Genomic DNA, 230686 nt, shown 5'->3' on the forward strand with positions numbered 1-230686 from the left:
CTTCCTTTCCTTTAATCCTTTTTTCATCATATGTTCTACCGAATCGAATAGAACATAGAACGTTTGGGTAGAAAAATATGTTCATCCCCATATTCGACAAATCTATCGGGAATACCTTTTCCTACCATTGAGAAATATTTTACCATGTTTGGTGGATAATTTCCTAATTATTTCGTCATGGTAGTTTATACCTATTTAAGGAGCTGCTAGTGTAAAAAAGTGGTGAATTCGATGAAAGGTTATGGCGTTTTTCGTGGGAAATATACGTCCATGTAGGCACTTAATGTCACAAAAGATAGCGTGATGTTTATATAAAAGGGGGACTATTGTGCTGAATTCCGAATTTTCCATACAGATATTGGTAGGGAAAGTCAAATAGCAAATTTAAAGAATAATTGAATATTTGTGAGTATTTCCAGTTATATTTAAAGAATCCACATAATAAATATAATTAAACCTTTTATATATCAATTTAAACAAGTAAATCATAGAATAGGAAATTTGAGTAGATTGATGTATTCACCTATCATTTAATTGTGTGAACGTTTTCTGGTACATTTGTTCCTTGATGAAAAGAGGGGGAATTAAAGGCATTGAAACTTTTTAGATTTATTGACAAGTTAATTATGAGATTAGAGGAATTTATTTTGAGTTTCTCTGTTATTGTCATTTCGGTCGTGATTATCGCGAACATCATAGCGAGAGAAATTTTTAATTCAAGTTTTTTCTATTGGAATTTAGAGGTTAGTAAGTTTGCTATTGTAATCGCCACATTTATGGGGATCGGTTACGCGGCTAGAAAAGGGCGACATATTAGTATGTCAGCATTCTATGATTTTGCTCCGTTTAAGGGTAGAAAGGTTCTATCCATACTCATTCATGGAATAACTGCAATACTCCTACTAGGACTAGCATATCTTTCTTTTGAATATGTTCAGTCAGAATATGAAAAAGGCACCGTTACCCCTGCCTTACAAATACCGCAATATCTAATGGTCATGTTTATCCCACTTGGATTTTTATTAGGAGGAATTCAGTTCCTTCGTAATATGTGGATCAATATCAGAGTGAAAGACAAAGTTTATCTTGGCATTGATGCAGAAGATTACAATGACAAAGATAAAACGGAAATTGATATTGAAGAGCACATCGGTGTTTAACGAAATTAAATAAAGAAAGGAATCTATTATGGTATTCACATTATTAGCCATTATGGTTGTTTTGCTATTGCTGAACTTCCCTATGATGATTCCGTTACTTGTGGCGCCATTAGTTGTAGCATTTATCTTTTTCCCAAATCTACGACCAGAGTTATTAATGGACCAATTGCTAACAGGTATTGAGTCCCCTGTCCTTTTAGCTGTCCCACTATTTATCTTTGCGGCAGATATTATGACTTCAGGGAAAACTTCCAATAAACTGTTAGATTTTATCGGATCATTTGTAGGGCATATACGAGGTGGATATGCTGTAACAACATCTGCAGCATGTACGTTATTCGGTGCAATATCTGGTTCTACGCAAGCAACGGTTGTTGCAATTGGAAGACCAATGCGTGAACGCCTGTTAAAAGTAGGGTATTCAGATCCTGCTGCACTCGCGCTAATTATTAACGCCAGTGATGTTGCGTTATTAATTCCGCCAAGCATTGGTATGATCATTTATGCTCTTGCTGCGGGAAGTGTTTCTGTTGGTGATTTATTTATTGCTGGTATTATACCGGGTATTATAGTGTTTTTAAGCTTTGCAATCTACAGTTATTTCTATGCGAAGATAAAAAAGATACCTTTAGCAGATAAAGTACCATGGAAGGATAGATTAGTATTTTTAAGGAAGGCAATCTTACCTCTAGGCTTCCCTATCATTATTGTTGGAGGAATTTACGCAGGTATTTTTACACCAACTGAAGCAGCAGCGATATCGGTACTTTATGCATTTCTCTTAGAAGTAGTAATCTATCGTTCGATTCACATTAAAGAGATGCCTAAAATTGCTTTATCTACAGGTCTTGTTACATCAGCTGTATTTATTTTAGTTGCTGGTGGGCAAGTGTTTACATGGGTTCTTGGATATGCAAGAATTCCGCAACAAATAACGGAAGCAGTTTTAGGTACAGATCCAAGCGCATTATATGTACTAGTTATGGTTAGTATTTTCTTCTTTATTGGATGTATGTTTGTGGATCCGATTGTTGTCATTCTAGTATTGACACCAATTTTTGTGCCGGCAGCGGAGGCAGCGGGTGTTGATTTAATCCATTTAGGTGTAATCATAACATTCCAGGCTGCATTAGGCTCGGCAACGCCACCATTTGGGGTGGACATCTTTACAGCCAGTGCGGTGTTTAATAAATCGTATTTGGATGTTATTCGGGGTACACCGCCGTTCATTATTATGTTAGTACTAATTGGCATTTTGTTAGTTGTGTTCCCGCAGTTATCCTTAATGCTTTTACCAGGATAAGTAGATTCCTACAAATGACTTGTAGGAATCCTTATATAAAATTCAAACAATACTTAGGGGGTTTTATTATCTTTAACAAGAAGCATATTCTTGGGTTGGTAATGTTGTTAACGTTAGGTTTATTTTTAGCAGCATGTGCAGGAGATGAGGAAGCAGGCTCCGATTCTGGAGATTCTGATAATGGATTTGAACAAGCAACATGGCGCTTTATTACAGAAGAAGTTAAAGGACAAGTACAATATGTGTACGCAGAGGAATTTGCAAAGCGTATTAGTGAAAAAACAGATGGGAAAATAACCGTTGAGCCATATGAGTATGGTGGCTTAGGTAGTGAAACAGACCAGGTTTCAGCGCTTCAAGATGGAGCTGTTGAGATGGCGATTATGTCTCCAGGATTTACTGGTAACATGGTAATGGAAGGGCAAATCTTTGCATTGCATTTCCTATTCCCGGAAAGCGTGGAAAAAACACAAGAAATTTTAAATACAAGTGAAGCATTAAATGTTGATTTAGTAGAGAAGTATGAAGAACATGGTATTACACCTCTTGCATTTTGGACTGAGGGTGCGACAGCGTGGTCAAGTAACGATGGACTTCGAGAACCAGCAGACTTTGAAGGCTTTAACATGCGTATTCAAGAGTCACCTCTAATGCAAGAATCCTACAAAGCGTACGGAGCTAGTCCGCAAGCATTGAGCTGGAGTGAACTATATACTGCACTTGACCGTGGTACGGTGGATGGGCAAGAAAACCCTGTATTCTTTATTTATGATGCAGCCTTCCACGAAGTACAGGATACAGTAACGCTTTCAAATCATAACAACTATGTAGCAATGACTACCGTTAATACAGATTGGTATAATTCACAGCCAGAAAATGTGCAAACGTTAATTAGTGAAACAGTAGATGAAATGCAAGATTGGATTTATGAAGAACAAGACCGTCAGAATTCAGAGTACTTAGAGAAAATGAGAAATGACAGTGAAAATCCAACAGAAATCATCGAACTTACAGAGGAGCAACGTGAAGCATTTAAAGAGCTTGCACTTCCAATACGAGATTACTATAGAGAAAATATCTCTACAGTAGATGGTGCCATTTTAGATAAGCTTGAAGAAGAAATTGCAGCTGCAACAGAATAATACTACGTTAAAAAGAGCCCGGGCTAAGAATTTGGGCTCTTTTCTATATGTAAAGATTTTCGATAATCCAGTAGTGTTAAAACAAATACGACTAAAAATAGGGTACTAGACAATTTAAACAATGTTGCTGTTTCTGTGTATTTATAAATAAAACTCAACACAATAGCGCTTAATCCAATCCCTAAGTCAATTGATGAATAAAACATGCCATTCGCAATTCCACTTCGCTCCACAGTTGTTTTCGATACGACCCAGGCTTGAAACGCTGGCATCATCGACCCGTAGCCTAATCCAAATACCCCTCCAGAAATTGCAATCATGACATTAGATTCAGCATAAACAAGCATCCACATTCCCAAAAATGCAAGTAACGAGCAGGTTAAAATTAGCGGCCAAGGTCCTTTTTGATCAAACCATTTCCCTGTCAATGGGCGTATTATCGTAGCCATTAACGCATTAAACAAGTAAAAGAGAAAAATCCCCTCTAATGCACGCTCTTCAGCAAAAATGACTATGAATGTCACAATTGATCCATAAGCAAACGTATTACAGAAGGTGACGATAATTGGAAATCTACAATTCTTATCATATAAGGAATTAAGGAAAGAGAATGTAGGTTTTTCCTGTTGCATTTCTTCTACACTTTTCGGCGTTGAAAAGGTGGTGACAGAAAACAGTAACACGGCAATAATTCCTAAAAACACGGATACCGTTATCATAGTTTGAAAGGAGTAGGTTTGAAAGAGAAAAATTCCTAAACTTGGTGCCACAACCATGCCGATCGTCATGGCCAAGCCGAAATAACCCATTCCTTCCCCAATACGATTTCTTGGAACAAGATCTACTGCTGCAGTCCCATTAACGGTTGTCGACCAACCCCATGCCAGACCATGAATAAATCGCATAAGAAGAAATAAAACAATTACTTGAGACAATGGATATAAAATAGTTATGGCTAATAAAAGAACCGAACCAGTAACAACGAGTCCCTTCCGCTTTTTAACCTCTAACAAGTGTCCTAAATAAGGTCGACTTAAAATTGCCCCAATCGAGAAAAGTGCAGTCACCAAACCGATTTGCGTTTCCGTTCCGCCTAAATCCTTCATGTATGGCGGTAAAGTTGGGATTAACATTTGAAAGCTCATAAACGTAAACAGGTTTCCTACTATTAAAAGTATAAATGGTAAAGTCCATAATTTTTCATTCTGTTCCATTGCATCCGTCCTTTGCAAATTACGTGATAGCATTATAAACTTTCTTAAAAACATATGACATTGACTAGTAGCATTATCCATTCTACAATAAATGTTGTAAAATTCAAACTATTATAAGTGGGAATGAACGTACGACACAGATACCCGATGAAGTGGAATGTACGTTTTAGGGGAATCATTTACATATATTCGGAAACTTCAAGGGCTAGGGAAGCAAAGGGAATTATTTGCAGCGATTGGGAAAGCCAGAAGAGCCTTTGAAAACGAACCAGTTTAAAATAGAAAGAATGGGGGGAGAAAACTTGGAGCCTATCTTGAGAGAAATACCAACAATGCTAACAACAGAGCGATTAATGCTACGAGCCCCTATGCAAAAACGAATCGATAGGCATTCACCCATTTTGGGTATTCTGCATACGTTGTGATGTAGGTACATTAAAAATGAGGTGATCATTTGGCTCCGAAAATACTAAATTATTATGCTGGTGGAAATACAGCACGTGGTTTTCATGACTTATTTTCATCTACATTGGAACGATTAGATCGTATTTTTATTTTAAAGGGTGGACCTGGAACGGGAAAGTCTACACTTATGAAGAAAATAGGAGAAAAATGGGGCGAAAAGTATGACATCGAATACATTCATTGTTCAGCAGATTATGGCTCTATTGATGGGGTTATTATTCCTTCCTTGAGTGTAGGTGTGGTGGATGGTACAGCTCCCCATGTAATTGAGCCAAAGTATCCTGGTATTGTAGAAGAGTATGTGAATCTTGGGGAATCCTGGGATTCCGAAAAATTACAAGATCATAAAGGGGAAGTGGTCCGACTAAAAGCGGCAATTAAAGACTGCTATGATGAAGCGTATAAGCTTTTTAAGGAAGCTTTATACATTCATGATGAGTGGGAGAACATTTACATTAGTAACTTAAATACGACAAAAGCAAATAAACTAACAAGTAATTTAATCCAGGATTTCTTTGGCCATTTATCCTTAAATAAGAAGGCAAGTGTAACCCACCGCTTTTTAGGTGCGGCAACACCAGATGGTGCTAAGGACTTTATCCCAAATCTAACAGAAGATATAGCGAAACGTTATTTTATAAAAGGGAGACCAGGTACTGGAAAATCAACGATGCTTAAGAAAATGGCAAAGGCTGCGGAGGAAAAGGGGATTGATGTGGAACAATATCATTGTGGTTTTGATCCAAATAGCTTAGATATGCTAATCTTCCGCGAATTGAGTCTTGCCATTTTTGATAGTACAGCACCTCATGAGCATTTCCCATCGCGTGCTGGAGACGAAGTAATTGATATGTATGAGGAAATCGTTGAACCAGGAACAGACGAAAAGTATGCAGATGAAATTGAACAATTTCAAACCGCTTACTCTGAAAAAATGAAGGAAGCAATTAGCAAGCTTAAAAAGAGTCATTCATTAAGAATGGAATTAGAGTCCCATTACATCGACGCAGTAGACTTTACCAAAGTTGAACAAAAACAAGCAGAAATAGAAGAAGAAATCGCAAGACTTGAGCGCTAGATTGGTGCCTGTCACTCCCCGAATTTTGTCAAAATTCGTCGAGTGACAGGCACAAAAAAAGGGTGATGGATATGCAAATAATAAAAATGAAACGTATTTATGAAGATGCAGAACCCTCTGATGGAAAAAGGATTTTAGTTGACCGGCTATGGCCACGGGGGATTTCAAAGGAGCGAGCCAATTTAGATCTCTGGCTAAAGGACATTGCACCAAGCTCAGAACTTCGAAAGTCCTTTCAGCATAAGCCGGAAAAATTTAAAATGTTTAAGGAAGCGTATCGAAAAGAACTTAGGGAGCATCCAGAGAAAATTGCTGCAGTTGAGGAGTTGCTTCTTTTCCTAAAGCATGAGAACATAACTTTGTTATATGGTGCAAAGGATGAAATACATAACCATGCAGTCGTCTTAAAACATTATTTGACTAAAGATTGTTAAGGAGTGAAGAAAATGGCATTACATACATTTCGTTTAAAAGCAGACTGGCCAGGAGGTCGAAACAATGTCGGCTACATTGATGCTGGCCAACTAAAAACGAAAATATCCATTCCAAAAGAAATGGATGGACCAGGTGTAGGCACGAATCCAGATGAAATGTTGCTTGGAGCAGCGGCAACCTGTTATGTGATCACGCTAGCGGCAATGATTGAACGAGCAAATTTACCACTTCAGCAAATGGACCATGAGTCAGAGGGTCTAGTAGATGTTACAAATGGTGTATTTACATATAAAAAAATCATTCATAAACCTAGATTAAGCTTGAAGCCTGGTGCCACACAGGCCCAATTAGATACATTAAAACAACTTACAGAAAAAGCAGAAACAAGCTGTATGATATCTAGAGCCATACAGGGAAATGTCGAGTTAGAGCTGCAAGCGAAGGTTTATATAGGGGAATAACGCTTTGAGATTTACTTCAAAATGGGGTAAATCTCTTTTTTATGAGAAGTTTTGTGTAAAGTTGAAAAATAACATATTGTCATCTCTATAATCCTTATTATGCATTTTTAATTCAAAAGCTTGACGTCCATCATCAACCCTAGTATAGTATTAATCCGTAGTAAACGAATCGGAATTATAAAATATAAATTTAATAGTTTACGAGCGAACAACAGGGAGGGAACTTATCATGTCAACAATGACCTATGTAATGTTAAATATAGCTATCATTGCTATTATTGTTGGTTTATTAATTTATATGCAGAAAAAACACGTTTCATTTAGTAAACGCGTTTTTACTGGTTTGGTTTTAGGGATTGCTTTAGGAGGCTTTTTACAATTTGCCTATGGCTCCGGTTCAGAAGTAGTGACCCAAACTTCTGAATGGTACAACATTTTAGGGCGTGGATATGTACGTCTATTGATGATGATTGTTATACCTTTAGTTATGGTATCGATCATTAAAGCAATTATTAATATGGAAAGATCCGCTGACCTTGGTAAGATGTCTGTATGGATCATTGGATTCTTACTAGGTACTGCAATGATTGCTGCATTAGTTGGTATTGGCTCTGCATTATTATTTGATTTGAATGCGGAAGATATTGAAGTAGGTCAAGCTGAAGAAGAACGTGGATTATACATGGAGGAAAGACTATCTAGCATTGAAGATATGTCTACGCCTCAAAAAATCTTAGAATTCATTCCGTCTAATCCATTTGAAGATATGACTGGAGCTCGTGCTACATCTACGATTGCGGTCGTTATTTTCTCGGCATTCGTTGGGGTTGCTGTTCTTGGGGTTAGAAGAAAAAATCCTGAGCAAGCCGAAGTTTTCACGAAAGGTATTAATGCCATTTACACAATTGTTATGCGAATTGTAACATTAGTTCTTCGCCTAACGCCATTTGGGATTTTAGGGTTAATGGCAAATACGGTTGCACAAACGGATGTTGCGGGTATTTTAGAGCTTGGTAAGTTTGTGCTTGCATCTTATGTTGCGTTAATCGCAATGTTTATCATTCATCTAATTCTTGTAGCAATTTTTGGTTTAAATCCATTTATTTATTTGAAAAAGGTATTGCCAGTAATCGGATTTGCCTTCACTTCTCGTTCAAGTGCAGGTACCATTCCATTGAATGTTCAAGTGCAGAAGAATAATTTAGGGGTACATGAAGGGGTAGCGAATATGTCTGCATCCTTTGGGGCGACGATTGGGCAAAATGGATGTGCTGCGATTTATCCAGCAATGCTAGCAGTAATGATTGCGCCATCTCAAGGGATCAATCCGTTAGACCCTGGATTTATTATTACATTAATTGCCATAATTGTAATTAGCTCATTTGGTGTTGCTGGTGTTGGTGGTGGAGCAACATTTGCTGCCTTACTCGTATTATCAGCAATGAACTTACCAGTAGCCCTTGCAGGTTTACTTATTACGGTAGAACCACTAATTGATATGGGGCGTACTGCATTAAACGTAAACGATTCAATGGTGTCTGGAACGTTATCTTCAAGAGTACTGAAGAAGTTAAACTTAAAGAAATACAACGATAAGTCAGCTACAGAAGTAGATTTATCCGAATCCTTATAAAGAATGATAAGAAATACGCCTAGAGAATGATTTCCTAGTCGTATTTCTTTTTTATACTTAAAGTGTAATATTTTGGTTTCTATCTCTTTTTGTGGAATAATGGAGTGGAATATTAGAAAATGGGGGGAAATTGAAATGAAACCGAGTGCAGAATTGTTGAGAAGCTATGCGAGGCTAGCTATTCAAACAGGTGTTAATCTCCAAAAAGGTCAATCCTTAATCATCAACTCACCTATTGAGGGTGCTGAATTTGTTCACTATTTAGTAGAAGAAGCCTATCTTGCTGGTGGTGAAAATATTCAGGTTGAGTGGGGCGACGAAATTGTTGCTAGACTTCGTTATGAAAAAGAACCAATGCACGTATTGGAAAGCTTCCCTGATTGGCGAGTTCAAAAGATGAACGAACATGTAGAAAATGGTGGGGCAGTATTATCTGTCTATGCCCAAAATCCTGAATTGCTAAAAGGAATCGATCCGAAGCGTCCTGCTGCAGCAAGTAAAGCAGCTGGTGAGGCTCTAGAAAAATATCGTTCCTATATGATGAACGACCGGGTGCAATGGTCCATCGTATCGATCCCTACAGAAGGATGGGTGAAGAAGGTATTCCCTGATTTGGACGTAGAAGCTGGTGTAGCGAAACTTTGGGATGAAATTTTTAAAATTGTCCGTGTAGACGGTGGAGACCCAATTGCAGCTTGGAAGGAACATAATGAAACATTACGAAAAGCACGGGAAGTATTAAATAAAAAGCAATATCAAAAGTTAGTATATAAAGCACCAGGTACAGATTTAGAAATTGAACTAATTGAAAATCATATTTGGCATGGAGGTTCTGCGGTAGCGGAAACGGGTGCGGAATTCAACCCAAATATTCCAACCGAAGAAGTGTTTACAATGCCATATCGAGATGGTGTAAATGGAACGGTTCGAAGCACGAAGCCATTGAACTATCACGGAAATCTAATTCATAACTTTAGCTTAACCTTTAAAGATGGTAAGGTTGTTGATTTTGAAGCGGAAGAAGGATATGAAACGTTAGAGCAGCTCTTAAATACAGATGAAGGCTCTCGTTTCTTAGGTGAGGTTGCCCTTGTGCCTCATACTTCACCGGTATCGCAATCGAATGTTATTTTTTATAATACGCTATTTGATGAAAATGCATCCTGTCACCTGGCATTAGGAGAAGCGTATCCAACGAATGTGGAAGGCGGCTCTAAAATGTCTAAGGACGAATTAAAAGCAGCGGGTGTGAACACAAGTATTAATCACGAAGACTTTATGATTGGATCAGCAGAGTTAGATATCGATGGTGTGACGAAGGATGGTAAAGTAGAGCCGATTTTCCGTAAAGGGAATTGGGCCATTGACTTAGGATAAACAAAAAAGCTGCCGGAGGGCAGCTTTTTTTACGTATGCTAGCAGTAATTCGATTGCGGAGTTTCGGTTTTTGTTGGGTTGTTCATCATAATCATTCAAAACCTGGCTTTTATTCTACATAATCAAGACTTAATCCTACAAAATCGTACAAGAAATCGGCAAAATTAGGAGTTTATTCCTAAAATAATACGTGGGCGATGAGCACGATAATAGGTAAAGCAATTATTGTACGCAAAAGGAAAATGAAGAACAATTGCCGGATGTTTACGGCGATTTTTGAGCCAAGTAGTAAGCCGCCAACTTCAGACATGTAAATGAGCTGGGTAACCGATAAACAAGCAATAATAAACCTTGTCATGTCACTTGCAACCGATTCAATTAAAATAGCAGGTAAAAACATATCTGCGAAGCCAATTAAAATGGTCTCCGATGCAGCGGTCGCTTCTGGAATGTTTAACAACTCTAATAAAGGGATAAATGGTACACCTAACCAACTGAAAAATGGCGTGTATTCCGCAATGACTAATGCAACAGTACCGATTGCCATTACAATGGGCGCCACTCCAAGCCACATGTCCAGCACGTTTTGGACACCATCTCGTAAAAATAGATGAAATCCACCACTTTTAGAAGCTCGCTCCACCGCTTTTTTATAGCCGAACGTTAAAGAAGACTGGCCTTTTGGAATGTCCTCTTCCATATGATTGTTTTCATTTTCCACATAATACGTATCAGCAATTTTCGATAAAGGTGGTATTCTCGGCATAATAAAAGCTAATATAATTCCTGTTAGCAAAACAGTTAAATAAAACGGGATAAACATCGTTTCTAAATGAACTTCACTAATAACTACGAGTGAAAAGGTAATGGAAACGACTGAAAAGGTTGTTCCGATTACAGCAGCCTCACGCTTCGTATAAAATCCTTGCTCATACTGTTTGCTTGTAAGTAAAACGCCGATTGTTCCGTCACCTAACCAGGAAGCAACATTGTCTACTGAAGAACGCCCAGGTAACGTAAAGAGAGGACGCATAATTTTATTTAAAAGAATTCCAAAAAGCTCTAATAACCCAAAATCTAACAGTAAGGATAAAAGCAAACCTGCAAATAAAAAGACAGCAAATAGGACATGTAGCAAATCTCCTAACAGTAATCCTCCTGTGGCCTCTGAATAAACGGCCTCAGGACCTATTTGAAAATACGTGCAAATTGCAAATATGGCACCAAGAAGTCGGATTATTGTCCACATCCAGGTAATGTTAAACAAACGATTTAGGAATGGGTGCTTCTTAGGATACTCCTCGTTTGCTAGTAGCTTTATAATTACTGTCATGATACCAGTAAATGTAATGATAATGGTCATAATGAGGGTGAGGTAATCACTTAAGGTATCTTGTAACCATCCAGATAATATTGCAACTGGAATGGTAACCTCACCATTGTATGGAATAGGGAGCATAAAGAACCCAATTCCTAATAAGGAAGGTATCCAAAATTTTAGATGATCCTTAGCTGTAAATGTCATTTGAACTATTCCTTTCTTCCATACCTAATGTTAGGGTAAACAAATTTTTCATAATGTACTCATTGGGAATATTTATAAGTATGAGTGCATATTTATAAAACTCTCAAGTGATTATTAAAACATAAAAAAAGAGGATATGTAAGATACATACCCTCTTTTAGAAAATTTAATTTATTTATTCTTACCTTTTCCGTTGTTTTCTTTGAGAATCACTTCGTACTCAAATTCAACAGAATCTAAGATATCCTGTGGAGCAGCATAATACGTATGCATATAGTTGTTTCCGTTCTTGAACAACTGGCGAAGCTGTAGGGCATCTTGTTCTGTAACATTAAATGGATCTACGTGTATCACTTTGTATTTTCCATTCTTTTCGTTAATAAATGTTACACCATACTCAACATACTCTTTTAATACTTCTCCAATTGATTGCAATCCGTCTAGACTAGAGCCATCATAGAGAACATCGCCATTAATTGCAATGTTATCGACAAACCATCCGGAATTGTTTGAAGCCCAATCTGTTAAGTAGCGGAAGGAAACGAGTACTTCTTGACCAGCGTATTGGCTTAAGTCAAAAGTTTCTGTTTGCCATCCATCATATGTGCCTGTGAATCCTGGGACATTTTCTTTGATTTTTGGATAGCCTTGTTCTACTACATCGGAACGTGTATTTTCATTTTCAAGTGATGTCCAAGTTTCTCCACCATCTGTAGATACTTGTACCATACCGAAATCCCACTGTTCTTCGATATCAACATAGTTATCGAATGTTAATGTAGCCTCTGATAAGTTCGTTAAGTCAGCCTCAAAAATCATTGTGTTATCTGCTTCGTCACCTTGGTTGCCCCAGTATACCTGGTTGTCAGAGCCTAATGGGTCGGCTACTGTTTGCCACTTTGTACCGAAGAAATCAACACCATCAAATTTAATTGTATCGATTTTGCCATCGAATTCGAGCTTCTTAAAGTCGCCACCCCAAGCAGGGACACCTTCTTTTTCGTATACTTTTGCTTCTTCAAATTTAACCGTTTCCCCACGTGGTGTGCCGTCCTCGTTTAAAATGTCATTGCGGAGGTCGATATTTTCAAATCCGTAAATTCCACCTTTTCTACCTGATTTATCATCAATCAGCAGAGCTGTGGAAAACTGTTTATAAACATCTTGGAAATCCATGTTGATTCCATTGTTTTCGAGAGCTTCATTGACACTATCAATACTATTAGTAGGGTTTAAAGCAATTTCTCGAATGAATTCTTGACCGAATTGTTCATAATTGTAAAGCATGAACAGCTGAACCAATGCATAATCTGCAATGGTTTCTGGGCCAGTTTCAGCGCTATAGTGCTCATCCCAGGCAGTTAATGAATTTTCAGGGTGATCTAATAAAAACTTGATGGAACCAGTGTCTAGACCATATCCACCTAAGAACTCAGAGAAGGTAGACATCCCTTCATTTACCCAAGTGGTTTCATCGCTATCATTGTCATCATGAATTAAGTGTTGTAATTCATGGATAGTAGTACCATAAAACGTATTTTCTAAACGCTCTTCCCAATTGTTTGTATCAATTGTAATAATGTTACGATCCATATACATTTCTAATGTAGACCAGTAAAATCCAGCTACAAAGAATGGGTATGTAGGGTCTTGATAGTTTTCATCTTGAATATTATCAACAAGCATTACAATTTTGTCGCCATCGCCTTCGTAGTAATCATCTGGTAATCCAACTAGTCCAGGTACTACTGCATTACTACCATCATGGCTATCTGGCATTCCGAAAAATTCTGTATCTGTTGGATAAATGTTTTCATCAAATTCCTTAGCTAGCTTATCTACTTGTTCCTGAGTAACCACATGTGCCTCACGTGGGTCACCTTCAGGGAAGGATAGGTCGTCCGCTACCCAGATTTCTACATGCTCACCCACACTACGAAGTGTAAACTCTTTAAATGCTAGGTTACGATCTAAGAAAAGCTTTGTTCCGCCATCATAAGTGAAATGGCCATCTGAACTATCTGCTTCAGCACCTTCTGCCTCGTTGAAGTTAATTTCATCTGCCTGCTCCTTAATCTTCTCTAGAGCTGCCTTCTGAAATTCTTCATCTTCAGCAAGCTTATTCAAATAGCCGTCAATATCCACTCGATCCGTATACTGCTTCGTATCAAAGTCTGCCCACTTTGATACCTCTGGTGAACTGACAGCTGCTGTTGCAGGCGTAACTAATCCAACAGTTAGCGCCCCAATGGATAATAAAGAGAAAAGTTTCTTTTTCATCCGTTAACCTCCCTATAATATTTTAAATTAAAACTATTACTCTACTATGATTTCATATTTTTCGGAATATTCGAATAGGTAAATGCATTTATCTTTTCGACTGCTCTCTCGCACAAAATAGGTATATAGTCCTGTTTCACTTACATTTTTTCATGCTTTCTTACTAGCTTCGATATAAAATGTATAGTCCTATTCAAATAGATTACAGTTTATTCCAAAATATTCTAAAAATTATATCAACAAATGACAGAATTACGTGTATAATGTAAATGGATTGGTATTTTTGTAAGGGGGAAAAGCATGAATACCATTTATACGTATGAAGCTCTTATTGAGGAATTCGAGTGCAAGCTGAAACGAAAGCTAAATAAGAGCGAAATGAATTTCCTAAACTGGTTATCAGACCAGTACCTTGAAGGAAATCAGTGGAAAAGAACGGGCAAATTCTAGCACACTGATTTTATAAGGTAGCCACCTTGTTTATAAGGTGGTTTTTTTGTGTTTTACAAACGATGAAATTAGGACTTGAAGCAGGTTTTGTAAAGAGGTGATAAGTCTAGTTCTGGCGCCCTTTATTTTACCTGTACAAGGTCTTCCTATGCATAGTTATCCTTTATTTTCACAAGATAAGAGGAGATTAAGAAGAGAAAGGATATGAGCTATGGATTGGCTGGCAGTTGTACCATTTGCGGTTGTGATCCTTATGGCTGTGTGGACGAAGGAAGTGATACCTAGCCTATTTTTAGGTGTGATTGCAGCGGGTTTTCTTTCAGAGCTACATTGGCTAGATGGATTAACAGCTACTTTGCGATACATCATCGAAGGATTAACAGATCCAAATAACTTAAAAATCATTATCTTTTTATATTTATTTTCAGCACTTGTATCCCTTATCAAGATGGCTGGGGGTATTAAAGGCTTTGTTCGTGTCGCATCCTCAAAAGTAAAAACGAAAAAAAGTGCAATTTTCCTTACTTGGATATCGGCAGTTGGTACTTTTGCAGCACCAAGCTTTCGGATTGTAACCATTGCTCCTGTCATGAAGGCGTTACGTAAAAAGGTGAGTATGACGAAGGAGGAGCTTGGATTTATTATTGAAACGACTGCTTCTCCTCTTATTGTCCTTATTCCAATTGCTACAGCCTTTGTTGGGTATATGACTTCTGTCATTGAGCTGTCTATCCATCAGGCAAATATCGAAGGAGATGCGTACAGTCTTTATATTCGTAGTATACCTTTTAATTTTTTCGCCTTTGCTATGCTTGCAACTGGCATTTACTTTGCCTTTTTTCATAACGCGAAAAAACCTCCAAGGGTGACCGATGAAGCGGAAAAGGATGAAGAGTGGGTGGATTGTCATCCAGTAGTAGCGAAAGACCTGCCAGAGCGTCCTATTTTTCTGATTTTGCCATTGATTAGTATTATTTTCTTTACCTTTTTCTTTATGTATGTGCTTGGACTCGGTAGTGGTACAAGGGGATTGGAGATTTTTTTAGAGGCAAATGTCTTGGATGCGATGGTATTTGGTTTATTAATCACAATGGTGTGGTTAGTTTTAGTGCTACTTCGAGAATTTAAGCTTAAAACCATGATGACCTTTTTAGTTGATGGTGGGAACGAAATGATGGGGGTAATTGTTTTATTAACGTTAGTTTGGGCTTTAAGTAAAGGTTCCGAGGCAATGCATTTTGCGGATATCATTTCTTCCTCCTTATCGTGGATCCCTCCATCCTTAGTTGCGGGGCTCGTGTTTTTGGTTGGATGTGCTTTATCGTATTTTATCGGATCCTCTTGGGGTACGTGGGGGATATTAATGCCAGTGGGTGTTTCGATTGCACAAGTATCTGGTGTGGATTTGGCGTTTGTAATTGGTGCGGTGTTTGCAAGTGGTACCTTTGGGGCATTTGCTTCCCCGTTAAGCGATGATACGAATACAACAGCAGGTATTTTAGACCTCAATCCAATGCAATATGCAAAGTTTAAACTGAAACCATCTATCATAGCAGCCGCAATAGCAGGTGTTTTGTTTTTCGCTTTGCCATTATTTATTTGGTAAAGGTATGCCAGTGGGAATATACCCCACTGGCTTTTTATGTAATTTTTTAACCAAATGCAGAATATAGTAAAGATATAAAACTATGAAAAATACAATAAAACTATTTACAAAATCGTAAAACATTGTATAATAATAAAACATATTGTATTTTTATGCATAACAAGGGGGACATAATAAATGAAAAAACGACTTATTTTACTTTTCGCAATTGCGATGACGGCATTAGTAGCTTGTGGTAGTGATGATGCATCAGGAGATGGTGATAGTGATGCGAAAGAACTAAAGGTTGTAACAGATGCAGCATTTGCTCCTTTTGAATATTTAGAGGGGGAAGAGGTTGTTGGATTTGATGCAGATTTAGGTAAAGCAGTATTAGAGGAAGCTGGATATACCATGAACTTTGAGCATGTTGGCTGGGAAAACATGCTATTACAAACCGAGCAGGGAGAAGCTGACTTAGCAATCGCTGGCATTTCCATTACGGATGATCGTAAAAAAACATACGATTTTTCCAATCCGTATTTTGTATCGACACAAATGATTTTAGTACCAGAAGACTCTGAGGTTACGAGTGTTGAAGATTTGAAGGATAAGACGGTAGGGGTACAAATCTCGACAACAGGAGACAATGAAGCATCTCGTATTTTTGGAGAAAATTCAAGCCAAATCAAAAAATATGAACAAGTACCTTTAGCAATTATGGCGATGCAATCTGGTGATGTGGATGCGGTCATTGTAGATAATGTTGTGGCACAGGAATATATGAAGACGAATCCGGATGCTGGAGTAAAGGGTGTGTACGATGAGGATTCCTTTGAAGTCGAATATTATGGCTTTATGTTCCCTAAAGACAGCAAGCTTGCAGGCGAATTAAACGAGGCTTTGCAAGAAGTAATGGACAATGGGACGTATTCCGAAATTTATAAGGAATGGTTTGGTCAAGAGCCAGATTTAGCTCAATTACAATAAAGAGTAGAAAAAAGTGAAAAGGAACACCTGCAAGTTCTTTCGTTGGGAGGATTCAAAATGGATTTTAGTATCATCGTAGAATATTTACCTTTCTTTTTAAAAGGAACAATGGTAACCCTAGGGATATCGTTTATGGGAATTCTCATTGGAGTACTTGTAGGTCTTTTTATCGCTTTGGGCAAAATGTCACCAAGCAGGATTGTCCGATTACCATTTACGATTTATATAAACATTATTAGGGGAACCCCAACATTGGTTCAGATTTTTCTCATTCATTTTGCTGTACTGCCTGCTATATATGAGGATCGTACTGCAATTCTTTCCGCTATTGTGACACTAAGTATTAATTCATCCGCATATGTTGCGGAAATCTTTCGGGCAGGTATTGAATCCATTCATAATGGACAAATGGAGGCTGCTCGCTCGTTAGGAATGACAAAGGTACAAGCGATGCGCTTCATTATTATCCCTCAGGCAACGAGAAGGGTAATTCCGCCACTTGGTAATGAGTTTATTACGTTAATTAAAGAATCTTCCTTAGCGGCAATGATTGCTGCAGAAGAACTCTTTTACTGGGGAAAAGCAGCTGTTGGGAAATACTACGCTGTATGGGAGCCGTATTTAACGGTAGCATTAATCTATCTTGTTATTGTTCTGGGTATGACGTACCTTCTCCAAATAGTAGAGAAGAAATGGGTCAATGTTTAAAAGGGTGGCTGGCTATCAATATAGCTAGCCCTTTTTTATGGGAAAAAGAGGGTCGTTACAATTTAATAGATTAGAATGGGGCACAAATTAATGATATACTAATCATTGAATTTGTATGAAAGGGGCTCTCCTATATGCCTGTCTCTGATCAAAAGGTTTTAATGAAGATGATGAAGGAGCTACAGCAAGCGATTGAAAATGTCCATGATGCCGGTAAAATGAAGGGGCATGTTCACTCTGTTCGCATGTTAGCTGATTTACTAATAGATGAGGAATCAACAACGGATGAGTCCGTCGTATTAACAACATTGAAGCAAAGTCCGGCAGTGGAAAATCCATCTACATACAAAAGGGAAGAACAACAAAAAGGTGCGATAGACCATGAAGGGGCAAATGGTTCCTCTATATTTGACTTCTAAACAATAAATAAAGGGAGAGGGGTATAATGAAATTTTTTTTACTAGCAGCAATTGTAAATGGTTTTCTCTCTGTTGCTTTAGGCGCTTTTGGAGCCCATGGACTAGAAGGTAGATTAACAGAAAAAATGTTGAATACATGGGAAAAAGCGGTTACGTACCAAATGTTTCATACCGTCGCATTACTTGCTACAAGCTTTATTGCGATGAAAGCAAATGTATCTCTAAATGGAGCGGGATGGTTTTTCTTAATTGGTATCGTGTTATTCTCTGGAAGTTTATATATGTATTCCACTACAGGAATCAAGCTGTTTGCAATGATCACACCTCTTGGTGGAGTCGCGTTTCTAATTGGCTGGATTCTTTTAGGTGTTGCAGTACTAAAAAACGTTTAAAAGTATAAAAAAGTAGCTAGAAAAAATACGAGAATGGCCCTTAGTATTTCGATTACGAAAGCATTGCGATTATGTCGATAGTAATATGCAAGGCCTGCACAAACAAAGCTTGCGGTTAATGCATAAAAAGCGAATAGAATTAAAAATGTATACTGATCCAACCATATGGCTAGTATGCCAATAATAGCGCTAGCACCCATTAATTTATAATGTAAATCGAATAACTTGTTGGATTGGTACAATGGGCTCATCCACCTTTCCTATAAAAAATAAATAATGCTTTAAAAAGGAGTATCCTAAAGGTACAAAGGATACTCCTTTTCTTGTTAAAGGCTTTACCTTTTTCTTATGCAAATGGATATTCGTAATTTAATTCTTCGTCAAACGTAATGTAGTCCAGGTAAACCATAAGTAGTAAATACCTTCTACCAGTTTGTGGGTCGCTTAATACAATATGATCTCTTCCTGCTGCTTCAACAATTCCTTTAAATACTTTTGCGTTCCACTCGCTATTATTTTCGAAGGTCATGTAAACAGTAGCCATTTTGCCTCTGTTTAAACGTAGAATATTTTCAATATACGATTCTTCTTGGAATGGTTGGCCCCCTACTTGCCCAGGGAATCCACCGCCACTAGGTACTTGTGGTGGCATCATTCCACCTTGAGTTGGCATCATTCCCATACCAGGCATTTGCCCCCCTTGCATTGGCATCATTCCCATACCAGGCATCTGTCCCCCTTGCATTGGCATACCTGCACCACCTGGGGCAAAACCACCTTGAGGAAAGCCACCTTGAGGCCCACCAGGAAAGCCTGTTTGTTGCCCTTGTTGTAGGGGTGCTGCTGGATAATCAAAGTATGGATTTTCTCCCGTATCAAACGACGGAACTCCATAAGAACCTAAATTTTTCTCGTTTTTACTCATGAATGACATTCTCCTTTCTATTAATAAACATTTGGACACTCAGATTGTGTTGGAGCATAAAAACAATGAGATTTAAACCTACCCGTATTCCATTGCCCAAACCATTGAGCCGGGCAGCTTCCCTGTGGCATAAAAAACCATAGAGAGTTCGTTGCAGGATGCTCTCTTCGACCATTTAATACTTTAAGTGCCAAATCTAGATCCTTCGAACGTGCTCTTTGATAGAAATAGCCTTTCTGTGTAGCTTCAAATCCACCTGGTGATTGAAAAACCATATCTCGAACGGTGCGTAAAGATTTAAAATCTAGGCAGTCAGACAGAACACGGTTAACACCTGTGTTCCCTACCATTAACATACCTAATTGTCCGTCTCCCTCAGCCTCTGCTCGCATTAATCGTGCTAACAGCTTCTGATCCTGAGCCGTAAATGGAATGACAGCCAAACAAAATCACCTCACTTTATGACACTACACAGCAGTCTATGTTTTTCGTTGGGTGATTGTTCCATTTTTTTGATAATTAATCTCTGTAAAATGTATATGTATGGAATGCTCAAATATGAGGATTAAAAGCTTATGAAATGTTGATATTATTGGGGCGGGCATGGTTCGATTTTAGAGGAGCAGGTGCGTGATTACTATATAAGTTGAGTGTTTCGGGCGACGTGATGCTAGTATGGAATTATTTAGCTACAATGATGGGCTTGTAATACTGAAGCTTACCTTTTTAGGTTTAGCCGGGCCGAAATTCAGAGGGGAAAACCGGAAATAATTTTAAATATTCGCCATTCAAAGGGAAATATTCTTAAGAATCGTAATGTTACGCGTCTGTTTGAACGATTTACTCTTCTAAATCGTATATACGCGTCTAAATTGGCTTTTTATTCTTTAATCAGTGGAAATACGCGCCGTGTTCTACAATTTACTCGCCAAGTGCAACAATTTCGCCAAGTGCGCCAATTTCGCGAAGTGCACCTATCCCGCCAAGTGCGCCAGTTTCGAGAAGTGCACCGATCCCGCCAAGCGCACTAATCTCACCAAAAGAAAATCCAAACCTGTACACACTCCTTTCAAGAAGAATGCGGTAAACAGATTTGGATTTAGAGACCAAATATTATAATTTTAGTATTTCAGGTACTTGCTCCATCGTTACACGTTGACCTACATAGAAGGAACCGAACTCAGCGAAGCGTGCACTTACTTCATCAAAACGCATTTCGTATACGAGCTTTTTAAATTGTAATACGTCATGTGCGTAAAGTGTCACACCCCATTCCCAATCGTCAAAACCTATGGAACCAGTAATGATCTGACGGACCTTACCAGCATATTTACGACCAGTCATGCCGTGCTCCATCATTAATTTACCACGTTCCTCTTTCGAAGCGCTGTACCAGTTATCTTGTCCTTCACGACGCTTGTCCATAGGATAGAAGCACACATGCTCCCACTTAGGTAAAACAGGCTTTAAGCGAGCTTGAAGTTCTGGATCTGTTTCTGGGTCTTTTCCTTTTGCAAGGTAATTTGAGAGCTCCACAACAGATACATAGGAATATGTAGGTACTAAAAACTCAGCGAATGTTGACTTATTAAATTCTGTTTCAACTCTATTTAATTCTTCCATCGTAGGGCGTAAGTGGATAAATAAGAAATCTGCCTTTTGACCAACAATGGAGTAAACACCAAAGCTACCCTCGCGGCCCTTTTCGATTTGTTCCCAGTTTGTATATAAATTCTGCAACTCTTGTAATGCTGTTTGACGTTGGTCCTCTGATGCTGCCTTCCAGGATGTCCAGTCAATACTTCTAAAATCATGAAGACAATACCAACCATCTAAAGTTTCTACTGCCTCAGCCATCTATATCGCTCCTTTATATCGTGCTATTATTTTATGCAATTAAACTATATCATAAGTAAAGTCCATTTTTAAAAGAGAAGAATGACAATTTTGTTGCGATTTTGCAGTTTGGATGGTTCTATGGTTAGCTTATCCCATAACGGGCATATTAAAAAGTAAATTGGCACGAATCTGTAAGAACAAATAGCTTTTAACTATTACAGATTTCATATAATATATATAACAGATAAGCAATAGGAGGAATGTTTAAATGAGTGACTTGTTTTCGACCTTAAAAGAAAAATTACATAATGAACATAAAAGAATTGTATTCCCTGAGGCGATGGATGAAAGAATCCTAAAAGCTGCTGGAAGACTAGCAAAAGAAAGTCAAGTAAAACCTGTACTAATTGGTAATGAGGAAAAAATAAAACAGAAAGCTACAGCTGTGGAAACAACGATCATAGGCTGCGACATTATCGACCCAGACAACTATGAAAAGTTTGAAGAAATGGTAAATCGCTTTGTAGAGAGAAGAAAAGGGAAGGCAACTAAAGAAGATGCTGAAAAGCTTTTAAAGGATGAGAACTACTTCGGGACGATGCTTGTCTATATGAATGAAGCAGATGGACTAGTAAGTGGTGCAGCTCATTCAACAGCGGATACGGTACGACCAGCATTACAAATTATTAAAACAAAAGAAGGCATTAAGAAAACATCGGGTGTCTTTATAATGGTACGTGAGGATGAAAAATACGTATTTGCCGATTGCGCAATAAATATTGCCCCAACGAGTGAGGATTTAGCAGAAATTGCAGTGGAAAGTGCCGAAACAGCTCATTTATTTGGAATTGAACCGCGGGTAGCGATGCTAAGCTTTTCGACAAAAGGTTCAGCAAAGTCCCCAGAAACGGAAAAGGTAGAAAAGGCAATTGCGCTTGCAAAAGAAAAGAATGGTGCATTAGTAATTGATGGGGAGTTTCAGTTTGATGCAGCGTTTGTACCGTCTGTAGCACAAAAGAAAGCTCCGGATTCACCTATTCAAGGGGATGCGAACATATTTATTTTTCCGAGCCTAGAAGCAGGCAATATTGGCTATAAAATTGCACAACGATTAGGAAACTTTGAAGCAGTTGGTCCCATCTTGCAAGGGTTAAATAGACCAGTGAATGACCTATCTAGAGGTTGTAATGAAGAGGATGTATATAAGCTAGCATTAATTACTGCAGCACAGTCGTTATAATAAGAATGGGCTTTCTTTTTTTAAAAGAAGCCCATTTATTTTATTCGGATCTTTTTTCAATCGTTGCAAAAGCCTTCTCATTACGATCCACCATTTGGTTTAATCGTTTTTCATACCATTCAATTTCTTGATCGTGTAAGGCTTCGTAGGATACTTGCCTTGAAAATTCCGTTAATCTTTGAATGATATCCTTACAAACCTCTTCCACAGTAATCGGGCGATCAAATAGTTCTTGTAACGATGCCATTGTATTTGGTTGAATGGTTGGGTAATCGAAGGAATGACTTTCTCCTTGTAACGCGATGTCGTAAAATGTGCGTACGAGTGCTGCCCTTTCCGCACCACTTCCAGTTACGCAAATATAAATTTGCACAGCCGTCCCATTTTTCACTCTTCGCTGGGAGATGCCTGCAAATTTTCTGCCGCCAATGCTTAAATCATAATCTCCTGGACAATAAGAGCCTACAACTTCAAATGCTTCAATCGATTTACCTTCCTTTTCGAAAAGCGCTTGAATGAAGGAGACCATTGCCTCGTAGCCGGCGTGTATGCTTAATTTTTTGGCTTCTGGGAACACGAAGGATAGATTTAACACGCCTTCATCTAATACAACAGCAAGTCCACCAGAATTACGGACTACAACTTGAAATCCTTCCTTTTCTAAATAGGACACCCCATCATGTAAATAGGGAAGACGGCTATCTGGAATGCCTAAGACAATTGTTTTATCATGGACCCATAGTCTAGCGGTCTGAGGAGAGTATTGCTCACTTACAGATAAACAGAGAGCATCATCTGTTGCGAAGGATTTCATCGCGGACAAGTGAGTCTCTTTCGATTGGTCGATAATACGTATATGTTCAACATGTAATAAGGCATGTGGATTTGTCATGATATGCTCCTTCATTTTGAAAATAGTTCGGTATTAGTATATCAAATTATATGGTGGGTTATGGGGGTGGAATGTTTGGGAGGGCATTCTATGTCTGGATGTGGGGATGTCTTGGGTGGTGGAGTAAAATCCTGGGGATGAGGATTTCGGGGGGGGGGAGGGTAAGTATCCGTTAATAGAGCGTGATAATTCAACAAAATATGAAGGGAATTCGACAATAAGGCGTGAGGATTCAACAAAATATGCATGGAATTCAACAATAAATGAGTTAAATTCCACGATGGAGCGTAATAATTCCACAATAAAACATATTAATTCTCCAACTAAGCACAAAAATCCCTCATTAAACAACTCTAATCCGGGACTTTTGCCTCATTTTAAAAATATTCGTACTTTTCTTCTGTGGTAAAATACGGCAATAGCTTGCTTTCAAAAATGGTTAGGGGAGTTTTTGAAAAAATCAAGGTGTTATTTTTAAAAATTATTATATATAATAGATAAACAATGGATGAATTTGTTCTTTATTGTTGAAAATTGTAACAATAAAGTGGACGTGTATTTTGAAATGGAAAGGTCGTACAAAAATGGCTTATCGCAACGAACAGTTAAGTGAAGAGAAAGTATTTAAAGATCCAGTTCACCGTTATGTTCATGTGCGTGATCGAGTGATTTGGGATTTAATAGGGACACCTGAGTTTCAACGGTTAAGGCGAATCAAACAACTTGGTACGTCTTTTTTTACGTTTCATGGAGCGGAGCATAGCCGTTTTAATCATTCACTAGGTGTTTATGAGATTGTGAGAAGAATTATCGATAACTTTAGAGGGAATAAGGATTGGAACGATGAAGAGAGGTTGCTTTGCTTAGCGGCAGGCCTCCTACACGATTTAGGTCACGGGCCATTTTCCCATTCCTTTGAAAAAGTGTTTGACTTGGACCACGAAGACTACACACAAGCTATTATTTTAGGGGATACATCTATTAATAAAATATTGGAAAAGGTAGAGCCGGGCTTTTCGCAAAAAGTAGCGGATGTGATTGCGAAGACGTATCCGAACAAACTAGTAGTTAGTTTAATTTCGAGCCAAATTGATGCCGATCGTATGGATTATTTGCAGCGAGATGCGTATTATACGGGCGTTAGCTATGGGCATTTCGATATGGAGCGCTTGCTTCGAGTTATGCGTCCAATGGATGAGCAGGTCGTCGTTAAGGCGAGTGGGATGCATGCTGTAGAGGATTATATTATGAGTCGTTACCAAATGTACTGGCAAGTGTATTTTCATCCGGTAACGAGAAGCTCAGAGGTCATTTTAACCAAAATACTACATCGAGCAAGACATCTATACAAAAGCAATTATGCATTCCATCTAGAACCAATACATTTCAAGTCTTTCTTTGATGATAATCCGAGCTTAGAAGACTACTTAAAGCTGGACGAGTCTGTCGTAAACTACTATTTCCAAATATGGAAGGACGAGAAGGATCCCGTTTTAAGTGATTTATGCAATCGTTTTGTGAATCGTCACTTGTTTAAATATATTGAATTCAACCCAAATCAACAGATTGGTGAGTACATGGAGCTGCACAGTCTGTTTGTAAAAGCGGGTATAGATCCAGATTACTATTTAGAAGTCGATTCATCTTCTGATCTACCTTATGACTTTTATCGTCCGGGAGAAGAAGAGGAACGACTGCCGATATACTTGCAAATGAAAAATGGGGATCTAAAGGAGCTCTCCCGTCAATCTGAAATTGTAGAGGCTATTTCAGGTAAGAAGCGGACAGATCATAAGCTTTATTATCCTTCTGATTTTATTGAAGCTTTAGACGATACAGATCCTACGAAAAAACGTATTTTAGAAATTTTGAGAGGTTAGGAGTTGAGCACTTTTGTTAAAGGAACATGCAAAATTAATAACGTTTTTTTCCCAATGTGAACAAATTATTGGGAGAAAAAGATTACAAAAGATGATCTATATTTTGAAAAAGTGTAACATCCCATTTAACGAGCGATACCAATTTCATTTTTATGGTCCTTATTCAGAAGAACTAACACTTCAGGTTGAAGAACTCGTTAATCTTGGATTTTTGAATGAGGAAAAAGAGAAAAAAAGCAGCTATTATCAATACCTTTATTCCCTAACAGAGGAAGGAGAAAAGTTCCTTCAGCATTTTGATATGGACATGCCTAATTTGAGTAAACATATTGAAAAAATGAATGGCGTAAGCTCTCGATTCCTAGAGTTAGTATCTACGATGATGTATTTTGACCACCTACCTAAGGAAGAGGTAGAGGAAAAAGTATTAATCGTAAAAAAGAAGCAAAACTATACAGAGGATGAGCTGGTAGAGGCTTGGGAATTTATTCGTGAAATGAAGCATTTGCACTAATACTTTTTAAATATACTACATCGGCAATCAGTTGAAACAGATTGTCGATTTTATTTTTGTTAAAAATTATTCCAATATTGCGATAAATCTGGTATGTTATCAATACCAAGAAATGGATTTTTGTGACTTTAACATGAGGCCAAAGAGCTATTGTTAAGATAGGAGTACCTATATGAAAATAGTTAAACTAATGTTTTATTATTTACTTGGAGTACTTGGAATTTTAGGTGTTAGTATAGCACCACAAGTATTTGCGACAACTGGAATTTTTGATGTCGTGAGCTATGGGAAGGCGTTCGGTCAATTTGTTGTGGAATTTTTTAGTCCAGATGCTTGGGTGTATGTCTACGGTAATCCACCACACGAATTTCCGATAATCGATGTGGTCTGGGATCCGTTTGTCTATTCCATGCAGATTTTACTAAGTGCATTAATCGTTGGGTTTTTACTTGCCTTTCTATTTGCGTTTCTTGCCAACTTTTTGCCAAAGGTTATGTTCAATCAAGTGAAACGGCTGGTAAACATATTAGAGTCTATTCCTGATTTATTTATTGCTATGTCACTGCAGCTCCTTACATTAGCGATTTTTGATGCAACCGGAATTATAATCTTCCATGTTGCCACCTATGATGAAAAAGCTTATCTAGCTCCAATCATAACCTTAGCTATTCTACCAATGGTATCGTTATTCAAAATTTTACTCCTCATGATTGAGGAAGAGCTACTAAAAGATTATGTAGTGTTGGCCAAAAGTAAAGGGATGAAGAAATTTTATATTTTGTCCCGTCACGTTTTGAAGAATATCCTACCGAATACGTTCTATCATTCTAAAGTAATTGTTTGGGGTGCATTGTCTAGTCAGTTTGTTATTGAGCGTGTATTTAATGTCCGGGGATTATCAGATATATTAATTGGGGATTTTAGGCCAATTACTATTGCGGTAGCACTTATCCTTGTCTTCACACCTTTCTTTTTGTTTTACCAGTTTGTTGATTTCATGATTAAAGAAGATCGAATGATTAGCCAGCCGCTCCTATTTAAAGGCAAAAGAGATAGATGGTTTACTGGTCTAAAGATACGACCACGCTTCAAGAAAATGAGCCTGCCAACTATAAATAAACCTCATCCTTTGCGGGCCCTCCTTAGTGGGATTAAGGGATTTGTCGTACATATGAAAAATTGGAAGTTTGCTGTAGGTTTCTTATTCTTTATTGTGGTTATTTCGTATAGTAGTTTCTATTCTATGTTAACCAATAATCATATCGATCAAGTGCGACTCCATTATGCGGAGGATGGGATAACATTACTCAGTACCCCAGCCCATCCACCTGGTGAGCCGTTTTTACTAGGATCTGATCAATTGGGTTTTAGTTTGTGGGATCAAATTGTAGTAGGTGCAAAATTCACACTTATTTTTGCTATCATCATAGCACTTCTAAGAGTAGTCATAGGCTTTGTGTTTGGAATTGTTTATGCATATTATTGTAAGCCAAGATTCCAAAAGGGTTTGGAAAAAGTAATCGATTCGATTCACTTTCTTCCGTTGAGTGTCATCGCTTATTTATTGTTAACACCGATTGTAATGCCAACAGCAATGGGGTTTACCTACACGTTTAATGAACGGATATTACTAGAGATAATCATTCTCACATTTCTTGTTGTGCCACTAACATCTATTTTGATTGGAAAGGAAATAAAACAGGTGATGCAACAGGAGTTTATTGCTAGTGCTCATATTTTAGGTGGAAGCAAGCTTCATATTTTACGAAAGCATATCTTTCCTCATATTGGCCCAAGGTTAACCATTTTCTTTGGGCAGCAGTTCATTCAAGTACTGTTAATTTTCATTCATTTAGGTGTGTTTGACTTCTTTTTTGGTGGAACCTTTATTAAGCCTGGTGATCCACCAAGATCGATTACACACGAATGGTCTGGTTTGATTGGAAATACTAAAAATGAATTGAGAGGAGATTTTTGGATTGTTCTTTGGGTGTTATTGGCATTTATGATCTCCATCTTTGCAATGCAGTTGATCATTCAAGGAGTAAAAGAAGTGCAGCAAGAAAAAGTTGGGGTGCTTTACAATAAGAGAAGGTTGCGTCGTAATAAGAACGACGAATGGAAACAGGAGGAAAGCGTTACAAGAGAGCAAGTTACATTTACGAGGGTCTACACAGATCGGGAAACCTTTGAGGAAAAACTCTAGATAAAATCGGAACAAGGAGGTGGACTCTATGAAACTAGTAAACGTAATATTCTTTTATTTGCTGGGTGTTTTGGGGATCTTAAGCATTAGTATCGCACCACAAGCATTTGCAACGAATGGAATATTTGACGTCCTCAGTTATTTCAAAGCTTTAGGTGCATTTATTATAGAATTTTTTAACCCGAATGCATGGGTCTATATCCATGGGAATCCACCGAAGGAGTTCCCTTTGTTAGATGTTGTTTGGGAGCCGTTTGTCTATTCGATGCAAATTTTATTAAGTGCTTTATTGCTAGGATTTGCACTTGCTTTTGTTTTTGCTTTTTTATCAAGCTTTTTGCCGAAGTTTCTTTTCCGTTTCGTGAAGCGGATTTTGAATATATTAGAGTCGATTCCGGACTTATTTATCGCCATGCTACTGCAGTTGTTAACGCTATACATTTTGGAAACAACAGGTGTGAAATTATTTAATGTCGCGACATATTCCGATGAAAAAGCCTATTTAGGGCCGATTTTGACTCTATCTATATTGCCGATGGTTTCGCTGTTTAAGATATTACTATTAATGATAGAGGAAGAGTTTTTAAAGGATTATGTTGTGCTAGCGAAAAGCAAAGGGATAAAAAAGTTTCGTATTCTTTGGCGTCACATCATAAAAAATATTACACCAAATACTTTTTATCACTCCAAGGTTATTTTATGGGGTGCGCTCTCGAGTCAGTTTATTATAGAGAGAGTATTTAATGTGCGTGGTTTAGCCGATTTGATTATTAGTGATTTTCGTCCAATGACCATTGCAATCTCGCTGCTTTTTATTTTCACACCATTTTTCATCTTTTACCAGGTTGTTGATTGGTTCCTAAAAGAGGACATAACAGTTAGTAAGCCTATAACAAATAAGGTGAAAAGACAAAGTACCATACCATTAAGGATGCGAATAAAAAATAGGCTTAAAGATTTAACATTACCTAGAATTCGCCTTTGGAATCCTTTTCGTTCTATCTATAGAGGATGTGAAATCTTTTTCGAGCATATGAAAAATTGGAAGTTTGCGCTAGGATTTTTGTTCTTTGTTGTATTTATTGCATATAGTCTATTTTATTCTATTTCAACAGACGAGCGTATTGACCAAGTATTGCTTCATTATGGCGATGATGGTACTACATTGCTCAGTGCACCACCTCACCCACCAGGAGATCCGTTTCTACTTGGGTCAGACCGACTAGGATTTAGTATGTGGGATCAGATTGTAGTTGGAGCAAAATACACACTGGTATTTGCTTTAGTTATTGCGTTATTAAGAATTTTTGTTGGGTTTCTATTCGGGACTTTTTATGCGTTTTACTTAAAACCAGCTTCTCAAAAGTGGCTAGAAAAGTTCGTGGATTCCATTCACTTTTTACCATTAAGTGTTATTGCGTATTTGTTACTTGTGCCAATTTTGACACCTTCAATGGAGGGTTTCTCCTATAGTTTAACGGAAAGGATAGGCTTGGAGATTCTTATTTTAACTTTTGTAGTAGTTCCATTAACGTCCATACTTATTGGAAATGAAATGAAACAGACTTTAAATCAAGAGTTTATTGCGGGTGCTAGAATCTTAGGTGGAAGTAAGTTTCATATATTAAAAAAGCACGTTCTACCGCATATTGGGGCAAGATTAACTATTTTATTAGGTCAACAATTTATTCAGGTACTCCTTATTTTTATCCATTTAGGTGTATTTCAGTTATTCTTTGGCGGAACTTTTCTTGGCTTTGATCCTTTTCAGCCAGATCCTCCCCGTTCTATTTCCTATGAATGGTCTGGAATAATTGGGAATGCGAAAAATGATTTGCGTGGACACTATTGGATTGTTCTGTGGGTATTACTGGCATTTGTTTTTGCAATATTTGCCATGCAGTTAATCATTCAAGGGGTTAAAGAGATACAGCAAGAAAAGGTCGGGGTATTATATAAAACGAAAAGAATGCGGAAAAACAAAAAGGCTAGGAATGAGCAAAATGTAACCATGAAGCCAAGTAAATCAGATTTTGTGAGAGTGTATTCCAATGAAACAAACCGAAGCTTGGATAGATAACCATTAGAAGGATGGACTGAGGCTAAGTGTTCGAAATATGGAAGAGGGATTCTAGATAAATAAGAATCCCTCTATTATTACCCCTCATCACTCAATCGTTTACCACCAACAGCGTAATGATTCTTCGGCATTTCCTCAATAAACACAACAACCTTTTCGCGAGTTGCACCAGTAGTTTCGACAACAGCATCGGTTACTTTTTCGACTAAATTTTTCTTTTGTTCCTCGTTGCGACCTTCTAGCATTTTAACCGTAACGTATGGCATGTGGATAACCTCCTCGTTTGTTTTTAGCATATGTAACATATAGTATTAATATGGGTGAATTGGACAACAATGTCAATTAGGCAATTCGTGCAAAATGCAAGGCTTTGATGGTTTGTGATAAAATAGGTAGCAACTTACAATTGTTTGCTAGAAGGAGGGTATCTCATGAGTGGGGAAGAACAAAAAAAGACAAAGCAATTTACGATAATGAAAGACGATCCGATTGATGGCCATCCTGGTTATAGTGGCGGTGGATCATTCAGTTTAGAAAATATGTCACCAGTAATCGTGGATCCAAATGAAGAAACTGCCTTTGTAGATATGGGGGCAATGCATGCACGTAGTAAAGTGGAAAAGCGAATAAAATTTATTACCGATCGTAGCGTTGTAGAAGAAAATGGCCTGCACTATTGGATTGCATGGGTAACCGTCGAGCGTAATGAAAATGGACCGTTTTATCATGGGGTAACTGCGAGTGAAATTATTGTGGATCGCTCCATTAAGCGGGGGTATAAAATTCTTGCGGAGCATGTGAATCATATGGACAAATCGTTAAAAGGTAGAGTTGTTGTGGAGCATATGGATAACAAGTCCAAGAAAATACTTGGTGAATTTTTACGAGATTATAAACCGGAAATTTGGGAAAATACAAGAGATGAGTTGAAGGAAGCTTTTGAGCTATAATCTTGTCGTTATTGAAGTGGAATGGGATAAGTAGTATTTTTGCTTATTTATATAAAAGTTTTAAATTTTGAATTAATTGTGAACATTTTATGTACACCTTGTGCTTTATGACTTTACTTTGTAAAATAAGATGACATGGGTAACATGTGTTTACTAGGACAGAAAAAGAGGTTGCTGTTATTTGGTGCTTAAACACCATTTACGGCAACCTCTTTTTCCTTATTGTGAAATAGCGATTTCGACAAATTTCGGGGGGTGACAGGCACCTAAAAACCCCACCCCATTCGACAAATTTCGGGAAGTGACAGGCACCTAAAACACAGGTGCCCTAAAAAATCCAATCCCATACTGAGCTTCCGTCTTTTTCGCGTTCTTCTGGTTTTTCGCTTGGTACGTGTAGGGTGCAATAGGTGGTTGGTTCTGTTCCCTTAATGAAATACGTTAGTCTTCGGTCCGGGCAGCCGATATCGGCAATATCACCGGTGTGAGGGTCCATATAGACTGCTGTCACTCCTTTTGGCTTATGGAATTTTACAGCAGGTAAATCCTCATGCACCCCTTCCATATAGTGAGCCCAAATATCTCTTGCATAACGATGCTCTTTAACGGCTGTCATTTTTTTGTTTTGATCATAGCCTGTCCAAACAGCTGTTACGACTTGCGGACTGAATCCGATCATCCAGCTGTCCGTGTTCGTGGAGCCGGTTTTCCCAGCGTAGGTCCTTGTTAGCATATGATTGATAGATGCACCCGTTACGGTGCTGTAATCATTTAAAGATTCATCAAACATACCTGTCATTAAATGCGTTAGGACAAAAGATAGGTTTTCATCTAATCGTTGCTCTAGCTTTTGTTTTTTTCTTTCGTACAAGATAGTACCGTTCGAATCGGTAATTTTCGTCACGGTATGTGGTCGTACCTCTTTTCCGTTATTCGCGAGTACTGCATAGCCTTTTGTCATTTCCAAAACGGAAACAGACGCTGTTCCTAATGCTAAAGATGGAACTTCAGGTAAATAGCTCGATATTCCGAATTGCTTAGCCGTATCGACTAATACTTCTGGAGTAACAAAAAGGTTCGTCTTCACTGCATAAATATTGTCTGATAGAGCTAAAGCCTGTGCGAGTGTGATCGAATCATATGCATAATACCCATTATAATTAGACGGGGCATACACCTTCCCGCCATCTATTTCAAATTGTGTTGGACTGCTTTCTAAAGGAGTTGCTGGTGAGTATCCTTTTTCTAAAGCTGCATAATAGAGAAATGGTTTAAAGGTTGACCCTGCCATTCTTTTCGCCTGAGTTGCTCGGTTAAATGGGCTTTCTGTATAATCTCGTCCACCAATTAGAGCTTGTATTCCTCCTGTTTTGGGATCTAAACTAATGGCAGCAGCTTGTATGGACGACTCCTCTTCAATAGTGTCTTCTGTTACCTCCTCAAGCTCCATTTGCATGTCTTGCTTTAAGGTTGTATAAATTTTGTACCCGCCTGTTTCAATTTCGTCACGGCTTTTACCTAACAGCTTTTCTGCCTCCTGCAATACAACATCTTGGAAATAAGGGGCAATTTGGTTTCCTACTCTTTCTTCTTCCTGTGCAATGACGAGCTCCGATTGTAAGGCGTTATGGAAATCCTTTTCCGATATAATTCCTTCGTTCTTCATGACGTGCAGTATAAGCTCTTGTCGTGCTTTCGCATGCTCTGGATGATTAATAGGAGAATAATAGGTTGGTCCTTTTGGGATACCCGTTAGTAATGCAGCCTCCGCTAACGTTAACTCATTAGCATGTTTATTAAAATAGTACCGACTAGCAGCTTCAATACCATAGTTTCCATGACCGAAATAAATCGTATTTAAGTACCCTTCCAAAATGTCATTTTTGTCATAAAACATTTCCAAACGTAAGGCGTAAAGGGCTTCATTGATTTTTCGTTTCCACGTTTTTTCATGGGATAAGTAAAGGTTCCTCGCATATTGCTGTGTAATCGTGCTTGCTCCTTCTGCCTTCTTCATAGCAAGCACATTTTTGCTTGCTGCCGCTACTATTCTGGGAATATCAAATCCAAAATGATTGTAAAAGGATTGATCTTCTGTTGCTAGGAACGCTTTTTTTACATGTGGGGAGATTTCGTCTAATCGAACCCAATAACGGTTTTGGCTACCGTGTTTTACCCCAATGACTTTTTCATCTTCTGAAAAAAGAACGGTATTTTGATCACTTGTTAATGGTGGGGGACCTTGTAAATAAACATAAAAGAGTACACTTATGGCTAATATAAGAAAAGTGCAAAAGGAAATAACCAAACTATATACAATATGTTTTTTCTTTATTTTTGCAAAGAATGAGAAACACTCAACGCTTGACATGCAACATCACCTTTCATGGAGTTCAACAAAAGAAGTCGAATCAATGTTAACAGTATGGAAATCGTCCGGTTGTTTTAAACCTTTTCACATTCAAAATGTAGAATTTTTGTAGAAACAAAAAAATACTTAACTTTTATGTCATAATTCTCTATAATTTGTATGTTTGATAGAAAATTGTTCATTTCATGGTTAAAAATACCAAAGGATAAATGCCTGAGGATTATGGATATAGAAAGGATGATCATTGTGGGTGGATTATGGTTTACAGAAAAGCAAACAGAGAACTTTGGAATCACAGCGAAAATCAAGCAAACATTACACACAGAGCAAACAGAGTTTCAAAAATTAGATATGTATGAAACAGAAGAATGGGGTAATATGCTTGTACTAGATGGAATGGTGATGACCACGATTAAAGATGAATTTGTATATCATGAAATGGTAGCCCATGTACCGTTATTTACCCATCCGAATCCGAAGCAGGTGCTTGTTGTTGGAGGAGGAGATGGCGGTGTTATTCGTGAAGTATTGAAGCATCCTTCCGTGGAAAAGGCAACATTAGTTGAAATCGATGGCAAGGTAATCGAGTATTCGAAAAAATATATACCAGAAATAGCTGGAGCGTTAGATGATGCCCGTGTGGAAGTGAAAGTCGATGATGGATTTATGCACATTGCGCAAAGTGAGCAGGCGTATGATGTGATCATGGTAGATTCCACCGAACCAGTTGGACCGGCAGTGAACTTGTTTTCAAAGGGATTTTATGCGGGAATCTCCAAAGCATTAAAGCCGGATGGCATTTTCATCGCCCAAACCGATAATCCATGGTTCAAGGCAGATTTAATCAAGCAAGTGTACGCAGATGTAAAAGAAATTTTTCCAATTACGAGGCTTTATACAGCGAATATACCTACGTATCCGAGTGGATTATGGACGTTTACGTTAGGCAGTAAAATTTACGATCCACTACAAGTAAAAGAAGAACGATTCCATGAAATAGATACGAAATATTATACAAAAGAGCTACATCAGGCTGCTTTTGTTTTACCGAAGTTTGTAAAGGATTTAACAGAGTAGAGGTGGGAAAACATGCGTTTTGACGAAGGATATTCAGGAAAAGTATTTATTATGAGTCGTCCTACCTTTGAGGATGCAGACGTTATTTTATATGGTATGCCAATGGATTGGACGGTTAGCTTCCGTCCAGGTTCTCGGTTTGGCCCGAACCGAATTCGGGAAGCTTCTTTAGGACTAGAAGAATATAGTCCGTATATGGATAAGCATTTAGAAGAAGTGAACTATTTTGATGCCGGGGATATTCCCCTTCCATTTGGTAACCCTCAACGTAGCTTAGATATGATTCAAGATTACGTAAAGAAAATTTTAGACCTAGGTAAGTTTCCTCTAGGAATGGGCGGGGAACACCTCGTTACAGTTCCGATTATAAAGGCTGTTTACGAGAAGTACCCAAATATGGCACTTATTCATATTGATGCACATGCAGACTTACGAGAGGAATATGAAGGGGAGGAGCTGTCCCATTCTACTCCAGTTCGAAAAGCATGTGATTTAATTGGTCCGAATAATGTATATTCCTTTGGGATTCGGTCTGGAATGCGCGAGGAGTTTCAATTTGCTAAAGAATCTGGTATGCATATGAGCAAATTTGAAGTCGCAGAGCCGTTAAAGGAAGTTTTACCTACGTTAGCAGGTCGTCCAGTGTATGTTACGATTGATATTGACGTGTTAGACCCAGCGTATGCTCCTGGTACAGGTACAGCGGAGGCAGGGGGAATCTCGTCTAAGGAATTACTCCAAGCGATTCAATATATTGCTCAGTCGGATGTAACTGTCATTGGTGCTGATTTAGTAGAGGTGGCACCAGTTTATGACCCAACTGAGAAAACGCCGATTGCAGCAAGTAAATTTATTCGGGAAATGCTATTAGGGTGGGTCAAATAGGTATAGCATGAATAAATTTCGTGCAGGAATAGTATGAATACGTTTAAAAATTGTATAATAATGAATAAAATCCAGCAGTGAACATGTTTACTGCTGGAATTTTCACTTTATTAAAGGATCGGAGAGAAAAATCTTGGCTACAAAACCGACTAATGTTAAAGTAACATTAAAAACAATTATCTCAGACCCAGAGGAACGGGAGCAAATCGATGTTGTAGCAAATGGGAAATTTTATAGTAATGAAGATACATATGTTTTACTTTTTAACGAAACAGTAGAAGATGGAAATAGTGTTCGGAATATGGTGACCATTGGGAGCGAGAAAGTAGCGATTAAACGTAGTGGTCATGTGAAAATGAATCAAATTTTCAAGAAAGACCAGATTACCGAAAGTACCTATTACCACCCATTCGGTACGATGCGGATGGAAACGAACACACAAGAAATTGCATTTGAAGAAGTGGAAGGTAAAACAAAGGGAAAACTAACGATAACCTATATGTTGCGGTTAAATGAGCAAGATCCGACGAAGCATGATTTGGTGCTCACGTATGAAAGGAAGGGAAATTCGTGAATATAGTTGAAGTCACAGAACAAAAGTTAAAGGCAGAGATTGTTCAAGCGGTTGTAAAGGCGAATTTGGCAGCGGAGGAAGACATACCTGAAGTCGTGTTAGAGGTGCCAAAGGATAAGGCGCACGGGGATTATGCAACGAACATGGCGATGCAATTAGCTCGAATCGCGAAAAAAGCGCCTCGCCAAATTGCGGAAGAGCTTATCCAGCAATTTGACCAAACGAAAGCATCGATTAAGAAAATAGATATTGCTGGACCGGGCTTTATCAACTTTTATTTAGATTCCTCTTATTTAACAGATTTGATTCCGACGATTTTACAGGAGCAAGAGGAGTATGGAAAGTCCAATGCTGGGAATGGGGAGAAGGTTCAAATCGAATTTGTATCGGCCAATCCGACCGGAACCCTTCATTTAGGCCATGCGCGTGGTGCGGTATTTGGTGACTCCTTAGCAAATATTATGGAAAAAGCAGGCTATGAGGTCGAGCGAGAATATTATATCAATGATGCAGGAAATCAAATGAACAACCTAGCAAAATCCGTAGAAGCTCGCTATCTCCAAGCATTAGGTGAGGATGCAGAGATGCCAGAGGATGGCTACCAAGGGAAAGATATTGTGGCACTTGGTGAAAAAATGGCTGCGGAATATAAAGACAAATGGGCGAATGCATCTGATGAAGATCGGGTTGCTTTTTGTAGACAGTACGGCTTAGACTTTCTGTTGGATCGTATTAAGAAGGATTTGGAAACGTACCGAGTATCCTTTGATAACTGGTTCTCGGAAACATCTCTTTATACAGATGGGAAAGTAGAAGAAGCTGTTCAAGCATTAAAGGAAAAAGGCTTCTTATATGAAAAAGACGGTGCTCTTTGGTTCCGTACTACCGATTTTAAAGATGATAAGGACCGGGTATTAGTGAAGCAAGATGGGTCCTATACGTACTTGACTCCAGACATTGCCTATCATAAGACGAAGTTTGATCGAGGATTTAATACGTTAATTAACGTGTGGGGCGCTGATCACCACGGGTATATTCCACGTATGAAGGCTGCAATGGAGGCGCTTGGCTTTGATCCGAAGCAGCTAGAAGTGTCGATTATTCAAATGGTAAACCTCATTCAAAATGGGGAAATTGTTAAAATGAGCAAGCGTACTGGTAAAGCAGTAACGATGATTGAGTTAATGGAGGAAGTTGGCCTAGATGCGGTTCGCTATTTCTTCATTATGCGTTCAAACGATTCCCACTTAGACTTTGATATGGATTTGGCAACATCCCAGTCGAATGAAAATCCAGTGTATTATGTGCAATATGCCCATGCTCGTATTTGTAGCATGCTGCGTCAAGCAGCGGAAAAAGGCTTGAAGCCAGAAGCAAAAGTTGACTTAACGCAAATTCAATCTGAAAAAGAAGTTGATTTGCTGAAGAAATTAGGTGAATTCCCGAGTGCAGTAGGGGAAGCGGCGGTGAAACGTACGCCACACCGTGTCACGCAATTTGTTTTTGAATTAGCATCTGCGTTACACAGCTTTTACAATGCAGAAAAGGTGCTAGACTTTAACGAAATGGAACGGACAAAAGCACGTTTAGCACTTATTGAAGCAGTTCGGATTACGATTGCGAATGCATTGAGATTAATAGGGGTTCATGCTCCGGAAAAAATGTAATAGTAAAAAAACCTCCCGTAAATGGGGAGGTTTTTTTGGTGGATTCGGCATGTTGACGTGAGTATTCGGTAAGATATGGGTGGAATTCATTAGGTTGGTGTGAGAAATCGACAAGATGTGGGTGGAATTCGGCAAGATGCAGAGCGAAATCGACAAGATATGGGTGGAATTCATTAGGTTGGTGTGAGAAATCGACAAGATGAGTGCGTAATTCAACAAGATGTTGGGAGAAATCGACAAGATGAGTGCGTAATTCAATAAGATGTGAGCGAAAACGGCAAGATAAGCGCGTAATTCAATAAGGTGCAGAGCGAAAACGGCAAGATGAGCGTGAAATTCAATAAGATGCTCAGAGAAATCAGCAAGATGAGCTCGTAATTCAGCAAGATACTGAGCGAAATCAACAAGATGAGCGTAGAATTCCACAAGATGCTGAGTGAAATCAACAAGATGAGCGTAGAATTCTACCTTTATTCCATAAAACACCTATAGAAACGGTCGTAATACACGTGCGATTCCCATTTTCATTTTTGTCCACCAGTTTAATTGGTTATACCATTGTTCATTTACATCAATACTCTCTTGGAAATCTTTTAAATAAGCAGTGCGTACTTCTTCAATAAACGATTTGTCATAGAGGATAATATTGATTTCCTTATTCCAATAAAAGCTCCGATAGTCAAAATTTGCTGTACCAATATCACATATTTTATGGTCTAATAAAAACAGCTTCCCGTGATAAAACCCTTGATCAAATAGCTTTACCTCTGCTCCGTATTCTTTCATTTTAAAGAGAAAAGGAATGCCACCTTCTTTCACGAAAGGATGATCGGCCTTCATCGGAACCAATAATTTAACGCTCACACCTCTTTCGATTGCTCTATGTAATGCGTGTAGCAAGGATTTGGTTGGAATGAAATATGGAGAACCAATTAAAATTTCCTTTTCCGCAGAATTAATAAACTGTATAAATATTTCTTCAAGGCCAAACCCATCTGTAGCTATGGATTGTACTTCTTTGCTTTTAGGAGAGAGATCTGCATGATAAACCGTTATTTTATCTTTCGCGCGCTCCCAATCCTTTTGAAAAAGGGCTTGGATATCCTGTGTAATCTGCCCTGTCAATCGCAAATGATAATCTCGCCAGTTGCTAAACTTCACCTTTTTCCCTAAATATTCATCACCAATGTTAAAGCCACCAACATATGCAATTTTCCCATCCATTACCGTGATTTTTCGATGATTTCGTCGATTTAATCGATAAAAAAGATAAGGAAATCCTGGTTTTTCACTAAATGCGAAGTGAATGCCGGCTTTTTTTAATATCGAGCGCTTTTTATACGTAAAACGAAACCCGCCTACACGATCCAGCAAGATGCGGACGATTATACCTTCTCTTGCCTTTTCTTGTAAGAGGTCCAGTAGTTTGTTGCTAAAATCATCATTTTTAATGATAAAAAACTCAACAAGAATTTCGTGCTTTGCATTTTTTATATCCTGCATCATATCATTGAACAATGTACTACCAAGTTGATAGAACTGATAATCCCCTGTCGTTATTGGATAGATCGTATTGTCCATATGTTTCTCATGATGGCGTCTACCGAAATAAAAATCTAAATAAAGAAAAAAGGAAAGAATTCCAACAACAATAGGAATAGCCAAGATGATGAAGATCCAGATCAAGTTGATTGCTCCTTTCTCGCCCTATTATTCACCGAATGCTAGGGGAGTAAACATAAGTAAGTTGTATCCTTCTTTTAAAATAGCAGAGTAAGGAAAAATTTGCTTGTCGTAAGCATTTTGAGTAAGAACAACAGAAATCTTATATCATCCTTCTTTAGTAGTTAAATAGAAATAAAATGAAGAAAACTATTGACTGAATGCTCATTCATATTTTAAAGTATGGTTATATACAATTAGTTAACAGAATTTTTTAAACATATGTTTTAGCTAAATGTAGCCAGGCTATTTTGAGGTTACAACAAGACTTAGCAAATGAAATGGGGGGCAAAGGATGGAGACATTAGCCATAATAAACTGGATTTTATTTTTACTTGTAACCGTTTACGCTTTGACGCTGTTCCTAAAAGTCATCTTCACAAGGGTAGCCTATATAAAGTTAGGTCGCAAAGCAGAATTTGATGGAGATGTTAAAGATGGCTTGAAGAAAGTATGGGTCAATGTTTTCGGTCAGAAAAAGCTGTTAAAGGATAAAAAGTCAGGTGCCATACACGTCATGATGTTTTATGGATTTATCCTAGTTCAGTTTGGTGCAATCGATTTTATTTGGAAGGGATTAGCAACGGATTCCCATTTGCCACTTGGAGTCTTTTATCCTGGTTTTACCTTCTTCCAAGAAATTGTTACATTAACTATTTTAGTTGCCGTAATATGGGCCTTTTATCGTCGCTATATTGAAAAGCTTGTGCGATTAAAGCGTGGATTTAAAGCTGGTCTTGTCCTAATCTTTATCGGCACGCTAATGCTTTCGGTATTACTTGGTAATGGTATGGCAATTATCTGGCATGGGCATGAAGCGACATGGACAGAGCCTGTTGCATCCGGTATTGCCGCGTTATTTGGTTGGATGAGCCCAACAGCAGCTGCAGTAGTGTTCTTTGTTGCTTGGTGGATTCACTTACTCGCATTACTATCCTTCTTAGTTTATGTACCACAGTCCAAGCATGCGCACTTAATTGCAGCACCAATTAATGTTTTTTTAAGCAGAAACGTTAGCCCAGGTAAATTGAAGAAAATTGATTTTAATGTAGATGAGGAAGCAGAGGAAGAAGAGGTTTCCTTCGGTGTTGGGAAAATAGAGGACTTTGACCAATTACAAATGATTGATTTTTACGCTTGTGTAGAATGTGGACGTTGTACGAATGTCTGCCCTGCAACAGGCACAGGTAAAATGTTATCGCCGATGGATTTAATTGTGAAACTACGGGATCATTTAACCGCTAAAGGGGCAGCAGTTACAGGTAAAGCGCCATGGGTTCCAACCTATGCCTTTGCCAATACGGCGGGGAACCAATTAGCGAAAATGGCGCAAAGTGGTCAAACTGGTTTTGATGAAGCGGCAGCAAGTATAGAAGCAATTCAATCCACTAGCCTTATTGGTGATGTGATTACAGAAGAAGAGGTTTGGGCTTGTACGACTTGTCGTAACTGTGAAGACCAATGTCCTGTAATGAATGAGCACGTTGATAAAATCATTGATCTTCGTCGCTACTTAGTTCTAACAGAAGGGAAAATGAACCAGGATGCGCAGCGTGCGATTATGAACATTGAGCGTCAAGGAAACCCTTGGGGGCTTTCTAAGAAAGAGCGTGAAAACTGGCGTGGGCTTAATGAGTCTGTTCACGTTCCTACTGTGAAGGAGCTTAAGAAGGAAGGAGAAGATTTCGAGTATCTTTTCTGGGTAGGATCTATGGGCTCTTATGATAACCGCAGTCAAAAGATTGCTTTAGACTTTGCTCGTTTATTAAACAAAGCTGGTGTGAAGTTTGCAATCCTTGGTAATAAAGAACGGAACTCTGGGGATACTGCCCGTCGTCTTGGTAATGAGTTTTTATTCCAAGAGCTAGCAGAGAAAAACATTAAAGAATTTGAGAAAAACGAAGTAAAGAAAATCGTAACGACAGATCCACATGCATATAATATTTTCAAAAATGAATATCCTGACTTTGGTCTGGAGGCAGAAGTTTACCATCATACGGAGCTATTGGCACAGCTTGTAGAAGAAGGAAAACTAACACCAGAGCATGAAGTTAAGGAACGTATTACGTACCACGATTCCTGCTACCTTGGCCGTTACAATGGGGTTTATGACCAGCCGAGGGATGTACTGAAGTCCATTCCGGGGGTAACCGTTGTCGAGATGGAGCGTAGTCGAGAAAATGGAATGTGCTGTGGTGCTGGTGGCGGCCTAATGTGGTCGGAGGAGACAACTGGAAACCGCATTAATGTATCCCGTACCGAGCAAGCTTTAGCGGTTAACCCAACGATGATCTCAAGTGCATGTCCATTCTGTTTGACAATGCTTAGTGATGGAACAAAGGCAAAAGAAGTAGAAGACGAAGTAAGTACAATGGATGTAGCAGAAATTTTAGCAAAATCAATTTTTGGCGAAGAAAAAGAGGAACAAACAGCGTAAATGTAGAAATATGGAAAAGTGCAAAGAATATCTTTGCGCTTTCCTTTCATTTTTTTGTTGAGCGAGCGTTCAATCGAATTGTAATAGACGCTTGCAGACCATCCTAGACCGACAGTATACGACAAAATTTGTAAGCGTTATCAAAAAGAAATATTAGGGAGGAAGTTACATGGTAAAAACAGTTGTTGTTTCTGGTTCACGTACACCCTTTGGAAAATTAGGTGGAGCACTAAGCTCTTTAACCGCACCGGAGCTTGGAGGAATTGCGATTAAAGGTACAATGGAAAGAGCTCAATTTGATCCAGAAAAAGTAGACGAAGTAATTATGGGGACGGTGCTACAAGGAGGACAGGGTCAGATTCCTTCACGCCAAGCTGCGCATCATGCTGGAATTCCTTGGGCAACGAAAACGGAAACGATTAACAAAGTATGTGCATCTGGACTTCGTAGTGTTACATTAGCGGATCAAATTATCCGCTTAGGCGAAGAGGAGGTCATTGTTGCTGGTGGGATGGAAAGCATGAGCAATGCTCCATACGTTTTGCCAACTGCTCGTGCTGGGATGCGCATGGGGCATCAAAAGGTATTGGATTTAATGATTCATGACGGCCTAACTTGTAGCTTTAATGGAGTGCATATGGGGAACTACGGCAACAAAACAGCGGAAGAGTATGGATTAACGCGCGAGGCACAGGATGAATGGGCTTATCGTAGTCATCAATTAGCTACAAAGGCAATAGAGGAAGGAATCTTTGCAGAAGAAATCATTCCAGTGGAAATCCCACAGCGTAAGGGTGAGCCGATTGTGGTAAATCAGGATGAGGCGCCAAGGAAGGATACATCTGTAGAAAAATTAAGCAAGCTGCGACCTGCATTTGATAAAGATGGAACGATAACAGCAGGAAATGCACCAGGTGTGAATGATGGGGCTTGTGCCATGCTATTAATGTCTGATGAGCGGGCACAGAAGGAAGGATTAACTCCACTTGCAACCATTTTAGCCCATGACGAAATCGCGATTGAACCTGAAAATTTCCCGCAAACTCCGGGCTTAGTAATCAATGCCTTATTAGAAAAAGCAGGGAAATCCATAGAAGACATTGATTTATTTGAAATTAACGAAGCCTTCGCAGCTGTAACACTTGCGAGCGGAAAAATTGCAAATGTTGATCCAAATAAGATCAATGTGAACGGTGGGGCTGTTGCGCTAGGGCATCCAATTGGGGCAAGTGGGGCTCGTATTCTATTAACCTTAATCTATGAATTAAAGCGTCGTGGTGGCGGACTTGGAATTGCCGCTATTTGCTCTGGTGGTGGCCAGGGGGATGCGGTGCTAGTAGAGGTTTGATTAGGGAGCCAGGGGACAGTTCTTGTGGTTCGGTCCTCGTATATTAGACGAGTAAAATAGTAATTTAGGCGAATAAAAGTGCTAAATGAAAGAGTGAGCAAAATTGCGATTGTTTTGTGACGAGTATTTTATTGGAATGACGAATATATTTATCCATTTAGACGAGTATTTTGGTTCACGTGACGAGTAAATTTCGGACTGACGAGTAAAGAGCTTGTTTAGACGAGTAAAAGCACCCTTAAAAGAGTAATAACACTGTTTAAGCGAGTATTAGCATTTTAGCCGAATAAAACGCTGAAACAGAAGAGTATAAAATGCTCCTTGACGAGTAAGGCTCTCCTATCGACGAGTAAAAGCACTCGATTATCTAAATGCCTAAAAATTCATTAATCAACAGCAAAGTCTTACTTCACCGCACCATACTATAAACAGCCTAAAGGAGGTCCACGAATGAATATAAAGAATGTTATGGTAATCGGCGCAGGACAAATGGGCTCAGGAATTGCTCAAGTATTTGCCCAAAGCCAATTCCATGTATTATTGAACGATATATCTGAAGAATCGCTGCAAAATGGAATACACATCATTGAAAAAAACCTCAATCGCTCTGTACAAAAGGGACGTATCACCGAACAAGAGAAAACGGGCACCATGAACAGACTCACCACTACAACATCAATCGAAGATGCAAAAGACTGTGATCTCGTAATTGAAGCAGTTATTGAAAATATGGACATTAAAACGAAAGTGTTCAAACAACTGGATGACATTACAAAGCCAGAAGCAATCCTTGCATCCAATACTTCTTCATTACCTATTACGGAAATCGCTGCAGTGACAAAGCGCCCAGAAAAAGTAATTGGAATGCATTTTATGAATCCAGTTCCAGTCATGAAGCTCGTCGAAATTATTCGAGGATTGGCGACAAGCGATGAAACCTATCAAGCAATCAAGGATACAACAAAGAGATTACAAAAAACACCGGTTGAGGTAAATGATTTTCCTGGTTTTGTATCCAATCGAGTATTGATGCCAATGATAAACGAGGCCATTTATTCCGTTTATGAGGGAGTGGCAACACCTGAAGCGGTAGATGAGGTCATGAAGCTAGGCATGAACCATCCAATGGGACCACTGACGTTAGCCGATTTTATTGGTCTTGATACGTGCTTATACATTATGGAAGTCCTATATGAAGGCTTTGGCGATAGCAAATACCGTCCATGCCCACTATTAAGAAAGTATGTAAAAGCCGGCTGGTTAGGGAAAAAGGCAGGGCGAGGATTTTACGTCTACGAATAGAGACATGAATATATAGCCTGTTCATGTCCCATACAGAATGGAGGTGACTTCATGAAGCTGACTTTTACAGAAGAACAGATCATGATGCAAAAAATGGTACGAGAATTTGCGGAAAAGGAAATCGCCCCAGTTGTCTCCCAAATGGAGGAGAAGGAGGAATTTCCAATCGAGCTTATTCCTAAAATGGGAGAGCTTGGTTTAATGGGAATACCAATCCCGGAGGCATATGGTGGAGCAGGAATGGATTTCACTTCCTATATTCTTGCCATTAATGAAATTGCCAGGGTAAGTGCTGCAGTAAGTGTCATTCTGGCGGTTCATACTTCGGTAGGGACAAATCCCATTTTATATTTTGGAACAGAGGCACAAAAACAAGCCTACATTCCGAAGCTTGCTTCTGGACAGTATATTGGTGCCTTTGCATTAACAGAACCAAGTGCTGGCTCGGATGCAGCTAGCTTAAAAACAAGAGCAGTAAAGCAAGGGGACCATTACATTTTAAATGGGTCGAAAATATTTATTACCAATGGTGCAGTTGCGGATACGTTTGTGGTGTTTGCAAAAACCGATCCCACGAAAAAGGATAAAGGTATATCCGCTTTTATTGTGGAAAAAGGGACAGAAGGACTCCACATTGGAAAAAATGAAGCAAAAATGGGATTGCACGGTTCCTCTACCGTATCGTTAACATTTGAAAACTGCAAAGTACACGAGTCACAGCTTCTTGGTGAAGAGGGAGAGGGATTCAAGATTGCGATGGCCAATCTCGATGTAGGTCGAATTGGTATTGCTGCACAGGCATTAGGAATCGGTGAAGCTGCACTCCTTCATGCCACGGAATATGCAAAAGAGCGCCAACAGTTCGGAAAACCGATTGCACATCATCAAGGCGTATCCTTTAAGCTTGCCGATATGGCAACAGAGGTCGAAGCAGCAAAGCTATTAATCTATCATGCTGCACATTTAAAAGAGTTAGATCTTCCTTGTGGGAAAGAGGCAGCCATGGCGAAAATGTTTGCATCCAAAACTGCAAGGAAGGCGGCAATAGAGGCAGTGCAAATTCATGGGGGGTATGGCTATACAAAGGAATATCCCCTTGAACGCCTATTCCGTGATGCCAAGATTACCGAAATATACGAAGGAACAAATGAAATTCAGCATCTTGTCATAAGCAAACATCTATTTTAATAAGGGGGAAAAGAACATGAACTTTCAACTAACAGAAGAACAAGAAATGTTAAGAGCAATGGTTCGAAGCTTTGCGAAAAAAGAGGTAGAGCCAACTGCTGCCGAGCGTGATGAAGAGGAGCGTTTTGACCGTGAGATATTCGACAAAATGGCAGAGCTAGGTTTAACCGGAATACCATGGCCTGAAGAGTATGGTGGCATTGGGGCAGACTTTGTGAGCTACTGTATTGCGGTGGAAGAGCTATCCCGAGTTTGTGCATCAACTGGTGTAACCCTCTCTGCGCATATTTCGTTAGCAAGCTGGCCTATTTACAAATTCGGAACGGAAGAACAGAAGCAAAAATTTCTCAAGCCCCTTGCCCAAGGAGAAAAACTAGGTGCATATGCATTGTCCGAACCAGGTGCTGGTAGTGACGTTGCTTCCATGCGAACAACAGCAAAGGAAGACGGTGATCATTATATTTTAAATGGAAATAAGGTTTGGATTACAAACGGAGGAGTTGCGGACACTTACGTTGTGTTTGCCAAAACAGATCAAGACGCACGCCATAAAGGAATTACTGCCTTTATTGTAGAAAAAGGAACGGAAGGATTTAGCTTCGGTAAAAAGGAAAAGAAATTAGGAATTCGCTCCTCTCCAACAACAGAGCTAATCTTTGAAAATTGTAAAGTACCGAAAGAAAATAGACTAGGAGCAGAAGGAGAAGGCTTTACCATTGCCATGATGACCTTAGATGGTGGTCGTAATGGAATTGCTGCTCAAGCAGTTGGAATTGCACAAGGGGCCCTTGATGCGGCTGTTGCATACGCAAAAGAAAGGGAGCAGTTTGGAAAGCCCATTGCGCATAATCAAGGAATATCCTTTAAATTAGCAGATATGGCTACAGAAGTAGAGGCATCTCGACTATTAACCTATCAAGCTGCTTATTTAGAATCAGAAGGTCTACCATATGCAAAAGCATCGGCAATGGCAAAATTGTTTGCTGGAGATACGGCGATGAAAACTACAGTAGAAGCAGTTCAAGTCTTCGGTGGATATGGCTATACGAAGGATTATCCAGTAGAACGATATATGCGTGATGCCAAGATTACCCAAATCTACGAAGGAACGCAGGAAGTACAACGTATCGTAATTGGTCGAATGCTTACGAAAGAATAGAAGGGGCGGTTTACATGCACACACTTGCTGAACGGATTCAAAATAAAGATGAGCGAGCGCTTGCTCGAGCCATTTCGGTTGTGGAAAACGACAGCCCAGATAAATTAGAGCTTCTAAGTGATATCGCTTCGATGAACCAGAAAGCCTATTATATCGGAATTACGGGTAGTCCTGGAGCGGGCAAAAGCTCACTCGTGGACCGAATGATTCGTCATTTGCGAAATCAAAATTTAACCGTTGCGGTAATTGCAGTTGACCCAACGAGTCCGTTCAGTGGTGGTGCGTTATTAGGGGATCGGTTTCGCATGCATAGTCATTTTACCGACCCCGGTGTATTTATTCGGAGTATGGCAACAAGAGGAAGTCTAGGTGGGCTAGCACGCTCTACAAAAGATGCGATTCGAGTGTGCGATGCATTTGGTTTCGATGTGGTGATCGTCGAAACAGTTGGTGTAGGTCAATCTGAACTAGACATTATGAAAGTAGTAGATACAACCGCTGTTGTGTTAACACCGAACAGTGGGGATGTCCTCCAAATATTTAAAGCAGGCATTATGGAAATTGCCGACCTCTTTGTTATTAATAAAGCAGATTTAGACGGTGTTCGAAAGCTGAAAACCCAGCTTAGGGAATTTCTTCACATTGTCGATTCAAAAAGCTGGAAGCCTCCCATTGTGGAAACCATCTCCACGGAAAATAAAGGAATCGATCAACTGTGGGAAAAATGTGTGGCACACAAACACTTTTTATATGAGACCGATTATGGCAAGCAAAAACGTAATGAACAGCTCACCTTCGAGGTTTTTGAACTGATCCGTGAAGCGTTGTGGAAGGAAGTCCATACATTTATTACACAGGATGAAACGAAAAGAGTAGCCCTTGAACATATAACAGACCCGTATCAGTTAGCAAGGGAGTGGCTAGCAGATTGGAAAAAGGGAAGGGGTGAGCCGGAATCGTGAAAAATGTAAAATCCTCTATTAAAGATCAACAGCTCATTGAAATTAGACGAAATCAGATGGTAAAAGGAGCGGTAACCCTATTTAAAGAAAAAGGGTTTCATCGTACGACGACTCGGGAAATTGCCCGGGCATCTGGTTTTAGTATTGGAACCCTCTATGAATATATTCGAACGAAGGAAGACGTCCTTTTTCTAGTATGTGACTCGATTTACGAGCAAGTAAAAGAGCGGATGGAAACCGTTTTTCAAACAAAACGGGAAGGAATTGCCAAAGTGAAGGAAGCCATCCACTCCTATTTTCACCTCATTGATGACATGCAGGATGAAATTGTCGTTATGTATCAAGAAGTGAAATCATTACCGAAGGACGCACAAGACTATGTTTTGCAAAAGGAAAGAGAAATGGTGCACATGCTAGAAATGGTGATTGACAATAGCCTGTCTAACGAAGTACCAAAGAAGGATGTGACACTGATCGCCAATAATATTTTTGTGTTAGGCCAAATGTGGAGTTTTCGAAGATGGATGCTCCAGAAAGAATTTACGATTGAAGAGTATAGCGAGAAGCAAATTCAATATTTGCTTCAGTCATTACATCTATAACTTAGAAGGGAAGGGAGTAACATGGGAGAAGTACAAATATATAGACCGAAAAACCCAGTTCGCTTTGTAACGGCCTCCAGCTTGTTCGATGGTCATGATGCATCGATTAATATTATGCGTCGCATCATTCAAGCAAGTGGTGCAGAGGTGATTCACTTAGGTCACAATCGTTCAGTTGAAGAGGTTGTAAATGCAGCTATCCAGGAAGATGTGCAAGGAATTGCCATATCCTCCTATCAAGGTGGCCATGTAGAATATTTTAAATATATGGTGGATTTGTTAAAGGAAAGAGGAGCAGGTCATATCCGGGTATATGGCGGTGGTGGTGGAGTTATTATTCCACGAGAGATTAAAGAGCTTCACCAATACGGAGTTGCCCGAATTTTTTCGCCAGAGGACGGTCGACAGCATGGTCTCCAAGGTATGATCAACCAAATGCTTGAAGAATGTGACTTCTTGACCCCTATTGATTTGGAAAAGGATTACGAGCAATTGCGACAAGGGGATATCAAAGCAGTTGCTAGATTTATCACCTATGTCGAGAATGCTCATTTTTATCGGGAAAAGACGGCTGCAACCATTTTGGAGCAGGTAGTAGAAGAAGGAAAGAAAAACATTCCTGTCATGGGTATTACCGGAACAGGTGGTGCAGGAAAAAGCTCGTTAACCGATGAGCTTATTCGTCGTTTCTTAAATGAAGTGGAAGATAAAAGGATTGCGATATTATCCATTGATCCGACGAAACGAAAAACAGGCGGAGCATTACTCGGGGATCGCATTCGGATGAATGCTATTTTTAATAATCGTGTATATATGCGCTCCCTAGCAACCCGTGATTCCCACTCAGAATTGTCAAAAGCAATTAAAGAAGCAATTGATGTAGTAAAGGCAGCAGAATTTGATTTTATCATTGTCGAAACGAGTGGAATTGGTCAAGGCGATGCGGCGATTACGGATATAACAGACATGTCCATGTATGTGATGACAAGTGAATTCGGAGCACCAACCCAGCTAGAAAAAATTGATATGATCGATTTTGCTGACTTTATTGTTATTAATAAGTTTGAGCAAAAGGGTTCTGAAGATGCGATGCGTCAGGTGAAGAAGCAATATCAACGGAGCCATATGCGCTTCCATGAAGACCCAAACAATATGCCTGTATATGGAACGATTGCAAGTCAATTTAATGACCCTGGTACAAACACTTTATTTGCTGCAATTATTGATAAATTGAACGAAGCGTATGGATGGAACGTGACAACGACCTTCAAGAAAACATCTATAGTAGAAAAGCAAAATTTGATTATTCCAAACGAACGGAAACAGTATTTGCGAGATATTGTTCGAATGGTAACAGGTTATCATACTAAGGCAGAGGAGCAAGGTGAAATCGCAAGAAAGCTATACCAATTAAAAGGAACGCTTTCGGAAGTGGAAGCGGAAGACCTTCGAGCTGAATTGGAAAAGGTGATCGCTTCCTATGAGAAGAAGCTTACACCAGAGAATCGGGAAAAACTAGAAAACTGGGATAAATTAAAGGAACAATACAACCAGGATCAGTTTACATTCCAAGTGCGGAATAAAGAAATTACGATGGAGTTGAAAACGGAAAGCTTATCCGGATTAAAAATTCCAAAGGTAGCGTTACCGAATTACCGGGATTGGGGCGATCGTCTCGTTTGGATACTAAAAGAAAATGTCCCGGGCGCTTTTCCATTTACAGCAGGGGTATTTCCGTTTAAGCGAAAGGGAGAAGACCCGACCCGTCAATTTGCTGGTGAAGGTACTCCAGAGCGTACAAACCGACGCTTCCATTACTTGTCGAAGGATTCGGAGGCGAAGCGATTAAGTACCGCCTTTGATTCGGTGACACTTTACGGGGAAGACCCAGATGAGCGACCAGACATTTATGGAAAGGTTGGAGAAAGTGGTGTAAATGTTTGTACGTTGGATGATATGAAGAAATTGTATGCCGGATTTGATTTGTGTGACCCTTTAACATCGGTTTCCATGACAATCAATGGACCAGCACCAATCATTCTAGCCATGTATTTTAACACAGCGATTGATCAACAGGTGGAAAAGTTCACCAAGCAGCATGGTCGTTCTCCAGCAGAGGAGGAATTCAGACAACTTAAAAAGGAAACATTAGAGGTTGTTCGAGGAACGGTTCAGGCCGATATTTTAAAAGAGGACCAAGGGCAAAATACGTGTATTTTCTCAACAGAATTTGCGCTGCGTATGATGGGCGACATTCAGCAATATTTTATCGACCATAACGTGCGAAACTATTATTCCGTTTCCATTTCTGGTTATCATATTGCGGAAGCTGGAGCTAATCCAATTTCTCAGCTAGCCTTTACATTAGCAAATGGTTTTACGTATGTAGAATATTATTTAAGTAGAGGAATGGACATCAACAAATTTGCTCCAAACCTATCCTTCTTCTTCTCAAACGGACTGGACCCGGAATATACAGTGATTGGCCGGGTGGCACGGCGAATTTGGGCGATTGTCATGCGCGATAAATATGGAGCGGATGAGCGTAGTCAAAAATTGAAATATCATATTCAAACCTCTGGCCGTTCTCTCCATGCGCAAGAGATTGATTTCAATGATATTCGTACCACTTTACAAGCGCTGATCGCGATTCAAGATAACTGTAATTCTCTGCATACCAACGCATATGATGAGGCCATTACCACTCCGACTGAGGAATCGGTACGTCGGGCAATGGCGATTCAAATGATTGTTAACAAAGAGTTCGGCCTAACGAAAAACGAAAACTCCCTACAAGGCTCATTTATTGTGGACGTGTTAACCGATATGGTAGAAGAGGCTGTTTTACAAGAGTTTGAGCGAATTAACGACCGTGGTGGTGTACTTGGTGCAATGGAGCGTCAATACCAACGTGGAAAAATTCAAGAGGAATCCCTCTATTACGAAGGGAAAAAGCACTCTGGGGAGCTTCCGATTGTTGGGGTGAACACGTATATTAATCCGAATCCACCATCAGAGGAAGAAATCGACTCAATGGAATTAGCACGAGCGTCGAAGGAAGAAAAAGACCAGCAAATCCTAAACCTTCGGGCATTCCAAGCGAAGCATAAGGCACAAGCGGAACCAGCATTACGTCGTCTAAAGGAAGTGGCAGCAAGTGGTGGCAACATTTTTGAGGAACTAATGGAAACGGTAAAAGTGGCAAGCCTCGGACAAATTACGAGTGCATTATATGAAGTTGGCGGACAATATCGTAGAAATATGTAGCGAAGTTTGACTTCTCTCTAGCATAAATGATACTTTTTTGTATATAATGTTTGATAGGCTAAAGAATCTAGAATTTGTTTATAATAACTAAGGATTTTAATCGTTTTCATAGTATGATTGGCTAAGTGAAGGAATATGTTTTTCACGAGTCGATGGATGAAGCGAACGATTTATTATTTAAATTTGGTGTCATGCTCTTAACCTCCCTCGATTGGAGATACAGTACATGCACCTAAAATTAGGTCAGTGGGGGAATCCAATCCCCCACTGATGTAAGTTCTATACATACTTTACGCAAAAGGAAACCTTACATTATAAGAAAACGAAGGCTGATCTAGTAGAAGAACTTGCAGATGGCCAAAGTTTTTTTCATAATATGGTAAAGAAAAGAAAAAGGGAGTGCTGGTCGTGAGCTTGGAAAACTATACCCAAGAAGAACTTGCTGAAATGTCTATGTTAGAAATTGCTGCCGAAATCCTATTTGCAGAGAAAAAAGCAATTAATATTCATGAATTGTATGATATGGTTGCAGAGAAAAAAGGATTTACCGAGGAACAAAAGAACGAAAATATTGCTCAATTTTATACAGATCTAAATGTTGACGGCCGGTTCGTAACACTAGGATCAAATCTATGGGGCTTAAAACGCTGGTATCCTGTAGATACAGTTGAAGAAGAACTAACCCATTCTGCTCCGAAAAAGAAAAAGAAAAAAGCGAAGAAGAAAGTGGAAGAGGACTTCGATGAAATTGAAGAAGAGGAAGAGGATTTCGATTTAGATGATGAAGATCTAGACGAGGATTTAGACGATGATATCGATGCCGATGATATTGATGATGATTTAGATGACGACGATATCGACGATGATGATGATGATGAAGATCTAGATTTTGATGACGATGAAGAGGAAGAGGATTTCGACTTTGATGAAGAAGATGATGAGGAGTCCGATAAATAATATTTTCTTCTTTCTTGACTTTATAGGAAGCAATCGTTAGAATTTTATTTGGGCTCTTAAAAAGTTCGTGAACAAAAAGCGTCCCCGATACTATCGGGGGCGCTTTTCTTATTTGCTCCTACGTTTTCTTTTTATAATATTAAATCATCTCAGTGGTCATCCTAAAACCTATAGAATGGAAGAGTTGGAAGAGAGGTAGTAAAATGACAAAGTATATTTTTGTAACTGGTGGGGTAGTATCATCACTAGGAAAAGGGATTACAGCGGCATCATTAGGTAGACTTTTGAAAAATCGTGGACTAAATGTTACCATTCAAAAGTTTGATCCATATATCAATATTGACCCAGGTACGATGAGTCCATACCAGCATGGGGAAGTTTTTGTTACCGAGGATGGTGCAGAAACAGACTTAGACTTAGGTCATTATGAGCGTTTTATTGATATTAATTTAAATAAATATAGCAATGTGACAACTGGTAAAATTTATTCCTCTGTCATTAAAAAGGAACGTCGCGGAGACTACTTAGGTGCAACGGTTCAAGTAATTCCTCACATAACAAATGAAATTAAAAATCGTGTATTCCAGGCTGGAAAAGCGACAAATGCAGATGTAGTTATTACTGAAATTGGCGGTACAGTAGGGGATATTGAATCCTTACCATTTCTAGAAGCGATTCGCCAAATTAAGAGTGACATCGGGAAAGACAGTGTCATGTACATTCACTGTACACTTGTCCCTTATATTAAAGCAGCAGGGGAAATGAAAACAAAGCCAACCCAGCATTCTGTGAAGGAATTGCGATCATTAGGAATTCAACCAGACGCCATCGTATTACGTACAGAGAATGAAATTAGTAAAGAAATGAAAGAAAAAATCGCGCTATTCTGCGATATTAATGAAAAAGCAGTTATCGAGATGCGGGATGCAGAAGTTTTATATGAAGTACCATTAGCATTAGAAGCGCAAGGATTGGATCAGCTAACATGTGATCATTTCGGCTTAACTTGTGAAAAAGCAAACCTGGTAGAGTGGAATGCCTTAGTAGACAAAGTTAAAAATTTATCAAAATCCGTTACGATAGCACTTGTTGGAAAGTATGTGGAATTGCAAGATGCGTATATTTCGGTAGTGGAATCATTAAAGCATGCCGGATATCACTTCGATGCAGATGTTGAAATTAAGTGGATCAATGCAGAACATGTGACTTTAGATAATGTTGGGGAACTGCTAGGAAAAGTGGATGGCATTCTCGTTCCAGGTGGATTCGGTGACCGCGGTATTGAAGGGAAAATTGTAACGACTCAATATGCGCGTGAAAACAAGATTCCATTCCTAGGAATTTGCCTAGGTATGCAATTAGCATCTGTGGAATTCGCCCGCAATGTACTAGGATACAAAGATGCCCATTCTGCAGAAATTAATCCCGAAACGACGCATCCAATTATCGATCTATTGCCTGAGCAAAAAGATGTAGATGATTTAGGTGGAACCTTACGATTAGGTGTTTACCCATGTAAATTAGTAGAAGGTTCAAAAGCTCGCGCAGCATATCAAGACGAAATTGTTTACGAGCGTCATCGTCATCGCTACGAGTTTAACAACGAATATCGTCAAGCAATGGAAGCGGAAGGATTTGTATTCTCTGGAACAAGCCCAGATGGCCGATTAGTAGAAATTATTGAATTAACCGACCACCCATGGTTTGTAGCATGTCAATTCCACCCAGAATTCAAATCAAGACCAACAAAACCACAAGCACTTTTCCGTGATTTTGTCGGCCATTCTGTTGAAAATAGAGAGAAATAAGAAAATGCCCGGGATTCCCGGGCATTTCTTGTTGGATTAATGGATTGAGTTGTTGGATTCTGTGTTCATTTTGTTGAATCCCAAGCGCTAATTGTTGAATTCTGCGCATCACTTGATGAATTGCACGCGCTACTTGCTGAATCCGGCGCATCACTTGCTGAATCCCGCGCCCAACTTGAAGAATTCTATGCATCACTTGCTGAATTGCGCGCGTCACTTGTTGATTCCCGCGCGTCACTTGCTTAATTCTATGCATCTCTTGCTGAATTGCACGCGTCACTTGATGAATTCTGCGCATCACTTGTTGAATCTCGCGCGTTACTTGCTGAATCCCGCGCATCACTTGCTGAATTGCACGCATCACTTGCTGAATCCCGCGCGCAATTTGTTGAATTCCACGTCCATCTTGCTGAATCCCGCGCCCAACTTGAAGAATTCCACGTCCATCTTGCTGAATTCCCCATCCCACATATTGAAAAATACCACTATCTTGCTGAAATTCCTCTCTCACCCTATTCAATTCCACCCTACATCACTCAAACGTCGGCAGCGGACTATCAAAGTCATCCAGAATTTCTTTCACATTTACATACAAACAATAATACACATAAAACATCATCAAGACAGATGGGAAGCCAATTTTCTCATCGCCGATTTCTAACAACGGCTCCACTAATTTGGTATCAATATGAAAATCTGCTAGCTCAACTAAAGCGTCGGTTTCCGATTTTACTGCAGACATGACAATGACATCTGTTCCTTGATCCTGTGCTTTTTTCACTACATCGATTACCTCTTTATTATCTGCAAAAGGTGTAACAATGATTAACCGATCTAAAATCGATAACTCCACATCATCTTGATAATATTTGGATTTTGGAATTGGTTCGGCACCCTCCACAACCTCTGTTATAAAGGCTTGCATTTCCTTTGTGCCATACCAATAAATATGTCCGTCCCCTATAATCGTATTGCATAGAATACGTGCGGCATCCTCGATCTGTTGCCCTTCTTCATTTTTTATTTGATGAAAATGATTGATTACATGTGTCGTAAACGCTTGAAGCATTTCACTACCTCCATTCCATTTCGACAATTAGTGTAACGGATAAGGGCGCGGTAAACAAGGGATTACTATGTTTCACATTGGAAGAATAGGGTAATGTAATGGTAGCGTTTCATAAAATACATCCAATTACCTATTGATTACGACTTTAGGAAAGAAGGAGTTTCGCGAGCTTTAGCGAAAATTGTAAAGTGGGAAGGGGTTAATCTTACGTTTAGGGGGTTCTTATGGGGAAATTAATTTTCGTTGTCGATGATCAAATTGGGATTCGACTGCTTATGAAAGAAATATTAAAAACAGAGGATTACAACGTAAAAGAATTCGATACAGCTCAAGCTGCATTGCAAGCGAGTTTAGAATGGAGTCCAAGCCTGTTATTTGTGGACTACAATATGCCAATCATGAATGGGGCTGATTTGGCAAAGCGTCTATACGATCAGGATAAATCCATTCCTTTAGTACTTATGACCGGTTATGCTAAGGATGAATTAGATGGGGATCTAAGCTTGTCGAATATAAAAGAGATATTGCATAAGCCGTTCGATGTTACAGAAGTATTATCCTTAGCAAAAAGGTTTGCCCGTTAAAAAAGTATTTGAGAATTTTTAAAGAAACTTTAAAAATTTTCCTTTTGTCTTTGTTGCACGTAATGGATGGTCTTGGTATGCTATAAAAGTACAAGAATTACATAATATAAGCTATATCCAAAGTTGGATAGTAAATAAAAGGAGGATTTCTTCATGCCATTAGTATCCATGAAAGAAATGCTAAATACTGCGAAGGACAATGGTTATGCTGTAGGGCAATTTAACATTAATAACCTTGAGTATATCCAAGCGATTCTTCAAGCAGCTGAGGAAGAAAAATCACCTGTTATTTTAGGTGTTTCTGAAGGTGCAGGAAAATACATGGGCGGTTTTAACGTTGTTACTGCTATGGTTAAGGCGTTAATGGAAGCGTATCAAACAACAGTACCAGTTGCGATACATTTAGACCATGGTTCTAGCTTTCAAAAGTGTGCCGAGGCAATTCATGCTGGATTTACATCTGTTATGATTGATGCTTCACACTCCCCAATTGATGAAAATATCGAATTAACTTCAAAAGTAGTCGAGTTAGCTCATATCCACGGTGTATCTGTCGAAGCAGAGGTTGGTACCGTTGGAGGAGAAGAAGACGGTGTAATTGGTGGAATCCAATATGCAGATTTAGAGGAATGTAAACGCCTAGTTGCGGAAGCTGGCGTGGACTGTCTTGCACCAGCGCTCGGTTCTGTACACGGTCCATATAAGGGAGAGCCTAATTTAGGATTTAAAGAAATGGAAGAGATCTTTAACGAGGTGAAGGTACCACTCGTATTACATGGTGGAACAGGTATTCCGACGAAAGATATTCAAAAAGCCATTTCTTTAGGTACTGCAAAAATTAACGTAAATACGGAAAATCAAATCTCTCAAACAAAAGCGGTGCGTAAAGTACTAGAAGAAAAGCCTGAATTATATGATCCACGTAAATACTTAGGCCCAGGTACAGAAGCGATTAAAGAAACCGTTATTGGTAAAATGCGCGAATTTGGTTCTTCAAATAAAGCTTAACGAAAAGGTGCCTGTTGTTTGTCGAAAAGACGAATGGCAGGCCCAAAATATATTGGAGGGATTATCGTGAAGTTTTTTATTGATACAGCGAATATCGATGAAATTAAAGAAGCAAATGCACTTGGAATTTTATCTGGTGTCACAACAAATCCAAGCCTTGTTGCGAAGGAAAAAAATGTATCTTTCCATGATCGCTTAAAGGAAATTACTAAAGAAGTGGATGGTTCTGTAAGTGCGGAGGTCATTTCCTTAGATGTTGATGGCATGTTAAAGGAAGCGGAAGAGCTAGCAGCCATTCACCCGAACATTACGATTAAGGTTCCAATGACTTTGGACGGATTGAAAGCGGTAAAAGCATTGAGTGATAAAGGGATTAAAACGAATGTTACCCTTATTTTTTCCGCAAACCAAGCGCTTTTAGCAGCTCGTGCAGGGGCTACGTATGTATCTCCATTTTTAGGTCGATTGGATGATATCGGTCATAATGGATTGGATTTAATCGTTCAAATTAAAGAAATTTTTATGATACATGATATCCCTACTGAAATAATTGCAGCTTCTATTCGTCACCCAATGCACGTGACAGAAGCAGCGTTAAATGGTGCAGATATTGCAACAGTACCATTAAATGTGTTAAAAAGTTTAGTGAAGCATCCGTTAACCGATCAAGGAATTGAAAAGTTTTTAGCAGATTGGAATAAGTAAGTAGGCATGAAAACTGTTAATTTGTTAAGAATAATGAATAACGTTTCATTTAATGTCGGAGAAAGTGTTAAACGGTCTAATTTAGCAAACAGGTATGCTTACCTTTTACAAAATTAGACACATTCATTCGGACAGAAAAAAATAGTTTGTGCGAAAGATATACTGTACGATACACAGGGCGGGACATGAAAAACAACTTTTAAGTTGCATTAAATAAGAGGAGAGTTACGTAATGGAGAAATTATTGATAGAAGGTGGCAGAACACTTCGGGGCAAGGTTCGTATTAGCGGTGCAAAAAATAGTGCGGTTGCATTAATTCCAGCAACCATTTTGGCAGATTCACCAGTTACGATTGAAGGACTTCCGAACATTTCTGACATCTCCATATTGAAAAATTTACTTGTAGAAATTGGCGGAAAAGTGACACAAGACGGTAGTGATCTTACCGTAGATCCAGCCTCAATGATATCGATGCCACTTCCTAATGGAAAAGTAAAAAAGTTAAGAGCCTCTTATTATTTCATGGGTGCTATGCTTGGCCGGTTCAAGAAGGCAGTAATTGGACTTCCTGGAGGGTGTAACTTAGGTCCGCGTCCGATTGACCAACATATTAAAGGATTTGAGGCACTTGGTGCACAGGTGACCAATGAACAAGGTGCTGTTTATTTACGCGCTGAAAAATTAACAGGTGCAAGAATTTATTTAGATGTGGTTAGTGTAGGTGCTACCATTAATATTATGCTTGCTGCTGTAAAAGCAGAGGGCACGACGATTATTGAAAACGCAGCGAAAGAGCCAGAGATTATTGATGTTGCGACATTATTGACTAGCATGGGAGCAAAAATAAAAGGTGCTGGTACAGATGTGATCCGCATTCAAGGAGTGGAGCGTCTAAGTGGTTGCAGGCATACGATAATTCCAGATCGTATTGAAGCAGGAACCTATACGATTATTGCAGCTGCAAAGGGGGAAGAGGTACTCATTGATAATGTGATACCACTTCATTTAGAATCCCTGATTGCAAAGCTACGCGAAATGGGTGTTGTTGTGGAAGCGAAGGACGATCAACTAATTGTTCGTGGTAACCGTGAGCTCACAAGCGTGGATATTAAAACACTTGTCTACCCAGGCTTTCCGACAGACCTACAGCAGCCATTTACTTCACTGCTAACACAAGCAGAAGGTACAGGAATTGTAACAGATACCATTTATCAGGCTCGTTTTAAGCATGTGGATGAGCTTAGAAGAATGAATGCCAATATCAAAGTGGAAGGCTCTTCTGCGTTTGTAAGTGGCCCTGTTAAGCTAGAGGGCGCAAAAGTAAAAGCGAGTGATTTACGTGCAGGTGCAGCATTAGTTGCGGCTGGACTTATCGCAGAGGGTGTTACCGAAATTATCGGTTTAGAGCATATTGATCGTGGATATGAAGACCTAACAGACAAACTAAAAGAGTTAGGGGCGAATATCTGGAGAGAAGAACTAACCGAAGAAGAGGCAGAACAATTTCAAAATTCCTAACAACAGCGAATCCTTAGACGAAAACGCCTTCATGAACTTCAAAGGCGTTTTTGCTTAATATCCAATGAAATAGATAAAGATATGAGAGAAAATAAATATTGAAATTGGAGAGGGAAACGATGGAAAGAAGTCTGACAATGGAATTGGCACGGGTCACAGAAGCTGCCGCTTTAGCCTCAGCGAGATGGATGGGGCGAGGAAAGAAGGATGAAGCGGATGATGCTGCAACAACTGCCATGCGTAATGTATTTGATACCATCCCAATGAAGGGTACAGTTGTCATAGGAGAAGGGGAAATGGATGAGGCACCAATGCTATATATTGGGGAACGATTAGGAAATGGCTATGGACCAAGAGTAGATGTAGCAGTGGATCCATTAGAGGGAACCAATATTGTGGCATTAGGGACATGGAATGCATTAGCTGTATTAGCTGTTGCGGACCATGGGAAAATGCTGCATGCCCCTGATATGTATATGGAAAAAATTGCAGTAGGTCCGGAATCGGTTGGGAAAGTAGATATAAATGCTCCTGTAATCGACAACCTACAAGCTGTTGCAAAAGCAAAGGGGAAAGATATAGAGGATGTTGTGGCAACGGTATTACACCGTGAACGCCATGAAGAATTGATACATGACATACGTAAGGCCGGCGCTCGCATTAAGTTGATTCAAGACGGGGATGTAGCTGCTGCACTGAATACAGCATTTGATCATACAGGTGTCGACATTTTATTCGGTTCTGGTGGTGCCCCAGAAGGAGTTCTTGCAGCTGTAGGGCTGAAATGTCTAGGTGGAGAGCTACAAGGAAAGCTGCTCCCTCAAAATGAAGAAGAATTAAGACGTTGCAAGGCAATGGGCATTGAAGATATTAACCGTGTCTTAATGATGGAAGACCTCTGTGGTGGCGATGATGCTATTTTCGCAGCCACTGGTGTTACAGACGGGGAGCTTCTGAAAGGTGTTCAGTTTAGGGGTACTAAAGCTACAACGCAAACCGTTGTCATGCGTGCCAAATCTGGTACCATTCGTTTTATCGATGGCAATCATAGTTTAAAGAAAAAACCAAACCTAGTGTTAAAGAATAGTTAAGGAGTCAGGTGCCCAAGCCTGGCTTTTTCATTAGTTACTCTTCTAAAATCTTTTGCCGAGGCTATTTAAAACTAGAATATAAGCTAATTTTCTTAATAAAAGAAGGTATTTTGAAAAACCCTATTGAATAAATTATGTAAATAGGGTTAAAATGATAATGTTTGTATCAAGGTGGTTCGAAAACCCCCTTTCTTCTACAATCAAGAAACTTGGCAAGTACTAAGCTTAATAGAGTGAATGCCTCGTACTTGTACTACCCAATCAAACATAATACGTATAGAAGCACCTTAACTGTAATTTTGAATACCGAAAAGGTCGAGTGGTATACGTAAGTCGGCTATCAATGGAGACTTGCATCCTTTACAATTGGTGCCTGCAAATGTATTACTTGGGTAGTAAAACTTCAAGATTTCTATTCTCCTGATTCGTTTCAATTTCCTTTTCTTTGATAGTTTTGAAAGTGGAATGATTGTTTCATAATGTTATATAAATTTTTACAATGCATGAAAAATTAAATAAAGTGGTGATATTGTGTCTGCAATGACAATAGGACAACTGGAATCCTTAAATTTAAAGGAATTATATGCACAAGCAAGAGAATTTAAAGTTTCTTATTATTCAAAATTAACGAAAAAAGAATTAATCTTTGCGATTCTTAAAGCACAAGCGGAGAAAGATGGTTATTTATTTATGGATGGAATACTAGAAGTCATTCCATCAGAGGGATTTGGTTTTTTACGGCCAATAAATTATTCTCCAAGTGCAGAGGATATTTATATATCGGCATCTCAAATACGTAGATTTGACTTGCGTAATGGAGACAAAGTATCTGGTAAGGTTCGTCCTCCAAAAGAAAACGAACGCTACTACGGCTTGCTACACGTGGATGCGGTAAATGGTGAAGACCCTGATTCCGCAAAAGAACGTGTACACTTCCCGGCATTAACCCCATTATATCCAGATCGTTTAATGAAGTTAGAAACAGCTCCTCATAAGCTTTCTACTCGCATTATGGATTTAATGACACCTGTTGGTTTTGGTCAGCGTGGTCTAATCGTTGCTCCACCTAAGGCTGGTAAAACAATGCTAATAAAGGAAATTGCCAATAGCATTTCAGTGAATCATCCAGATGCAAAGCTTATTATTTTACTTGTGGATGAAAGACCAGAGGAAGTAACCGATATTGAACGTTCGGTACATGAGAATGTAGACGTTGTGAGCTCAACGTTTGATGAAATGCCAGATAACCATATTAAAGTCGCGGAGCTAGTATTAGAGCGTGCGATGCGTCTTGTGGAGCATAAGCGTGATGTTGTTATCTTGATGGATAGTATCACAAGATTAGCGCGTGCTTATAACTTAGTTATTCCGCCAAGTGGACGTACGTTATCAGGTGGTATTGACCCAGCTGCTTTCCACCGTCCTAAACGTTTCTTTGGTGCTGCTCGTAATATCGAAGAAGGTGGAAGTGTTACGATTTTAGCTACAGCGCTTGTGGATACTGGTTCAAGAATGGACGATGTTATTTACGAGGAATTCAAAGGTACTGGTAATATGGAGCTTCACTTAGACCGTCATTTAGCAGAGCGTCGTATTTTCCCTGCTATTGATATTTTACGTTCTGGTACACGTAAGGAAGAGCTGCTCTTAACGAAATCCCAAATGGAAAAAATGTGGGCAATTCGCAAAACAATGAACGATTCTCCAGATTTCGTAGAACGCTTCTTACGTCGACTAAAAGCATCGAAGACAAATGAAGAGTTTTACCAAATGATGGATGACGAAATGAAAGGGAAAGCTCATCCCCGTCGCTAATTTGGCATTAGAGCAAGGAATGTACTAATTTTCGAAAGCGTTCCTATCATAGAAAATAGGTTGCAAAATGAATAGTAGCTTGTTATAATCTTTCTATGTGAGTTCAAAAGTATGAATAATCACTGTAAACAGTGTTTTTGACATTAACTCTGTCTCAAAAATGATTCAGGGCAAAAGGAGTGAAAATAGACATGAAACAAGGCATTCATCCAGAATACAGAAAAGTTGTATTCCTTGATACTAGCTCAGATTTTAAATTTTTGAGTGGTTCAACACTTAACTCCGATGAAACAATTGAATGGGAAGATGGAAACACATATCCATTAATCCGTGTAGAGATCAGCTCTGCTTCTCACCCATTCTACACTGGTCAGCAAAAAGCTGATAAAGTCGGTGGTCGTGTGGATCGCTTTAAGAAAAAATATAACCTTAAATAAGATTCTCCGGAGTCTATTTAATCCCACATCCTCGGGCAGTACACCCATCCAAGTGGTGGCGTTACTGCCCGTATTAAATGTGAATAAAAACAGGCAAAACAGCAATATTTTGCCTGTTTTTTTATTGGCCACTTTTGATTATAATGAAGTGAATTTGAAAAAATAAATCGTATAAAGATGATTCCTTTTTACTATAAAGGAAACACAACATGTCCGATATAATGAAAGTATTGTATTTTTGAAAGAGATGATTGGAAGGGAGAGCTCCACGTGCTTGTAATGAAACAAAGTGGATGGGTGGAAGTAATATGCGGAAGTATGTTTTCCGGTAAGTCTGAAGAGCTTATTCGCCGTGTCCGCCGCGCAACGTATGGAAATTTAAAAGTAAAAGTGTTTAAACCTGCTATTGATAATCGCTATTCAGAAGAATCTGTTGTGTCCCACAATGGAAATTCTGTCGTAGCGCAACCCATTAATAAATCACTGGAAATATACGATTACATAGATGAGTCTTACGATGTAATCGGTATAGATGAAGTACAATTTTTTGACGAACACATCGTGGAGGTTTGTCAAGACTTAGCGAACCAAGGCTATCGTGTTGTAGTTGCTGGCCTTGATTTGGATTTTCGTGGAGAACCATTTGGACAAGTTCCAGAATTGATGGCACTTAGTGAAGAAGTGACCAAATTAAATGCAATTTGCCCAGTGTGTGGCTCACCTTCTAGCAGAACCCAACGGTTAATTAACGGAAAGCCCGCATCCTATGATGATCCCATTATTATGGTAGGTGCCTCTGAATCGTACGAGCCACGCTGCCGACATCATCATGAAGTACCAAATAAACCTAATATCACAAGAATAGCAAGAAAAAGCATTGTGAAATAAGGAGAACTGCTGGGGAGCCAGCAGTTTTTTTTGTTTGAGGGTGCCTGTCACTCCCCGAAATGTGTCGAATCGTGTCTTTGTGCGGGCAGTTTGGTTTGGAGTGCCTGGCACCACCCGAAATGTGTCGAATCCCATATTGGCACCGGCTCCATATTCCCATTCTAAATTCTACTTTTGACTAGCATGATTGCCTATACTATAATTAGATTGCTTAGGAAAAGAAGAGGTGGACGTTCATGTTAGATAAACTACAATCCCTTGAGGATCGTTACGATAAATTAAATGAGATGTTAAGTGATCCTGAGGTTATAAGTGATTCGAAAAAGTTAAGAGAGTATTCAAAGGAACAATCAGACCTTCAAGAAATCGTAGAAAAGTATCGCGAATATAAAGATATTTCTTCTCAATTGAATGATGCGAAAGCGATGTTAGAGGATTCATTAGATGATGAAATGCTAAGCATGGTTAAAGAAGAAATCAGTGAATTATCCAGTGCGAAAGAAGAGCTTGAAGGAACGTTGAAAATTTTACTAATCCCGAAAGATCCAAACGATGATAAAAACGTAATTATGGAAGTTCGTGGAGCTGCTGGTGGAGATGAGGCTGCATTATTTGCTGGAGATCTGTATCGTATGTACAGCCGTTATGTAGAAGCGCAAGGATGGAAAACAGAGATCATTGAGTATCACGAGGCCGATGTTGGCGGATACAAAGAAATCATTTTCATGGTAAATGGGAAAGGTGCCTATTCTAAATTGAAATTCGAAAATGGTGCACACCGGGTGCAGCGTGTTCCAGAAACAGAATCTGGCGGAAGAATTCATACCTCCACTGCAACGGTCGCTTGTTTACCAGAAGCAGAAGAAGTGGAAGTAGACATTCATGAAAAGGATATACGTGTCGACACGTTCGCATCAAGTGGCCCTGGTGGACAAAGTGTTAACACGACCATGTCTGCAGTTCGTTTAACCCACCTTCCAACTGGTACTGTTGTATCTTGTCAGGATGAAAAGTCACAAATTAAAAACAAAGAAAAGGCAATGAAAGTTCTTCGTGCCCGTGTGTATGAGAAATTCCAGCAAGAGGCTCAAGCAGAATACGACGAAACAAGAAAATCTGCAGTAGGTACTGGAGATCGCTCGGAGCGTATTCGTACGTATAATTTTCCACAAAATCGCGTAACCGATCATCGAATTGGTTTAACGATTCAAAAGCTAGACCAGATTCTAGAAGGAAAGCTAGACGAAGTCATTGATGCATTAATCATTGAGGAACAAACAAAACGTCTAGAAGCTATCGGTGAGTAATATGTCATTCCAAACCATATGGGAGGCCCGACGCTGGGCTTCTCTTTTTTTAAAGGAACACAATCGCGAAGAAAATGTTGTGGATATATTGCTGATGCATCATTTAAACCTATCTCGTGCCATGCTTTTAGCCTCTCTACAAGACCCGATGCCTGATGAATATGTGGATATATTTGTGGAGCAAATCAAATCCCATGGAGAAACAGGGGTACCGATTCAGCATTTGCTGGGCTATGAACATTTTTATGGGAGAACGTTTCAGGTGAATGAACATGTTCTTATCCCAAGACCAGAAACAGAAGAGCTTGTGGAGCTTGTGTTACAGCAGATTTCCAAAGGCTTTGACTATAATGCAACGCCACTTACGGCTGTAGATATTGGGGCAGGATCTGGGGCTATTTGTGTCACATTGAAAAAGGAAAACCCGCATTTAGACGTAAAAGCTGTGGATATCTCAGAAGAAGCACTGGCGATTGCGAGGAAAAATGCCAATGGGCTTGGAGCAGAAGTAGAATTTTTACAAGGCAATTTTTTAAAACCGTTAATTGAAAAAAATATAAAAGTGGATATTCTAGTCTCTAATCCGCCATATATCTCCATCCATGATCGGGAGGAGCTATCGGATACCGTACGTGACTATGATCCGTCGCTTGCGCTTTTTGCAGGAGATGATGGGCTTGATGCGTATCGGGCCATTATTAAGGATTTGCCAAAGGTTTTAAAACAAAAGGCTTTGATTGCATTTGAAATTGGTTATCAACAAGGTGAGGCAGTGAAACAACTTTTATTAACAACTTATCCACAAAGTAATCCACAAATTGTAGAAGATATTAATGGAAAAGACCGAATCGTGTACTGCTGGCTCTAAATTAGGGCTAGCAATTTTTTTATTTATCAGGCTTTTTACCAATAAACCTTTAAATTCCTCCAACCGGGTAACCACAGTACCTCACAAGCTATTCTAGTAAAAAACTCTAGCAAAATTTCATTTTCCGATGTTTAAAATAATAGAGTCGTGCCCATACTGAGACCAAGATTAGGTTATAGGGGGCCATACAAAATGAAAAAGATTATTTTTTTCGTAACAGTTGCAATTATTTTCTTTATGAATCCGTTAATTGGTTTTGGCAATAGTTCCAATGCAACAGGAGAATATCAGGTTATACCAGATGATTCGATTCGCTTACGCATTTTAGCTAATTCAAATAGTGATGCCGACCAACAAATAAAAAGAGAAATTCGCGACCGCGTAAATGCGGAAATTACCGAATGGGTCATGACCCTTGAGGACATCCATACAGCTCGTGATGTAATAGAAGGCAATTTAATTAATATTGAACAAATTGTGCAAGAGGTTCTTCAGGAAAATGGAGCAAATCAGTCCTTTGACGTTACCTTTGGCGATGTGCAATTCCCGTCTAAAGTATACGGAAATCAAGTGTACCCAGCAGGTGTATACGAAGCTGTTTTGATAACACTTGGTGAAGGTGAAGGGGACAATTGGTGGTGTGTGTTATTCCCACCGTTATGCTTCTTGGATTTTTCAAATGGAACGAGCGTATCTGCTGACGATACAGCTGAAAATATGTCCACAGTGCCCGGTGAAAAAAAGGTAGAAGTGAAGTTTTTCCTATTTGAGTGGATTGACAAGCTGATCAATCTATTATTTAAATAACCGAGCATATTCTATCACCTCCGTTCATAGAGTAGAAATAGATAATGAAATGGGAGTGAGATGGATGATCAATATTCTACCGGCACAAGAGGCAAGTAAAGCAGTAGTAGAGGCGTTTTTTGGAGAGCATTGGCATAAACAAACAGATAAAGATGATTTATATAAGTTTGGTAGATTTATAGAGATGAAGGGTGAAAAGCTAGGATTCTTTGCCTTAGTACCTTGTGAAAACAAAGAGGGATGGCTACGCACCCTATATTTTAAAGAGGATTTTAGCCCAGCAATGATCATGTTAGGGATAGACTGGATAAAAGAAGCTGCACAACAGGCTGGTTTGAAACGAATTTATGCCTTTAGTCACAGCTCATCCACAGATACATTATTTAAGAGCTGGGGATTTGAAAACAGCGATGATCAACCAAAAAGTATCACAGCATCCGTGGATAAACAGGGGAATTGGTGGATGTTACCAACATATTTATCAACAGCTGTGGATAAGTCTTGTTGATAACCTGTGTAAACGATGTGTAAAAATGTAATATTTCTGTAAAAATAAAATGCTAGGATGGCTCAGGTGCTGTCATACTAGCATTTTTTAATGTGTATAACGGTATTGTGTTGTGGATAACTTGAATTACTTGCCAAGCTAACTAAAAACGTATCATAATTAGTATGGAAATGTTCGTAATTGACAGGAGTGCAAGGAATGGACACAAAATATTGGGATTTACAAAACATACAAGTGACGGAAAACAATTCAGCGATTCAACAAGCTGCGGAAGCAATTCAACATAAACATACAGTAGCTTTCCCAACAGAAACCGTATATGGACTTGGGGCAGATGCTACTTCAGAGGAAGCTGTGGATAAAATTTTCAAGGCAAAAGGAAGACCCTCTGATAATCCACTGATTGTCCACATTGGGGAACAAAAGCAGGTGGAGCAAATCGTAAGTCAAATTCCTGAAAAGGCAGTAAAGCTAATGGATGCGTTTTGGCCAGGCCCTTTAACGATTATTTTAAAAAGCAACGGGGCTTGCGCGGAAAATGTAACAGCAGGGTTAGATTCCGTGGGGGTACGTTTTCCCGACCACCCAGTTGCGATTGCGCTGTTGAAGGCTAGTGGTAAACCAGTCGCAGCTCCTAGTGCAAATCAGTCTGGTCGCCCGAGCCCAACAACTGCAGAGCATGTGTTAGATGATTTATCCGGGAAAATATATGGGGTTCTGGATGGTGGACCAACCGGAGTAGGTGTCGAATCAACGGTTGTAGATTGCACGGGGGATCTACCAGTCATATTGCGACCTGGTGGCGTCACGAAAGAGGAAATGGAACAAGTGGTTGGCCCTGTATTATTTGATGTCGCATTGAAGAATAACAGTGAAAAACCAAAAGCACCAGGCATGAAGTATACCCACTATGCTCCAAATGCACCGTTATGGCTAGTGGAAGGAAGTGTAGAGAGAATAAAGGAAGTGGTTTCTCTCATGCAACAGGAAGGTAAGAGAGTTGGGGTAATGGTCAGCGAGGAAAACCGCGATCAATTTCAAGATGTTGTAGTGAAAACCTGTGGACATGGATCGGACCTGAGTGAGGTTGCCAAGCACATATATGATGTTTTGCGTGCGTTTAATAAAGAGGATGTGGATATCATCATCGGTCAAACTTATCCAAAAGAAGGGGTTGGGGTTGCAGTTATGAATCGTCTAGAGAAAGCTGCAACGAAAATGGTAAAATAACGAAATTTTTTCATAAAAAGAATCGAATACTTCTAAACTTGTCCCCTCTGACATATATTTTGTTTGTAGCATGTCCGAGGGGGTTCTTTTATGATTACGTATATTCTAGGGGAATGGCTAACGTTATCGCTAATGGCAATTGCGCTTGGGATGGACGCATTTTCAGTTAGTCTCGGAATGGGAATGCTGGAGGTCCGGTTGCGAAAAATTTTTACAATTGGGATTGTGATGGGTATTTTTCATATGGTAATGCCTTTCCTAGGAATCCTTCTTGGCAACATTTTATCGGAGAAATTCGGAACCTTCGCTGTCATAATGGGTGGGGTATTGCTCATCGTTTTAGGCATACAAATGTTTTTAGAGTCCTTCTCTAGTGATACAAATAATACAAAAATGGTCAAGGGATTTGGCTTACTATTTTTTGCCTTTACTGTTAGTTTAGATAGCTTCTCGGTCGGATTAAGTCTTGGCATGTTTGGGGTACATACCATTGTTGCTCTATTACTATTTGGCGGCGCCTGCACAGCGTTAACATGGTTAGGGTTTTTACTCGCGAGAAAGGTGAGCGGGGTGTTAGGGCCCTACAGCGAAATCCTTGGGGGAGCAATATTGTGTGCTTTTGGGTTGTATTTGTTATTTGTTTGATAGGACCGCTCTTTCTTTGGAAGGAGAGGTTTTTTTGTGGGGTGCGGGGTGGAATTCGGACAGTCCATGGGGCGGAAATCAAGAGTTGCGGTGCGGAAATCAAGAGTTGCGGTGCGGAAATCAACAGTGCATGGGTTTAATTCAACAGTTGCGGAGCAGAATTCAACAGCACATCAGATTAATTCAACAATAAATCTCCATAAATCAGCAACATATCAACATAATTCCACAACAAAGCGAAAGAATTCAGCCAAATCCCGGGATGATTCCACAACTAAGTAAAATAATTCACAAAATGTACATCCAGAACCATCCTCCAACTACCGCCATTCCATTGTTCAAGCCTATTTGCATATGATATAGTTTCATTAGAATATCAAGACTTGAATGGAGGTTTTCTTAGATGAAAAGAGTCTTGTTTGTTTGTACTGGTAATACGTGCAGAAGTCCGATGGCGGAAGCGATTTTAAAATCGAGATCACAGGATATAGAAGTGCAATCTGCTGGATTATATGCAGGATTTGGTCAGCCAGCCTCGAGTGGTACGAAGCAGGTGCTGACGGAGAAGGGAATCCCATGTCAGCACCAATCTCAGCCGGTTACACCGGAATTGATTCAGTGGGCGGATTTGATTTTAACGATGACGGTCGACCATAAACAGGCGCTTCATATGCAATTTCCGGATCGTGTGGATAAAATTCAAACCTTGAAGGAGTATGTGGATGAAGAGCAGCAAAAGATCTGGAATGACGTAAAGAAAGGGTATTCCCTACTAGAAGAGAAGCGTGCACAATTGTCTGCTCAAGGAATGGCGCCACTGCAAATAGAAAAGGATTTACAGAAAGATATAAATACATTACGAAACCTAGAAAAACAGCTTGCAAATGTTAATATTTCCGATCCATTTGGCGGAAATGTGGACATTTATCGAAAAACCTTTAAAGAAGTCGAAAAATATATTGAACTCTTGTTAGAAAAATTAGACAATAAGCATATAGGATAGATTTTTCTGGGGGGAAAAAGATGAAGCAGAAGCATCGGTTTAGTTTACGTATAAAATTAGTCGTATTTACTACCGTATTAGCTTTAATAACGTATGGAACAAGTGCTGTCTTTATTTATGTTTTAAATGATGAATTAAGAAATTTTGTTGGGTTGTCACAAGAAGTGTTTACCATTGTGACATTGGTATTAGGGATTATTTGGTCAGGGATTTTGGCTTATTTTGCAGCAGGATTCATTACGAAGCCACTGCTTAAGCTAAAGGATGCAGCTACACAAGCAGCACAGGGAGATATTTCTGAGGATGTAGAGGTTTCGAGATCCGATGATGAAATTCGTGCTTTAGGCCTAGCGTTTAATACAATGCTAGCAAATCTCCGTGGTATAATTACAAACATAGAGAAAAATTTCGATGAAACCAATCATTCGGTAGAAACGATAAAACAGGCTGCAACAGATGCAGAAGAGCAAGCCAATGCGATTGGTCAAACGATTGAAGAAATAGCATCAGGTGCGGAGACTTCCTCCTCATCTATTTTGCAAACAGCAGAAGCCGTAGAGGAATCGACCAGACTTGCGGGGGAAGTGCAAGAAAAAGCAAAGCATTCCTTCCGTCTATCTGAAGAAATGCTTGAGACATTAACCCAATCGAAGGTCATTATAAAAAGCTTAGTGGAAAGTGTACAAAACGTATCCAAAGAGCAGGAAAACAGTTTAACGGATGTAGAACGTCTAGAGAAAAATGCAACAGAAGTAGAAGCAATCATTTCACTAGTTGGGGAAATTGCTGAGCAAACGAACCTACTTGCCTTAAATGCATCCATTGAAGCGGCTAGAGCTGGGGAGCATGGTCGTGGCTTTGCGGTTGTTGCCGAGGAGGTTCGTAAACTAGCGGACCAAAGTGCAACAGCTGTACAAGGTATTGGGGAGCTTATTTCAACGATGCAAGAGGTTGTAAAGCAGGTGGTGAAACGAATTCAAGAGCAGGTGGAATATGCCCGTCAAGAAGCAGAAAAAGGCGAGCAGTCCAATGTTGCTATTGAAAAGGTTTCGACATCTGTTAATGAAGTAGTTGATGCAGTTGCTCAAATTTCAGAGTTGATGAACCAACAGCTTCGAACAATGGAAGAGACGCAGAAACAATCCCAAGAAGTGGCGGCTATTTCGGAGGAAACAACAGCGGGAACAGAAGAGGTCAGTGCATCCATTCAACAACAGAACGCTGTTATACAAGACATTAGTAAGATTGCGGTACAATTAGAAGGGCAAGCTCAAAATCTGAAAAAGCATATACATCAATTTAATATCGAAAAGTAACATATACTATAAGTAGCAAGGAAAAAGGTGGTTACACACAATGAGAATTGTACTTTCATCCGATCATGGTGGCGTGAATTTACGCCGTGAGATAAGTCAGTTGTTAACAGATATGAATATCGAGCATGTAGATATGGGCTGTAATTGTGAGGGCTCTGTGGATTACCCTGATTACGGGATTCCTGCTGCAGAAAAAGTGGCAAGTGGAGAATTTGATCTTGGCATTTTGATTTGTGGAACTGGAATTGGAATGTCGATTTCAGCGAACAAAGTAAAAGGGATTCGTTGTGCCTTAGTGCATGATGTGTTTAGTGCAAAAATGACAAAGGCCCATAATGATGCCAATATGATTGCAATGGGTGAGCGTGTGATTGGCCCAGGTCTTGCGGTTGAAATTGTAAAGGCATGGTTAGGCTCTGAATTTGAGGGTGGACGCCACGCAAACCGAATTGGCAAAATTGCAGAGTATGAAGGCAAAAGTAACTTATAAACCTAAGGTGTGATGAACATGGCTAACATACCATTAGAGGATATCCAAAACGACGTGGACACAATTGTAAGTGAGTGGATCGACCTTGGATTGTTAAAGCGAGGGGAGCTATTTGTTATTGGGTGCTCCACGAGTGAAGTTGCAGGGGAACGAATTGGTACATCGGGAAATAAGCAAATTGCTAAGGAGCTCTTTACCTCTTTTCGTAAATTAGAAGAGAAGACAGGTGTATCCTTAGCATTTCAGTGCTGCGAGCATTTGAATCGTGCTTTAGTCGTTTCTGAAGACGTACTAGAGAGATTTCGATTAACAGAGGTTTCGGCAATTCCTGTTCCAGGCGCAGGGGGCTCGATGGCTGCGTATGCATTTCAACAGATGCAGGATGCAGTGCTTGTAGAATCAATCCAAGCCCATGCAGGTATGGATATTGGCGATACGTTTATCGGGATGCACTTGAAGCCAGTTGTAGTACCAATCCGATTGAGGCAAAAAAACATTGGTGCTGCACATGTAACATTTGCCAGAACAAGACCGAAGCTTATCGGTGGAGAACGTGCTGTATACAGTAAGGACCAAGCGAAAAGCATGCTATGTGATTAAACATCCCCTTACTGATTCATATAGAATTTTCAAAAGGTGAAGGAGGAGAAAGAATGGACCATTTAAAAGCGAAAGACCCAGAAATTTTTGCGGCAATTGAAAAGGAAAGAAAACGTCAGCAGGATAAGATTGAGTTAATTGCATCGGAAAACTTTGTATCGGAGGCAGTGATGGAAGCTGCTGGCTCTGTCATGACAAATAAATATGCAGAAGGGTATCCGCATCGTCGTTATTATGGCGGCTGTGAGTATGTAGACATTGCGGAAGACTTAGCGAGAGATCGTGCGAAAAAGCTTTTTAACGCAGACCATGCGAATGTTCAACCCCATTCTGGTGCCCAAGCAAATATGGCGGTATATTTTACGGTTCTAGAGCCTGGTGATACCGTTTTAGGTATGAATTTAAGCCATGGGGGACATTTAACACATGGTAGCCCGGTGAATTTCAGTGGTAAATTATATAACTTCGAGGAATATGGTGTAGATAAAGATTCGGAGCAAATCGATTATGACGCGGTGTTGCAAAAAGCGAAGGAAGTAAAACCGAAGTTAATTGTTGCAGGAGCTAGTGCATATCCTCGTGTTATTGATTTCGCGAAGTTCCGTGAGATTGCAGATGAGGTAGGCGCCTATTTAATGGTGGATATGGCGCATATTGCTGGACTTGTCGCAACAGGTCTACATCCGAATCCTGTACCATATGCAGATTTTGTAACAACAACGACTCATAAAACATTACGTGGTCCTCGTGGAGGCATGGTGCTTTGCAAAGAGGAGTTTGCAAAGAAGCTTGATAAATCTGTATTCCCAGGATTGCAAGGTGGTCCATTAATGCACATTATTGCTGCGAAGGCAGTTGCTTTTAAAGAAGCGCTAGAGGAGAGCTTTTCTACATATACGAAGCAAATTGTCGACAATGCAAAACGTTTAGGTGAAGCTTTAACGAAAGAGGGCGTACGTCTTGTTTCAGGTGGAACAGACAATCACTTATTACTATTAGATTTGCGTGAGCTTGGTCTTACTGGAAAAGTTGCAGAAAAGGCATTAGATGATGTAGGAATTACGACGAATAAAAACACAATTCCATTTGATCCAGAAAGTCCATTTATTACAAGTGGTATTCGTGTCGGCACTGCAGCTGTTACAACACGTGGCTTTGGTTTAGAGGATATGGATGAAATTGCATCCATCATTTCCTTTACATTGAACAATCATGAAGACGAAGCAAAGCTAGAAGAAGCGAAAAAGCGTGTATTAGCACTTACAGAAAAATATCCATTATATGCAAATTAATAAAAAGGGTTGATTTGGTTTACGTTTCCAAATCAGCCCTTTTATTTGTGGAATTATTGGCCGATCTTGTTGAATAAAGCTCGAGTTTTATGGAATAATTCCGATTTACTGAGGAATTATTCACGAAAACGGTTGAATAAAGAGGTCATACTAAAGAATATAACCAATTTACATTGCATCATAATTTCCACAACATCCAAAATAGAAATCGAAAAATATCATCTATCTAGTTGAAACCACACGGTCTTTTTTAGTACAATTTTAAAGATGTCGAAAAAAGTTACAATTTGTTCGTTAATAAAATAATAAAGGAGTGTTTTGCCCATGGGAAAAGTGTACGTATTTGATCATCCATTAATTCAACACAAACTAACATACATAAGAGATAAAAGTACAGGAACGAAAGAGTTTCGGGAATTAGTTGATGAAGTGGCAACATTAATGGCTTTTGAGATTACAAGAGACCTTCCTTTGCAAGATGTGGAAATTGATACGCCTGTATCCACTGCAAAAGCGAAAGTGTTGGCTGGTAAGAAGCTAGGCCTCATTCCGATTTTACGTGCAGGGCTTGGGATGACAGAGGGAATTTTGAAGCTTATTCCTGCTGCTAAGGTGGGACACGTTGGATTATATCGTGACCCAGAAACCTTGCAACCGGTTGAGTACTATGTAAAGCTTCCATCCGATATTGAAGAGCGTGAATTAATTGTCATCGATCCAATGCTCGCAACTGGCGGGTCTGCAAATGTTGCAATAGAAGCATTGAAAAAACGTGGAGCAAAACAAATTCGTTTAATGTGCTTAATTGCTGCGCCTGAGGGTGTTGAAGCAGTGCAAGAAGCACATCCAGATGTAGATATTTATTTAGCTGCTAAGGACGAAAAGCTAAATGAAAAAGGATATATCGTACCAGGTCTAGGGGACGCAGGAGATAGACTGTATGGTACGAAGTAGGCAGATCTCAATTTGAGGTCTGTTTTTTTGTGTTTTGGGAGGGGGATTGTGGATTTTTGTAGGTGGAATTTAATTGTGGTGTGTGGTAATTCAAGGGGGGATTGTGTTTATCATGCAATATGTCGGGTTAATTTGTCAAAATAGGTGAGGAATCATCCAATGGAGCGCGCTGATTCCGGGGTTAGCGTGGATAATCATCCAATGGAGCGCGCTGATTCTGGGGTGAGATGAATGAATCCTTCAATAGGCTGGGTTAATTCGGCAAAATAGGTGGATAATCCTCCAAAATCCACTTCGAATTCAACAAAATCATAAAATAATCCTACAACAGACCGTAACAATCCTCCAACCAGCACCATAAATCCCTAAAAATAAACCAATCTCTCAACCTACCCATGCATAAAATTACCAACTCCCGCAAAGAATAAAAGAAAAAAATAGGGGAAATGCCGAATGAAACGAATAGCTTACCTGATTATTATGGTTTGTTTGTTTATGTCACTTGTAACGCTACCTCTTCAACCAGTGCATGGGCAGCTTCAAGAGGACGTTTCGATTATTGTGGAAGTAGAAGGGGATCCATATGAGTGGAAGGAGTATATTGAGGATTACCACCCGTTTGTGGAGGTGGTGCAAGTTTATGACACATTGCTAAATGCGATTGCGCTTAAAGGAAAAATGAAGGACTTGAACGATATTGAGAAAGAGGATTTTATTCGGACGAGTCATCCTGTACGGGCATATGAGGTTCCGACAATGACGAGTGAAAAGGCGAATCAGATAAAAGCGCCGGAAAGAAAGACAGATTCGAAGTATACGGGGAAAGGTGTGAAGGTGGCGGTGATTGATACAGGGATTGACCATGAGCATCCAGACCTAGAAACGAATTATAAGGGTGGTTATGATGTGGTTGATTTTGATGAGGACCCAATGGAAACATTGCCAGAGCAAGGGATGCCAACACAGCACGGCACGCATGTTTCAGGAATTATTGCGGCCAATGGGGAAATGAAAGGTATTGCTCCAGATGCAGATATTTATGTATATCGAGCACTTGGTCCAGGTGGCTTTGGATCTTCTGTTGGGATTGTTGCGGCTTTGGAAAAAGCGGTGGAGGATGGGATGGATATTGTAAATTTATCCCTTGGTAGTACCATTAACAGTCCGGACTGGCCAACTAGTATTGCGGTGAACAAGGCGATTGAGATGGGGGTTGCGGTTGTGATTGCAAACGGGAATGAAGGGCCGAATAATTGGACGGTGTCTTCCCCTGCAACGTCCGTGAAAGCATTATCTGTTGGGGCTTCCATTGAAAAAATTAAAGTACCTTATTTAACGGTTCCACTAGAGGATAAAAAAATTCCCCTCACTCCAATGTCTGGTTCTATGGATTGGAATCTAACGAGGGATTATAAAATGCTCGATGCCGGACTTGGAAAAGAGGAAATTGCGAACGCGCGTAACCGAATTGTAGTAATGGAGCGCGGTGAAATATCCTTTACCGAAAAAGCAATGCGGGCAGAGCAAGCAGGGGCAGAAGCGGTTATTATTTACAACAATGAGGCAGGTCCTCTTCAGGGGGGATTGGAGGTGCCGTTGTCGATTCCTGTCGCCAGCATATCCAAAGAGGACGGAGAATGGTTAGTAGAGCAAATAGAAAAGGAGCGGTTTGTTTCAACTGAATACAAGGAGGTGAAAGAGAAGCTCGCCTCCTTTAGCTCAAAAGGACCGGTTGTTGCGAACTGGGATATTAAGCCGGAAATACTGGCTCCTGGCGTTCAAATTGCCTCAACGATTCCAGGGGGGACCTATCAAGAGTTTCAGGGAACGAGTATGGCGGCACCGTATGTAGCGGGTGTTCTTGCGCTTATAAAAGAAGCCCATCCAGATTGGGGACCGGAAAAAATGAAGGCAGCAGTGTTAAGTACGGGAAAGCCTATCTTAAATGAAGAGGGGAACAAATACCTTCCAATTGAACAAGGGATGGGAGAAATACAGGTGGAGCAAGCGATAAACCCAGATGTATTAATTTATGGAAGCCGGCTTACCTTTGGAAAATTTACAGAGGACACCGAGGAAAAAAAGATGGACATCGTGATTGAAAATCGGACAAACAAAGAAAAGAAGTTTACCTTTGATTATCCAAAGCACATACAAGGCTACCAGTGGGAGATACCGCAAACCTTTTATATTGGCCCAAAGGAAAAGAAGGCGATTACAGTAAAGCTAAAGGTGGATTCTGGTAAATTAGCGAAGGGGGTACACCAGGGCTGGTTAACATTATATAATGATAATAATCCAACATTTTTGCCATATCTCTTTGTAAACCAAACAGCTGATTATCCAAAGATTGCCGGATTTGAGCTTGCGATAGAACCGTTCGATCAAGAAACATATCAATATAATATGTACTTGCCTGACGGTGCGGATAACATGTCTATTGAATTATATGATCCAGATACCCTTCAGTATGTGAAAACAATAGAGGAGCAGGAAGATATTCAACCTGGTATGTTTAGTGGCAAAATAAAGCAGAGGAAAATGGAAGAAGGACAATATCTTGTTTTTGTCAAGATAGTAAATGGAGAAAATTACGATGCATTTGTGACAGATTTTCAAACTTAATTTTCACTTTACAAATTTCTCCTTCATATCGATTGACAAAAGAAAAGATGCTATTGTATGCTAATCTGGGTGTGTGGTAGGGCTTTCACTCAAATTTGTAAAATGAGAATTTTCTCTCATTTTCCGACAAATTTTCAACTTTTTCGTGAAATAATCTTCTATATCTGCGAAAATAGTAGTGAACCTACTCTCGTAAGGGGATAACTCTTACATACAACTTCTTTTCTTAGGAGTTTTTAAAATTGGGCAAAAAGGAAAATGAAAATCCGTTCCATGCAATTGCATTAACAAGTGCAATCGTCTCTCAGCTTGCCGGCTCCACACTAATCGGCATATTCCTTGGGAGATGGGTTGACCAAAAGCTATCTACGACTCCAGTATTCTTAATTATTGGTCTAATGATTGGATTAGCTTCGGGTGTTTATGGCACAATTTACTTAGTGAACAAGTTTACAGGAGACAAGTAGTATGTCAGATTACAAAATGATGGTGAACCGACAACGGAAATGGATGCTTTACTTACTTGCCTTAATGTTTATTGGCTGGGGTTTTACCCCCTACCAGAATGTTTTTTTAGGCCTGATTTTAGGCTCCTCAATTAGTTTCTTTAACCTCTGGGTGTTGCAGCGAAAAATTAACCAAGTTGGACATGCTGCAGCAAACAATGTAGCCGCAAGAGCGATAGGTACTTTTTCGCGACTAGCAGGTGCTGCTCTTGCCGTAATAATTGCGCTCCGCTATCCGCAATATTTCCATATGATAGCAGTTGTTATTGGGTTAATGACAATTTACATTGTTATTATGATAGATTTTATTCTACACCACAAAGACACATACCCTAGGAAGCGAGGTGAATAAAGTTGGATCACGGTGCACCTTTGTTAGAGGATGTATTTGGTCTGTCATGGTTGGATTTTAACCTTTCCAACGTACTAATGATGGTAATAGCATCCGCTATCGTTTTTATCCTAGCTGTTGTAGCTAGCCGTAACTTACAAAGAAAGCCAAAAGGTCTTCAAAACTTTATGGAGTGGGTCATTGATTTTGTTAAAGGAATAATTGGCGGCAACATGGATTGGAAAACCGGTAAGCAATTTCTTCCTTTAGGGTTAACGTTGCTTATGTACATTTTTGTCGCTAACATTTTAGGGGTTATCACAATGATAACCATCAACCATGAGCTATGGTGGAAATCACCAACATCAGACCCAGGCATCACATTGACGTTGGCAGCTATGGTTATCCTTTTGACAAACTTCTATGGCATCAAGGTTATGGGATTCAAGGAATATGGAAAAGGGTTTTTCAAGCCACTTCCTTTCATGTTACCTTTCAAAATTATCGAGGAATTTGCCAATACGTTGACATTAGGTCTTCGTCTCTTCGGTAACATCTATGCCGGTGAAATTTTGCTAGGCTTACTAGCAGGAATGATGACATCTGGCGTATTTGGAGCTATCGGAGGATTTATCCCAATGATGGCATGGCAAGGATTTAGTATCTTTATTGGAGCAATACAGGCATTTATCTTTACAATGTTAACAATGGTTTATATGTCCCACAAAGTGAGTCATGACCATTAATTTATATTTTTAAAATCTAATTAGGAATTATTATATTTTTGAGGAGGAATTTTAAATGGAATTAGGAGTATTAGCAGCTGCAATCGCAGTAGGTTTAGCGGCACTTGGTGCAGGTATTGGTAACGGTCTTATCGTAAGTCGTACAGTTGAGGGTATTGCACGTCAACCAGAACTACGTGGTGCTCTTCAAACAACAATGTTTATCGGGGTAGCACTAGTAGAGGCACTTCCGATCATCGCAGTAGTTATCGCATTTATGGTAATGTAACGATTTTTACGTTCGAGGCGAAACGATTCATTTCGTAACGTTTTGAAAAACATAATGGCGGAGTATAGAGTACTTAAAAACTTCGCCATTCCTTTTATTGTAGTTATATTTTTAGTTGTAAAATAAGCGAGCTACACGCCTAGAGGAATCAATTTAGCCTCTTATGGATGTTTAGGCGAAAGGAGTGAAGGCAGTGCTAGATACAAACATGCTTGTATTAAATGCAGGTGGATTCAATTTTAATGCAGGCGACATGATCGCTCAGCTCGTTGTTTTCATTATTCTTCTTTTCCTACTAAAGAAATTTGCATGGAAACCATTAATGGGAATAATGAAGGAACGTGAAGAGCACATTGCAAGTGAAATTGATACCGCTGAGAAAAACCGTGCTGAAGCGGAAAGATTAGCGAAAGAAGCTCAAGACGAAATTCGTAACACAAGAGCTCAAGCACAACAAATTATTGAAGATGCGAAACAAACTGCTAAGGAGCAGGAACAATCGATTGTTCTAGCTGCTCGTACAGAAGCAGATCGTATAAAAGAAGCTGCACGCGTTGAAATTCAACAAGAGCGTGACAAAGCTATTCAAGCATTACAAGATCAAGTTGCGTCCTTGTCCGTTAAAATTGCTAGCAAAGTTATTGAAAAAGAGCTTTCTGAGAAAGACCAAGAAAAACTTATTAGCGAATACATTAAAGAGGTAGGCGGCGAACGATGAGTCATTCAGTTGTAGCAAATCGTTATGCAGTTGCCCTTTTCCAACTCGGACAAGAAAAATCACTACTTGCTACTCTTGAAGAAGAGCTACGAGTAGTGCGTGAAGTTTTTGAAACAAACAGCAATATAACAACATTTTTAAACCATCCGGCTGTTTCTACAGAGCAAAAGAAAGCAATCGTTAAAGATGCTTTCCAACATGCTTCTAAGGAATTGATCAATACATTATCTTTAATGATTGATCGTCGACGTGCGGAAGAAATTCCTGCAATGGCATCCGCATTTGTTGGAATGGTAAACGAATTTAACGGTGTTCAAGAAGCAGAAGTGTATTCTGTTCGTGAATTATCCGATGATGAAAAAGAATCACTACAAAAAGTGTTTGCAGAAAAGTTAGGCCTTAATGCACTTCGCATTCAAAACATTGTAGATACATCCCTTCTTGGTGGATTGAAGCTAAAGATTGGAAACCGTATTTACGATGGTAGTGTAAGTGGTAAATTAGAGCGAATCGAGCGAAATCTTGTTTCTGTAAACAATCGATGATAGGGGTGAAATGGAATGAGCATCAAGGCTGAAGAAATCAGTGCACTGATCAAGCAGCAAATTGAAAATTATGAGTCTGATATAGAAGTAAGTGATGTCGGTACGATTATCTCTGTTGGGGACGGTATCGCACGTGTTCATGGGCTTGATAATGTCATGAACGGTGAGCTTGTTGAATTCTCTAACGGTGTAATGGGTATGGCACAAAACCTTGAAGAAAATAACGTTGGTATCGTTATTCTTGGCCCATTCACAGAAATTCGTGAAGGTGACGAAGTTCGTCGTACAGGTCGAATCATGCAAGTTCCTGTAGGTGAAGAGTTAATTGGTCGTGTTGTAAACTCCCTTGGTCAACCAATTGATGGGTTAGGTCCAATTGAAACAACAAAAACTCGTCCGATTGAATCTCCAGCTCCAGGTGTTATGGCACGTAAATCTGTACATGAGCCATTACAAACTGGTCTTAAAGTAATTGACTCTATGATCCCAATTGGTCGTGGACAACGTGAGTTAATTATCGGAGACCGTCAAACTGGTAAAACAGCAGTTGCTCTAGATACAATCATTAACCAAAAAGATGAGGATATGATTTGTATTTACGTTGCAATTGGTCAAAAAGAATCTACTGTTCGTGGAGTAGTTGAAACACTACGTCAACACGGTGCTCTTGACTACACAATCGTAGTATCTGCAGGTGCATCTCAACCAGCTCCATTATTATATCTTGCTCCATATGCAGGTGTAACAATGGGTGAAGAATTCATGTATAACGGTAAACACGTACTAGTTGTATATGATGACTTATCAAAACAAGCAGCAGCTTATCGTGAGCTTTCCCTATTACTTCGTCGTCCTCCAGGTCGTGAAGCATTCCCAGGGGATGTATTCTACTTACACAGTCGTTTACTAGAGCGTGCTGCAAAGCTTAGTGATGAACTTGGTGGCGGTTCTTTAACTGCACTACCATTCGTTGAAACACAAGCAGGAGATATCTCTGCTTATATTCCAACTAACGTAATTTCCATCACTGATGGACAAATTTTCCTTGAGTCTGATTTATTCCACTCCGGTGTACGTCCAGCGGTTAACGCAGGTCTTTCCGTATCCCGTGTAGGTGGTTCTGCCCAAATTAAAGCCATGAGAAAAGTTGCTGGTACGCTTCGTCTAGACCTAGCATCTTACCGTGAGCTTGAATCATTCGCTCAATTTGGTTCTGATCTTGATAAAGCAACTCAAGCAAAATTAAACCGTGGTGCACGTACTGTAGAGGTTCTTAAACAAGGCCTACACCAACCACTACGCGTTGAATATCAAGTATCCATCATTTACGCACTAGTAAATGGATTCCTTGATGATATTCCAGTTGCAGATATTCACCGTTTTGAAAGTGAACTATTTGTATGGATGGAAAAGAATGCGAAAGATGTTCTTGATACAATTAAGAGCACTGGTCAATTACCTGAAACAGAAGCATTCAATAATGCAATTGAAAGCTTCAAAAAGACATTTGTCGTTTCTGAGTAATGGTTGATTTTAATAAAAAGCAAGCCCTATATAAAGGTGGTGAATCAGTGTGGCATCCCTTCATGACATAAAGGCAAGAATTTCGTCCACGAAGAAGACGAAACAGATTACAAGTGCAATGCACATGGTTTCTGCTTCCAAATTAAACCGTGCGGAGCAAAATGCAAAACACTTTGTTCCATATATGGAGAAAATTCAAGAAGTAGTGGCTAGTATTGCATCTGGTAGCATGGATGCAAATCATCCCATGTTACAATCACGTGAAGTGAAGAAAACAGGCTACTTAGTGATTACAGCAGATCGTGGTCTTGCTGGAGCTTATAACAGTAACGTCCTTCGTAAAGCAATGAACGCAATCCGTAGCCGTCACGCATCTCCTGATGAATATACGGTGATCGTATTCGGTAAGGTTGGACGTGAATTTTTCAAAAAACAAAACGCACCAATTTCCTATGAAATCGTAGGTCTTAGCGACCAACCAGATTTTGCGGATATTAAATCCATCGCAAATGATACGGTAAACCTTTTCGTGAATGAGGAAATTGATGAACTATATATTTACTACAATCACTTTATCAATACAATATCTCAAGAGGTGGAAGAGAAGAAAATCCTTCCATTAAATGATTTGGCAAGTGCGGATAGTAAGCCGAAAAGCAGCTATGAGTATGAACCAAATCAAGAGGAAATATTGAAGGTATTGTTACCTCAATATGCAGAGAGCTTGATTTATGGAGCGATTTTAGACAGTAAAGCAAGTGAACATGCTGCCCGTATGACAGCAATGAAAAATGCTACAGATAATGCTGATGAGTTGATTGATGGCTTAACGTTAACCTTTAACCGTGTACGTCAGGCAGCAATTACTCAAGAAATTACCGAGATCGTTGGTGGAGCAGCAGCATTAGAATAGGATATTTTAGAAGTTACGTAAGGAGGGAAATAGGATGAGCAAAGGACAAATAGTTCAGGTTATGGGTCCAGTAGTTGACGTTAAGTTCGAAAGCGGCAAACTACCTGAGCTTTTAAACGCATTAACTGTTAACCAAGCTGCAAGTGACGATGCTGTTGAAATTAATTTAACACTTGAAGTTGCTTTGCACCTAGGTGACGATACAGTACGTACAATTGCGATGTCAGGAACAGAAGGTCTCGTTCGTGGAATGGAAGTTGTAGATACAGGTGCACCAATCTCTGTACCAGTAGGGGAAGCAACTCTTGGACGTGTATTTAACGTATTAGGAGATGAAATCGACCTACAAGATCCAGTAGATGCATCAAATCGTCGTGACCCAATCCACAGACAAGCACCTAAGTTCGAAAACTTATCAACAAAAACAGAAATTCTTGAAACAGGTATTAAAGTAGTAGACTTGCTAGCTCCTTATATTAAGGGTGGTAAGATCGGTCTATTCGGTGGTGCAGGTGTAGGTAAAACCGTACTTATCCAAGAATTAATTAACAACATTGCTCAAGAGCACGGTGGTATTTCCGTATTTGCAGGTGTAGGGGAGCGTACTCGTGAAGGGAACGACCTATACTTTGAAATGAGCGATTCTGGAGTTATTAAGAAAACAGCCATGGTATTCGGACAAATGAACGAGCCACCAGGTGCACGTATGCGTGTAGCCCTAACTGGTCTTACAATGGCTGAATACTTCCGTGACGAACAAGGTCAGGACGTATTGCTATTTATCGATAACATTTTCCGCTTTACACAAGCTGGTTCAGAGGTATCTGCCCTACTAGGTCGTATGCCTTCTGCCGTTGGTTACCAACCAACACTAGCAACTGACATGGGTCAATTGCAAGAGCGTATTACATCTACAGATAAAGGTTCCATCACCTCTATCCAAGCTGTATACGTACCTGCCGATGACTATACAGACCCAGCGCCAGCAACAACTTTCGCTCACTTGGATGCTACAACAAACCTGGAGCGTAAATTATCAGAGATGGGTATCTACCCAGCGGTGGATCCACTAGCTTCTACATCTCGTGCACTTGACCCGAACATTGTTGGGGAAGAGCATTATGAAGTGGCACGTAAAGTTCAGCAAACATTGCAAAAATATCGCGAACTTCAAGATATTATCGCAATCCTTGGTATGGATGAATTAAGTGACGAAGATAAGCTTACGGTAGCACGTGCTCGTCGTATTCAATTCTTCCTATCTCAAAACTTCCACGTTGCAGAGCAGTTTACTGGTCAAAAAGGTTCATACGTACCAGTTTCTGAAACGGTACAAGGATTTAAAGAAATTCTTGAAGGTAAATACGACGATCTTCCAGAGGATGCATTCCGTCTAGTTGGACGCATCGAGGAAGTTGTCGAAAAAGCGAAAGCAATGGAACAATAATGGGGAATCTTAAGCGCAAGGAGGAGTTCGCATGAAAACACTGACTGTGAGTGTTGTCACTCCTGACGGCCCTGTATTGGAAGATGCGTACGAAATGGTTAGCTGTAAAGCAGAGAGTGGAGAGCTAGGTATTTTACCAGGACATATCCCTCTTGTTGCGCCACTAACGATTAGCGCAGTACGTTTGAAAAAAGAAGGACATTCTGATCACATAGCTGTCAGCGGCGGCTTTTTGGAAGTGCGTCCTGATAAGGTTACAATATTAGCCCAGTCAGCTGAAAAACCAGGTGACATTGACATCGAACGCGCACGTAAAGCAAAAGAACGTGCAGAACGACGTCTACAAGAAAAACAAGATGATGTGGACTTCAAACGTGCAGAAATTGCACTAAAGCGTGCAATCAACCGTTTGAAGGTTGCAGAATCGAAATAATTATGGAAAAATCCCCCTGCTTGTAAGAAGCAGGGGGATTTTTTTATTTAAATGTACTTTCTGGATGATTATTTGATTACGTTGTTGAATTCGTTACTTGTATTGCATGATTAAAGCGAGATGTTGTGGAATACGGGTCACTTACTGCATGATTATTAGGATATGTTGATGAATACGCATCACTTACTGCATGATTATTAGGATATGTTGATGAATACGCATCACTTACTGCGTGATTATTAGGATATGTTGATGAATACGTATCGCTTACTGCATGATTATTAGGATATGTTGATGAAAACGCATCGCTTACTGCGTGATTATTAGGATATGTTGATGAAAACGCATCGCTTACTGAATGATTATTTGAACATGTTGATGAATTCACATCGCTTACTGCGTGATTATTAGGATATGTTGATGAAAACGCATCGCTTACTGCATGATTATTTGAACATGTTGTTGTATTCACACCATATACCGCTTGATTTCCCGGACAAGATATTGAATGAAATTAATGTGCTATATAATTAATGACCCGTGTTGTTGAAATAACCTTATGAACGGATTGATTATTTAGTTTACTTGTTGAATTATTATCATATTTTGCACGATTAAAGCGAGATGCTGTTGAATTCTCACCGCTTACTGTTGAATTAACCAACTCAACCATTAAATACTCCCCCGCATCCCTAAAATTCCACCATTTTATAAGCAAATAATACCACCATCACATTACTAATCCTAAATAAAATTTAAATATTCAGTTAACCCAAAAAACCTCCTCCAATAGATTAAAATAATAATGTAAGGATTCCACAATGAGAGGGGAGAAGAACAAAGAAATTTGTTTCATGTACTAAAATTTAATGAAAAAACATCGGAGGAAAAACAATCATGAAGACTATTTCAATTAAATTTTTTGCAATCATAATGATCAGTTTATTTATTGCTCTAACTGGATGTAGTCAAGAAGATGAATCACAAAATAATGATATCGAAAAAGATGAGATGGAAAGCGTAAATGAAACAGAAACAAATGAGGTAACGGAAGAAATAGAAGAGGAATCCTTGAGTTTATTAGAACAAGGCTTTACGATTGACGATCTTAATCCACAACAAAACGGACTTGTTATCGTAACGTTAATGGATCTAAACGAAGAATATTATTATGGTGTATTGGATGGAAACTTTCAATGGATTGTTGAACCTACTAATACCATTTTAGAGATAAAAGATTACAACGATGGAATGGCAGCAGTAGCAATATCCGATCCAAATCAGATGGCTAGAGATATGATGGATGAATACGTAATTTGGGGATTTATCAATGAAATGGGAGAATGGCAAATAGAGCCTCAATATCGAGAAGTGAAGGCAGATTTTCGGAATAGCCAAGCTATCGTATCAACTGTTGAAGGGGTTGAGGATGCCCCTGAAAATGCTAGAGATATCGTGATTGATAAAAACGGTGAAGAACGATTCGTTTTACAAGAACCATATGATTATTATTATGTTGAAAATGACTTTGAATATATCAATTACTATAATAAAAATATCGTTACCGCGGATGGTTTTTATAATGCTGATTTTGAATTTTTTAACCTTCGGGGTTTTATTGAAGACCTAGGATCAACGTTTATGCCGTATGAGATTATTGGAGATCATATTGTTTATAGCCAATATGATGGAACAAGTGTCTATACGTTTACGGGCGAGCTAGTAAATACCATTGCTATTGGTGGGGATTCAAGTACGATTTATACAACAGAGGAGCTTGCAAATCAAGGATTATTTTCACTTGAAAACAAGATAATGGACGTTAATGGAAAAGTGCATTTAGATGGTGAGAATGGAGTATATTTAGAGGATCCATATTTAAGAATATATAATTCAGATGGTGGGTCCAAAGCGTTTTATAATATGAATCTAGAAGCTGTAGCCCAAGTTAACGAGGAGAATTTTATCGGATCTACTCTTTTTAACGATCGTTTTTGGGTACAGGGAGAGAATTTTGCGAAGCTAGTCACGGTTGACGGGGAAGTATTAATTGATGAAGACCAACATATCATGACAAATGGCTTCTATTACGATCAAGAGATGGAAACAAGTGCAACACCAATTCTTGAAGTCCAAGTGGAAGAGTCTGCTGCAGAAGTAGACTATTTATTAAATACGGAGACCCTTCAAATGGTAAAAGTAGATGATTTGCTAAATTAATTCTAAAAGGGAAACGCTCCAGCATTTTGTGTGGAGCGTTTTTTATTCATGTATGAGGCTCAATTGAATGAACGTCTTTTACTGAATGATTATTGGCAGATGTTGTTGAATTATGAAGCTATATTGTCGAATTACGTGTTTAATTTAGAGGATTAATTAAATGTGCTGCGGAAAACTCCCCGCGAACGAGGGAATACTCCCCGCGAACGAGGGAAAACTCCCCGCGAACGAAGGAATACTCCCCCCAAAACGAAGCAAAACGCCACATAAACCACATAATCTCAAGCCCGAACTACATAAATCATCCATTAAAGGCTTCAAACCACTTAAAATTCTTTGCATGTCTCGAAGCCTCCATTCATAAACATGAACTGATGAAATCTTCCATCCAAAAAATCATCGTATCGACAATTTTGGCCTATGTTGCTATAATGAAACCGATTACATTTTATTTCAAATTTTCAAAAAACTACGTATTGGGGTGGATATATGGATCCATTACATCTCTATCAAAATAGTTATTTGTTTGTAGTTGTGTTCCTGTTTGTTGCCATTATGTTACCTATTGTTGCTCTAACCTTAGGTAAAATGCTAAGACCCCATGACCCAGCGCCAGAAAAACTGACAACCTATGAAAGTGGTGTAAAGCCATTTCAAGATTCAAGAGTTCAGTTCCAGGTGAGCTATTATTTATTCGCGCTCATGTTTGTCATTTTTGATGTGGAGACCGTATTTTTGTATCCGTGGGCTGTTGCCTATGAAAAGCTTGGTGTATTTGCACTCGTTGAAATGCTTATTTTTATTGTCATGCTCCTCCTCGGTTTAATTTACGCTTGGAAAAAGAAGGTGTTGAAATGGAAATGAACTTGGAGAACATTAAGGTTACAAAAGAGGAAGACATTAAACGCAATGTATTTTTCATTACTCTAGAACAGCTAAAGGCTTGGGCGAGAAGCAACTCCTTATGGCCAGTGCAGTTCGGGCTCGCGTGCTGTGCGATTGAAATGATGGGGGTTGGCGCCTCGCATTATGACTTAGATCGATTCGGCTCCATTTTCCGAACGTCTCCGAGGCAATCCGACTGTATGATTGTTTCCGGTACGGTTACGAAGAAAATGGCCCCAATCATAAGGCGACTTTACGATCAAATGCCAGAACCGAAATGGGTGATCGCCATGGGCTCCTGTGCAACAGCTGGTGGTCCTTACATCCATTCGTATTCCGTTGTAAAAGGGGTAGACCAAATCGTGCCGGTAGATGTATATATCCCAGGATGCCCACCGAACCCAGCAGCATTATTATATGGAATTAACAAGCTACAAGAAAAAATCCGCTATGAAGCTAAGACAGGGAAGCGGGTGACAAATCAGTGAGTAACGAAGAAAAGGACTTAGAAGATTTACAAAAGAAGAAGGACTTAGAAGCACAATCAGACCAACCTTCATCCCAAACATCAGAATTAAAATCAGACGCTAGCACCGAACCAGATGCCAGAAACGAAGCAAACCAAAACCCACCCACTGACACAAACAAGGAAATGCAAGACCAATCCACCAACGATAGCCCGACATCCAAAACGGAACAAGAAGGCGCCACAGAACCTAGCCATACATCCACCACTAAATCGAGCAAAAAGCCAAACGAAGAACCCACCTCTGCATCCAGCAAAGACGAAACAAATACAGAGAAAACCACCGCAAAAAAATCTGACGCACAAATAGATGCACAATCAGACGAAAAACCTGAAAGACCAAAACGTCCACCTAGAAAACGGAAGAAAAAGGACGAAGAGCCGAAGGAAGAAGCGCCATCACCAAAACAACCCCAGTTAGAGTCCTTTGTTCAGGTAATCGAAGAGCATCTCGGCAAAAACGTACTTGCGGAAAACTATATTAATCGACTATCTAAGCATATTCCTACCATTGTCGCAAAACCAGAACACTACTTCCAACTTGCAAAATTTCTAAAAGAGCACGAGGAGCTTGCCTTTACGTATTTATCAGATATTCATGGTGTCGACTATGAAACCCATATGGAAGTATATGTACATTTATATTCCTTAACGAAAAATCACTCGATTGCATTAAAAGTAAAAGTAGACCGAGACAATCCTACGATCGATTCCCTTACCCCTATTTGGGAGGGGGCAAACTGGCCAGAAAGCGAGACTTATGACTTGCTTGGCATACAGTTTACGGGACACCCTGATTTGAAGCGCATTTTATTAGGGGAAGACTGGAAGGGACATCCGCTACGAAAAGATTATGAACCGTACGATGTGGAGGTGTAGACGTGATTCGAACAGAGGAAATGCTATTAAATGTAGGACCACAGCATCCTAGTACACATGGCGTTTTTCGGTTAATTTTAAAAATTGACGGTGAAATCATAAAAGAGGCTACACCTGTCATAGGTTATTTACATAGAGGTACGGAAAAAATTGCAGAAGACCTACAATACACCCAAATTATTCCGTATACAGACAGAATGGATTACTTATCCGCCATGACAAACAATTATGTCTTATGTCATGCAGTGGAAACGATGATTGAGCTGGAGGTACCAGAGAGAGCAGAATATTTACGGGTACTTGCAATGGAGCTAGGTCGGATTGCTAGCCACCTCGTTTGGTATGGGACGTATCTGCTTGATATCGGTGCTACAAGTCCATTTCTATATGCATTCCGGGACAGAGAGCACATTATCAATCTACTAAATGAGCTGTCTGGTGGACGACTTACCTTTAACTATATGCGAATTGGTGGGGTCAAATGGGATGCTCCTGAGGGTTGGATTGAGAAGGTAAAAAACTTTGTCCCTTATATGAGAGAACAAATAGAGGGATATCATGAGCTCGTGACTGGAAATGAGATATTTAAAGAGCGTGCGAAAGGGATAGGAACATATACAAAAGAGGATGCTATTGCCCATTCGTTAAGTGGAGCAAACCTACGCTGTACGGGAGTAAATTATGATATTCGAAAAGTGGAGCCGTATTCCATTTATGATCGCTTCGACTTTCAAGTGGTTACGAGAGAAGAAGGGGATGCATGGGCGCGGTATGAATGTCGAATGCAGGAGATGGAGGAATCGCTAAAGATTGTCGAGCAGGCTGTGGAGCAGTTTCCGGAGAGTGGGCCTGTTTTAGGAAAAGTTCCTAGAATCATCCGCCCACCAAAAGGGGAGGCATATGTACGAATTGAATCTCCTCGTGGGGAAATAGGCTGTTATATTGCGAGCGACGGGAAAAAGGAGCCCTATCGCTTAAAGTTCCGCCGACCGTCCTTCTACAACCTACAAATTTTACCGAAGCTTCTAAAGGGCGAGAACATGGCGAATTTAGTTGCGATTTTAGGAGGCGTCGATATTGTACTAGGGGAGGTTGATGGGTAATGGAATGGATTCAAGGTGTGTTCACATCCTCTCCAACCATCGAGAGTTTCGCAATCTATCTTCTCATTACCGTTCCATTTTTACTTATGGTGTTAGGATTTGTAACCTATGCGATTTTAGCGGAGCGGAAGGTGATGGGATATATTCAGCTTCGGTATGGCCCAAACAGAACCGGTGGTCGGTTTGGGCTCCTGCAAACCGTTGCGGATGTTTTTAAGCTATTAATTAAAGAGGATACTAGACCGAAGCTTGCGGATAAAGGGCTGTTCATTTTAGCACCAGTTATCGCCTTTGTTCCATCGTTTATGGTGCTCGTTGTCCTCCCTTACACGGAAACGTTAACATTCGCCAATTTAGGAATTGGCTTGCTCTATTTTATTGCCATTTCCGGAATTTCTACAATTGGGATTGTGACAGCGGGCTGGGCTTCCAATAATAAGTATGCGCTTATGGGAGGCATGCGTGCGGTTGCACAAATGATCTCCTATGAAATTCCACTATTGATGTCTTTAGTAGGTCTCGTGTTGTTTGCTGGAACCTTGAATTTAACCGAAATTATCGAGCAGCAGCAATACGTTCCATATATTCTTTTGCAGCCTATTGGTTTTATCATCTTTTTTATTTGTGCATTAGCGGAATTGAACCGGATTCCCTTTGATTTACCGGAAGCGGAATCGGAAATTATTGCGGGGTATCACGTAGAATATTCAGGCTTCCGCTTTGCCTTTTTCATGCTAGCGGAATATGTGTATATGTTTGCGATGGCTGGACTTATTACCGTGCTCTTTTTAGGGGGATGGCAGCCCATTATCGGTCTTGGCTTTATTCCGGGCTTTGTCTGGTTTGCTTTAAAATTTAGCCTCGTTGTTTTTGTATTCATGTGGATTCGAGCTACATTGCCGAGGCTGCGTTCAGATCAGTTAATGGAATTTGCATGGAAGGTGCTCCTGCCAATTTCGTTAGCCAATATCTTTTTATCCGCCATATTGAAGGAATTGTTTTTTTAAGGCTTTTTAAAGATTATTCAAGGTCCTCCAAAAAGAAAAAGGTGGTGTTTACATGATCGGTTTAGCAAAAGGGTTGAAGCATACGTTGAAAAACATGGGCAAGGAAAAAATGAGCTACAGCTACCCTGATGAGGCAATTCCCTTACCCGATCGGTTTCGTGGTATTCAGAAGTTTTATCCGGAAAAGTGTATCGTATGTAATCAATGTGCCAATATTTGTCCAACCGATTGCATTACGCTAACGGGGAAAAAGAACCCAGATCCAGAACGAAAAGGGCGCATTATTGAGACATTCGATATTAACTTTGAAATTTGCATATTGTGTGATTTTTGTACAGAGGTTTGTCCAACGAATGCGATTGTGATGACGAATAACTTTGAGCTAGCAGAGTATTCAAGAGATGAGCTATATAAAGACCTGCAATGGCTTGATGAAAACGATACAAATATTAGAAAGGAGAATTAACGATGGATGGAGAAGCACTCGCGTTCATGCTCCTTTCTGCTCTCGCCATTTTAGGTGGAATCCTCATGTTGAACTTACGAAAAGTGGTTCATATGGTATTGGCAGTTGTGTTAACCTTCTTAAGCTTGGCGGGGTTATACGTGACCTTGTCTGCAGAGTTTGTTGCGGTTGTTCAAATTTTAATCTACTCGGGTGCGATTTCCATTATGATGATTTTTGGCATCATGCTCACGAAACATAATAGCAAGGAGCGACGAACAAAAACCCCGGTTCGCACGGGTCTTGTTGGCATCGGGGTGATTGTGTTTTTCATTACCGTCTACTATGCGATTGAAAATCTTTTTTATCCAACGGAAGCAACGAACCTACATGTTGAAAATACCGAGCAGATAGGGATTTTGATTTTCTCCCATTATGTTATACCGTTTGAGCTCGTATCGGTTGTACTACTTGTCGCATTAGTCGGTGCCATTATATTAGCTAAAAATAAGGAGGCGGATGAATAATGCCAATGCAGCCTTATTTAATCGTTGCCCTTATCCTTTTTTGTATTGGATTGTTTGGTGCACTTACGAAACGAAATACGATCATCGTGTTAATTTGCATTGAACTCATGCTGAATGCAGTGAACTTAAACCTGATTGCCTTCAGTAAGTACGGAGCGAACGCGAATATTTCTGGACAAGTTTTTTCGTTGTTTACGATTACGGTAGCTGCTGCTGAAGTCGCGGTCGGGATGGCCATTTTAATCGCTCTTTATCGCAACAAACGAAATGTGAACATCGACAAAATGAATACGTTGAAAGATTAATATGACAGATTTTTTCCTTAACACAGTCTGTCTTTTTAGAAAATCTCGTTAGAAGGGATTTGAGTGGAATGATTTACTTAGCATGGTTAATCCCAGTAGTGCCTTTCGTTTCCTTCCTCTGTCTATTATGGATGCGCAAGGCAGCTCGTAGCCTTGCATCCTGGTTTGCAGTTGCAGCATCTGCCATTACATTTGGTCTTACACTTGCAGTTTTTTTCGCAAGCTTCCAACAAGGGACCTTCACTCAAGAATGGTCATGGCTTACAATTGGGTCCATTGACATTACGTTTGGGGTCTTATTAAATCCATTAAATAGTTTAATGCTCTTACTTGTTTCCTTTATTAGCTTTCTTATTCATGTGTATTCCATGGGGTATATGAAGGGAGACAGCCGGATCTCTGTTTACTATGGGTATCTCGGTCTATTCACCTCGGCAATGCTCGGGCTTGTTTTGTCTCCGAATCTATTGCAATTTTACATGTTTTGGGAGCTTGTCGGCTTAGGCTCGTTCCTGTTAATTGGCTTCTATTTCTATAAAAATAGTGCCAAGCAAGCAGCAAAGAAAGCATTTATCATGACAAGAATTGGGGATGTAGGCTTACTGATCGGGCTTATTCTATTATTCTGGCAAACGAACAGTCTACGCTTTACGGATATCTATACGAGTATTACCGCCGGGCAGGTGGAAGCGGGAATGGTGACATTGATTGCAATCCTAATCTTTATCGGTGCAATCGGTAAATCAGGACAGTTCCCTTTACATACGTGGCTTCCAGATGCAATGGAAGGTCCAACGCCAGTATCTGCCCTCATCCACGCAGCAACAATGGTAGCGGCAGGTGTGTACTTAGTAGCAGTAATGTACCCGCTTTATATGGCAAGCGCGATTGCACTGACGGTAGTCGCTTGCGTTGGGGCATTCACCGCAATATATGCAGCTACGATTGGACTTGTCCAAAACGATATAAAACAAGTGCTTGCGTATTCCACCATTTCGCAGCTTGGCTATATGATGCTTGCCATGGGGGTGCTCGGGTATACAGCAGGCGTGTTTCACTTATTTACCCATGCCTTTTTTAAAGCATTACTGTTTCTTGCAGCAGGAAGTGTCATCCACGCCTTGCATACGCAAAACATTAAGGAAATGGGCGGCTTGAACAAAAAGCTAAAGGTTACTAGCTTTTCTTTTCTCGTGGGAGCGCTTGCGATTAGTGGGTTTCCTTTATTATCCGGCTTCTTTAGTAAAGAAGAAATTCTCGCTGCAGTATGGGCGGATGGTCAATATGTCTTGTTCTTTGTTGCATTAGGGGCAGCATTTTTAACCTCCCTATATATGTTTAGACTCTATTTCCTAGTGTTCCGAGGAGAACCGAAAAAATCACTCGATCACATTCAGGAAGCACCTATTGGTATGAAAGCGACCATGGTTGTCTTGGCTATATTTGCACTTGGGATTGGCTATGTAAACACTCCTTGGTTTGGAACCTTTTTAGGGGACTGGTTGACAGAAGGGGCGTCCTTCTTAACAGGTGGACATCATAGCTCCCCAGTTTGGATTATGCTTGCTGCGACTATTGTATCGCTTGGGGGAATTGCGCTCGCGTACTACATATATGAAGGAAAGAAAGTCGACCAAGGGAATTGGAAGCAGTCCTTCTCTGGTACGTATCGGATGCTCTCCCGTAACTATTATATCGATGAATTTTATGAATTAACCTTTGTAAAAGGGACACGAGGGCTAGGGATGGCATTCCATTATATTGAAATGTATGTTGTAAGTGGAATGATGGATATGATACAGGGCTTCTTCTTTTCAATCGGAAAGACTGGGTCGAAAACACAAAATGGCCAGACCCAGACGTATGGAGCCGTTGCCTTTTTAGGGTTGGTACTATTTATGGCGTTCTATATTTGGAAAGGAGGGTATTAGATGGGCCTATTATCCTTTCTCGTCTTCTCTCCTTTAATCGGTTTTATCGTCTTTTGTTTCATACCGAAAAAGGAACAAACATTTATCCGCAACAGTGCGGTTGTGTTGCATGCATTACCACTTTTAGCATCTGGGCTTGTGTTGTTTCAATTCTTAGATCATGCGTCCTTAGCGGAGAAAATAAACTGGATCACTTTTGAAATCGGGGAAAAGGTGCTTGGCCTCCATTTTGAGTTAGATGTAGATGGGTTTAGTCTTGTGCTGATCCTACTTACAACGCTCATCGGCTTTTTAGCAGTGATCACGAGTACATGGCATATAAATAAGGATAATCGCTTGTTTTACCAATTGATGTTTCTTTTGCAAATGGGGATTCTTGGAGTTTTCGCTGCAGATAATTTATTCCTTTTCTTTATCTTCTTTGAAATTACGCTCGTGCCGATGTTTTTCCTCATCTCGAAATGGGGTGGGACAGATCGAGAAGAAGCGGCTTTTCGCTATGTGATTTATAACGGTCTAGGCTCGATGATTTTATTAATAGGGATTGCGGCTATCTTTGTTTTAGCTGGGAGCACCAATTACGCTGAAGTACAACATTACTTTGCAGAAAATGGAAATCCAACCCTGCAGCTCGGTCTTGCTTTTGCATTCCTGCTAGCGTTTGGAATCAAGCTGCCAATTTTTCCGTTCCATTCCTGGATGGTGAAGGTTCACGTCCATGCGCCACCAGCAGTTGTAATGATTCACGCAGGCGTATTATTGAAAATTGGTGCCTACGGATTAATAAAATTTGGGGTCGGTTTTTTCCCAGATGCATTTGACTCCCTCGCCATCCTAATTGCAGTACTCGGACTGTTCAACCTGTTGTATGGTGCCTATTTAGCCTTTGTGCAAGAAGATTTACGCTCGGTGTTTGCGTATTCCAGTATCTCGCATATGGGAATCGTGCTGCTTGGGGTATCGGCATTAAATACGGCGGGAATACAAGGTGCTATTTTCCAATCTGTATCTCACGGATTGATCGCAGCTATGCTCTTTTTCTTAGTTGGATCCTTACTCGCCCGGACGAACACGACGCTTTTGAAGAAGCTAAGTGGCCTTGCAAGGTTAACCCCATTGTTGGCGGGCTTTTTCTTAGCGGCAGCACTGGCAAATCTAGGTTTACCGGGGATGAGTGGATTTGTTAGTGAGTTCACCGTTTTTCTCGGGATATTTAAGGAAATGCCCATTTTAGCAGCGATAGGAACACTTGGGATTATTATGACGGTTGTTTACATGCTTCGCGCCATTTTAAATATGACCTATGGAACGTACAAAAGCACCTACGGGGAAGTGCAGGACTTGAAGGCATCGGAGGTTGTTCCAGCAGTCGTCTTGCTTATTTGTATTATAGGAATTGGCGTTTATCCAAATGCAATTGGACACATGCTACAGCTAACCATTGAAACCATATTAGGGATAGGGGGGTAGAGCCGATGGATTTAGATACATTACTTAGCTTTAATTGGGGAATCATGGCACCAGAGTTTACGATATTAATTGTTGGTGTATTGCTAACTGTGATCGATCTATTCGGCCCAACAAGTGTGAAGAAGAACATCCCTAAGCTCGGGTTAGTCGGTGTCATTCTTGCCTTTATTTTGTTAGTGCCACAATACGGTCACGATCAAGTTTCAATCTTACATGACACATATTTGTTTACACCGTTTGCATATTACTTTAAGTTCATACTCCTAATTGGAGCGATGCTCATTTTCTTGATGATTCTATCGAACGAAAGCAATAAAGAGATTACAGATCGAAGCGAGTATATTTATTTGTTACTATCCGCCTTGCTTGGGGCAATGATGATGGCGTCTAGTGGTGACTTGATTACATTATTTGTTGGCTTAGAGCTGCTTTCTCTGTCCTCTTATATTATGGTTGGATTACGTAAAAAAAGCCTGAGGGCAAACGAAGGGGCGATGAAGTATGTCATTAATGGAAGTATCGCAACAGCCTTTACATTATTCGGCATGAGTTACATATATGGGGTGTCTGGTTCAACAAATCTTGTCGACATTTCCCGGGAAATGTCAGCATCACTCGGAACAGCAGAGCCGGTTGCGACCATTGGTTTCATCATGATGTTCATCGGATTGTCCTTTAAAATTTCCACGGTGCCATTTCATATGTGGACACCAGATGTGTATGAAGGGGCATCAACACCTGTTACAGCCTTTTTAAGTGTTATTTCGAAGACTGCTGGTTTCGTGATTATCATGAATATTTTCTTTACGATTTTCACCGGGAATGGGGAGGCGAATACATCGCTATATGATTCAATGCTCTTATTTATTGCGGTGTTAGCGATCCTATCCATGCTTGTTGGGAATCTAATTGCTTTAAGACAGCGGAATATGAAGCGGATGTTAGCCTATTCCAGTATTGGCCACGCCGGTTACATGCTCATACCCCTTACTTCGATTTCCCAGCTATCGGTGGAAAATGTGTGGTTTTATTTATTTGCATACAGCTTTATGACCATTGGTGCCTTTATGGTGATTTACTTATTGGAGCAGCAAAAAAAATCAGAGGATATTTCGATTTTTACTGGGCTGTACCAAACTTCCCCTGTACTTGCGGTGTGTATGACGATCTTTTTAATATCTCTAGCAGGCATTCCGGGGACAGCAGGCTTTATTGGGAAATTCAATATCTTTGTTGGTGCCATTTTAGCAGAGCCTAGTCTTTATATTTTGGCAGCTGTCATGGCATTAGGGACAATTATCTCCTACCTATATTACTTTAATATTTTAGTGCAAATGTTTATCCGACCACCTCAGCTAGAAGGTAAGGTGAGCGTACGCGTTGCAGAATCGATTCCATTAATCGCATGTGTGGCGGGGACTATTATATTAGGTATCTTCCCATTTCTAGCGCTGAATTTTTTTCAATAACGACTTAAGCAAGTGCCTGCCCGTTGTGGTGGGCGTTTTGTTTTAAGTTGACTTTTTTATGCGTGCATGTCATGTTTTAGGTTAGAAGGAGTGAAGCGCATGTTTCAATCGATGGGATATACCGCTTTAATCGGGATGATCTCACATGTCTTTTTTATTGTCATTGCCTGGTATGCTTTGCAAAGCGTGCGGATTGAAGGGATTTTTAAGAAGGGGAAAGTAATGGAGTCCAGGGTGTTGTTTTTATTGGTTGCTATTGCACTAGGGCATACTGTAAGCAATTTCTTTCTTGATATTTTATCGTGGTCACAGGATATGGTTTATTTCTTTTATTAAAAATGGGTGCTCAAATGGGTGCCGATTTTTTTTGCTTCATGAAGCGGGAAGATATTTCGTAAAAAATAAATTTTACTAGTTTAATAGTCTCCTATTCCGTACATACTAGAATTCAAAAAGGGACGAGTGGGAGAGATAAGCATGTATCGTAAAAAATATGTAGCGTTTATGGCAATTGTTTTATTTTTATTTAGTTTTAATTTATCCAATACAGAGGCGAAATCGACAAGTAGCTTAGAGCCTTTACATCTATTTCAAGACTTTTTTAATAAAGAGGATTTAGCGGTAACGGAGTGGCAAGTAATGGCGAGAGAACAGATTATTTCAACAGAAGCGCTATCTCCTAAAGCATTTATTTACAACCTATACCCGAACGCAAATATAAAGAAAGAAACATCCGAGCATTCGGTGAAATACTTTGTGGAGTACGTTCATAAAAATAAAAAGGTGAGCGAACAAATATCAGTAGTGCAGGAGAAAAACAATAAGGGGTCTATTCAATTATTTTATCTTATAAAAGGGGAGGAATTCGGCCTTTGGGAGGAGAAATTTATAAAAGAAAACATTTTTCGAGCAATTTCCCAATATTTCACCAAAAATCCTTCTTTTTTCACTTGTATGGAAGCACAAGTTGACGATATAATTAAAAGTAATTTTGTTACAGAAAAATTTACACAATTTACAAACATGCATACACTAAAAATGTTAAACGAAGATAATTTTACGACTGTTTCTGGATTTATTCCGAATTTACAGGTAGAACGTATTCCGATATCCGATACAGAAGACATGAATGTACAGCTGGCCGTGCGACATGCTGCTGAAACGGGGACTACAATAACAATTGGAACACCAATCCTAACAGTTGAATATTAATATAATGAATACTAACTAGGGACGCGGAGGGGAATAGTATTGGATAAAATCATTGTAAGTGGTGGAAGCAAGCTATGTGGCACGGTTCAAGTTGAAGGTGCTAAGAATGCTGTGCTACCGATTATTGCAGCTAGTATTATGGCGAACGAAGGAAAAAGCATTTTACGCGAAGTGCCCGCGCTCGCTGATGTAGATACGATGAGTGAAGTTTTAAGATATATGAATGTTAGTATTTTGTCACACGAAAAGACTCTTATTATAGATGCAGCACGATATTTGAAGACAGAAGCTCCCTTAGAATATGTGAGAAAAATGCGTGGATCTGTGCTTGTTTTAGGTCCATTACTTGCGCGTTATGGGCATGCGAAAGTGGCAATGCCAGGTGGATGTGCAATTGGATCAAGACCAATTGATCAGCATTTAAAAGGCTTTGAAGCAATGGGTGCCGAGGTTCATGTAACGAACGGCTTTGTCGAAGCTTATACAAAAGATCGCTTAAAAGGTGCGAACATTTATCTAGACTTCCCAAGCGTCGGAGCTACAGAAAACATTATGATGGCTGCTGTACTTGCAGAAGGAAAAACGGTAATTGAAAACTGCGCAAGAGAACCAGAAATTGTGGATCTATCTAATTTCTTGAATAAAATGGGAGCAAAAATTGTTGGCGCGGGAACAGAAACAATCCGCATCGAAGGAGTAGATGCTCTACAAGGTGCAGATCATACCATTATCCCTGACCGAATTGAAGCTGGTACCTTTATGGTTGCCGCTGCAATTACTGGTGGAGATGTATTTGTGAAGGGTGCCTTATCCATGCACTTACGCTCTACCATTGCAAAGCTAGAAGAAATGGGTGCGATCATTGAGGAGAAAGTTGATGGCATTCGTGTCGTAGGTCCTGAAAAGTTAAAGCCGGTAAGTATTAAGACCTTACCATATCCAGGTTTTCCAACGGATATGCAACCCCAACTTATGGCCTTGACGATGAAAGCAGTAGGAACATCGGTTATTAGCGAAACTGTATTTGAAAATCGTTTCATGCATGTGGAAGAATTCGGACGTATGAACGGAAACATTAAAATTGAAGGCAGAAGTGCAATTATTGAAGGCCCTGTAGACTTACAAGGTGCCGAAGTTTCTGCTACTGACTTACGTGCAGCATCCGCCCTCATCCTTGCAGGGTTAGTTGCTGACGGCTACACGCGCGTTACACAGCTTAAGCATTTAGATCGTGGATATGTAGACTTTGTAGGCAAATTACAAGGCCTAGGTGCGGACATTGTACGTGTGCGTGAAGCAGAGGACGGAAATGTAGTTGATATAAATACAGGGAATAAAATTTCCTCCATATAAGTTGGAATTGGAGAAGGGATGCAGAAGATGCATCCCTTTTTTTATGGTTTTGGGGATAGTATGAATAGAGGATTATTTTGGGTGGGGGGCGAAGTTTTTTAGAGTGATGGGATTTGGGGGTTGGGATTTTGGGGCTGACGTTTTGGGGCTGAGTGGTGGAATTCGGCAGTTTGGAGTAATAATTCAGCAGTTGAGCGGTGGAATTCGGCAGTTTGGGGTGATAATTCAGCAGTTGAGCGTGTTAATTCCAAGGTTGGGGAGCGGGATTCAATAGTTGAGCGCGTTAATTCCAAGGTTAGGGAGCGGGATTCGATAGATGAGCGCGTTAATTCCAAGGTTGGGGAGCGGGATTCAATAGTTGAGCGCAGTAATTCCAAGGTTAGGGAGCGGGATTCGATAGATGAGCGCGGTAATTCCAAGGTTAGAGAGCAGAATTCAATAATGCAAAGCAGGAATTTAATAGTAGAGATGTAGAATTCAACAGGATAAAGCGGTAATTCCACAATATAAAGCGATAATTCAACAGGATAAAGCGATAATCCCACAATATAAAGCGATAATTCAACAATTCAATAAAATTATTCAAGAAGTAAAGCACATAATAAATCATCCTGAGCAGGTTATAGGAGTGGAAACATGAAAAAATGGAAGACGTTACATAGCGAGTATTTGTATAAAACGCCATATGGGAATTTGCGTAAGGATCAGTGTGAGCTTCCAAATGGGTTTGTGATTGATGGCTACTATGTAAATGAATATGCGGATTGGGTCAATGCTATTGTCATTACGAAGGATGACGAGATTGTCCTTGTGGAGCAGTATCGCCATGCAGGGGATGATTTCTTTTTAGAGCTACCGGCCGGGAAAATAGAAGAAAATGAGACGTATGAGGAAGGAATTGTTCGTGAGCTTCGGGAAGAGACTGGGTTTACGTCTGATCAGAAGCCGATCAAGCTGAGTGAGCTCATGGTTAATCCGGCGACGCAAACGAATAAGGTGATTACCTTTTTAATTCAAGATGCCTATCCAGCATACAGTCAGCAATTGGATGAGACGGAGGATCTTGATATTCGTGTTTTTCCATTTCATAGCTTTGGCAGTTTAATTCGAAAGAACGAAATTAAAACCCAGCTTTTCACCTCAAATGCTTACTTTTTAGCGAAGGATTTTTTATCAGAAAAAAGAAATTAACTATTTTTTATTAGGAGCAAATAGCCCATGTATGATTATCAATTTACCAACCGAATGGAACGTATTTTTGAACTAGCTCGTAAGGTGGCACGAGGTGTTATTTATCCACATCATTTGTTGATCGGAGCAAGTCACGAAGGAACGGGAGTATGCGGGGAGCTTTATTTGTATTTGACGAAACAATTTGGTGTTCATTTTGCGGAAGAACTATTGCGAAGCGTAGAACAGGGTGATTCGGAGTACTTTTTTTACAATGATCAGAAATTCTCCGGAGCTTCGATTGAGGTTTTGGAGCGGGCGAATGTCTTAATGAAAAAGTATAATCAAATGTTTATCCATGAAGGGCATATTCTGCAAGCGGTGTTGGAGAGAGCCGACTACCTAAATGAGGAAGTGAAGGAAGATATCATGCGCATCGCTTGTGTGGCGAGAGATTTGATAGTGGATTTGAGTGAAGTGGACGACGAGCTAAAGGAGAAAAATGCGATTCGTAGATTGACGGAGGATGACCTGGAAGCCATTAAGCGATTTATCGTAGAGGAATTTGATGCGCGTTGGTTAGGCAATTTCGAAAATCTTCATGGTGAGGAGCTTCCTGTTTTTCTTGCTTTGCAGGATGAGGAAATTGTTGGCTTTGCTTGTTATGATACATTTGAAGGGAAGAAGGGCTATTTTGGGCCGATGGGTGTTGCCAAGCACCATCGTTTGGCGTCTGTTGGGAAGGAGTTACTCCAGCGCAGTTTGGTGGATATGTCTAAAAAGGGTTATGCATATGCAATTTTAGGTGGAGCTGGTCCGATAGAATTTTATGAAAAGAATTGTAATGCCAAGGTTATTCCGTTATTCGGGGGGTAGGGAGGTTAGCGTGAGGAAAAAGGTGATTGGAATAAGTGTGGGCTTGATTTTCGTAGCAGGTGTTTTGTATTTGGTGTTTTTTTCCTACGAGAAGGGAGAGCAATTGTATGGTTTTCCGATTCCGAAGTCGGCGGAGGTCACCAATCAATGGAGCGGGTTTGCTGAATTCGATTGGGCGCCGGCATCGGAGGAGGATGGGTTACCATTCTATTATAAGTGGCAAATAGAGTGGAATGGCTGGAAGGAAGTGTCTCGGGAGGGCTCCTTAACGACATATGAAAAAGACAATCATCAAATAAATGTGATTTCACAAACCGATTATTTATCTGTATTTAAAGAAAACTAGAGGCAGCCCTCTAGTTTTCGTTTATAATCCTTGCATGGCGGCATCCATATCGTAAGGAATACCGTACTTTTCCGATAAATCGGCGATATGAGTGATGACTTCCATAGTAAGCGCAGTGTGTTCTTCCATTAGCATATACGCCTCATTAATTAAGGCATCATCCTGTGCATCCAAGCCCTCCAAAAGGGTAACAAGTGCGTCGTATTGAATATAGGACACATCAAGCAAGTGTTGATTAAACTCGGTTAACTCTGGATTGATTTCCGGTATATTCTCAAGCTCTGTCAAGTAAGCATCATAAGCGGGAATGACCTCATTGCGTATCGAGTCTGCTGCGGTCGCATCATCTACATTTTGCATAACTAAATCATTAAATACGGTTAGTGCTTCCGTTTCATACACAACGGCTGCATTCAAATAATCCATGTATAAGTAATATTCCTCTTCAAATACAGAGGCCCTTGTCGCATCGACTGGTTCTTCTGTGGATGCCTCTTCTACTTCGGAAGCTTGATCCTCTTCCTCTTCAGAAGCGGTATCCTCTGCCTCTTCTTCCGTTCCCTCTTCTTCTTCTGTTGCTACTTCCTCTTTTGTTGTCTCTTCTGAATTTTCCGCTCTGTCCTTTTCATCCTTCTCCTCCGAATTCGAACAAGCAGCTAAAAAAAGCATAAAAAAGACCAGGAATAATCCTGTTTTCTTCACATCCTTCATTCCCTTCTCTCCATCATTCCATAAAGTATATGTCTGAGGATAGAGAAGTTACCTTATCCCACCTAATTATGCTTGTACTATTTTTTCTAGTAAGCTTGTCTATTTTCTTAAATTCTAGTTCTACTAAATCGAATTTGTGAATAGATTTTAGTAGAGAATGAAAGGAGGCTTTTTTGTGAACTGGAAAAAACTTAGCTTGATATCTGTACTATCCCTTGTAGCGATGATTGTAGTCATTCCATCCTTAGTCGTTATCCCGTATATTAGTAGCTCTGAAACAACCGAAAACTATCAAACCAATGACAAAGACGCCGAAGTAGATGTGAGTGGATCAGATGGAAGAGTAGAAGAAGACCCGTATGTTGTCTCCGTATTCCGATCGCAGCAACGAAAGGTAGATGATGTCCCACTCGAGAAATATGTAGCAGGGGTCGTTGCCTCCGAAATGCCTGCAGATTTTGAGCCAGAAGCATTAAAAGCTCAAGCACTCGCTGCGCGTACATATGTGGTGAAGCATGTGTTAAATGGGGAAAAGGTGCCTGAGGGAGGGCAAATTACCGATACCGTTCAACATCAAGTATATAAAAGTGAAGAAGAATTAAAGAAGCAATGGGGCGAGGATTTCGATTGGAAAATGCAAAAGATAAAAGAAGCGGTAGAAGCAACCCAAGGCGAAATTTTAACCTATGAAGGCAATCCAATTGAACCCGCATTCTTCTCCACAAGCAACGGCTACACGGAAAATGCAGAGGACTACTGGACGAATCCAATTCCTTATTTAAAAAGCGTACCAAGTCCATGGGATGAAGCATCGCCAAAATTTGAAAGCCAAGCAATCTTCACTTTAGAAGAAGCGGCAAGCAAACTAGGCGTATCCATCACAAGCAAAGGCAATGCGATTACGAATTTAACTCGAACCGAAAGCGACCGAGTCAAAACCGTTACAATTGGAGGTAAGGAATTCACTGGTCGAGAAGTACGTGAAGCCCTAGATTTGCGCTCAAGTGATTTTACCGTTGAGCTGAAGGGAGACCACCTCGTCTTTCAAACAGAAGGCTACGGACACGGTGTTGGCATGAGCCAATACGGCGCAAACGGCATGGCGAAAGAAGGCAAAACTTACAAAGAGATCGTGACCTATTACTATAAAGGTGCAGAAGTAACAAACATAGGCTCAGACCCCGAACGCGTAACCGCATTAAAGCGCGAGGAGGTTTAAGGCCTCTTTTTTTTGGATTAATGTTGGATGCGCGGGGAATATGGTTGGGTATTGGAGGATTATTGCGATGAGTTGGGGGATTGTGAGGGTTAATTGGATGAATATGGAGTTATATTGGATGAATAATGTGATGTGCTGGGTGAATATGGAGTTATATTGGATGAATAATGTGATGTGCTGGATGAATATGGAGTTTCATGGAATGAAAAATGTGATGCGTTGGATGATTATCAATTTAATCGAATAAATAATTGGTGTTGTTGGAAAATAGCGACTTACAGGATGATTATTCGTTTATGTTGGATGAAAAATTTGCTTTATTGAATGATTATTAACTTATCTTGAATGATTATGGGTTTCATTAGTTGAATAATTCATTGCGCTGGATGATTAAGGAGATTTACTGGATGAATGCTGTTACATGCTGGAGGAATATCAATTTAATTGAATGAATAACCGGCCATGATGGAAAATCCCGACTTATTAAATGATTATTAAGTAATGTTGAATGAAAAATATGCTTTATTGAATGATTATTACGGAATGTTGAATGAAAAATGCCCCCTATTAAATGAATGCTCCACCAAGTCCAATAAAAAGAGGGATCTAAAGGATAATTCATACATATTGCAGGAATATCCGTACTTATTGGATGATTATCTGCTATTTCTGAATGAAAATGAATTCAAATTGAATGAAAAAACCCAATTACTAAATTATTATCCGCCTCCAACGATGAAATCCAGAGGTATATTTGCCATTTCAAAGGAAAACATGGAATCAAATCGAAAAAATATGGCAATCGACAACATTCTTATTTGAGAACATATATAATAAAACTGACTGTCATTTAATCGGTAAAAGGAGGGATTTGATGAAGAAAAAAATACTTATGTCTGTGTTAGTTGGTGGTGTTTGTATTGGGTCATTGCAATTGATGCCTGCATTTGCAGGTGAGAATTCGGAGCCTCCAGCTGAAGAGAAAACACCTAGCGAGGCAGTGGAGAATTTGCGTGGTGAAAGAGGTCTTAATAATGAACATTTAAAGGAACTGGCGGATGCACATGGAGTGTCTCTAGAGGGTAAAGAATTAGAGGAGATTCAGGCGGAACTGCTTGATGTGTTGATGGAGCAAAAGGCAAGTGAACTGGGTATAACATTCGAAGGAAAAAGTATGGAAGAGTTAGAAGTGCAGTTAAAAGAGGCTTACAATACAGAAAACAAGGAAGAAGCAGCTCTTAAAAGTATGAATGATTACCGACTGAATCTAGGAAATCGAAAAGAGAGGCTTATGGAAAAGGCGGCGGAGCACGGAATATCCATTGAAAATAAAGAGGCAGATGCTGTACAACAAGAGCTTCTAGAGAAAATGATGGAGAGCAAGGCAAGTGAATATGGGATATCAACCGATGGGAAAAGTGTGGAGGCGTTAAAGGAAGACCTAAAGGAAGCTTATGAAAAAGAAAGGTAAGGAATATGGCTGGCTCATTATTGGATGGGGTCAGCTTTTTTCATTTATGTTGAATTTGAAAATTACTATATAAAAACAGTCCGATATTGCCTAAATTCGCTAGACACTTCTAAAATACGAATAAAATGTTACGCTAATTCTTCTTTTTTAGAGATTAGCATCTCTATTAGAACATCATTTACAATAAGGAAAAAAGGGAGAAATAGCATGATTGTAAAAGAAAGACCAATTCCGCTTTCGATTAAAATGCACGAGGCGCTCGTTCGAAGAGTGGATCCGAATCATATCAGTATGCGTGAAATTCATAAAAACCTGACACAGAGTAGAAAAGGTTTTAGAGGGGAGACGGCGATTGACTATTTTTTAAGTTATTTGCCCGACAAGGATTACTACATCTTACACGATCTCACCCTCTCTAATAAGCATACCTTTCAAATGGACACGCTTATCCTCACCCCATACTTCTTCCTTATTTTAGAAGTGAAAAATTACAATGGCACGGTCTATTTTGATGATACCTTTAAGCAGCTAATTCGAATGGTGGATGGCAAAAAGGAGGGTTATCCGTATCCGATTACGCAAGTGGGCCGACATAAAAAGCAGCTCCATCAGTGGCTTTTGAAGAAAGGGATTCGCTCCATTCCGATTGAAACCCTCATTGTTTTTAGCTTTTCCTCTACTATAATTGAATCCTCAAATCATAACCCTGAATTTGTGCAGCGCATTATACATAGTGAAAACATTCCTGAAGCTGTAGCGGAAGTATCGAAAAGGTATGGGCGAAGGTTGTTTACAAAAGCAGAGCTTCTAAAACTAGCAAAGCAAATGTGGAAGCAGGACAGACCTCAAGCAACCAATCTGCTAGAAGCTTATGCTTTAAGAGAATTGGATATTCGCGGTGGCGTTCACTGCCCGAACTGCTCTCAACTGCCAATGAATCGAAAAGGAAAAGTGTGGACATGTAAGCAATGTAACTTTTCCTCGACAGACGCCCATGTTGAGTCATTAAAAGATTACGCGTATTTAATAGGACCTAAAATAACGAATGAACAGCTTCGCGCCTTTTTAAAGATTCCGTCCCCTTCGACCGCGGCTTATATTCTCCAATCCATGAATCTTCCCTATACTGGTAAAACAAAAGGACGGCAATATCAATTACCCCTCTAATTAAAAAATTTTCCATTCCATGCATAAAAATCATCCCTTTGTCGAAAAATAAGTGCAAAAAAATTTAAAATCTATGTATAAATCTTTCATTATCCGTTGAGAATGGTAGCAGAGGTGGTGATAAGATGAAAGAGGAAGGTAAGAAACCGAACTCTAATAATTCATGGAAGAAGTTAGTAAGAAAGAAATGGTTTTATCCAGCGGTTTATTTAACTTTTGCAGCATTGATTTTGACAGCGGTGATTTGGTATCAAAATAGGGCAATTGATCTCCCTGAGGATGCTTTAGATACGGAAAATACTCAAGACCAAATACATGACTCGGATCTTGATACCGTGCCTGTAGTGACACAGGAAGAAACTTTGAAAATGCCTGTAGCAAATGCCACAGATGCAGAGATCGTAACGAAATTCTTTGATTACGACGCTCCGCAAGAAGATCGTGAGCAGGCACTCATCCTATACAATAATAAGTATTATCAAAGTGTAGGAGTGGATATTGCTTCTGCCAACGATGAAGCATTTGATGTAACTGCAGCAATGAGTGGAACAGTAACAGAGGTTAAGGAAGACCCATTACAAGGAATGGTAGTGGAGCTTACACACGATAATGGTGTAACAACAAAATATTCTAGCCTTGAAGATGTAACTGTTTCATCTGGTGCAGAGGTAACACAAGGTGATGTATTAGGTACCGCTGGAAGAAATTTATTTGGACAAGCGAATGGCGTACACGTACACTTTGAATTACGTAAAGACGGTACACCATTAAACCCAGAAGACTTCTTCAACAAAACGCTAAGTGACATCGAACTTCCGAAAGAGGAAGAAGATGAAGACAAAAGCGAAGAAACAAATGTAGAAGAAGATGCAATTGATGACGCAGCTTCTGAAGCAGAGCATGATGAGCTTTCAAGAGATGAAGGCGATGCAAATGAAGACGATGAAGCAAATGAGGAAGAAAATGCAGATGAGAACGCTGATGAAGAAACAGAAGATCCAGACGCAGGTTCTGGCGATGAAGACGCAGAATCTCCAGATGCAGAAACTCCTGAAGCGGAATCTTCAGCATCTTCAGCAAGCGCGTAAATTTTACATGAGACTGTCTCAATTGGAGGCAGTCTTTTTTTCTTATTTTTGATATGACGTTGATTTTGTGGAATGGCTTCGCGTTATTAGAGGATTAAATCGGAATTATGTGGAATTATCCCGTGATGTTGGAGGATTAACGGTTTATTTTGGAGGATTAATCTAGGTCGTTGGGAGATTCGTGCGCTATTTTTAGAGAAAGCTCTATGTCATAGCGAGATTCGCGTATTTTATTGATGGATTATTAGTATATTTTATTGAATTCACTTAGGTTTTAATGGAATATCTGGTTCATAATCTTATTTAGGTGCCACGCATGTGGCAAGTATCCATTCTCAAGTTGATGAATTCACTTGTGGGAGGAATTCAACCGAATCACGGGGAAATCATCCAACATGTTGCATGATTTCAGCAAGTTCTTGGGAAAATCCCGTGGTCTATAGCGCGAATTCAATAACACCCCGGAATAATCTCCAGCGCATAGCACTCGATTCATCAATAACATGGAATAATCCTCCAACATATAGCACGAATTCACCAACATCGCTGGGGAATCCCCAGCGCATAGCACTCAATTCACCAACAACGGAGAGTAATCCTCCACGCATAGCACTCAATTCACCAACATCTCGGAATAATCCTCTAACATAAAGCACGAATTCATCAACATCGCTGGGGAATCCCCAGCGCACAGCACTTAATTCACCAACAACGGAGAGTAATCCCCCACGCACAGCACTCAATTCACCAACACCCCGGAATAATCCTCCAACATATAGCACGAATTCACCAACATCGCGGGGGAATCCCCAGCGAACAGCACCCAATTCACTAACACCAGAGGGTAATCCCCCACGCACAGCACTCAATTCACCAAAATCTCGGAATAATCCCCCAACATAAAGCACGAATTCATCAACATCGCGGGGGAATCCCCAGCGAACAGCACCCAATTCACTAACACCAGAGGGTAATCCCCCACGCACAGCACTCAATTCACCAAAATCTCGGAATAATCCCCCAACATAAAGCACGAATTCATCAACAACGGAGAGTAATCCTCCAACACAAAGCATAAATTCGCCAACACCGCAGGATAATCCCACAACACCATCCAATAATCCCCCAACCCCCACCGAGAATCCTCGACCAACCCCTAATTTATACACCCAACCCCCACTCAATCCCATCCAACCCCTCAATTAGCGCATATAATGTATGCACTACACCTCATATCTATGCACCAAACCAAATTTTTTACATAATTCCCCTCAAAAGCCTTGTCCTACTTGATTTTTAAGCATAATCACGCCGCCTGCTTAATAAGATGTTACAAACGAGCTTAATGAAAGGTATGAGGTGGGAAAGTGTGTGGATTGCGGTCTTATTGCTACTAGGGATGACATCTGTTCGAATGCAGCTTGAATTTACTAAACACCCCATTAAGATCACCTTGTCTCATTTCACCCCTTTAAGAGTCCAACCTTTAGGAGGCGAGTGGTGTGCACGATTACATCAAAGAAAGAACAATCAAGATAGGAAAATATATCGTGGAGACAAGGAAGACGGTACGAGTCATTGCCAAGGAGTTTGGTGTCTCGAAAAGTACCGTCCACAAGGATTTGACGGAGCGATTGCCAGAAATTAATCCAGAACTTGGGAAAGAAGTTAAAGAAATTCTCGATTACCACAAATCAATTCGACATCTCAGAGGTGGTGAAGCGACGAAGAAAAAGTACTCTAGCCGTACGAAAGACGAGTCTATGACGAAAACAATTTCATAAGGTGTGACTCCAATACTGCATGATTCGGAAACTTTTTTCAAAATACTAAAGACGAATTGACAAATTTTTGATAAAATACAACATATAATAGGTATATTTGCGGATTTTGTAGAAATTTGGAGTCAGGGGGACCTTTATATTATGTTTGCAAGAGACATTGGTATTGATCTCGGTACGGCAAATGTTTTAATACATGCAAAAGGAAAAGGCATTGTACTAAATGAACCATCTGTCGTTGCGATGGATCGAAATACAGGAAAAGTTTTAGAGGTAGGGCATGCGGCAAGACGTATGGTTGGACGTACGCCAGGTAATATTGCGGCAATTCGCCCGTTGAAGGACGGGGTTATCGCGGACTTTGATGTTACGGAAGCGATGTTAAAGCATTTTATTGAAAAAATTAATGTCCGAGGCTTCTTGTCAAAACCACGAATTTTAGTATGTTGCCCAACCAACATTACGAAGGTGGAGCAAAAAGCCATTAAAGAAGCTACTGAAAAAAGTGGCGGCAAAAAGGTTTATCTTGAGGAAGAGCCAAAGGTTGCTGCAATTGGTGCAGGAATGGATATATTCCAACCAAGCGGGAACATGGTACTAGACATAGGCGGTGGGACAACCGATATTGCGGTATTGTCAATGGGCGATATTGTCACCGCCTCTTCCGTTAAGATGGCAGGGGACAAGTTTGACCAGGATATTATTCAATATATTAAACGAGAATATAAGCTTCTTATTGGGGATCGTACTGCGGAAGACATTAAGATTAACATTGCGACAGTATTTCCAGGAGCTCGTAATGAAGAAATGGATATACGTGGTCGTGATTTGGTTTCTGGTTTACCGAGAACGATTACTGTTCGTTCAGCTGAAATCAACGATGCTTTAAAAGAATCCGTTGTTTTAATTGTACAAGCTGCGAAATCTGTGCTCGAGCGTACACCGCCTGAATTATCTGCAGATATTATTGACCGTGGTGCAATTTTAACTGGTGGAGGAGCATTACTAAACGGCTTAGACCAGCTATTATCTGAGGAATTAAAAGTGCCTGTTATTATTGCCGAGCATCCAATGGAATGTGTTGCAATTGGGACAGGCCTTATGCTTGAACATATAGACAAGCTTCCAAAAGTAGGGAAGTAATTGGCGTGATTATCGATTGTGAGAAGCTTTTGTTTAATAAAAAATATTCGAGAAATGCTTCAATCTAATGGGTGTTGAACCGATATAATAATGGTATGAATTTTAAATTAAGGCTTTTTAACGATAGATAATCCCACTAATGTTTTTCAAAAAAAGGAGAGGATCGCTTTGCTTAGAGGCTATTATACAGCTGCAAGCGGAATGTTAGCTCAACAACGACGACAAGACATCCTGACAAATAATATGGCTAACGCATTAACTCCAGGATATAAAACAGACCAAACATCTTTACGCTCTTTTCCGGAATTGCTTATTCAACAAATGGGAGAAAAGCAAATTCCAGTAAAGAACGGTCTACGTATTCCAACGAATCAACCAATTGGTTCTATTAATACTGGTGTTTATATGCATGAAACGACTCCAATGTTCGAGCAAGGGGATGTTCGAGACACTGGAATACAAACGGATGTTGCGCTTGTAAATGGCCAGCTTCCAGATGACGATGGATTTCTTTTCTTTACGGTACAAAACGAGGATGGTGGCATGAGCTACACTCGTAATGGTAACTTTACGGTTGATGCGGAAGGATTTTTAACGTCATCAACGGGATACTATGTACTAGATGCGACTGGAAATCGAATTCAAACAGGAAGCAACGATTTTCAAGTGAATGCGAATGGACAAATCCTTGTTAACGGAAATACGATTCCACTAGGCATTGCGTATCATCCAAATGCGACAGCCGATATGGTGAAAGTTGGGAATGACCTTTTTGAAGTAGAAGGGGACGCCCAGCCTGTAGATGCTCGTGGTGTTGCGGGGGTTACGTTTGAAGTGCAGCAAGGTGTACTTGAGGGCTCCAACGTGGATACTATACAAACGATGACAGATATGATGGCTGCCTATCGTAGCTTTGAGTTAAACCAACAAGTATTAAAAGCGTATGATCAAAGCATGGATTTAGCAGCGAACCAAATTGGAAAATTGAGATAAGGAGGCGAAAATAAATGAGAAATGCTTCAATTGCAGCAGTTACAATGGGACAATTGCAAAAACGATTAGATCTTATTGGAAATAACATCGCAAATGCGAATACAGCTGGGTACAAAGCAAAAACTGCTAATTTTTCGTCTCTATTAGTTCAACAAATAGACAACCTATCCCCAGATGAGGATACAGCTCCTCGCGTGACACCAGCCGGATTTCGTCAAGGAAACGGCGCCCGTTTAGCACATGCTAATGTGAATATGGCAAGCGGGAACCTGATGACAACAGAGCGAGCTTTAGATGTTGCCTTAACGAATGAAAAACAGTTTTTCCAAGTACAAGTGACCGAAAATGGAGTAACGGAAACCCAATTTACCCGAGCTGGAAACTTTTATTTGCAACCAATTAACAATAACGAACAAGTGATGCTTGTGACAGCTGAAGGACACCCAATTGTAGGGAACAATGGCCCAATTGTTGTTCAAGGTGGATTTGATGACATCCGAATTAACGAAAACGGGGAAATAGCTGTAACGAGAGGCACTGCAGTAAATGCAGAAGCAAGCCTTGAGCTTGTTCAAGTAGAGCTTCCACGCTCCTTAGAATCAGCAGGTGGCAACCGTTATCGATTCCCGAATGAAGCGTACGGAATGGACGAAAATGCTGTAGCCCAAGTAGTGGATGCATCGGTTCTTCCAGGGACATTGGAGACATCCAACGTGAATCTATCGGAAGCATTAACAAGCATGATGGAAACGCAACGTGCCTATCAATTAAACGCACGTGCCATTACATTCTCCGATCAAATGGCAGGACTTGTGAATTCCCTTCGATAAGAAGAAATAAATTTCAAGGAGCCTTAACAATATGGTAACAGAAGAAAAAAAAGGCCAATCACGAACAAGAGAAGAAATGCGCGAACAAAAGAAGGCAGCCCAAAAAAAGGATAAACAAAAGAAAAAGGAACAAAAGCTCGAAAAGAAAATGAAAAAGTTCCGCAAACGGTTAGTCCCGATTTGGCTGCGCATTATTTTGGTGACGGTGTTTAGTGTTCTCGCATTATTTGCTGGCCTTATGATTGGTTATGGCATCATCGGCGATGGCAAACCAACCGACGTTTTCGACTGGTCCACTTGGCAACATATAGTTGATATTGTGAAGAAGGAACGATGAGACTTCCCCTGGGTGGGAGGTCTTTTTTTGTTGGTGGGGTTTTGATTACAGCTCTTATTGAATTCCATCTTTATATTATTGAATTAATGCCCCATTTAGCTGAATTCCACCCTGATTTTGTTGAATTAACCATCCATCTTGCTGAATTTCGCCCTGATTTTGTTGAATTAACCACCCATCTTGCTGAATTCTGCCCACATTCCATTGAATTAACATCTCATCCTGCTAAATTGGTTCATTCAATGTGGGTGGAGAATTCCATAAGATAACCGATAAATTCAATGATTTAAATGTATAATTCAACAAGATGAACGATTAATTCAATGATATCGTTAAATAATTCTACAAAATCAGCGAATAATTCAATAATGCGTAAGTGAAATTCATTAATATAAGCAACTAATTCAACATTTTATACGTGTTCAGCATAATTTTTCGATATGAGATGCTAATCCTAATGAATCCTTGAATAATTCGGCATAATATATGGTAAATTCAACAAGTGCGGGAACTAATTCAACAAGTGCGGGAACTAATTCAACAAGTGTAGCAACTAACTCATCAAGTGCAAAAACTAATTCAACAATACATACAGACTTTTTAACATCGATTCAACATAACCCCACATCACAAAATAGTACCACCTACTACTAAATTTTGATATAATAATGAAAATCCATATTGGGAGGCAATGTACATATGCTAGATATTAATGAAATTAAAAATATTATTCCACACCGTTACCCGTTTTTATTAGTGGATCGGATAGAAGAATTTGAAGAGGGGCAACGTGCTGTTGGGATAAAAAATGTAACGATTAATGAACCGTTTTTCCAGGGACATTTTCCTGATTATCCGGTAATGCCTGGAGTTTTGATTGTAGAGGCAATGGCGCAGGTTGGTGCTGCTGCTATTTTGCAAAAGGAAGAAAATAAGGGCAAAATTGGATTTCTAGCTGGAATTGATAAATGTCGTTTTAAACGTCAAGTAAAGCCAGGCGATCAACTGAAGCTAGAAGTGGAAATTGTGCGTGTCAAAGGGCCAATTGGAAAGGGAAAAGGCGTGGCAACCGTAAATGGTGAGCTTGCTTGTGAAGCGGAAATTACTTTTGCAATTGGTAATTAACTTTTACAAAATGATTACATAACAGTTCCTCCGACTGTGCAACCTACAGGATGAGAATGTTTTTCCGTTTAAATCGGAAACTTTTCAACATAAATTCCATTCTTTTGGGAAAAATAAACATGATAAATATCCACAAAGGAGGAAAGAGACATGAACAACAAATGGCTTTGGAAAATTGGGGCATCTGTAATGGCTCTCTCTCTAGTTGTAGGTTGTGCGAATGATGAAGGTGACGAAGAGGATCCAGTTCAAGAAGAAGCGCCGTTAGAAGAAGAGGCACCACTTGAAGATGATGGCGGTACAACAGATGATGGTGGCGCAACGGATGATGGCCTAATGGAAGACGAAGGCGACAATGCAACACCAGAACAGAATGATGGCACAGATGGTCAAGATCAAGGTGCAAATGGCGATGAAAACCTTGAGGAAAATGGCGGTGCTGGCACTGGTGAAGATGCAGGCACAGGTACTGACGATGCACAAAATGGTGCAGGTACAGATGAAAACAATGGTGATGATTTATTAGAAGAAGATGACGAAAATCAATAAAGGAAAAACCCGCATCATTTTGCGGGTTTTTTCTTTTGAAAAAAAGCTCCAACTGAATGAAAGTGGTCATTACTTGTTGAATTATTTCAAGATTTTGGTGGAATATTGCTTTTTACACGTGAAATATTCCCTATTTTGACGGATTTTATAACTAAATACCTATATTATTTTCAAAAAATACACAATTTTGTAAAAATAAGGGTATATTTCCCTAGTAAATTATAGTAAAATATGATTGTAGTAAAATAATAATATGGGAGGTTGCAGATGGTCATTTTAAAGGATTATAAAATTAATCGTAATACAATGGCACTTCTACACGTACCGAGCGCGGAATATCAAACAAGGATTTTGGAAAAGGACAAAGAAATCTATTGTACAAAAACATCAATGCAACTCATCAAAGAAGCCTGCATATCTGGGGGCTCCACTTACATCGGCAGAAAAAAGGCGATGGAAAAAATACTTCGTGTTAAATCAAAACTTCCAATCCCAATCAACCCAACGGAAGGGCTCTTCTTCTTTCCGAATATGTCACCCAAAGAACATAACTGCACTTGGATTTCATTCTTCAATATCAACGATTACAAAAAGTTCGGAAACGACATCACGAAAACAGAAGTCGTACTATCGGATAATCGCAAAATAATCGTAAATACATCCTTCATGTCCATGAACCGACAATTCGGCTTATGCGGTCTAGTTATCGCGCTCATGTATAAACGTGTGCTGTGGGATTATCCAAATACGGATTATGATGATTTCGATCGCTTTTAAATTTGAGACCCTCCACTGGTTGGTGGGGGTCTTTAATTCTGTCTGATTCTTTCTTGGTTTGAACGATTTCATTAGGGATTCTGCATGATTAATCAAGAACGTGGGCTGATTCGGTGGGAATTGTGATTTATTCTCATGGAGAAGTTAATAATTCAATTGAATATGTAATTAATTTCATTATAAATTCAATATTATTCATTAGAATTGCGCGGGAATCCTCCAAAATGTACCATTCATTCTTCAATGGGTGGCACGATTCCAATAAAATCTGCCATTAATCCTCCAAGATCGGGTGCAATTCCGATAGAATGTCCGATTAATTCCACAGTGCGGGGCAGAAATTAAATCTAAAAGTCATACAAACCTCCAACACGGCGCACGAATCCCGCAATAGGATAAAATAATCCTCCAACACGGCGTAGGAATTCGATAAAATTTCAAATTAATCCTCTAGCTCCGCGCGCGAATCCCGCAATAGGATAAAATAATCCTCCAACACGGCGTAGGAATTCCGCGCAATCTTATAATAATCCTCCAACACAATTCGTAAATCCCGCGAAACCCCATAATAATCCTCCAACTCCACCCAATAATCCCGCAAAACCCGACAACAATTCCCCGCCTCCTCCTAACAATTCCCCCAAACACCAAGATAATCCACTCCACCCCAGGTTGAATATACCAATTTTATCCTGTATTTTTATATCATAATGAACGGTAAAAGGAGCGGTTGTGATGAGGTGGCTGATGAAAATTGCAATGGGTGCGGTGATGGTTTTATCGGGTTGTAGTGATCAGGATGATGTGGAGCGGGCGGAGGAGCTTGTGATCCCTGTAGAGGTGGAGGCGGTTCGGGAGGGTGCGCTCACAACAGAAGAGACCTTTTATGGGAAAGTGAGTCCGAATCAAATGACGTCTATTATTCCGGTGACGGCGGGAGAAATTACGGAGCTAGCAGTGGCCAATGGGGATGAAGTGCAGACTGGGGATGTGATTGCGCGGATTAACCCTGGGAACGTTGTAGTGGAAGCGCCTCATGGTGGTACGATTCATCAATTGTCCATTCAGGAGGGGTCAAAAGTTTCCAATCAAAACCCAATTGGAGCGGTGATTGATTTGGACGATGTGAAGATTACGTTCCACGCAACTGCGGAGCAGCTCGATTTATTTAAAGAGGGCCAAGATATTAAAGTCACAGTCAAGGATAAAGCCAAAATGGCAACAGTTCACTATATAAGTGTCACACCGGATGATACGGGATTATATCCGATTGAAGCGTCGCTTTCGAATCCGAATCATGCGGTGAAACCAGGTATGATTGCAGAGGCGCAAATGAGCGTATCTGAAATAGATCATGCAATTATTGTGCCAACCGCTAGCGTTGTGGAAGAGAAGGACAATTCATATATTTTCATTATTGAAAACGACACTGCGAAAAGAATTCCAATCACTATTCTCCAAACACAGACGGAAAAGACAGCGATAGATGGGGATGTTCAGGCAGGGGATCAGGTCGTGACGAAGGGGCAATTCACGTTAGAAGACGGGGCACAGGTGGAAGTAATGAAGGAGGAAGGGTAAGTGAAGCTTGTAGATACTTCGGTACGCCGGCCAGTTGGCGTCATTATGATTGTTCTCTCCATATTAGCGCTTGGTTTTGTTTCGCTTCGAAATTTAACAATTGATTTGTATCCGAAAATCGACTTGCCGATTGCGGTTATTTCGACTACCTATGAAGGGGCGGCACCTCAAGAGGTAGAAGAGTTTGTATCGCGGCCGATTGAGTCTGCGGTTATTTCGATTGAAGGTATTGAATCCTTTCAATCTCGGTCGCAGCCGGGAGCGTCTCTTGTTGTGCTCCTGTTCAATACTGGTGCTGACCTGGATTCGGTTTTGCTGGAGGTTCGGGAAAAGGTAGACCAAGTTAAGGGGATGTTACCAGACTCTGCGGGAGAACCGAATGTGCTGCGCTTTGACCCGAACCAAATTCCTGTTTTGTGGGTTGGCTTAACTGGAGAGGACGCGAAAGAGCTGCAGAGCATTGCGGATAATCAGCTTGTCCCATACTTTGAACGCCAAGAAGGGGTTGCCTCAGTTCGTGTGGAGGGCGGCGTGTTGGAAGAGGTTCAGGTTACATTGCAGCAAGACAAGCTGTTGCAATATGACTTAACGACAAACCAAGTTATCCAGGCAATCGGCGCTTCCAATCAATCTGCTTCTGCTGGGGTGATTGATAAGGGGGATCAAAACCTTCAAATTCGTATCCCCGGAGAATTCGAAACGGTAACGGATATCAAAAATACCCTAATCCAAACCGAAACGGGAGCCGTAATAACAGTAGAGGATATTGCAGAAGTTGCGATTGTGGAAAAAGAACAAACCTCCTTATCCTATGTGAATGGGAAGCCATCCATTGTTTTATCTGTGTTGAAAAAGACGGAAGGAAACACGGTGGAGGTTGCGGATATGATGTATGACGCGGTGGAGGAGATGAAAAAGGACTTGCCTGAGGGTGTCGATTTGAGCATCGTATTTGATACCTCCACCTTCATTCGCATGTCTATCGATTCCGTCTTGCAGAATATGGTGATAGGGGCTATCTTTTCGGCACTGATTTTAATTTTGTTTTTAAATAGTGTGCGGGCGACACTTGTGATTGGGATCTCCATTCCGATTGCGATTATCTCCACCTTCACCCTAATGTATTTTACCGGGGAGACAGTGAATGTATTAACAATGGGTGGACTTGCGCTTGGAATTGGGATGATGGTCGACTCCTCCATCGTAATTTTAGAAAATATCGTTTCCTACAGGCAGCAAGGGTATTCCTTAAAAGAAGCGGCAAGGGTTGGAGCGTCCGAGCTTGCGCCTGCCGTAATCGCATCCACGACAACGACACTTGTAGTCTTCTTACCAATCGTTTTCGTAGAAGGAATCGCATCGGAGTTGTTCACGCCATTAGCGATGACCATATCCTTTGCACTGATTGCTTCCTTAATAGTTTCGGTAACGCTGGTTCCAATGCTTTCGTCCAAGCTATTAACGAAAATGGACAAAAAGAAAGGGCGGCGTTATTGGTTTGATCGATTTCTTGATAAAGTAAACAAAGGCTATAAACGGGTGCTAAGGTTTTGCTTGAAGCATCGAAAAACAACGGTGTTTGGAACATTAGGGGCAATTGGTCTTAGCCTTGCGTTAATCCCGATGATTGGCACGGAATTTATCCCGGCCTCTGATCAAGGCCAAATTGAGATTCGAGTGGAGACGCCATCAGGTACCAATTTACAGTCTACTGAACAAATCGTTGAAGAGGTTAACGAGGTACTTGCTAAATATGAAGATAATATCGAAACGAACTTTATCACAGTAGGTGGCGGAGGGTTTGGATTTACTTCCTCCTCTAATGAAGCGAGCTATAGGATGCAGCTCGTTCCAAAAGAGGAGCGGAGCATTTCGACTACGGAAATGGTCACAGCACTCAGCGGGGAGCTTAACAAAATCCCTGGTGCAGAAATAGAAGTCATCGACATGAGCTCAGGTCTTGGAATGGGATCTCCCGTACAAATACATGTAAACGGTCCTGACCATGAGGTGCTGACAGAGCTTGGGGAGCAGATTACGTATTTAATTGGAGATATTGAGGGGATCCACAATCCCACAACATCCGCAATGGAAGGGCAGCCCGAAGTGCATATTGTGATAAATCGTGAGCTTGCTCTTCAATATGGCTTAAGCTATCCACAAGTAATGAGTCAAGTACAGCTCGGCGTAAGTGGACAAATTGCATCCAGATTCCGAGCAGAAGGCAATGAAATCGACGTGCGTGTTGTATTACCAGAAGAAAAGCGAACGACAATTGAGGACATGGAGTCCCTCCCAATCGAAACACCAACTGGGGCATTGATTCCACTCTCCACAATAGCAGAATTAAAACAAGTACAAGGACCAGCAAGCCTTGCGAGAGAAAACCAACAACGCCAAATTAACGTAACAAGTGATATTGTGGACAGGGACTTGGGAAGTGTGATGGAGGAAGTGGAAGTAAAATTAGACCAGATTCGCTTTCCAGAAGGGTATTCCTATTCGATTGGTGGACAAGCAGAGGACATGATGGAATCCTTCACACAGCTCTCAATGGCGCTCTTATTTTCGATTTTCCTAGTGTATGCGGTGATGGCAGTCCAATTTGAAAACTTCCTGCATCCATTTGTCATCATGTTTTCCCTGCCAGCAACGGTTGTGGGAATTCTTCTTGGCTTATATGTCACCAATATGCCACTAAGCATTCCAGCGTTTATCGGGATCATCATGCTCGCAGGAATTGTAGTCAATAACGCCATCGTGCTCGTGGATTACATTAATATCTTAAGGCGGCGGGGACAATTACGAAGGGAAGCAATTCTGAATGCCGGTCCAAGTCGGTTGCGTCCAATCTTAATGACAACGCTGACTACGGTGCTTGCTATGATCCCGCTAGCGCTTGGCATTGGAGAAGGAGCGGAGGCTCAGCAACCACTGGCCATTGTGATTATTTTTGGACTGACGGTATCCAGTGCTTTTACATTGGTGCTTATTCCGGTGGTTTATACGTATTTGGATGATTTGAGTGGGAAGGTTGTTGGGTGGTTTGGAAATTATGATAAACGGAAAATGAAAAAGTAGCAATTGTTGGCTGCTTTTTTACTATCATCCTAAAGAATACTTGTTTAGTAAATGAAGAAAATAATCCATACAACTTGTAAAAAGGATGAGTTAGATGGAATATTTTAACGACATTAAAGTTAAAGAGGACAATGATGAGACTATAATTATTATTAACTTAAATAACCACCTTACTGAATTTTCTTCAGAGTTTTTAAATGTAAAAACTAATAGACATCAAGATCTAAACAAAGCGGCTAAGTCGTTAATTAAAAGGAAATTCCCTAGTTTAAAAAAAGCTACAGTAAAAATAATGCTTGGTACAATTTTGGTCTCCTCCTTTACGTTAAGTCCTATTCAAAATGCATTCGCACACGAAACGGATTTTAATATGTCCTATTTGTACTTTGGAGTTACTTCCACTTATTTAAAGCAAATTGAAAGTACGAGAGGGAATCTCAAAGTCGTTTCTCCAAGTTATTTTGACCTTAATGCGGACGGTTCTTTAAAACTCACAAGTCAATTCGACACATACTTTATTACGAGAATGCATCAACAAGGGATAAAAGTTGTCCCATTTTTAAGTAATCATTGGGACCGTACGTTGGGTAGAATAGCCCTAGAAAACAGAGAAGAATTATCCACAGAAATTGCAGGTATCATAGAAAAATATAACTTAGATGGCATCAATGTGGATATTGAAAATGTAACAGATGTAGATCGAGAAAACTATACTGACTTTGTCCGGCTTTTAAGAGAAAAGGTTCCTGCAAATAAAGAAGTTTCTGTTGCGGTTGCTGCTAATCCGAATGGGTGGTCTAAAGGTTGGCATGGATCTTATGATTATAATGAACTCGCAAAATATAGTGATTACTTGATGATAATGGCGTATGATGAAAGCTACCAAGGTGGTGAGGAGGGTCCTGTCGCCAGTTTGCCTTGGGTAAAAAGGAGTATTGAATATGCAATAAATCAAGGTGTATCAAAGGATAAGATTGTATTAGGTATCCCATTTTATGGACGATATTGGCAGGAAGGGAAAAGTTATGGTGGGTATGGAATTCCTAAGAATAGAATTGATGAAATGGTAAGTAAATATGAATCTACAATTGTATATGATGAGGCTGCTCAATCTCCAAAAGCTATTGTCAAAATAAAAGAAATAGATGAAACTTTTACTTATTCTGGGAATGTATTAGGTCCTGGTACTTATCATATTTGGTATGAGGATAGTAGATCTATTGAAGCAAAAGTGAACTTGGTTCATGAGTATGAGATTAAAGGGACAGGCAGTTGGAGTTTAGGTCAAGAAAGTCCTGATGTATGGTCAGATTATGGGGCTTGGCTGCTAGGTCATGGAGCAGAAACACCTGTGTATAACCCAGATAATAGTGATGAAGTTGCAACTACAACAGTATACACAGTGGCACCAGGAGATACTTTGACAAAAATAGCTCTAAATTATAAAACAACTGTAAGCTCCATAAAGTTACTAAATAATTTGAGCTCCGATACTATCTATGTTGGACAAAAGTTATATGTACCTACAATCATAGATAATGATAATACTATAACAACTGTAACCGAAGACTATTTTGAGGTCATTAGCGATAATACGCCAGTTTATGACAATAGGACAGGGGAACTAATACAAGTGGGAACTTTACAGAAGGGTCAAGTTTTCAAGAGAGTTAGTGATTATGGAAATTGGCATCGAATTGATTTTGGAGATAAATATGGATATGTTCATAAAAATGATACTATACAGAGTAGTCAATTAGAAGCTACAGGATTAAATAAAACGTTTAATGATAAGGAGACAATCTTTGAAGCAAAGGAAAACATTACAGTCTATGATAACAGTACCGGAGAATTAGTTCCTTTTGCGACCATTCTTAAAGGTAGTACATTTCCAATTGCGAGCGATTATGGAAATTGGTACCGTATTATTTTATCGGGTAAAGTTGGATATGTACACAAAAGTAATGTAGAAGTAGATATGAGTACGGTTCCTTTTGGGAAATATTTTGAAGTTACAGAAGTAGATTTGCCTGTCTATGATAACAAAACAGGTAAACTCATTCAAATCGGCAACCTGAAAAGAGGACAGGTGTATGAAAGAGTTAGCGATTATGGAAATTGGCATCGGATCGACTTTGGAGGAGTATATGGATATGTTCAAAAAAATGGTACCAAACCAAGTGAATCTGCTAAAATTACTGGTGGAAATAAGTACTTTGAAGATACAAATATAATTATTAAAACGAAAGAAAACGTAACTGTTTATGATAATAGTTCAGGTAAGTTAGTGCCTTTCGCAACACTTCTAAGGGGAGGGGAATTTCCAATAGTAAGCGATTATGGAAATTGGTATAGGATCGTATTATCAGGAAAAGTTGGTTATGTCCATAAGAATGAAGTGGAAGTAGATATCAATTCAATCCCCTATGACAAATATTTCAAGACAGTCCAAGATTTACCGGTTTATGATAACAGGACAGGTGAGCTTATCCAAATAGGATTGTTAAAAAAAGGTCAAGTATATGAAAGGGTTAGTGATTATGGAAATTGGCATCGGATCGACTTTGGAGGAGTATATGGATATGTTCATAAAAGTGGAACGATGCCGAGTGTGAAATCGGATATTATTGGTGAGAATAAGGTTTTTATGGATACTGACAATATATTTAAAGCAAAGGATAATATACCTGTATATGATAATAGTACAGGAAGACTAATTCCTATTGCTACTATCTTGAAAGGTGCAAGATACCCAATTGCGAGTGATTATGGAAATTGGTATCGTATAATTTTATCAGGAAAAGTGGGATATGTTCATAAGGATCATGTAGAAATCTAGTTGCGTATATAAAAATTTATATGGTGAAATGGGTGAAGCAACAATGAAAAAGTTGACATATCTACTAGCGGTTATCTTTATTCTAACTTCCTGTAATGTTGAGGGGGAAGATGATATTAGCAAAGAAAAACGAAACGGCGCTGAAAATCTTCTCTATGAGTATAAAACACAAGATAAAGTAGGAGAAGGTTTTGAAGAAAGGTCTAATGATGTTGAAAATATAGATGATGGAATGCAATCAGATCAAATCTCCCAGGACATGGATATTGTTGTTCCTGACGTTAACACAGATGAAGTAAAAGAAATCGAATTGCCCAAGAATCAATACTTAATTATATTTAAAAATGAAATAAATGAAGAATTAATTAAGAGTTTAAAAGGAGAAATTATAAATAGAATTGATTCCATCTCTATGGTTACTGCAAAAATGAGTCAGGACGGTATAGAAAAATTAAAAATCCATCCTGATATAGTCAGTATCGAGGAAGATCAAGTTGTAAAAGTGAAGGAGGAAGTAACAGATTGGGGCATCGGACAAGTGAATGCTTTAATGCCTTGGAATAGTAACTATAGTGGAAGAGGGGTTAAAATTGCAATTTTAGATACTGGTATTGATTTTAAACATGAGGATTTAGTGGTAAGGGATGGTGTATCTTTTGTCGATTATACGAACTCTTATATGGATGATAATGGTCACGGCACACATGTAGCAGGTATTATTTCGGCTCAGCACAATAGTCTTGGAATTAGAGGCGTTGCACCGAAATCAGACATTTATGCTGTTAAAGTACTCGATAGCAATGGGCATGGATATTTGTCTGATTTGATAATGGGTCTGAATTGGGCTTTAAACAATGACATGGATATCATAAATTTAAGTATAGGTATACAAGATGAATCATCAGTATTGGAACGGATGGTACAAACAGGTTACGATGATGGGGTAATTATTGTTGCAGCATCTGGAAATGATGGTTCAAGTAACGAAACACAAGATAATGTAGATATTCCTGCAAGATATCCAGGAACAATTGCTGTAGCGGCTGTAAATGAAAATAACGTACGCCCTAATTTTTCTTCTACCGGTAATGCTGTAGAAATTGCTGCTCCTGGTGTGAAAATATTAAGCACTTATTTAAATAATAAATATGCTGTTATGGATGGTACAAGTATGGCAAGTGCTTATGCTACAGCTACTATAGCTTTAATGAAGGAAGCATATCCAAATTTAAAAGCGAATGAAATTAGAACAATTTTGCAAAATGAAGCGGTAGATCTAGGGCCAAATGGAAGAGATAACGTATATGGCTATGGACTCATTCAAGCACCAGCAAAATATTTTACCGTAATAACAGAAAATGCTCCAGTTTATGATAATAGAACAGGCAAACTAATTGAAGTTGGACGCCTAGAAAAAGGACAAGTATACCCTCGTATTCAGGATTATGGTAACTGGAATAAAATCCAGTTTGGAGACATTTATGGTTACATTCATAAATCAAATGTAGAATTTGCGAGTGGTAGTGCGCTTCTAAACGAAAGTAGTAATAGGAATATAGAAAGAAATCTTACTGCTGCTATGGACATGCCAGTATATGATAATAGTTCTGGTCAGTTAATAAAATTTGCTGAAATAAAAAGTAATACTACCTATCCGATTACATCCGACTATGGGAACTGGCTTCGGATTATTGTTGCAAATCGAGTGGGTTACATCCATAAAAGTGGACTTCAAATCGAATTTTTTAATAGCGATAGATACTTTGAAGTAAAAGAAGACACTCCTATTTATGATAATCGAACCGGAAAATTAGTACAGGTAGGTTTATTGACGAAAGGGCAGGTTTTCCCGAGGATCAGTGACTATGGAAACTGGCATCGTATTCAGTTTGGTAACATTTATGGCTATGTACATGAAAATGCCACTATTCCGGTTAACAATCCAAAAATAAAAAATGAAAATAATAGGTTCAAAAACTCAGATCAACAATTTATTACAAAAGTTGATTCTCCTGTATTTGATAATAGTACAGGGAAACTAGTCCAATTTGCAGTGATTGAAAAAGGTAAAAATTATCCTATCGTTTCAGATTATGGAAATTGGTATAGGGTCTTAATATCAGATCGAGTGGGATATATTCATAAGAGTAATGTTACATTAGATATGAATACTGTTTCCTTCTCTGATTATTTTGAAGTTACAACGAATGAATTACCAGTATATGACAACAGCACGGGAAGTTTGGTTCAGATAGGGACTCTTACAAAAGGAGAAGTCTACAAAAGAATTAGCGATTATGGTAATTGGCATCGAATTCAATTTGGCAAAGGTTACGGGTATATTCATAAAAGTGGTACAAAGCCAGAGAGTTCTAACACGATTACAGGATTAAATGAAAATTATAAAAATTCTAATAGGATATTTACTACCACACAAAATTTACCGGTTTATGACAATAGTACTGGTCGATTAATTCAATTTGCTACTATATTAGAAAACAATCAGTATCCGGTTGTTAGTGATTATGGAAATTGGTACAGGATATTAGTATCTGGACGAGTTGGTTACGTGCACAAAAGTGGTTTAAAGACTAACTCATAGAGTAATAGATAAATATATAAAGCTAGCATAAATTATTGTTCTGCGGGGCAAACTATCAATATATAGTTTGCCTCTGTTATTAAAATGTAACATTTAATAAACTCTATGTAATTGCAATTAGTAAAATCTTGTCATAAAATCAATTAATGTAGTAGAATCTAGGAGGCATGCAGTCTAATATTGGGGAGTAAATGATGCAAAAACTATTAATTATTACACAAAATTTTTATCCTGTAATAGGTAGTGCTGGAAATCGAATGAAAAACATATTCGAACTACTATCGGAAAAGAATATAGATACGCATGTTTTAACGACAGAACCAGCTTACCCTAATAAAAACTTATATAAACAACGTATATTTTGGGATGAAGAAAATCTTAACAATAACGAGAAAATAATGCGCCTCCCAATTAAAACAAAAAAGTACGAAAATAGTATGCTAGGAAGGCTTAAATTTTATGGTGAAATAGCGTTATCCTTCACAAAAAAAATTTTTAAACTTAAAAAGGAAAAGTATGATTACATTTTAGTTAGCAGTCCACCAATTTTTATCGTTTTATCAGCATTTATAGCAAAAAAGTTATATAAAACAAAATTAATTTTGGAGGTAAGGGATCTCTGGCCGGATTCTCTTACAGGTGTAAGAAAGTTTAATAATAAATTTGTTCTTAAAATTTTCAAATTCTTAGAAAAGAAAATGTATAACAATGCGGATGCTATCATTATTAATAGCTTGGGATTTAAGGCACATATTTTGTCAAAACTTAAAGATAAAGAAAAAACAATTTTGTTTTTACCCAATGGAGCTAGAGCAAAAGAAATTGATAATATAATCAAAAAGGAAGACGATCATTTCCAAGTTGTTTACGCTGGAAATCTTGGATTGGCACAAGATACTGAAAAGTTACAAGAACTTGCAAAGAAATTAAACAATCACGATATTCATTTTGAGATAATTGGATATGGCGCAAGAGCAACAGAGTTTAAAGAGTTTATAGAAAAGAACAATTTGAAATATGTTAAGTTAAATAATCCGATGACAAGAAAAGAGACATTAAAAGTCATTTCCCAAAGTAATTGCGCAGTAGCTCTACTAAACGATGAGGAAGTTTTTTCAACAGTTTTACCTGGCAAAGTTATCGATTATATAACATGTAAAACACCAGTAATTGCAGCTGTCAAAGGTCAAGCAGCTAACTTGATTACCCAAAATAAAGTAGGGTATGTATTTGAAAATGAAGAAATTGGTCGAATTGTAGATAAAATTATCTATTTAAAAGAGAATATAGAAATAAGAAAGCAGTTAGAAGAAAATTGCGGTGAATTAATTAACGCACATTTTCTATGGGAAAAGAATATAGAAAAAATAATGCCCTTACTTAATGAATAGAAGAGGTTTTGGATTATGAAAAGAGTTGGAATGTTTGTTTGGAACCATTTTACCAATGACGCAAGAGTTCTAAGAGAATGTACGACTTTGTCGAAAAATGGTTATGATGTTGAATTAATATGTATCGACGATCCTAATGATCCGACAATTTCACGATATGAAGAATTAAATGATCATTTCAGGGTATTTCGGATGAAAAGATATCCTAGTTCGTTATTGTTTTTACAAAAATGTTACAGGTTTGCTGTTGGCCAAAAGTGGCCACTACTCCCAATATTATTTCTTTGGGGCTTTCTTGTATACTTTTTACCATGGGTTATAGTACCTTTAAGCATTTTAGTTATTTTATTATTAAAAACAAAGGTTCGTGTAGTATGGATTAGAGGGGCCTTAATACTAAGGATGATTATAAAAGGTCATCGAGGTAATTATGATATTTATCACTCCAATGATTTAAACACCTTACCACAGGGCTATATAAGTGCCAAATGGAGATTTAAGAAAAAACCATTAATATATGATTCGCATGAAGTTCAAACTAGTAGAACAGGATATGATAGTCCTTGGTACAAAAGATTTGAACAGTTTTTTATAAAAAGAATGGACAGTATGATTGTAGAAAATGATACTCGTGCAAAATATAATGAAGATTTATATGGATTCTATCCATATGTACTTCATAATTATCCATCTATTGAAATACAACAAACAGACGATAAGGTAAATCTGCACGAAATGTTAAAATTACCACCCAATGAAAAGATTTTACTTTATCAAGGTGGTATACAGGCTGGTAGAGGTCTTGAAAAGTTAATTGAAGCATATCCGCTGTTTAAAGAAGGTACTTTAGTTTTTATAGGTGACGGAAAAATTAAAGAAAAGCTTCAACATATGGTGAAAGAGAGAGGACTAGAAGAAGGAATCCGATTTATACCAAAGGTACCTGTCAGAGAACTACCTAAGTATACTAAAAATGCTTACCTTGGATTTCAAGTTTTAAATAACATTAATTTTAATCACTGGTCTGCATCTTCGAATAAATTATTTGAATACATGATGAGTGAAGTCCCTGTTGTCGCATGTAACTTTCCTGAAATTAAGCGAGCTGTTGAAGAAAGCGAAGTGGGAGTTACTATCGACCCTCACGATCCGAAGGAAATAGCAAAAGGTGTCAACTATTTGTTGGAAAACCCAGAAAAACGTGAATATTATAGTTCAAATTGCAAAAAAGCTCGAATGAAGTATAATTGGGACATAGAGCAAAATAATTTATTAGAAATTTACAGAAAATATTAATGCTCCATAAATTAAAGAAAGAAGGTTTTTATTGTGAAATTATGTACTATTGGATTAGGTTATATAGGTCTACCAACTTCGATTATGTTTGCGAGTCATGATGTAGATGTTGTTGGCGTAGATGTAAAAAAAGAAGCTGTTGAAATGTTGAATAATGGTAAAATTCATATAGAAGAGCCGGGCCTACAAGATGCGTTGGAATCCGTACTAAAAGTAGGTAAATTTAGAGCATCCTTAGAACCAGAAAAAGCTGACGTCTTTATCATCTCTGTTCCTACTCCGAACAAAAATGATGAGTATTTATCATGCGATTTATCTTTTGTGATGCAAGCAACAGAAAACATTATCCCTTATTTAGAAAAAGGTAATGTCGTAATTGTTGAATCGACAATTGCTCCAAGAACGATGGATGACCATGTAAAACCACGTCTTAAGGAAGCTGGATTTACGATTGGGGAAGATATTTACCTAGTGCATTGTCCAGAACGTGTATTACCTGGTCAAATAATGCATGAATTAATACACAACAACCGTATTGTTGGCGGAGTTACACCTGAGTGTACGGAAAAAGGCGCAGAAGTTTACAGTACTTTTGTTCAAGGCGAAATAATTAAAACGGATGCGAAAACAGCAGAAATGTCTAAACTTATGGAAAACACTTTCCGTGATGTGAATATTGCCTTAGCTAATGAATTAACTAAAGTATGTAATGAATTAGGTATTAATGCTTTAGAAGTAATTAATATGGCTAATAAACATCCTCGTGTTAACTTGCACACACCAGGACCAGGTGTAGGTGGACACTGTTTGGCTGTAGACCCATATTTTATTATTGCGAAAGCACCTGAACAGGCTAAGTTAATTAACCTTTCACGACAAATAAATAAATCTATGCCGGAGTATGTAATTGAAAATGTTGAAAAACTATTAGCAAAAAATGATGGTCAAAAGATTACTGTTTTTGGTTTGACATATAAAGGTAATGTTGATGATATTAGAGAAAGTCCTGCAATGGATATTTATGAACAACTAAATGCACGAGCGGAATATGACGTAGTGGCTTATGATCCACATGTTAAATTGAGTTTTGTTGAGCAAGACTTAGAAGCAGCATTATCTGGTTCTGACTTAGTGTTGGTATTAAGTGACCATAATGAATTTAAAGAATTATCGAGTGAATATTTTAATAAGATGAATGTTACTCAAATCTTTGACACAAAGAATGTAGTCAAAGAATACTCAGAGGATATTACTTATATAAACTTTGGTAACTTATATAAATTTGTATAAACATTAAAAAGGAAGTTACTCTAAAATGTTAAAATCATTGAGGCAAGTTATAAAAGAACAATTTGAGTATAGAGATTTGATATATCGAATGGCAACATTTGAAAACAAAGGAATGTACCAAATACATTATTTGGGATCTCTTTGGCAATTTTTAAATCCCGCTATACAGGTAGCCATATATTGGTTTGTATTCGGTACGATTAGGGGAGGAGCACCAGTTGATGGTACTCCTTTCTTCCTTTGGTTAATAATTGGGTTAATACCTTGGTTTTTTATTAGTCCATCTATTATTCAAGCATCAAATAGTATTTACCAGAAAGTTGGATTAGTTTCTAAAATGAACTTCCCAGTAAGTTTATTACCAACAATTCGAATAATTGGTAATAGTATTCAATTTCTGGTGATGTTAGTGATACTATTAGTTATTTGTATTTTTTACGGATTAGAACCTACGATTTATAACCTACAATTTATCTATTATTTATTTTGTTTGTATGCATTTTTATTTGCTTTTTCTTTACTAAGTTCTACTATTGCAACTTTAATACGAGATTATCAAATGGCTCTCCAATCCCTGATGAGAATGCTATTATATGTATCACCGATATTATGGAATACAAGTTTAATCACTGAAAGCTTCACTAAGTACGGTCCTTTAATTGAAAATATTCTAAAGTTAAATCCCTTATTTTATATAATTGAGGGATTTAGAGATTCTATTCTAGGTGGAGGTTGGTTTTTTGAAGATTTAATTTATATGGGGTATTTTTGGACGTTAACATTTGCATTTTTGTATTTTGGGGCAAAAGTCCATATGAAATTCCGAAAGAACTTCATGGAATATATGTAAGGAGCTTTAATTATGAAAACGAAAGTAAGTTTTAAAAATGTTTATAAATCTTTTGAACTCCATGCAAAAAAATCCGAAAAAATATTAAACTTATTTGCCATGTCCAAAAAGAAAGGCAAGGAATTTTTAGCTCTAAGAGAAGTTTCCTTTGAAATACATGAAGGTGAGACAATGGGAATAGTGGGTTTAAATGGTTCGGGTAAATCAACTGTTTCTAATATTCTTGCTGGTGTTATTCAACCTACCAGAGGAAGTGTGAAAATTAATGGAGAAACATCATTAATTGCAATATCCGCGGGGTTGAATGGGAGTTTAACGGGAATGGAGAATATTGAATTAAAATGTATGATGCACGGATTGTCAAAGGAGAAAATTAAAGAGGTTACTCCTGATATAATTGATTTTGCAGATATTGGGCAATATATACATCAACCGGTGAAAGATTATTCAAGTGGAATGAAATCACGTCTTGGATTTGCTATATCAGTTCATACAGATCCGGATATTTTAATTATAGATGAGGCATTATCCGTAGGTGATTCAACATTTGCACAAAAGTGTTTAAATAAAATGGAAGATTTCAAAAAGCAAGGAAAGACGATTGTTTTTATCAGCCATTCTGCTAGTCAAATGAAAGAATTCTGTGACAGAGTCATTTGGTTGCATTATGGAGAAGTGAAAGAAATGGGAGATTCAACTGAGGTTGTTGAAAATTATCAAGCATTTACTCAGTGGTTTAATAAATTATCAAATAAGGATAAACTGGCTCATAAAAATGAAATGTTGGGCAAACAAGTAAGCCACCATGTTGAAAAAAGTCCCAAAAGAAATCGTATTAAGTTGAGCTTGAATTTATTTAAAAACATAATAGTGTTGATACCTGTAATTGTCATGGGGATTTTACTCCTTACAAATTATTAAATTGCTACAAAGGATGAATAAAAATGGAAATAACAAAAGCGATAATACCTGCTGCGGGACTCGGTACGAGATTCCTTCCAGCAACAAAAGCACAACCAAAGGAAATGCTACCAATAGTAGACAAACCAACGATTCAATATATAGTTGAGGAAGCGGTTCAATCAGGTATAAAAGACATTATCATTATTAGCGGTCGGGGAAAAAGAGCTATAGAGGATCATTTTGATAAATCTTATGAACTTGAAGAGGTTCTAGCATCTAAAAGGAAGGCGGAGCTTCTTGAACAAGTCCAAGAAATTTCACAATTAGCAAATATACACTATATTAGACAGAAAGAACCATTAGGATTAGGTCATGCTATTCTTTGTGCTAAAAGTTTTGTTGGTAATGAACCTTTTGGGGTATTACTTGGAGATGATATCATGTTTAATTCCAACAAAACTCCCGCCTTAAGACAGTTGATAAATAGTTACAAATATGTAGAAGCTCCTATAGTAGGTGTAAAACCAGTAGAGACTTCTGAGACTGATAAATATGGAATTATTGATATCAAATCTAGTGAAAAAATAGATGGCTACGAGTTAATGCGTTTGAACGGCTTGATTGAAAAACCATCAGCTGAAGAAGCCCCATCAAATTATGCAATTATGGGTAGATATATATTAACACCAGACGTATTTGATGTTTTAGAAAGCATAGAGCCAGGTACTGGTGGTGAATATCAGCTTACAGATGCACTACATAAAATCAATCAAACTTCTTCTATTTTTGGTTTGAATATGGAAGGCGAAAGATATGATGTAGGAAATAAATACGGTTTTATAGAAGCTACAATTGAAATGGCTTTAAAAAGAAATGATTTAAAAGAGGATGTTTTAGAATTATTACGTAAAAAAGTTAGGAAATATGAGTAAAAGGAGGGATTATTATGGAAAGTGAAAAAACATTACAGACTGTATTAGAACGTATCGATAATTTACATAAGAAGTTAGATCATATTGATCCATTAATTACTTTGCAAAACAGAGAAGAAATATTACAGTTTTTAATTAATGAAAGATCTAAATTAAATAAAGAACTGGTTCTTACAAAGCACAACGAAAAAGAACTTTTAGAGAGAGTTCAGAAATATGAAAGAATCGTTCAAAAAGCTTTAACTGAAAGAGAAAAAAATATTAACTATTTACAAAATAGGGTCACTGTACTTGAACAGTCCTTTCCTTTGTATGTGTCTAAACGTTTAAAGAAAGGTGTTAGTAAGCCTACAAGTTTACCAAAAGAATTATTTAATGTAACAAAGGCTGTAGGCGGTGCATTCAAAAGAAAAGTAACAAAGAAAAAAAGAAAATATAATAAAAGTAAAGTCAAACTGCCATTTAGTATGAGTGAAGTACCTTCACTTTCCGACAAGTTTATTGTCGATAAGGAAAAATTCATTAACAAAAAAGTTAATGAGTTATTTTTAATGGGTCTCTATAATAATCCTAAAAATCTTAAAGAGTTAAGAATTGCATGTATTTTAGATGATTTTTCTTATCAAGCATTTAAATATGATGCAAATCTAATTAGTTTTAAGCCAGAGAATTGGTTTGAAGTTTTAAAGACGGAATTACCACACATGTTACTTGTAGAATCAGCTTGGCAGGGTAACGGAGGGGCTTGGCAATATAAGATTGCAAAATACAACATAGATCAGGGATCAGAATTAGATGAGTTATTAAAGTGGTGCAAGCAAAATAATATTCCGACTATTTTTTGGAATAAAGAGGATCCAATTCACTTTGAACGTTTTATAGATACTGCAAGTAAGTTTGATTTTATTTATACATCGGACGAGAACTGTGTAGAAAGATATAAAGAGGTAACAGGTAATGATAATGTATTCTCACTATCTTTTGCAGCACAACCTAAAATTCATAACCCTATAAAAGTTCCAAATTATAAAGAAAATAATATATGCTTTGCGGGTTCCTATTATGCGAACCGTCATGAGCAACGCAGAATAGAACAAGAGAAAATGTTAGAAGCTTCACAAAGGTACGGTTTAGTCATTTTTGATCGAAACTTTAGTAAAGACAATGTTAATCCACATATGCAATATCCAGAGAAATTTCATGAAAATATAAAAGGATCACTTCCATATACAGAACTAGTTAATGCATATAAACAATATAAATTATTCTTAAATGTAAATTCCGTAAAAAATTCACCTACAATGTTTTCTAGAAGAGTTTATGAGCTTCTTGCATGTGGAACTTCGGTCTTAAGCACAGATTCAGTTGGAATAGAAAAGCTTTTTGGTGATATTATTCCTCAAGTGCATGAAAACGACGATAATGAAGAGATCATTGGTAAAATTATTAATGATAATGCTTTGAGAAAGAAAAACGAACTTAAAGGAATACGCACAGTATTAAATAACCACACATATGCCCATAGATTATACAAAGTTGCGACTAGTGCAGGATTTAAGATCGAGAAACCTTATAATATAAATGTTTTAATTATGGGGAAAGTTCATACAGCTGATGAAGCGAAAAAAATAAAAGATTCTTTTAATAACCAAAAATATGTTAATAAAAATCTTTTATTAATTAATTTTTCGAATGAGGTTATAACTGAAGAATCCAATGTTTCTATTATTAATGCGTATGAAGATAATGATGATTTATTTTCAAAAGAGGATTTAAAGAACTTCTCGGAAAAATACGATGTTGTGGGAAGAATGAGCCAGGAACATTATTATGGGCAAAACTTTATTACAGATATAGTTAATGGATATAAATATTCCGAAGCAGATGTTATTGGTAAAGGGTCATATTTTACTATAGAGAATAATGTTGTTAAAACTAATGAAGAAAATTTGCAATATGTATATACAGATTCTCTTGTCGATGATGCTTTCCTAGTCAAACTAGATGTTCTTAACGGTTTCGGTATTAAATTAAATGATATTTTAAACAAAAAATATATACTCAAAGATTTAAGTCAATTTGGACTTCGCCTCTTCTCAATAGACATTTTCAATTTTGTAAGAGGTACAAATAATGATACTGTTTTTAACAAAGAGGATGTAGATCTATAGAGAGGGGGTTCCCCTTTGGAACGGACAGGTTTAAATGTATTAGTATACGGAGATGTAAACGCAAATATTATTGATGGATCATCCATATGGCTAACATCTATTTCAGAAACTTTAGCGCAATATAAGGATATAACGGTTAATGTTTTATTAAAGTATCCAATTATGAGAAAGACTGTTATTAACAACCTTTTTGAATATGACAATATTAATATAATTGATCCATATACAGATGAAAGCATAAAACAAAATAATAAATTAAAGAAAAAACTAACCAAGTTTTTGTCTTACACTATAGCTGCAGAGACTATAGATTTCTTAGATAGTATTAATAATTATGATTTAATTATCATTAGAGGCTATAATCTGTCGAAAGAAATCTCTCAGGTCTATAAAGTTTCGCATAAGACTGTATATTACATTACGGATTTTCCTCAGCAAGAGGAAGATGTAACAAAAGAAGACATAATTTATTTAACAACTATGTATCAAAACAGTGCTGCGCTAGCAGGTCAAACCAAGGAGTTAATAAATTATTTTAAGGACATCTTAGGTGTGGAGGAAGATGGTAAGTTTTTATATTTACCTCCTATGATTCCTAATAACAAACTTGGCGATTATAATTTTACAAATAGAAGTAATACATTGATATATGCCGGTAAATTTTCCCCGCTATGGAAAGTCCCTGATATGTTCAAAATAACAAATAAGATAAATGGTATTAATCTTAAATTTGTTGTTATAGGAGACAAATTTCATAATTATCCATATCAATATAATTATCGATATAATGTGGAAAGAGTCTTGACAGAATCGAATAGAGTACAGTGGAAAAAGGGACTTACTAGGAAAGAAGTGCAAGAAGAAATTCAAAGAAGTGATCTAGGCGTTTCGTGGCGTCATGAAGCATTAGATGATAGTAAAGAGCTTTCTACAAAGGTGTTGGAATTTGGTATTAATGGTAAACCCGTAATTTTTAATCGGAATTCACTTCATGAAAGCATTTATGGACAAGATTATCCATTGTATGCTAATACAGAAGAAGAATTTGAAGAAAAGGTTAAGTTAGCTTTTGCTGATAACGGAGTTTATAAAAAAGCAGCAGAAACTGTTAATAGAGTAAGTGAAAATCACACTTTTGAAAAAGTAGCAGAATACTTAATTCCAAAGCTAAAAAATATCGCGAATGAAGTAGAGAGTTTTAAGCATATTGAGGATCGATATTTTGATAAAGTTCACTTATTATTCGCTGGACATGATTTAAAATTTGCAAAAATGTTAATTGATTATTTTACAGCCCATAAAGATTATATTGTGAAAATTGATCAATGGAATGGACATAACTCCCATGATGAGCAACACAGTTTAGAATGTTTAGATTGGGCTGATGTGGTAGTTGCTGAGTGGGGCTTAGGGAATGCAGTTTGGTATTCAAATCGATTAAGGAAAGACCAAAAAATGATTATTAGAATGCACCTACAAGAAAAAAATACTGAATACCCCAAAGAAACAAAATGGTCTTCTGTTGATCAAATTGTATTTATTGCTCAAGGTATCAAAAACGACATATTTGAGGAATTTCCATTTATCCCTGAACATAAAGCAACAATTATTGAGAATCTAGTAGACACAGAATTATTAGATAAACCCAAATTACCGGATTCAAAATTTAATTTAGGTATGCAGGGGATATGTCCTAGCAGAAAAAGATTAGATTTAGCAATAGATATATTTGAAAAACTATGGAAACAGGATAATAGATATAAGCTATATGTAAAGGGCAAGCTACCTAATGAATATAATTGGCTCTGGGCTAGAACTGCTGAACGTGAATATTATACTGAAATTTTCACAAAGATTAATTCGAGTCCATGGAAAAACTCTGTAATCTTTGAAGGTTGGGGAGACATTAGTGAATGGTATCAAAAAATAAATTTTGTTTTATCCCCAAGTGATTTTGAAAGTTTTCATCTAGCAGTTGCAGAAGGGATGGCTGCTAGAACAATTCCAGTTATTAGAGACTGGGATGGATCCAAATATATTTATGAGGATAAATATATTTATCACGAAACAGATGAGGCTGTTGATTTAATTATCAAGCTAAATTCGTTATCAGTTGAAGAGCAAGCTAAATGGAGAGAAGATGCAAGAGAATTTATTGTAAATAACTATGAGAAATATAAACTGTGTGATAAATGGGACCAGCTAATAAAGGGAATTGTTAGTTAATTGTAGAATTAAAACAAAGAAGGTATTCGGTATACGGATACCTTCTATACTATTGAAGCAAGGAGATTACAACTTATGCATACTTATCTTGGTATACATTGCAAAAGAAATGTAATTCTAAATGATTTGTTTAAAGAAAAGATAGAGAGGACTGCGGCAACAATATTAGGAGTGGAACAGTCAAAAGCAATCTGGGAATCTGCAAATAAAGATATACTTATAGCATATTGGACAAATGAGCCTACTGAGAATTTTGTGTATGATACAACTGCGGCATTTGCTTTATCCGGTTATGCAAGTAGCCCTGTTAGCGAAGTTTTCCATAAACTTCAAAGTTCCTCTAATGCTGAAAAGAATAATAACCTCTTTTCTAATTTAAACGGTTTATTTACAGGTGTTTTTGCAAATAGTAATGGGAATTATATGCAGGGTTGGAACACAATCACAAGGGTAGAACCATTATATTGGGCAGAAAATGAAAAATACTTTTTTATAAGTAATAGGGCTTTATTGTTACACCTTGTTGAAAGTGACAGGAATACACCTGATTATGAAATAAAAAACCTTGTTCCATTTATACATAACGGTTACCATAATTCAGATTTAACGCCTTATAGGAATGTTAATGTTCTAGCTCCCAATTCAACAGTCATTTCTACGCCTGATAAAACAATTACTAAGGTTATTGACGATATAAATAGTAATTCATTTGTATTTAATCAGCCATCCGACGAATTGTATGATCAGATTACGAGAGAATTTATTAATGGTTTTAAGGTAATTTTAGATCAGGGTTTAGCAATAAATGCGGCAATAACTGGGGGAAAAGATAGCCGTTTAAGTGTAGCTGCTTTAAGCTATTTAAATGCAAATTTTAAAACCTATACACACGGATACGATGAGCATCCAGATGTTATTGTAGGTAAAAGAATAGCTAATGAACTTGGTTTGGAACACTATGTCACACGGCCTTCAGCTGAGGCGGACAAATCGGATGTAGTAGTACAGGATATATTAAAAAGGGCGACAAATATTCTTAGTCTAACAGATGGAATGTTGACAGCTTACGAAAATGTAACCGGTAGTTATACATTTAATCCAGAAAAGGTGATTCTAGGTGGCCATGGTGGTGAACATTTAAGAGGTGGTTATAATAGAATTGTCACCCGACATGATCATAAAGGTTTAGAAACATTGCTATTTGAAAAACTAAACCCTTATAAGAAATTTATGAATAAAGAATTCCAAAATTATTATGAACAGGATTTAAATGAGTGGCTGGAAATGTCTAACCAAATACCACCCGAAGATATTATGACAAGATATTTTGTTACATATAGAACGGGTAGATGGTCATCCGCAGCTCGTACAGGTTTCAATTATAATTATTACCTGTATCAACCATTTTTTGACTCTAGATTAAATAAAATTTTGTCAAAAGTCCCTTCCAAGTTTTTACTAAATGACGAGGTCATCTATAATATTTTATTAAGGATAGCACCCAGTCTTGTAGATGTACCATTTTATGCGGATCGATGGAAATTTGAATCGAATGGTCCAATATCCGGTAGTGAAAAGCAGTGGGAGAAACGTGCACCAATTACTGCAAAACAACAATCAAAAGGTTCCTTTAATTGGAGGAGAGCAACCTTAACAGATATGAAAGATGCCATGATGGAAGAAATCTTTAGCAGTACAAATGACCGCTTATTTCATATAGTGGATAAAAATGAAGTTGAATTAGTGTTTAGTAGCGATAGGTATATTAACAAACCGGAAATTGATATTCTTGTTTGGAATTTATACACTGTATCTCTGCTTTTGTCTAATAAATGGATAGGTGAAAACGACCTTTCAAGAAAAGTTGAAATTAATCTACCAGCTACCAAAATTGTATCTAAAAGAAATATCAACTTCATTGATTTCAACATGCAAACTTCAAACAAGGAAATATCAATGAAAGTAAAGAAAAATAAATTATTAATTAGATACAAGAACAATTTTGGCGAAAACAATCTTTATATACAAACGATAGGTGGAAAGTTCACAGAGCCACCTAAAAATAAATATGAAGAATTAACTTCTTTGGGTAATTTCAAGGAATACAAAGTTATTTTTGATGCTACTTCAAGAAATGAAAAACAAAAGATAGTATTATTTTTTATGTGTTACGATAAGGAAAAGCGTATATACAACAAATCGATACCATTTGTGTTTTCAACCAAAAGCAAGCAATACACTTGTCAGTTTAAGCCGCCAAAAGAAGCAGCAAATTTTAAAATAGCAATAAAAGTTATACCGATAAATGGTTCAAAGGGTGAAATAAAACTAGAAAATATGAGCATATATTCTTTAGTCTAGTTAGTATTCTATTAAAGATTCTTTATCGGAGAAGTTAATGCCGAAAAAGAATCTTTTTAAATTACTTAATACATTTTATATGCATTCCCCTCAAAATTCCAATAGAGAAAACAATTCCTTTAGAAGTTTAGTGGAATTTCATGTTATCATTATAATGAATATCCTATTAATAGATTCTATTCTTTAATAGAAAAGTAAAAAGAGAAATAAGGTAGGAGAATATATGAATAGTATTGTGGGAAAGGTTTCAAATCTTTTATTAATAATAATAACCTTATTTGTTTCTATAATGTATCCAACGCCTGAAGTAATAGTAGGGGATACAAGCGTAGAAAAACAGCCTGATAGTTCGTGGGCTGTATCTTCGTCAAAGTATTTCAAGGTTAATGAGGAAAATCTACCAGTCTACGATAATAGAACTGGTGAATTAGTAGAGGTTGGCCAATTAACGAAGGATCAAGTGTATCCAAGAGTAAGTGATTACGGAGCTAATTGGCACAAAATCCAATATGGAGATATTTATGGATATGTCTATGCACCTAGTACATCACCTGCTGATGAAGGTACACTAAAAAATGAAAATACGAATTATTCCAGTCAAGAAAGAAACTTCACAGCATTAGAAGATGTAGTAGTATATGATAATACATCAACTGAGTTAGTACCTTTCGGAGTTATTAATAAAGGAACTGAATATCCAATCGTAAGTGATTATGGAAACTGGTGGAGGGTTTTATTATCCGATCGCGTAGGATATGTTCATAAAGATGCTGTACAAGTAAACTTCAAAACATCAGATAAATATTTTAAGGTTAGTACCGATAACCTACCAGTCTATGATAATCGTTCAGGTAGTCTGGTAAAGGTTGGAGAATTGACGAAAGGTCAAGTATATCCGAGAATAAGTGACTATGGCCCGAACTGGCATAAAATTCAGTTTGGAAATATTTATGGATATGTTTATGCAGATGATACAGAAGGGGCAACTGGACAAGCTCTAAAGAATGAAAATAAAACTTATAGTAATACGGAACGAACATTTACACCGATTGAGGATATAACGGTTTATGATAATACATCAGGAAGACTAGTTCCATTTGGTGAATTGACAAAAGGAACGGAATATCCAATTGTAAGTGATTATGGAAACTGGTGGAGAGTTTTATTATCCGATCGTGTAGGATATGTTCATAAAGACGCCGTTAAAAGAAATTTTATTTCAGAAGATAGATTTTTCAGGGTCTTAACTGGTGATTTATCGATTTATGATAATCGGAGTGGAGAGTTAATTGAAGTAGGTACATTAACGAAAGGCCAAGTGTATCCAAGAATAAGCGATTATGGTCCAAACTGGCACAAAATTCAGTTTGGTAATATTACTGGATATGTCTATAGTAAGGATACAGAAAGTGTCTCAGGTAATAGTTTGAAAAATATAGCTAATAACTATGAGGCCTTACAGCGAGAAATTACGCCTTTAGTAAACACGCCAGTTTACGACAATACCTCAGGAAAATTAGTGCAATTTGCGACTTTAAAAGAAGGAAAGTCTTATCCAAAAGTTAAAGACTATGGAAACTGGTGGACAGTAGTTGTGGCAGGTAGAGAAGGTTATGTTTTAAAAGAAAACGTCAAACATAATTTCTTGCCAGGAGATAAGTTTTTCAAAGTAACTTCAAAGGATTTACCGGTTTATGACAATCAAGGAAGTAGTTTGAAGAAAATAGGAGAACTCCGTAAGGGTCAAACATATCCAATTGTAAGTGATTACGGAAACTGGTGGCGAATTCAATTTGGTGACATATATGGATATGTCCATAAATCAGGGACGGAATATGGAGTAAAGTCTTCAATTGAAAACTTAAATACAGAATATAGTACATCAAATAGTAAGAAGATATTAACCCAAACAAACGTGGAGGTATTTGACAATAGCGGTGGTGAGTTAGTTCCATTTGGAGAGCTAGAAGAAGGAACTATCTATCCAATAGCTTTTGACTATGGCAATTGGTGGGGTATTGTGTATAGTGACCGAGTTGGTTATATAAGTAAAAATAATGCTAATATCTTTAAAAATGATGTACAAGCATTTAAAACTATGCAAGATACTTCACTGTTAGTTAAAAAAAGTGGAGAGTTGACACCCATTGCCACCCTTTTGAAAGGGCATATTTTTGAAGTCTATGAGGATTATGGGAACTGGTATAAAGTGAGTTTTGGTGACGATATTGGATACGTATGGAAGGAAGCGACAATTCCGAACAATACAGAATCATTTACAAATGAAACTCCAATTAAGTTTGTGTCTACCATTAAAGAAACTAAGCTTTACAAAGAACAGAATTCAAAAAATCCGGTTGCGACAATAACTGGTGCACAACAAATACCTATTTTTAATAATCAAAGTGAACAATGGATTAAAACAATGATTGCAGGTAAAACTGTCTATATTGATAATAACTATGTGATAGATACCGCAGATTACAATTTTAATAATGATGAAAATAAAAACATAGAAGTAATAAAACAGCATTTATTTGATTCGCCTTTTGTGAATGACAATAAAAATACTGAAATAAATGAAACCATAAGTGCAGCAGATTTAATTTTAGAAAATAAAATTCTATTTCCGGATTATTGTAGAGACCCGATTAAAAATGACTGTCCTATGGATTATACAAACGGTATTAATTGGGTGAGTGGTGAAGGAGTAAAAGAAGAAGATCAAAATTCCTTTTTAAGACAACTGCATGGTATGTTTTTTATCAATGATTTAGCAGAAGCCTATAGAATGACAAATAATAGTAGTTACATCGAAAAAGGATATGAAATTATACAGGATTGGAAAATCAATAATCCGTATGAAAATCCGAAACATTATATGGCATGGCACGATGAAGGAACAGCAAGAAGATTATCAGCAATGGTAAACTTATTTGATGCTGGCAATGACGTTCTTACTCAAACTCAAAAATCAGAACTTTTTATTATTATGCTTCAGCATGCAGAGTTATTGGCAAGTGATAACTTTTACTCATTGAATACTAATCATGGTATGTTTCAAGATGAGGCATTAATTGTTTATAGTAAATATTTCTATGATATAGAGGTTCTTGATGAATACTACCAACTTGCAGTTCAAAGACTTGAAAATTACTTTGACTCATTGATTTCTGAGGATTATGTACACTTAGAACATTCACCTAGTTATCATGAAGTAATTGCTGGTGCAATCAGGTCATATGCAACTACAATCCAAGAATTCGGGGATAATGATATAGCAAACAAGTTTTTTAATAAATATCATAATATGGTAGATTATGCTACTCACGTAATAAAACCAGATGGTAATTGGCCATTAATAGGTGACACGTATGTGCATAAAAAAAATCCATCAAAGTATATGTGGCAAGATGATCCTTATTATTTATATGCATCAACTAAAGGAGAACATGAAAAGGGTTTACAACCTAAGGTGACAAACAAAGTTTACGAGGATGCAGGTTATGCAATTTTCCGAGACAAATGGTCAAATACTGGTGATGGGACTTATATGTTTTTCACTGCTGCTTACCATACGGACTACCATAAACACTCTGATGATCTAAGTCTTTGGATATATAATAATGAGGATATTATAACAGAATCTGGACCATATAGTTATTTATTAACAGAACAAACTACTAAGTATGCATATTCATCGTATGCGCATAACACTTTGATAGTAGATGATGAGGGTTTACCTAGGGTAGATGGTAAATTTAATAGCACCTATATTGAAGAATATGACTTAAGTAATGAAAATTTACCAAGTGTTACTGGGGTAAATGAGCGTTATGAAGGGGTAAAACACAAAAGAAGTGTCACTTATGACAAAATAAATCAGCTAATAGAAGTCAATGATAATATCACATCTAAAAATGATCATAATTATAAATTATTATGGCACTTAGCGCCTAACGTAATACCGAAAATAAATAATGAAGAAAATAAAGTATTACTACAAAAAAATGGTGAAACAGTTATGGAAATGAGAATAACTGGTATAGATAATACAAATATAGAAATAAATAGTGTGTTCGGGGATGAAGATCCTATTTATAAAAGTTGGTTTTTTGAATATAATAACCAAACAAAAAATTTAGAAAAGCTAAATACGTATACTTTAATAGTGGAGAATAACGGAAGTAACTCTTATATTAAAACATCTTTTGATTTGCTTAAATAATTTTGTGAAAATACCCTATCTTAATTATTGATAGGGTATTTTTCCTTTCTATTAAAAAAAACTATACTATAATCTATAAAAATTGTTTTTATTTTCTTATATTGAATTTCAAATTTAAACAATATATACTTAAAAATGAAGTATTTCTACAAGAAAGGAGTCATAAATGTTTAAAAATCGATATAAATCTACAAGTTCTTTATTATTATTATTCACACTAATTTTTTCGCTATTTTTTCAACCTATTACAGCTTTAGGACAAACAACTAGCTCCAACATTGATAGTTCACATAAATTATATGAAACTATAAATCAAATAAGTATTAACGAAATAGAAATAGATTCGGGTACTTATCTGTACGGCTTGGAGCAAGATGAAAACTCAGAATTTATTAGTATTCAGTATGGCAAAGAGAAAATTGAGGTAGAAAAAGACAAGTTAAAAATTTGGGATGATACTACTACTGAACCTCCTATATATCAAGATTATAGTACTGTATATACGACAGATGTAGTAATAACCAAAAATCAGTCTGTTATAGATGGAGATTCAAATATAACCTTTCTTGAAGAGACTACATATCCGGTAGTAGAAGGCGAACGAGGAATTAAAAAATTATATATCGGAAATGTAGCTTATTATTTAGATGAAAATGTACTTAATCCAGAAATTTCAGATGAAAATGAAAGTTCAAATGAATATCAGGACTCAAAAGTAGAAGAAGTAGAAATTGAAAAAGAGGAAGTTAATGATTTAAAAAAAAATGTAAGATTGAATACTAAAACAGAATCTAATGATTATAAACTAGTAGAAACACAAAAGACTAAAGTTGCTGATTGGTCAACAACCTTGTCAAAGTATTTCAAGGTAAATGAGGAAAATCTACCAGTCTACGATAATAGAACTGGTGAATTAGTAGAGGTTGGTCAATTAACGAAGGATCAAGTGTATCCAAGAGTAAGTGATTACGGAGATAATTGGCACAAAATCCAGTATGGAGACATTTATGGATATGTCTATGCACCTAGTACATCACCTGTTGATGGAGGTACACTAAAAAATGAAAATACGAATTATTCCAGTCAAGAAAGAAACTTCACAGCATTAGAAGATGTAGTAGTATATGATAATACATCAACTGAGTTAGTACCTTTCGGTGTTATTAATAAAGGAACTGAATATCCAATCGTAAGTGATTATGGAAACTGGTGGAGGGTTTTATTATCCGATCGCGTAGGATATGTTCATAAAGATGCTGTACAAGTAAACTTCAAAACATCAGATAAATATTTTAAGGTTAGTACCGCTAACCTACCAGTCTATGATAATCGTTCAGGTAGTCTGGTAAAGGTTGGAGAATTGAAGAAAGGTCAAGTATATCCGAGAATAAGTGACTATGGCCCGAACTGGCATAAAATTCAGTTTGGAAATATTTATGGATATGTTTATGCAAATGATACAGAAGGGGCAACTGGACAAGCTCTAAAGAATGAAAATAAAACTTATAGTAATACGGAACGAACATTTACACCGATTGAGGATATAACCGTTTATGATAATACATCAGGAAAACTAGTTCCATTTGGTGAATTGACAAAAGGAACTGAATATCCAATTGTAAGTGATTATGGAAACTGGTGGAGAGTTTTATTATCCGATCGTGTAGGATATGTTCATAAAGACGCCGTTAAAAGAAATTTTATTTCAGAAGATAGATTTTTCAGGGTCTTAACTGGTGATTTATCGATTTATGATAATCGGAGTGGAGAGTTAATTGAAGTAGGTACATTAACGAAAGGCCAAGTGTATCCAAGAATAAGTGATTATGGTCCAAACTGGCACAAAATTCAGTTTGGTAATATTACTGGATATGTCTATAGTAAGGATACAGAAAGTGTCTCAGGTAATAGTTTGAAAAATATAGCTAATAACTATGAGGTTTTACAGCGAGAAATTACGCCTTTAGTAAACACGCCAGTTTACGACAATACCTCAGGAAAATTAGTACAATTTGCGACTTTAAAAGAAGGAAAGTCTTATCCAAAAGTTAAAGATTATGGAAACTGGTGGACAGTAGTTGTGGCAGGTAGAGAAGGGTATGTTTTAAAAGAAAACGTCAAACATAATTTCTTGCCAGGAGATAAGTTTTTCAAAGTAACTTCAAAGGATTTACCGGTTTATGACAATCGAGGAAGTAGTTTGAAGAAAATAGGAGAACTCCGTAAGGATCAAACATATCCAATTGTAAGTGATTACGGAAACTGGTGGCGAATTCAATTTGGTGACATATATGGATATGTCCATAAATCAGGGACGGAATATGGAGTAAAGTTTTCAATTGAAAACTTAAATACAGAATATAGTACAACAAATAGTAAGAAAATATTAACCCAAACAAACGTGGAGGTATTTGACAATAGCAGTGGTGAGTTAGTTCCATTTGGAGAACTAGAAGAAGGAATTATCTATCCAATAGCTTTTGACTATGGTAATTGGTGGGGTATTATTTACAATGGTCGTGTAGGTTTTGTCAATAAAAATAACGTTGAAACTGGCTTAAATGTAATTGTACCTAAGTTACAAGTCTATGAATCTTTTAGCGACTTATCAATCTATACTAGACAGGATGAAATTGCTACACTTTATTATGGAGACTCTGTACAAGTAATTGAGGAATATAAATATGCAGCTAAAATACAAACAGAAACAGGGTTAGTTGGTTGGATTCATAAAGATAAAATTGACTACTCATACGACAACAAATGGTACGTAAAATATGATAGAAACCTTAGAGAATCAGCTTCAAATAATGCAAAACAAATAGGATATATTGAGTCAGATACTAGTATTAAGGTATTGGATTATGTGTATCTTGAGGATCAAGCATTTGAGGATTGGTTTAAGATAAAGACAGATGATAATAGAATAGGATGGATTTGGGGTGGTGGAATAGGTACCAATCTATCTCAGTATGAGACGGAATTTTATAATAATACTGCTAATAGAATTGGTCTATTTACTCCATTAAATAGTAAATCTACAATTACTGCTGAGCAAATAAATAGATTCATAGCTAGTAAAACTGGGCCAGAAAGCTATATGTATGGTATGGGACAAGCATTTCTAGATGCACAAGCGAAAACGGGCTTAAATGCAATATATTTAGTTGCTCATGCAGCTCATGAAACAGCCTATGGTAATTCTAGCATTGTATCAAATAAATATAACTACTATGGTATTGGTGCATTTGATGCATGTCCTAGTGAATGCGCAAATGAGTTTGAAGGAAAAAGGGCCGGTATAATAAATGGTGCAGTCTGGATAAAGGATCATTACGTGTATGATTCAGTTTATAAGCAATTTACTATTTTCAATATGAGATACAATAATAATATTCATCAATATGCAACAGATGAAGCTTGGGATGTTAAAATCGTAAATATTGCTCAACAGCTAGAAGATTTTGTGGTTATTAATTTTTAAGAACAAAGTGTTGTAAAGGGGGATTCAAAACCTTTTATAACACTTTGTTGTTTTTTCACTACTAATTTGTTAGGGAGGTAGGTAATTATGGAAAATTTTGTTCTTTAATAGTGTTCGAAATATGTCGAATATGATAGTATAATATCTTGAGGGGGTGGAAAATATTAGGACTTTATTTAAGAGAGATAAAACTAGGTTTTGGGTATTATTTTTTTTGTTTGTAAGTTTATTTGTAATGAGTGCTGTAAATAGTAATGTAGTAAGTGCTGATAAAAGTATTAATAAATCTGCTAACTATGATGGTCATTTTCGAGTTATAAACGATAAAACTATTGTTTATGATAATCGTGGTAAAGGTCTATTACCAATCGGAAGATTAATAAAAGGTCAAACCTATACTATTGTAAGTGATTACGGGAATTGGCATCGAATTCAATTTGGTTCTCATTATGGTTATGTTTATAAACATAACACAGTACCTGGTTACAAAAATGATATTCAAAATATAAATAGTACATTCGAAATCTCAAAAGAAAAGTTTAGAGCAGATGAAGATGTTATTGTTTATGATAATACTTCTGGGGATTTAATCCCGTTTGCAGAGCTTGAAAAAGGTCAAGAGCATGAAATTGTTTCAGATTATGGAAATTGGTACCGAATCTTAGTTGCCAATAGAGTGGGATATGTACATAAAACGGCGGTAACTCGTTTATTTACAAACCATACCCAATATTTTGAAGTATTGCAAGATGACTTACCAGTCTATGATAATAGTACGGGGAAACTAGTAAAAATAGGGACATTAAATAAAGGGCAAGTATATCCTCGTGTAAGTGATTATGGGAATTGGCATAGAATCCAATTTGGGGATTCCTATGGATATGTATGGGAAGGCAGTACTATACCATCTAATAGTAGGTTTATTAAGAATATTAATTCCAGCTTTGAGAATAGTAAAGAACAATTTTTAGCAAAAGAAAATGCTATTGTTTATGATAATACTGGAAAGAATTTAGTGCCTTTTGCAACCATTGAAAAAGGTGAAAAGTATCCAATAGTTTCAGATTATGGAAACTGGTATCGTATTATAGTTGCTGAACGAGTAGGTTATATTCAAAAAACAGATATTACTGGTTATTTTTCAGTAGAATCAAAATACTTTGAGGTTACCAAAGATAACCTTACTGTCTATGATAATCGAAGTGGATCACTCGAAAAGATTGGTGAATTGACAAAAGGTCAAGTTTATGAGCGTGTAAGTGATTATGGGAACTGGCATCGAATTGATTTTGGTAATTACTATGGTTATGTTCATAAGTCTGGCACTTTACCTAGTTTTAAAAACCAAATACCAAATTTGAATTCAAACTATAAAGACAACTACGGTAGTTTTGTTACGGTTACTGATGCTAATGTTTTTGATAATACATCGGGAAACTTAGTTAAATTCGCACAAATAGTGTCTGGTAAAGAATACCCTATTGTAAGTGACTATGGAAACTGGTATAGAATACTAGTTGCTAATAAAGTAGGATATATTCATAAATCAGACGTAAATATGGCATTCACAGTTGATACTAAATATTTTAAAGTTAAAGTTCAAGAATTACCTATTTTTGACAACCGAAGTGGGAAGCTTGTTCAAGTTGGAACTTTAAAAAAGGGCCAAGTATTTGAAAGAGTTAGTGACTATGGGAATTGGCATCGTATAAAATTTGGTGATTATTATGGTTATGTATGGGAGTTGAGTACAGAACCAATAAATTCAGCAACATACCGAAATAAGATAGTTTCCAATTATAGTAATGGAACTTTAACACCGACGGCATCAGTAAATATTTATGATAATACTGGTTCAAATCTTGTTTCATTTGCAACACTAGAAAAAGGAAAAACTTATCCTGTAGTTAGAGATTATGGAAATTGGTATGAAGTAAATATCGCTGGTAGGTATGGATATGTCGCAAAGGGTAAGGTAAAAGCGAAAGTAATGGTAGCAAAGGACCTTGTAAACCCTCATTTAGAGTATACTTATGAAAATTTAGGCACAGATATAATTGAACTTTCAAAAGCATATCCCGACTTTATAAAATGGGAAGTAATAGGTAAGTCGGTTGATGGAAGAAATATTTATGCAATTAAATTAGGTAAAGGACAGACAGAAATATTTCTAAATGGTGCACATCATGCTAGAGAGTGGTTAACTACTAATCTATTAATGGAAATGGTAGATACTTATAGTCAAGCGTATGTTAAAAACAGTAAAGTAGATAGTTTTGATGTTCGAAGTATATTGAATCAAACGTCTATTTGGTTTGTTCCAATGGTTAATCCCGATGGAGTTACATTAGTACAAAAAGGGGCAAGTAGTGCTAAAAATCCTCAAGAAGTTATAAGGATTAATGGGGGGAGTTTGAATTTCTCGTCATGGAAAGCCAATATTAGAGGTGTAGATCTTAATAGACAGTACCCTGCTGGATGGGAGACTATATTATTTGATCCAGGCAAACCAAGTCATATGAATTATAAGGGACCAAGTCCATTGAGTGAGCCTGAGACAAAAGCAATATATAATTTTACAAAAAAGCATGATTTTAAAACTGCTGTTGCATATCATTCCTCCGGAGAAATTCTTTATTGGGATTATAAACTTTCTGGTGAACTAAAACGGACAGCCAGAAGAATTGCAGAAATGATAAAAGCTAAAACTGGATATTCTTTAGTGTTTCCAGGACCAAACCCAAGTGGCGGTGGTTATACGGATTGGTTTTTATTAGAAGAAAAGAAACCAGGATTTACTCCAGAAATTTCACCACATGTAGGTCCTAGGCCAGTACCTTTAAAGAATTTTATTTCTATTTGGAGTGAAAATAATTCTATTGGAATCATGTTAGCCCAAGAAGCTTATCAAAATAGATATAACAGATAATAATTGGAACTCAAATCATCTAAGGTGATTTGGGTTTCTATTTTTATTAAAATTATTTATTCTAATATTTTTCAAATAAACTTAGTTAGTAATTTAATCCATTTTCTTAAACTTAAAATACAATTATTGATTTTCAGCACAATAAGAATGTGATACTATTTAAGAAGTGTTTATATTTCCATTTAGTAATTTAGAGTAGGTGCTCTTATGGCTATATATTTAATCGTAACGGCTTTTGTAATTTCTTTTTTTATAACGGTAAGTATTACACCACTTGTAAAAATACTTGCAATTAAGGTAGGAGCAGTAGACCACCCGGATCAACGAAAAATCCATGTGGGTATACAGCCTCGTTTAGGGGGCTTAGCTATCTTTATTGGTGCAGCTATTGCCCTTATGGTTATTCAACCAAATCACGAACACATTACTGAACTTGTAATTGGTGCTGTAATTATTGTAATTACAGGTGTTTTAGATGATATTTATCAAATAAGACCTCTTTATAAGCTAATTGGCCAATTATTAGCAGCTATACTTGTAATCTCCTCAGGTTTAATTATTGAAAAAATAACACTTCCATTCGTTGGAGTCGTTTATTTAGATAACTTTAGCTATATAATAACAATTATTTGGATAATTGGTGTTACGAATGCAATAAACTTAATTGATGGATTAGATGGTTTAGCTGCAGGGGTTTCAAGTATAGCACTCACAAGTATATTGGTTATGGCTATTTTAGACTATCGTGCAGCTGTTGTTTACATTTGTATAGTGTTAATAGGTAGTAATTTAGGGTTTTTAATTCATAATTTTTATCCAGCAAAAATTTTTATGGGAGACTCAGGTTCCTTATTTCTTGGATACTCTATATCTGTAGTATCAATGTTAGGTTTGTTTAAAAATGTAGCACTTTTTAGTTTTATTATTCCAATAATTATTTTGGCAATACCGATATTTGATACAGCCTTTGCAATATTAAGAAGGGCAAGAACTGGTCATGGTATTATGGAACCAGATAAAAAGCATTTACATTATCAGTTATTAAATGCAGGATTAAGCCATCGTGGTGCAGTATTAGTCATTTATGCCTTTAGTGCTGTTTTCGGGCTTCTTGCAATATTATTTTCAAATTCTACCTTTACTTCTTCAATTGTTATTTTAACAATTATATTTTTTATTGTTCATTTAATTGCGGAGTTAGTAGGACTAGTGGGAAATGGTCAACAACCTGTATTGAATTTATTTCGGAAAGTTTTTAAAATAAAGCGTGTTACAAATGAAAGTCATCAAAATAAATAGGTATGAAAAAAGACTGGTTTAACAATTTTTTAAACTAGTCTTCTTTTTTAGGATAACAAAATGAATGAATTCCAATAATAATAGTCCGGTATAAGAAGATAAGTTAGAGGATATACCTAATATAATAATGTAAAACCAGATGCGATATTGATTACTACTTTCACTTAATAAAAATTTACCTAGGGAGCAAATTGGTAGAACCTAAATATAACTGCACGTCTTGTTCTTATTGATTAAAATTAAAATATGTAATAAAATTAAAAGGATGTAAAAGTATTTACAACAAAACTAGAATTTTATGAAACTTTTAACCGGAATAGTCGTTAAATTTTGTAGTGTACCCCCAGAATATAATTTTTATACTCGTAACTATTATTAGATCTAAAAATAGGAGGATTAACAATGGAGTATATCATAATACCAATATGTTTTATTATCTCCATCCTCATCACGCCATTAATTAAAAAATTAGCTTTTAGAATAAATGCTGTTGATCTACCTAATGAAAGAAAGGTTCATCAAAAAGTAATGCCTCGCATTGGTGGATTAGCAATATATATAAGTTTTATTATAGGGCTTTTCCTTTATAACCCTGATAGTTCTGTTTTATGGCCATTATTTATTGGTGGAACTATTATTATGATTGTTGGACTTATAGATGATGTATTTCAGATTTCACCACTTCAAAAGTTTATAGGCCAATTATTAGCTGTTCTAACAGTTATGTTAAGTGGAATACAAATTGACTTTATCACAATTCCATTTGGAGCAAGAATAGAATTAGGTTTGTGGGGAATACCACTTACAATTCTTTGGGTATTATTCGTAACAAATGCAATAAATTTTATAGACGGTTTGGATGGGCTAGCCTCCGGAGTATCTGCCATTGCACTAACGACTATTTCTGTAATGGCCATTACAATGGGTAATATGTTTATTGCAATAATTGGGTTCATGTTACTTGGAAGTATACTTGGGTTTCTTGTGTATAACTTTTACCCGGCTAAGATATTTTTAGGTGACACAGGTTCTAACTTCTTAGGATTTATGATAAGTATTTTAGCCATTTTAGGGTTATTCAAAAATGTAACAGTGTTTTCAATTATTATCCCAATAGTTATACTGGGTGTGCCATTTGTTGATACGTTATTTGCAGTAATTAGAAGGATTACGAAACGAAAACCAATATATGCACCAGATAAGCTTCATTTACATCATTGTTTATTGAAACTGGGATATAGTCATCGTCAAACTGTATTGCTTTTATACGGTATGAGTGCTGTATTTAGTTTAGCTGCTATAATTTTTACAAGAACCACTTTATGGGGATCTGTGGTACTCTTTGTTTTATTAGCTACCTTAATTGAGTTAATTGTTGAAATAACAGGATTAATCAGTCAAAATTATCGTCCGATTCTCAATTTAATCAATCGACGTAAAAACTATTAATATAGGAATCAATTAGTATATGTAGCAGGCCGTGATTTCATGAAAACTAGATGTGAAGATATTAAGACTCTGCTTTACAAAGCCTATTTTAAAGGGAACCAAGAGTCTGCTAAACTAGGAAATGTAATGTTCATATTAACAGAAGAGTTAAAAGGCTTTTTAAAGATTGAGAATATAAATATTGTAAAAAGTGAAAATAATAATAATTATCATGAGAGCAATACACCTCTATAAAAATTATAGGGGTGTTCTTTATAATAAAAAAATAAATGGAACAACTTTTCGACAAAACGTCCTAAATGTTTACAATACTTTCTTTCCATGCTAGGATTTTACTAATTGGACATTTATAAATATTGACCGATTTATACATACTAAAAATAATTATTTAAAGTGAGGTATATTCATGAAAAAAGTCAAAGTAATGACCGTTTTCGGAACTCGACCTGAGGCTATCAAAATGTGCCCCCTAGTTTTAGAATTACAAAAATCTGAACATATAGAATCAATCGTTACAGTAACCGCTCAGCACCGTGAAATGTTGGATCAAGTATTAGATATTTTTGGTGTGAAACCTGATTACGATCTAAACATAATGAAAAGCAACCAAACATTAACTCATATCACTTCTGCCGCCCTAGAAGGATTGGATAATGTAATGAAAGAAGTAAAACCAGATATCGTTCTAGTACACGGTGATACAACCACTACTTTTGTTGCTAGCTTAGCGGCCTTCTACAATCAAATAAAGGTTGGACATGTTGAAGCGGGTCTTAGAACATGGAATAAATATTCACCATTCCCAGAAGAAGTAAACCGTCAAATTACTGGTGTAATTGCTGATTTACATTTTTCACCAACAAGCAAATCTGCTGAGAATCTCTTAAATGAAAATAAGCCAAAAGAAGATATTTTCATTACTGGAAACACAGCAATTGATGCACTAAAAACTACTGTAAAAGAAGATTATACTAATGAAGTTTTAGAAAAAATTGGTGATGATCGCTTAATATTACTTACAGCGCATCGACGTGAAAACTTAGGTGAACCGATGAGAAATATGTTTAAGGCGGTAAAAAGGTTAGTTGATGAGTATAATGATGTACAAGTTGTATATCCTATGCACTTGAATCCAAAAGTACGTGAAATCGCTAATGAAGTTCTAGGTAATGACCCTAGAATTCATTTGATTGAACCTCTTGGTGCATTTGACTTTCATAACTTGGCGTATCGATCTCATATTATCTTAACTGACTCTGGTGGCGTTCAGGAGGAAGCGCCATCACTTGGAGTACCAGTTCTTGTATTACGTGATACAACAGAGCGACCTGAAGGGGTTGCTGCCGGTACATTAAAGCTGAGTGGAACCGATGAAAAAAAGATCTATACACTTGCAAATGAGCTGCTTTCAGATGAAGGAGTATATGAAAGTATGTCTAAAGCATCTAACCCTTATGGAGATGGTAGTGCTTCAGCACGAATTGTACAAGCAATTCTATATTACTTTGGTATACAACATGATAGACCAGAAAATTTTGTTATTTAAGCAAGTGAATTTATAAGGATGTTATCTATGGGAAATAATGAGTTTGACAATTTACCTAAGTCCATTAAAAAGGCTACTAGGTATATACTGCAGGATGCATCAGAAGACAAACTAAATCAAGTTAAAGTTGTTATTTTGGGTGCGATTGAACAAAGGGAAATAGAATTAAGAAACGAAGGTAAGAAGTAATAAATTAGACGAAAACTTACTACAGCTTAATTGATAGGTATTATCCTAACAAAAGAGCTGTAGTTTTTTAATGAAAAGTTTTAAGTTACTAGCTATTACCAAAACTTTTGTTTTCTATGGTAAAATATTAGAAATTAAAGATACTATACACCTAAAGTAGGGATAATTATGCCTTTAAATTATACAAATTCAATACCTTTACATGTTCAATTAAAAGAAGAGATTGAACAGAAGATATTTTCGGGTACATACTATGAAAAGATTCCAAGTGAAAGAGAGTTAATGGAAGAATACCATGTTAGCAGGAGCACGGTAAGAGAAGCGGTTAGACAACTTGTACTGGATGGAGTTTTGAAAAAAAAGCCTGGTAAAGGAACTTTTATTGCACCAAAGTCAATAGATGATTGGCTAGGTAATCTCAGCAGTACTTCTGAGACAATTGTACGTATGGGAATGATACCTGGTGCAAGATTAGTTGAAAGTAAAATTGTTAATGTAGAAGCACAAATAGGAAACAAGATTGGATTAGAAAAGGCTTACTTTTTTAAACGAATAAGATATGCCAATAATAGCCCAATTGGAATTGAAAGTCATTACTATCCGATAGAAATAGGAAAAAAATTAATAGAGTTCGATTTAAATAAGGAGTCCTTCTATGAATTGTTAGAAAATAAGATTGGAATTAAAGCTCTTTCAGCAGAGCAGGTAATAAAAGCTGGGAAAATGCCAAAGAGTCAAGCAAAACTTCTGAACTTAAACCATTCCATAGATGTGCTTATTGCTGAAAGAAGGTTAACGGATATTAATGGGAATTTTGTGGAGTATGAAAATGCTTTCTATCGGTCAGATATGTACTCTTTTAAAATTAACTTATCAAGGAAATTTAATCACTAATATACAGGTTTAAACGCTTTTTTGTTTTTTATTTTAACTGGTACGAACATTATGATGATATTGCTTTTTGTGTATCCTAATAAGTAAAATTATTTGAAAAGTCGATTTTGTTTATATTTCATTGAAGGGAGATAGTCTATGAGTGAAAAAAGAGAAACATTAAATAAAACTCTTAAACCATCTTGGGTTTGGGCAGTTGCTCTTGGTTCTTCAATAGGTTGGGGAGCCTTTGTGCAACCTACGAATTGGATGTCTCAAGCGGGTCCGTTTGGTGTAATGATTGGATTTGGAATTGGTGCCGTGCTTATGATGCTCATTGCAGTAAGTTATGGTTTTTTAATTCGTAACTTCCCTGTATCGGGGGGAGAGTTTGCTTATTCTTTTGTAAGTTTAGGTAGAACACATGCATTTATATGTGGATGGTTTTTAACACTAGGCTACATTTGTATTGTTGCATTGAATGCTTCCGCATTTGCCTTAATGTTTAAGTATGTATTCCCAGATTTTGTTGAAAATATGCATATGTACCAACTGGCTGGGTGGGACGTTTATTTTGTGGAAATTATTATAGCAACCGTTGCAGTAGTTATCTTTACTTATTTTAATATTAAAGGATCTGGGATTTCGGGGCGAATGCAATTTATATTTTGTGTCATTATGCTAGCAGCTGTAGTTCTGCTAACATTTTTAGTTGGTGCTTCACCGGATTCTAGCTTTGAGAATATAAAACCTTATTTTAATCCTGATATTTCAGCATTCTCGGCAATAATTGCAATTGTTGCCATTGCTCCATGGGCATACGTTGGTTTTGACAACGTCCCACAAGCAGCTGAAGAATTTAACTTTTCTTCAAAAAAGGCTTTTGGTTTAATAATATTTGCATTACTTGCGGCAGCATTACTATATAGTTTAATGATTATAGCTACAGCTATGACGCAACCATGGCTAGGTCTAGTCGAAGCTCAGCATTTATGGGGAACCGGTGCTGCTATACGTGAAGTTTTAGGAACTACCGGTTTAATAATTTTAGTTGTGGCATTATCTATGGGTATATTTACGGGATTGAACGGTTTCACCATTGCTTCAAGTCGATTATTGTTTGCGATGTCACGTGCAAAAGTCTTACCGAAGTCATTTTCAAAATTACACTCAAAGCATAATACTCCATATATAAGCATTATCTTTACTTCTGTAATAGCTTTACTTGCACCTTGGTTTGGACGTGAGGTATTAACATGGATAGTTGATATGTCTTCAATTGGCGTTTCAATTGCATATTTCTATACATGTTATACGGCTTTTAGTTTGTTTAAATGGTCGCAAAGTGGCACTGTGGATTTAACAAAGCAGGTTGTATCTCCTGGTAAAAAACTCTTATCACTGATAGGTATGCTTTCTAGTTTAACATTTATTGGATTATTACTTATTCCTGGATCACCAGCTTTCTTAGCAATGGAATCAAGAATAGCGCTAGTTGTTTGGGTTCTGTTAGGTGTTGTATTCTACTTTATGAAACGTAAAGATTTTAACGCAATACCTGAAGAAGAGTTAAATTATCTAATTCTTGGAAAAAGGGATATAAATTTACAAGATACGAATTAAATAAAAATGTATTCATAATTTATGAATGGTTGAAGAGGCGTGATTATTGCCGTGGTCAAAATTAATTTAGCTTTGAAATAGAAAAGAGCAATAAAAACTCAAAAATAAGCTACAAGGAGTGGCGGGCATGATTGCCTCTTGTGGTATGCCAGCGTCTTTTTACATTAGCTGGTATCCTGATACAAGAATTATGCTCGCTGACGCTCTGCGTAAAACAATGATAGATTTTCTCCCTACTGCTATTCTGCCTTATACCTCTATCCTCTACCGTACATCGACATTATTTCTAGAGAACTATTGTATATCTTTAAAAAGTTTTAGCACTTCAAATATAACCCTGTTATAATCCTGTTAATTTGTTCAAACAACTCTCCCTCAAAAAAATGTGTATAATATATATGTTCTGATATGGTCACCCTATTTTAGAGAAATAAAACATCTTTCGAAAGTTTTTAATCTCTGATAGTATTTAGATTTATTTTCTAAAATTTTATCTTAATTATAGTACCCTCATCAAAATAAAAGTTATGCTATAATACTAAAGTTAATAAATTCAAACTTGCAGGTGACATCATTGAAGAAAATTTACTACCTAGAAGGATTTAGAGGATTAGCTGCTTTTATAGTTGTGATAGCACACTACATGCAATTTTACTTTTATGATCCTTTATTTAAAAATCCTAATACGTCCTTAGAAATTATTATAAGTAAAACACCATTAAACTTATTTTACAATGGAAATTTTGCTGTATTCTCCTTTTTTGTTTTAAGTGGATACGTATTAAGTATCAAGTTTTTCCGGGATAGAAAACTCGAAACGATCCAAGCAAGTGCATCTAAAAGGTATATCAGACTAGCCATACCTGTTTTGTCTTCAGTGATCATTGCATATGTATTATTAGTAACTAACTCCTATGAATTATTTTCACAATATACAGGAGACATGCGCTATGATGATATGAGTCATAACTTATTTGTTATGATAAAAACCGCATTATTTGACATTTTCTTTGATTATTCAAATGCTTATATCGGTGTATTATGGACAATGACATATGAATTATTTGGTTCATTTTTGATATTTTCATTTTTATCATTATTTGGCATAAATCCTAAAAGGTATATTGCATATATGTTTTTAATAGTTTTGTTCTGGGATAGTTACTTTCTCGCTTTTATTTTGGGGATGCTATTAAGTGATTTATATAACTCTGATTTGGAAATTAAGACCAAAACAAAACCAATAGCTACTTTATTGATTTTTATAATAGGTTTACTTTTAGGGTCTTATCCTTATGGGAATACAACTGGAACCATATATAACTTTTTAAACTTTAGTTTTTTAAATGTTGAATACAGAGCATTTTTTCACATATTAGGTGCCTTTTTTATAATTATTGCAATTTTGAATTCTAAAATATTGCAGAAAGTATTTTCTAAAAGAATATTTATTTATTTGGGGAAGGTTTCGTTTCCGCTGTACCTTGTACACTTTCCAATATTACATTCTTTATCATTCTTTATATTTGATTTAGTGAGAAGGCATTATTCATATCACATTAGCTTTACTATGGCGTTTATTGTTTCTATTATTGTTACTTTTATTATAGCTCACTTATTTTCAGTATATATAGATGAAAAAGCTGTAAAGGTTTCTAATTACTTTTATAAGCATTTTTTTAGGTCCAGGAAAGAAACGAAGATGTAAGATTTTACAATATTAATTTTAATGTTGTATATTAAACAGGACCAAAAAATGACTAATAATAAAATAGACATAAAGATAATTCAAATTAATTGAAGTAGATCAAGAAGCATTAGTTATCGAATTGCTATGTGATAACCCACTTGAATTATATAAAGAGTTTATTTCCGAATAATGTGTAGAGACTAGCAAAAATGCTAGTCTCTATTTCATTAGAAAAATGTATAATTGTATTTAAAGGTTGGGATAGGCTGAGCTTTTGTTTTAGATTTACTTTATCACACTAATGAAATAACAAACTAAACCAGTCGAAATATACACCTTATTGACAATTTTTAGAATATTTCTTGATTTATTGTAAAATAAAGGATTATAATAATTAAACCTACTCATCTTTTACATAGACAAATAGGAGAATGGTAGATATAGGAAAATAGTAATGAAATGATAGAATGGGATGGGTTTTAAGGGGGGCGTTAGAATTCCATCGCGAATGACTAAGTAAAGGGGAGATAGGGTTAATGGTTAATTGGAAAAAAACCTTAGGAACGTCCGTCCTGTCAGCAGGACTGCTATTTAGTTCCTATGCACCAATGATTAGTACAAGTACTGATGTAACAATAAGTGCAAAAACAACAACCGCAACCAATGAGGTGGCGTTTCCATTTGAAAGCGAACACTTTAGTGGGCCTTTTGATGTGGCGTTGTTAACTTTGAGAAGTTACTAGATTCCTTAATTAAACAAGGGGTTATTAGCAGTAATGCTACACCTGCTGAGCAACGTCAGCAAGTACAAAGCTATTTGAAAAAGCGTCAAGCAAACGCTGAAGAATTAGCGGTTGATGATCAAAACGAAAAAGAAGCACGTGCAGAATTGCAGCAGGCAGCTGAATTAGAGCGAAAAGAAGCTGTTTCACCTGAACATGCTGGTGATGGATGGGCTGGTCAGGTTACTACAGATGAGATTCTTGTTTTACTAATTGAATTCCCAGACTATGAATCTGGTAATATTACAGCAGAGGATAACCCGGTTTTATTATATGATAATTATCCTAAAGAACATTATGAAAATATGGTGTTTGGTGATAAGTCCTACATTGGACCAGATGGGCAAGAATTAATATCAATGAAAGAGTTTTATGAACAGCAATCTGGTGGAAGCTATACCATTGATGGTGCTGTATCAGATTGGTATGTAGCAGAACAACCAGCAGCATATTATGGTGCTAACGATGCTGGTGGTAATGATATTCGTCCTCGTGAGTTAGTGAAAGAAGCGTTAGTACACGCAGCTCAAGACCCGAATATTGACTTAAGTGAATTTGATAAAGAAGATATTATGGATTTAGATGGAGATGGAAACTATCGTGAACCAGATGGTATTATTGACCATTTAATGATTGTTCATGCTGGTACTGGTGAAGAAGCAGGTGGCGGTAGTGTTGGGGCAGATGCAATTTGGTCTCATAGCTGGTCATTAGAAGAAGCTCCATTTGTTATTCCGAACACGCAAGGTTTAGCAGATATCGGATACTGGGGTGATGATACAGACGGAGATGGTAAGGCAGATACTGCATCTTTGGCTGCGTTTGACTATACTATCCAACCAGAAGATGGTGCAACTGGTGTGTTTGCACATGAATACGGTCATGACTTAGGCCTACCTGATGAATACGATTCTATTTATTCTGGCTTAGGTGCACCTACTGGTTACTGGACACTAATGGCTTCTGGAAGCTGGGCTGGTGAAATTCATGGGACAGAACCAACTGGATTTAGTCCGGATAATAAACTAGACCTACAAAAAAGAATACCAGGTTCCAACTGGTTTGAACCAGTAGAGTTCAATTTAGAAGACTTACAAGGAACCTCTAAAACTATTGTGTTAGATCAAGCAAGTATTAAAAGTACAAATTCAGATGCAGTTAAGATAAACTTACCGGATAAAGAAACGGTAGTAACACAGCCTACAAGTGGTACATATCAATATTTTGGTGGTAATTCGAATAACGCTAAGACGACTTTATCTACTACTGTTGACTTAACCAATGCTACAACGAGTGAGTTTACATTTAATGCAAATTATGAAATTGAAGAGCATTGGGATTATGCAGCTGTTGAAGTTAATGATGGCTCGGGATGGATAACGATTCCTGGTAACATTACAACTGTTGAAAGTCCAAATGGGCAAAATCCAGGTAATGGCATAACTGGTTCTTCTAATGGCTGGTTTGAGGCATCCTTTGATTTAAGTTCATTTGCTGGAAAAGAAATTGAACTTGCCATTGTATACTATACTGACCCATATGTAAGTATGGCTGGCCTCTATGTTGATGATCTTGCTGTTACTATTGATGGAGAAGCGGTTATTACAGACGATGCAGAATCAGAGAATGACGCTTTTGTCAAAAACGGATTTACAAAATCAGATGGTATTGTTACTACTCCTCATTATTATTTAGTAGAGTGGAGAAACTGGACTGCTGCGGATAAAGCATTAGGAACTACTACTCGTGGGGATGGAACAGTATTAACACATGATCCTGGTATGGTTGTTTGGTATGTAGATGATTACTATACAGATAACTGGACAGGAGATCACCCTGGTGATGGATTTGTTGGAGTAGTGGATGCTCATCAAGAAGCGATGGTGTGGTCTGATGGGGCTGTTGCTGGATCTCAATATCAGATTCAAGACGCAGCATTCTCCTTGAGTGCAACGGATGAAACGTATTTAGATTACTCGGCTCAAGGTTATGACTTATCATTAGCTGGACAACCTGCAGTAGCAACTTTTGATGATTCAAGAGATTACAGTAATCCAGGTGCTCCAGATGCTGGGCGTAATGTACCGAAATATGGTTTGAAGATTCACGTTGTTGAACAAGCGGATGATATGTCTACCGGAACGATTGTGCTACATGTTGGTGATGAAAATACTGTAGAATTAAATGATCTTGAGAATAATGTATATTCTTCTAAAGAAGGATTTAATGAAGTGCATGTGACTGGACATGTTCATAAAGATGGTAGTGGGGAAGCTTTAACTGTCACTTATGAAATATGGAATAGCAAAGGTGAAATAATTGAAACTTCTACAGAAACACTGTTAGGTCTTGTGCAATCCTTGGATAAGACCTTTACAATCACAGATGAATTTGTATCTGGAGACTATACATTGAATGTTAGTGTAAAAGGCGAAAGTGGTACAGTTTCTTCATCTGCTTTAGCTTTTAGCGTAGATCATGAACCACCAGTAGTAGTAGTGGATACTGGTAATGACAATGAAGGCAATGATAACGAAACTGCTGCAGCTACAAAAGCTGTATCTCTAACGGTATCAATCGAAGAAGCAGATCCTAACACTTTGGAATACCTATGGTCACAAAGTCCGAATCCACTAAATGACTCTTCTTTAACGAGATTAAAAGCAAGTAGTATATCAGAGTGGAAATCGTTCAATAATGGGGATACATTAACTCTAAAAGGTGTAGAAGGTACATGGTATTTACATGTTCGTGCGAAGGACTTTGTTGGGAATCCAATTGAATTTACATCAGATCCATATACTCTAGATAATACCGCACCTATTATTGAACTAACTGGGGATAACCCATTTATAGTAAAAGTAGGAAATGCATATAAGGAACCTGGATATACTGCTACGGACAATCTAGATGGTAATCTCACCAACAATGTGGTAATGGTGAGTAATGTAGACACAAATAAAGTTGGTCAGTATAACGTAACATATAGTGTTTCAGATGCAGCGGGTAATAAGGCTGAGATTACACGTACAATCAAAGTAGTCGAAGAATCTGTACTTGAAGAAGATGAAAATTCCACAGATGGTCAGCAAGATGATGGTGATTCAACTACGGATAGTGGAAACGAATCTGAAACGGGCGGAAATCTTCCGAATACTGCAACAAATGCTTATAATTGGATAATCTTTGGAGCGTTGATATTAGTATTAGGAGCAGCACTTATGGTAATTCAACGAAGAGGAACTGTAACTACTTCCAAACATTAATAGAACAGAGGCTAGCAAGTGCTAGCCTCTGTTTTATTTCACTATAAAACTAATGCTTGTCTTTGGTTGCATCTCTTTAGCTGTAAGGACAAACATCACATGGTATTTTCCTTTAGGAAGATCGTTGATGGTCACTTCATAATCTAAAGATCCTCCTGGCTTTACCGGCTCCTCCCCAGCTAAGCTTGTGAACTTTTTTGATTTGGAGTATTGACTCACTACATTTCCATCATCATCTTTCACAATGTACTCGTAACGTTGAGAGCTATCAAAATGGAAAGTAAACATGTTATCCATTTGATTTTTCACTTTAAAATGTAAAACGGTATTATTACCTTTCACGGTGTAATCAATGGTAGGGACAAATCTTTCTTCTTTACTTAATGTTGTTGTAGTCGTTGTTAGTTTTCCATCATTATTTCTAGGTGGGGTCTTTGTCTGGGCTGTACCTTCGTTTTCAATTCCCTCATTTCCAGTGCTTTCTGCTGAATCCTCATCTGGTTCGATGACATTAGTTGATGCAGTTGTTTGATTGCCTTCACTTTCTTCTATAGTTGTGCTGTCCTCTGATGAAATACTTTCTTGTTCTACAGTAGTTTCTTCTGTGTTCTCTGTTGTGTCCATTGAAGTTTGGTTCTTTACTTCTCTAGACTCTTCAATGGATTCCTTTGAATCTGTACCGCATCCAGCAATAAAAATCAATACAACGAGTAGATTAAAAACTCTTTTGAACATGTACGACATCCTTTTTATTTTTATAGACGTTCTTCCTTCCATAAAGTTACACTTGTGTAGTAGATTGGATTCTGTTTTTATAACTATTCTGAAGATATTTTTAATTTAGAAGGGTGAAAAGAAAAATAGTGGACCTCTATTGGGCCCATCTATTTATTCATAAATATAATAATCAATTACCTCTACCGTAACTTCCTCAATTCGAACATCATCGGTCACATATGCATAAAACTTTGTGCGACCATCCGGAACGAGAATATCTGCATCTGCGAAGGTTGTCGTAGAATCAATCACATTTCCATCCACATCGGTGAAGGTAGCCAATAACTCTACTAACTCCAAGGAATACTCAGACCCATTATAAAGTTCGCCTTCTACAACAGCGTCTGCGTATTCATCTGCATAAAAGTCTGTAATCGTTACTTCGACTGCAATATCCTGAGCAATCTCGTTACTTACATTCTCATAGCTTATGCTGCCTGAGTAAGCCGATTCTAGTTCTGCGTTTAGGAAGTCTATTTCTTCATAAGCTAAAGCGAGTTCTTCTTCTAGGTCAGCACTAGCAGTAGATGCTTCCAATTCTTTAATCTCCGCATTTTTGTCTTCCACCATCGTTCGTAATTCTTCGATTGTTTCATCCTTCTCTTCCACTTCATTCTTTAGATCTGCGATTTGAGTTTCTAATTCTTGTGTATTACATCCAACCAAAAATAAGATCATTAGTATAAATAGAATGATGGCTTTCTTAATGATAAACGCCCCCTAGTCGAATTATGTAATCTAATTGTAACAATTATATCATGTTTCTACTAAAATGAAGCTAGATTTATAGCGCTATACTAGAAGTTTTGTCGCCTTTTGCCTTCTTTCGTCAAGTCTATTCTTTTTCCTATCCGCCGATACTATAATAGACTCTTAAAGGAGGCATTAGGACGATGAGATATGTATTTTTTGTAGCGGTCTTATCTATATGTTTATCTTTTGCATTAGGTAATAACGGTAGTGCAGTAGAAATAAAGCAAGCAAGTTTTCTATCTGAGCGTGAACTAAATGTCGCACATAAAGAAACGTTTGAAATAAATAATAAAGGGTCGCAGGACGAAGAGGATTCAACACCAAAGATTACCCCATCAGTACAACCACAAGAACCACAAATACTCCCAACAGCGAATCTACAGCAAGAGGAAGAATCAACTGTTACCCTAGAACAACTCCAGTCCAATCTACATATTGGAATGACCCGAGATCAGTTAAGATCATTTTTAGATACCCCTAATGAAATTGGCTTCAGTGCAATGGATGGTAAGGAAGTATGGCGATATGATTTTGTGCACACGGAAGGGTATGTCTTTGAAGAGACGCCAGAATTTAAAGAAATGGCCATCGTGGATACAGTTGATATGGATGGATTAAAGAACAATCACCTAGACATGCAGCTTTTCATAAACTGGAGCGAAGACACCGTTTCGCATATTGTTGTGTACTATAATAATGATGAATCTGTCTATGAATATCGTGTATTTGAGAATGGAGAAGTCCGCGATAGGAAAGTTTCATAACAAAAAACAAATATTTACATTTCAACTGGGACATGATACTATTATGTCTAAATATATCAAAATATGAAACTGAATATCGAGGAAATACATGGAAAAGAGTGAATGCAATGCAAGACAGCAAAAATAAGTACCGTGATATAAAACACGTACTTATCAATGCTTACCAAAAAGGTAATGATCAGTCCGCAGAGCTTGACGAAATAATGGCTGGATTAAGACATGATTTAAAGGAATATTTTAACTATAGCAATTTGCAACAAAATTCAGTAAGTAAAAAAGCACAATAAATTTAAGGCGCCCGTTCTATTGGGCGCTTTTTATTTTGATTTTTTGAATAGGTAGAAAAGATGAATTCCCCTGTGTGGGTTAATACTTAAAATGCTCCGATTCTTTCATTAAATATGCTTTCCCAACCTAGTTCCTTCTTCCTTTTTCGACATTGTCCCTAAAAACAAACACTACTTTTGTCTAGTTTTGTAATTATTAGGAATATTCAAAATATTTAATTGATTTTTGGAAAAATATAGGCGTATAATTTAACAGAAACTACTTTTCTTAATCAAGAATAGTAGAGAAAAATAAGGATTCATGATGGGATGTTGAGAATAAAAGGGGGTAACGTTGAATTCCATCATAATTTGTTACGAAAGAGAGGGGAAATTGTATAATGGTTAATTGGAAAAAGGCAGCTGGGGTAACAGCGCTATCAACGAGTATTCTATTTAGTTCCTTTGCCCCGATGTTTGGAGTTAAGTCTGTTCCAACAGTATCAGCGGAGTCTACGGCAGAAATAGATTCTACTATTCTACCATTTGCAGGTCAACATCATAGTGGCCCTTTTGACATCGGTATGGTAAATGAAGAAAAGGTGCTAGAAGCATTAGTGAAAGAAGGAGTAATAAATGGGGATCTTTCACTAGACAAACAGTACGATGCGTTGCGTGACTATTTAACAAAACGAGCAATGAATGCAAAAGATCTAGCTCTTGATGAGAAAGAACTTTATAAGCTACGTGAAGGTGCTCAGAAGCAAAAGGGGATTGACCCTGAATCTGCAGCATCTATGACGCTAGCCGGTGATTTATCCGAGAGCAACTGGTCTGGAGATGTTCGTACAGACAAAGCGCTTGTACTTTTAATTGAATTCCCTGATTATCAACACAATAGTATTACAGAAGAAGAGGGTCCGGTATTACTATATGATGATTTCTCTTCCAAGCATTATGAGAACATGATTTTTAATGAAGACGGCTATGTTGGACCAAATGGGGAAGACTTTATGTCGTTAAATGAATTTTATATCGAGCAATCCGGTGGAAGCTATAAAGTAGAGGGACAAGCATCAAAATGGTATATGGCTGAAGAGGGCTATGCATATTATGGTGCCAATGATCCGCAACCAGATGGAAATGATGCGAATCCTGGCGACTTAATTAAAGAAGCATTAATTCAAGCTGCACAAGATCCTGATATTAATCTAGCTGAATATGACCAGCTAGACCCAATGGATATTAATGGAGATGGAAACATACTTGAGCCAGACGGTATTATTGATAATTTAATGGTAGTACATGCTGGTATTGGGGAAGAAGCTGGTGGTGGCTCTTTAGGTGGAGATGCTATTTGGTCTCATAAATCTTCTATTTTTACGCAAGAAGGTACAGAATTAAAGCCTTGGGTAATTCCTGGAACAGATTTATCTGCTTCCAATTATATGATTATGCCTGAGGATGGAGCTGCTGGTGTTTTTGCTCATGAATATGGTCATGGATTAGGTCTTCCAGATGAGTATGATTCCCAGTATACTGCTTTAGGATCTACTACTGGTAACTGGTCTATTATGTCTGGTGGTAGCTGGAATGGAATCGTTCCTGGTACAGAGCCAGTAGGTTTTAGTGCATATGCCAAAGAATATTTGCAAGATACAATGCCAGGATCTAACTGGTTCAAAGATGTGGAATATTCTTTAGAGGAAATCCAAGCAGCTGGCGGTGTTGAAGTCGTTCTAGACCAAGCTAGTGTTAAAGGCGAAAATGCCGATGCTGTTAAGATTTCACTTCCTGATAAAGTTACAACCTTGACCACTCCGGAAGAAGGGGAATTTGCCTTTTACGGTGGTAAAGGGAATGAGATAGATAATGAAATGGTAGCAACGATTGATCTTAGTGATGCTACCGAGTCTGTAACGCTCGACTATGACGTATGGTTTGATATTGAGTATGCTTGGGATTATGCATTTGTACAAGTATCTGAAGATGGCGGAGAAAGTTGGCAATCCTTGTCCACTCCTAATACTACTGATGAGGTAGATCCTTCCGCATATCCTTCCATTCCAGTAAATGTACCTGGTTATACAGGGAATAGTGAAGGTTGGATTCACGAAACTGTTGATTTAACTGCATATGCTGGAAAGGAAATTCAATTAAAGTTCCGTTATATTACAGACTGGGCTTCAACATTAGAAGGGATTTTCGTTGATGATGTTCGTGTAACAGCTGACGGTAATGAAGTATTTGCTGATGGAGCTGAAGGTTCAGAAGGCTTTGCTTTAGATGGATTTGTAGCAGATACAGGAACGAAAACAACTGCTCATTACTATTTATTAGAATGGAGAAACTATACAGGATCAGACACAGCACTTCAGCATGCTGGATTTGGTGCTAATGTATATGCATATGATCCGGGTCTGGTTATCTGGTATGTAGATGAAAAGTATGATGATAACTGGGTAGCAAACCATCCAGGTGAAGGTTTTTTGAATGTTGTAGATGCACATCGATATTTAGCTTTATGGCATGATATGGATCCAAATGATGAAACTGACTTTGGTCCAGAGGATAATCCTGCTGGTTATGTAGTAGATGCAGAATTCCAAATTGCTGATGCAGCATATTCTTTAAATGAAACAACTGCAAAAGAAATTGATCTTTCTTATCTTCCTATAGATGGAAGAGCTACTTCTTTGGATTCGTTACAGGCTGCTTCAAAATTTGATGATTCCGAGAACTTCTTATTATATGATTCCGTCTTTGGTCCGGATACAATCGAGTACCCTTATGTAGGTACAATGGTTCCTCATTACGGATTAAAAATCCATGTTGTAGACCAAGCGGAAGATATGTCTACGGGTACAGTTATGTTCCACATAGGTGACCAAACAGAGACAGATGCTTCTCTAGTTGAACTTGAAAGAGGCGTTTATTCTGCACAAGAAGGTACGAATGAAGTAGTTGTATCTGGGACTCTTCATAATGACTCTGCTGATAGCTTCGATGTTACAATAGATGTCACAGATAGTGAAGGTAACGTGATAGATACTGTTGCAGAACAATATGAAGGTTCCGCAAGATCGTTTGAAAAAGTAATCACTGTTACAGAAGATTATAATTCTGGTGACTACACTGTTGTTGTGTCTGTAAACGATGTAGAAGTTGGTACATTAGCATTTAGTGTAGATAACACTGCTCCTGTTATTGAAGTTCTAGGTGACAACCCACTTGAAGTAGAAGTTGGATCACAGTTTGAAGACCCAGGCGTGACCGCTACAGATAACGTAGATGGAGATGTAACTTCAAGCGTTGTTACGGTTAGTGATGTTGATGTGGACACAGTGGGCGAGTACACAGTTACTTACTCCGTTGTGGACTCATTAGGCAATGAGGCTGTTGCTACTAGAACTGTTAATGTTGTTGATTCAACACCAGACAATGGTGATGGTGACAACGGTGACGATGAAGGTACAGGTGACGAGGACGAAGGAGATACAGATAACGGAGAAGGTGCTACAGATGACGAAGATGATAACGGAACTGGTGCGGACAATGATAAAGGTACAGGTGAAGAAAAAGGAGGAAACCTTCCTGACACTGCTACGAACCTTTATAACTGGTTGCTAGCTGGAGGCTTCTTGTTGGCAGCTGGTGCTGTATTGCTTTACATTCAAAGAAAACGTAAAGTAGCTCCTCAAGAGCAGTAAGAATTAAAAAGGCATGTAGCGTCTGCTACATGTCTTTTTTATGTAATAGAACTCGGATAAAAATTCCACAAATAATCAGCTCACCTCAAAAGATATAGACTCCTTCACCTGCAACTCCTTCGCCATCAAAATAAACAACATTCGATATTTACCAGCTGGCAAGTCATCCAACGTTACCTCATAATGAAGCGATCCACCAGGCTTTACTGGAGTTTCTGTTGGTATTTTCGAAAAGGTCATGATTTTCGAATATTGTTGTACAATTTTCCCCTGTTCGTCAAATAGAATATAGTCAAATTGTTGATGTGTATCAAAGTGAAATGTAAAGGGATGGCCCGATTTATTTTTAATGATGAAGTGCGCATTTACATCTTGATTGTCTATCGTATACTCAATTTCAGGCTCGAATTTGTCAGCTATTGTGAATGTAACTGAAGAAGAAGCTTGAACAACCAATTCATATCCCGTTAACATAAGTACAGAAGAGAGGAAACCTACCATTATAAATTTAACCATCATAAACTCCTTTGATTTCTTAATCGGGTTTATGATATCCAGAATTACATCGTTTCATTAATATATGTATATAACAAGGTAAGGTTAGAGTCCGTTTTATTTCTTTGACAATCGCACAAACCGAATAAAACTCTTAAACTCCTCCTTCGATATCCCCATCTGAATTGCTTCCTGAATTAATTCCTTCCACTCTCTATCAATATGAAAACGCTCCGAACTTTCCATTAATTCCTCTACCCTAATTTCCAATGATTCTGCAATCTTCACAAGGAACTGTAGGGACGGGTTTGTTTGAATACCTCTTTCAATGCTGCTAATATAGGACTTCGCAACTCCTGATCTTTCCGCTAATTCTGATATCGTAAAATTCATTAATTCTCTCTGTTTTCTAATCCTCTCCCCAATCATCATTTACCACAACCTTTTATTGTTATGTATTCATTATAAAGAACAAATAATACTCAATAAAGTTTAAAATTGAAAGAAAAAAGAAGGTAGAGGGAGAAAAGTATGCCTAATTTGTTCTTTATAGTGAAATTTGGTTCTTTTTGGTGTTTCCAAAAACGAACAAAACGGTATATACTCTTTTTGTGAGTTCTTTAAAGAGAACAAATAACGAACGATTTTGTCTCTTACCAAAGTAGGAGTTCAAAATAAATAAAAAAAATCATTTTGAGGAGGAAACAAAAGATGGGAATGAAGAAGAAGCTTGGATTAGGAATCGCTTCAGCAGCACTTGGTTTATCTTTAGTAGCAGGAGGTACATACGCATATTTTAACGACGTAGAAGAAACGAATAATACGTTCGCAGCGGGTACGTTAGATCTTTCGGTAGATCCAACTACAATTGTTGATGTAGGTAACTTAAAGCCTGGGGATACAATCGTACGTGAATTCGTATTAGCAAACGATGGTAGCCTAGATATTTCTTCTGTTGAACTGTTAACAGATTATATTGTAAATGATGCTAAAGGTGACAATACAGATGACTTTGGTAAACATATTAAAGTTCTATTCCTAGAAAATGCAGATAAAACTGGTGCTGGATGGGTAATTGGTGACTATAATGATGTTATTTCTGAAACTACTCTTTATGACCTACAACATATGACTCCAGATGGGGTTGAGAATGTACAAAGCTGGATCACTTGGTTCTTTGGTCTAAACGGTGAAGATAGCGGATTACCAGCTGGTACTAGTGACCAAATGTACGTAGCTTTTGAATTCGTTGACAATGGTCAAGATCAAAACGAATTCCAAGGTGATGCTTTAGAACTAACTTGGACTTTCGATGCCAAGCAAACTGAAGGCGAATTAAGATAATAAGAAATTAGAGGGGGAGCAGTCCCCCTCTATAAATGTAATTAATCATCAAAATGACTATAACATTTACCTAGAAATAATTAGGGAGGTATCATTCATGAATCTTAAAAAGAAAGTTTGGACTGGATTACTAACAGCTACATTAGGCATTAGCCTAATCAGTGGTGGTACATATGCATATTTTAATGACGTGGAAGAGACAAACAATAACTTTGAAGCGGGTACGCTAGATTTACGATTAGATGCGGATTCGGCGATTGATTTGAACTTTTCAGTAGAAAATATTAAGCCAGGGGACAAAATGTATCGACAAGTACAATTTCATAATGAAGGGTCCCTGGATATTCAAGATGTGACGCTAAATACAAATTATACCGTAAATGATGCGAAAGAGGATAATTACGGAGAAGATTTCGCAGATCACATCCTAGTTACGATTTACGAGCCAAGAACGTCACCAATTGTACAAAATGTCCCTTTAAGTGAGCTTGACGGTACAGTATTAGCCGAGAATGGAATTGCACCTGGAGGGCGCACTATTTACACACTTAAGTACGAATTTAAAGACAATGGTCAATCACAAAACCAATTCCAAGGAGATTCCATTGATTTAAATGTAACGTATACAGCTAACCAAGAAGAAGGAACGTCAAGATAAATTCTCCAATAAGGGAGATGCATTCTCCCTTATCTCTTTTCTTATATACATTCATAAACACAAAACATAACCTTTTGTGTTTACGAATATATATAAATGTTCTTATTAAAGAATATTTAATTCTTATTAACCAACAAATCAAACTATCTTTATAAATAACTTTAGAAATTGGAGTGATTCCGATGCGTTTGAGTCGCCTGGAGAAGTTTAGGAAAAAACGGCTGTTTATTCTGGTTAGTAAATGTGTTGCGATCTTTTACATGGGATTTTTCACCTTAAGCTATTTAACCTCAGGTACCGGTGCATATTTTGTTGCTTCTACAGAAGGTAACATACATTTACTGGCGGGTGAATGGTGGGATTCAAGTGAGCTAATTTTTACGAAGCCGAATAACGGTACAGAAGTAAACAACAAAACGTGTACCCCAATTGATATTTCCGCTGAGATTCAAAATATCGGTTCCGACATGATTGGGCCTACTACATATGAGGTTTACTTCTCAGAAAATAAGGAACCTAAAAATCATGGTGAAAAAATAGCAGAAGGGGAAATAGCTCCATTGTCAAAGGGTGAAAAATTGACTCTTACCTACAACGCAGCAGGGCCTGGAGATTATCGATTTAAGGTGCTGCAACGACCTGGCTTCAATAACGATTACGAAACCCGTGAAGAAATATGGAGTCACAAAATCAAAGTGAAATGTAATGGGAATCAAACAACGAATGATGAAACAACCGTAGAGACAAATGATACCGAAGAAGAAAAACCTCAAGTAGACGAAACTAACGAGAATAACCAACAAACCAATCCATCCACCAACGAGCAAACAACGGAAGACAAAAACGAGGAACCAACAGACAGCACACCTAATGAAGAGTCTACAGAAACCACACCACCAGAAGAAGAAAACAACACTGATGAGGAAAATACAACGGAAACAACTGAACCAGCTACACAAAACGTGGAAGAGGATGAGAAGACAGAAGTAGAAACAAAGGATGGTGAAACAAATGGAGTCGAGAGTGAATAAAGAGAAGAAAGAAAAACAAAAGAAAAAATCGAAGGTACTGAAATGGTTGAATCATATCGCGACCGTTGTCTTATTTGGGCTTCTCATTGGGATGCTTGGCATTGTCATTATTTCGAAGGCATCCGGAGGGGAGCCAGAGGTTTTCGGGTACCAATTCAAAACTGTTTTGTCTGGTTCGATGGAGCCGGGGATTCAAACGGGATCGGTAATCGCAGTGAAGCCTGGTGGAGATATGACTCGTTTTGAAGAAGGGGACGTCATCACGTTCATGGATGACCAAAGGAGGCTCATTACCCACAGAGTGGTGGAGGTTGTCCAAAGTGGCGATAATCATATGTATCGAACAAAAGGGGATAACAACGAAGAAGCGGATAGCGATTTAGTCCTCTCTGGGAATGTGGTAGCGGAATATTCCGGTTTCACCATTCCATACTTAGGCTATTTCATTAATTTCGCACAATCACAAAATGGAGCATTTCTTATGTTGATTCCAGGTCTATTGCTGCTTGCATATGCCGGTTTCACATTCTGGAGGGTGCTCTCTCAGGTCGATTTCAAAAAGGAAAAAGAAGTGGCAGAAGAGTAAGTGTGGGAAATTGATTTGTTCTATAAAAGGGGGAGAATCCCGTTGAAAAAAGTAAAAAAAATAGGTGTAGCATTACTGGTTATTCTGTTTGTCTTTCATTATTCAGTTGGAGCGGAAACCGATGGACCAAATTCCAAGCACGAGGTAGATATAGCAGTTGAAACACCGTCAGGTTCTTACCTATATGATGTAAAAGATATGAAGCCTGGGGACTGGATGCCGCGAACAGTGGTGGTGCAAAACAATGGAGAGAAAAGCTTTGACTACACGACATCAATACATTTTGAAAGTGGTGAAGATTTATTTGAAATCCTGCAACTAGAGATTAGCGATGCAAATGGGGAGCTGTATAACGGAAAGCTTGCTGACTTTGAAGAACTATCGTTAAGGAATTTACAGCCAGGTACAGAAGAGGAGATTCACTTTACGGTTACGTTCCCATCCGATGCAAGTAACATTTACCAAGGGTTAGAAACAAAATTTAAATTTGTATTCACAGCGGAGAACTTCGATACGCCAATAGATAATGGAGATAATGGAACTTCAGATGGCAATGAGCAACCAGTCTCCGGGGATGCGGATGATACAAATGATAAGCAAACAGACACCTCTAAAGACAGCTCTCTACCAGACACGGCCACTAATAGTTTTAACTTCTTAATGTTTGGTGCCATCCTCTTAGCAGTTGGAGGCGGAATCTACCTAAAGAAAAGAAGGAAAGTAAGTGAGTAAGCCTTGATTCGTTCAAGGCTATTTTATTTGGCTCCAATATAATAAGCATCCATTTTTACATGGATGCTTAATTTTTCTTCATCTTCCATTTCGTAAACTCCAAATACTCTCGAAACTCCTCTTTTGACACGCCGGAGTGCATCGCTTCATTTACGAGCTCCAGCCAGTCTGGGTCTAGCGCCTCTATTACATTATCATTATTCGCTTCAGGTTTATTTAATAATACATTTACGGATACTCCTAATTCTTTTGCTACCTTTTCTAACACTTGAATAGAAGGATTTGACTGTAGGTTGCGTTCTATCGAGCTTAAGTATGATTTCGCAACTCCAGCTTTGTCTGCTAGTTCAGACAGTGACATTTTACGTAGTTCACGGTATTCTCTAATTCTTTCCCCGATCATTCCAATCACCTTCCTTACGATACAATTATACCATATGTCAAAAGGTAAATAATATAGAGAAAAATTATTATTTTCAAACTTTTAATATAACGGTAAATATACAATCATAGTAACTTAAAGCCGTACATATGCTTTAAGTAAAAACGAATGTTATCAATGTTACCTCTTAAACCTGGGATTACAAGTCTCAAGATTGAAAGTATATAACGTGATAGCTAGGATTTAAGAAATTAGTGAAAAAGTACAAAAAAAACAACTGTAAGTATATCGTTGACACAATAGGGTTATCACACAGGTTATTAAAAGGCTGAGGTGAATCAATTGATTGATATTCATTGTCACATTTTGCCGGGAGTAGATGATGGTCCACAAATGATTATGAATAGTATTGTGATGGCACAGGCTGCATTGGACGAAGGGATTTGTACGATTATCGCAACTCCACATCATTTAAACGGTAAATATACCAATACGAAATTAGATATAGTAAAGAATGTAGAGTTATTAAATCAAGCACTACTAGAGGAGAGTATCCCTCTTACCATCATTCCTGGACAAGAGACGAGGATAAACGGGGATTTGGTGGAGAGATTACAACAAGATGAAATCTTACCTTTGAACGATTCCAAGTATGTGTTTGTTGAATTTCCGTCTAATCATGTACCACATTATACAAGTCAATTATTCTTTGACATTCAAGTAGCAGGATATACACCTGTAGTGGTTCATCCAGAACGGAATTCAACGTTGATACAAGATCCAGATAAGTTATATCGCCTTGTGAAGAACGGAGCTTTAACGCAAGTGACAGCTTCCAGTTTAATTGGAAAGTTCGGTAAGAAAATACAGAAGTTCTCGACTGAAATTGTGGAGGCAAACTTAACCCATTTCATAGCGAGTGATGCACACAATACTACATCAAGAGGCTTTTACTTACGTGATGCTTACGACTATATAAAGAGAGAATTTGGGAATGGATTGGTATTTCAATTCATGGAGAATGCAGAAAGTCTGTTAGATGGACGAGCGGTTGTTGGGGATCAACCAAATCGAATTAAAAAGAAAAAACTATTTGGCTTTTTAAAAAGATAAATAATTGATAGAAATATTGAGATAAAGATAGAGAGAATAATACTCTTTATCATAGATATAGTATCCGCAACCTTAAATTTTGGTCTTCTTCTAGAGGATATGCTGCAGGGAAGTGGAACGAATATTAGATGGAATTTACTACTATCTAGTCCCAGACGAAGAAGTAAGTAAGGTCACGATATGATCGTAGAAATGCATTCTTTATACTTAATACGGAGAGAGTCTAGACGTATGTTTAGCTTCTATTTTTATGTAATGAACATTCGTATTACTCCCCGTGCTAGAAAACTGCATTATACACATAACACTCCTCTGATACTGCTTCTCCAATACATAACAAGATTCCTCCATTTCTAAATGAAGTCCATTATGAAATACGATGATTGATTGAATCGCAGCATTATGTTGAGAAGAAGCGGGTAGGATACAATTTACATTATTCGCCATAATCCAACTGCAACCAAAGTCGGATGGGGAAAGGGTAGGGAAGGCGTAGAGTTTTTTGGAAGGGCTAATGGGTATGGGGACTTTTCGCTTGAATCCAGTATGATATTCCACCGCGGCTCGCCTACCTTCATACGTGGAACAGTTGTCGAGACAGGCCGAGCAGATTAGCTGAAGCGGCTTCTTCTGGATGTAGATTTTACGATCTTCTTCGATTGCGATGGTGCTGTAGTCCAGTTGTCTTACAGGTAATAGGGCTAACGTTTTTTCAGTGATTCGGTAATTGGGTTGGGTATTCATTGAGGGTCACTCCTTTTGAGGATGATAGAGGGAGTCATGAATAATAGAGGAATAGAAGCTTAGTCTTTTGTAGCTGTTTCTTTTCTAATTTGCTCAAAAATGTTACTAATTTTGATTTTAAGAACAGGCTCTAACTTATATAATGTGTTTGCGACAGGGTACTGTTCGCCGCGTTCAATCTTTCCTAAATTTTTATCACTTAATCCAGTTCGTTTCGCAACCTCTTCTCGTGTTAATCCAAGAGCATCGCGTCTTTGTCTTAAATATCTTCCAAATAATTCAGCTGATAGATCTTCATAGCACAACGACATTCTCCCCCTTTTGCCCAATTATCTTGTGGATCAAAAAGGTAGTACACGTCTTACTTGTTACATTTTGGGATTATATGGAATTTTTAATATATTTTTATTTCGTGACAAAAAGAAAGATAGAGCTCCGAATGAGAACTCTATCCTTTCGTTACCTATTTATTATATTGATCAATCACTTTTTGGATTTTCTTTTTCGCAAGCTTCCCCCAATTTTTCACCGCATTCTCTGTAACCATTTCTTTACTAGCAATCTCTTTAACCGTCCTATCTTGTAGAACAAACATGGAAAACCATTTCCACTGATTTTCGGAAAGGACTTCCTTAATCTGATTCAAAAGAATAGGATCAACACTAATATCAATAGAAGTCGTGAAATTAGCAGGACTCGAAGTAACAGCATGCTTGTATGCTTCCTCAATTTTGGATTGTCGATTTTGTTTGCGAATGACTTCAATCAATGCTTTCTTAACCATGAGATATGCGTAGCTGGAGAACTTGCCACGAGCTTCATCATATGTTTGGATCGCCTCCCATAGAGCAATCACACCCTCCTGATAAAACTCTCCCTCGGAATCACGTATCCCTAACCGATGAATCAAATGATAAATTAACCTTTCGTGCTCCTTTAATACATGATTAAATTCACTAGCCTTGAACTCTACCAAAACAGCCTCTTTCTGAAAGGCGCCTAACGTTTTATTCCGCGGTAGAGTTAGAATAATAGACTTACGGTTTTTGGTCATATGGGGGAACTTTTTGTAGGGATTGGTAAAATTGGTGTTTCGAGGTGGGAAATGGCAAAAATGCGTGTGGAATGAGTGTGAAAATGGAATTTTGGGATGGATTTAAGGAAGTTTGTACTATTTTTGAGGTGAGGGTCTTTGTCCACCTCTACCTTCACACAAACTCCCCAACCTCCTTCACAAACTTCAACCTCACCGTCCCTGTAGGTCCATTCCGATGCTTCGTTACAATCACCTCCACAACATCCTCTTGCTTCGTCTCTTTATCGTAATAATCGTCCCGATACAAGAACATAATCAAATCGCCATCTTGTTCAATATTCCCAGAACCACGGAGGTCCGACATGAGTGGCCGCTTGTTTTGGCGGGCTTCAACGCTTCTTGATAATTGAGAAAGTAAAATGATGGGGATATGTAAATCAATTGCAAGAAGCTTAAGCTCCCGAGTAATCTCTCCAATCGCTAGGTCCTGTCGTTCGAAGTGGTTAGTGGTCGAAATCAGCTGTAAGTAGTCTATGATGATAAGGTGCTTTTGAGTTGGATGGTCATGAATCTGTCTTCTAATGGCGTGGCGTATGTCACTAATGGTTCGTTTGTTATCAAAAATACGTAAGTCCCATGTGGAAATTTCACCTACAGCATGGATGATCGTTTCATAGTCTTGTGGGGAAAACATATGATTTCTCCACTTTTGTCCTTCTATATGGGTCTCTTTTGAAATCATGCGCTGAAGCAGCTGTTTTGTACCCATTTCGAGGCTGAAAATCGTAGTGGCTTCCGCGTTTTTGCAATGATTGGCTGCTAGGTTCAGGGCAAAGGCAGTCTTTCCAACTGAAGGACGAGCGGCAATTACGATTAAGTCCCCTGGTTGAAAGCCTCCAGTCATAAAGTCTAATTCTTGATAGGAGGACATATAACCAGTCCAGCCATTACTGGTTAGCATCTCTTCTGTTAAATGGATCAAACGGTCGTATGTGGTCTGCTCTTCATTCAGGCTACCTGAATCTCGGTACGCTTTAAGGCTTTTGATTAGGGTATCAAGCCCATCACTTGTAGGATTTTCACAATACCTCATTGCGGCTTCCTGTGCTTTTCGGTTTCGATAGGATTCTATGATGAAACGTTCATGCTGTTTGATCGTCGCGGTCGTTGCGATCGAGTCTGCCATTTTGTATAAATAGCTAGGACCCCCAACGTTGTATATCTCTTTACCTAAATACGTGGTCAAGGATACCATGTCAATGAAATCTCCCTTTTTGTCCACTTGCTTCATCCCATGAAAGATTCGTTGATGGTTCACATGGGCGAAGTGCTCCTCTTTAAGCTCCAGTTCTTTAAAAAGGGTGCCATCTACAAGGACTACCCCAAGTACTGCTACCTCTGCTTCGAAATTCGAAACACTCATGATTGGGACTTCTCCTTTACGAGTCTTTGAAATTGTTCTAGAAACGCTTCTTTTTGTTCAGGGGTAACCTTAGCTGCTTCTTTTTGCCATTTTTTTATTTTGTCCATGTAATCGTCCTTTTCGGGTGGGAAGGCTGCGATGTCGGCAATGGTTGGGGGATAGGTATGTTCGAGCGCATACGCATATAGGTTTTGCTTTACACGTTCATAATCCATCTTTTCAAAAACGGGCAACAGGTTTTTCGCCTTTGCCTTAGTTAGACTGTATGCCGGGAAAAGGTCAGAGAGGCTCCGTAAAATTTCTAAGGCTTCGTCCTTATTCATTACCAGCCCTCCTCCGCCAACTCTTTAAATAGCGACTCTTTTTCATCCTGCTTATTTTTAGTCTTTTGCAGCTCCCGTTGTTTTTGATAGGCGGCCAGCTGCTCAATCGTTTCAATTCTAGCCCGATGCCAGTCCTGTAATATTTTTTCGATGTAGGAAAACGAATGGGCATTATGCTTCACTGAGATCTTCATCGCTGCAATCACCATCTTATCTCCCATTCTTTCACACCATTCTAATAAGCTTCCCCTCGCAATGGGACTCAACATCCCGAAGTTCTCCTCATAAACCGTAACGGCATTTTCCGCATCATGATGAGGATGTTTTTCTTTTTCTTTCTCTGTTTGTTTTTCTTTATGTATAGGTCCTGGATTCGTGCTGGAATGTGGTGGGGCTTGGGTGCTAGATTGGTGTTCGGATTGTGTAGGATTGAATTCCTGTTCCTTTTCAAGTGGTTCATTTTGGGTGACTGTTGTGGTGCAATACTCATTATTAAATTTCTCGACTATCGAAATCATCTCATAAATAGGTGCAGTACCTCTTTTTCCTGGGAAGTATTTAATTAATTCAAACTCTATCAGTTCTCTTCGGGCGTTCATGATCCCCTTTTTGGATAAACCAGTTCCTTGCTCGACGGTACTATTCGGTGCATTGAATTGCCTTTTCCATCCGACCATGTTGTTGATGCCGATCAGTTCATACCATAGTGCAATCGCACCTGTAGAAATGTCATGCACAGACTTCCACGCCCGAAATGCATTTAATTCCTTAATGTAGTTCATCAAAACACTCCTTTTCGATTTAAGATTTTGTATTCAATTCTATAATCGATTGGGGAGTGGATTTGGTGTCTGATTGATTTAATTTTTTTGATTGTAGGGCGATCGTGGGGTGGTGTTTTTTGAATTATGTTCATTAACTGTTGAATTATTGATTAACTGTTGAATTATTGATTGATATTGCTGAATTGTTATGCGATTTTGTGGAATAAAGTTGATTTGCTGTGGAATTACGTATGAGAACTATAGAATTGTAGATTTGTCATAGAGAAAATGGGGACCTTACTAGGGAAACATTGCTCATATCTCGTGAATTAAATGGAAAAAGCAATGGAAATCAAAAATAAAGTTAATAAGTTTAGGAACGAGAAATCCGTCCGCTAGAAAGAACAAATGATTTACGAACACGCCATTTTAATGATAAAATAATCTTAGTTCTTTATTGCTTAATCTTAATATAAGAGCGGGGGACCCAATGATTGTGTGGATACTTCCACTATAGGTGAGTTCTTGAAAAAGAAAGGGCTTCTTGTTTCCCATAGTCCTAACCTGAAAGCTAACCTCGTCAACGTTCTAGATGAAACACAGAATGATAGTATGAAGTGAGATAGCGGCACTAGCCGTTTTTTTGTTTTTGAAAATAATCGTTTTTACTCATATCTTCTTGTTTCCCATTCTTGAAACATATTTTATCGAAATCATCATGAAAAGGGTGGGGTTACTATTGAAAAGGTTTAAGTTATCTTTAGCTAGTCAGATCTTTATTGGCCTAATATTAGGAATTATTGTCGGGGGAGTCTTCTATGGAAGTGAGACGGCACAAAATGTTTTACAGCCATTTGGGGATCTCTTTATCCGTTTGATTAAAATGATTGTCGTCCCAATTGTATTTTCTAGTATTATCGTAGCGATCGCTGGCGTTGGTGATTTGAAATCCGTTGGTAAGTTAGGCGGTAAATCTTTAACTTATTTTATTGGGATGACAATGGTTGCGATTGTGGTTGGATTGATTGCGGGTAATGTATTTCAGCCTGGTAATGGATTAAATATGGACAAGCTGGAGCAAAGTGATATTTCAAGCTATGTGGAAACCTCTGAAGAGCAAGAGGGCAAATCGATTGCAGATACATTTCTTCACATTGTACCTACGAATCCAATTCAAGCAATGGTAGAAGGGGACATGCTTGCTATCATCTTCTTTGCAGTTGTACTTGGTCTTGGGATTGCAGCAATTGGTGAAAAAGGGAAAACACCGCTCCGTTTCTTCGAGGGAATTGCGAGTGCTATGTTCTATGTTACGAACCTATTTATGAAGTATGCTCCTATTGGGGTATTCGCGTTAATTGGTGTAACCATCTCAAAATATGGCGTTGAATCCTTAATTCCACTAGGGAAATTAGTCCTTACTGTTTATGGAGCGATGATTTTCTTTGTCGTTGTCGTCTTAGGTCTAATGGCGAAGTTTATTGGGGTCAATATTTTTAACGTACTGAAGCTGATTAAGGACGAGCTCATATTGGCGTTCTCTACAGCTAGTTCGGAAACCGTCCTACCAAGAATTATGGACAAGATGGAGAAAGCCGGAAGTCCGAAGCACATTACCACATTCGTTATTCCAACAGGGTATTCCTTTAACCTAGATGGCTCTGTTTTGTATCAAGCAATTGCATCTTTATTTATTGCTCAAATGTTTGGGATTGACCTAAGCATTGTGGAACAAGTAACTCTAATGTTGATCTTGATGGTAACCTCGAAAGGGATGGCCGGAGTACCTGGTGTATCCTTCGTGGTACTATTAGCGACATTTAGCACAATTGGTTTACCTGCAGAAGGACTGGCGTTTATTGCGGGTATCGATCGTATTTTAGATATGGGAAGAACTGCAGTGAACGTAGTAGGTAATTCACTCGCAGCGATTGTAATTGCGAAATGGGAAGGGGTATTTAACCCTCCAGGTAAGGTTGTTAAGGAAGAGAATTGATATAAAACCACATTTCATTTTGAAGTGTGGTTTTTGTGCTTGTCATGAAGCTATTAATCAAGATGCTTTTTTGATATTTTTAAAGATATTATTAAGGTAACAGTTTCCGTTATTTTATCCTACTAAGACGACCTATAGTAAGAAAGTCTTAGTGCTATTTTAATGCTAGATTTAGGGTGATTTTCATTCCGGGGTAGAGATAGTCTCGGTGTTTAAAAGGATAATTTGAAATATTTAAAATAGTTCTTTTTTTGTAGTTAGTGTAGAAAAATAGTTCTAAAGTATTGGAAAATGTAAGGATATGTTTTATTATGTATTTTACTGTTGTATTATTATAACTTTTTAAAATACCCCTTTGTTGTTTTATTGAAACATCTAATTATAAGTCCTGCCTTTAAAATATTACATAAGTTAACAAAAAATAGAGGAGATAATCTATGGAGGTAACAATTGTTAAAGAGCCATCTCTTTTAAGAGACGCTCTAATAATGACTTTAAAAGAAATTTATCCAGATAATCAATATAATCTAATGGACCCATTAGCGTTAGAAGAATTGGATCAACAGGATCAAATTGCAGATCTAATCATTCTAGATGTTGATTTTGGTATCGATTTTACGCAATTGATTCATCGATATAAGAACGCTAACAAGAAGGTTATTATTTGGACTACCAATCTAACAAGTGATAATTTAGTACATTACTTTAAATTGTACTTAGATGGATATTTCTATAATGGAATGCAAAAAGAAGAGCTGATTTCAGCTATTCAAAAAATACTAAGAGGGGGAATTTATATACACCATGAGTTATCTCCGATATTATTGAATGACTATGCAAGCTTTAAAATCGGGGTAACAAATAAACCGATTCATTTATTATCTAAACGAGAGTGGGATGTGTTAGAACTACTTACAAAAGGATTTAGAAATGAAGAAATTGCGAATCAATTGTTCATCTCTGAGAAAACAGTCAAAAATCACGTGAGTTCTATTTTAGATAAATTACACGTGCAAGACCGTACAAATGCCGTAATAATGGCCCTAAAAAAGAAATGGTTTATAGCAGAATAAGAAGAGGCAAACTCATTGAAAGGTGAGGACGCAAAGCCACGGACCTAAAGTTATTGACTATGGTAGCCGGGTTGCCAGAAAACAGTATCTATGCGTTTTTGGCATAGGCTTTTTTTATATGGGGGTAATGGAAGTTCAGTTCTAATGAATGTCTACATTAAGAGACAGACATTCTCCAAAACGAGAAAAGGAACTCGTGAAACCTTAAATAAACTAATTTGAAATTGGAGTGTATTTTGTGGATAAAGGATCAATTTTTGGTATTATTTTAGGATTTATAGCAATTGGAGTAGGGATGGTCATGAAGGGTGTGCATCTTAGCGCATTAGTAAATCCCGCCGCATTACTTATTATATTTCTAGGTACAGCAGCATCTGTATTAATCGCTTTTCCAATGAGTACGTTAAAAAAAGTTCCGAAGCTTTTAAAAAAGATATTTATGGATGAGCAAAAAAGAGATATGAAACAAACGATTAGTCTTTTTGAGAACTGGGCAGACAAATGCCGTAAGGAGGGTTTATTAGCGCTTCAAAAGGAGGTAGAAGAGCTAGATGATGAATTTTTAAGATCTGGAATTCTATTAGCGATAGATGGAAAAACACCTGAGTTTATTAGAGAATTATTGGTGGAAAAGGTAGAAGCAATGGAAGGTCGACATCAGAAAGGTGCGCAAATCTTTAGCCAGGCAGGTACTTATGCCCCAACATTAGGCGTATTGGGTGCAGTTGTTGGACTAATTGCTGCTTTAGGTAATATGAATGATATCGAGGCGTTGGGGCATGCCATTTCCGCAGCCTTTATCGCTACCCTTTTCGGTATCTTTTCTGGATATGTGTTATGGCATCCTTTTGCTAACAAATTAAAAGAGAAATCAAAGGAAGAATCGCAGGAAAAATACATTATGATTGAGGGAATTATATCGGTGACAAACGGTGAATCCCCAATTATTGTAAGAGAAAAGTTAAGTTCATATTTATCTGCTAGTGAAATTGAAAATCAAGATGATCGTTCAGTTGAATACTAAATGGATAGATTGGAGGTAGGACATGAATAGGAAGAAGAAAAAGAAGAATGAAGAACATGGTGTAGATGAATCCTGGTTATTACCATACTCTGATATGCTAACACTACTACTAGCGTTATTTATCGTCCTTTTTGCTATGAGTGAAATAGACTCCGAGAAATATCGAGAGCTTTCCATTGTCTTTCAGGAAGAATTTACTGGTGGTAGTGGGATTTTGGAGAATGAAGGTCCCCCTACTGATTCAAATGAATCTGAAAAACTACCAAACACAGATGAAGTAGAGGAAGAGAATGATACTGGCATAGGGAATCAAGAAACAGAGAGATTGGAATCGATGCAAAATAAAATCAATGCCTATATTACGGAAAACAATCTGTCCCACGTTCTCCAAACCTCTTTAAGTGATGAAGGACTGCTGATATCGATATTTAATGATGTATATTTTGATTTAGGAAGTGCTGAGGTAAAAGGGGAAGGTCAAAAAATAGCAAGGGAAATGTCTAAATTTCTAAATACGAATCCCCCACATCAAATAGTTGTTAGTGGGCACACGGATAATATTCCTATTGAGAATAGCCAATATGATTCAAACTGGGAACTAAGTGCACATAGAGCTTTGAATTTTATGAGTTTATTACTGGAAAACAATGAACTCGATCCAAAGTTTTTTAGTGCAAAAGGTTTTGGGGAGCATAATCCAGTTGCACCGAATAATAGTAATAAGAATCGTGCCAAGAATAGAAGAGTAGAGGTATTGATTTTGCCTAATTAATGTCTAAGCTCAGTAATGACTGATGTATTAAATTTTTATGCTTATGAAATATCCATGCGCATGGAAGAACAAGGGCTAATAGGCATTTATCATCTATATTTGCACCTACCTGGCTTGGTACCAAATAAAGATCGTTTATTTACTGCTTAGGCTATTCTATAACTAATAGAATAGCCTCTTACGTTTCATAAAAGAATTCTTATAAATCAAAGAATGAATTTAATAATTGAGAACAAGGAATGTTTTTCGATTGAGCAATTAAATGATGGTATATATCACCTCGCATGACATTTAGTAGAGTGCTATTTTTAATTTTTATAAACTTTTATTATATTAGGGGAGATTCATTTGTCAAAACCAACTAGAAAACAACGGAAACAAACGGTTTATATAGCAGTAACGGGGCCGATAATTTTCATAGGACTATGGATTATGTTTCAATTCCATTTTACGAATCTTTATTACATAATTGGTCTCATCTTTTTTGCCGTAATAATAGGGGAAATTGGATCATCATTTGTTCCCGACATGAGGAAAAAAGAGAATAAACATAAAAATATGTACACGGGTTTGCCGGCAAAAAATGCACCTGCTGGTAAGAATGAGAGTCAAAGTGTAAGAAAGACAAAAACGCAGTCTAACCTTTTACGAACTAAAAAAGAGATTTTAACGTTACCATTAGAGGATCTTTCCTGGAGAGAGTTTGAAGAGTTGTGTTTTCTATATTATAAAGCAAAAGGCTTCAAACCAGAAAAGACCTCTGAAGGTGCGGATGGCGGTGTAGATTTAATTATCTATAACCCAAAAGATAATTTGAAAATAGCGGTTCAAATTAAAAAGTATCAGATAAAAAACCAAATAAATGTTAATTTAATTCGAGAGCTAGATTCAGCTAAGAAGAATAAAGGATGTATTGCTGCGGAATTTATTACTACCTCTCGTTTTACAAACGATGCTTTAGTTGAAGCGGATAGTCGGCGCATTGTGTGTAGAGATATAGAGTGGGTTCATTCGGAATTATTGCAGTGGAGGGAGACGCAATAAGGCACGATACCTGTGGTTTGTTTGCTTGTTTTTCGTGTTAGGCAAGAAAGAAGCTTTGGAAAAGGTACTTCCTATTAACCGAAAGTACCTTTTCATTATTATTCGGCGTCTATGATTACATCATTCTTCTAACGTCCTTGTTTATAGTGTTCACGCATGTTGCGACCAAACGCAGTACCGTGAAAACCTACTTTATCTGAGATTTCAAGAGCGATTTCCAGCTTTGACTTTTTTTTCTGATTCTCGCTACTAACCTGTGACTTCACCTGTGGCTTTGGCAGATCTGTTACTAACGGTTGCATAGGTATCACCTTGCCCCTTCGTTTTATATCACCATGATAGTATGTATTTCTATATTTGTCCATAATTTTCCTTCCTTTCAAAAGGACAATTTATAAAAAATTCTATTATGCTTCAGCACTATATAATGATGCTGTATGAATGTTAGTACACAGTCTAACCATCTAGATAAGCGTTTATAATTAGTTTTTATTAGTTCTGGTGTTGTCATAATTGAGTAGTGTCTCAACAATGGACTTATCATTAGCTATTTTAGTCTTAAAATGCGCCCACTAGAACCATAAATCGGGAATAAAAGTTACGTTTAATTAGGAGAAGTTAAAGCTATGTCTATAAGTATAGACCAAGAGAAAATGAGAAATAGAGGAGTAAGGACATCAGATAGAGAAAGAAAAAAGCTAGAACTCCAAATTGGAATTCTAGCTTATATCCTAAGGTATCACTTTATAATCTATGCTACTGCTGAAGACTTCTCGACTCTTTCACATCCACCTGTTCCAACTCTTCATCCTCCAACTTCCGAATACCAAACCCACCCGTATAAGGTGCAAGGAATCCATACAAAGCAGAGAAGATAAATCCACCTAGGTTAAAGATCGCCCACGGTAAGAATTCAAAGTTTCCAACGCCTAAAGTGGTTGCCATAAACACCCCAGAAACGGTCCAAGGCATTAATACCTCGGTAATTGTTATGGAATCCTCCATATTTCTAGAGAGGTTGACTGGGTGTAGCTTCTTTTCCTTATATGCTTTTCCGTAAATATCTTGAACAAGGAAAAAGGATACAAGCGCATTCGATGTACAATTAATCACCGCAAATCCGGTTACAAGGGCAGAGAACGTGATGCTACCGATTGTTTTTAAGTGTACGATTAAACGTTCTAAAATAACATTTAGTGCTTGAGATACTTCCAGTGCGGATGCGAAGAAGAAGGCAACAAAGACAAAGAAGGTTGCGTTATACATGGAGTAAAGTCCGCCGCGATTGAGTAACGATTGCATTTCTTCACTAATAACACTTGAATCGCCACCAAGCATATCCACATGGAAACCAGAAACAGCCGATGCAAAAAGGTTCGTTACTTCTGCACCTTGTGTAATCCATGCTATAACTAAAGCTGTAATCGCAGAGGTGAATAGAACAATAAGTGGAGACTTTTTCATTAAGGAACCGGCAATAACGACAATTGCTGGAATAAGTAAGAAGATATTTAAGTTAAACAATTGATCAAGTCCGCTAATCATTTCCTGAATATTCGCTAGCTGCGTAGAATCGGTTTCAATCCCAAAGCCTACAATCGTAAAGACGATGATTGCGATAATGGAAGATGGGATAGCGGTATATAACATATGCTTGATGTGCTCATATAAATTAGAGCCTGCAGCAAGCGAGCTCATATTCGTTGTATCAGACAGGGGAGATAATTTATCTCCAAAGTATGCACCCGAAACTACAGCACCAGCCGTAATGGCTAGGGATAAGTCCATTGTTGCGGCAATACTCATAATGGCAACCCCAATCGTACCAGCAGATCCCCACGATGTCCCTACACATGTCGAAACAATCGCTGTAACAAGAAAGGCCAAGACATATAAGTAATTCGGGTCAATGATATTCAAACCATAAAACACAAACAATGGAATCGTGCCAGAAATCATCCATGTACCAATTAAAAGTCCAATACTAAATAAGATTAAGATTGCTGGTAGAGCCTTTTTAATTTTGTCTCCCATCACGACGATAATATGGTCGAACTTGTGGCCATGTAACACTGCAAAAATGGCGAACACCACTCCTGCGAATAGGAGCATTAATTCTGCGGGATACTTTAAAATCCCAATTCCTCCGATAAAGATGACTAATGAAATGGCAATAGGTAGTAATGCCATTCCTAGTGAAGGACGCTTCGTTGTAGTCTCATTCATAATTTCCTCTCTCCTCTACATTTTTCTTATAATTGTTGAAACGCACTTTCTAAATCTTGAATCTGAATTTCGGAGCCTTCTAGCCCAATGGATAAACGAATTAAGCCTGGTGAGAGCCCTTGTTCTTGTAAAGCTTCTTCATTATTAGCTTTTACCGGGGCGTTCACGAGACTTTCATACCCTCCCCAGCTAACGCCAATTTTGAAGAGTGACAAGCCATCAATAAATCTGCAAACAGTGGCAAAGTCGGCTTGTTTCAATTCAAAGCTAAGTAATCCTGTAAACCCTTTCATTTGTTTTTGTAAAAAGGGTTTATTTTTTTCAAGACTAGGGTGGTAAATACGTGCAATTTCTTCTTTTGTTTGTAAGTATTCCACAACCTTTAATGCATTTTCCTGGTGCTGCTTTAACCGGATCGGTAATGTTCGTAATCCTCGAATAATTAAAAAGGCATCGTTCGGACTTAAAACAGAACCATTTAGCTGATACCCATAGGTGAAGATTTTATCGACTAAATCATAACTCCCAATTACAGCTCCACCTACCACATCACTATGGCCACCTATGTATTTCGTTAGGGAGTGAATCGATAGATCAAAACCTAGGGTTAAAGGCTTCTGAAAAAGAGGCGTGGACCAGGTGTTGTCAATTGCGGTTATGATCCCTTTTTCTTTTGCTTTCCTCGCCACTGCTTGAAGATCAAGGACATTCATTAACATGGTTCCAGGGCTTTCCACATAAATCAGTTTCGTGTTGTCTTGAATGGCAGCATCTAGGCTTGTCAAATCATGGCCAATGCTACTGTAGCTAATGTTGAATTTTTGCAAATGCTCTGCAAGCTGGGTGGTTGGGCCGTAAATATTGTTGATAAATAATACATGGTCGCCACTTTTCAGCAGGGAGAAAAAGACAGCACTTATCGCGCCCATCCCAGAGCCGAAGCATTTACACTTCTCACCTCTTTCCAAAGCGGCTAGCTTCTTTTCCAGCACCTCCACTGTTGGGTTCACACCTCTGGAATAAACGTAGTTTTCCCTCTCCAACGCTTGTGCCTCGGTAAATTCCTTGAAACTTTGAAAAGCAAACAGACTCGTTTGATAGATTGGTGGGGTAACAGATCCAAACGTTTTGGAAGGGTCCTCACCAAAGTGGGTGCATATCTTTTCGTCCGTATGTAGCATGATTTTGTCAACCTTCTTTCTTTGATGATTACGTTGTACCTATACTATCATACTTTCAACCTGTATGAAAGGTTAAAATATTCTGATTAATTATTTTATTTGAAGGACGGTCAAATGGTATAATAAACTGGAGGCAAGACGTATAGAGGTGAAGCCAACACATGAAAATATTAAAAAAGAGGCGACTATCTGAAATAGTCGCTGACGAAATTAAAGAATATATAAAGAAGGAAAATCTGAAAGAAGGGGATCGTCTACCTTCTATTTCTACCTTGATTGAAAGGTTAGGGATTGGTCGTTCATCCCTTAGAGAAGCACTGCAATTACTGGAGTCACAAGGCTTTCTGGAAATCTTGAATGGGAAAGGTACTTATGTGAAGAATAGTAAACCATTTCACATTCAAACGTCTTTCGATATTGAAAATGAAAGGCAATTTCTATTAGAAGCTTTAGAGGTCCGCACAGCATTAGAAGGAAAAGCGGTAGAGCTTGCTGCCAAAAAAGCAACAACTGCTGACATAGAAAAAATGGAAAGGCATTTAAAGGACTATGTGCAATGTATTGAACGGAACGAACGGGAAAAAGCCAATGTCGCTGATTCCTTATTTCACCAGACCATTTATGACGTTGCCCACAATGATCTCTTGAAAAGCATTATTGATTCTGTGTGGGATACGTTTCATGAATTTTGGAACGAACCGTTTGGGATAGAGGACATTTTCGATAAAAGCTACCCGTACCATGAAGAAATGCTTCAAGCCATTAAAGAGGAAGACTCCGAGCGTGCAGTCGCCGCGTTTATGAAGATTATGGATTTTGTGCGTAGGGCGATTGAAGGGATATAGGTATGACTTTGCGTAGGCGTTGCGTGCATGGCGTGGGAAAACGTTAAGATTTTGTTGAATTATGGTTTGGAGTTGTGGAATTGAAACGAGATGTTGATGAAAAATGGGTGCGTGTGTTGTATTGTATTGAGATGTTGTAGAAAAGTGAATGAGCGGTGGGGAATTGAGTCGAGATGTTGTTGATAAATGGATGTGTGATGTGGAAATGAATTAAGTTGGTGCTGAAAAATGGCGGTTTGGCGTGGAAAATAATCATGATGTTGCTGAAAAATATATATAAACTGTTGAATTGCGGTGGCTTTTTGTCGAGAAATCAAGATAAACTGTTGAATTAAGCCCGTGTGTTGTTGAAAACAAGAGATATGCTGTTGTATTATTGACCCTTATTATCGTAAAGGTAATGACTCTCACCAAAACCAACCATAAATTACCACTTTTATATTAAAATAGTACTATATTAGCACCTTTTCTTTATGGTAACATTAGACTGTAAAGCATCTAAGAACCACAAAGGAGAGGCAGAAAATGCATACATATTCTAGCAAACTAGCTTTTGGAATGATTCTTTTTATTTCGATGATTTTAGCTGCATGTTCTAATGATGAAAAGGTCAAAGAGGAAATTGTGGAGCAAGTGGAGCACCAATTAGAGGAAGAGCCAGAAGAAACAACTAAAGCACAGAAGTCCATAACAAAGCTTGTGGATATTGATGGTACCATTCAGGAAGTTGAATTGGAGCTTTACCCTGATAGCATTTTAAATGATAGTTCAAGCTTAGAAGCACAGGGCTATACCATTAATGATATCGATGTTTCAGCTGATGGATTTATCCATGTCGATTTAGAAGGTCCATACGATGATCATTATTATGGTTTGTTAAATATGGAATTGGAATGGATTGTGGAGCCATCCGAGTATATGGAACTGGAGCCCTATACAGAACCTTATTCAGATGAAGAAATAATGGGAGATTCTCTATTCTTTACTGAAAACCGATTAATGGCCAAAGTGATTGCCCCAATTTCAGTGGATGAAGAAGGATTATGGGGATATTTAGACCAAGAAGGAAATTGGGCGATTGAGCCTAGATTTACAGATGTTACTCCTTTTTACAATGGAATTGCATTAGCGGAGGAGACGGTGAACGAGGGGGACAAGCTATACTACGAGCGTGTCGTTACCATTGATACTGCGGGCAATGTATTACATGAGATTACGAAATATCCTGAAGGGGATTCCGAGGAAGGTATTTCGGTTGATCTAGATTCTTATAATGGAGATCGTTTTGTGCGTGCGGATAATGGTGTAGTTGATGTGGAAACAGGAAAATTCCATTCGTTCGACTTTTTAACGGACGACTATACAAATTTTCATGTTTTAAAGGATAACCGCATCGTTATTGAGGAAAGTGATGAAGCCGACCTGCAAATTTATTCTTTTGATGGAGAATTGGTGAAAGGACTAAATTTAGTTGGGGAAATTTCGGATTATGTGATCTACAAGAATCAGATTGTATTGGCCAATGATCATCAAGTAAATCTTTTTGATGAAAATGGAGACGTTACGACGACTAAAATGGTAGAAGAGAAGGAAAATTTACGTAGTGTTTATGTAAGAATCTTCGAGCTTGATAAAAATTCCGTATCCGCAACGGAATACGTTTTAGGACAAAGCATTCCGGAATCGATGAAAAAGGACTATGTCTATATTCTAGAGTATGAATATGACGGTGCTGAGGCAAGTGACTTTTATGCACTTTCTGCAAATGGAAAGTTTCAGAAACTGGATGTTCCCAATGAATTTGGTGTAATTGAGACATCACAATTTGACGAGCCATTAACTCCAATTAGTCAAGATCGATATTGGGTAGAAGGTAAAGAGTATGCGAAGCTTGTCACAGTTGATGGAAAGACGTTGATGGAAGAAGATAAAAAGTTATTAGTAGACTTTGGATCGTTTATTTATGGTGATTATATTTTAGCCGAACAGAGAGATCCGGTTACTTTAGAGGAAAAAGAAGTTGTTGTGAACATGGTTACGTTTGAGGTTGTTATGGTAGAAGATATATTGAAATAATAGGTATTTATAGAAGCAGACGAAAGAGTAATTGCGCTTTTTTGTTTGCTTTTTTTGAATGTAAACAGATGAAGTTGGTATCGATACAGGTGATACCAACACGGATGATGCGAATGGTGGCAATACGGATGAAGATGAGGATTCATCAGATGAGGGGACTAGCGATAGCGGTGAAGGTGAATCTGGAGACGCTTCAGATAGAGGATCTAGCAAAAAGTATATAACTAGTATTTTTTAACATTACGACACCGAGATAATTTACAGGAGGAAGAAAAAATGGGTCAATTTCTAAGAATAATAGGTTTTATCCTAATCATAATTGGAGTAATTGGAGGCTTCAGCGTTTACGATGGTGATATAGCAGAAACATACAAAGATATAGAAGATAGAAGCTATATGTACGATGCTGATGAAATCCTTATGATTCAAACAATGCACGATGCGAACGTTTCTTTGACTATCCAAGTAGTAGCAGCTGGCATACTTGCAGGTGCCCTCTTTTTAGCTTTAGGAACAATGATTAATGTATTAAATGATATCTTGAAATCCATAAAGGAAAAGGAAAATACCAATAACGTAAAGCAAAGCAATCAAGTCGAAGATAATCAAAGTTATCAAGAAGTAATAGAGTCTTATTTTCAAAAAAACGAAGGAAGTATTGTATTGTACACAAAAGAAACGCCTTTTCCAAACATGTACCAGGTAACGCTAAATAGAGGTTCAAAGCAAATTGTCGAAATGAAATACAATCAAGTGAGGATACTTGCTGAGTCTGAAATTCAAACAATACCAGGCTTATCCGAATGGTTAAATGAAGCATCCAACTGAATGAAACAAACAAAAAAGACGCCCTCAAAGGGCGTCTTTACTCTATTGCGGCGATTGACAGCACTCCACATTGTGCCTTACCTTATAAAGGCGCGTCAAGTTCGACTTACGCAATTAGCTCATCGCTAGAATAGTATAACACCGTTTTGGCAAAATAGATACGAAATTTCAACTACCATATATTGTGAATCACTACGGTAACCGCTCTACCTTCACAACCCAACCATTCTCCACACTATATTGAAAATTCCCATCCGCATACGTTAACAAAACACTTGCTTTGGAAGAATCCTCTGGATGAAGGCTATAACTAAGTAGCTGCTCAGTGGTCGTATTATATAAATAAACCGTTTTTTGATCCTCTGAAATGTAGATGTCACCAGGATTTAGTGCAGCTATTGCCGATTTTAGTTCCATTACATCGACGCTATCAACGACAATCGTGTCCACTTGATTATCAAAAATAGAAAATAGCATATCCTCATAATCGAGCACCCACTCATAAAAGCCATCTTCATCTGGACCCTCGTGCACTGCATTTCCTAAAAGTCGCTTCACATTCGCAGGACGATCACCAAATCCTACTCCATAAATTTCAAAAGCGCCATTTTCCATTGAAAATAACGGACCAGGTTGAATCGAATCCTCTTTCAAAAATTCTCCGCTGAAATATACCTTTGGAGAATGACAGGCTTCGGTACTATTTACAGAAATGATATCGCCCTCCATCACGAGCGTACCAGTACACATGTCATCAAACGTACTTGTGAAAAATATATTATTGTATTCATCCAAAACCCCAGTTGCTTCCACTACATTTGCATAGGAGCTATTGTTGAAAGGATTTATTTTAGAACCTCCAAGCACAATGTTAAACTGATTGCCCTCGATAGGCTCAATGATGAGATTCCCCTTTATGTAATCATCAAGGTAAACCCAATGACCAAACCATGCATCGTCACTAGAAGGTTGCTCCACACCTTCATCTTCGGCTGCAACCTCTGCTTCCAACTCATCATGTGCGACTTCACCAGCTTCAGACTCCTCTTGTGCCCGAATGAAAATTTCATCCGCATTATAATCCTCACCGTCCACGACATAGAATTCCCCATCAATTTCCTGTAAAATCCAAATCATCAAGTAATCCTCGTCCATGGTCACCGAAACCATGCGCCAGTTCCGATCAAACGCATTGTCTAAACCATCGATCACCTCTGGAATTATTTCACTTTTCTTAACCAAATCAATTTCCAAATGACGGATTCCGCCAACCTCATCCACGGTATCATATAAATCCTCCGGTAATTCTTCCTCATAGCCAGCATACCCCTCAAAATGCTTTAATAGCCTTTCAAGTGTACTCGCATCTCCCTCATACCCCGCTTTGTAAAGCTCTTTAACAACACTTCTCGCCCCATTATTACTCGGCTTGTCACTGCAACCAAAAAGAAAAACAGTTAGCACAATGAAAGAAAATAACAATTTTTTCATGATTTGACCCCTCTACGATGATTTATAGTAAGAAAGTTTTAGTTCTATTCTATTATCGACTTTGAAGAGAGGTTTGTTTAGTGGGGGGGAGGCTGATGTTAGGGTGCTCGTTGTTGAATTATTTTGTGATGTTGGATGATTATTTCATTTTACTATTGAATTACTCAGACATATTGTTGAATTAACCAACTATGTTCCAGAATCCAGAAAAATTACCACCTAATTAACTCGATTAGCTAGTGAATTTCACCACTTTTTACTGAATAAACTAGCTTTCCCCAAGAAAAATCCCCCCCATTAATCTAAATAGCTGAAATACCCATTTCCATAACGCACACAAACTAGTGCAATGGTCCCTAAACCCTTTGAAAACGCGCCTTTCCTACTATTTTAGTAATCTTTTCCACTTGTTATCATAAATAATAGGTATGTATAAATTCGGAATAGTGAAAAAGGGGATTAAAGATGTCCTATTTAGCCAGTTTACTAGCAAAATTGGAGGAGAAACAGGAACAGCTGAGGCGTTTGAATACTTGTGCAGGTCAGCTTGGAAGCTTGCAAGGTGAGTTTGCTCAAAATAAACCCCTCGTCCATGATCCGGAATTGACAAACCAGACATGGAAGGGGAGTCTTGCGAATAAATTTTTGAATATCCGCGAAGAAATGGCGATGGAGTATGATGACATTTCGAATGTTCAATTATCCCAATCCCAAAGTACACTGAGCAGTAAGATTGGGCAAATTCAAAGTGAGATTGAATCCTTATATAGTAGTATTGCCGCGGAAAGAGCAAGACTTGCTAGGCTAGCAGCGGCTGAAAGAGAAGGAGATGGTTCTATTGGCTGATGATATTAAGATTCAATATTCGGATGTAGAGCAAAGAGTTGCGGATATGGAGCATGCATCGGGGGCAATAGACTTCACATTTGTAAAAAACATCGCAAATGGAAATGTACTGAATCTCGTCGAAAAAATAAATCAACTAAATGAAATACTAGAACAACAAGGTGAAGAATACAGACGTATTTTAAGAATGAACAATGATACTGTTAAGACATCGCTGCAAAACGTTCAGGAGACAGATGAACAGCTGTCGTCATCCATTAAAGCACGTTAAAGGTGGTTAGGCTTGTATGAAAACAATTGATATACAGTCTTTACTTAATAGCATCAACGAACTTCTTCAAAAAATTACTTCCCAAAAAACACAATTAACAGACCTCCAACACACCATTGAAAACTTCGTAAGTCTAGAGAATTCTTTTAAAGGGGATGGGGGAGAATCGATTCGTCGGTTTTATCAGGAATGGCATATTCCTTACTTATCCTATCGTCATATGACTCTGGAAAACTATGAACAGGTTTTATTTAAGCTCAAACAGGCAACAATGGAACTAGATTCGGACTCATCAGGCTACATTATGCAAAGCTTTCTAGAAGGGGAGCTTGCGAATGGCTTGAACAAAATAAAAAATATAACTGCAGGTTTAGTAGATGAGGGTAATGGCTATATGGATTCTGTGAGCGATATCGTAGCCCTTCCTAGATTACATGATGGGGAGTTTCAAGGACGTGTCCAACGTGCCGACAATCATACAATGCAAACGATCCAAGACCTCCATTCCTATGACAACGCCCAGACGAGTGAACTCGCCACTTTGGATAATTCTATTCATTTGATGAACGGCTATCTTCAGGATTTAACGGGTATTTTTAAGGATGGCACGTTTACGATTCAGAATTATAACCTTAAATTGAGTGAATACCCGGATTATTTGCAGCTGCAAGCGGAAGTTGCGAAACAAAAATTAATGGAATTTAATAAAGTCTTCACCAATTTCTTCACGATGTATTGGGCGATGCTCGGAAGCTTTTTTATTAAAAATAATTTAGATGATGAAGAGTTTGTATACAAAATGCTCCGTGGCTACGAGCGTCGTTATGAGGAAGTGGAGAGACTGGCGGGTGTTAAGCCTCATGAGAATGCCGTGGAGTTTGTAGATGGAGATCACCAGGTTGCACGCGGGGAAGAGATGGATCTTGCCGCTATAGAGGAATATTTAGGAGTACCGATTGAAACCTTTAATTTGCGAGGACTACCGTTACATTATGCGGTAGTCGATGGGAACCTTGTAATCTTTAGAGATAATCCAGATCTATGGTATTATACTCAAAATACAGAATATAAGGCGTTATTTGAATTGATGGGTATTGCCGGGAAAACAACGGCAACATCAATGGGAGATTACCTTCTAGCAAAAGGAGCAAATCGAATCCCAGGAGTATCTACGATTAATGGTAAAATCGATCAGCTTCCGGAAATACCTGGTTCAGGCGGCACGAAGGTAGGAGACATTGGCAAAGAACAATTGTCTGAGGCTATCCAGAAAAAGATTCCATTTTGGGGAGAAATCATCTCCGCACCAGTACCAAAAGCAGGTACCAAGCAGGTCTTCGTTTATGTTGATGACAATGGGGATGAGTATAATCGTAGGGTCGCGTTTACGTTAACTCCAGATGGGGTCTTATCGATTGATGATTGGTACACTGGGGAGTTAAATACCCATGTTCAGAAGGAAAAAGAAAAGGTAAACATTCACGATTTATGGAATTGGCTTGAACCGAAACCGGATGAAAACAATAGTAAAACAGCATCGAAGGAAGCGCAGAACGTTGTGACAGAGTTTGCGTTAAAACCAAATACGGAATTCACACAAGGGAAAGGGCTTGACTTAAATGAGCTTGAATTTGTGGAGGATGTGAATATTCATACGACATCTGTAAGTGATATTCCGATTAATTATAGCGTCATCGAAGGGGAATTAGTTATTTTTCCAGATAACCCAGATGTGTACTACTCCCAACAAAATGTGGAGCACGGCAAAATAAATGAAGTGATTGGCAATTTTGTGAAGAAAGGAGTAGAAAGTGTTGTCGACCATCAAATCGGCAATGTAGTTGGTAAAATTCCTGGATCAACTGCTGCGAATGACTATTTAGATTCCATGCCGAATATATATGGAACAGGAACCACTTCTGGAGAATTAACGAAGAGTACCGTAAATCAATTTGTGCAGGGACATATACCGGGCTGGGAAAAAATTAAAAATGCCCCTGTTCCTGCAGATGGAGAGAAGGAAGTTTTAGTAACAATCAGTGCAGATGGAGTAAATGTAACAGGCGTTAAGCTATTTAGATTAAAGGATGACGGTACGATTACGTTGTATTAAGAGGAAGCGTTACGTTTCTGATGTTCCCTTATGGATACAATAACTGGAGTGAAAAAGATGAAAAAAGTATATTCTATTTTAAGTATTATGCTCGCCTCATTGCTATTCTTAAGTGCATGCGGCGATTCCAAAAATAGTAGTGTAAGTGTTGCGGATGAATTTTCAGACTATGAAGAGGGCATTGCTCCTTTATATGACCGATCCCTGAAACTGATCGAAATGAGTGGGCATTTTACAACAATTGTGGAACAACCAGAACAAGCCTACAACTATTTAAGAGATGAGATACTACCTTATGTAGAAGAATCCAAAAAAATAGCCGAAGACTTACAAGGAAGCTTGGAAAATAGAGAGCTAAAAGATTTAAATGAAATATCCTTAAAACAGTTTGACTTAATGCTCGAATCCTTTTCCAAGCAAGCAGAAGTAATGAAATTAAACATCCCACCAATGAGTGATGAAGAATTCAACCAATCCCAAGACATCTATATGGAAGTGGTGGAATTAGAAGAACAGATTGATCAGGTTATTGAAGAATATAATGCCAAGTATGATGAGTTGGAGGAGAAGTACGGAGAGTGAGTGGTGGGATTGGGTTTTTGGGTGCCTGTCACTCCCCGAGTTTTGTCGGGTTTTGTCGAATTGTGTTTAGTGGGAATCTGATTGTAATTTTCAAGCCGAAAACGGATGAGCGTTATCCATTTTCGGCTTTATTATGTCTTTGAATGAATCCTATTCCTAACTGAATTAAAGTGTAAATCTAGAAGTTTACGAAAATCAGGATAAAAAAGTAGGATTAGGTAAGGTTCCTAATGGTGATTTTCGTTATGAATTATATTCCACTGAAAAAGATATCTTGGAACAAGAGGCCATTCGTATTCACCCTAGGAATTTAGGTGAGCTGCCTAAGATATCCTGAATTTCGACAAATTTCGGGAAGTGACAGGCACTCCCAAAACAACACACAAGTTTTGGATTAAAGGTATAATTTTAATGAAGCATTAAAAGAATTACTACTATGATGCAAACAAAGGAGATAAAAATGTATAAAACAATTATGTTTTCAGATGGATCTTATTCTGCCACTACTTATAAAAAATATGAGGAATGGTTAGATGAGGTGCAAAAGCAGAAAAAAATTGAAATTATAGCTGTTACAGGATTAGAGCATGTATTAATAGTCACCTACAGGGATGCTCAATGATGAGATGGTGCTTAATATCTTTTGATAGAATTTAGGAGAGTGCCTGGCACTCTCTTAAAATTCGACAAATTTCGGGAAGTGACAGGCACCCCCACCCCCCTCCAAATTATCACACTATTCCACAAATTAAGACACATCTCTTCCTATTATGGTAATTTTTATGTAAAATATAGTTACAATGATTTAGGGGGAAGAGAAGATGTATAGTGTGAAAGTACTGGATAAGGCGAAGAAAATTGCGATGTTAAAGTGGGAAGGCGTTGTTAAGGTGGAAGAGGTTAACGATGCTAGCAAGCAATTGGATGACGTGTATCGTACATTTGGTAGTCAAAAGTTTTACTTAATGGTAGATGTGAAGGATTTAAAGGTTTTTAGTCCAGATACGAAGGAAGCGATTGTGGAGCAACAGAAGTGGATTAAAGACAAATTGCACGTATCCGCTGTCGTAATGGATAAGAAGTTAATTGAAGTTCAACTAAAAGAGGTAGGCCAAAAGTCTTCCGTTAACTCTCTAGAAGTTCCTTTCCCAACCTATGAAGAGGCACTTGCTTATTTGGAAAAGTTAGCAGCTTAATCTACTAAAAAAAGGAGTACATACAATGTTAAAACTTTTAAGTAGAAAGAAAACGAGTGACATAATAGTGGAAATGCCTGAAGAAGAAATTCAAGCGGAAAATGCCCAAAAGGATCCAGCATTACACGAGCTACTAGCTGATTTTTCCAAGAAGTTCGCCTCGTTGGCGGATGAATCGATTGCCAAAACTACTGAAACCAATCAGACGGTAAGCCATATTACCGAAAGCTCTGTAAAGCAAGCGGAAAAGGCAATGCAAAATACCATTTTAATGGACGAGCTAAATGATTTGATTTTAAAAATCAATGAGCGAACTGGAAGCTTAGAGATTAAGATAGAAGAGACGAAGAAAACGAAAGAGTCTGGTGAGGATACGGTTTCGAAACTAAAAGAAAGCTCGCTTGAAAATATCCAAGTGACCAATCAGATTGTAGAAGATATTACGAAATTAAAGGAACAGGTTCAATTTATTAGTTCTTTTGTCGTGACCATTAAGGATATTGCAGATCAAACGAATCTATTAGCTCTGAATGCATCCATCGAGTCTGCCAGGGCAGGGGAGTTTGGAAAAGGCTTTGGTGTGGTTGCATCCGAGGTTCGTAAGCTTGCGGAGCAATCCTCAACAGCTACGAAGGATATTGAAGATATTATCCATAAGATTAATGATCAGGTCGAAGAAACGATCACCCATATTGAGCAGTCGAATGACATTGCCGAAAAACAAGGGGAAATTGTGGCAGAAACAAGAAACTCCTTTAATGCGATTGGCAATGCAATCGAAGAAATTAAGGATGCTTTATCATGGGTTCAAGAAAGCAATATGGACATTAAGAACAAAAGCGAGGAGCTTACGAATAATAATTTAGAAATTCAAGAGCTCAGCGGGGAAAATGCAGAGGAAGCATACTTGCTCACAGACTCCATGGAAAAATTGACTGCACTCACAAACGAGGTAACCGAAAGTGCAGCCCAGCTTTCCGAAATCGAGAAAAGGTTTCAACTATAAACAGATCAAAAGGTAGAGCTCTTTCAAAAAGAACTCTACCTTTTCTCTTAATTCACGTGCACCACATACTCCCAACCAACTCCTTCATCATAACAGGCTTAAGAGTCTCAACTGCTTTACGAACCCCTTCTTCAACCGACAAGTGACTATCCTCATGTCCTAAAATTCGACAAATTTCGGGAAGTGACAGGCACCCCAATCAAGTCCACCACATACTGCCAACTGATTCTTTTACGATAACTGGCTTTAGGGTCTCGACTGCTTTGCTAAATCCTTCGTCAATGGACATGAGCCCATCCTCATGCTCGATGCTTACAACGTAGTCATAGCCATACAGCCTGAGTGTGCTGATCATGTCTGCCCAAACCTTTTGCTCGTGGCCGAATCCAACTGTGCGGAAGTACCAGGAGCGGTTTTGCATGTCGGAGTATGGGGTCATATCGGTTAAGCCGTTCCGATTCATATTTGGTTGATCGATAATGGTATCCTTTGCGTGGAAGTGATGGATGGCATTTTCCCGTCCTAAAATTTTAATCGATTCCACTGGATCGATGCCCTGCCACCACATGTGGCTTGGGTCAAGATTTGCGCCGATTGCTGGTCCACATGCTTCTCGAAGTCTAAGCAGTGTAGCGGGTGTATGTACGGAAAAGCCTCCATGCAGCTCAAGGCCGATTTTTACGTTATGCGCCTCGGCAAACAAAGCTTTTTCCTTCCAATAAGGAATGATTTTTTCTTCCCACTGCCATGTTAAAATTTCTTGATAATCATTTGGCCAAGGGGATACTGGCCAGTTTGGATATTTTGCATTTTCATGGTCTCCTGGACATCCGGAAAATGTATTTACTACAGGTATACCAAGCGTGCTTGCTAATTTCACCGTTTTCGTAAAAACCGCATCTGCTTCTTCTGCGATGTGTTTCTGTGGATGGAGTGGATTTCCATGACAGCTTAAAGCGCTTACAATTAAACCTCTGCTCGAGATTTTCTCCATAAATTCCTTTTGCTTTTGCTCATTATCCAGCAATTCCTCTACATTACAATGGGCATTGCCTGGAAAACCGCCAGTACCTATTTCCACAGCTTCAATCCCTTTGGATACGACGTGATCAAGCATCTCTTCTAGGCTTCGATCGGAAAATAACACAGTAAAAACCCCTAATTTCATAAACATACCTCCTTCTATTTATGTAATCCATTACATACTATTATACACAAAATATTCTGAAATCAAGGTGTAAATTTTGATATTGACAAATAATTCTAAAAATTTTACAATTTATTTTGTAATCGATTACATTTTAGATTTTCTAGTTGAAGGAAGGAATCATCATGGCAAATATTCAACAGGTTGCTCAAAAAGCAGGGGTCTCCGTTGCAACGGTTTCTAGGGTTTTGAATAATGCAACCTCTGTAAGTCCTGCTACGAAAAGAAGGGTAGAGACGGCGATCAAAGACTTAAACTATGAACCTAGCATGCTTGGTCGGAATTTACGGAATTCCGAAAGCCGACTATTGCTCGTATTACTCCCTAGTATTTCAAATCCTTTTTATACCGAAATCATCAATGGCATCCAGAATACCGCAATTGCAAACAACTACAACATTCTTCTATGTGAAACAGACTCCAATCCAGAGCGGGAAAACATCTACTTCAACATGGTCAAAAACAAACTAGCTGACGGAATCATCAGTATGGACCCAACCGTCAATATGCAGAAATTGAATGAGCTTGCCGAAAATCACCCTGTCATTCTATGCAGTGAGTACGAAGAGGGTGGGTGCATTCCCTATGTCACGATTGACAGTGAACAGGCAGCCTACCAAGCGGTAAAGCATTTGATCAAACTAGGTCATGAAAAGATTGCGCTTATTAATTCCGATGAAAAGTTCTTATATGCAAGACATCGTCGGGAGGGCTATGAAAGGGCGTTGAAGGAATTCCATCTTCCAATTCACTCGGAGTGGATTTACCACAGTAAGCAGTTGGATTTTCAAGACGGGGTGCAGGCAATAAGAAGACTGCTGCAGCTGGAGGAGAAACCAACAGCCGTTTTTGCGGTGTCGGATACGCTTGCAATCGGTGCGTTAAAGGGAATGAATGTAAAGGGTCTTCAGGTGCCGCATGACATGGCGATTGTCGGATTTGATAATATTAGCTTTTCCAATATGACAAATCCAACCCTTACAACCATTGAGCAGCCCATGCATAAAATGGGAGTCATCGCAGCAAACATGTTGATGAGTAGCATCAAAGGGGAGCAAGTGGAGAGTATCATTTTAGACCATGAGCTTATTATACGAGAGTCCACAATGGGTTAAGGAGGTGTAGTACATGGGATTAAAAGTAGGCATTATCGGATGTGGCTCGATTACGAGATATCGACATGCCCCGGAGTACGAAGCAAATCCGCATGTAGAAGAGATTGTCTTCTATGACCGTAATGTCGAGCGTGCGAAAAGTCTGGCGCAGCTCTTTGATGGAAGCTTTGTGGAGACGGCGGAGGAGTTGTTTTCGGATCCAACGATAGACGTGATTAGCGATTGTTCTTCCAATGAAGCGCATCATATCAATACGACAAAGGCATTGCTGAGTGGCAAGCATGTTTTATGTGAAAAGCCGTTAGCCATTAGTGTGAAGCAGGCCGAGGCCATTTTAGAAGCAGAACGTAAGTCGGGTAAAAAGCTGATGCTTGACCACAACCAACGTTTTACTAAGGCACATCAAAAGGCAAAAGAGATGATTGCCAGTAAAGAGTTCGGTGAAGTGCTAACCTTTAAGACGACCTTTGGCCATCAGGGTCCGGAAAGCTGGGGTGTAACCAAATCCAAGGCAACGTGGTTTTTTAAAAAGGACCGTTCTCATTCTGGGGTTGCAGGGGATTTAGGGATTCATAAAATCGATTTGATCCATTTTTTGCTGGATGATGAGATCGAAGAGGTGCATGCTTTTCACGGCGCTTTGGATAAAGTAGATGAAAACGGGATGCCCATAGAGGTTTGTGACAATGTGGTGTGTGCTTTAAAGACGAAGGAAGGGCGTCTTGGGACAGCATCCTTTTCATGGACCTATTACGGGGTAGAAGACAATTCAACGATCATCTACTGTCAAAAAGGAATTCTCAAAATCTATCATCATCCAGATGCGCAGCTTATCGTAGAAATGAAGGATGGCTCGGTTGTGAAATATGAGCTGGAGCAAATGCAAACGAATGATAATCAAACGAGCACAGGTGTCATTGATGCCTTTATCGATTGTATCGTTCATGATACAGAGCCTCCTGTGACAGGGAAGGATGCTTTGGCATCGCTGAGGGTTATCGAGAAGATTTTAGGGAATGGATAAAAAGTATTAAAAATTTTCAAAATAGTTTGACGAGTGGTTGTTTTTCTTTTAAGATATTTGTAACGGATTACATACATTTTATTACAAAAGACATCGTTCATCTCCTAACCTATTTGTTTATGTAATCAATTACATGTTGATAGGAGGGTTGGCATGTTAGATCAACTTGCGATCAATTCCAATACATACAGTGGTTTTTCGTTAGAGGATGCTGTAAAAGGGGCAAGTCAAGCTGGATTCACGAGGATAGAATTAGCAGCAGTGGAGCATACACCCCATGTTTTACCGTCTATGTCCGATGCGGAGCTTAGAGGCGTAAAGGCGTTGCTAACGGAATATGGAATGATGTGTGTCGGGATTGGTGCGCATAGCAATGTAATGAGACAAGAAGGAATTGAAAATTTACTGCAAGCCATTGATTTGGCTACCTATTTTGACAGTCCTTATGTGATTACCGCAACAGGAGATGCTCATGGCGACGCGGATGTGATTGAGGAGGAAAAGGTGCTCCTTCAAAGCCTAGAGCCTGTTGTAAAGAAGTGTGAACAGATGGAGAAAACGCTAGTACTAGAAACCCATGGGAACAATTTCGCAACTGGGGTATCCTTGAAAAAGCTTGCAGCATCGCTTGGTGACCGGGTCCGCATCAATTATGATACGGCCAATGTGATTTTTTACGGGAATGTGGAGCCTTATGAAGACCTTGAGAAGTCCGTTGATTTTGTGGAATTCATCCATTTAAAGGATAAGCTTGGGTCTCCTTCCGAATGGCATTTTCCCGCGATTGGCGATGGACAGCTAGATTTCAACCGGATTTTCCAGACTGTAAAGCAGGCGAATTACAAAGGGCCAATTAGCGTCGAGATTGAGTTCACACCAGACGGTCCAGCGAATGTGGAGGAGGTCCATCAATCGGTCCAAAAATCCTTCGACTATCTTGCACGACTACTTAAGTAAGTGGAGGGAGAAGGGATGCTAACAATTGGGCTTGTCGGTTTTGGATTTATTGGAAAAGCGCATTTTGAGGCGTATCGCGCCATTCCGGACGTAGAGGTTGCGGCTATTTGTACGACGAAGGAAATATCTGTGGATAACTACAACGGAATGCTTTTAACAGACTTTGATGCATTAATACAAGATAAAAATATGGATATCATTGATCTTTGTCTCCCGACGTATTTACATGAAGAATATATTTTGAAAGCAGCGAAGGCTGGGAAACACATTATTTGTGAAAAGCCGTTAACCTTAACGGAAGAATCTGCGAATAGAATTATCGATGCGGCTCAGCGGCAGCATGTGCGGTTGTTTGTAGGTCATGTCCTTCGCTTCTGGCCGGAATATCAGGCGATTAAAGGCGCTTTGGAGAAATTTCCGCAAGTGGACATTGTAACAGCGAAGCGCCTTGGTCAAGTACCGAGCTGGAGTGCGTGGTTTCAGCATCCAAATAAAAGCGGGGGAGCATTGTTTGATCTTCATATTCACGATATTGATTTTGCTTATGATTTGTTGGGGGATGTTGCATTTATATATGCAGTGGGGAAGCAAAATCACTATGGGGCATGGGATCATGTGATGACAACCTTAACTTTTGCAAACGGAACTGTCGCACATATGGAAGCCTCGCATCGAATGCCAAAGGGCTATCCCTTTACGATGAGTTTTCGCGCTCAGGGGAAGAATGCTACATTGGACTTTGAAATCCAAGCTGGGGAAAATATCGAGGCTGTGGATACGCGCTCCACACGTTTTCAACTTTATAAAAATGATCATCAAACCACCGTGGAAGTGCCACCAGGGGAAGCTTTTCAAAATGAATTGACCTACTTCTTAGACTGTATCCGGCATGGGGAAGAGAACCATGTCGTGCCATTGGATGACGTGCTCTATGTGATGAAGCTATTGAAGGCGATTGAGCAGTCGTTGGAGACAGGGGAGAAGGTATGGGTGAACGGCCAGTAAAGGGTTATCGAGCTCAATACGGATAAGTCACCGCAAACTGGTCTCCAGGAAAAGGTTTACCACAAACACAAATCACCATGAAAGAATCATAATAAAACAAAACAGCAAGACACTCCACAAACATTCCACCAGGAAAAACGTATTCATTCCACATCAAAGAAACATTTCAAATCGAAACACAACGATGAGGTTTTAAAGGAAACCTAATTTTACAACATAATTCAACTGAAATGAAAGCGCTTCAAATTAAATAAAAGCCTAAGGGGGTTTTACGAATGAAAAAGGCAGTAAAGCTATTTGTTTTACTTATATTGATTATGGTGCCGTTCTTAAGTGCATGTAATTCATCAGATGCGATTGGGGAAGACCCAGGTGGAGATTCAGGTGGGGACAAATATAAGGTTGGTATTTTGGCTCCAGCTGTTACGCATGGATGGGTAGCGGCAGTTGCGTACCATGCGGAGGAGCGTGCGAAGGAATTAAAGGATGAAATCGATTATCAAATCCATACGAGTAGCGATGCGTCTGAGATGACGGCTCAATTGGATGACTTGATTACATGGGGAGCAGATGCAATTGTAGCATTCCCGCAATGGGAAGGGATGGAGGTTCCGATTCAACGGGCGTTGGATGAAGGGATTGAAGTCGTAAACTTTGATATCGTCATTGATGTGGATGGGGTTTATCGTGTAGCTGGGGATAACTATGATATGGGTGTGCAAGGTGCGAACTATATTGTAGATAAGGTTGGAACTGAGGGCGACGTTGTTATTTTAGAGGTGCCGTCAGCTGGTTCGGTTTCGGAGCTTAGAACACAGGGCTTTGTGGAAACAATCGAAGAAATCGCACCAGATATGAACCTGCACACCTATGCGACACAATTTACAAGAGAAGACGGGCTGAAGGATTTTGCTGATATTTTAACAAGCATGGATCACATCGATGCCGTGTATTCCTTAGATGATGAAACATCTATTGGGGTGCTTCAAGCAATTAATGAGGCAGGTCGTACAGACATCCAAGTCGTAACTGGTGGTGGCGGTATGCAGGAATACTTTAAGATGATGCCAGAAAATGAAGACATCTGGATTCAATCAGCCCTATATAGCCCGGCTATGGTTAAGGATGCAATCGATGTTGCCCTTAAGGTTTTAGATGGTGAAGAGGTGGAAATGGAAACGATTATCCCAACTACCGTAGTAGATCGGGATAATTACGAAGAATTCCTTGATGATGGCTCACCATATTAAAAGGGCTTGTTCTCAAAAGAAGAGGGGTTATGGCATTGCTGTAGCCCCTTCTTTTTCACGTTGAGAACCTATGAACTACATAAAATGGTTTGGAAGTGATGCGATGAAGGTAGAAATGAAAAACATACGCAAATCGTTTGGAAGTAATGATGTTTTAAAAGGCGTGACGATGTCAATCCAAGGTGGCGACATTTGTGCGTTGCTTGGGGAAAATGGTGCTGGGAAATCGACCTTAATGAATATTCTTGGTGGGGTACATCAAATGGATGCGGGGTCGATTGTAATCGATGATAAGGAAGTGCACTTTGATACCCCAGCACAGTCGCAAGAAGCGGGGATTGCCTTTATCCACCAGGAGTTGAACTTAATTAACGATCTACCAATCTATGAAAATATGTTTCTCGGTCGGGAGCTAAAGACAAAAAGCGGTAGCTTAGATCTGAAGGAAATGTACAAACAAACCGAGGAAATGTTTGCAAAAATGGATGTGGATTTAGATCCAGGAAAAATGGTCCGTGACCTGGATGCATCGTACAAGCAAATCGTTGAGATATGTCGGGCAATGATGACAAATGCCTCCATCATTATTATGGATGAGCCTACAACCTCCTTAACCGATTCCGAGATTGAGAGAGTGTTTGCGATGATGGAAGCGATGAAGGAGCATGACGTTGGAATTATTTTTATTTCTCATAAATTAAATGAAGTGATGCAGATTTGCGATAAGTACCTTGTTCTTCGGGATGGAAACTTAGTTGCAGAAGGTTATGTTGCGGATGTGACGACAAAAGAGCTTGCTAGTTTTATGGTTGGCTATGACGTTCGAACCGAGTCGTTGCGAAGAGAGAAAACGGTTGGGGCGGAGGTGCTTCGAGTTACGGGACTGACCCACGAGCATGCCTTTCGTGACGTAAATGTATCGGTTCGTGCAGGAGAAATCCTTGGAATTACAGGCCTTCTCGGGGACGGTCGTAGTGAGCTGTTTCAGGCTATTTTTGGAGCGGAGAAGTTTACCTCTGGACAGATTCATTTAAATGGAAAAGAAGTGCGCATTAAGAGTACGTACCAGGCCATAAAGGAAGGGATTGCTTATCTTCCACGTAATCGGAAGGAAAATGCCATCATTAAAGATATGAACATTATGGAAAATGCTTCGATTGCCACCTGGCCAATGTTTTCGAAAAGAGGCATCATCAACAGTAAAAAACATCGTGAAACCTTTGAGGAGCAGCGTGCAGCACTTAGGCTGAAAATGGGTGAATTAACCGATAGTATTACGAGCCTTTCAGGAGGAAATCAGCAAAAGGTTGTGCTTGCTAAATGGTTAGCCGCGAATCCGAAGCTTCTAATATTAGATAACCCGACACAAGGTGTAGACGTCGGGGCGAAGGAAGATATTTACGATATTATTTTAAAGCTTGCAGAAGAGGATATCGCAGTCGTGGTGCTTTCGAGTGAAGCGCAGGAAATTATTCGCATTTGTGACCGAGCTCTCGTCATGTTTCACGGAGTCATTCAAGGTGAGGTTGCTGGTGACTTGATGAATGAGCATACGATTATGAATCTAGCTACAGGTGGCGTGCTAGCGTAGGAAAGGGGAGATACCAATTATGAAACCACAATTAGAACATACAAGCCCAGTGAAAAAGAAGAGAAGCTTTTGGGGATGGTTTAAATACAAATGGCAAAACGATCCACTTTTTAGTATTGCGAATGCCTTAATTATTATGGTTATTCTTCAAACATTGGTGCTCGGCTTTGACTATGATTCCTTTGGGGCATGGCTGGAATCGTGGACGAACAACTGGATCAACATTTTGCGGAATAATGCTGGGATTGGAATTATTGCGTTAGGGATGACCTTTGTTATTATGACGGGTGGCATTGATTTGGCGGTCGGTTCTACGCTCGTTATTACCGGTGCCTTCACGATGTATTTACTCGATACAGGAGCAAAAGGTATTCTTGGTGCAATCGGAATGTCTGGTACGCCAGCCATCATTGTTACCATTATTCTTGTTTTAGCGTTTGGCTATTTACTCGGCTCCCTAATCGGTGTTTCCATTACAAAAGGGAATGTACCCCCATTTATTGCAACCCTAGGGGCAATGATGATTTTTAGAAGTGTGACCCAGCATTTCACACAAGGCTACAATACAACGGTGCCGATGGAATTTTTACAAGTATCTAGCTTTAAAATTGGCGATCTGATGATTATGCCGATTATTTATTGGGCAGTCATCGCCTACATTCTTTGGTATATCTCAAAGCGAACAACATTTGGTAGACAAATTATCGCAGTTGGTTCCAACGAGCGAGCGGCAAAATTATCCGGGGTCAACGTCCATAAAGTAAAGCGCCGTGTCTATGCTTTAATGGGATTGCTAGTTGCCATTGCTGCTATTATTCAAGTGTCCCGCATCGGCTCCATGGACTACTCCAATGCCGGTAGAGGAATGGAAATGGATGCGATCGCAGCAGCTGTCGTAGGTGGCACGAATATGATGGGAGGGCGAGGCTTCATCCTCGGAACGGTATACGGAATGCTGATTATCGCAGTGATGAATAATCTATTAAATTTATTTGGGGTACCACCGTTTTTGCGAGATGCGTTTAAGGGTGTTATTGTAATTGTCGCGGTGTTGTTGCAGAAGAAGGAGAAGGCGGCATAGGATAATGAAGGTTGTTTTGAACAAGCGAGTAATCATGGAATCCTGGCGAGTATTTTTATCTTATTGGCGAATATTTACGCTGGTTCAGAGAGTAAATTTTATTAAGCCGAAAACGGACGAGTATTTTCTGTTTTCGGCTTGTATTATTTTCGTTTTGACTCGTAAATCATGTTTATTGGCGAGTATTCTTCGGGCGGGCGCGTATTTTCGCTAATAGACGAGTATTTTCTTTTGATTGACGAATAAAATGGCTAATAGACGAGTATTCAGGATATAGGCGAATAAACGTTTGAATCAGACGTGTAAAAATATCGAATATACGAATATTGCCTTTCCCATGGCGAGTATTTATCCATTACACGCTTTTTTTCCAAGATTTCAGCCGCGCTACCCTAAAAAATAGTGAGGCTGCTTAGCGCAAGCCCCACAAAGACCAAAATGGCTCATTTAATATTAAATTCCTCTACTAATCTACATGCCAGCATTTGCTTTTGAGAAGAAAGTGACTTCCCCATAATTATGCTTATACCTTAACCCACTCACCCCTAATATGGCCGATACTCCACCTCAACCTTATCCTTCTCCTGATACGGGGATAACATAAATGCAGCTTTAAAATCGACGTCGCCCTTATTAATTAAATAATGGACTTTTTTTGGCTCTACATGGATAAAGTCTCCTTTTTTACAATGAAAGATTTCTTCGTCGATATGAATTTCTAATTCTCCTTCTAAAATATAAAAGTTCTCTTCCATGATATTATGGTAATGGGCAGTGAAATCTTCCCCAGGCTTTAATACGACGATACCAAAGTTCATTCTTGGTCCTTTTAATAAATATTTAGGACCGCTTTCACCAAATCTGTATTCTCTTTCTTGTTCATTTACGACTACCGACATTGTCAACACTCCCTCAATTTTTTTATAAACCAGGTGCAATCCACATGTGCTCGGTTAAACCTTGATCTGCTAGTTCTAGCTGGTTTTTATAAATACCCTCCCACTTGTTGTAAAGCTCGCTATAAATCGTGTGATGCTCTTCCATTGGGTAGAAGGTTTTTTCGAATTTCACTACCTTGGAAATGGCGTCCTCAAAGCTTTTGTAAACTCCTGCCCCAACTCCAGCACAAATTGCTGCTCCGAGTGCAGTGGACTCTTTTACTACTGGAACCTTTACCGGTTTGTTCAAAACGTCTGCGATGATTTGGCACCATAAATTACTTTTGGATGCTCCTCCGCCAAAAATAATCGACTCAGGGGAGGTGTTTGTAATTTCATTTACTAGATCGATATTTCCTTTTGTCACAAAGGCAGCATTCTCCATAATAGCCCTGTAAAAGGTGGCTTTATTAAACTTCTCGGCATCTAGCTTGAAATCTAGGAAGCTAGGTGATGCGTGCTTCCAAGAAATGTAGTTCATTTTATCGGAAAAGGTGCTGATCATCCCGTTACTTCCAACTGGCACCTTTTCTGCTCGTTTTTCCATTTGGTCATAAATGCTTTCCCCGGTTTGTTCCTGCAAGTATTTCTCTAGCTCGCAAAAGCTATCTCGAAACCATCTCATGACAAGACCTGGGAAAAAGGCAATTGCTTCATATTGCCATGTGTTTGGGACGGCATGGCAGTTGATTCGTACGCGGCACTGCTCATCCATTTGCACCTTCTCTGTGGTGTACTCGTATTGCCAAAAGCTCCCGCCTAATACAGCTGCATCCCCATCTTTAATAACGCCCATGCCGATGCACCCTAGTTGAGCGTCTCCACCACCAGCTACAACTAAAGTGTCCGTGCTTAATCCTGTAAGCGCTGCCATTTCTTCGGTAACATTCCCAATTACGGTACCACTTTCAAAAACAACTGGGTAAATATCGTTTCGAATCCCGGTCCTTTCAGCAATGGAATAATCCCATGTCCGCTTACTTATGTCAAAAAGTCCGGTTGTACAACCGTTGGAGGGCTCGACGGAAAGGATTCCGGTTAAGCGGAAGGTGATCCAGTCATTTAGCATCGTTACGTATTTAATTTTTTCGTACGTGTCTGGAAGGTTATTTTTTACCCAAAGTATTCTTGGGATCGCCCCTAGTGAAAAGGTTTGGCCGGATAATGTATAAATGTCGGATTCGAGTGTATTGCTTATTTTATGTAGGTTGGATACTTCGTCATTAGAGCGAGAGTCTACATTTGCACATGCCCACAATTCGTTTTCGTTTTCATCGTATAACACAATCGCTTCTCGCATGCTCGTAGTTGAAATGGAAAGGATGTCTTGAGGATTTACGTTGCTGCTAACAAGTGTTTCGTTAATGAGCTTTTGAATGATTTTCATGTTGGTTGTAATGTCAAAGTCCATGGACCCGGGATACCTAGGATCTTCCTTGTGGGTCCATTCTGCTTGAGAGACGGTTAATTCATTACCTTTTGAATCAAATAAGATTACTCGGACGCTGCCGGTTCCAGCGTCAATTGCCATTAAGTATTTCTCCATTTGAATCTCCCCTTTGCCTATTATTCTAATAAACGTTGAGCGACTGCTTCATTGGTGATTAGCACATCCACATACCCTCCTTTTAGTGCCCCGATGATGGCCTCTCGTTTTTCGAGTCCACCGGCTACGGCTACAACATGGTTTAACGATTTCAGTAAATCAATTTCCGTGCTGATGAGTTGTTTATGTAATGGTAAATCAATCACATTGCCGTTAATGTCATAGAATTGGCTTAATATGTCACCTACTGCCCCTTTTGATTTTAAAATTTCAATATCATTCACTGATAAAAGACCTTCTTTAACAAGTGTCGCTTTTTCGGATAATGCCCCGATCCCAACAACCGTGATATTGGAGTATGGAATCATCTCCATAATATTTTTAATGGAATCCTCGTTGCTAAGTTGTGTCGCAAGCTCTTCGGTCGAAACCATTAGTGGAGAGGGCATGATGTAATGCTTATAGTTTGGGTTTGTATAGTAATCTGCTGTTTTATCGATCGCAGTAGGCATATAAAACTTCACCCCACCTGATAAAGAAACAAAGGTTACTTTGTACTTCGTGGAAATATTTAAATGCCCTAATGTTTTCGAAACTGCTTTTCCGTAGCCAACATTGATTAACGTGTCACTCGTAATGCGGTCTTCGATATATTGAGCGGCGGCGATGGTTAGGCTATCTACAGAATGCTCGTGGGAATCTGGCACGATGTAAATATCCTTTAGGTTGTATTTCTCCTTTATTGCATTTTGTAGATCGATGTTTGCAATCTTCTCTAAGTTGATTTTGAACTGAATGACGTTATTCGCTTTGGCCTTCTCCAAATATTTAATTACTTTCATTCTGGATATGTTTAGCGATTCTGCAATTTCGTTTTGGGTTAGACCTTCGTTGTAATACTTCCAAGCTACTTTCACGATTAAAATGTTTTCATATGTCATGTCTCATCACTCTTTACAACGTATTTTGGAACAAATGCTTAATGGTTAAACTTATGTTTATTGATAAAACAAATATAACAGTAAATTAGTGGGTGGTCAATATATGTTTTACAGGTTATAGGAAACATTATAACCATTTACTTTACTGATATAGTAAGGTTTTTACTATAGAAATAAACGGATCGGTATTATTTTATAAAAATTCAGAAAATAATAAAATGATGCTTGATAAATAAAATGTATTAAATTATAATGTAACCAACTCATAGGTAAGCGGTTACATTTTAGTGAGTTTCCAGGATAGGGGGTTCCATAATGGGGGAAAAAGCAAAAACCCTAGTTAAATTAGAAAATATACAAAAGTCCTTTAACCGAAACAAAGTGTTAAAAGGGGTTTCATTAGATATCCGTGAAGGAGAGGTTGTTTCCATTATTGGCGGAAATGGTGCAGGAAAGAGTACCCTAATGAAAATCCTTACTGGTGTCTACAAAGCGGATGCTGGTGCTTTAGAAGTGAACGGGGAGAAAATAGAGGGTTACAATCCATCCATTGCTCATGAAAAAGGCGTCTATTTAGTTCCTCAAGAGCCTCTACTATTCCCGAATATGACGGTAGAACAAAACCTCACCATTGGATTCCACAAAAACAAACATGACGTAAGATCTGAAACAAAACAACTAATAGAAGAATTAGGCTGGGATATGGACTTAAATCGGTTGGCGAACTCATTAACCATTGCCGAGCAGCAACAGCTAGAGATTATAAAAGGGTTACTGCGTAATTCGAAGGTGTTAATTCTAGATGAACCAACCTCTGCTTTAACCTTTTCGGAAACCGAATCATTGTTTAAGGTGGTGGAAAAGCTGAAGGCCTCGGGTGTAGGAATCTTCTATATCACCCACCGGTTAGATGAGGTTTTTCAAATTTCCACACATGCGGTCATTTTGCGAGATGGCAAGGTGACATTAAAGGGCAGTATTGATGAATTTACGAAGGATATGTTAATTCAAGGGCTGCTTCCTGCTAATAATGAAAAAGAGTATAGCGATCAATTTGAGAAAAAGGCGAGAATCCTGGAGAATGAGGAAGCTGTGTTAAAGGTTCAAAGCATTAGTGGGAACGGATTTCGTAACATAAGCTTTGACGTTTATAAAGGAGAAGTCGTTGGTCTTGCTGGTCTTGTTGGAGCAGGGAGGACAGAGATTGCCGAAGCGATTTATGGGATTAATCGGGTAACAGAGGGGAACGTCCTTCTGAATGGCCAAGATATTACCAATCTATCGGTCTATGAAACGATTCAAAGTGGTCTCGCTTATATACCGGAGGATCGTTTCTTGCATGGGATATTCTCCATTACCTCTGTGCGGAATAATATCACGGCACAGATTATGAAACGACAGGGGTTTTTTACGAAGAGGAAAAAAGAAAAGGCCCTTACAAAGGAGTATGTGGAGCGGTTAAGCATTAAGCTTAGTAGCCAGGAGGATGAGATCAAATCTTTATCAGGTGGGAATCAGCAAAAGGCCGTTATCGCCCGCATTCTTTCCACAAATCCCCAGGTCATTATTATGGATGAACCGACAAGAGGGATTGATGCAGCTGCGAGAAGTGATATTTATCAAATTATTACCGAATTGAAGGAACAAGGCTTCTCGATCTTACTTATTTCCTCTGATTTGGAGGAAATCGAACGAATTAGTGATCGAATTTATGCTATTTATCGTGGTACCTGCAGCGCATGTCTTGGACTGGACGAAATCAATGCAACCAATGTGATGAAGGCTGCGTTCGGTACATATGAAGGACGTGATTCGTATGTCTAGGCTGAAATGGGTAACGAAGCAGCGTGAATTTCGAACATTTCTATTTCTGGTCATTCTGTTTGTTGTGGTCGGCCTTGTGAACTCGGATTTTCTTTCGGTTGGTAACCTACATAATTCCTTGAAAAGTAGTTTGCTCTATATTGTGCTAGCGGTAGGGATGACCTTTGTCTTACTCACAAGAAATATTGATATTTCCGTTGGTGGGGTTCTTGGTTTAAGTGCAGCGGTAAGTGGGATGATTCTACGGGATGGCGGTAGCATGATCGTTGCGATTGTTGTGGCCATTTTAATCGGAGCTGTGATTGGGCTTATTAATGGGCTTGGTGTTACACGATTAAGAATATCTTCGTTCATTATGACCTTGGGGATGCTTGAGATTACGCGAGTGGTGCAGGTCATCTACACGGATGGTCAATGGATTGAAAATTTGCCGGCCGGCTTTAAGAAAATTTCTCAAATGAACATACTCGGGATTAATCTTTTATCCATTCTTGTGATAGCAGCCGTAATTCTTGTCCATCTCTATCTAACGAAAAGTCGAAAGGGAAGATATTTTGCAGCAATTGGGGATAACGAGGATGGGGCAGTATTACTCGGGATACCAGTGAAACGATATGTCACCTATTCCTTTGTCGTTTCGGGAGTATGTTCTGCATTAGCGGGATTGATATTTGCTAGTCAAATTGGCTTTATCTCTACAACTGCAGGGTCTGGTATTGAAATGACGGTAATTGCTGCGGCTGTTCTTGGTGGTGTGTCGTTGAATGGTGGAGTCGGAACGGTTGTTGGGGCGACCATTGGAGCTGTGATCATGATTTCCATTAATTCAGCCTTAGTATTTATGAAGGTTCCTGCATTTTGGAATGCTGCGATTTCAGGTTCATTACTAATTATGATTGTCGTAACCGATGTGCTACTAGCGAGAAAATCAAGTAAGCAGGCGAAGAAGGAAAGGCTAAGTGCAAGAGTCCTTCAAGAGGGGGTAGAGGTCCATGCTAAGTAAAATACCAAAATGGAATCTAGTGCTGATTCTCGTTTTAGTAGTGGAAATTATCGTTTTTGGCTTAATGAATCCGCGCTTTTGGAATATTACGATTCTCTTAAATAGCTTTAATGATTTTATTGGAATAGCGATTATCGGCTTTTTTGTAACGCTTGTGGTGATCACCGGAGGAATTGATATTTCGGGCGGGTCGATTATAGGATTAACCTCTGTTGTGACGGGGATCCTTTCGCAAGTAGTTGGTTTAAATATATGGCTATCTATTATTCTAGCTATTTTAGCTGGAGGATTATGTGGCCTGCTAAATGGCGTGTTGATTGCCTATGGTGGCGTTCAAGCGATGGTCATCACATTAGGTGGGATGCTCCTTTATAGTGGAATCGCCATTGTCCTAGTTGGGTTATCTGGAGTTAGTACATATGAAGGCATTTCCGGATTCCCAATGGAGTTTAGCCAAATTGCTTATGGAAAAGTAATGGGCATTCCGAACTCTGTCATTTTATTTCTCCTGATGTTTGCTATCGCCTATATCCTTCTGCATTTGACGAGATATGGGAGATCTATCTATTTAACTGGTATTAATCAACATGCCGCTGAGTACTCGGGTATTAATACGAAGCGAATTATTACGAGTACCTATGTCCTGTCAGGTCTTAGTGCTGGGGTAGCTGGTGTGATGTTAACTTCCTATTTAGGGAGTGCAAGAGCAGACTTTGGCTCGGAATACCTCATGCCGATTTTAACGGTTGTGGTTTTAGGAGGAACATTAATTACAGGTGGTAAAGGGGGTGTCTTCGGAACGGCAATTGCTAGTATTATCGTTGGTTTCTTGCAGGTAGGTTTGCAAATGGGCGGGGTGTCCACCCAATATATTGGTCTCGCAACTGGGTTATTACTAATCATCTCTGTAGCGTTTTTAGGCATTTCGTCAGACTTTAAGTCGAATATGAAAAGACTGATAACACCTAAAAAAATAGTAGGGGGTAAAGGGTAATGAAAAAGTCGAACATTCTTAAAATGTTGATGGGAGCTTTACTAGTATTCTTATTGGCAGCTTGTAATTCAGAGGAAGGGGCATCAGGTGAAAAGGATAAGGATGATATTGAAGTTGTATTTATCCCGAAAATGACTGGGAATGCATTCTTTGAATCTGGTAATGACGGTGCCCAGGCAATGGCGGAGGAAGTTGGATTCACTGTGAAATACGATGGTGCACCTGAAGGAACGGTTGCGAACCAAGTGCAAATCATTAATAGTGCCGTAAGTAGTGGTGCAGATGCGATTGCGATTTCTTCTGTAACATCAGATGGACTTAATCAAGCACTTCAAAATGCCATTGATGCAGGTGTAGAGGTTGTTACGTGGGATTCGGATGTAGACCCAGAATATCGTACTGTATACATCAACCAAGGAACACCTGAGATTTTAGGGAAAATGCTAGTGGATATGGCGGCGGAACAAATGGATGATCCGCAAGCAGAGCAGCAAGTAGCTTGGTTCTATTCTAGCCCGACCGTTCCGGATCAAAACGCATGGGTGGATTATGCTGAAACGTATATTGCAGAAGAATTTCCGAGCTGGGAGATTGTGACAAAGCAATTTGGGGAAGGGGACGAACAGCTATCCTTACAAATTGGCGAAAGCATTATCGATTCCTACCCAGATCTAGATGCAGTTATCGCGCCAGACTCTACAGCTCTTCCAGCAATGGCGCAAGCAGCGGAAAACAAAGGGCTAACGGCTGAGGATTTAATTATTACTGGCTTTGCTTCTCCAAATTCAATGAGACAGTTTATTGAAAATGGAACCATTGTGAACCATGGTCTTTGGGATGTAACAGACCAAGGTGCACTTGCGGTATATATCGCATATTACCTAGCACAGGGCAATGAGCTTAAAGTAGGGGATACAGTCGAGGTTCCAAATATGGGTGAAGTAAAAGTAGAACCAAACTCCATCCAAGGATACGACTATGAAGCCGAGGATTCCGGTATTATCGTATTGCCGGAGAGAATCGTATTCACGAAAGAAAATACCAATGACTATGACTTTTAATTAATAAACGAAGGGAGAACGATGAAATGGCAGATAATGTAGGAAATAAAGATGCAAAGAACTTTGCAGAAGATATTCCTTTTGCAAATGAAGGAAGCTTTCATGTGAAAGGTGCCTCCAATTTGGACTGGGGCATGAAGGATCGACTATCGAGAATTTTTAACCCAAAGACTGGCAAAACGGTAATGCTCGCGTTCGACCATGGCTATTTTATGGGACCAACCTCTGGATTAGAACGACTGGACCTCTTAATTCCAAAGCTAGCAAACGATGCCGATTGCTTAATGGGTACGAGAGGTGCGATTCGAAGTAGTGTTCCGGCTACATATAATAAGGCGATTGCGCTACGTGCCTCATCAGGCTCTAGTATTTTAGAGGATGATCTTAGCCATGAATCGATGGTAGTCGATATTGAAGAGGCTATTAAAATGAATGCGAGTGCAATGGCTATCCAAACCTTCATTGGAGCCGATGGACAAAAAGAAACGATTGAAGCTGTCAATCAAGCAGTGAACTTAGGCTCTCGTTATTCCATTCCGACAATGGGGGTTGTGGCAGTTGGAAAGGAAATGGAGCGTACCACGAAATTCTTCCTATTAGCAACAAGAATGCTAGCTGAATTTGGGGTTCAAATTGTGAAAACCTATTATTGTGAGGATTTTGAAAAGGTAGCTTCTGCTTGTCCAGTGCCATTAGTTGTCGCTGGTGGTAAAAAGGTTCCAGAAAAGGATGCGCTCACTCTAGCATATCGTTCGATACAAGGAGGAGCGGCTGGCGTCGATATGGGCCGCAATATTTTCCAATCGCAAAATCCAGAAGCAATGATTCAAGCAGTTGGAAAGGTTGTGCATGAAGGCTTCACAGATTTAGAGGCATATGAATTTTACTTAGATGTAACGAATGTTACGGTTTCATAGAGAATTGAAGAAGAGCTTCTACTTAATGGGTAGAGGCTCTCCTTATTTTAAATTTATAGGAGGTATTTTAAATGGCAAAGGTAGCATTTTTATTAGCACCAGGATTTGAGGATTCGGAGATGAAAAATCCTTATGAAGCAATTTCAGAAGCGGGGCATGAGGTGGTCATCCTTGGTAATGACAAAGGCGTGATTTGTGAGGGAAAACAAGGAACGGTCTCTTATGAAACGGAGATTGCGGCAGGTGAGGCGAACCCTGATGATTTTGATGCGGTTGTTATACCAGGAGGTAGTGCACCAGAGGAGTTGCGGATAAATCAAGGAACCGTCAATTTTGTAAAAGCAATAGATGAGCGTTCCAAACTGATTGCGGGCATTTGTCATGGTCCGCAAGTGATGATCAGTGCAAATATTCTTAAAGGAAAAACGGTTACCTGTTACTTAGGAATTCGAGATGATGTCAAAAATAGCGGAGCGGCATTTTTGGATCAAGAAGTAGTAGTTAGTGAAAATATCGTTACATCGAGAACGCCGAAGGATGAACCAGCATTTATACGAGAAATTTTAGCGAAACTGTAAGAGGGCTGGGGCGGGGGCTTGTCCTGAGGGTTAATGATGTGACAGCGATAGCGTTGGATGAGGGTGGGTGCGCTGGTAGTGGACGAGTAATGGAGAGGTTTCTGCGAGTATGGTTAGCTTATGGAAGAATATTTTTGGTGATTCTGCGAGTAAATTTTAACAAGCCGAAAAGGGGCGAGTATTTTTCGTTTTCGGCTTGTATTATTCTGGGATCGGCTCGTAAATCTTGGATATGGACGAGTATTTTTCGTGTCGGCGCGTATTTATGATAATAGACGAGTATTTTCCTTTGAGTGACGAATAAAATGGCTATTAGACGAGTATGCAGGATATAGGCAAATAAATGCTTGAAATGGACGAGTAAAAATATCGAATATACGAATATTGCCTTTCTCATGGCGAATATTTATCCATTACACGCTTTTTTTCCAAGATTTCAGCGGCGCTAACTTCAAAAAATAGTGAGGCTGCTTAACGCAAGCCCCATAAAACCTTTTATTTTCAACAAAAGTATGAAATGCCAGCCTAAAAAAACCTAGCATTTCGAATCGTTAATTAAACAGGTTCCCGAATTTACCGAAACCAGCTCATGCCCTAGCATCTCTTCCTTTCCTAATTTCAATATAATCTGTTATGATGTGGATAAAAGCAATGAAAATGGAGGTTATGCTCATGTATCGTAAAGTAGAGGATTTTCTTACAGATTGGACAAAATCATCAAATGGTACTGTTCAAGTGCTTGAATCTCTTACAGATGACACATTAGGACAAGCAATCGTAGAAGGGCACAGTACACTTGGGTGGTTAGGCTGGCATTTAGCGACAGCGCAAGCTTATTTTGGTTCACTAGTAGGGTTAAATGTAAAAATCGATGGGGATGTCAATACAGTTCCCCAACGTGCTAGTCAAATTGCGGATGCTTATAAAAAGGCAGCAGAAAGCCTAAAGCGTGAAGCAGAGCAAAAGCTCAGTGATGAAAAGCTCGAGGAAAACGTGGATGCTCATGGTACTCCAACACCAAGAGGAGCGTTGCTGCGTACATTAATAGACCACCAAACCCATCATCGCGGACAAATGACGGTCTTACTTCGTCAAGCTGGATTACCAGTACCAGGTGTGATGGGACCAACAAAAGAAATGCAAGCAAAATAGTTACATAGGTAAAGTGCTTCTTCCTAAAAAAGGGGAGAAGCGCTTTTTTTGTGTCCACCATGGAATGTTGGTAAAGAGGACATCTATATTTCACTATCCACCATTTTATCGCTTGTCCCGACTTGTCCTGCTAAATTCTTGGTTATTTCGAGCCATTCCTCGACATAAGATTATGTTGAAGAGTAATCGTAGTTCTTCATTCCTTTGGAAAGGCGGTGAAACGTATGTGGTTAGAGCCTGAATATAAAGTAATCAATACTGCTTCTGAGGTGACGATGTATTCCTATATTAGTAAAAAATAAATTTTGCTATTGTTGAAAGGACTGAAGATAAAATTCGAATAAAGGTGATCGGTACGGCTGCCGGGGGAGGGTTTCCGCAATGGAATTGTGCATGTCCCAATTGTCAAAGCGTCCGTAACGGGGAAGATGGGCTTAAGCCACTTATGCAGTCTTCCCTTGCGATTAGTGTAAATGGCGAGGATTGGTACTTAATTAATGCAGGGCCGGACGTGAATCGGCAAATCCTTTCTTTTTCAGAATTGCATGCGGGTCCGGGCATACGAGAGATTCCTCTTGCTGGTGTTATTTTAACAGATGCGGAGCTGGATCATACGATTGGCCTGCTATGTTTGCGGGAAGGGTCGAGCTTGACGATTTATGGGACGGATACCGTATATCGAAATTTGAATCGTGCTTTTCCGGTCTTTCCGATGCTGGAAAATTACTGCTCGTGGGAGTGGCAGACACTCGCTCCGAATGCTCCATTGCAAATTGGGAATCAAGCGGATGGGTTAGTAACGATTGAAACCATACCAGTATCGAGTAAGCCACCACTTTATGCATCTTCCCAAAGTGAGATAGGGGATGTTTGGGAGGTCGGCTTACTCCTTCATAATGAGCAAACAGGAAAGTGCCTTGCCTATTTTCCTACTATTGAAAGCTTTACTCCTGAAATCGAAGCGAGCCTACAAAAGGCTGATGTCGTAATGGTCGATGGCACCTTTTGGTCAGCGGGTGAGCTCGTTCAGCTGGGAGCAACATCCCGGAATGCACACGATATGGGGCACTTGCCGGTTGGTGGTGCATCGGGAATTGCGGAAAAACTCCGTAGCTTGCCGGCGGAGCGTAAGATTTTGATTCATATTAATAATAGCAATCCGATATTACGAAAAGGCTCGATGGAACGGAAGACGTTAGATAAGCTAGGTATAGAAGTTGCTTATGATGGTTTAGAGTTGGAGGTGTGAACATGTTTGAATATGCGGAAAAGCTAGGGAATCTCGATGCGAACCAGGAGCCTTGGACTCGCCCACAATTTGCGGAAGCGTTACGAAAGGTTGGAGCGGCATCCTATCATGACAAACATCCATTTCATGTGGCGATGCATGAAGGGAAGCTCAGTCGCGAGCAAATTCGCGGCTGGGTAGCGAACCGATACTACTATCAAAAGTCTGTTCCGATTAAGGATTCGGTAATCTTATCGAGGCTGCCATCACGAGAATTACGGCGGGATTGGATTCAACGCATTCTGGATCATGATGGAAGGCACGGGGAAGATGGTGGAATTGAAGCGTGGCTTAAGCTAGGCGAATCCGTAGGGCTGTCCCGGGTAGAGATTTTGCGTGAGGATCATGTTGTCCCTGGGGTTCGTTTTGCGGTCGATGCTTATGTGAATTTTACCCGTCAACAGCCGTGGATCATTGCGGTTGCCTCCAGTTTAACCGAGCTGTTTTCTCCGAACTTAATTGCGAAGCGGATTAAAATTTTAGAGGAGCATTATCCGTGGATTGGCAGAGAAGGGCTCGTTTATTTTCGTAATCGGTTAACCCAAGCACCTCGAGATTCCGATACAGCGCTGAGGCTAGTACTGGATTATTGTCAAACACGGGCGGAGCAGGAGCGAGCAATAGATGCTTTGCGATTTAAATGTGATGTTTTGTGGACACAGCTAGATGCCATAGAAAAGGCATTTCCGAATGAAGCACAATAGGATTGGTGGTGGGAGCGATTATCGAAACAGGATACCCGAAGTTAGCGGCGAAGGGACGTTTAAAGTATGACAAAGTGAGAGAGAAGCATCTGTTGCTTTTGCCGGAAAAGGTTGTTGTGTTAAACGAAACGGCGGCTTCTATCCTTGCTTTATGTGACGGAACGCAATCGGTTCAGACCATCACCGAAACATTACGAGCTTCATTGGAGATTAGGGATACAGCAGCTTTCCCGACCTTCGATAAAATGGTAGCAGATGTAACGAAATTTGTTATGGATATGACAGAAGAAGGATGGGTGGTGATCCAGCATGAAAAGACAAGTTGAGCCCCCATTTTCCTTACTTGCAGAGCTAACCCATCGCTGTCCCCTCCATTGCCCGTATTGCTCGAATCCGCTTGAAATGGCATTGAAGGAGCAGGAGCTGTCAACGGAGGATTGGTGCCGAGTATTAACGGAAGCGGCTGAAATGGGTGTGGTGGAGGTGCATTTCTCAGGTGGTGAGCCCCTTTTATTCCCGAATATCGAGGTGCTAGTCGAGCATGCCAATGAATTAGAAATGTATACGAATTTAATAACAAGCGGGGTTGGCTTAACAGAGGAAAAGGTGTATGAGTTAAAAGAGGCGGGATTAGCTAATGTTCAAGTGAGCTTTCAAGCAGCAGACCGTGAGCTGTCGAATCGAATTGGTGGGTATAAGGCATTTGATCATAAGCGAGCGATTGTGGAAGTGATCAAAGAAGCGGGCATGCATTTATCGTTAAATGTCGTGTTGCATCAGTTGAATTTGGATCAATTGGATCGGATTATTCAACTGGCGGAGGAAGTGGGTGCGGAGCGGTTAGAATTGGCGAATACCCAATATTATAATTGGGCTTTACGCAACCGTGACCAGCTGTTACCAAGCAGGGAACAGATTGCACGTGCGCAAAAGGTGTACGAAGCGGAAAAAGAACGATTGGCGAGCAAAATGGAAATCATATGGGTTATACCGGATTACTATGCGGCAACACCAAAACCTTGCATGGGAGGATGGGGGGCAATTGGTCTTACGGTCTCCCCGAACGGCGATGTTCTTCCATGTCCAACGGCTGGTATGATTAAAGGGTTATCCTTTGAAAATGTCCGACATCAGTCTTTATCTTGTATATGGTATGAATCGGATTCCTTTAATCGATTTCGTGGAGAGGAATGGATGCCTTCTCCTTGTCGCACTTGTGACCTCCGACATGAGGATGGTGGAGGCTGCCGGTGCCAAGCCTATGCATTAACCGGGGATGCAACAGCGACAGATCCTGCCTGTCAATGGGCACCAGAACATCACTTAATTGAAGCGGCCATTTCAGGTGCGAACGATGATATGGATAGGCAGGAGAAGCCACTCGTATATCGAAGGCATCCGTCTAAATGATAACGTAAAAGATAAGGTGCTATAGGTGTTTTACCTGTAGCATCTTTTTGTGTGCACTCCCCCTTTTGCATAAAGTCAGGAACATTTTGGAATGCTTAAAACAAATGCATAAAATGCTTAGCATTGTAAAAGTGGGGGGAAATTATGTTTTTTCGAACGGTTTTCGTAAGCGACATTCATCCGATGGCGCGAAAGCTGATGCTCGTGAATGCGTTGCGTAGTATTGGACAAGGTATGCTCGTTGTTGTTTTAGTATTATACTTGGCAGAGCTTGGCTGGGATTCAGTCACGATTGGGGCTGTGCTTACAGCGGGTGGATTATTAAGCGTCATGCTTGCTCCTTTTATTGGGATTATTAGTGACAGATTTGGTCGTAAGCCCTTTGTCATTTGTTCCGAGCTGTTAACAGCCTTGTGTGCGGTCGTTGGAATCGTCACGACAAACGGAATATTATTATTTTTCGCAATAGCCCTTGCTGGATTTGGAAAAGCGGATGCAGGCTCCTCCAGTCCCTTTGCACCGGCAGAGCAAGCGTGGCTCGCATCCTTTATTAAATCCTCGGATCGGGGGAAAATATACAGCTTTCATAACGCCCTCAGCTTTTTTGGCTTGGCAACAGGGGCACTGTTCGTCGGAGCCATGAGCTTTGAAACAACCTATTTTGGAATCTCTTCCTATCAGATGCCTTTTTATATTGTTTTATTCCTATCGCTACTTTCTCCTATCATTCTTTGGACGATTACGGATAATAGGAAGAAATCGACTACAATTGTAAAAATCGACGAAGAGCTGGAAAAGGGAATTGCAAAAAAAGAGAATGCAGCTGTTTGGAAGCTTGCGGGCATCAATGTGTTAAATGCGATAGCAATCGGATTAACAGGTCCGATGATGACCTATTGGTTTTCGGTAACGTTTGGGGCTAGTCCGACGCAAATTGGAGGGACGTTGGCATTTACCTTTTTTGCAACGGGAATCGCATCGATTTTACAAGCGGGATTTTCCCATAAGCATGGTGCGGTTCGTTCTGTCGTTATTGTGAGGAGTATTGCAAGTCTGTTTCTTTTGTTGATGCCGCTCGTCCATTCGTATGCGATTGTATCGGTCCTTTATATTTTACGTACCTCGTTAAACCGTGGAACCCAAGGTGCTCAGCAGGCGTTAAGTGTGAGTCTTACCCGGGATGTGCGGCGTGGGTTTGCATCTAGTGTGAACCTCTTTTCCATGCGACTGCCGATCTCAGTGGGACCTTATATTACGGGACACTTATTTAGCTTAGGTGCCTTTTCAACTCCTTTTTATCTTGCGTCTGGATTGCATTTTGGATTTGTGTACTTGTATGGCAAAACATTTAGCAGCTATGATGCGGAAATGAAATTAAATCCGTCCTCGAGCTAAACAGTAAAGAAGGCAGTAAGGAATTGTCCCTTACTGCCTTTCCATCGTAATGCTAACCCTTTTTAAATTATTGTTGTAGTAAACGAGTTCAAAGGTATTTTCACTCGTAACATAAATCAAGAAGTTTCGTTTCACCGGCTCGTCACTCGGTATTAGGTTATCCTCCTCATCCGAAAAGCCTTCATATAAATAAAGCTTATACGCGTTTTGGTCTAATTGTTCGAGCTCATAATAAATCAGTCCAGGTATTTCATTTGTATTTACGATGTGGTTTTCCATCATTAGCGTATGCTCGTCCATAAAGTTCATGCTCGCTAGCAATTGTGGGCCATCCATAATGGTTTCCTCGTATGCCGCCCAATTCCCATGTAGTAGCGGGACATGTACAAGCTTTTCCTCATTTGGATATTGTAAAGGCATAAACTTATAAACAAAGTCATAGAGACCCATTTCAGAGCCTGTTACTTCCTCAGTTTTCGATTGTTCAATTCCCTTATAATATGGTGCTGCGGATTCACTTCCAGGATATTTCAACAACGCCTCTGAAACGGCAGAATAGTAGGAGCCTTTGTAATAATGGTAGCCTTGATAGTAGGCAAACTCATCGCCATTTGGATTCGCAACGGGTGATGCAACGATTGCTTCATCTATACTGCGAAAGCCCATCATCACACCATCAGGATTAATCATGGTCATGTTTTTATATCGGGTACCATCAGCATCCTCGTATTCTTTGTAGGAACTATATTCTGATTCATAGGTAATGATTGGATATTTCTGCTCGGTTTGTTGAAATTCTTTTATGATTTTACGTGTGCTGGATTCTGGACTAGACTTTTCCTCTGAAGCATTCACCTCTTCCGCACTTAAAACCTCCGTATCTTGGTCGACTGTAGTTGTTTCCGCTGTAGCTTCTGTTTCAGAAGGGTTCGAGAATATTTCCTTTAAACTAATTGTGGTGAATACCGTACCAACAATTAAAAAAGGCAAAAAGAGAAAAATCATTTTATACGAATTCTTGAAAATACTATTGGCGATCAAAATAATAGATAGTAGTAAAATAGTAATTCCTGTTCCAATTAAAATATAGTAGACATTTTCCAATAATGGTTCCTCGCTTTGTCGTGTTGTAAGCCTATTATATCATGTGGAGGAAAATAGATTTAGGAAAATATATTCAAATATTAACCTTTACTAGTACTTTTTATATAGGAATATTTGAATGTGTTACCCTTTCTTTAAACTGCAGTATCCAATAATTCCTTTAAATACCCATCAACCTGTGCAAAATATGCTTCTCCCTCACTTCCAAACAATCCAAAATGGCCACAAATACTATGAATTACTTTCAATTCACTATTTGGAATGAGCTTCTGCTCGGCTTCGCAATCTCGTACAGGGAAAAACATATCCTCATCAATTGGCATGACGTATGTTTTGGCTTTTATTCTACCAAGGGCCTCTTCTAGGTTTCCGTCTGTCATTCTACTAACATCTCCACGTTGCCATTTCCAAGCGATTGTTAACAGTGCATTCGGATCCATGTCTTGGAAAAGGGGGCGGAGGAAGCCATCTGTAAATTCTTCCGCTGTTCGCACTCCGAATAATGTCCATTTTTCTTGTTTGTAAAACTCTGTTGATAGCCCCATCACAGCCCAAATATCAGCATGTCTTCCTAATCCATCTGCTACCTCGATATGTGATGAATAGTTACCATCTTTCCAGCCGGAATCCGACGTAATGGCATCCATCAATGTTTTGGTAAACAAAAAGTCATGCATCGTATTTTTTGCAGTACCGGCAATAGGTGCAGCACGCTTTACCATATCTGGAAATCGAACTGCCCATTCGTAGGTTTGTTGTGCCCCCATAGATCCCCCAACCACTAAAGCAATTTCTTCAATTTCGTACTTTTCGGTTAAGAATTGATGCTGGGCGCGGACGTCGTCTCCAATACGTACTTTTGGGAAGTTTGCCATTGCAATGGGCTCTGGACTGTTGTGTGGAGAACTGGACAAGCCATTTCCGATTTGATTGATTAATACGATGAAGTACTTCGTTGGATCGAGCGCTCGTCCTTCACCAATGTAAGGGTCATATGCGAAGTGCGTTCCGGAAAACCAAGTGGGTATCACAATCACATTGTTTTTTGCTTGATTTAGCGTGCCATATGTTTTATAAGCAAGCTTGCAATCTGGAATTTGTCCACCATCCTCCAAGGTAAAATCCCCAATACGATACATCTCATATTCACCATGGAACTCTGATGTATAGTACTTGTTTTCTATCATTTGTATCCCTCCTAAAGGTTTTGATAGTTAAGTATATTTCCTGAATTTATGGAAAAGAACAGAATTTGTATATCATTTTGTCGTAAAAGATTCAGTGAGGTGAATGGAAATTTGTGCCTATAAAATTTACAAATATTTGGTTTTAGTATTGCTTTGTAGTATGATTATTTATATAAAGTAGGTTAAAATACCTATAAAATGATAGTCTTGTTTCTTGGCTAGAGGGGGACATCGCGATGGAATTTTATTCGAATCTAGAAGAGTTAACTACAATATTTGATGCTATGGATGATTTCGTATTTTTAATGAAGATAGAAGAAAATTCATTGCGATATCTATATGCAAATGATGCTGCGAAGCGTATTCGCAAGCATAACAATATAATAGGCTCTATGATAGAAAATGTATTACCGAAAAGAGCAGCAGATTTTTTAATTGAAAAATATCATGAAGCCGCCAATACGAAAAAGAAAGTTTTATTCGAGGATACGTTTTATTCACAAAGTGGCTTAATTATTGGGGAAACCTCTCTTAATCCACTAGAATCAGAGGATGGGCTATGTCGTTATGTTGTTGGGATTACGAGGGATATAACTGAAAGAAGAAAGCAAGAAGCCGTTTTGAAGGAAGCGAAAAGAAAGCATATACGAACGAATAAAAGGCTTCAATCTTTAGTGAATCATAACAACGAAGGCGTTTTTGAACTCGATTTAACAGGTCATTTTTTAAGTATTAATGATAAAGCATTGGAAATAACAGGTTTTCAACGAGAAGATGTTATTGGAATGTCTTTTCAGTCATTTATAACAAACGATGATAAAGAGGAAGTACAAGGTCATTTCCAAAATGCATTACTCGGTAGAAATAGAGAATTGGAAGCTTGGGTTTACAAATATAACGGCGACAAGGTGCTTGTGGAGATTAAGGGAATTCCAATTATTGTGGATGATCAATTGGAAGGCATATATTGTATTGTGAATGACATTACCGAGAAACGTCGCTTGAAGTTTCTTTTAGAAGAAAGAGAGCAAAAATATAGATCGTTATTTGAGCACCATCCAGACCCGATATTTACCCTCAATCGGGAAGGTGTAGTAGTAGCTGGTAACCGGAGTACAGAAAAAATAACAGGGAATTCAATTGAAAACTACGTTGGAAAATCATTTATGGAATTTCTTTTTCCTGAAGACATGAAGAAGGCAGTTCATTATTTTGAAAAGTCCATTAAGGAAAGAAGTGCTCAGACCTATGAAATATCTTTCCAACATGAAAATGGTCAAATTAAAGACATACTGATAACCAATGTACCGATAATAGTCGATCACGAAATCATTGGTGTGTACGGACTTACTAAGGATATAACAGAAGAGAGGCTCTATCAAAGGGTATTATATGAAACGAAAGAAGAGCTAGAATCTTTCTGGAATTATACAGCAGATCCAATCTTTTTATTTTCAGAAGGTAGGATGGTGAAGGTCAACCCAGCTTTTGAGCAAATGTTTGGATTTACGGAGGCGGAAGTTCGAGAAGAAGGAAAAAACTTAACAATTCCGTATGAATATAGTGATGATCCTATGGAAATTAGTGAACGAATTCGTAGTGGGGAAATCATTACGTTATTTGAAACAAAAAGAAAAACCAAAACAGGGGAACTATTAGATATTATTGCAACCTATACCCCGATTAAAAATGCTGAAGGGGCCATTATAGGTGGGACGGCTTTTTATAAGGATGTTACGGAATATAAAGATGCACAAAGGGAGCTTTTAAAAGCAGAAGAAAAGTTCCGATTGATAACAGAGAATGCTTTTGATGGAATAAAGGTGTTGAATAGGAAGGGTATTGTGGAATATGCTTCACCATCCTATGAGAAAATAATGGGTTATTCACCAGCGGAGCTAGTGAATGAGCCGTTTGATAAATATTCAGATCGTGAAAGCTTACATCATTTAATTCAAGAGTTTCGTGCTGTCGTTAGGGGGAAAGAAAATACACCACTTGAAGCAAGACTAAAGCATAAGAATGGTCATTGGAAATGGGTCGAGATTACGTTAGCACCGATTGAAGAAGGAAATGAAATTAATCAAGTGGTCTGTATTGCGCGTGATATAACAGAAAAGAAAAAGCAGCAACAGGTGTTGGAAAAGTTAGCCTTTCATGACTATTTAACGGGATTGCCAAATAGAAGAGTATTTGATGATACATTAACGGAAGCATTGATAGATGCAAAGAATAATAGTAAACAAATTGCAGTAATGATGCTAGATGGGCTAAGATTCAAAGAAATTAACGATTCATTTGGGCATGATGCAGGAGATGAAGTCATTCGTGAATTAGCAAGACGAGTACAGGGATGTGTTCGTAAAACGGATGTTGTGGCTCGATTTGGAGGAGATGAATTAGGAATTATCGTTCGGGAGCTTGATAGTGAGAAGCGAGCCATTGGTATTGCAGAACGAATCATTATGGCATTGCATAAGCCTCTCTATTACAACGGTCACATAATTGAATTTGGTGTAGGAATTGGGATATCCTTTTATCCAGAACACGGTCAAAGTAAAAAGGAGCTCATCAAATTAGCTGACAATGCTCTGTATGAGGCAAAGGGATTAAAGGTTAGCTCTTATAAAGTATACAGAGTCTAGTATTCTAGGCTCTTTTTTTATCTCCGAAAGATGCTGTTTGTCTCTTTCTATATTTAGGATATTATCTGAATTTATAGTCTTTCGTTGTGGTAAGGTGTTTTCATTTTTTTTGGAGATAAATAGAGTTATACTACTTTAGTAATAAAATTTGGAGATTATTGGAAAATAAATCTTGTATATCTAGATTTTGGATATAAAGGGATTTTTATATAGATATTTAGTTAGGAGAAATCATCATGACTAGTATTTCGAGCATAATACGTAACTTAACTGGAATTTTTGGAGCTATTGATGATTTAGTATTTTTCATGAGAGCGGTTCAAGGCTCTTTTCGATATGAATATGCGAATGAATCGGCATTAGCTTTATTAAATATAGAGGAAAAGACGTTAATTGGAAGTTTGATGGAGGACGTATTACCGAATGACATGGCACGTTCGTTAATCGACAAGTACAATGAAGCGATAAACGACAATAAAAAGGTTGTTTTTGAGGAAAGATTGGCAATGCAGAATGGTTTCGTCATTGGGGAAACATCCTTAACTCCTCTCGTATTCGATGATATCCCATATGTACTAGGGATTGTTCGTGACATTACCTCTAGAAAGAGAAGTAATGTGGAGCTAAATCATACGAAAGTAGAATTAGAAAGAAGCAACAAACGGCTTCAATCATTAGTAGATCATAATGGTGATGCCATTTATGAGCTAGATTTAGAAGGTAATTTTAAAAGTTTTAATAAGAAAGCATTAGAAATCACAGGTTACTCCAAAGAGGAACTAATGGCCTTGAAGTTTAGTGATTTATTAGTAGAAGAGTACAAAGCAGAATTGCTAGCTCA

The 230686-nt window shown here is 38.5% G+C and carries 210 protein-coding genes and 2 riboswitches (1 of these 212 running past the window's edge); of the genes, 169 read left to right on the forward strand and 41 right to left on the reverse strand.

Annotated features, from left to right (window positions below):
* The first annotated feature begins 593 nt into the window (after positions 1–593).
* The 3 genes from C1A05_RS01305 (at position 594) to C1A05_RS01315 (ending at position 3605) form a co-directional block, all read left to right on the forward strand.
* On the forward strand, positions 594–1160 hold the full coding sequence (locus C1A05_RS01305; RefSeq protein ID WP_102026365.1) for a TRAP transporter small permease: 567 nt from the start codon (positions 594–596) through the stop codon (positions 1158–1160).
* A 28-nt stretch (positions 1161–1188) separates the two neighbouring features.
* The gene (locus tag C1A05_RS01310) at positions 1189–2463 is read left to right on the forward strand and encodes a TRAP transporter large permease (RefSeq protein ID WP_102026366.1); all 1275 of its coding nucleotides are present in this window, start codon (positions 1189–1191) and stop codon (positions 2461–2463) included.
* 101 nt (positions 2464–2564) lie between these two features.
* Positions 2565–3605: a DctP family TRAP transporter solute-binding subunit gene (locus C1A05_RS01315; RefSeq protein ID WP_102026706.1), complete on the forward strand. Its 1041-nt coding sequence runs from the start codon at positions 2565–2567 to the stop codon at positions 3603–3605.
* 23 nt (positions 3606–3628) lie between these two features.
* Here C1A05_RS01315 and C1A05_RS01320 read toward each other — a convergent pair whose 3' ends face one another.
* The gene (locus C1A05_RS01320; RefSeq protein ID WP_234998244.1) at positions 3629–4819 is read right to left on the reverse strand and encodes an MFS transporter; all 1191 of its coding nucleotides are present in this window, start codon (positions 4817–4819) and stop codon (positions 3629–3631) included.
* Positions 4820–5273: 454 nt separating this feature from the next.
* On the opposite strand from C1A05_RS01320, the gene C1A05_RS01325 reads away from it, so the two are divergent.
* The 5 genes from C1A05_RS01325 (at position 5274) to C1A05_RS01345 (ending at position 10268) form a co-directional block, all read left to right on the forward strand.
* Positions 5274–6362, forward strand: coding sequence for a PRK06851 family protein (locus tag C1A05_RS01325; RefSeq protein ID WP_102026368.1), 1089 nt, complete (start codon positions 5274–5276; stop codon positions 6360–6362).
* Positions 6363–6433: 71 nt separating this feature from the next.
* Positions 6434–6796: a DUF488 domain-containing protein gene (locus C1A05_RS01330; RefSeq protein WP_102026369.1), complete on the forward strand. Its 363-nt coding sequence runs from the start codon at positions 6434–6436 to the stop codon at positions 6794–6796.
* 12 nt (positions 6797–6808) lie between these two features.
* Positions 6809–7258, forward strand: a complete 450-nt coding sequence (locus tag C1A05_RS01335; protein ID WP_102026370.1) for an OsmC family protein — start codon at positions 6809–6811, stop codon at positions 7256–7258.
* 229 nt (positions 7259–7487) lie between these two features.
* Positions 7488–8891 carry an L-cystine transporter gene (locus C1A05_RS01340; RefSeq protein WP_102026371.1) on the forward strand — a complete coding sequence of 468 codons (1404 nt, stop codon included), beginning with the start codon at positions 7488–7490 and terminating at the stop codon, positions 8889–8891.
* A 135-nt stretch (positions 8892–9026) separates the two neighbouring features.
* Positions 9027–10268 carry an aminopeptidase gene (locus tag C1A05_RS01345; RefSeq protein WP_102026372.1) on the forward strand — a complete coding sequence of 414 codons (1242 nt, stop codon included), beginning with the start codon at positions 9027–9029 and terminating at the stop codon, positions 10266–10268.
* A 178-nt stretch (positions 10269–10446) separates the two neighbouring features.
* Here the strand turns inward: C1A05_RS01345 and C1A05_RS01350 are convergent, their stop codons facing one another.
* Both C1A05_RS01350 and C1A05_RS01355 read right to left on the reverse strand, forming a co-directional pair.
* Positions 10447–11793 (reverse strand): YjiH family protein, encoded by a 1347-nt coding sequence (locus tag C1A05_RS01350; RefSeq protein WP_102026373.1) that lies wholly within the window; start codon positions 11791–11793, stop codon positions 10447–10449.
* Between the two features lie 171 nt (positions 11794–11964).
* A complete protein-coding gene (locus C1A05_RS01355; RefSeq protein ID WP_102026374.1) occupies positions 11965–14073 on the reverse strand; it encodes an immune inhibitor A domain-containing protein in 2109 nt (702 codons plus the stop codon).
* 300 nt (positions 14074–14373) lie between these two features.
* Between C1A05_RS01355 and C1A05_RS17915 the strand changes: the two genes are divergently transcribed.
* From C1A05_RS17915 to C1A05_RS01380, 6 genes are all read left to right on the forward strand, one after another.
* Complete coding sequence (locus tag C1A05_RS17915) at positions 14374–14523, forward strand: hypothetical protein (protein WP_159461956.1); 150 nt, start codon at positions 14374–14376, stop codon at positions 14521–14523.
* A 211-nt stretch (positions 14524–14734) separates the two neighbouring features.
* Positions 14735–16129 (forward strand): Na+/H+ antiporter NhaC family protein, encoded by a 1395-nt coding sequence (locus tag C1A05_RS01360; RefSeq protein ID WP_102026375.1) that lies wholly within the window; start codon positions 14735–14737, stop codon positions 16127–16129.
* 177 nt (positions 16130–16306) lie between these two features.
* On the forward strand, positions 16307–17098 hold the full coding sequence (locus C1A05_RS01365; protein WP_102026376.1) for a basic amino acid ABC transporter substrate-binding protein: 792 nt from the start codon (positions 16307–16309) through the stop codon (positions 17096–17098).
* A gap of 57 nt (positions 17099–17155) precedes the next feature.
* A complete protein-coding gene (locus C1A05_RS01370) occupies positions 17156–17806 on the forward strand; it encodes an amino acid ABC transporter permease (RefSeq protein ID WP_102026377.1) in 651 nt (216 codons plus the stop codon).
* A 134-nt stretch (positions 17807–17940) separates the two neighbouring features.
* Positions 17941–18225, forward strand: coding sequence for a YwdI family protein (locus C1A05_RS01375; RefSeq protein WP_102026378.1), 285 nt, complete (start codon positions 17941–17943; stop codon positions 18223–18225).
* A 26-nt stretch (positions 18226–18251) separates the two neighbouring features.
* On the forward strand, positions 18252–18617 hold the full coding sequence (locus tag C1A05_RS01380) for a DUF423 domain-containing protein (RefSeq protein ID WP_102026379.1): 366 nt from the start codon (positions 18252–18254) through the stop codon (positions 18615–18617).
* On the opposite strand, the gene C1A05_RS01385 is transcribed toward C1A05_RS01380, so the two are convergent.
* The 5 genes from C1A05_RS01385 to hemQ form a co-directional block, all read right to left on the reverse strand.
* Complete coding sequence (locus tag C1A05_RS01385) at positions 18614–18859, reverse strand: hypothetical protein (RefSeq protein WP_102026380.1); 246 nt, start codon at positions 18857–18859, stop codon at positions 18614–18616. The two genes, C1A05_RS01380 and C1A05_RS01385, sit on opposite strands and share 4 nt — an antisense overlap.
* Before the next feature lie 104 nt (positions 18860–18963).
* A complete protein-coding gene (gerQ, locus tag C1A05_RS01390; RefSeq protein ID WP_102026707.1) occupies positions 18964–19368 on the reverse strand; it encodes a spore coat protein GerQ in 405 nt (134 codons plus the stop codon).
* A gap of 194 nt (positions 19369–19562) precedes the next feature.
* Complete coding sequence (locus C1A05_RS01395; protein WP_102026381.1) at positions 19563–19985, reverse strand: cell wall hydrolase; 423 nt, start codon at positions 19983–19985, stop codon at positions 19563–19565.
* A gap of 478 nt (positions 19986–20463) precedes the next feature.
* On the reverse strand, positions 20464–20604 hold the full coding sequence (locus C1A05_RS17920; protein ID WP_159461957.1) for a hypothetical protein: 141 nt from the start codon (positions 20602–20604) through the stop codon (positions 20464–20466).
* A gap of 51 nt (positions 20605–20655) precedes the next feature.
* Positions 20656–21399: a hydrogen peroxide-dependent heme synthase gene (hemQ, locus tag C1A05_RS01400; protein ID WP_102026382.1), complete on the reverse strand. Its 744-nt coding sequence runs from the start codon at positions 21397–21399 to the stop codon at positions 20656–20658.
* Positions 21400–21649: 250 nt separating this feature from the next.
* On the opposite strand from hemQ, the gene pta reads away from it, so the two are divergent.
* Positions 21650–22621: a phosphate acetyltransferase gene (gene pta / locus C1A05_RS01405; protein WP_102026383.1), complete on the forward strand. Its 972-nt coding sequence runs from the start codon at positions 21650–21652 to the stop codon at positions 22619–22621.
* A 40-nt stretch (positions 22622–22661) separates the two neighbouring features.
* Here pta and C1A05_RS01410 read toward each other — a convergent pair whose 3' ends face one another.
* A complete protein-coding gene (locus tag C1A05_RS01410; protein ID WP_373419456.1) occupies positions 22662–23516 on the reverse strand; it encodes a lipoate--protein ligase family protein in 855 nt (284 codons plus the stop codon).
* 581 nt (positions 23517–24097) lie between these two features.
* Between C1A05_RS01410 and C1A05_RS01415 the strand changes: the two genes are divergently transcribed.
* The 4 genes from C1A05_RS01415 to C1A05_RS01430 all read left to right on the forward strand — a co-directional run bounded on the left by C1A05_RS01415 (position 24098) and on the right by C1A05_RS01430 (position 30193).
* Complete coding sequence (locus tag C1A05_RS01415; RefSeq protein WP_102026708.1) at positions 24098–25393, forward strand: HD domain-containing protein; 1296 nt, start codon at positions 24098–24100, stop codon at positions 25391–25393.
* 13 nt (positions 25394–25406) lie between these two features.
* Positions 25407–25907, forward strand: coding sequence for a YwgA family protein (locus C1A05_RS01420; RefSeq protein ID WP_102026385.1), 501 nt, complete (start codon positions 25407–25409; stop codon positions 25905–25907).
* Positions 25908–26079: 172 nt separating this feature from the next.
* The gene (locus C1A05_RS01425; RefSeq protein WP_102026386.1) at positions 26080–28113 is read left to right on the forward strand and encodes an ABC transporter permease subunit; all 2034 of its coding nucleotides are present in this window, start codon (positions 26080–26082) and stop codon (positions 28111–28113) included.
* A 28-nt stretch (positions 28114–28141) separates the two neighbouring features.
* Positions 28142–30193 carry an ABC transporter permease subunit gene (locus C1A05_RS01430; RefSeq protein ID WP_102026387.1) on the forward strand — a complete coding sequence of 684 codons (2052 nt, stop codon included), beginning with the start codon at positions 28142–28144 and terminating at the stop codon, positions 30191–30193.
* Between the two features lie 77 nt (positions 30194–30270).
* Here the strand turns inward: C1A05_RS01430 and C1A05_RS01435 are convergent, their stop codons facing one another.
* A complete protein-coding gene (locus C1A05_RS01435) occupies positions 30271–30459 on the reverse strand; it encodes a 2-hydroxymuconate tautomerase (protein WP_102026388.1) in 189 nt (62 codons plus the stop codon).
* A gap of 165 nt (positions 30460–30624) precedes the next feature.
* Here C1A05_RS01435 and C1A05_RS01440 point away from each other — a divergent pair, with 165 nt between their 5' ends.
* Complete coding sequence (locus tag C1A05_RS01440) at positions 30625–31143, forward strand: YwhD family protein (RefSeq protein WP_102026389.1); 519 nt, start codon at positions 30625–30627, stop codon at positions 31141–31143.
* A gap of 328 nt (positions 31144–31471) precedes the next feature.
* Here C1A05_RS01440 and C1A05_RS01445 read toward each other — a convergent pair whose 3' ends face one another.
* The gene (locus C1A05_RS01445; protein ID WP_102026390.1) at positions 31472–33514 is read right to left on the reverse strand and encodes a transglycosylase domain-containing protein; all 2043 of its coding nucleotides are present in this window, start codon (positions 33512–33514) and stop codon (positions 31472–31474) included.
* Positions 33515–33751: 237 nt separating this feature from the next.
* Here C1A05_RS01445 and speE point away from each other — a divergent pair, with 237 nt between their 5' ends.
* From speE to argS, 4 genes are all read left to right on the forward strand, one after another.
* Positions 33752–34591, forward strand: a complete 840-nt coding sequence (gene speE, locus C1A05_RS01450; RefSeq protein ID WP_102026391.1) for a polyamine aminopropyltransferase — start codon at positions 33752–33754, stop codon at positions 34589–34591.
* Positions 34592–34603: 12 nt separating this feature from the next.
* Entirely contained in the window at positions 34604–35476 is an 873-nt protein-coding gene (gene speB, locus C1A05_RS01455; protein ID WP_102026392.1) for an agmatinase, read from the forward strand.
* 133 nt (positions 35477–35609) lie between these two features.
* Positions 35610–36050, forward strand: a complete 441-nt coding sequence (locus C1A05_RS01460; protein ID WP_159461958.1) for a DUF1934 domain-containing protein — start codon at positions 35610–35612, stop codon at positions 36048–36050.
* A complete protein-coding gene (gene argS / locus C1A05_RS01465; protein WP_102026394.1) occupies positions 36047–37717 on the forward strand; it encodes an arginine--tRNA ligase in 1671 nt (556 codons plus the stop codon). The genes C1A05_RS01460 and argS overlap by 4 nt, the downstream gene beginning before the upstream one ends.
* Before the next feature lie 486 nt (positions 37718–38203).
* On the opposite strand, the gene cls is transcribed toward argS, so the two are convergent.
* On the reverse strand, positions 38204–39403 hold the full coding sequence (gene cls, locus C1A05_RS01470) for a cardiolipin synthase (RefSeq protein ID WP_102026395.1): 1200 nt from the start codon (positions 39401–39403) through the stop codon (positions 38204–38206).
* Positions 39404–39734: 331 nt separating this feature from the next.
* Between cls and C1A05_RS01475 the strand changes: the two genes are divergently transcribed.
* The 10 genes from C1A05_RS01475 to C1A05_RS01520 all read left to right on the forward strand — a co-directional run bounded on the left by C1A05_RS01475 (position 39735) and on the right by C1A05_RS01520 (position 54469).
* Complete coding sequence (locus C1A05_RS01475) at positions 39735–41876, forward strand: heterodisulfide reductase-related iron-sulfur binding cluster (protein ID WP_102026396.1); 2142 nt, start codon at positions 39735–39737, stop codon at positions 41874–41876.
* 169 nt (positions 41877–42045) lie between these two features.
* On the forward strand, positions 42046–43224 hold the full coding sequence (locus C1A05_RS01480) for an acetyl-CoA C-acetyltransferase (RefSeq protein WP_102026397.1): 1179 nt from the start codon (positions 42046–42048) through the stop codon (positions 43222–43224).
* A gap of 450 nt (positions 43225–43674) precedes the next feature.
* Positions 43675–44526, forward strand: a complete 852-nt coding sequence (locus C1A05_RS01485; protein ID WP_102026398.1) for a 3-hydroxybutyryl-CoA dehydrogenase — start codon at positions 43675–43677, stop codon at positions 44524–44526.
* A 51-nt stretch (positions 44527–44577) separates the two neighbouring features.
* Complete coding sequence (locus C1A05_RS01490) at positions 44578–45714, forward strand: acyl-CoA dehydrogenase (RefSeq protein WP_102026399.1); 1137 nt, start codon at positions 44578–44580, stop codon at positions 45712–45714.
* 16 nt (positions 45715–45730) lie between these two features.
* Complete coding sequence (locus tag C1A05_RS01495) at positions 45731–46873, forward strand: acyl-CoA dehydrogenase (RefSeq protein WP_102026400.1); 1143 nt, start codon at positions 45731–45733, stop codon at positions 46871–46873.
* 14 nt (positions 46874–46887) lie between these two features.
* Positions 46888–47835 carry a methylmalonyl Co-A mutase-associated GTPase MeaB gene (gene meaB / locus C1A05_RS01500; protein ID WP_102026401.1) on the forward strand — a complete coding sequence of 316 codons (948 nt, stop codon included), beginning with the start codon at positions 46888–46890 and terminating at the stop codon, positions 47833–47835.
* The gene (locus C1A05_RS01505; RefSeq protein ID WP_234998298.1) at positions 47829–48437 is read left to right on the forward strand and encodes a TetR/AcrR family transcriptional regulator; all 609 of its coding nucleotides are present in this window, start codon (positions 47829–47831) and stop codon (positions 48435–48437) included. The genes meaB and C1A05_RS01505 overlap by 7 nt, the downstream gene beginning before the upstream one ends.
* A gap of 21 nt (positions 48438–48458) precedes the next feature.
* The gene (icmF, locus tag C1A05_RS01510) at positions 48459–51704 is read left to right on the forward strand and encodes a fused isobutyryl-CoA mutase/GTPase IcmF (protein ID WP_102026402.1); all 3246 of its coding nucleotides are present in this window, start codon (positions 48459–48461) and stop codon (positions 51702–51704) included.
* A gap of 408 nt (positions 51705–52112) precedes the next feature.
* Positions 52113–52661, forward strand: coding sequence for a DNA-directed RNA polymerase subunit delta (rpoE, locus tag C1A05_RS01515; protein ID WP_102026403.1), 549 nt, complete (start codon positions 52113–52115; stop codon positions 52659–52661).
* 203 nt (positions 52662–52864) lie between these two features.
* Positions 52865–54469 carry a CTP synthase gene (locus C1A05_RS01520; RefSeq protein WP_102026404.1) on the forward strand — a complete coding sequence of 535 codons (1605 nt, stop codon included), beginning with the start codon at positions 52865–52867 and terminating at the stop codon, positions 54467–54469.
* Here the strand turns inward: C1A05_RS01520 and C1A05_RS01525 are convergent.
* A complete protein-coding gene (locus tag C1A05_RS01525; protein ID WP_159461959.1) occupies positions 54393–54989 on the reverse strand; it encodes a methyl-accepting chemotaxis protein in 597 nt (198 codons plus the stop codon). The two genes, C1A05_RS01520 and C1A05_RS01525, sit on opposite strands and share 77 nt — an antisense overlap.
* A gap of 12 nt (positions 54990–55001) precedes the next feature.
* Entirely contained in the window at positions 55002–55538 is a 537-nt protein-coding gene (locus C1A05_RS01530) for a DUF2529 family protein (protein ID WP_102026406.1), read from the reverse strand.
* Positions 55539–55762: 224 nt separating this feature from the next.
* Here C1A05_RS01530 and C1A05_RS01535 point away from each other — a divergent pair, with 224 nt between their 5' ends.
* From C1A05_RS01535 to upp, 21 genes are all read left to right on the forward strand, one after another.
* Positions 55763–56122, forward strand: coding sequence for a response regulator (locus C1A05_RS01535; protein ID WP_102026407.1), 360 nt, complete (start codon positions 55763–55765; stop codon positions 56120–56122).
* A 153-nt stretch (positions 56123–56275) separates the two neighbouring features.
* Complete coding sequence (fba, locus tag C1A05_RS01540; protein ID WP_102026408.1) at positions 56276–57130, forward strand: class II fructose-1,6-bisphosphate aldolase; 855 nt, start codon at positions 56276–56278, stop codon at positions 57128–57130.
* A 66-nt stretch (positions 57131–57196) separates the two neighbouring features.
* Entirely contained in the window at positions 57197–57835 is a 639-nt protein-coding gene (gene fsa, locus C1A05_RS01545) for a fructose-6-phosphate aldolase (RefSeq protein ID WP_102026710.1), read from the forward strand.
* 232 nt (positions 57836–58067) lie between these two features.
* A complete protein-coding gene (locus C1A05_RS01550) occupies positions 58068–59354 on the forward strand; it encodes a UDP-N-acetylglucosamine 1-carboxyvinyltransferase (RefSeq protein ID WP_102026409.1) in 1287 nt (428 codons plus the stop codon).
* A 119-nt stretch (positions 59355–59473) separates the two neighbouring features.
* Complete coding sequence (glpX, locus tag C1A05_RS01555; protein WP_102026410.1) at positions 59474–60445, forward strand: class II fructose-bisphosphatase; 972 nt, start codon at positions 59474–59476, stop codon at positions 60443–60445.
* 540 nt (positions 60446–60985) lie between these two features.
* The gene (rho, locus tag C1A05_RS01560) at positions 60986–62260 is read left to right on the forward strand and encodes a transcription termination factor Rho (RefSeq protein WP_373419457.1); all 1275 of its coding nucleotides are present in this window, start codon (positions 60986–60988) and stop codon (positions 62258–62260) included.
* A gap of 191 nt (positions 62261–62451) precedes the next feature.
* Positions 62452–62697 carry a type B 50S ribosomal protein L31 gene (locus C1A05_RS01565; protein ID WP_102026412.1) on the forward strand — a complete coding sequence of 82 codons (246 nt, stop codon included), beginning with the start codon at positions 62452–62454 and terminating at the stop codon, positions 62695–62697.
* A gap of 270 nt (positions 62698–62967) precedes the next feature.
* Complete coding sequence (locus tag C1A05_RS01570) at positions 62968–63585, forward strand: thymidine kinase (RefSeq protein ID WP_102026413.1); 618 nt, start codon at positions 62968–62970, stop codon at positions 63583–63585.
* Between the two features lie 236 nt (positions 63586–63821).
* Entirely contained in the window at positions 63822–64892 is a 1071-nt protein-coding gene (gene prfA / locus C1A05_RS01575; RefSeq protein WP_102026414.1) for a peptide chain release factor 1, read from the forward strand.
* Position 64893: 1 nt separating this feature from the next.
* Positions 64894–65760, forward strand: a complete 867-nt coding sequence (gene prmC / locus C1A05_RS01580) for a peptide chain release factor N(5)-glutamine methyltransferase (RefSeq protein ID WP_102026415.1) — start codon at positions 64894–64896, stop codon at positions 65758–65760.
* A gap of 192 nt (positions 65761–65952) precedes the next feature.
* Complete coding sequence (gene spoIIR, locus C1A05_RS01585; protein ID WP_102026416.1) at positions 65953–66567, forward strand: stage II sporulation protein R; 615 nt, start codon at positions 65953–65955, stop codon at positions 66565–66567.
* A gap of 64 nt (positions 66568–66631) precedes the next feature.
* Positions 66632–67075: a hypothetical protein gene (locus C1A05_RS01590; RefSeq protein ID WP_102026417.1), complete on the forward strand. Its 444-nt coding sequence runs from the start codon at positions 66632–66634 to the stop codon at positions 67073–67075.
* A 198-nt stretch (positions 67076–67273) separates the two neighbouring features.
* The gene (locus C1A05_RS01595) at positions 67274–68305 is read left to right on the forward strand and encodes an L-threonylcarbamoyladenylate synthase (RefSeq protein WP_102026418.1); all 1032 of its coding nucleotides are present in this window, start codon (positions 67274–67276) and stop codon (positions 68303–68305) included.
* 90 nt (positions 68306–68395) lie between these two features.
* Positions 68396–68950, forward strand: coding sequence for a manganese efflux pump MntP (locus C1A05_RS01600; RefSeq protein WP_102026419.1), 555 nt, complete (start codon positions 68396–68398; stop codon positions 68948–68950).
* A 36-nt stretch (positions 68951–68986) separates the two neighbouring features.
* Positions 68987–69232, forward strand: coding sequence for a hypothetical protein (locus C1A05_RS17830; protein ID WP_145997274.1), 246 nt, complete (start codon positions 68987–68989; stop codon positions 69230–69232).
* A gap of 121 nt (positions 69233–69353) precedes the next feature.
* Positions 69354–69953, forward strand: coding sequence for a low molecular weight protein arginine phosphatase (locus C1A05_RS01605; RefSeq protein ID WP_102026420.1), 600 nt, complete (start codon positions 69354–69356; stop codon positions 69951–69953).
* Positions 69954–69973: 20 nt separating this feature from the next.
* Positions 69974–71269, forward strand: coding sequence for a methyl-accepting chemotaxis protein (locus tag C1A05_RS01610; RefSeq protein WP_102026421.1), 1296 nt, complete (start codon positions 69974–69976; stop codon positions 71267–71269).
* 40 nt (positions 71270–71309) lie between these two features.
* Complete coding sequence (gene rpiB, locus C1A05_RS01615; RefSeq protein WP_102026422.1) at positions 71310–71759, forward strand: ribose 5-phosphate isomerase B; 450 nt, start codon at positions 71310–71312, stop codon at positions 71757–71759.
* Between the two features lie 18 nt (positions 71760–71777).
* Positions 71778–72359 carry a TIGR01440 family protein gene (locus C1A05_RS01620; RefSeq protein WP_102026423.1) on the forward strand — a complete coding sequence of 194 codons (582 nt, stop codon included), beginning with the start codon at positions 71778–71780 and terminating at the stop codon, positions 72357–72359.
* A gap of 53 nt (positions 72360–72412) precedes the next feature.
* Positions 72413–73651, forward strand: coding sequence for a serine hydroxymethyltransferase (gene glyA, locus C1A05_RS01625; RefSeq protein WP_102026424.1), 1239 nt, complete (start codon positions 72413–72415; stop codon positions 73649–73651).
* A gap of 324 nt (positions 73652–73975) precedes the next feature.
* On the forward strand, positions 73976–74605 hold the full coding sequence (gene upp / locus C1A05_RS01630; protein ID WP_102026425.1) for a uracil phosphoribosyltransferase: 630 nt from the start codon (positions 73976–73978) through the stop codon (positions 74603–74605).
* A gap of 194 nt (positions 74606–74799) precedes the next feature.
* Here upp and C1A05_RS17925 read toward each other — a convergent pair whose 3' ends face one another.
* Positions 74800–74946 carry a hypothetical protein gene (locus C1A05_RS17925; protein WP_159461960.1) on the reverse strand — a complete coding sequence of 49 codons (147 nt, stop codon included), beginning with the start codon at positions 74944–74946 and terminating at the stop codon, positions 74800–74802.
* Positions 74947–75058: 112 nt separating this feature from the next.
* Here C1A05_RS17925 and C1A05_RS01635 point away from each other — a divergent pair, with 112 nt between their 5' ends.
* The 11 genes from C1A05_RS01635 to C1A05_RS01685 all read left to right on the forward strand — a co-directional run bounded on the left by C1A05_RS01635 (position 75059) and on the right by C1A05_RS01685 (position 84661).
* Positions 75059–77230, forward strand: coding sequence for a S8 family serine peptidase (locus C1A05_RS01635; protein WP_102026426.1), 2172 nt, complete (start codon positions 75059–75061; stop codon positions 77228–77230).
* 242 nt (positions 77231–77472) lie between these two features.
* Positions 77473–77697: an AtpZ/AtpI family protein gene (locus tag C1A05_RS01640; protein ID WP_102026427.1), complete on the forward strand. Its 225-nt coding sequence runs from the start codon at positions 77473–77475 to the stop codon at positions 77695–77697.
* Position 77698: 1 nt separating this feature from the next.
* Complete coding sequence (locus C1A05_RS01645; RefSeq protein ID WP_102026428.1) at positions 77699–78088, forward strand: ATP synthase subunit I; 390 nt, start codon at positions 77699–77701, stop codon at positions 78086–78088.
* 2 nt (positions 78089–78090) lie between these two features.
* On the forward strand, positions 78091–78813 hold the full coding sequence (gene atpB / locus C1A05_RS01650; RefSeq protein ID WP_102026429.1) for a F0F1 ATP synthase subunit A: 723 nt from the start codon (positions 78091–78093) through the stop codon (positions 78811–78813).
* A gap of 55 nt (positions 78814–78868) precedes the next feature.
* Entirely contained in the window at positions 78869–79081 is a 213-nt protein-coding gene (gene atpE, locus C1A05_RS01655) for a F0F1 ATP synthase subunit C (protein WP_102026430.1), read from the forward strand.
* Between the two features lie 208 nt (positions 79082–79289).
* Positions 79290–79799: a F0F1 ATP synthase subunit B gene (gene atpF / locus C1A05_RS01660; RefSeq protein ID WP_102026711.1), complete on the forward strand. Its 510-nt coding sequence runs from the start codon at positions 79290–79292 to the stop codon at positions 79797–79799.
* A complete protein-coding gene (locus C1A05_RS01665) occupies positions 79796–80344 on the forward strand; it encodes a F0F1 ATP synthase subunit delta (RefSeq protein ID WP_102026431.1) in 549 nt (182 codons plus the stop codon). The genes atpF and C1A05_RS01665 overlap by 4 nt, the downstream gene beginning before the upstream one ends.
* 15 nt (positions 80345–80359) lie before the next feature.
* Positions 80360–81868, forward strand: coding sequence for a F0F1 ATP synthase subunit alpha (atpA, locus tag C1A05_RS01670; RefSeq protein WP_102026432.1), 1509 nt, complete (start codon positions 80360–80362; stop codon positions 81866–81868).
* Positions 81869–81917: 49 nt separating this feature from the next.
* Entirely contained in the window at positions 81918–82781 is an 864-nt protein-coding gene (locus tag C1A05_RS01675) for a F0F1 ATP synthase subunit gamma (protein ID WP_102026433.1), read from the forward strand.
* A 34-nt stretch (positions 82782–82815) separates the two neighbouring features.
* Positions 82816–84228, forward strand: coding sequence for a F0F1 ATP synthase subunit beta (atpD, locus tag C1A05_RS01680; protein ID WP_102026434.1), 1413 nt, complete (start codon positions 82816–82818; stop codon positions 84226–84228).
* A gap of 31 nt (positions 84229–84259) precedes the next feature.
* Positions 84260–84661 (forward strand): F0F1 ATP synthase subunit epsilon, encoded by a 402-nt coding sequence (locus C1A05_RS01685; RefSeq protein ID WP_102026435.1) that lies wholly within the window; start codon positions 84260–84262, stop codon positions 84659–84661.
* 76 nt (positions 84662–84737) lie between these two features.
* On the opposite strand, the gene C1A05_RS17835 is transcribed toward C1A05_RS01685, so the two are convergent.
* Positions 84738–85049 carry a hypothetical protein gene (locus tag C1A05_RS17835; protein WP_145997275.1) on the reverse strand — a complete coding sequence of 104 codons (312 nt, stop codon included), beginning with the start codon at positions 85047–85049 and terminating at the stop codon, positions 84738–84740.
* 126 nt (positions 85050–85175) lie between these two features.
* The gene (locus C1A05_RS17930; RefSeq protein WP_159461961.1) at positions 85176–85334 is read right to left on the reverse strand and encodes a hypothetical protein; all 159 of its coding nucleotides are present in this window, start codon (positions 85332–85334) and stop codon (positions 85176–85178) included.
* Between the two features lie 224 nt (positions 85335–85558).
* On the opposite strand from C1A05_RS17930, the gene C1A05_RS01690 reads away from it, so the two are divergent.
* The 19 genes from C1A05_RS01690 (at position 85559) to C1A05_RS01775 (ending at position 102385) form a co-directional block, all read left to right on the forward strand.
* On the forward strand, positions 85559–86881 hold the full coding sequence (locus tag C1A05_RS01690) for a WG repeat-containing protein (RefSeq protein ID WP_102026436.1): 1323 nt from the start codon (positions 85559–85561) through the stop codon (positions 86879–86881).
* Between the two features lie 489 nt (positions 86882–87370).
* On the forward strand, positions 87371–87745 hold the full coding sequence (locus C1A05_RS01695; protein ID WP_102026437.1) for an NADH-quinone oxidoreductase subunit A: 375 nt from the start codon (positions 87371–87373) through the stop codon (positions 87743–87745).
* A complete protein-coding gene (locus C1A05_RS01700; RefSeq protein WP_102026438.1) occupies positions 87736–88254 on the forward strand; it encodes a NuoB/complex I 20 kDa subunit family protein in 519 nt (172 codons plus the stop codon). The genes C1A05_RS01695 and C1A05_RS01700 overlap by 10 nt, the downstream gene beginning before the upstream one ends.
* Positions 88251–89171: an NADH-quinone oxidoreductase subunit C gene (locus C1A05_RS01705; RefSeq protein WP_234998245.1), complete on the forward strand. Its 921-nt coding sequence runs from the start codon at positions 88251–88253 to the stop codon at positions 89169–89171. The genes C1A05_RS01700 and C1A05_RS01705 overlap by 4 nt, the downstream gene beginning before the upstream one ends.
* 2 nt (positions 89172–89173) lie before the next feature.
* Positions 89174–90274: an NADH-quinone oxidoreductase subunit D gene (locus C1A05_RS01710; RefSeq protein ID WP_102026439.1), complete on the forward strand. Its 1101-nt coding sequence runs from the start codon at positions 89174–89176 to the stop codon at positions 90272–90274.
* Complete coding sequence (gene nuoH / locus C1A05_RS01715) at positions 90274–91281, forward strand: NADH-quinone oxidoreductase subunit NuoH (RefSeq protein WP_102026440.1); 1008 nt, start codon at positions 90274–90276, stop codon at positions 91279–91281. The genes C1A05_RS01710 and nuoH overlap by 1 nt, the downstream gene beginning before the upstream one ends.
* A gap of 52 nt (positions 91282–91333) precedes the next feature.
* Positions 91334–91747: an NADH-quinone oxidoreductase subunit NuoI gene (gene nuoI / locus C1A05_RS01720; protein WP_102026441.1), complete on the forward strand. Its 414-nt coding sequence runs from the start codon at positions 91334–91336 to the stop codon at positions 91745–91747.
* A gap of 2 nt (positions 91748–91749) precedes the next feature.
* Entirely contained in the window at positions 91750–92253 is a 504-nt protein-coding gene (locus tag C1A05_RS01725; RefSeq protein ID WP_102026442.1) for an NADH-quinone oxidoreductase subunit J, read from the forward strand.
* Complete coding sequence (nuoK, locus tag C1A05_RS01730; RefSeq protein ID WP_102026443.1) at positions 92253–92558, forward strand: NADH-quinone oxidoreductase subunit NuoK; 306 nt, start codon at positions 92253–92255, stop codon at positions 92556–92558. Before C1A05_RS01725 ends, nuoK begins: the two co-directional genes overlap by 1 nt.
* Positions 92559–92626: 68 nt before the next feature.
* Positions 92627–94489 (forward strand): NADH-quinone oxidoreductase subunit L, encoded by a 1863-nt coding sequence (gene nuoL, locus C1A05_RS01735; protein ID WP_102026444.1) that lies wholly within the window; start codon positions 92627–92629, stop codon positions 94487–94489.
* Entirely contained in the window at positions 94490–95959 is a 1470-nt protein-coding gene (locus C1A05_RS01740; protein WP_102026445.1) for a complex I subunit 4 family protein, read from the forward strand.
* Between the two features lie 5 nt (positions 95960–95964).
* A complete protein-coding gene (gene nuoN / locus C1A05_RS01745; protein ID WP_102026446.1) occupies positions 95965–97428 on the forward strand; it encodes an NADH-quinone oxidoreductase subunit NuoN in 1464 nt (487 codons plus the stop codon).
* 99 nt (positions 97429–97527) lie between these two features.
* Positions 97528–97764, forward strand: coding sequence for a DUF1146 family protein (locus C1A05_RS01750; protein WP_102026447.1), 237 nt, complete (start codon positions 97528–97530; stop codon positions 97762–97764).
* A 141-nt stretch (positions 97765–97905) separates the two neighbouring features.
* The gene (locus C1A05_RS01755; RefSeq protein WP_102026448.1) at positions 97906–98640 is read left to right on the forward strand and encodes a YwmB family TATA-box binding protein; all 735 of its coding nucleotides are present in this window, start codon (positions 97906–97908) and stop codon (positions 98638–98640) included.
* 39 nt (positions 98641–98679) lie between these two features.
* On the forward strand, positions 98680–99993 hold the full coding sequence (murA, locus tag C1A05_RS01760) for a UDP-N-acetylglucosamine 1-carboxyvinyltransferase (protein ID WP_102026449.1): 1314 nt from the start codon (positions 98680–98682) through the stop codon (positions 99991–99993).
* A gap of 103 nt (positions 99994–100096) precedes the next feature.
* On the forward strand, positions 100097–100267 hold the full coding sequence (locus C1A05_RS17935) for a hypothetical protein (protein ID WP_159461962.1): 171 nt from the start codon (positions 100097–100099) through the stop codon (positions 100265–100267).
* A gap of 362 nt (positions 100268–100629) precedes the next feature.
* Entirely contained in the window at positions 100630–101184 is a 555-nt protein-coding gene (locus tag C1A05_RS01765; RefSeq protein ID WP_102026450.1) for an NUDIX hydrolase, read from the forward strand.
* A gap of 27 nt (positions 101185–101211) precedes the next feature.
* Complete coding sequence (locus C1A05_RS01770) at positions 101212–102039, forward strand: GNAT family N-acetyltransferase (RefSeq protein ID WP_102026451.1); 828 nt, start codon at positions 101212–101214, stop codon at positions 102037–102039.
* 10 nt (positions 102040–102049) lie between these two features.
* Entirely contained in the window at positions 102050–102385 is a 336-nt protein-coding gene (locus C1A05_RS01775; RefSeq protein ID WP_102026452.1) for a hypothetical protein, read from the forward strand.
* Positions 102386–102406: 21 nt separating this feature from the next.
* Here the strand turns inward: C1A05_RS01775 and C1A05_RS01780 are convergent, their stop codons facing one another.
* The gene (locus tag C1A05_RS01780) at positions 102407–103096 is read right to left on the reverse strand and encodes a hypothetical protein (RefSeq protein WP_102026453.1); all 690 of its coding nucleotides are present in this window, start codon (positions 103094–103096) and stop codon (positions 102407–102409) included.
* Positions 103097–103271: 175 nt separating this feature from the next.
* Here C1A05_RS01780 and spoIID point away from each other — a divergent pair, with 175 nt between their 5' ends.
* From spoIID to C1A05_RS01810, 6 genes are all read left to right on the forward strand, one after another.
* Positions 103272–104315, forward strand: a complete 1044-nt coding sequence (gene spoIID, locus C1A05_RS01785) for a stage II sporulation protein D (protein ID WP_234998251.1) — start codon at positions 103272–103274, stop codon at positions 104313–104315.
* Positions 104316–104382: 67 nt separating this feature from the next.
* Positions 104383–104562 carry a hypothetical protein gene (locus C1A05_RS01790; RefSeq protein WP_102026455.1) on the forward strand — a complete coding sequence of 60 codons (180 nt, stop codon included), beginning with the start codon at positions 104383–104385 and terminating at the stop codon, positions 104560–104562.
* 254 nt (positions 104563–104816) lie between these two features.
* Complete coding sequence (locus tag C1A05_RS17840; RefSeq protein ID WP_145997276.1) at positions 104817–105137, forward strand: hypothetical protein; 321 nt, start codon at positions 104817–104819, stop codon at positions 105135–105137.
* Positions 105138–105189: 52 nt separating this feature from the next.
* Entirely contained in the window at positions 105190–105786 is a 597-nt protein-coding gene (locus C1A05_RS01800; protein ID WP_102026457.1) for a hypothetical protein, read from the forward strand.
* 207 nt (positions 105787–105993) lie between these two features.
* Complete coding sequence (locus C1A05_RS01805; protein ID WP_159461963.1) at positions 105994–106953, forward strand: nuclease-related domain-containing protein; 960 nt, start codon at positions 105994–105996, stop codon at positions 106951–106953.
* A gap of 125 nt (positions 106954–107078) precedes the next feature.
* Positions 107079–108041: a M23 family metallopeptidase gene (locus C1A05_RS01810; RefSeq protein ID WP_102026459.1), complete on the forward strand. Its 963-nt coding sequence runs from the start codon at positions 107079–107081 to the stop codon at positions 108039–108041.
* Positions 108042–108478: 437 nt separating this feature from the next.
* Here the strand turns inward: C1A05_RS01810 and C1A05_RS01815 are convergent, their stop codons facing one another.
* On the reverse strand, positions 108479–109225 hold the full coding sequence (locus C1A05_RS01815) for a hypothetical protein (protein WP_102026460.1): 747 nt from the start codon (positions 109223–109225) through the stop codon (positions 108479–108481).
* Positions 109226–109543: 318 nt separating this feature from the next.
* Here C1A05_RS01815 and spoIIID point away from each other — a divergent pair, with 318 nt between their 5' ends.
* The 5 genes from spoIIID (at position 109544) to C1A05_RS01840 (ending at position 113125) form a co-directional block, all read left to right on the forward strand.
* Positions 109544–109825 (forward strand): sporulation transcriptional regulator SpoIIID, encoded by a 282-nt coding sequence (gene spoIIID / locus C1A05_RS01820; protein WP_102026461.1) that lies wholly within the window; start codon positions 109544–109546, stop codon positions 109823–109825.
* A 141-nt stretch (positions 109826–109966) separates the two neighbouring features.
* Positions 109967–110965 (forward strand): rod shape-determining protein, encoded by a 999-nt coding sequence (locus tag C1A05_RS01825; RefSeq protein WP_102026462.1) that lies wholly within the window; start codon positions 109967–109969, stop codon positions 110963–110965.
* A gap of 168 nt (positions 110966–111133) precedes the next feature.
* Complete coding sequence (locus tag C1A05_RS01830) at positions 111134–111958, forward strand: flagellar hook-basal body protein (RefSeq protein ID WP_102026463.1); 825 nt, start codon at positions 111134–111136, stop codon at positions 111956–111958.
* A 14-nt stretch (positions 111959–111972) separates the two neighbouring features.
* Positions 111973–112788, forward strand: a complete 816-nt coding sequence (locus C1A05_RS01835) for a flagellar hook-basal body protein (protein WP_102026464.1) — start codon at positions 111973–111975, stop codon at positions 112786–112788.
* 31 nt (positions 112789–112819) lie between these two features.
* Positions 112820–113125: a DNA-directed RNA polymerase subunit beta gene (locus tag C1A05_RS01840; RefSeq protein ID WP_102026465.1), complete on the forward strand. Its 306-nt coding sequence runs from the start codon at positions 112820–112822 to the stop codon at positions 113123–113125.
* Positions 113126–113200: 75 nt separating this feature from the next.
* Here C1A05_RS01840 and C1A05_RS17940 read toward each other — a convergent pair whose 3' ends face one another.
* Positions 113201–113341 (reverse strand): hypothetical protein, encoded by a 141-nt coding sequence (locus tag C1A05_RS17940; RefSeq protein ID WP_159461964.1) that lies wholly within the window; start codon positions 113339–113341, stop codon positions 113201–113203.
* Between the two features lie 483 nt (positions 113342–113824).
* Here C1A05_RS17940 and fabZ point away from each other — a divergent pair, with 483 nt between their 5' ends.
* From fabZ to C1A05_RS01980, 28 genes are all read left to right on the forward strand, one after another.
* Positions 113825–114250, forward strand: a complete 426-nt coding sequence (fabZ, locus tag C1A05_RS01845) for a 3-hydroxyacyl-ACP dehydratase FabZ (protein ID WP_102026466.1) — start codon at positions 113825–113827, stop codon at positions 114248–114250.
* A 150-nt stretch (positions 114251–114400) separates the two neighbouring features.
* Complete coding sequence (locus tag C1A05_RS01850) at positions 114401–114799, forward strand: hypothetical protein (RefSeq protein ID WP_102026467.1); 399 nt, start codon at positions 114401–114403, stop codon at positions 114797–114799.
* Positions 114800–115066: 267 nt separating this feature from the next.
* Positions 115067–115576 carry a competence protein ComK gene (locus C1A05_RS01855; RefSeq protein WP_102026468.1) on the forward strand — a complete coding sequence of 170 codons (510 nt, stop codon included), beginning with the start codon at positions 115067–115069 and terminating at the stop codon, positions 115574–115576.
* Between the two features lie 735 nt (positions 115577–116311).
* Positions 116312–117157, forward strand: coding sequence for an efflux RND transporter periplasmic adaptor subunit (locus C1A05_RS01860; RefSeq protein ID WP_102026469.1), 846 nt, complete (start codon positions 116312–116314; stop codon positions 117155–117157).
* Positions 117158–120238: an efflux RND transporter permease subunit gene (locus C1A05_RS01865; RefSeq protein WP_102026470.1), complete on the forward strand. Its 3081-nt coding sequence runs from the start codon at positions 117158–117160 to the stop codon at positions 120236–120238.
* Positions 120239–120332: 94 nt separating this feature from the next.
* Positions 120333–123077, forward strand: a complete 2745-nt coding sequence (locus C1A05_RS17945) for a glycosyl hydrolase family 18 protein (RefSeq protein WP_159461965.1) — start codon at positions 120333–120335, stop codon at positions 123075–123077.
* 43 nt (positions 123078–123120) lie between these two features.
* Positions 123121–125679, forward strand: coding sequence for a S8 family peptidase (locus tag C1A05_RS01875; protein WP_159461966.1), 2559 nt, complete (start codon positions 123121–123123; stop codon positions 125677–125679).
* Between the two features lie 194 nt (positions 125680–125873).
* Positions 125874–127070: a glycosyltransferase family 4 protein gene (locus C1A05_RS01880; RefSeq protein WP_159461967.1), complete on the forward strand. Its 1197-nt coding sequence runs from the start codon at positions 125874–125876 to the stop codon at positions 127068–127070.
* Between the two features lie 15 nt (positions 127071–127085).
* Positions 127086–128366: a glycosyltransferase gene (locus tag C1A05_RS01885; protein WP_441346755.1), complete on the forward strand. Its 1281-nt coding sequence runs from the start codon at positions 127086–127088 to the stop codon at positions 128364–128366.
* A gap of 33 nt (positions 128367–128399) precedes the next feature.
* A complete protein-coding gene (locus C1A05_RS01890; protein WP_102026473.1) occupies positions 128400–129656 on the forward strand; it encodes a nucleotide sugar dehydrogenase in 1257 nt (418 codons plus the stop codon).
* 25 nt (positions 129657–129681) lie between these two features.
* Entirely contained in the window at positions 129682–130506 is an 825-nt protein-coding gene (locus C1A05_RS01895; RefSeq protein WP_102026474.1) for an ABC transporter permease, read from the forward strand.
* Positions 130507–130518: 12 nt separating this feature from the next.
* A complete protein-coding gene (locus tag C1A05_RS01900) occupies positions 130519–131427 on the forward strand; it encodes an ABC transporter ATP-binding protein (RefSeq protein WP_102026475.1) in 909 nt (302 codons plus the stop codon).
* A 23-nt stretch (positions 131428–131450) separates the two neighbouring features.
* Complete coding sequence (gene galU / locus C1A05_RS01905; RefSeq protein ID WP_102026476.1) at positions 131451–132341, forward strand: UTP--glucose-1-phosphate uridylyltransferase GalU; 891 nt, start codon at positions 131451–131453, stop codon at positions 132339–132341.
* A 14-nt stretch (positions 132342–132355) separates the two neighbouring features.
* Complete coding sequence (locus C1A05_RS01910) at positions 132356–134512, forward strand: CgeB family protein (RefSeq protein WP_102026477.1); 2157 nt, start codon at positions 132356–132358, stop codon at positions 134510–134512.
* A 15-nt stretch (positions 134513–134527) separates the two neighbouring features.
* The gene (locus C1A05_RS01915; RefSeq protein WP_102026478.1) at positions 134528–136738 is read left to right on the forward strand and encodes a glycosyltransferase family 4 protein; all 2211 of its coding nucleotides are present in this window, start codon (positions 134528–134530) and stop codon (positions 136736–136738) included.
* A 75-nt stretch (positions 136739–136813) separates the two neighbouring features.
* Positions 136814–139099, forward strand: a complete 2286-nt coding sequence (locus tag C1A05_RS01920; protein ID WP_102026479.1) for an asparagine synthase-related protein — start codon at positions 136814–136816, stop codon at positions 139097–139099.
* Positions 139100–139322: 223 nt separating this feature from the next.
* Entirely contained in the window at positions 139323–143327 is a 4005-nt protein-coding gene (locus C1A05_RS01925; RefSeq protein WP_102026480.1) for an alginate lyase family protein, read from the forward strand.
* 166 nt (positions 143328–143493) lie between these two features.
* Positions 143494–146811 (forward strand): SH3 domain-containing protein, encoded by a 3318-nt coding sequence (locus tag C1A05_RS01930; protein ID WP_102026481.1) that lies wholly within the window; start codon positions 143494–143496, stop codon positions 146809–146811.
* 235 nt (positions 146812–147046) lie between these two features.
* Positions 147047–149740, forward strand: coding sequence for a M14 family metallopeptidase (locus C1A05_RS01935; protein WP_145997277.1), 2694 nt, complete (start codon positions 147047–147049; stop codon positions 149738–149740).
* Positions 149741–149947: 207 nt separating this feature from the next.
* Positions 149948–151039: a glycosyltransferase family 4 protein gene (locus C1A05_RS01940; protein WP_102026483.1), complete on the forward strand. Its 1092-nt coding sequence runs from the start codon at positions 149948–149950 to the stop codon at positions 151037–151039.
* Between the two features lie 402 nt (positions 151040–151441).
* Positions 151442–152488, forward strand: coding sequence for an MraY family glycosyltransferase (locus tag C1A05_RS01945; protein ID WP_102026484.1), 1047 nt, complete (start codon positions 151442–151444; stop codon positions 152486–152488).
* 406 nt (positions 152489–152894) lie between these two features.
* Positions 152895–154034 (forward strand): non-hydrolyzing UDP-N-acetylglucosamine 2-epimerase, encoded by a 1140-nt coding sequence (wecB, locus tag C1A05_RS01955; RefSeq protein WP_102026486.1) that lies wholly within the window; start codon positions 152895–152897, stop codon positions 154032–154034.
* A 27-nt stretch (positions 154035–154061) separates the two neighbouring features.
* Positions 154062–154223 carry a hypothetical protein gene (locus tag C1A05_RS18145; protein ID WP_200816458.1) on the forward strand — a complete coding sequence of 54 codons (162 nt, stop codon included), beginning with the start codon at positions 154062–154064 and terminating at the stop codon, positions 154221–154223.
* A gap of 168 nt (positions 154224–154391) precedes the next feature.
* Positions 154392–155117: a GntR family transcriptional regulator gene (locus C1A05_RS01960; RefSeq protein ID WP_200816459.1), complete on the forward strand. Its 726-nt coding sequence runs from the start codon at positions 154392–154394 to the stop codon at positions 155115–155117.
* Between the two features lie 138 nt (positions 155118–155255).
* Positions 155256–156719 (forward strand): APC family permease, encoded by a 1464-nt coding sequence (locus C1A05_RS01965; RefSeq protein ID WP_102026488.1) that lies wholly within the window; start codon positions 155256–155258, stop codon positions 156717–156719.
* Between the two features lie 574 nt (positions 156720–157293).
* Positions 157294–158427: an acyltransferase family protein gene (locus C1A05_RS01970; RefSeq protein WP_159461968.1), complete on the forward strand. Its 1134-nt coding sequence runs from the start codon at positions 157294–157296 to the stop codon at positions 158425–158427.
* Positions 158428–158945: 518 nt separating this feature from the next.
* Positions 158946–159152, forward strand: a complete 207-nt coding sequence (locus tag C1A05_RS01975; protein WP_102026490.1) for a hypothetical protein — start codon at positions 158946–158948, stop codon at positions 159150–159152.
* A gap of 74 nt (positions 159153–159226) precedes the next feature.
* Complete coding sequence (locus C1A05_RS01980; RefSeq protein WP_145997278.1) at positions 159227–162457, forward strand: immune inhibitor A domain-containing protein; 3231 nt, start codon at positions 159227–159229, stop codon at positions 162455–162457.
* 33 nt (positions 162458–162490) lie between these two features.
* On the opposite strand, the gene C1A05_RS01985 is transcribed toward C1A05_RS01980, so the two are convergent.
* Entirely contained in the window at positions 162491–163192 is a 702-nt protein-coding gene (locus C1A05_RS01985; RefSeq protein ID WP_159461969.1) for a BsuPI-related putative proteinase inhibitor, read from the reverse strand.
* Between the two features lie 153 nt (positions 163193–163345).
* Positions 163346–163900 (reverse strand): FxLYD domain-containing protein, encoded by a 555-nt coding sequence (locus C1A05_RS01990; RefSeq protein WP_145997279.1) that lies wholly within the window; start codon positions 163898–163900, stop codon positions 163346–163348.
* A gap of 227 nt (positions 163901–164127) precedes the next feature.
* On the opposite strand from C1A05_RS01990, the gene C1A05_RS01995 reads away from it, so the two are divergent.
* The 3 genes from C1A05_RS01995 (at position 164128) to C1A05_RS02005 (ending at position 168727) form a co-directional block, all read left to right on the forward strand.
* Positions 164128–164751, forward strand: a complete 624-nt coding sequence (locus C1A05_RS01995; RefSeq protein WP_102026493.1) for a hypothetical protein — start codon at positions 164128–164130, stop codon at positions 164749–164751.
* A 107-nt stretch (positions 164752–164858) separates the two neighbouring features.
* Positions 164859–165038: a hypothetical protein gene (locus C1A05_RS02000; protein WP_102026494.1), complete on the forward strand. Its 180-nt coding sequence runs from the start codon at positions 164859–164861 to the stop codon at positions 165036–165038.
* 380 nt (positions 165039–165418) lie between these two features.
* Entirely contained in the window at positions 165419–168727 is a 3309-nt protein-coding gene (locus tag C1A05_RS02005; protein ID WP_102026495.1) for an immune inhibitor A domain-containing protein, read from the forward strand.
* Between the two features lie 75 nt (positions 168728–168802).
* Here C1A05_RS02005 and C1A05_RS02010 read toward each other — a convergent pair whose 3' ends face one another.
* On the reverse strand, positions 168803–169243 hold the full coding sequence (locus C1A05_RS02010) for a BsuPI-related putative proteinase inhibitor (RefSeq protein ID WP_159461970.1): 441 nt from the start codon (positions 169241–169243) through the stop codon (positions 168803–168805).
* Positions 169244–169339: 96 nt separating this feature from the next.
* Positions 169340–169651, reverse strand: coding sequence for a helix-turn-helix domain-containing protein (locus tag C1A05_RS02015; protein WP_102026714.1), 312 nt, complete (start codon positions 169649–169651; stop codon positions 169340–169342).
* 282 nt (positions 169652–169933) lie between these two features.
* Between C1A05_RS02015 and C1A05_RS02020 the strand changes: the two genes are divergently transcribed.
* The 5 genes from C1A05_RS02020 to C1A05_RS02040 all read left to right on the forward strand — a co-directional run bounded on the left by C1A05_RS02020 (position 169934) and on the right by C1A05_RS02040 (position 173573).
* Positions 169934–170566 (forward strand): CalY family protein, encoded by a 633-nt coding sequence (locus C1A05_RS02020; RefSeq protein WP_102026497.1) that lies wholly within the window; start codon positions 169934–169936, stop codon positions 170564–170566.
* A gap of 97 nt (positions 170567–170663) precedes the next feature.
* On the forward strand, positions 170664–171224 hold the full coding sequence (locus tag C1A05_RS02025) for a TasA family protein (protein ID WP_102026498.1): 561 nt from the start codon (positions 170664–170666) through the stop codon (positions 171222–171224).
* Positions 171225–171406: 182 nt separating this feature from the next.
* A complete protein-coding gene (tapA, locus tag C1A05_RS02030) occupies positions 171407–172255 on the forward strand; it encodes an amyloid fiber anchoring/assembly protein TapA (RefSeq protein ID WP_102026499.1) in 849 nt (282 codons plus the stop codon).
* Entirely contained in the window at positions 172236–172841 is a 606-nt protein-coding gene (gene sipW, locus C1A05_RS02035) for a signal peptidase I SipW (RefSeq protein ID WP_102026500.1), read from the forward strand. Before tapA ends, sipW begins: the two co-directional genes overlap by 20 nt.
* A gap of 42 nt (positions 172842–172883) precedes the next feature.
* Positions 172884–173573, forward strand: a complete 690-nt coding sequence (locus tag C1A05_RS02040; RefSeq protein WP_102026501.1) for an LPXTG cell wall anchor domain-containing protein — start codon at positions 172884–172886, stop codon at positions 173571–173573.
* A gap of 67 nt (positions 173574–173640) precedes the next feature.
* Here the strand turns inward: C1A05_RS02040 and C1A05_RS02045 are convergent, their stop codons facing one another.
* Positions 173641–173976, reverse strand: coding sequence for a helix-turn-helix domain-containing protein (locus tag C1A05_RS02045; protein ID WP_102026502.1), 336 nt, complete (start codon positions 173974–173976; stop codon positions 173641–173643).
* Between the two features lie 321 nt (positions 173977–174297).
* On the opposite strand from C1A05_RS02045, the gene C1A05_RS02050 reads away from it, so the two are divergent.
* On the forward strand, positions 174298–175068 hold the full coding sequence (locus tag C1A05_RS02050; RefSeq protein WP_102026503.1) for a tyrosine-protein phosphatase: 771 nt from the start codon (positions 174298–174300) through the stop codon (positions 175066–175068).
* A gap of 207 nt (positions 175069–175275) precedes the next feature.
* On the opposite strand, the gene C1A05_RS18515 is transcribed toward C1A05_RS02050, so the two are convergent.
* The 6 genes from C1A05_RS18515 to C1A05_RS02080 all read right to left on the reverse strand — a co-directional run bounded on the left by C1A05_RS18515 (position 175276) and on the right by C1A05_RS02080 (position 179376).
* Positions 175276–175812 carry a competence protein ComK gene (locus C1A05_RS18515; RefSeq protein WP_102026504.1) on the reverse strand — a complete coding sequence of 179 codons (537 nt, stop codon included), beginning with the start codon at positions 175810–175812 and terminating at the stop codon, positions 175276–175278.
* 59 nt (positions 175813–175871) lie between these two features.
* Positions 175872–176117 (reverse strand): helix-turn-helix domain-containing protein, encoded by a 246-nt coding sequence (locus C1A05_RS02060; protein ID WP_159461971.1) that lies wholly within the window; start codon positions 176115–176117, stop codon positions 175872–175874.
* A gap of 158 nt (positions 176118–176275) precedes the next feature.
* Positions 176276–176866 (reverse strand): sigma-70 family RNA polymerase sigma factor, encoded by a 591-nt coding sequence (locus tag C1A05_RS02065; protein ID WP_102026506.1) that lies wholly within the window; start codon positions 176864–176866, stop codon positions 176276–176278.
* A 154-nt stretch (positions 176867–177020) separates the two neighbouring features.
* Positions 177021–178271 (reverse strand): replicative DNA helicase, encoded by a 1251-nt coding sequence (locus tag C1A05_RS02070; RefSeq protein WP_102026507.1) that lies wholly within the window; start codon positions 178269–178271, stop codon positions 177021–177023.
* On the reverse strand, positions 178268–178594 hold the full coding sequence (locus tag C1A05_RS02075) for a hypothetical protein (protein WP_102026508.1): 327 nt from the start codon (positions 178592–178594) through the stop codon (positions 178268–178270). Before C1A05_RS02075 ends, C1A05_RS02070 begins: the two co-directional genes overlap by 4 nt.
* Positions 178594–179376, reverse strand: a complete 783-nt coding sequence (locus tag C1A05_RS02080) for a DnaD domain-containing protein (protein WP_102026509.1) — start codon at positions 179374–179376, stop codon at positions 178594–178596. The genes C1A05_RS02075 and C1A05_RS02080 overlap by 1 nt, the downstream gene beginning before the upstream one ends.
* A 430-nt stretch (positions 179377–179806) precedes the next feature.
* Positions 179807–179959: riboswitch (cyclic di-AMP (ydaO/yuaA leader) on the forward strand.
* A gap of 138 nt (positions 179960–180097) precedes the next feature.
* On the opposite strand from C1A05_RS02080, the gene C1A05_RS02085 reads away from it, so the two are divergent.
* The 5 genes from C1A05_RS02085 (at position 180098) to C1A05_RS02105 (ending at position 185267) form a co-directional block, all read left to right on the forward strand.
* Positions 180098–181354, forward strand: a complete 1257-nt coding sequence (locus C1A05_RS02085; RefSeq protein ID WP_102026510.1) for a cation:dicarboxylate symporter family transporter — start codon at positions 180098–180100, stop codon at positions 181352–181354.
* A 437-nt stretch (positions 181355–181791) separates the two neighbouring features.
* A complete protein-coding gene (locus C1A05_RS18480) occupies positions 181792–182427 on the forward strand; it encodes a response regulator transcription factor (protein ID WP_102026511.1) in 636 nt (211 codons plus the stop codon).
* A riboswitch (cyclic di-GMP riboswitch) is annotated at positions 182423–182506 on the forward strand. It overlaps the preceding gene by 5 nt.
* Positions 182507–182665: 159 nt before the next feature.
* Complete coding sequence (motA, locus tag C1A05_RS02095; RefSeq protein ID WP_102026512.1) at positions 182666–183451, forward strand: flagellar motor stator protein MotA; 786 nt, start codon at positions 182666–182668, stop codon at positions 183449–183451.
* 22 nt (positions 183452–183473) lie between these two features.
* On the forward strand, positions 183474–184223 hold the full coding sequence (motB, locus tag C1A05_RS02100) for a flagellar motor protein MotB (RefSeq protein ID WP_102026513.1): 750 nt from the start codon (positions 183474–183476) through the stop codon (positions 184221–184223).
* 348 nt (positions 184224–184571) lie between these two features.
* Positions 184572–185267: a restriction endonuclease gene (locus tag C1A05_RS02105; RefSeq protein WP_234998253.1), complete on the forward strand. Its 696-nt coding sequence runs from the start codon at positions 184572–184574 to the stop codon at positions 185265–185267.
* A gap of 128 nt (positions 185268–185395) precedes the next feature.
* On the opposite strand, the gene C1A05_RS02110 is transcribed toward C1A05_RS02105, so the two are convergent.
* The 3 genes from C1A05_RS02110 to C1A05_RS02120 form a co-directional block, all read right to left on the reverse strand.
* Positions 185396–185632 carry a hypothetical protein gene (locus tag C1A05_RS02110; protein WP_102026515.1) on the reverse strand — a complete coding sequence of 79 codons (237 nt, stop codon included), beginning with the start codon at positions 185630–185632 and terminating at the stop codon, positions 185396–185398.
* A 391-nt stretch (positions 185633–186023) separates the two neighbouring features.
* On the reverse strand, positions 186024–187493 hold the full coding sequence (gene nhaC / locus C1A05_RS02115) for a Na+/H+ antiporter NhaC (protein WP_102026516.1): 1470 nt from the start codon (positions 187491–187493) through the stop codon (positions 186024–186026).
* A gap of 26 nt (positions 187494–187519) precedes the next feature.
* On the reverse strand, positions 187520–188674 hold the full coding sequence (locus tag C1A05_RS02120) for a trans-sulfuration enzyme family protein (RefSeq protein ID WP_102026517.1): 1155 nt from the start codon (positions 188672–188674) through the stop codon (positions 187520–187522).
* Between the two features lie 161 nt (positions 188675–188835).
* On the opposite strand from C1A05_RS02120, the gene C1A05_RS02125 reads away from it, so the two are divergent.
* From C1A05_RS02125 to C1A05_RS02135, 3 genes are all read left to right on the forward strand, one after another.
* On the forward strand, positions 188836–189519 hold the full coding sequence (locus C1A05_RS02125) for a FadR/GntR family transcriptional regulator (protein WP_102026518.1): 684 nt from the start codon (positions 188836–188838) through the stop codon (positions 189517–189519).
* 525 nt (positions 189520–190044) lie between these two features.
* Positions 190045–191595 (forward strand): WG repeat-containing protein, encoded by a 1551-nt coding sequence (locus C1A05_RS02130; protein ID WP_102026519.1) that lies wholly within the window; start codon positions 190045–190047, stop codon positions 191593–191595.
* Between the two features lie 276 nt (positions 191596–191871).
* Positions 191872–192423, forward strand: a complete 552-nt coding sequence (locus C1A05_RS02135) for a hypothetical protein (RefSeq protein WP_102026520.1) — start codon at positions 191872–191874, stop codon at positions 192421–192423.
* Positions 192424–192615: 192 nt separating this feature from the next.
* Here the strand turns inward: C1A05_RS02135 and C1A05_RS02140 are convergent, their stop codons facing one another.
* On the reverse strand, positions 192616–193914 hold the full coding sequence (locus tag C1A05_RS02140) for a hypothetical protein (protein WP_102026521.1): 1299 nt from the start codon (positions 193912–193914) through the stop codon (positions 192616–192618).
* A 465-nt stretch (positions 193915–194379) separates the two neighbouring features.
* Between C1A05_RS02140 and C1A05_RS02145 the strand changes: the two genes are divergently transcribed.
* The 7 genes from C1A05_RS02145 to C1A05_RS02170 all read left to right on the forward strand — a co-directional run bounded on the left by C1A05_RS02145 (position 194380) and on the right by C1A05_RS02170 (position 199928).
* On the forward strand, positions 194380–194760 hold the full coding sequence (locus tag C1A05_RS02145; protein ID WP_102026522.1) for a YwqH-like family protein: 381 nt from the start codon (positions 194380–194382) through the stop codon (positions 194758–194760).
* Complete coding sequence (locus C1A05_RS02150) at positions 194753–195031, forward strand: DUF5344 family protein (protein WP_102026523.1); 279 nt, start codon at positions 194753–194755, stop codon at positions 195029–195031. The genes C1A05_RS02145 and C1A05_RS02150 overlap by 8 nt, the downstream gene beginning before the upstream one ends.
* Before the next feature lie 16 nt (positions 195032–195047).
* On the forward strand, positions 195048–197144 hold the full coding sequence (locus tag C1A05_RS02155; protein ID WP_102026524.1) for an LXG domain-containing protein: 2097 nt from the start codon (positions 195048–195050) through the stop codon (positions 197142–197144).
* Positions 197145–197201: 57 nt separating this feature from the next.
* Positions 197202–197726, forward strand: coding sequence for a hypothetical protein (locus C1A05_RS02160; RefSeq protein WP_102026525.1), 525 nt, complete (start codon positions 197202–197204; stop codon positions 197724–197726).
* Positions 197727–198186: 460 nt separating this feature from the next.
* Positions 198187–198348 carry a hypothetical protein gene (locus tag C1A05_RS17950; protein ID WP_159461972.1) on the forward strand — a complete coding sequence of 54 codons (162 nt, stop codon included), beginning with the start codon at positions 198187–198189 and terminating at the stop codon, positions 198346–198348.
* 199 nt (positions 198349–198547) lie between these two features.
* On the forward strand, positions 198548–198922 hold the full coding sequence (locus C1A05_RS02165; protein WP_102026526.1) for a hypothetical protein: 375 nt from the start codon (positions 198548–198550) through the stop codon (positions 198920–198922).
* A 25-nt stretch (positions 198923–198947) separates the two neighbouring features.
* Positions 198948–199928 carry a methyl-accepting chemotaxis protein gene (locus C1A05_RS02170; RefSeq protein WP_102026527.1) on the forward strand — a complete coding sequence of 327 codons (981 nt, stop codon included), beginning with the start codon at positions 198948–198950 and terminating at the stop codon, positions 199926–199928.
* Positions 199929–200127: 199 nt separating this feature from the next.
* On the opposite strand, the gene C1A05_RS02180 is transcribed toward C1A05_RS02170, so the two are convergent.
* A complete protein-coding gene (locus tag C1A05_RS02180) occupies positions 200128–201096 on the reverse strand; it encodes a sugar phosphate isomerase/epimerase family protein (protein WP_102026529.1) in 969 nt (322 codons plus the stop codon).
* 164 nt (positions 201097–201260) lie between these two features.
* On the opposite strand from C1A05_RS02180, the gene C1A05_RS02185 reads away from it, so the two are divergent.
* The 7 genes from C1A05_RS02185 (at position 201261) to C1A05_RS02215 (ending at position 209158) form a co-directional block, all read left to right on the forward strand.
* Complete coding sequence (locus C1A05_RS02185; protein ID WP_102026530.1) at positions 201261–202250, forward strand: LacI family DNA-binding transcriptional regulator; 990 nt, start codon at positions 201261–201263, stop codon at positions 202248–202250.
* 13 nt (positions 202251–202263) lie between these two features.
* Entirely contained in the window at positions 202264–203274 is a 1011-nt protein-coding gene (locus C1A05_RS02190) for a Gfo/Idh/MocA family protein (RefSeq protein ID WP_102026531.1), read from the forward strand.
* 153 nt (positions 203275–203427) lie between these two features.
* Entirely contained in the window at positions 203428–204231 is an 804-nt protein-coding gene (locus tag C1A05_RS02195; RefSeq protein WP_102026532.1) for a sugar phosphate isomerase/epimerase family protein, read from the forward strand.
* Between the two features lie 15 nt (positions 204232–204246).
* On the forward strand, positions 204247–205236 hold the full coding sequence (locus C1A05_RS02200; protein WP_102026533.1) for a Gfo/Idh/MocA family protein: 990 nt from the start codon (positions 204247–204249) through the stop codon (positions 205234–205236).
* A 275-nt stretch (positions 205237–205511) separates the two neighbouring features.
* Positions 205512–206486 carry an ABC transporter substrate-binding protein gene (locus C1A05_RS02205; protein WP_102026534.1) on the forward strand — a complete coding sequence of 325 codons (975 nt, stop codon included), beginning with the start codon at positions 205512–205514 and terminating at the stop codon, positions 206484–206486.
* Between the two features lie 103 nt (positions 206487–206589).
* Positions 206590–208077, forward strand: a complete 1488-nt coding sequence (locus C1A05_RS02210; protein WP_102026535.1) for a sugar ABC transporter ATP-binding protein — start codon at positions 206590–206592, stop codon at positions 208075–208077.
* Positions 208078–208096: 19 nt separating this feature from the next.
* Entirely contained in the window at positions 208097–209158 is a 1062-nt protein-coding gene (locus C1A05_RS02215) for an ABC transporter permease (RefSeq protein WP_102026536.1), read from the forward strand.
* Positions 209159–209703: 545 nt separating this feature from the next.
* Here C1A05_RS02215 and C1A05_RS02220 read toward each other — a convergent pair.
* The 3 genes from C1A05_RS02220 to C1A05_RS02230 are packed head-to-tail and all read right to left on the reverse strand — an operon-like array spanning position 209704 to position 212583.
* Positions 209704–210057 carry a cupin domain-containing protein gene (locus tag C1A05_RS02220; RefSeq protein WP_102026537.1) on the reverse strand — a complete coding sequence of 118 codons (354 nt, stop codon included), beginning with the start codon at positions 210055–210057 and terminating at the stop codon, positions 209704–209706.
* A 22-nt stretch (positions 210058–210079) separates the two neighbouring features.
* The gene (gene lsrK / locus C1A05_RS02225) at positions 210080–211642 is read right to left on the reverse strand and encodes an autoinducer-2 kinase (protein ID WP_102026538.1); all 1563 of its coding nucleotides are present in this window, start codon (positions 211640–211642) and stop codon (positions 210080–210082) included.
* 20 nt (positions 211643–211662) lie between these two features.
* Entirely contained in the window at positions 211663–212583 is a 921-nt protein-coding gene (locus tag C1A05_RS02230) for a sugar-binding transcriptional regulator (RefSeq protein ID WP_102026539.1), read from the reverse strand.
* A 315-nt stretch (positions 212584–212898) separates the two neighbouring features.
* Between C1A05_RS02230 and C1A05_RS02235 the strand changes: the two genes are divergently transcribed.
* The 12 genes from C1A05_RS02235 to C1A05_RS02290 all read left to right on the forward strand — a co-directional run bounded on the left by C1A05_RS02235 (position 212899) and on the right by C1A05_RS02290 (position 224909).
* Positions 212899–214407, forward strand: a complete 1509-nt coding sequence (locus C1A05_RS02235; RefSeq protein ID WP_102026540.1) for a sugar ABC transporter ATP-binding protein — start codon at positions 212899–212901, stop codon at positions 214405–214407.
* Positions 214400–215410: an ABC transporter permease gene (locus C1A05_RS02240; protein ID WP_234998254.1), complete on the forward strand. Its 1011-nt coding sequence runs from the start codon at positions 214400–214402 to the stop codon at positions 215408–215410. Before C1A05_RS02235 ends, C1A05_RS02240 begins: the two co-directional genes overlap by 8 nt.
* Positions 215400–216404 carry an ABC transporter permease gene (locus tag C1A05_RS02245; RefSeq protein WP_102026541.1) on the forward strand — a complete coding sequence of 335 codons (1005 nt, stop codon included), beginning with the start codon at positions 215400–215402 and terminating at the stop codon, positions 216402–216404. Before C1A05_RS02240 ends, C1A05_RS02245 begins: the two co-directional genes overlap by 11 nt.
* Complete coding sequence (gene lsrB, locus C1A05_RS02250; protein WP_102026542.1) at positions 216404–217465, forward strand: autoinducer 2 ABC transporter substrate-binding protein LsrB; 1062 nt, start codon at positions 216404–216406, stop codon at positions 217463–217465. The genes C1A05_RS02245 and lsrB overlap by 1 nt, the downstream gene beginning before the upstream one ends.
* A 26-nt stretch (positions 217466–217491) precedes the next feature.
* Complete coding sequence (gene lsrF / locus C1A05_RS02255; protein WP_102026543.1) at positions 217492–218382, forward strand: 3-hydroxy-5-phosphonooxypentane-2,4-dione thiolase; 891 nt, start codon at positions 217492–217494, stop codon at positions 218380–218382.
* 71 nt (positions 218383–218453) lie between these two features.
* A complete protein-coding gene (locus C1A05_RS02260; RefSeq protein WP_102026544.1) occupies positions 218454–218960 on the forward strand; it encodes a type 1 glutamine amidotransferase domain-containing protein in 507 nt (168 codons plus the stop codon).
* Positions 218961–219632: 672 nt separating this feature from the next.
* Positions 219633–220112 carry a DinB family protein gene (locus C1A05_RS02265; protein WP_102026545.1) on the forward strand — a complete coding sequence of 160 codons (480 nt, stop codon included), beginning with the start codon at positions 219633–219635 and terminating at the stop codon, positions 220110–220112.
* Positions 220113–220458: 346 nt separating this feature from the next.
* Entirely contained in the window at positions 220459–221361 is a 903-nt protein-coding gene (gene pqqB, locus C1A05_RS02270) for a pyrroloquinoline quinone biosynthesis protein PqqB (protein ID WP_159461973.1), read from the forward strand.
* A gap of 2 nt (positions 221362–221363) precedes the next feature.
* Positions 221364–222104, forward strand: coding sequence for a pyrroloquinoline-quinone synthase PqqC (gene pqqC, locus C1A05_RS02275; RefSeq protein WP_102026547.1), 741 nt, complete (start codon positions 221364–221366; stop codon positions 222102–222104).
* A gap of 8 nt (positions 222105–222112) precedes the next feature.
* On the forward strand, positions 222113–222430 hold the full coding sequence (gene pqqD / locus C1A05_RS02280; protein WP_200816461.1) for a pyrroloquinoline quinone biosynthesis peptide chaperone PqqD: 318 nt from the start codon (positions 222113–222115) through the stop codon (positions 222428–222430).
* A complete protein-coding gene (pqqE, locus tag C1A05_RS02285) occupies positions 222414–223514 on the forward strand; it encodes a pyrroloquinoline quinone biosynthesis protein PqqE (RefSeq protein ID WP_102026548.1) in 1101 nt (366 codons plus the stop codon). Before pqqD ends, pqqE begins: the two co-directional genes overlap by 17 nt.
* 144 nt (positions 223515–223658) lie before the next feature.
* A complete protein-coding gene (locus C1A05_RS02290) occupies positions 223659–224909 on the forward strand; it encodes an MFS transporter (RefSeq protein WP_102026549.1) in 1251 nt (416 codons plus the stop codon).
* Between the two features lie 30 nt (positions 224910–224939).
* Here C1A05_RS02290 and C1A05_RS02295 read toward each other — a convergent pair whose 3' ends face one another.
* Positions 224940–226013: a hypothetical protein gene (locus tag C1A05_RS02295; protein WP_102026550.1), complete on the reverse strand. Its 1074-nt coding sequence runs from the start codon at positions 226011–226013 to the stop codon at positions 224940–224942.
* A 134-nt stretch (positions 226014–226147) separates the two neighbouring features.
* Positions 226148–227200 carry an alpha/beta fold hydrolase gene (locus C1A05_RS02300; RefSeq protein ID WP_102026551.1) on the reverse strand — a complete coding sequence of 351 codons (1053 nt, stop codon included), beginning with the start codon at positions 227198–227200 and terminating at the stop codon, positions 226148–226150.
* Between the two features lie 236 nt (positions 227201–227436).
* On the opposite strand from C1A05_RS02300, the gene C1A05_RS02305 reads away from it, so the two are divergent.
* Entirely contained in the window at positions 227437–229845 is a 2409-nt protein-coding gene (locus tag C1A05_RS02305; RefSeq protein WP_102026552.1) for a PAS domain S-box protein, read from the forward strand.
* Positions 229846–230081: 236 nt separating this feature from the next.
* On the forward strand, positions 230082–230686 hold the beginning of the coding sequence (locus tag C1A05_RS02310; RefSeq protein ID WP_102026553.1) for a PAS domain S-box protein. Its footprint extends 1804 nt past the window's final position; 605 of the gene's 2409 nt are visible here — the first part of the coding sequence; it begins with the start codon at positions 230082–230084; the stop codon falls past the right edge of the window.

The organism is Salirhabdus sp. Marseille-P4669, from assembly GCF_900240405.1.
Taxonomy (GTDB): Bacteria; Bacillota; Bacilli; order Bacillales; family Alkalibacillaceae; genus OEQK01.

What these genes read in the sequence shown, in the direction of transcription:
- C1A05_RS01310 (WP_102026366.1), top strand. Translation starts at nt 1,189, where the DNA reads ATGGTATTCACATTATTAGCCATTATGGTTGTTTTGCTATTGCTGAAC.
- C1A05_RS01315 (WP_102026706.1), top strand. Translation starts at nt 2,565, where the DNA reads ATGTTGTTAACGTTAGGTTTATTTTTAGCAGCATGTGCAGGAGATGAG.
- C1A05_RS01320 (WP_234998244.1), bottom strand. Translation starts at nt 4,819, where the DNA reads ATGGAACAGAATGAAAAATTATGGACTTTACCATTTATACTTTTAATA.
- C1A05_RS01330 (WP_102026369.1), top strand. Translation starts at nt 6,434, where the DNA reads ATGCAAATAATAAAAATGAAACGTATTTATGAAGATGCAGAACCCTCT.
- C1A05_RS01335 (WP_102026370.1), top strand. Translation starts at nt 6,809, where the DNA reads ATGGCATTACATACATTTCGTTTAAAAGCAGACTGGCCAGGAGGTCGA.
- C1A05_RS01340 (WP_102026371.1), top strand. Translation starts at nt 7,488, where the DNA reads ATGTCAACAATGACCTATGTAATGTTAAATATAGCTATCATTGCTATT.
- C1A05_RS01345 (WP_102026372.1), top strand. Translation starts at nt 9,027, where the DNA reads ATGAAACCGAGTGCAGAATTGTTGAGAAGCTATGCGAGGCTAGCTATT.
- C1A05_RS01350 (WP_102026373.1), bottom strand. Translation starts at nt 11,793, where the DNA reads ATGACATTTACAGCTAAGGATCATCTAAAATTTTGGATACCTTCCTTA.
- C1A05_RS01355 (WP_102026374.1), bottom strand. Translation starts at nt 14,073, where the DNA reads ATGAAAAAGAAACTTTTCTCTTTATTATCCATTGGGGCGCTAACTGTT.
- C1A05_RS17915 (WP_159461956.1), top strand. Translation starts at nt 14,374, where the DNA reads ATGAATACCATTTATACGTATGAAGCTCTTATTGAGGAATTCGAGTGC.
- C1A05_RS01360 (WP_102026375.1), top strand. Translation starts at nt 14,735, where the DNA reads ATGGATTGGCTGGCAGTTGTACCATTTGCGGTTGTGATCCTTATGGCT.
- C1A05_RS01365 (WP_102026376.1), top strand. Translation starts at nt 16,307, where the DNA reads ATGAAAAAACGACTTATTTTACTTTTCGCAATTGCGATGACGGCATTA.
- C1A05_RS01370 (WP_102026377.1), top strand. Translation starts at nt 17,156, where the DNA reads ATGGATTTTAGTATCATCGTAGAATATTTACCTTTCTTTTTAAAAGGA.
- C1A05_RS01375 (WP_102026378.1), top strand. Translation starts at nt 17,941, where the DNA reads ATGCCTGTCTCTGATCAAAAGGTTTTAATGAAGATGATGAAGGAGCTA.
- C1A05_RS01380 (WP_102026379.1), top strand. Translation starts at nt 18,252, where the DNA reads ATGAAATTTTTTTTACTAGCAGCAATTGTAAATGGTTTTCTCTCTGTT.
- gerQ (WP_102026707.1), bottom strand. Translation starts at nt 19,368, where the DNA reads ATGCCAATGCAAGGGGGACAGATGCCTGGTATGGGAATGATGCCAATG.
- hemQ (WP_102026382.1), bottom strand. Translation starts at nt 21,399, where the DNA reads ATGGCTGAGGCAGTAGAAACTTTAGATGGTTGGTATTGTCTTCATGAT.
- pta (WP_102026383.1), top strand. Translation starts at nt 21,650, where the DNA reads ATGAGTGACTTGTTTTCGACCTTAAAAGAAAAATTACATAATGAACAT.
- C1A05_RS01415 (WP_102026708.1), top strand. Translation starts at nt 24,098, where the DNA reads ATGGCTTATCGCAACGAACAGTTAAGTGAAGAGAAAGTATTTAAAGAT.
- C1A05_RS01425 (WP_102026386.1), top strand. Translation starts at nt 26,080, where the DNA reads ATGAAAATAGTTAAACTAATGTTTTATTATTTACTTGGAGTACTTGGA.
- C1A05_RS01430 (WP_102026387.1), top strand. Translation starts at nt 28,142, where the DNA reads ATGAAACTAGTAAACGTAATATTCTTTTATTTGCTGGGTGTTTTGGGG.
- C1A05_RS01435 (WP_102026388.1), bottom strand. Translation starts at nt 30,459, where the DNA reads ATGCCATACGTTACGGTTAAAATGCTAGAAGGTCGCAACGAGGAACAA.
- C1A05_RS01440 (WP_102026389.1), top strand. Translation starts at nt 30,625, where the DNA reads ATGAGTGGGGAAGAACAAAAAAAGACAAAGCAATTTACGATAATGAAA.
- C1A05_RS01445 (WP_102026390.1), bottom strand. Translation starts at nt 33,514, where the DNA reads ATGTCAAGCGTTGAGTGTTTCTCATTCTTTGCAAAAATAAAGAAAAAA.
- speE (WP_102026391.1), top strand. Translation starts at nt 33,752, where the DNA reads ATGATCATTGTGGGTGGATTATGGTTTACAGAAAAGCAAACAGAGAAC.
- speB (WP_102026392.1), top strand. Translation starts at nt 34,604, where the DNA reads ATGCGTTTTGACGAAGGATATTCAGGAAAAGTATTTATTATGAGTCGT.
- C1A05_RS01475 (WP_102026396.1), top strand. Translation starts at nt 39,735, where the DNA reads ATGGAGACATTAGCCATAATAAACTGGATTTTATTTTTACTTGTAACC.
- C1A05_RS01480 (WP_102026397.1), top strand. Translation starts at nt 42,046, where the DNA reads ATGGTAAAAACAGTTGTTGTTTCTGGTTCACGTACACCCTTTGGAAAA.
- C1A05_RS01485 (WP_102026398.1), top strand. Translation starts at nt 43,675, where the DNA reads ATGAATATAAAGAATGTTATGGTAATCGGCGCAGGACAAATGGGCTCA.
- C1A05_RS01490 (WP_102026399.1), top strand. Translation starts at nt 44,578, where the DNA reads ATGAAGCTGACTTTTACAGAAGAACAGATCATGATGCAAAAAATGGTA.
- C1A05_RS01495 (WP_102026400.1), top strand. Translation starts at nt 45,731, where the DNA reads ATGAACTTTCAACTAACAGAAGAACAAGAAATGTTAAGAGCAATGGTT.
- meaB (WP_102026401.1), top strand. Translation starts at nt 46,888, where the DNA reads ATGCACACACTTGCTGAACGGATTCAAAATAAAGATGAGCGAGCGCTT.
- icmF (WP_102026402.1), top strand. Translation starts at nt 48,459, where the DNA reads ATGGGAGAAGTACAAATATATAGACCGAAAAACCCAGTTCGCTTTGTA.
- C1A05_RS01520 (WP_102026404.1), top strand. Translation starts at nt 52,865, where the DNA reads ATGACAAAGTATATTTTTGTAACTGGTGGGGTAGTATCATCACTAGGA.
- C1A05_RS01530 (WP_102026406.1), bottom strand. Translation starts at nt 55,538, where the DNA reads ATGCTTCAAGCGTTTACGACACATGTAATCAATCATTTTCATCAAATA.
- C1A05_RS01535 (WP_102026407.1), top strand. Translation starts at nt 55,763, where the DNA reads ATGGGGAAATTAATTTTCGTTGTCGATGATCAAATTGGGATTCGACTG.
- fba (WP_102026408.1), top strand. Translation starts at nt 56,276, where the DNA reads ATGCCATTAGTATCCATGAAAGAAATGCTAAATACTGCGAAGGACAAT.
- C1A05_RS01550 (WP_102026409.1), top strand. Translation starts at nt 58,068, where the DNA reads ATGGAGAAATTATTGATAGAAGGTGGCAGAACACTTCGGGGCAAGGTT.
- glpX (WP_102026410.1), top strand. Translation starts at nt 59,474, where the DNA reads ATGGAAAGAAGTCTGACAATGGAATTGGCACGGGTCACAGAAGCTGCC.
- rho (WP_373419457.1), top strand. Translation starts at nt 60,986, where the DNA reads ATGACAATAGGACAACTGGAATCCTTAAATTTAAAGGAATTATATGCA.
- C1A05_RS01565 (WP_102026412.1), top strand. Translation starts at nt 62,452, where the DNA reads ATGAAACAAGGCATTCATCCAGAATACAGAAAAGTTGTATTCCTTGAT.
- prfA (WP_102026414.1), top strand. Translation starts at nt 63,822, where the DNA reads ATGTTAGATAAACTACAATCCCTTGAGGATCGTTACGATAAATTAAAT.
- prmC (WP_102026415.1), top strand. Translation starts at nt 64,894, where the DNA reads ATGTCATTCCAAACCATATGGGAGGCCCGACGCTGGGCTTCTCTTTTT.
- spoIIR (WP_102026416.1), top strand. Translation starts at nt 65,953, where the DNA reads ATGAAAAAGATTATTTTTTTCGTAACAGTTGCAATTATTTTCTTTATG.
- C1A05_RS01590 (WP_102026417.1), top strand. Translation starts at nt 66,632, where the DNA reads ATGATCAATATTCTACCGGCACAAGAGGCAAGTAAAGCAGTAGTAGAG.
- C1A05_RS01595 (WP_102026418.1), top strand. Translation starts at nt 67,274, where the DNA reads ATGGACACAAAATATTGGGATTTACAAAACATACAAGTGACGGAAAAC.
- C1A05_RS01600 (WP_102026419.1), top strand. Translation starts at nt 68,396, where the DNA reads ATGATTACGTATATTCTAGGGGAATGGCTAACGTTATCGCTAATGGCA.
- C1A05_RS01605 (WP_102026420.1), top strand. Translation starts at nt 69,354, where the DNA reads ATGAAAAGAGTCTTGTTTGTTTGTACTGGTAATACGTGCAGAAGTCCG.
- C1A05_RS01610 (WP_102026421.1), top strand. Translation starts at nt 69,974, where the DNA reads ATGAAGCAGAAGCATCGGTTTAGTTTACGTATAAAATTAGTCGTATTT.
- rpiB (WP_102026422.1), top strand. Translation starts at nt 71,310, where the DNA reads ATGAGAATTGTACTTTCATCCGATCATGGTGGCGTGAATTTACGCCGT.
- C1A05_RS01620 (WP_102026423.1), top strand. Translation starts at nt 71,778, where the DNA reads ATGGCTAACATACCATTAGAGGATATCCAAAACGACGTGGACACAATT.
- glyA (WP_102026424.1), top strand. Translation starts at nt 72,413, where the DNA reads ATGGACCATTTAAAAGCGAAAGACCCAGAAATTTTTGCGGCAATTGAA.
- upp (WP_102026425.1), top strand. Translation starts at nt 73,976, where the DNA reads ATGGGAAAAGTGTACGTATTTGATCATCCATTAATTCAACACAAACTA.
- C1A05_RS01635 (WP_102026426.1), top strand. Translation starts at nt 75,059, where the DNA reads ATGAAACGAATAGCTTACCTGATTATTATGGTTTGTTTGTTTATGTCA.
- C1A05_RS01645 (WP_102026428.1), top strand. Translation starts at nt 77,699, where the DNA reads ATGTCAGATTACAAAATGATGGTGAACCGACAACGGAAATGGATGCTT.
- atpE (WP_102026430.1), top strand. Translation starts at nt 78,869, where the DNA reads ATGGAATTAGGAGTATTAGCAGCTGCAATCGCAGTAGGTTTAGCGGCA.
- atpF (WP_102026711.1), top strand. Translation starts at nt 79,290, where the DNA reads ATGCTTGTATTAAATGCAGGTGGATTCAATTTTAATGCAGGCGACATG.
- C1A05_RS01665 (WP_102026431.1), top strand. Translation starts at nt 79,796, where the DNA reads ATGAGTCATTCAGTTGTAGCAAATCGTTATGCAGTTGCCCTTTTCCAA.
- atpA (WP_102026432.1), top strand. Translation starts at nt 80,360, where the DNA reads ATGAGCATCAAGGCTGAAGAAATCAGTGCACTGATCAAGCAGCAAATT.
- atpD (WP_102026434.1), top strand. Translation starts at nt 82,816, where the DNA reads ATGAGCAAAGGACAAATAGTTCAGGTTATGGGTCCAGTAGTTGACGTT.
- C1A05_RS01685 (WP_102026435.1), top strand. Translation starts at nt 84,260, where the DNA reads ATGAAAACACTGACTGTGAGTGTTGTCACTCCTGACGGCCCTGTATTG.
- C1A05_RS17930 (WP_159461961.1), bottom strand. Translation starts at nt 85,334, where the DNA reads ATGGTTGAGTTGGTTAATTCAACAGTAAGCGGTGAGAATTCAACAGCA.
- C1A05_RS01690 (WP_102026436.1), top strand. Translation starts at nt 85,559, where the DNA reads ATGAAGACTATTTCAATTAAATTTTTTGCAATCATAATGATCAGTTTA.
- C1A05_RS01695 (WP_102026437.1), top strand. Translation starts at nt 87,371, where the DNA reads ATGGATCCATTACATCTCTATCAAAATAGTTATTTGTTTGTAGTTGTG.
- C1A05_RS01700 (WP_102026438.1), top strand. Translation starts at nt 87,736, where the DNA reads ATGGAAATGAACTTGGAGAACATTAAGGTTACAAAAGAGGAAGACATT.
- nuoH (WP_102026440.1), top strand. Translation starts at nt 90,274, where the DNA reads ATGGAATGGATTCAAGGTGTGTTCACATCCTCTCCAACCATCGAGAGT.
- nuoI (WP_102026441.1), top strand. Translation starts at nt 91,334, where the DNA reads ATGATCGGTTTAGCAAAAGGGTTGAAGCATACGTTGAAAAACATGGGC.
- C1A05_RS01725 (WP_102026442.1), top strand. Translation starts at nt 91,750, where the DNA reads ATGGATGGAGAAGCACTCGCGTTCATGCTCCTTTCTGCTCTCGCCATT.
- nuoK (WP_102026443.1), top strand. Translation starts at nt 92,253, where the DNA reads ATGCCAATGCAGCCTTATTTAATCGTTGCCCTTATCCTTTTTTGTATT.
- nuoL (WP_102026444.1), top strand. Translation starts at nt 92,627, where the DNA reads ATGATTTACTTAGCATGGTTAATCCCAGTAGTGCCTTTCGTTTCCTTC.
- C1A05_RS01740 (WP_102026445.1), top strand. Translation starts at nt 94,490, where the DNA reads ATGGGCCTATTATCCTTTCTCGTCTTCTCTCCTTTAATCGGTTTTATC.
- nuoN (WP_102026446.1), top strand. Translation starts at nt 95,965, where the DNA reads ATGGATTTAGATACATTACTTAGCTTTAATTGGGGAATCATGGCACCA.
- C1A05_RS01750 (WP_102026447.1), top strand. Translation starts at nt 97,528, where the DNA reads ATGTTTCAATCGATGGGATATACCGCTTTAATCGGGATGATCTCACAT.
- C1A05_RS01755 (WP_102026448.1), top strand. Translation starts at nt 97,906, where the DNA reads ATGTATCGTAAAAAATATGTAGCGTTTATGGCAATTGTTTTATTTTTA.
- C1A05_RS01765 (WP_102026450.1), top strand. Translation starts at nt 100,630, where the DNA reads ATGAAAAAATGGAAGACGTTACATAGCGAGTATTTGTATAAAACGCCA.
- C1A05_RS01770 (WP_102026451.1), top strand. Translation starts at nt 101,212, where the DNA reads ATGTATGATTATCAATTTACCAACCGAATGGAACGTATTTTTGAACTA.
- C1A05_RS01780 (WP_102026453.1), bottom strand. Translation starts at nt 103,096, where the DNA reads ATGAAGGATGTGAAGAAAACAGGATTATTCCTGGTCTTTTTTATGCTT.
- C1A05_RS01790 (WP_102026455.1), top strand. Translation starts at nt 104,383, where the DNA reads ATGAGTTGGGGGATTGTGAGGGTTAATTGGATGAATATGGAGTTATAT.
- C1A05_RS17840 (WP_145997276.1), top strand. Translation starts at nt 104,817, where the DNA reads ATGTTGAATGAAAAATATGCTTTATTGAATGATTATTACGGAATGTTG.
- C1A05_RS01800 (WP_102026457.1), top strand. Translation starts at nt 105,190, where the DNA reads ATGAAGAAAAAAATACTTATGTCTGTGTTAGTTGGTGGTGTTTGTATT.
- C1A05_RS01805 (WP_159461963.1), top strand. Translation starts at nt 105,994, where the DNA reads ATGATTGTAAAAGAAAGACCAATTCCGCTTTCGATTAAAATGCACGAG.
- C1A05_RS01810 (WP_102026459.1), top strand. Translation starts at nt 107,079, where the DNA reads ATGAAAGAGGAAGGTAAGAAACCGAACTCTAATAATTCATGGAAGAAG.
- C1A05_RS01825 (WP_102026462.1), top strand. Translation starts at nt 109,967, where the DNA reads ATGTTTGCAAGAGACATTGGTATTGATCTCGGTACGGCAAATGTTTTA.
- C1A05_RS01835 (WP_102026464.1), top strand. Translation starts at nt 111,973, where the DNA reads ATGAGAAATGCTTCAATTGCAGCAGTTACAATGGGACAATTGCAAAAA.
- C1A05_RS01840 (WP_102026465.1), top strand. Translation starts at nt 112,820, where the DNA reads ATGGTAACAGAAGAAAAAAAAGGCCAATCACGAACAAGAGAAGAAATG.
- C1A05_RS17940 (WP_159461964.1), bottom strand. Translation starts at nt 113,341, where the DNA reads ATGTTAATTCAATGGAATGTGGGCAGAATTCAGCAAGATGGGTGGTTA.
- fabZ (WP_102026466.1), top strand. Translation starts at nt 113,825, where the DNA reads ATGCTAGATATTAATGAAATTAAAAATATTATTCCACACCGTTACCCG.
- C1A05_RS01850 (WP_102026467.1), top strand. Translation starts at nt 114,401, where the DNA reads ATGAACAACAAATGGCTTTGGAAAATTGGGGCATCTGTAATGGCTCTC.
- C1A05_RS01855 (WP_102026468.1), top strand. Translation starts at nt 115,067, where the DNA reads ATGGTCATTTTAAAGGATTATAAAATTAATCGTAATACAATGGCACTT.
- C1A05_RS01860 (WP_102026469.1), top strand. Translation starts at nt 116,312, where the DNA reads ATGAGGTGGCTGATGAAAATTGCAATGGGTGCGGTGATGGTTTTATCG.
- C1A05_RS17945 (WP_159461965.1), top strand. Translation starts at nt 120,333, where the DNA reads ATGGAATATTTTAACGACATTAAAGTTAAAGAGGACAATGATGAGACT.
- C1A05_RS01875 (WP_159461966.1), top strand. Translation starts at nt 123,121, where the DNA reads ATGAAAAAGTTGACATATCTACTAGCGGTTATCTTTATTCTAACTTCC.
- C1A05_RS01880 (WP_159461967.1), top strand. Translation starts at nt 125,874, where the DNA reads ATGCAAAAACTATTAATTATTACACAAAATTTTTATCCTGTAATAGGT.
- C1A05_RS01885 (WP_441346755.1), top strand. Translation starts at nt 127,086, where the DNA reads ATGAAAAGAGTTGGAATGTTTGTTTGGAACCATTTTACCAATGACGCA.
- C1A05_RS01895 (WP_102026474.1), top strand. Translation starts at nt 129,682, where the DNA reads ATGTTAAAATCATTGAGGCAAGTTATAAAAGAACAATTTGAGTATAGA.
- C1A05_RS01900 (WP_102026475.1), top strand. Translation starts at nt 130,519, where the DNA reads ATGAAAACGAAAGTAAGTTTTAAAAATGTTTATAAATCTTTTGAACTC.
- galU (WP_102026476.1), top strand. Translation starts at nt 131,451, where the DNA reads ATGGAAATAACAAAAGCGATAATACCTGCTGCGGGACTCGGTACGAGA.
- C1A05_RS01910 (WP_102026477.1), top strand. Translation starts at nt 132,356, where the DNA reads ATGGAAAGTGAAAAAACATTACAGACTGTATTAGAACGTATCGATAAT.
- C1A05_RS01920 (WP_102026479.1), top strand. Translation starts at nt 136,814, where the DNA reads ATGCATACTTATCTTGGTATACATTGCAAAAGAAATGTAATTCTAAAT.
- C1A05_RS01925 (WP_102026480.1), top strand. Translation starts at nt 139,323, where the DNA reads ATGAATAGTATTGTGGGAAAGGTTTCAAATCTTTTATTAATAATAATA.
- C1A05_RS01930 (WP_102026481.1), top strand. Translation starts at nt 143,494, where the DNA reads ATGTTTAAAAATCGATATAAATCTACAAGTTCTTTATTATTATTATTC.
- C1A05_RS01935 (WP_145997277.1), top strand. Translation starts at nt 147,047, where the DNA reads ATGAGTGCTGTAAATAGTAATGTAGTAAGTGCTGATAAAAGTATTAAT.
- C1A05_RS01940 (WP_102026483.1), top strand. Translation starts at nt 149,948, where the DNA reads ATGGCTATATATTTAATCGTAACGGCTTTTGTAATTTCTTTTTTTATA.
- C1A05_RS01945 (WP_102026484.1), top strand. Translation starts at nt 151,442, where the DNA reads ATGGAGTATATCATAATACCAATATGTTTTATTATCTCCATCCTCATC.
- wecB (WP_102026486.1), top strand. Translation starts at nt 152,895, where the DNA reads ATGAAAAAAGTCAAAGTAATGACCGTTTTCGGAACTCGACCTGAGGCT.
- C1A05_RS18145 (WP_200816458.1), top strand. Translation starts at nt 154,062, where the DNA reads ATGGGAAATAATGAGTTTGACAATTTACCTAAGTCCATTAAAAAGGCT.
- C1A05_RS01960 (WP_200816459.1), top strand. Translation starts at nt 154,392, where the DNA reads ATGCCTTTAAATTATACAAATTCAATACCTTTACATGTTCAATTAAAA.
- C1A05_RS01965 (WP_102026488.1), top strand. Translation starts at nt 155,256, where the DNA reads ATGAGTGAAAAAAGAGAAACATTAAATAAAACTCTTAAACCATCTTGG.
- C1A05_RS01975 (WP_102026490.1), top strand. Translation starts at nt 158,946, where the DNA reads ATGGTTAATTGGAAAAAAACCTTAGGAACGTCCGTCCTGTCAGCAGGA.
- C1A05_RS01985 (WP_159461969.1), bottom strand. Translation starts at nt 163,192, where the DNA reads ATGTTCAAAAGAGTTTTTAATCTACTCGTTGTATTGATTTTTATTGCT.
- C1A05_RS01995 (WP_102026493.1), top strand. Translation starts at nt 164,128, where the DNA reads ATGAGATATGTATTTTTTGTAGCGGTCTTATCTATATGTTTATCTTTT.
- C1A05_RS02000 (WP_102026494.1), top strand. Translation starts at nt 164,859, where the DNA reads ATGCAAGACAGCAAAAATAAGTACCGTGATATAAAACACGTACTTATC.
- C1A05_RS02005 (WP_102026495.1), top strand. Translation starts at nt 165,419, where the DNA reads ATGGTTAATTGGAAAAAGGCAGCTGGGGTAACAGCGCTATCAACGAGT.
- C1A05_RS02010 (WP_159461970.1), bottom strand. Translation starts at nt 169,243, where the DNA reads ATGGTTAAATTTATAATGGTAGGTTTCCTCTCTTCTGTACTTATGTTA.
- C1A05_RS02015 (WP_102026714.1), bottom strand. Translation starts at nt 169,651, where the DNA reads ATGATTGGGGAGAGGATTAGAAAACAGAGAGAATTAATGAATTTTACG.
- C1A05_RS02020 (WP_102026497.1), top strand. Translation starts at nt 169,934, where the DNA reads ATGGGAATGAAGAAGAAGCTTGGATTAGGAATCGCTTCAGCAGCACTT.
- C1A05_RS02025 (WP_102026498.1), top strand. Translation starts at nt 170,664, where the DNA reads ATGAATCTTAAAAAGAAAGTTTGGACTGGATTACTAACAGCTACATTA.
- tapA (WP_102026499.1), top strand. Translation starts at nt 171,407, where the DNA reads ATGCGTTTGAGTCGCCTGGAGAAGTTTAGGAAAAAACGGCTGTTTATT.
- sipW (WP_102026500.1), top strand. Translation starts at nt 172,236, where the DNA reads ATGGAGTCGAGAGTGAATAAAGAGAAGAAAGAAAAACAAAAGAAAAAA.
- C1A05_RS02045 (WP_102026502.1), bottom strand. Translation starts at nt 173,976, where the DNA reads ATGATCGGGGAAAGAATTAGAGAATACCGTGAACTACGTAAAATGTCA.
- C1A05_RS18515 (WP_102026504.1), bottom strand. Translation starts at nt 175,812, where the DNA reads ATGAATACCCAACCCAATTACCGAATCACTGAAAAAACGTTAGCCCTA.
- C1A05_RS02065 (WP_102026506.1), bottom strand. Translation starts at nt 176,866, where the DNA reads ATGACCAAAAACCGTAAGTCTATTATTCTAACTCTACCGCGGAATAAA.
- C1A05_RS02070 (WP_102026507.1), bottom strand. Translation starts at nt 178,271, where the DNA reads ATGAGTGTTTCGAATTTCGAAGCAGAGGTAGCAGTACTTGGGGTAGTC.
- C1A05_RS02075 (WP_102026508.1), bottom strand. Translation starts at nt 178,594, where the DNA reads ATGAATAAGGACGAAGCCTTAGAAATTTTACGGAGCCTCTCTGACCTT.
- C1A05_RS02080 (WP_102026509.1), bottom strand. Translation starts at nt 179,376, where the DNA reads ATGAACTACATTAAGGAATTAAATGCATTTCGGGCGTGGAAGTCTGTG.
- C1A05_RS18480 (WP_102026511.1), top strand. Translation starts at nt 181,792, where the DNA reads ATGGAGGTAACAATTGTTAAAGAGCCATCTCTTTTAAGAGACGCTCTA.
- motB (WP_102026513.1), top strand. Translation starts at nt 183,474, where the DNA reads ATGAATAGGAAGAAGAAAAAGAAGAATGAAGAACATGGTGTAGATGAA.
- C1A05_RS02110 (WP_102026515.1), bottom strand. Translation starts at nt 185,632, where the DNA reads ATGGACAAATATAGAAATACATACTATCATGGTGATATAAAACGAAGG.
- nhaC (WP_102026516.1), bottom strand. Translation starts at nt 187,493, where the DNA reads ATGAATGAGACTACAACGAAGCGTCCTTCACTAGGAATGGCATTACTA.
- C1A05_RS02120 (WP_102026517.1), bottom strand. Translation starts at nt 188,674, where the DNA reads ATGCTACATACGGACGAAAAGATATGCACCCACTTTGGTGAGGACCCT.
- C1A05_RS02125 (WP_102026518.1), top strand. Translation starts at nt 188,836, where the DNA reads ATGAAAATATTAAAAAAGAGGCGACTATCTGAAATAGTCGCTGACGAA.
- C1A05_RS02130 (WP_102026519.1), top strand. Translation starts at nt 190,045, where the DNA reads ATGCATACATATTCTAGCAAACTAGCTTTTGGAATGATTCTTTTTATT.
- C1A05_RS02135 (WP_102026520.1), top strand. Translation starts at nt 191,872, where the DNA reads ATGGGTCAATTTCTAAGAATAATAGGTTTTATCCTAATCATAATTGGA.
- C1A05_RS02140 (WP_102026521.1), bottom strand. Translation starts at nt 193,914, where the DNA reads ATGAAAAAATTGTTATTTTCTTTCATTGTGCTAACTGTTTTTCTTTTT.
- C1A05_RS02145 (WP_102026522.1), top strand. Translation starts at nt 194,380, where the DNA reads ATGTCCTATTTAGCCAGTTTACTAGCAAAATTGGAGGAGAAACAGGAA.
- C1A05_RS02155 (WP_102026524.1), top strand. Translation starts at nt 195,048, where the DNA reads ATGAAAACAATTGATATACAGTCTTTACTTAATAGCATCAACGAACTT.
- C1A05_RS02160 (WP_102026525.1), top strand. Translation starts at nt 197,202, where the DNA reads ATGAAAAAAGTATATTCTATTTTAAGTATTATGCTCGCCTCATTGCTA.
- C1A05_RS17950 (WP_159461972.1), top strand. Translation starts at nt 198,187, where the DNA reads ATGTATAAAACAATTATGTTTTCAGATGGATCTTATTCTGCCACTACT.
- C1A05_RS02165 (WP_102026526.1), top strand. Translation starts at nt 198,548, where the DNA reads ATGTATAGTGTGAAAGTACTGGATAAGGCGAAGAAAATTGCGATGTTA.
- C1A05_RS02170 (WP_102026527.1), top strand. Translation starts at nt 198,948, where the DNA reads ATGTTAAAACTTTTAAGTAGAAAGAAAACGAGTGACATAATAGTGGAA.
- C1A05_RS02180 (WP_102026529.1), bottom strand. Translation starts at nt 201,096, where the DNA reads ATGAAATTAGGGGTTTTTACTGTGTTATTTTCCGATCGAAGCCTAGAA.
- C1A05_RS02185 (WP_102026530.1), top strand. Translation starts at nt 201,261, where the DNA reads ATGGCAAATATTCAACAGGTTGCTCAAAAAGCAGGGGTCTCCGTTGCA.
- C1A05_RS02190 (WP_102026531.1), top strand. Translation starts at nt 202,264, where the DNA reads ATGGGATTAAAAGTAGGCATTATCGGATGTGGCTCGATTACGAGATAT.
- C1A05_RS02195 (WP_102026532.1), top strand. Translation starts at nt 203,428, where the DNA reads ATGTTAGATCAACTTGCGATCAATTCCAATACATACAGTGGTTTTTCG.
- C1A05_RS02200 (WP_102026533.1), top strand. Translation starts at nt 204,247, where the DNA reads ATGCTAACAATTGGGCTTGTCGGTTTTGGATTTATTGGAAAAGCGCAT.
- C1A05_RS02205 (WP_102026534.1), top strand. Translation starts at nt 205,512, where the DNA reads ATGAAAAAGGCAGTAAAGCTATTTGTTTTACTTATATTGATTATGGTG.
- C1A05_RS02210 (WP_102026535.1), top strand. Translation starts at nt 206,590, where the DNA reads ATGAAGGTAGAAATGAAAAACATACGCAAATCGTTTGGAAGTAATGAT.
- C1A05_RS02215 (WP_102026536.1), top strand. Translation starts at nt 208,097, where the DNA reads ATGAAACCACAATTAGAACATACAAGCCCAGTGAAAAAGAAGAGAAGC.
- C1A05_RS02220 (WP_102026537.1), bottom strand. Translation starts at nt 210,057, where the DNA reads ATGTCGGTAGTCGTAAATGAACAAGAAAGAGAATACAGATTTGGTGAA.
- lsrK (WP_102026538.1), bottom strand. Translation starts at nt 211,642, where the DNA reads ATGGAGAAATACTTAATGGCAATTGACGCTGGAACCGGCAGCGTCCGA.
- C1A05_RS02230 (WP_102026539.1), bottom strand. Translation starts at nt 212,583, where the DNA reads ATGACATATGAAAACATTTTAATCGTGAAAGTAGCTTGGAAGTATTAC.
- C1A05_RS02235 (WP_102026540.1), top strand. Translation starts at nt 212,899, where the DNA reads ATGGGGGAAAAAGCAAAAACCCTAGTTAAATTAGAAAATATACAAAAG.
- C1A05_RS02240 (WP_234998254.1), top strand. Translation starts at nt 214,400, where the DNA reads ATGTCTAGGCTGAAATGGGTAACGAAGCAGCGTGAATTTCGAACATTT.
- C1A05_RS02245 (WP_102026541.1), top strand. Translation starts at nt 215,400, where the DNA reads ATGCTAAGTAAAATACCAAAATGGAATCTAGTGCTGATTCTCGTTTTA.
- lsrB (WP_102026542.1), top strand. Translation starts at nt 216,404, where the DNA reads ATGAAAAAGTCGAACATTCTTAAAATGTTGATGGGAGCTTTACTAGTA.
- lsrF (WP_102026543.1), top strand. Translation starts at nt 217,492, where the DNA reads ATGGCAGATAATGTAGGAAATAAAGATGCAAAGAACTTTGCAGAAGAT.
- C1A05_RS02260 (WP_102026544.1), top strand. Translation starts at nt 218,454, where the DNA reads ATGGCAAAGGTAGCATTTTTATTAGCACCAGGATTTGAGGATTCGGAG.
- C1A05_RS02265 (WP_102026545.1), top strand. Translation starts at nt 219,633, where the DNA reads ATGTATCGTAAAGTAGAGGATTTTCTTACAGATTGGACAAAATCATCA.
- pqqC (WP_102026547.1), top strand. Translation starts at nt 221,364, where the DNA reads ATGTTTGAATATGCGGAAAAGCTAGGGAATCTCGATGCGAACCAGGAG.
- pqqE (WP_102026548.1), top strand. Translation starts at nt 222,414, where the DNA reads ATGAAAAGACAAGTTGAGCCCCCATTTTCCTTACTTGCAGAGCTAACC.
- C1A05_RS02290 (WP_102026549.1), top strand. Translation starts at nt 223,659, where the DNA reads ATGTTTTTTCGAACGGTTTTCGTAAGCGACATTCATCCGATGGCGCGA.
- C1A05_RS02300 (WP_102026551.1), bottom strand. Translation starts at nt 227,200, where the DNA reads ATGATAGAAAACAAGTACTATACATCAGAGTTCCATGGTGAATATGAG.
- C1A05_RS02305 (WP_102026552.1), top strand. Translation starts at nt 227,437, where the DNA reads ATGGAATTTTATTCGAATCTAGAAGAGTTAACTACAATATTTGATGCT.